This window comes from Arthrobacter sp. PAMC25284 (assembly GCF_019443425.1).
Classification (GTDB): Bacteria; Actinomycetota; Actinomycetes; order Actinomycetales; family Micrococcaceae; genus Arthrobacter; species Arthrobacter oryzae_A.
The window spans coordinates 3,444,556-3,675,241 of the sequence record NZ_CP080382.1; the positions used below are offsets into that span (position 1 = coordinate 3,444,556).

Sequence of the window (230,686 nt, forward strand, 5' to 3'; positions counted from 1 at the left end):
TCCCATCCTTTGCACGCGGATCGACGTGGATCGTCAGGTCGTTTCGCCCAGAAGTTATCAATATACTGATTGGCCAACGGCTTCACCCAAGCAACAGATTCCTGCGCCGCGAAAGTGTGAATCAGGGGTGATATGCCAGCGTCACGACATGCTCTAACCATGAGCTTGACGGATCGTGGCGAAATGTCTTTTCGCAATGCGATCTGACCACTGGATAGGTCAGCCGTAACCGCACCATTATGCAGGATGACAGGGAGTTGAAAGTCTACTGTCTTGAGCAGCTTGCGAGCGCTGGTTAGAGATCGGGCTGTGGCGCAGGTCACGCGGAGTCCTCCTTCAGTCGCCTGCTGTAATGCTGCTCTGGTGCGCTTAGTTAAAGTCGATTGCGTTGTCAGCAGAGTTCCATCTAAGTCGGTGACTAGGAGTGTCCTCTCCTGGTTCATTTTGGCACCCGAACCGACGCTGGCATACTCCGGAAAGCCTTGGCGGTCGCCTCCAGCACTCGCGCAACGTCATCGTCGTCGAGTGCTGTGGACATAAACCAGTTGTGGCTTGGATTCAGGTAAACACCTTGACGCGCCACATCGGAGGCCCATCGCTTTGCCTTGTTCCATTGATCGTCATCCGCAAAAGCGAGGTATGGCATTGTTGGCGGCCCACTAAGCGTCACTTCATGACCGGTCTCTCTAGCTTGCTGGCCTATGCCATCAACGATAAGTTGCCCTACTCTGGCCATTTTTTGGACCCCGTCAATGCTGCGGAGGAGACGGATGGAGGCAATCGAGGCGGCCAGCGGGACCGATGAGGTCCAGAACGTTCCTCCGATATATATTTTCTGCGCAGCTTCTCTCAAGCTATCGGCGCCTAGAAGTGCGGCGACTGAATAGCCATTTCCTATCGCTTTGCTCCAGCAGGACAAGTCGGGTTGAATTCCCAATGCGCTCCAACTCGACCCGAAGGCAATCCTAAAACCGGTGCGTACCTCATCCAATATGAGAAATGCTCCGAGGCGGTCGCAGGTTTCGCGGGCCGCTCTTGCGAACCCCGGTAAAACTTCTTCCTGCGGGCGCCCGGCATCGTGTCTGTGGGGGGTCAAGATGATGCCGGCTAGGTCTCCAGCGTGTTCTTCCGCCGCTTTGTATAGCGACTCGGTGTTGTTGTAGTCGAAGTAGGTTATATGTGCCCGATCTCCTGGAGTGAGACCGGCTTCACGAGGGTTACACCAAGGATCAGACCCGTGAAAGGCGCCGCGTGCGACAAGTATCGTGTTTCGTCCGGTGCCGGCCCTCGCGACAGTCAGGGCCAAGGTTGTGACGTCGCTGCCGTTCTTGGCGAAGACTGCCCAATCCGCGTGGTCAACGGTATCCACGAGAAGTTCTGCAAGCTCCACAAAAACTTCCCCCGGCCCATTCCCAGTGTTCTGCTTTTCACGCTGGCGTTGCGCAGCCTCTTCGACAACGGGATGGTTGTGGCCATGAACAATCGGCCCCCAACTGCACATTAGGTCGACATACTCGTTTCCATCTGCGTCCCAGATACGTGACCCCTTTCCGCGGCTCCAGAACTGGGGGGCACCAGGCCAAAGGAATTTGTCAAGGTTGTGCCCATAGACTCCGCCAGGTACGGCGCGGAGCGCCCTCTTACGAAGATCTGCGGCACCCGGACCAAGGTCATCCCAACTGTTCACTCCGGTCCTTTCGCTCTACCGACAGCCATCCAACGGACTTACACGGACGTTTTCTTCGTAGGTCTGGATGAGTTCAAGCACTCTTTTGGGATTTCCTTCGGCGAAGGCGTAGGTCGCGATTCCAACGCCAGCCAGGCCACCCACGTATGGGTCAGTCAACCCAAGCACACGACGGGTGGCATGGCCCGATAATTGCTCGTCATGGACCTTACCGGGCCCATCGAATGGGGAATAGATCACGGTCCATCCACCGTGAGGTGCGGCAGGGGTTGATCGAGCTATCCCAGGATCAAGTCCGAAATCCAGCAGTGTTTTGGCGTGGCGAATGTCGGCACCCCTGGTCAAACGGAAAACCTCTGGCACTCCAGCGCCCCCTGGTCGCCCGGCGGTTTCACATAATGTCAACTCAGAGTCATCCCAGAAAGCCTCACAATGGATGACGTCATTTGCGATGCCCCAAGCACGAATGACCTGCTCAATGAAGTTAGAGGACAGAGCGTTGATTAGAGGGTCTGAGACTGTGACCGATGATAAGGGTACGGCGCCCCCGGTCTTATTACAGGGACGGCAGTATCTCGAAACTTGGAGGTCGAGGTCGCCTCCTGACACGATCGCGTCGATATGGAGAACTGTTGCATCGAAGTAGGGCTCGACAAGCCAGCTAGTCGGGTCATCAAGTTCTGTGATGGCGGCGAGTAAGGCGGGCCACGTAGAAACTACTCGCACGCCCTTGGCGCCGGATTCTGCGCGAGGTTTAAGAACGTAGCCATCATATTGGCCCCAGCAAGGCGCCTCTGAAGGCGGATCCGTCGCTAAAAAACCAGGAAGACAAGCCAAGCCGTATGTTTGTGCGGTTTGCTTCATCTGCCACTTGTCGCGCATCCTTGCCACGTATGCCGGGGCATTTCCGGGGATTCCTCTGACCACGCGGGCTTGGGCCATTACAGCTAAGAAATATTCAGAACATGTGGACAAACGGTCGATCGAACGGGTCTGCTCAATCTGGTCCAACGTACGTAGAATTTTCTCTTCAGAAAAGGGTCCGATTGCCACCTCACGTACTGTGGACGGCAAGTCTCCGGTTAGTTGATCCACAATGACTGTGAGGTCCCAGCCGCTTGCCTGGAGGATGCTTTCACCGTCGCTTCGTCGCCAAGCGGTCCCGCCCGTCCTATCTAATATCACGCCATGGCGGGCTCTCAAAGCGGTCGCCCTTGTAGAACGAAGCATTCAACTACAGCACGGCATCTGATGGTTGTCCTTCCGGCGGTATCAAAATCCCACGAGTCTGTAAGGTTGAAGCCGGCCCTCCGTGCCGCGAGCCTTATCTTCTTTGTCGAGCAAACGTGCATCTTGAATGCTTCTTCCGGCCCGGGATCGCTCAGGACGCGCGACGGCCCACACAAATCACCAAACTCACTGCCAGGTCGGCGCAGGTACGCGTGTATCTGTTGCACAAGCTTGTAGCCGAGGCGGTTATGACGGGATAAAACAAGGAAACCCCCAGGTTTTAGTACACGCGCAGCCTCAAGCAGTGCCTTCTCCCTAGACGATGACGGCAAAATTGACTCGATCATGTGGTAGCCCATAAGTGCTAGGCCGAATTGTGCATCTTGAAAGGGAAGGCGCAGCGCGTCGCCTTGGACGACGTTTGCGTCGCCGTAGCGTTGTCGGTAGATGCGCAGCGGCTCCGCGGCATAGTCAACGCCAGTCAGCCCTCCGCTAACGTTGACCAGCTTTTCGTGAAGCCGCCCGGCTCCACATCCAACGTCCAGCAGAGGGCCAGGGCGTTGCGCTAGCCAATCACAGATGCGGAGTTCGCCGGCAGTGGCAGCATGGGTTAGGTAATCGCGGGCCGTCGCGGGCGAATCATAGAACGCGTGATTAGTCATGCTGCTCCCTCTGGCGACTGTTGAAGCTGATGCGCGAATTCCGCGACAAACTCCTTGCGGCGCTTCTCGATCAAGGCTAAGTTCCTGGGGCCGACACTGTAGAAAGGTAAGTCGGGCCATCGGTCGGTGATGAGTACGTGCACCCCGAGCGCGGCACCGCCAGCCCTTTGCAACGCTCTCGCCAAATGCGCGCTTTCCAAGTCCGCAACGGTCGAGTGACGACGCAATCTATCTGCTGATTCGTAAGTGAAGAGTATGTGAGGCACAGTAACTACACTGTGGACGGCACTACCAGCTAGCGGCATATCGACGTCGTGCCCTACGAGTCTTGCCCGGCCGGGCCGAACAATATCCCCAACGAGCATCGACTCGGTAAGTGACCCTGCATAGCCAAGGAGGTCAATTCGCGGGCTTTTACCCAAGGTGCTGCATAAATCAGCGGCTGCCCCTCCTTGCGGTATCTGGATGACGTATATGTTCTCTCGTCTAATCTGAGGCCACCAACCGGAGCGCTCCACATCCTGCCATCCATGCTGACGGAAGCCCTTGAAGATACCGCCAATTGGCGTCAAAACTACCGTTGCATCAGTAGGCAAGGGACCGGCGATAGTTCTTCTAACGGCCTCGGCAGAGGCTGCGTTCATGAGGCGCGAGCCCTCTCTGTAGCGGCGGGTATGATGCAGCTAGCTTCCACCTGCTCACGCAGCAGCTCTAACTCGACAGAACGGCGTGCCACAATGTCGAGCAGCGAGTCCTCCGTGATATTGCCCAGCCTAAACATGGATGGCTGAATCTTGTACAGCCAAGAGCAGGGACTAACGTCGCCGTTTGGTTCGATGTGGAGAAGTCGATCCTGCGCGGGGCACCCTTGGCGGCCGTTAGTTCCATTGCCCGTCATGTTGTCTTTAACGTTTATTGATTTGCCATAGACCGTCCGAAGGCGACCCACTTCCTCATCGAATTCGCCGGCTCGCTCCGGGCTAAACATGAGTTCGGGATGAGCTATTGCTCGCCCCACCGGTACTACCGAGTGAAAGGACACGTCCTCAACGCCAGCAATGACGAGTTTCTGAACTAGGACCTCCAAGGAGTCAATGGTCAGGGGCGTGACGGTTGAACTGACGCCTACACGAAGACCGGCGGCAACGGCCCTCTCGATACCTCCAAGCGTTCGACTGAATGCCCCTTCCTTCCGCCGAATCACATCATGGTGCGCTGCCGCCCCTCCGTCTAGGCTCACGCTAAGCTTGTGCACCCTGGCTTCTGCCAGCCTTTCAACGGTCGGCTGTTGGAGGGGGTAACCATTTGTCGCAATGTGGACGCGCACCTTCGCTGTGTCGATTTCGGCAACTACGTCGTGGAATCCCCGCATAAGCAACGGCTCACCGCCGGAAAATTGGACCTTGGTCACACCTGCCGGCGCGAGCTGCCTAGCTGTACGCCGCAGCGCAGCTAGCGAGGGCTCGCTCCTTCGATCGGCATCGGGGCCCGGAGGACGTACAACAGTGGTCGCAAAATAGGTTGCAGAAGCGTGTTAGCTCCCATGTCAGCTGTTTACCAACGCTGGGCGGACGAAATCGACACTGATCTTCCATCGCTCACACACTCTCATTCCATAGTTTGGCAGCGAACTCCAAGGGGACACCTGCAAGCGCGGATATGTCAGATATGCCATTCAGTGGGCTACTATCACGCTCAATCACCCGTGAAAAAAAGGCGCTGCAGCAGATGGCCCAGTATGCGCAGCATGCAGCGTACTGCTCGTCAGTAACTAGGGGATAGCCAACTTGAGAGATGGCGGCCAGCATGCTTCGTGCGAGCTCCTGACGCTCGTCCCATTCCAGTTCCAGCAGTGGGTTGCAGGCAAGTCTCGCCACGTCGACGGCCGGTAGTCCCTTTCCGTATGACTCAAAATCTACGAGAACCAGCGTGCCATCACCGTCCGTCAAGATGTTGGCGGGTTGGAAGTCCCCGTGCACGGGGATCCTAGGCAGGGAGGAGACCAAGGACTTCACGCGAGCCGGAGATGGAAGCATCTGCATCGACTGGTGCTCAGATAAGCTCCGGTGTTTGTTCTCAAAGCTGGCATATTCTCCAGGTCTTTCGCGACAGCCGGGTCCCCCGAGAGATTGGATGTAAAGATGGGGAATCTTTGCAAGGTGTTCTCGCAGCTCAGCCCCTTCAAGATCACTCAGCTTCAGAGGCGGCCCAATTTCTGTCACGAAAAACAAAAGGTCCTCGTTTACGTAGGCCAGCTCGGGTGTGAGCGCTTGGCCTGCAAAGTGAACATAGGCCGCTACTTCGTTTTCGAAATCTTCTTTTGCATCGGGCGCGAATCCCTTTGCGAACCACTTCTGATTACCACTGGTGACCACTGCCAACAAATGGTCCCGCCTGTGCGTCTTGAGCAGGTCCGCATTTACGGATACATCGCCAGTCCACATGCTTACCACGTCAGCTATATCCCCGAGCCAAGCACCAAAGGGGACTTGTGCTGGAACGCTCCCGAACGTCATGGCGCAAGTCTGGCATACACCGCTTCCTGTTCCATGCACGCCGAAAGATTTCATCGAATTGTGTCATCGTACTTTGGTGCCTCAGGTCCTGAGGCACAGTCAGCGCTAGGGCAGCGTGATCCAGCGAATCCGCAAGGTGTAAAAGATGCCCTCGGCCTAAACTTTGTCCGCGATGAGATGGACTTTGTATCCCCTGCAAAATCACAAGTTCGCACTGGATGCCGCTCCCTTAACTCGCCAGATATGACCCAATCGGCGATACGTCACGCGGGGCACCGGGTGAACGGCGAGTGACAGGGGGCCGCGTCCACGCAGACGGCGATGGCTGTGACGTCCAATGCACCTCGTAGACCGTTTCGGCGTCGCGAAGGCGCTCTGGGAGATCTGGGACCCGCTTCAGGCGGAGCCGGTCGACACCCGCTGGGCGAGCGACTCCAGAGTGGGATGCTCGAACACCGCGTTCGCGTTGAGCTGCACACCGAGCGTGGCGTCGATGTGCGCCACGACGCGGACGGCCGCGAGCGACTGGCCGCCGATTTCGAAGAAGTCGCTGTCGAGCGACAACTCCTGGACGCCTAGCACATCGCGCCAGATTGCCGCGAGCGCCAGTTCGAGCGGTGAGGATGGCGGTCGCGCGGGCGCCGTGAGCTCTGTAGGGGGCGGCAACAGGTGGCGGTCGAGCTTGCCGGTTCGCCCGCGCGGGTACTCCTCGACACGCACGAACTGCCGCGGCACCATGGCCGGGGGCAGGTGGGCGAGGCAGTGCTCGCGCAGCTCCGCCTGCGGCACGTCCGGCCTGGCGAGCAGGTATGCAACCAGATAGCCGTCGCCCTCGGCGACCGGCCAGAGCACCACCTCCGCGCGCGTGACCGCGGGGTGTGCCTCAATAATTCGGCTGATCTCGGCCGGCTCGATACGGAACCCCCGCAGCGACAGCTGATCGTCCACGCGGCCCAGGATCTCGACGGCGCCCTCCGATGTCATCCGCGCCAAGTCGCCCGTCATCACCGAACGGCCGTCCGACCCGGTGCCGAATCGCTCGGCGGTGAGTCCCGGCTTGCGCCAGTAGCCGGTTGAAACCTGCCGGCCCGAGACGCGCAGCTCGCCTGCCCAGCCGCGCGGGACCACGCGTCCGCGCCGGTCGACCACCTCCAACACGCAGTTGCGCGTGGGGCGGCCCTCGGTGAACGCGGCCGGGTCGGTCACGGTCGTGCTCGCGACCATGCCCGAGGTCTCCGTCATGCCGTAGGCGTTGACGAGGCGGATGCCGGGAAAGCATCGCGAAAACCGGCTGGCGAGCCCAGGGCGCAGCTTCTCACCCGCGACGAGCACCGTGCGCAGGCGCGGAAGATCCGGCGTCTCTCCCGTCTGCTCGCTAGCATATAGCAGGGCGTCGAGGCCCGCCACGGAGAGCTCAGCAACCTCGAGACGCAAGCCGCCGGGCGAGCGCAGCAGGTCGGCGGGGCTCTGCAGCAGACGGCGTGGAAACAAGGTGAGCGGTGCACCAGACAGCAGCGCCGAGAGAACCTCGAGCGGGAACGTGACGAAGTGAGCCGACAGCGTGACGCCGGTGCCGACGCCGGACGCAAGCCCCAGCAGATCGATGCGGTGCCGCGCCTGGTTGTGAAGTCCCGCCCGGCTCAGTACTACGCCCTTCGGCCGGCCCATCGAACCGGACGTGTAGACGAGGGCGGCGGGCGCGTCGTCGTCCGAGTCCGGTAGCTCGGCTTCCGCCGCCCCGGAGGAGCCCTCCGGGCGCTCGACCAGCTCCTCGAGGTGGAGGCGCGGCAGGTCCTCGGGTACGAACGCTAAAGCGGGGCTATCCGCATCGCAGACCAGCAACTGCGCCCCGCTGTTGCGCAGCATGTAGCGGAACCGCTCCGCCGGCTCGTTCGGATCGAGCACCAGCGTCACGACGCCGGACCGCAGAAACGCCAGCCAGGCGACGATCATCATCGGCCCGACCGGCGCGAGCAACGCCACCATACCTCCCGGCGGCACCCGGCCCGCCAGCGCCTGCGCAGCGCAATCGACGGCGGAGGCCAACTGGCCCGCGGTCCACGGCTCGGCAACATCCTCCGCGTCGAGCAGCACGGCGCGTCCAGGGTCATCTTCCAGGGCACGCGCCAGCTCGTGCAGCAGGCTTGTCGCACCTTCGATATGGTCGCCCTCGGCTCTCGAGCCGGCCACGCCGCCGCCCGTGGCGAGGGCGAGGTCGGCGACCGGCATCGCGGGGTCGATCCCCGCCGCGACCAGCACCGACCGCCAGGCAGCGAGCACCGCGGCGACGGCGTCCTCGCGGAACAGCGACGCGTCGTACTGTAGGCGAAGTTCGAGCCCGCCCGGCCCATCGTGCGCGTAGGCCATGAGGTCGTGCAGCGTCTCCTGCACGCGGCGGCTCCCGCGCGTACGCAGCGTGCCGAGCCGGGGCACGCTGGTGCGCGTCGGGTACATCTGGAACGTCACATCGAACAGGGTCGCCATGCCGGAGGGGGCGCCGCCGAGCTCCCGTGCGAGCTCCTCCGGGTCGGCGGTGGGATGCATGAGAAGTGTGAGCACCCCGTCACGCACCTGGCCGAGCACCTCGGCGAAAGTCGTGGTCGAGTCGACGGCGATGCGCACGGGAAGCCCCTCGAATAGCAGGCCGATCATGTCCGCGGTCGCCGGGGTGCTGCGGTCGGCGACGTACACGCCGACGGTGAACTCCTCCGAGCCGGTCCAGCGCTGCAGAACACAGGACAGCGCGGCGAGCAGGAACATGTACTCGCTCGCCGCCCCGGCGGCCGCCTGCCGCGTCAGCCTCGCGCGGTCTTCGGAGCCCACGCCGAGATGCACCGAGCCGGCCGTGCGCCTCGCCGCAGCCGGATCGACGCGGTAGGGCAGTTCCAGCCGCTCGACGCGCGGGGCGAGGTAGGCCGCAAGGGCGGCCGTGTCGGCGTGGATGCGCCGGCCGTTGTTGGCGAGCTGACCCTCGATGTAACCACGGAATTGCGCCTCCGGGTCCCGCGGCAGCGCGCCGTCGGTGTAGGCGCGCGAGAGGGCGCGGAAGAAGACGCCGCCTCCCCACCAGTCCGAGACGATGTGGTGTGTCTGGAACAGCAGCACGTGCCGGTCCGCCGCGGTCTGCACTGCGAGCACCCGCAGCGGCCCCTCCCTAACGAGGTCCATCGGCCGGAGCTGCGCCTCGCGCAGCAGGCGCTGCGCCTCGCGTCCGGGCTCGTCGGTCGCGGAGACATCGTGCACCCGTAGCAGGTCGGCGCCCGACACCGAAACCGGATGCTGGTGGGGCACCCCGCCGGTCTCGCCGAACCGGAAGCGGAGCGAGTCGTGCGCGGCGCAGACCAGCGTGAGCGCGTGCTCCAACCGCGGAAGGTCGAGGGCGCCTTCGACCTCGACGACGCGGTTGATGTTGTAGAACGCGCTTCCCGGCCGCAACAGCTGGTCGGCCCAGATGCGGCCCTGCGCCGGGGTGAGCGGAATGGCCGCGAGCTCAGGTGTTGGCACCGGTCCCACGACTGTCGATGGGGGCAATGGCCGCGGCGAAGTCTCGCAGCACCGGGCGCTCAAACACGAGCTTCACCGAGACTGGCGCGCCGAGCACCTCGGCGACGGCAGCGCACAGCGCCATGGCCTTCAGCGAGTGTCCGCCGAGCTGGAAGAAGTCGCTTGCGCCGTCGACGGACACGCCGAGCGTGCGCTCCCACTGTTCCGCGATTCGCTGCTCCCAAGGCGTGAGCGGCGGGGTTTGCTCCCGGCCGAGGAGCAGGGGTGCGATCGGCGGGAGTCGCCGTACGTCGAGTTTGCCACTCGCGGTGAGCGGGAACGGGTCAGGCTCGAACTGCAGCCGCGGGCGCATGAATTCCGGGAGGCGGCTGCGGAGGGCGTCGTGGAGGTCTGCCGGGCGCAGATCGGAGTCCGCGTGCACATGCGCCCACAGCTCCACCTCGTCGCCAACGGGCCGGACGACGGCGAGCGCGTCACGCACGCGCGGGTGGGCGCGTAGCACCGCAGTCACGTCACCGAGATCCACTCGGTTGCCGCGCACCTTGACCACTGAGTCGAGCCGGCCGCGCATGACGACGCTGCCGTTGGGCCGGCGGATCGCACGGTCGCCCGTGCGGACCATGCGCTCCGCAGGCACCCAGGGGTCGTCGCTGAACGCTGTACTCGCCGCCGCGGTGCCGACATGCCCGAGTGCCACGCTCGGCCCTCCAAAGTAAGCGTGGCCCTCCACGCCGAACGGCACCGGCCGCATCCTCTCATCGAGCAGATACAGTCGGTTGTTGGCCGACGGAAAGCCCTCGGAGACCTCCTGCGTCTCGGCACCGGTCGTGACGAAGCCGCAGCACATGATGCCGGCCGCCTCCGACTGCCCCCACGTGGTGGCGAGGCGCACGCCGGGGAAGCGCCCGAGGACGTCGTTCGCAAGACGCCGCGACAGCTTCTCGCCAGCCGTGATGAGGATGCCGAGCGCGCGAGGTGCGGGCACGTGGGCCGGAAGGCCCGCCAGCAGCGACGGGGTCACCTCGAGGATAGTCACCCGGGCGTCGTCGGCGAACTCGAACAGGGCCTGGGGGCTGCTCGCGGTCGGAGCGTCGCAGACGGCGAGGGTCGCACCCGACAGCAGCGGCACGAGTAGCTGCATCGGCAGGGCGGAGAACGCGACCGAGAGGCTCAGCGCGATCACGCTCTGCGGGGTCACGTCGAAGATCACGCGGCGGTGGTACACCTGGTTCACCACGCCACGGTGGCCGAGCAAGACCGCCTTGGATGGGCCAGTGGTACCTGACGTGCGCACCAGGAACGCGGGTGCATCCCGACCTGGGTCCGCCGCCCGGAAGGTGTTGTCTGCGCCCGCCTGCAACGCCTCCTCGAGCTCGACGACCGGGAACCCCGCCAGTGCGTGCCGTTCGCGCGCCGCCCTGTCGGCCAGAACCACGGTCGCGCCGGCCTCGGTCAGGGCCGCGCGGACGTACTCCGGCGGGGTGTCGCTGTCGAGCAGTAGCACCGCGGCCCCGGTACGCAGCACTCCGAGGTAGGCCGAGGCGATCCGGCCGTCGCGCTCGGCGAGCACGCCGACCACACCACCGGGCGCGACGCGCGACCCTGCCAGTCGTCCCGCGACGCTCTGCACCTGGGTATCCAGCTCGGCGTAGGTCATGCTCGCCGTCGCCCCCGGCCCCGACGGCCAGAGCACGGCGGTGCGAGTTGGATGGTCCGCCGCGGTCGCGCGGAACAGCGCGTCGATCCCGGTGTCGGACGGGTACTCGGTCACCGGGCCGTGCGCGGCCTGAAGCAGCCGCGCGCGCTCGGCCGGGGGAACTACCTCGAGGTCGTCCACGAGCGGGTCGCCGCCGGCCGCGAGCTGACCCAGCAGATGGTTCAGCCCCTGCAGCAGCCGGCGCACGGTCTCGCGCTCGAATAGGGCGGCGTCGTAGTTGAACCAGAGGTCGAGTCCGGTATCCGACACTGCGGCGTACAGCATGAGGTCGTACTTGGCGCCCACGAAGACCCGGTGCTGCTCCGCCTCGAGCCCATTGAAGGCGAGTCGGCCGGGCGAACGCCGGTACATCTGCATGGTGACGTTGAACGGCGGCTCAGTCGGCGTCGCGAGGTTCACCCTGCGCCGCGCCGCGTCCGCGACCCCGTCGCCGGCGTACTGGAGCGCGTCGATGAGCTGCGCACGCACCGACGCGACCACCTGAGAGAACGCTGTCCCGGGGGAGAGCCGCGCGACCACAGGGACCTCGTCGAAGAGCAGGCCCACCATGTTTTCCAGTTCGCTCCGGTGCCGCACCGCCGCGAAGGTGCCCACGTTCGTCACGTCGTGGCCGGTGATCCGGTGGAGGTAGCAGTGGAATGCGGCCAGCAGGACAGCGAACAGCGTGGTGCGGTACCCGCCCGCGTTCTCGCGCAATCCGGTCAGCGTCCGCCGCGCACAGGTGAGGCCCTCGACGGCACTAGAGCCGCGGCTCGTCGCCGAGCCGGCGGCGTCCCAGGGCAGCGCGAGCCGGGTTGGCGCGCCGTCGAGGATCGAAGCCCAATGGTCGACGGCGGCGTGGCGCCCTTCGGCCGACCCCTCGGCGAGCGCGCTCTCGGCGACCGCGTACTCGCCGTACGTCAGTTCCAGTTCGGGCAGCTGCGCCGCCCGCTCCTCGACCCGCGCGTTGTAGAGCTCGGTCAGGTCGCGCCCGATGATGTCCATCGAGATCATGTCGGACATCATGTGGTGCACGCAGACAATCAGCAGGTGCCGGGCACCGCCGAGGCGCAGCAGCCGCACCCGCAGCGCGGGTTCGGCGGCCAGGTTGATACCCGTGCGGGATGCGGCGTCCACTTCGCGATGCTCCGCCTGCAGTGCGTCGGTGCCGGTCAATGCCGAAAGGTCGCCGACCGAATACGCCGACCAGGCATCGATCACTACCTGTTCGGGCAGGCCCTTGGCCGTGTCAACCCGCGAGCGCAGCGCCGGATGGCGCTGGGCAAGGTCGTGCACCGAGCGCTCCAGCGCGTCCGCGTCGAGCGGGGCCCGCGTAGTGTGAATGCCACGGTGATCTGGTAGACGGCTTCCTGGCCGCGGAGCTGTTGCGCGATCCACATGCGCCGTTGGCGCGGCGTGAGGGGAAAACGTGTCACGGCACCTCCACGTCGGCGGCGGCAGGCCGTCCCTCGACGGGGATGGAGCCGTCGCGCCTCCTGAACAGCGACACAACCAAGCTGACTACGGCACTGATCACGACCGGCAGCAGCACTCCGAAGGTCTGCAGCGTGCTGAGCTGCAGCGTGCTGCCGAGAATGAACACCGGCAGGCCGACTACCATGCCGCTCGTGATTCCGGCGAGAGCGCCGGCGTTGGTGAGCCGCGGCCAGAACAGCATGAGCAGGGTGGGCACCATGAAGGCGGCGCGGATCGATCCAACCAGCAGCAGCAGGTACAAGACCTGCACGTTGGGGATGAGCGCGACGCCGAGACCGATCAGCACGATCACGATCATGGTGATCCGGCTCGCGCGGGCTACTTGCACGTCGGAGGCATCAAGCCGGATCCAACCCTTATAGAGGTCCACGCCGCCGACGGAACCCGCCGCCGAGAGCGCGGAGGCGCCCGCAGCCGCAAGCGCGAACACCACGGCGAAGGCGAAGACCGCGACGCCGACCCCGGGTAGGTACGCTGCGACCGCGTGGAATCCAGAGAGCTGGGTGTTGGTGATGTCACCGGGCGCGAGGCCGCCCGCGGCGACGAACCCGGGGATGCCGAGCACGATCGGCACGGCCGCGAACAGCAGGGCTCCCCAGAGGAAGGTGCGCCGCACCGTGGCCTGCCGCATCGAGAACGCCCGCTGCCACTGCTGCTGATCGACCGTGATGCCCGAGAGCAGCGAGATCGAGATCGGGATGCCGAAGGTCCAGATCAGTGCGGGGTCGAGTGGGTTCACCGTGCCGGCAAGCCCGCCGAGGCCGTCGCCGAGGGCGCCGTGCGAACTCGCGATCAGCGGCACGATGAGGATCGCGAGCACGGCGATCATGCCAGCCTTGGCGACGTCGACCGTGATGCTCGACCGGATGCCCCGTGTCGTGGCGATGGCCGCGAACAATGCCGCGACCACGATCAGCAGCGGCACCCGGTCCATGCCGGTGAGCAGCTGAAGCAGCAACAGGCAGGCGGTGAACTGGACGATCACCGCGTAGGTCTGCACTATGAACTCGACGCCCATATATATCCGGTGTGCCGTGGTGCCGAGCCGATGCCGGGTGAACTCGGGCAGTGTATAGCCTTGGGGCAGCATTGTGCGGGCGCGGTGGGCGATGAACGCGAAGAGTACGAGCGCGAGCGCGTTGGGCAGGGCAAACCAGAACAGCCCCGCCACGCCGCTCTCGTAGGCCTTCTGCGAGGACACGAACAAGGCCGGCGCCCACACCCAGGCAGCGGCCACCGACAGCCCGCCGGTCAGCACGCCCACCGACCGGTCCGCCACCAGCACTTGGTCCTTGGTGCCGCGGAATCGGCGGACGACGATGAACAGCAGCACGACTATGACAACACTTGCCGCGAGGACGACCCACGGTCCGGATACGCTCATCTAAAGCTCTTTCTCTCGTAAACTGTCGGGTACCTGCGTCAGGAGACTAGCGTCGGTAGGCGTCGAGTGGGCTCCCCGAACCGCCCAGGATGAACTCCTCCGACGGGGCCCGCGACTCGCCCACGAGGAAGCGCTCCACCTCCGACATCCGAGCACGCACCACCTCGGACTGGCGCCGGTAGTCGGCCGGGGCGAGCCAGCGGTACCCGTAGGCGATCATGAGCGACTTGCGCACCCGTCCCGACAGATTCCAGCCGCCGGCGTGCATAGTACGGTTCTCGAACAGCAGGCAGTCGCCCGCCCGCATCTCCGGCTCGACAGCGCCTGCTGGGTCCTCACCCGGCGCGAGCCTGGGGCGGGTCGTGAAAAGGTTGCTGCCGGGCAGGAATACGGTGCCCCCGGAATCCTTCCCGGCCAGGTCGGCGAGGCAGAACGCGGCCTTGATCTGCAGCATCGGGGTGTGAGCGAAACCGAGATCCGTGTTGACGTGCGAGATGTCGCGGTGCCACGACGGGATGCGCTCCTGGCCTGGTGCGGGGGGCTCGTCAGCGTTGCGGTAGATCAGGTGCGACGTGATGATGCGCAGGTTGGTGCCCATCAGGCGCACGATCGCCGGCAGCACGCGGGGGTGCGAGATGAGCCGCCGTGCCTCGTCCGATCCGGCGATCGTGTTGCGGATGCTGTCCCAGGTGCCGTCCCCCTGCTGCTGACGGCTCGGCGTTGTCGGGTCGGCGATTAGGCGGTCGCACTCTTCGACGAGGCGCGCAACCTCGTCCTCGTCGAGCACGCCGCGCAGCACCAGGATGCCCTGCTGCTCGAAGTCGGCGACCTCGGCATCGGTGAGCGCAGGCGTGGCGGTCCGGTCTGTGGTCATGGCAGGGCCTTTCGACTGGCGTGGAAGAGGTCGGCGATCACGTCGATCGCGTCGCCGACCACGGCGGGGTCGCGCGAGAACACCGGGAGGATTATCGATCGACGGCAGAACTCGGTGGCGTTCGGCAGATCGCGATCGGTGTAGAGCGGCCGCGCCGGGTCGAGCCGAGAGATCGGGCTGTCGATCTGCTTCCGGTAGATCGTCTTGCGGCTGAGCGGTCCGCCGCGGTCGAGCCCGACCGGCGCCCCAGCGCGGCGCAGGGTCGCGACGACGTCGACGAGGGCGGCGCCATCCGCACCCTCCGGCTCAAACCGGGCGCGGAACGCGTAGTAGCTCGTGCGGTGGGCGGCCGGAGGCTCAGGGAAGGAGAGGTACGGCACGTCGCGCAGCGCCTCGCGCAGCCGCGCCGCGTTCTCCTCCCGGTTGCGCAGCACGCGATCGAGGCGCCGCAGCTGGCTGAGCGCCAGCACGGCGGCAAGGGGGTGTATGCGGTTCTGTAGGCCCCCGAGCCCGGTCTGCTGCAGCGACTCGTCGTTGGGCGGGCCGGGACGCTCGAATCCGTAATGGCCGACCAGTAGCATTGCAGCGTGCAGCGCGGCGTCGTCGGTGAAGCAAAGCCCGCCCTCCCCGCCCGGCACGAGCTTCTTGCTCTGCATGCTGAACACCGAGACGGTGCCGAATCCGCCCACGGGAATCCCGTCGACGGACGCTCCGTGAGCGTGCGAGCAGTCCTCGATGAGCGGGATCCCGCGCGACCGCGCGAGCTCGGCGATGCGGCCGATGTCGGCGCAGGGCACACCCCAGTTGTGGTTGAGCCCGATCGCCTGCACATCGGGATGGGCGTCGAGCGTGCGCAGAACCTCCTCGTAGCGGAGGTTCCCCGTCACCGGATCGACGTCCATCAGGATCGGATGCGCGCCTAAGTCGAGCGCAGGCGTCACGGTGGCGTGGAAGGTGTAGCCGATGGCGGCAACTAGCACGCCGGGTCCCACCCCGACTGCGCGGTACGCAGCGTGCAGCCCGTTGGTCGCGCTGTTGACCGTGAGCCCGTAGGAGCGCCGCAGCCCGAGACGCCGCTGAAACTCTTTGAGCAGCTCGCCGCTGACCCCTTGGCCGGGGTCGATGACCGACATCGGTCCCGACCGGATGTACTCGGTGAGGGCGAGCTCGTCCTCGGCGGTGATGATAGGCCATCGCGACAGCCGGGCGCAGAGCCGGCGGAAGGCGGCGGGGTCGCGCTCGGCGAGCTCGCGCAAGCGGATCGGCTGCAGCTCTGCTGGGCCGACGTCGCGCGGCGGGCGTGCCAGTTCGTCGTCGAGGGGCTTAGTCGCGCTGCGCGCCGAGATCATGACCGCGCACCCCCCTACCTGGTCCTCGGGTCGGACTAGTGGGAAGCTTAGCTGTTCCGCGGAAAGTTTGGAAAGGGCGGGTGACCATGACCATCGTGCACTGGGCGGTCGCCGCGCCGCCTGATGAGGCGGAGCTCGCGCTGCTGACGGCCGCGGAACTGCGACGCCTGTCGAGGTTGCGTATGACGGGTGACCGCGCCCGGTTCGCCACTGCGACGGTGCTGACCAAGCGTGCCGTCGCCGCCGAGCTCGGCATAGAGCCGCGGTCTGTCGAGCTCGACCGCCGCTGCGAACACTGCGGGGCCGACCACGGCAGGCCGCGCGTGCCCGGCAGCGGCCTGCACCTGTCGATCGCGCACGCCGGCGATGTGGCTGGCGTCGCGATCACTCGGGCGGGCCGCATTGGGCTCGACGTAGAACCGGAGGCCGGGGGCGGCGTGCGCGACGTAGCCGCCCAGCTGCTGGGCGATGGCGAGCGCGCCGCGACCCCAGCCGACTTGCTCCGCTACTGGGTGCGAAAAGAGGCGCTGGTCAAGGCCACCGGCGACGGCATCGGGATCGGCCTGCGGGATGTCGTCGTGTCCGCGCCGCAGGAGCCGCCGCGTCTGATCTCCTACCTGGGCCGCCACCTTCGTGCGCGCACGGTCGACCTGGCGTGCCGCGCGGGGTACCTGGCAAGCGTCGCCGTGCTCACCGATCACGAGGTGCTTGTCCGAGAAGAGTGGAGCACCCGCTAGGACGCTGCCGATTTTCTCGTCAGAAGCCATTCAGGACACCGACGGGGAACGCTAGGGATACCCCGACCTGTAAGGCGGGGGTCGTCGGTTCGAATCCGACAGGGGGCCCCACGAACCCCTCCACTCCGGTGATTTTGCCCGGGACGGAGGGGTTTTTCATGCCTAAAAAGTCGGCACGACACGCTTACGACACGCTTTCAGGAAGACGGGATAGGCCCGTCGGCTCTCGGGGCCGCATAGGAAAGCCATGCAGACAGGCAGAAAGACCTTGGGACCGGCAATGGACCAGGGCAACGCAGTGCAGCTCATGACCACCGAGGAAGTGGCCCTCTGGCTGCGGGTGGCCCCCAAGACCCTCAGGAACTGGCGCTCCGCTGGGATCGGGCCGATGGCCCTGAAACTCCACAGCGTGGTTCGCTATGACCGCGCCGCAGTTGAGGCCTGGATCGGCGAGACTTCGAAGGCGGCAGCCTGATGGGGCGGTCAAGCCTGCCGGTGGGGGCATGGGGAACGGTCAGCGCCAAGAAAGACGAGACGTCAGGAAAATGGCGTGCCACCTGCAGATTCCGTGGGTGGGACGGTGTTACGCGGACCTACAGCAAGTTCGGGTCGACCAAAGGGAAGGCAGAGACCGCACTGCTGGCGTCCATGACGCAGCGCCAGCAGGAGAAAGGACGCTTGTCCAACAATCCCTCCCTGAAGGACGTGGCAGAGAAATGGCTGTCAAGCATCGAAGTTCCTCAGGTGGTCGTCGACGAAAACGGGAACATGGTCCCAGTCGACGGTACGGAGGAAATCCGGCGGCAGACGTGGGACCAGTACGAGAGCATCGTCCACCGCCTTATCGAACCGAACCTCGGCGCGCTGAAGATCAAGGAAATCACGACGTCGACATGTGACCGCTTCCTGCGTTCTCTGGTGGTGGATGGAAAAGGGCGCACGAATGCCCGTCTGGCGAAAACGGTGCTCAAGCAGATCATGTCCTATGCCGTCCGCCACGACCTCTACATCTGGGGCAATCCCGTGGTTGAAGTAGATCGCCTCAGAAAGCCCCGTAAGGAGCCCCAGGGGCTCAGTGAGACGACGCTGGAGGAAGTCCGCAAGGCAGTGCGGAATTGGGGGCTGGAACCGGGGCGCTCCGGTCCGCGGCCGACCAGCATTCTGGCAGACATTGTGGACGTGCTGCTCGGCACGGGTGCGCGCATCGGAGAGGTCCTTGCGATCCGTCTGGAAGACATCGATCTGTCAGGTGACGTCGGAAAGGTCGCCATCACTGGCACGTTGGTGGAACCGCGGCACGGGCCCAAGTACCGGCAGGACCTCTTGAAGAACCCCGGCAGCGAACGGATCATCCCGGTGCCAGGGTTCGTCGTGGACGTGCTCGTGCGCAGGATCTCGGAATCGCTGGCAAACAATGCGGCTGGCGCGCTGTTCTGGTCCAGGCGCGGAACCTACATGCAGGGGTCCAGCGTAAGGAGGCAACTGCGCGCCGCCCTGGACGCTGCTGGCATTGAGAACGCCCAACTCATTACGCCGCACGCATTCAGGCGTACCGTGGCGACCCTCCTCGCCAGGGAGGTGGAGGACAAAGCCGCGGCCTCCATGCTGGGCCATGCCGACTTGACGATGACGCACGCTGCGTACATTCAACGGCTCAATGAGGTTGATGACCACACAGCGGTCCTGGACGGTCTTGCGCCGAAGCCCCTGTCCTAGGCGATCTGTGTCGTCTGGCCGCCCCGTGTGAAATGAGACCCGCACGGATGAAGCCTGCTGTGCGCTGGAGTGAGTCGTCAACCGGTTTGGCGGCTCATTCCAGCGTTTGCGGGCGGCTGGTCGGACCGTGGCTTCGCGAAGCGGGTGGCCGCACCCGGCTAAACTTCGCTGTAGCTATCAAAGGTCTTGTCAACAGGGGGAACACGCGTGGATGCGTTCGGAATTCGTGAAAAGCTGATCGCCGGCTACCGGTCTTTCACGGAAGGCTTCGTTGACATCCAGGACCCGCGGATCAAGGATGCCGTCGTCGAGCTCGGAGATAAGGGACGGCAGTGGCCCGATCCTTGGCTGTCCCTGAATCCATCGTTCAGCTCCGGCGGCCGTATAGACGAGCTCGTCCGGCGTGGGCTCCTGCATCCCGACTGCGATGCCATTTTCAGGCCCAAGAAGGATGCCGGCGATCGGGGCTCGGCGCCTATCACGCTGCACAAGCATCAGCGCGATGCCATTGAAATCGCCGCCAAGGAGGATTCATACGTCCTCACAACGGGCACGGGCTCCGGTAAATCCCTTGCGTACATAGTTCCAATTGTGGACCGTGTGCTCCGCGAAGGGACGGGTAAGGGCGTCAAGGCCATCATCGTTTACCCGATGAACGCCTTGGCCAACAGCCAGATGGAGGAGCTATCCAAGTTCCTCGACAACGGATTTGACGGCAAGCCGCCGGTCACTTTCGCGCGCTACACCGGCCAGGAACGTGGCGAGGCTCGCGAGAACATCCTTAAGAACCCCCCGGACATCTTGCTGACGAACTACGTGATGCTCGAATACGTCCTGACGCGCCCGGAGGAGCGGCAGTCGCTCATCCGTGCGGCCTCCGGATTGCAGTTCCTGGTCCTGGACGAGCTACACACTTATCGTGGCCGGCAGGGCGCCGATGTTGCCATGCTCGTACGCCGCTTGCGGGACGCTTGTAACGCCCAGAACACCCTGCAGTGCATTGGCACCTCCGCCACGATGTCGAGTGGTGGAACTGTGGCCCAGCAACAGAAGGACGTTGCCGAGGTTGCTTCTCGGATTTTTGGAACCGTTGTTTCGCCGGACCACGTGGTGACCGAAACCTTGGTCCAAGCCACGACCAACCAGCACCGATCGGATCAGGATCTGAAGGCCGCTGTGAGAGAACGCGGTGATGCCGAGTACAGCAGCCCCACGCTGGACGGCGGGTACACCCTGATGACGTCCGATCCACTGGCATCCTGGATTGAGGACACGTTCGGCCTGACAACGGAGCCGGAATCCGGCAAGATCATCCGCAGACAACCACAGACCGTTACCCATGCCGCAGAGGAACTGGCCAAGCAGACCGGGGAATCGGTAAGCAGCTGCGCCACCGCTATCCGCGCGACTCTCCTCGCGGGTTCTAAGGCGAAGCACGCTGAGACCAACCGCCCGCTGTTCGCCTTCCGCCTTCACCAGTTCATTTCCAAGGCCGGTTCCCTTTATGCGACAGCGGAGGCTGAAGACACGAGGCTTATCGAGACCGATTTCCAGCTGACCGTCGGGGACGCGGAGAAGCGGCTCTATCCCCTCGCGTTTTGTCGCGAGTGCGGTCAGGAATACCTGATGGCTCGGTTGACGGAGGCCGGGGGCGACTTCCGTTTCATCGCCCGTCACGAACTGAAAATGCAGGATACTGGCGGCCCGGACAATGGCCAGGACGGGTATCTGTACATCTCCACTGAGCAGGAATGGCCAGAACAGGCCATTGAGGCGGGCCGTATCCCCGCTTCTTGGCTCAATGAGGCGGTGTCTGGGAATCGAGTCATCGAGTCCAAGCGCAAGCGGATTCCGTCGCGCTACCGCGTCCAGCCTGACGGCGCAGCGGCCCGGGATAACGAGTACACCCAGGACGATGGCCAGCTCGCCGCGTGGGTCCCGGGAAGCCTTGGTTTCTGCCTGAACTGCCAAGTCACCTATGAATCCGCCCGGAGCGGTGAATTCTCCAAGGTTGTGACGCTCGACCAAGAGGGCCGCAGCAGCGCGATGACCGTGATCGCAACGAAGCTCGTGCAGTTATTGAAGTCAGAGGTCGGCAGCGATTTGAGTCCGCGCGCTAAGAAACTGCTGACTTTCGTGGACAACAGACAGGACGCGTCCCTCCAGGCCGGCCACTTGAACGACTTCGTCCAAGTGGCCCAGCTTCGCTCTGCCCTCTACCGTGCAGTCGCCTCGGCCGGGGATGACGGAGTCGACGCGATGGAGCTGGGTGATGCGATCATCAAGACGCTCAGCCTGGCTTGGTCCGACTATGCGCGGACCGAAGATCCGCTGGACCCTAAACCGACCAAGCGAGCCTTGAACGAGGTGGTGACCTACCGTGCGCTGCGGGATTTGCAGCGCGGTTGGCGGATCACCCTGCCCAACCTTGAACAAACAGGTCTCCTGATAGTGGACTACCCTCTCGCCAAGAACCTGGCGGAACAAGAGCGCCGCTGGGAAAAAGCTCACTACGTGCTCCGGGACGCGGACCCCGGCAAGCGCGAGGAGATTATTCGGGTTCTGCTGGATGAGTTCCGCCGCGTTCTTGCCATCGACGCCGAGGAACTGACGGCGGACTGGCTCGACCGGGTCAAGAACCGCAGCCGGGAATTCCTGACGGGAATTTGGGCTTTGCCAGAGCAGGAATCTGCTGCCAGCGTCGGGCTCGTGACCACGGAGCCCAAGAAGATGGCTTACCGGACGACTCTCCCCGTGACCTCCTACGGAACATTTGGCCGATGGCTAGCCAAGACGGCCTCACCCGGCAATAAGCTCAAACGCGCTGAGGTGGACGAAGTCATCGCGTCGCTCTTCCAAATTCTGCTCGAGACCGGATTCATTGCCGAGGTCATCGAAGGCAAGGTCTCCGGCTACCGGCTCAAACTGTCCAGCATGGTTTTGAGGAAGGGCGACGGCGAGTACGGCGCACCCGATTTGCTCCGCCGCACCTATCATGCCGACCAGAAGCCCCGCGTCATCCAGTTCTTCAAGGACCTGTACCTGGAGCAAGGACAGGAGCTGGCCGGGCTCAAAGCGGCGGAGCACACCGCCCAGGTACGTGCAGAAGACCGGGAAGCCAGGGAACAGGCGTTCCGCGAAGCAGAACTTCCGCTGCTGTTCTGTTCTCCAACTATGGAGCTGGGCGTCGACATCGCCGACCTCAATGCGGTGGCGATGCGCAACGTTCCGCCGACGCCGGCAAACTACGCGCAGCGCAGCGGCCGTGCGGGGCGCTCGGGCCAGCCGGCCCTGGTCCTGACCTACTGTGCCACAGGCAGCCCTCACGACTCCTACTACTTCGAACGCTCGAACCTCATGGTTTCCGGTCAGGTCCAGCCGCCGCGGTTGGACTTCGCCAACGAGGACCTGATCAGGTCACACGTCCACGCCATTTGGCTGGCTGAAACCCTCGCCGCAACCAGCTCGGGTCTGGGTAAGTCCATGAGCGGGCTGCTCAAGCTGGAAGACAAGAGCTACCCTCTTCAACCCGAGATCAGATACGTCCTAGCTGATGAACAGGCCGCGAAACGCGCCAAGGCATCGGCAGAGGTCCTCCTGCGTAGCATCGAAGGGGAACTGAAGGACACGTCGTGGTGGACTGAATCATGGTCCGATGCGGTCATTGAGAACGCTCTGACCAACTTCGATCAGGCCTGCGAGAGGTGGCGACAGCTCTACCGGAGCGCCATCACCGAGCAAGACGCTGCACACCGAGCCAGCCAGGATCACTCGACCGATTCCAAGCAACGCGAGGCCGCGGCCAACCGGCACCGCGAGGCCGGGCAGCGATTGGAAATCCTCCTCAACGACAGCGATTCCAAGGGCCAATCGGATTTCTACACCCTGCGTTACTTGGCGTCGGAAGGCTTCCTCCCGGGATACTCTTTCCCGCGGCTGCCATTGGCTGCCTTCATCCCGGGCATCCGAAGAGGCAAGGACAACAACAGCACATGGCTGCAACGCTCGCGTTTCCTGGCGATCAGCGAGTTCGGACCGGACTCGCTGATCTACCACGAAGGCGCCCGCTACCAGGTCAAGCGCGTCAGCCTGCCGCGGGACTCCGACGGCGGGGGCGCGGGAGACGTTGTCCTCGGGGAGGCCCGTGTCTGCGTCGCCTGTGGCTACTTGCACCAGCGCGAGGCCGGACTTGACATCTGCGAATCGTGCAATGAACCGCTGGCCGGCAGCTGGTCAAACCTGATGCAGTTGCAGTCCGTCATCACCCGCCGCCGCGAACGGATCAGCGCCGACGAAGAGGAACGCAACCGCCAGGGATTCCAGCTGGTCACCAACTACCGATTCGCACCGCATGGTAAGAATCCGGGCCGCTCCGATGCGCAGATGCTGAACGGCGGGGCAGCCATCGGTGCAGTGCACTACGGCGACGGAGCCACCGTCCGGGTGACCAACCTGGGTCGACGGAACCGGGCCAACCAGGATCGGTACGGCTTCTGGCTCGACCTGATCACGGGCGAATGGCTGTCGGAAAAGAAGGCCACCGCCGATACCGGAGACGCGAGTGAGACCACCGACGCGGATGACATGACCGTAGAACAGTCCAAGAAGAAGCAGATGGTGACTCCTTACGTTGAGGACCGCCGCAACATCGCCGTCGTCCGCTGGGCGGAGAACGTGACGCCCGCAGAAGCAACCTCAATGCAGTTCGCCATGGAACGCGGCATCGAAGCCGTGTTCCAGCTGGAGGACTCCGAGCTCTCCAGCGAGCTGTTGGCTGACAGTGAAGATCGGGGACGTCTGCTGTTCATCGAGGCCGCGGAGGGCGGCGCCGGAGTGTTGCGCCGGCTGCAAAGCGAGCCGGACGCCATGGCCAGGGTCGCCGCCAAGGCGCTGGAAATTTTGCATGTCGATGCCGCTACGGGCAACGACGTGGAAAACAGCTGCGTCCGTGGCTGCTACCGGTGCCTGTTGTCCTACGGCAATCAGCGTGACCACGAAATCATCGACCGGAGGCTCGTCATAGACCGGCTGATGCAGTTGGCCGGCGCTGTCACGGTGGCCGCAGCACCGACGCCGAAACCCAAGCACGCTATGCCTCCCGGAACTGTGGTCAGCCCGAGGGCCCAAAGCCTGTTGGACTATCTGCTGCAGAACGGGCGAAACCTACCCGACGAAATCGGCCCCAGCATTGAGGGGAATGTGGTGGATTTCGTCTACACCGCTAAGTTGTCGGTGGGCATTGCTGTGATTGTGGAGGACGTGTCCAGACCTCCCGTCGATGACCTGGCACTGACGTACGGCAACTGGAACGTCATTAGGTGCCGTCAGGACGAAGACATTGAAGCATTTGTTAGTGGACACACGAACGTATTTGGAGTGGTGGAGTGACTAGTACGACGGCGGAGCACAGTTTTGCGGTTGGCTCGCTGGTAGCGGCCCGCGGCCGGGAATGGGTGGTTCTGCCCGAGAGCACCCCCGGCTTCCTAGTCCTCCAGCCCCTGGGCGGCACTACGGACGACATCGCCGGAGTCATCCCCTCCATCGAGGAAGTGAACCCGGCGTCCTTCGGTCTGCCGCTGGCAACCGACCTGGGCGATGACCGCAGCGCCCGGCTGCTCCGCGACGCGCTCCGTATCGGATTCCGATCCAGCGGTGGCCCGTTCCGTTCCCTGGCAGGGTTGAATGTGAGCCCGCGCCCGTATCAGCTCGTTCCACTGCTGCTGGCGCTCCGCCAGGATGTCGTGCGCCTCCTGGTCGCCGACGATGTGGGAATTGGCAAGACCATCGAGGCTGGACTGATCGCCTCCGAGCTCCTGGCTCAGGGCGACGCCAGCGGACTCGCTGTCCTCTGCCCGCCGAGCCTGGCCCAGCAGTGGAAGCAGGAACTTTCTGAGAAGTTTGGTATTGACGCCGAGCTGGTCTTGCCAGGGACAGTGAAGCGGCTGCAGAGGGAAGCCGGCTACGACAAGTCAATCTTTGAGTATTTCAAACACACGATCGTTTCCACTGACTTCATCAAGTCCGAGTCCAAGCGCCACGACTTCATGCGGACCGCACCAGAGCTGGTGATTGTGGACGAGGCCCACGGCGTCACTGCCGATGATTCCGGCAAGGGCGGCGTCGGCCGCACGCAGCGGTACGAGCTGGTGCGGGGACTGGCCGACAAGCCGGACCGTCACCTCGTGCTGGTGACGGCAACGCCGCACAGCGGCAACGACGGTGCCTTCCGCAACCTGATCGGCCTGCTGGATAAAAGCCTCAAGACCGTGGACCTCTCTACCGAGACGGGCCGCCGCAAACTCGCGGACCATATGGTCCAGCGCCGCCGCGTGGACATCCGCAGCTACCTGAAGTCGGACACCAAGTTCCCCAGCGACCGGCAGACAGTCGAGGTCGCCTATAAGCTCTCGCCGGAGCACCGGGCGTTCTTCGACGCCGTCCTGAACTACGTCCGCGGCCAGGTGCAGGACACCTCCGGCAGCAAACGCGACCAACGCATCCGCTGGTGGTCCGCGCTGTCCTTGCTGCGTGCCATGGCTTCCTCGCCTGCATCGGCGGCCGCTACCCTGAACACCCGTGCTGTCGCTGAAGATGCTGAATCGGACGCCGCCGCCGAGAAGCGCGGCATGGCAGTGGTGATGGACCAGGTGGAGGACGACGGCGGCGAAGGCATCGACGTCGTGCCCGGCTCCCGGCCGGATGCCTTGGATGAAACTTCGTGGGAAAAACGTCAGCTCAATGCGTTCCTCAAGACAGCGGGGGAGCTTCAGGCCAACCCCGGGCAGGACGCCAAGCTTCAGCTCTTGGTCAAGCGCATCCGAGCGCTCATTGCCGAGGGCTTCCAGCCCATCGTTTTTTGCCGCTTCATCCCAACCGCACACTACGTCTCGGAGTACCTGCGGGAAGTTGGGAAGAGGAAGTTCGACGTCGAGGTAGTCACCGGCGAACTGCCCTCGGAGGAACGCGCCGCTCGCATCGCCGCGCAGGCGGACCGCGCCGGCGACACTCCGAAGGTGCTGGTGGCCACAGACTGCCTGTCCGAGGGTGTGAACCTGCAGGACGGCTTCCAAGCCGTAATCCACTATGACCTCGCCTGGAATCCCACCCGCCACGAACAGCGCGAGGGGCGGGTGGACCGTTTCGGACAGTTGTCGGATACCGTCCGCGCCCTAACCATCTACGGTGATGACAACGGTATCGACGGCATCGTGCTGGAGGTCCTGCTGCGCAAGCATGAGAGCATTCGCCGGGACTTGGGCATCAGCGTACCCGTCCCGCCCCGCAGTGATCAGATCCTTTCCGCGCTCCTCGAAGGCATCATGATGCGCGGCAAGAACGGCGATCAGCTGGAGCTGTTCAGCCTCACCCCGGAAGCCGAGGAACTGGACGCTGAATGGCGAAGCAGCGCGGAACAGGAGAAGCTCAGCCGCTCCCGCTTCGCGCAGAATGCCATACGCCCGGAAGAAGTTCAGAAAGTGGTGGACGCAGCCCGGCGCAGCCTGGGCGACCCCGACGACATCGCGGCCTTTGTGAAAGCAGCTCTCGAAGAAACGGGCGCGCACGTCGATACCACTCCCGATGGGCTTGTGGCCGAGCTGACAGCGGCTGTGCCGGGTATCCGCAACGCCCTGGGCTCGGATTCCAAGATCCGCTTCGTCAACGACTTCCCGGCCCCGCACCACACCTCAGTGCTGGTACGTACGGACCCCGTCGTCGCTGCAGCGGCAAACTACGTCCTGAACTCCGCCCTGGACGCGCAACTCAGGGGCAATGAACGCCCGGCCCGCCGCTGCGGGTTCATCAAAACCAACGCGGTGGACAAACTTACCGTGGCCCTCCTGATGCGCTTCCGGACCAAGCTGGTGCTTCCCGCGCGGCTCGGCGACAAGACAGACATGGCAGAGGAGGCCCGCGTCCTGGCCTTCACAGGCATGCCGCAGAACCCCGTCTGGCTCCCGGAAGATGCCGTCGAAGCGCTGCTCCAGGCCAGACCGGACGCGAATGCCGGCGATGTCACCAACATGATGGCCGCCATCCTCGGATCTCTGGACCAGCTGAAGGATCAGCTGGACCAGAAAGCCCGCGAGGTGGCCGACCAGATCCGTGATGCCCACCGCGAGGTCAGGATCGCCGCCCGTGGCGACCGTGCCGGCCAGCTCGGCATCCGAGGCCTCACGGTGGAACCGAATCTTCCCGCAGACATCCTGGGCGTCTACGTCTACAGCCCGGCCGGAGGCACCAAATGAGCACGGCATTCCAAGCCATCACCGTCGTCGGAGGCGTCGTTCCCCCCTCATTGCTGGGGCGCATCCAGGCCGGGGAAGTCAACGATGCCAGGAGCATGTCTCCCGCCAGTTTCCACCTTGCCGGCACGGAAACGGTCCGCGACGCGGCCTCACGGACATGGATGTACCTTCAGGGTGCCTGGAGCGCCTGGCGCGAATCCGACTCTGCCAAACGCCCGGACGGGCAAGGCGCCGGGACCGGCGATGCCCGGCAGAAGTGGCTTCTGGTGCTCCTTCGCGAACTCGGCTTTGGGCAGGTTCCGGCGACACCCGGAGGCCTGACGATCGGCGGCGAGGCGTACCCCATCTCGCACCGTTGGGAGTCCGTGCCCATACACTTGCTCGGCCCTGGCGTGGACCTGGACAAGCGCACCCCCAAGGTTGAAGGTGCTGCCAGGCGCGCGCCCCAAGCGATGATGCAGGAATTCCTGAACCGTGAGGACACTTACCTCTGGGCCATTCTCAGCAACGGCCTCAGGCTCCGTCTCCTGCGGGACTCCACCGCGTTGGCAGGCTCCGCATACATCGAATTCGATCTCGAGACTATCTTCGAGTCGGATCTCTATTCCGAGTTCCAGCTGTTCTGGCAACTCTGCCACCAGTCCCGGCTGGACAAGCGCGGTGGCTCCGAGGCGCCGCCATCTGACTGCTGGCTGGAACTCTGGCGCGGTGAATCCGTCGAGGCCGGAGCCCGTGCCCTCGACAAGCTCGGCGCCGGCGTCGAGAAGGCTCTGGGCTTCCTGGGCACGGGCTTTCTGCGCCACCCGGACAACCGCTGGCTCGTGGATGCCCTGCATTCCGGGGATTTAAGCCATCGCGACTTCCACAAGGCCCTACTTCGCGCTGCATACCGCTTGCTGTTCCTATTCGTGGTGGAAGATCGCGGCGCTCTCCTTGATCCGGCGGCAACCACCGAGGCCCGCGACCGCTATGCGATGTACTTCTCCACCCAGAGGCTGCGGAAGATGTCCCGCAGCCGCGACGGAGGCCCGCATCCGGACCTGTGGCGTACCCAGAAACTCGTGTTGGGCGCCCTGGGCGGCGATGGCCTCGATGTGGTCGGCCTGCCGGCACTGGGCGGACTATTTGATCCCGATCCCCGCGCCGCACGTCTGGCCGGGCAACCGCATGGGGACCTCTTGCTAGGTGCAGAGTTGGCAAACCAGGACTTCCTCAAGGCCATCCGCGGCCTGGGCTGGGTGGCTGGAAAGACCGGCCGTCTGCAGCCCGTGGACTACCGACATCTCGGGGCCGAGGAACTAGGCTCCGTTTACGAATCTTTGCTGGAATTGGTGCCCCGCGTCGATACCGAGACGCGGTCCTTTGAACTTGCGCATCTGGCCGGAAACGAGCGAAAGACCACCGGCTCCTACTACACCCCGCCGAGTCTGGTGTCCGCGCTGTTGGACACCGCCCTGGACCCGCTGCTGGACCAGGCCGTAAATGGTGCGACAGGACCGGATGACGCCGAGGCCCGGCTTCTTGCGTTGACCGTGTGTGACCCTGCCTCCGGCTCCGGCGGCTTTCTGGTGGCCGCCGCCCGCCGGATTGCCCGTCGCCTGGCCGAGGTGCGCGCCGGCGATAACGAGCCCACACCCGGCGAGGTGCAGAGCGCACTGCATGACGTGGTGGAACGCTGCATCTACGGCGTGGACATGAATGACCTCGCCGCCGAACTTGCCAAGGTGTCCCTGTGGCTCGAAGCCATGCAACCCGGGAAACCGCTGGGCTTCCTGGACGCACGAATCAAGATCGGCAACAGCCTGTTGGGAACAACACCTGCGCTGCTCGACGGCGGCGTACCCGAGGGTGCCTTCTCGGTCTTAGAGGGTGATGACAAGAAGTTCGCGGCGGAGGCAAAGAAGCGAAACAAAGCCGAGAACACCCGGAAGGCGGACAAGCTCTTTGGCTCACTCGGGCAGGACGCCTTCAGTTTCGGCGGCACGCAGTCGGCTGTGGCGCAGCTGATCAGCCAGCGCCGCGAACTCGTCAAACCCGTGGCGAGCGCCGAGGAGGCCCGGTTCCGAGCCAAGGCCTACGATGCCTTCGACCACTCCGCGGACATGGAGCAGAAGAGGCTCCACGCGGATGCCTGGTGCGCAGCCTTCGTCTGGCCCCTGAAAGCTGGCGAGGCCGAGCCGCCCACCTCATCTGTCGTCCGGCAGCTGGGTGACTCTGGGACTGATGCAGGGTACGGTCCTACGGTCGCCAAGATCCGCGGGCTCGCCAACGAATACCGATTCTTCCACTGGCACCTGGAGTTCCCGGAAGTGTTTGGTGATCCGGATGCGGGAGAAAACGTCGGCGTCGAGGGCTGGCCCGGAGGTTTCTCCTGCGTGCTCGGCAACCCGCCATGGGAGCGGGTCAAGCTGCAGGAACAGGAGTTCTTCGCGGCTAGGAACGAAGAAATTGCGAAGGCACCGAATGCCGCCGCACGGACGCGACTCATCAAGAGTCTCGTGGAGGACGACCCCATCCTCCACAACGAGTTCCTGGCCGCCAAGCGCAACGCGGAAGGGCAGAGCGCGAGCATGCGCACTTCCGGCCGCTACCCCCTCAACGGCCGCGGCGACGTCAACACGTACGCGGTCTTTGCCGAGCTGTTCCGCAGCCTGACCTCGCCGCATGGCCGATCCGGCGTCATCGTCCCGACGGGCATTGCCACGGACGCCACCACGCAGTACTTCTTCAAGGACCTGGTCGATACCAGCACCATCGCGGCGCTGTACGACTTCGAGAATCGCGCGCCCTTGTTCGAAGGTGTGGACTCCCGATTCAAGTTTTGCCTCCTGACGATGGCCGGACGGCTGGCGAAGGAAGAAGTGGCGTCCTTCGCATTCTTCCTGCACGATCCAGCCGATATTGCGGTGTCAGAAATTGCGCTGTCGCCGGACGAAATCAAGCTCATCAACCCCAACACGGGCACCCTCCCCATCTTCCGCACCCGCCGGGATGCAGAAATTACACTCGGTATCTACCGCCGCGTTCCGGTCCTCATCAACGAGAACGACCCGGTCAACGGCAATCCCTGGGGCGTCTCATTTATGCGTATGTTCGACATGGCTAACGACTCGAACTTGTTCCACACGCGAGAGCAACTGGAAGGCGATGGCTGGACCCTCAATGGAAACGCCTTCGCGCGAGGCTCCAACGGCAAACCCGCGAAAATGCTGCCGTTGTATGAGGCCAAGATGATTCACCAGTTCGACCACCGTTGGGCTACATACAGAAATACGGAAGTTCGTGACCTTTCCGACGCTGAAAAGATTGATGCAACGACCCTTGCGGTACCGAAATATTGGCTCGACGCTTCCGAGGTCAACGAAAAGCTCCAGGGAAAATGGGGCCGAAAGTGGCTCATGGGTTGGAGAGACATCGCCAGGGCGACCGACGTACGGACGGTCATTTCGGCAGTTTTCCCCATGTCAGCTGCACCTGACGGTAATCTCCTGATGCTTCCAAGTGGCGGGGGCCCCAGTTGCACAGTTGCTTTCTTCTGCACTTTCATCATTCGTGGTTGACTTTGTTGCCCGCCAAAAGGTCGGCGGAACTCATGTCAAGTACTTCACGATGAGGCAGCTTCCGGTTCTTCCTGAGGGGTTGGCGGATCCGGCACCTTGGGACGCATCCATGACCACTTCTGATTGGCTATCTTTAAGATCAACGGAGCTTCAATTCACAGCGGTAGACTTGGACGATTTCGCCCTTGACCTCGGCGTAGAAGGTCCGCCCTTTATTTGGGAAGCCGAACGTCGTGAGATGTTGAGAACTGAAATTGATGCTGCCTATTTCATACTTTTTGGGAGATCCAGGGATGATGTGGACTACATCATGGATGCCTTCCCAATTGTCCGCCGCAAGGACGAAGCGGCTCACGGTGACTACCGAACTAAGCGCTTGATACTTAACGCGTATGACGCCATGCAGGAAGCCATAAAGACCGGCTTCCCCTTTGAGTCGACCCTTACCCCACCGCCCGGCCAGGGCCCACGCCATCCCGTCAAGGAGCTCTTCGCATGACCCAGAACTTGAACTGGACTCCGTTCATCGGGTTTGTAGGCAAATTTATCGAAACTGTCGACCTCAACGCGGAAGAGAATGACTATAAGAAAGAGCTGGCGGCCAAGCTCTCGGCCGTGCGGACCGAGTTGCTGGCAGGAGATCCGGAGTGGCACCCGCACTTCATTCGGGCCCTGCGGACGACGAATCTCGTCAATTACAGAACCATTGGGGCAATGGACAAGCTGGATGATGCTTCGTCGCAGAGCCTGCAAACCTTCTTGACGAGGTTTTGGTCGGGGGCACCCGATACGGGGAAGCTGAATGCCTTGGTCGCCGGCCTTAAGGAGTTGAACTCTCGAGAACTTTCCGAGGGCATCGCCACCGGAGTGGGTTCTCTCTTGCTTATGGCTGTGGATCCGACCGAGTTCCCGCCGTACCGTCCCGAAGCGGTCCGACTGTTCTGGAACATCATCGGTTTTGACTACAAGGACGCCGTACGGACTCCGCAAGGACGCTATGACGCGTTCCTGGACGTCCTGGATCAGTTCCGGTCGGAGCTGGCTCTTGCGGGCCTCGGTAACTTTGACCGCTTGGAAGCCCAGGGCATCATGTGGACGGTCATGAACGCCGATCCGACGGACGAATGGGCCTCCCAGGACGTTGTGAACTTCCGTAAATGGCGCGGAGACAAGGCCGCGGCTGCCGTGGTCGACCTCAGCACTCCTGCTGCCACGATAGCTCCCCAGCTCGAAGCCGCAGGAAGACTGATCCTCGAGAGCGGATTTCGCAGCGCGCCTTGCGCCATCGACGGCGCAACGCCAACGTGGACAGTTGAGAACGCTCGCGAACTGGCAAGAAGAAGCGAGCTCGCCGTTGGCGCCGGAACCTTCATGGCGAAGTTCGAGCGTCAGCTGCAAGGTGCCAGCCGCGGCGTGGTCCTCTTGGCGGCGGAACTGGCTTTCCTGCAGGTATTGCCCCTCTCGAACGTAGGCGCCCAAACAAAGATCGCCAGGATTGAGAAGATTCTTTCCTGGATCGAACACGACGACGTGCCCCTACCTCCGGCGCTTCAAGAGGGCCTGGCCGCCGAAGGTGCGTTTCACGGTGGTGTCGGATTCAACATCCAAGTGGCAGAGCACATGAAATGGCTCTCTCGGCTCGTTGAGCATGTATCGACACAACCAATGAGCCTGATTGAAGCCGCACTTACGGACCCTTGGGCGTTTCGCGACATCACCCAGTCAGTCCCCGATGACCGCCCCATGATCCGTTACAGCGTGGACTATATCGCGTGGCCGGAATACCTGCCCCCTGTTGTAAAGCGGGACCACCGGACAGAGATTTGGCACGCATTTGCGGGCGTCATTGGCGGTGCGACAGGTCCAAACGACAGCGACGAGGCCGCCATTGCCAAAGACCTCCATGCCATTCGGCTCGTCCAACAGGGCAGCTCGAATGAATTCGTGGAATGGTACAGCGAGCCCTATCTGAGCCAGTGGCGGGCAGGCGCGGAAGACTCCGGACAGCGGGCGTGGCTGGTCAGGCAGAGCCAGGCAGGGACGACCATGCTGCACCCGTGGCTCGAGGACGGCTTCGTGTCCACCCCCGCGCAGCATCTTGGGTCACCCACGCCAGGATCGAACCTGAGCCAAATACAGGCGGCCGTCAATAAGGGCTACCAGCACATCGAATATTCGGAGCGCAAACTCCGTGCCATGGAGTACCATCGCTTCCTCAGCATCATGAAAGTGGACGACTTCGTCCTCACCGCCTTCGAAGATGGCCTCTTTATAGGGGTCGTAACCGGGGAGGCTCACTACGTCGAGGACGCGACATCCCGCTTGCGACGCGCTGTCGCCTGGCAGAAGACGCCGATCAGCAATGAAGACATGCCCGCACCCCTGCCGCGGCTGCTGGCCGAGCAAGGGTCAGTCGTCGACCTCACCGAAGCGCTTTCCATCATCACGGCCTGGTTCGGTGTGGAAGCTGACCCCGACAACGAGACGGAAATTGTGGCACCCCTGCCGCAAATCGCCGTCGTACCCCATCTGAAGAAAGCCACGCCAGAACTGGCACGAAAGCTGCACGTGGACCAGCAGCACTTGCAGGAAGTGATCCGACTCCTCCAGACCCGGCAGCAGATCGTCTTCTACGGCCCTCCCGGAACCGGCAAGACCTTTCTGGGAACGGCGATCGCCAAGTTCCTGGCGGGGGAGGAGCACTCCGACCACGTCAAGACAGTCCAGTTCCACCCGTCCTACGCCTACGAAGACTTTTTTGAGGGCTACCGGCCGGCGAAAAGCCAGGACGGTAACGTGGCATTCAGCCTCGAAGCGGGACCGCTGCGGCGTATCGCCGACGAAGCGGCATCTGAGGGCAACCGCGACAAGCCGTATTTTCTGATCATCGATGAGATGAACCGCGGCAACCTCGCCAAGATCTTCGGCGAGCTGTACTACCTGCTGGAGTACCGCAACGAGGGCATCAACCTCCAGTACAACCCGGACAAGGTCTTCGCCCTGCCACCCAACTTGTTCATCATCGGCACGATGAACACCTCCGATAGGTCCATCGCGATGGTGGACGCCGCCATCAGGCGCCGCTTCGCTTTCGTCGAGCTTCATCCGCAGGACGGCATGATCTCTGGGCTGCTGGAACGCTTCCTCAAGGCGAACGGAAAGCCTCCTTTGCGGGCAGAACTGCTGAATGCCTTGAACAGCGAGATTGAGGAGACGAACCGTGATCTCATGATCGGGCCGTCCTACTTCATGAAGCCCCATGCTGAGACCGATGAGGGGCTCGAGGAAATCTGGAAGTACGAGTTACTGCCGCTGTTGGAGGAACAGTATTTTGGGCGCCTGAAACGGGACCAGGTCCGGGAGAAGTTCGGGCTGACGGCGATGAGGCGGAAAGCCGGCGCTGAGGTCGGGCCGGTGGATCTTTCTTTGGTGTCTATCGAGCAGGTGCTGGATGGTGAGGGCGCTGAGGAACTCGAGCAGTTGTTGACTGATTCGGAAGACACGTCCTCCTGATGCTCAGGTCCATCGTCCTCGACGAGCTGCAAAGTTCGGCGGATGCAGTTGAGCTGGATCCGGAAGTCGCCGCGACGCTCCGGGACACCGGGCTGGTGACGGTACTGCCTGCTCACGGTGGATTGTGGACGGTGCTCCCCGCGGGAACTGTGGGGGCTGTCCAGGTGGGGAACCTTCAAGTCGAGGTCACGCCAAAACAGAAGGTCGGTCTCAGCCGGCTGCTGTTCCTTCTCGGCTACGCCGCGAACCCGGGCTTCCGTCCGGAAGACGTTGCGGGCATCGAAGACACCGACCTGTTCGCCGCCCTTGGCGAATCCTTGGCCCGCCAGGGGTTGCGGGCGCTGGAACGCGGTGCGCTCAGTGGGTACGTCCGCGTTGAGGATGCCCTTCGGACAGTCCGAGGGCGGATCCGTGTGGGCGACCAGATGACCCGCCGCCCCGGGATGCTCCTGCCCTTGGAGGTCGCCTACGACGACTTCACCGTTGACATTGCAGAGAATCGTATCCTGCGGGCCGCCATACGCTTGATGATGCAGGTCCCGAGGCTTTCCCATGATGTCGGCTGGAAGCTGGCCCACTTGGATTCGAAGCTGGACGGAGTCTCGGAGCTACGGTTCGGAGCCACGCTACCTCCCTGGACAGAATCGCGTCTCAACGAGCACTATGTTCCGGCCCTCCGCTTGGCGGAGATCATACTTCGGAACATGTCGGCCGAGGCCGGCCTAGGACGCCATTCCGTCGCCTCTTTCGTTGTGAACATGGCCAAGGTGTTCGAGGACTTCGTTACAACTTCGCTTCGCGAGGCGCTTGACAGTTATCCCGGCGAGACCAGCGGGCAATACGAGACATTCCTGGATGAGGCTGAAGTTGGCCAGATGGGGAATCGTATCCGCATGGCAGTGGACATCGTTCATTCGGTACGCGGCGCTCCCGCGATGGTGTTCGATGCGAAGTACAAAGCAGCGTCTGCGGGCGACGGGTATCCCAATGCCGACTACTATCAAATGCTCGCCTATTGCACGGCGTTGACCGTGCCGACGGCATGGCTGATTTACGCGGGGCCCGGCCAGGCCTGGACGCGGCGGGTCACTAACAGTTCGGTGTCCATTGTCGAGTTCCCGCTTGATATTTCCCAGCCACCCGCAGCCCTGCTGGCACGAGTGAGTGCGCTTGCCGAAGCGGCCTATCAGGAATGGCGCGTGTCCGGGCTGGGTCAGGGCTCGCGACTCCTCTCGCGGCCCAGGAGTACGTGAACGGCTGCGGTTACGGCCTGGGTCGGAACCGGTGGGGTTCACGACAATGACAGGGTCAGTCCGGGCTTTTTGACGAGCTTGATGGCCATCGACGCCAGTCGCGTAAGCGCTTTAGATGCGGACAGGGGCTTTTCGGCTCTTCTCGAACCCCCACCTGACTCTTCGGGGTGGACATGCTCCGCTCTTAGCAGCGGAGCATGTCCACCCCGACCGTCATCAAGGTGTTGAGGTGCGCCAACACTGCGGCGTCGACAGCTTCGTCGGTGAAGGATCCGCCTGTTGCCAGCCAGCTTTTGATGTGGTCGGCATGACGGAAACGCTCGAACGCCGGGGCGCCGTCGGCAGCGAAGACCGGGTGCGAGTAGTCCCCGCGGTCCCGGTTGTCCGGATCGTTCCAGGAGAGGCGACCGTAGGTGGTGTACCTCGCGGCCTCTGCGGCCCTCTGCGGCTTCCTTGTCCCTGGTAGCCAGATAGGCGTCTACATCGATGCGCGGGACGTAGACGCGCTCCGGGTGGCCGTAGTGATTCATGACCAATTCCCGACGGCTGATCGGGGCGAATCCTTCGCCCATTTCGATGTGCGGGGTTAGGCCGCACCAGACGTTATTGACTATCTCGTCCAGATAGAATTCAACGTCTTCGGGAAGATCGCCGGCGGTAACAGCCAGCTCTACCAAGGTCATGAAATCTTTGGTCACGGTGTTCTCATTTCTCTGCGTGTTTGGCCTTGCTATCAATAGAAGTGCTGCCGCGCGCAAGAAACGGCCACTTTAGCGGATCCAATTTCAGGCTCGGTGGGGAGCTGCTCCGACGACCAGGCGAACCCAGGCCTTCCTCAAGGACGCCCCATCGCCGCGCGTCTGGATCGGCTAAGTCGGGTGCTGGCCTACCGGCTGAGGGGATGGGATCGCCCAGCTACTGTCTGGTGGACCCGCAGGAATTGGCCTTGGACTCCTGCCTGCAAGGCTTAAATTCAGCCGACGATCCGAAGGCGCGCTGGAAGCCTTGTGTCGCCGGCCGCACCTACACGGGCTCCGAGGGGCCGCCCTTTGGCGAGTTTCGGGTTCGCCGGAGCCGGGTGGGGGACTGCGACGCCAGCGCGGTCCATTGGGCTGCCGATCAGATGAGTGTGGTCCCCTTCTCGCATCCAATGCGGAGTGGCAGCGATGAGAGGGGCGTTGTCTATGACCGCTGTTGCATCGAAGGTTTTCCATGGCGTGAATGGGTATTCGTCGAGCAAGCCGAGTGAGACCCACTTGCTCGCGCCGCTGCCGGATCCAATGTTGAAGTCAGCCTCCATGCGCAGGAATAGGTCGCTCAGGTGGTTCGCCGACGGGAAGTAGTCAGCATAGGAAGCGCATCCGATTCGCGCCGCGGGTGAGTCGGGGCCGGTTCCAGGAAATTCCTTGAGCACCTGGCTCACTGTTTCGTAAATGGCGCGGCGGGCGTTTTTCCCTCGCGCCCCGTTAGGGTGAGCTGCGGCGACGAAAACGACGACGAGTCCGGAGGTTTCCAGAGGCCGCTGGCTGATGATCTGTGCCCAGCGGCGGACTTTGTTCTCGAGGCCACGTGACACGTTCGCCGTGACTTCAAGAGCGATCCGAAGCCCGTCCTGACGGATGATGGTGCCGTCGGCACTGCGATTGTCAGGCTTGTTTACCTTCTTCCCGAGCCCGCTTCCTGCAAGCAGGTCGACCGTTGAGAATTTCTCACCAAGTACGGCTCCGACCGCAGGTCCTCCGTGTTCGGACACGCGCAAAATCAATTCCGAAGCAATCAGGTTATGACGATCGTATTGCCCGCCGGAGGTCCAAGGCTGTCCGCCGGTGACCCTGAGCCATTCGGGACCGGCGAGAGTGGGTTCGATCAGTTTTTTGAAGACATCGGTTGACGCGGGGCGGTAGAGGAAGTCGCGGCGCTGTGCGCCCGGTTCCCGACGCACTGGCGTGGCATAGATTCCGATGTCGATGAGGTCGAGTGCGAACGATGGGGCGAGTACGGATGAGCGAGGGTCGAGTAGCGTGAGGTCGCCGGTGATGGCTGCGAGTTGTTCGCAAAAAAGCGTTCTGTAGGCGTGCAGCGCGGACCAAGCGGCCAAGCGGCGACCCCGGCCCCGGTTGGCGGTGAGCTTTTGCAGCGCTTCCTTCTCATCGAGCAGAAACTTGGCGTTGACGTGGCGGCCGTTCTTTTCATGATGCCAGCGCTCGGTGTAACCCATCGACCATGAGGCCGACGAATTCCAGGGCCAGAGTTCGTCCCAGTAGGGGTCATGCCGGTTCGCCATCGACACCTCGTCGAGGCAGGGGGAGGGCAGCATCGAGGCGTGGAGGCTATCCGGGGTCTTCCGGAATGGATGCACTGCGGTCACTTCCAGTCACCTCCTGCGACGGCCGCTGTTGGGACGGAGCGGGGGGTTGTAGTTTTTGATCGTCTGGTGTTGTGTTCTGCGAATGAGACGGAATGCAGCAGGCCTGACTTGCTGTTCTTGTCTTGACCCGTGACCGCCATGGCTGGGACACCCGATTCACGTCTCAGCGCGACGCATTTTCTGTTCATACCGATAAACATGCGTAGATATTTACCCAACGGCTATCGTGCGAGGATGGCCCCTCATTTGCGGCGCCGGATTTTTCTCAGCTCCGCTGGAAAACAATGCAAATCCCCCACACGGGGTCCGGACTCGCATCTGCGTTTCCTGCCGAATAATCTGATGTTGGGCCGACGCCGCACGCTGGGGTCCGCGGCAGAACGTTGCGGGTGTGCGTATGCACCTCGTTTCGCAAGGGCTCTGTCAATTCGGCGACTCCGGATCGGGCCAACGCTCTGGTCGTCCTCGATGCCATCATCGTGGGCGATCCGTGAGTAATCAGATCAGCGGATGATCTGTATTCGAGGAGCGGCGGCGGTTGCGGAGTCGGCCGGCCGCGTGAGCCTGTCGGACAGCGGGCAGCCGGTGGCATGGACGCTCCCATGGAACGGTGAGGGTCGGCGGATGACCGTTGGTCCTCTGCGCGAACAACGCCTCGGACAGCGCGGGGAGGCTCGAAGGGCCGACCTCTTAAGTATGGGTCGCGACGGATTCCTTCCCGTTCCGCGACGCACGGGCGGGCGGCGTCTCCGCCTATTGATTCCGGCGCCCGGGACCGAACCACCGGTCGCGGCCTGGCGGGGGCGGCACGCTGCTATCGCAAGCACCAACGGATGTGACAGCTCTGCCCGCTGCCACACACATGGTTGGAAACTAATACACCAAGGAGGGGACATGGATCCCTACCATTACGACAGAGAAGCAATCGCGCGGTCAACGTATGCGATCCTGCAGGCACCGTATGAATTGTTGGTCGATGAACTGGAAGACCTGCTGTTCCTAGCCGCGGTGGCGCTGAGACTGGAGCATGCCGTGCCCCACCGCATCGGCCCTGTCGGCTGGGTGACATCTCACCAAAACATCGTCCTCGAATGGAGAGACAACGAATTCAACTTCGCGGAAGTCTGCGCGCGTGCGATCAACCTGGCCTTGGCTCAGGCGTGGCTCGATGATTTCCTGGCCGCGGTGTGCCCCGGGGAGAAAGACCCGAAGGCAGCCATGATGGATTACATGGTGGAGCTCGAGGAGCTTTCGCTTTCGCGCCAGAGGGACATCCCTGTGACTTTTGCCGTTCAAGCGTTTCTCATGACGGAGCCCGAGACCGGCGCGCGGCAGGCGGTGCTGGCTGCACTCGCCCAAGCCGAGTGAGCACGCCGGGACCGGTCAAACCGTGGCGATCTTCCAGCCCAAAGGGCGAATCTCGACAGCCGAACAACCGCCCGGCAGCGCAGGAGGAGATGAGGACCGTGGCAGACACAAAAAATTTGCAGCCTTCCAAACGTTTGATAAGGACACTTAGCGTTAGTCCCAGAACCAGCGATAAGGATTGTGGCTCGCGGTGCGGCGTGTGCGGGTGTTTCACGGGGTGTGGAGCGTGACGGATCTTCGCGCGTCACCCGGAATCCTGACCGCTGTCCAATGGGAGGACATCGGTGCCGCGGTCAAGGCGGCCCGTTCGCGGAACACGCAGCGGGCGTACGCGTCGGCGTGGCGGCACTGGTCGTCGTGGTGTGGGCTTCACGGGTTCTGTCCGCTTCCGGCTGACCCGCGGACTGTGGCGGCCTACTTGACGGATCGCGCCAAAGAAGGCCGGTCGGTCTCCACCCTCGACACGGCGCGCGCCGCCATCCGAAGCGCGCACAGGGACTCGGCACTCGTCGACCCGACCGCCAACCCCGGGGTGGAACTCGTCCTGAAAGGACTGAAGCGGCAGCAGGGCTCTGCGCCAGTAACTCAGGCGCACCCTGTGACAACTGGTGAGCTAAGGCGGATCATCAACGGCATCGACCGCGAGTCTCTACGCGGCAAGCGGGACGCCGCGCTACTGCTGCTGGGATTCGCCGGAGCCTTCCGCCGGTCCGAACTGGCGGACCTCGCGGTAAGGGATCTGGTGTTTAAGGCGGACGGTGTGATCGTCACACTCCGCCGCAGCAAGGGTGACCAGGAAGGCAAAGGCGTCGTCGTGGGCATACTCCGTGGGCAGGTGAAGGAGAGCGATCCGCTTTTCGCTGCGCGGGACTGGATCGGTGCCAGCGGGGTCGAGGGCGCCGCCCCACTCTTCCAGCGCATCGCCTGGTCCGATCTGAGAGCGACAGGCTGGCCGTTGACCGGCCAAACCGTCAACCGCATTTTGAAAGAGCGTGCAGCCGCTGTGGGGCTGGATGATCTGCATCTGACGGGCCACAGCCTGCGCGCCGGACATGCAACAACCGCTGCGGAAAACGGTATCCCGTCGGAACGGCTGGCAAGGACGACTCGGCACAAGAACCTCGCGACCCTGGCCCGTTATGTCCGGCCGGCAGAAGTTCTGCGGGATTCAAGCAGTGGCTCCCTCGGACTCTGAGCGGCTTATCCGCCCTCGCCTTGCACTACGTACGCTCTCTGTGGGGGAGTGGCGTAAGGTCCGTACTTTCCTGGCCCCGGCGGGTGTGCGCGTGATGCGCTGCGGCAGCCGTGGGCTCATGTGCATCCCCCCGCAGACTCGGAGCTCCAGCAACGGGTTCGGATAACAGCTTCAGGGGCCTTCGATCTCGGCCTCGGAGGCTCCGGCAGTTCTTGGTGCTTCTGCAGGCTTGGCGGACGCGACAGTAGATACTGCCGAGCAAGGCGTAGCTTGCGCCGGGCGATTTGGCCTCTGCCGCATCGCACCTGGGCCCAGCGACGACAGGGATGTCCTGGCAGTACACTCAGCGCCGAGCATTCCAAGGGAGCTGAAGAGTGCGGATGCCATGGCAGAGCGCGCAGCGGCAGAACCGCCGCCTGACAACGAGGGGCTAGCGTGTCTGCGTTCACCCCATTCTGTCCAGGGGCAACACAACTACGGGCGTGTTGGACTGGCCCTGACTTGGTTTCGACGCCGTTAGACCTCTTGATCTAACGCTGACACCGGCATGAACCTGCGGGCTACGGGACCACCGGCACCCCCCCGGCGAGGAAATCGACTTTTGGACCGTTCGGAACGCGGTTGTATGGCTGAGAATGTTCTCTTCCGAGAAGACCTGTACAAGAGAGAACAAAGCCTCCTATCTTCTCTTCTCCTTAATTGGTCTAAAAGTCTAACTATCTCTCCATGGGCGCCTTAGCCCTATGGCTACGGGGGAAACGGAGTTGGACTCCTCGTTCCAACTCGATCCAAATGGTCGATAAAGCGATCCGGGCAGACAAAGGGTGTCCGGTGCCCAACGGACCGCCGAGGCCAGTCCCGAGGACGACCGATCCGTGACTTCGGTCGAGCAGAGGTCCCTTGGCTATATGGGCTTCATGGGCAACCCTCGAGGTGGAGCAGTTTTGGTTTCCCCGACTGCTCTGTAGTGCCGGCTAGCGGCCATGATCGTGGCATTTTCATGGTTGTCGCCGGGTGATCCGGGGCAGGACTGGGTTGATGCTGCGCTGGATGTGGCCGTCAGCGAAGTCGACGCATAGAGAATTTTGTGAACAGACATCAAGTAGGACATGTTGCCCAGGATCCCGGCGATTCGGCGAAGGCGGTTCCGGTCGTGCCGGAAGCCGCCACCGCCGTCACGGAGGATCAGAGAAGAACGAGAAGAATGGAAGACACGTCCCCCTCGGAGACAGGGCTCCCGCCCTGGACGGCTGACGACTACGCCGCCAGCATCACCGGTTCCGGCGCCTGGAAGCTCGCCGACTCCGGTGTTGCACCGCTGGTTGCCGCCGCCCGCGGCTACGTCCGGATCGACAAGACGAACTACGACCAGATGTCCCGCACCATGCAGGTTGAGGGAAACTCCAAACAGGGTAAGCGCTTCAAGCGGGCCCTGTCAGCTCCCGGCAAGGACGGCATGCTCATGCCGTGGTATTCGCTGGCCGGAAGCATGAAGGCCGAGCGGGAAGGCCGGAACCCGGTCCCGCACACCTACCAGGTGCGACCTGAATTCCCGGAAAACGATGACGCCGGTAGGCCGATGAAGTATGAGTTCGTCGCCAACATCGGCACTCCACTGGACGTGCACCCGGCAATCCCGATTGATTGGATCGACACCACCCCGGTGGTCATGTTCGCCGAAGGAATGCTCAAAGGCGACGCGGCGCTCTCCGCCTACCTGGTCCACCACGGCATCACCTACTCGGAGCTGCGCTCAGAACGCGTCGAGAACCCGGTCGCGAGGCTGCGCGAACTGCTTAAGCGGATCCCGCAGGAGGAACGGATCCTGATCGTCTCCATCGGCGGCGTCTACAACGCCTCCGGCAACGCCGTCGACTGGCGCGAAATCGCGCTGAAAGACCGTATCGGCTGGATCGCATTCGACGCCGACATCGCCGTCAACCCGTCCGTGCACGCAGCCGCGAACAAGCTCTCCACCCAGCTCCTGGACAAGTCCAGGATGTCCGAGGTCCTCTACCTGAACCCGGAAGTCACCGCCGAAGACAACGGGGCGATGGCGAAGGCCGGCGTGGACGACTTCCTGGCCAAGCACGGCAACTGGGATGCCCTGATCAACCAGCTCGACGACACGATGCCCGACGCGCCGGTCAAGAACGCCGAAGACAAGCCCGGCACCTGGCGGGTCGGGTCAACCGGCCAGTTCGTGGAAGAGTGCGTGCCGATCAGCTCCGGCGCCAGGGGAACCATCGGCGAATACCGATGGGAGAAGCGTGTCGAGATCGGCGGCCGTGTCGTTGCCCTGGAAAAGCGCCGCCAGCCGACCGATCAGGAGCTGAAGACCGGCATCTTCAACTCGAACGTCAAGTCCGAGGACATCGAAGAGGGCCCAAGTCGAAATCGAATTGTCGTGGCACCTGAACGGCCGCGACATCACAGCCACCGTTACCGGCACGGAAGGCATCCTCGGCACGCGTCCAGACGAATGGGACCGGAAGAAGACGAACATCCCTGCCGAAGTGCTGCTTCACCCGGATTGGCCGCCTGAGGGGCCCCTCGGCCGCAAATGGCTCTCCGCGATCAAGGCAAACCAGCCCGATGAGATCGCGCGCAAAACCCGTTGGATGCAAACGGGTTGGGTGCCTGTCCAGGACGGCGATCCGGTGTTCCTCATCGGTGACCAGATCGTCGGCGATGCCCGATCCAGCGCCAACGTCTTGCCGGGCATTGGCCCGCGCGAGATCGACGTGATCGAGAAGTACGGTGTCGGCGAGGACCTGAGCGGGAGCTTCGCAGACGATGAGAACTTCCGAGCGGGGGTAAGGGAGACCTTCCGGGCCATCATGGACGTCTACATCCATTCGAATGCCTGGACCGACTTGGCCACTTCCACGGTCGTCCTGGCCGGCGCGCTGCGCCCCGTGGTGCCGCTCCGGCCCAAGGCCACCATCTTTATTTGGGGTCCCAAGGGCAAGGGCAAGAGCTACACGGCAGAGTGCATGATGCGCTTCTGGGCCCGGCGCAGGGGCGACTGGCACGAGGAGCTGCCCGGCTCTGCAAAGGACACGCCGGCAGCCATGGAGAACGCCGTCGCCAGCACCCCCATCTGGGTGGTTGACGACCTGGCCCCGTCCGCCCTGCGCCGACAAGCGGAGCAGGAGGACGCGAAGCTGGCCGATCTCACTCGAGCCATCTTCAACAATGCGACCAAGCGCCGCATGAAGACGGACATGACATCCCGGAAGACGTTCAAGCCGACGGCTCAGTTAATCCTGACGGCAGAGAACGAACTCACCACACCATCCGCGAAAGAGCGGCTTATCCCGTTGTACCTCGGTCAAGGAAAGCTCCACCCGGACCGCTCCAAGACGGACGCCCTCAACGCGATCGCCGCCGAGAAGGGGATCCCGGCCCGTTTCACGTCCCAGCTGATCAAGTACGTCCAGTACGCTGCGACCACCCACCCGGGCGGCTGGGCCGCGTACGTCTCCGCGATGGAGGCCGCCCGCACCCAGCTGAAGCACCAGATCAGCGAACTGATGAAGGACATGGGCGCCGGATCAGGATCCTTGGAACGCACCTCCACGCTGGCCGCCGACGTAATGATCACCTTCTTCATCCTGGAGAACCTGGCCCGCGAGCTGGACATGGACGATGACTTCATCGAACAGTTCGGATTGGATGCGCCGATGAACAGAGCTGTCGTCGAACTCGTGACGGAAGCGCACTCTGAAAACCAGCAAAACCTGCCCGGCATCTCCTTCCTCAGGGCGCTGGCGGCGCTGCTTTCTTCGGGCAACGCCCACGTCATCTCCGGCGACGACCCCTCACGGGCACCTATCGAGGGAACAGACCAGTCCGAGTCCCTGACGAACCACCGCCTCGGTTGGATCATCGGGGGTGCCGACGGGTCACTCCGTCCGAAAGGGGAAACCATCGGGACAGTCGTCACGATCAACAACCAGAAGGTCGTTCTGTTCCACAAAGTGGTCGCGTTCAAAGCTGCACAGAAGGAATTCCCGCGGCTCGTCAACTACGGGCAAGGCGAGAGCGCCGCGGCGGCAGGTATCTGGGATGAAGGCCTCGCCGCGGACGTCAGCCGGCCCTTCAACGCCAAAACCAAAGCACCGCTCCCGTTCTACAGCTACGAGCGCAAAAATAAGGGCGTAAAAGTCACAGGCATCCCCATTGTGCTCTCACGACTGCTCGAGGACGGACAGGCGCCCGCAAACAACCCGAAGGAGGAACTCGAGAACTAACGAAGGCGAGTTCCGGGCCCGCCCAGTCCACCCGGACCCGGAACTCATCCCTCCCTTCCCATGGGGAACAGCCGCGAAAACGCATCGTATTCCGGTTGTTGCGTGCGTGCGTTCCCCCTGTCCCGCTCACCCGTGCATTTGTCGGTGCGCTGAAGGCGCTGTCGGAACCGGTGATCTAGCACAATCCATCGAAATCATCTGTTATCTTGACGTTGTTTTGCAACGGATTTTGTAACGCTGAGTGTCCAATATCGGGCCATTGTCAGCGAGGCGTCCGCAAAGGACCGTTATCGGACGCGGCCCCAGCCGGAGCGGCCGAAAGTCTTATTTGGACGAGCTCAGGTGTATCCGAGGCCGCAGGTGTTGTTGCGCCCGGCCGTACCTGTGGACTTCAACGCTTGGTGGAGGAATTCTCTGATCGCTCGGTGTCGCAATCCTAGGATTTGAGTCGCCTTGCATTGCATGCGTTTCGAGACACAAGATTTCGAGAACGGAGTCGGATTAGGAGAAGGAGACGGCCGGCCGCAGGTGGAACTTTCGGCGAACCTTGCCTCTGGCAAGGCGCATAGTGCCTAGACTACGAGCATGAGCCAGTATGACGAAGAGGACCCTCCAATCGAAGAACCCACCGCTCAGGTCGGGGCCGGCCCCTGGGGCGACGCGGCCCTTGCCGCAAGCGCTTCGCTGCTTGGAGGGATGGTGCCTCCAGCTGCTCCCTACATCGCAGGCGGCGTAGTCCTTCTTCGAGAACTCGGGAAAAGGGTCAGCGGGCATATTGCCAAGAGGGATGAGTTGTTGCTCGACAGCGGTTCCCGTGCCTCGGGTCTCGATCCGGCGATCCTGATCGAACGCCTGCTGGGCGACGAAGAACTCACTATGCTGGCCGCCTCGGCAATTGACGCATCGCGTCGGTCGAGGATGCCGGAGAAGGCCCGCATGCTTGGACGGTGCCTCGGTGCGATAGCAGCCGATGATGCCCGGATTGACGAGGAAGCGCTCTGGGTGGACATCATCGCTCGGATTGAGCGCCCGCACCTCAAAGTCGCATCGCTGTTTGTGGGTGACGGCGGCAGATTCGGAACCGGCCAGCCGTTGCCTCTCATACTGCCGCCGAAGAGCCCTGAGGCAATCGGTGAAGCAACGGGCCTTGGGGCCCTCGTTATGCCACTGATTCAAGACCTCCTGCTAGCGGGCATTCTCATCAAACCGGGAGCTGAGGGCATGACCTACGAAATGCCCGACACATACAAGGAAGGTGTCAAGGCCGGTCCCCTCGTCGGAGAACTTCTCAGTAGGCTCTGGGAAGCGCAACAGGAGGACGAGAACAGCCAAGAAGCCTGAACCCCATCGCCGTCGGGACCCGGCGCCACTGCTCTCCGCCACCCCGCAATGGATGCGCACCGGAGACAGGACTGACCTGATCGGAATACCGACGGACCAAGCCGGAGAGACCGCACCCCAGCCAGCGCCGGTCAGGCCCGCCGTCCTGCGACCGCGCACTTGGACTCGGGACCGGCAGTGCCGGGGATGCCAAGCTGCCGTCGCCCCTGCGGATTTAGTCTGTCAGCTCCACTCGTGAGCGTGTCCCCCCGAGTGTGAGATGCCCCGCTACAAGCCTGACAATTCCGGGATGTCCGGAAGTGCCTTCTGCTCTTCCTCGGAGAGTATTCTCACGAGCACCTTCCCGTCATCGACGCTCCACACGTCGTACAGACCGTCCGGCCCCTCGTCGGCTCGCTTATAGAACGAGCCGGAGAACGCGTGGGCAAGGTGGCCCAGATCGACCAGCCCTTCCTGCAAGGGGATCCTCCAAGGCATGAGCATCACAGTCGTCTCTGCGTCGTCCGACACTTGGGGATCGTGTTCGGTCGCGACATATCCCGTGCTAAGGGTCAGTGTCTGCCCTTTGAGCAGGGCTCCCGTACGAAGAATCTGATGGATGAGGCCTTCCTCGATGTCCGCAAGGTTCGGAAAGTGGAGCCGATGTGGAGTGTGCTCCTGGATGAGGCTGAGCGCCTCGGCCACGTCGTACCATAGGTCCGCACTAGTGCCACCCCTTTCCAACAGCGGATCTCGAACGTCCGGAATGGGACCGAAGCGGGGCGCGGCGGCCAAAGTATTTGGAGCTTTCATCTTGTTATAGAAGCGCAGCGGCGGAAGGACGTCGACGGCAAGCTTCCCATCCGGAGCGTGGACCATTGTGGCCATCTTCGAGGTCTGCTCATCCACATCGAGCCTCAGAATGACATCTAGAACGCCGTGGACATCAGTCAAACGCGACTCCATGCCCCGTGGACCCAGGTCTGTGGGAATACCTGTTGTGGTGTATTGCCGGTGGATTACCAGTGAATCAATCTGTTGGTCGTCCGCGTCGAAAAGCACCAGACGCAGTTCACGTTCCCCTTCCGAGATGTTGGAGGTCGGAAACACTGCTACGCCTGCGTTCTCAAATTCTCCCCCGAGTCCTCCGGGCAACGCAGATGAACCACTAACGCTCCCAGCCGGCAGCTCCATCGGGCTGCCGAACTTCATGAAGTCCTGAAGGGCGGTGGCTTCGTCGGACCCAGGCGTTGCAGTTGTGACGAAGTTGATCTTGAGCGGATTCAGTTCAAACGCAACTCGGTTCTTGACGTAGACGTCCACCTGCACGCTCAGGCGGCCATCGCCCATTAGGGTCGACAACAATATCCCGGGCTTGATGTTCTTCAGCGCCTCGCGTACGTCCTCCCTGTCGGGAGTCTTGAGCTGGGGCTCCACATGGATTCCATAGAAGTAGAACGGGTCTTCGCGGTTGAGGACCTCCACCGTTTCCTTGAGCTCGTCGGTAAAACCAGAGACGTCCCTACTCTGAACGTCCTCTTCCCTAATGTTCTTCAGGCGCAATCCCTGAACGATGGACAACGCCATCTCCCGAATGCGCTCAGCGTTCCCGCCCAGGTAGTAGTCAACGATGTTGGAGTGCTGGCTTGCCCAGAGATCACACCGCGTCAGGCCATCCCAGATTGGTTCCGGCAGACCCTTTGCAGTGACGTAGTCCGTCAGCCACTTCTTCGCTTCCAAGGTCGCGTCCCATGGCATCACCAGGTGCCACTCGTCCACCTCCAGATCTTTGACGCGCGGGTCGGTGACCAACCTGTCGACGGACTTCTCCACCTGCTTCTTCTGGTTGTCCGTGAGCGGCCGCGTGAACTTCTTCACCTGATAGACGCGTGTCCTATCGGTTTTGACCAGCACGTCAATGCCACCGTCGCCGATGGACGGGGTGATTCGCTCCGCTTCCGGATACTCCGCACTGATGAACATGGCAACCACAGACTCAATGTCCTCGCCGCTATATCGCGTCCACTCAACTCGTGACATCCAGATTCCCTTTCTCAATCGTTCCCAGATCATGTACGCGGTGACGCGCCACCCTGCCTCTAGTTCTATTCGGGCCAGGGCTCCGGCTCGTAGTCCTCGTCCACGTAGTCGATCTCGGTGGGGAGACCTGCCGCCATCACTTCCAGTTGATCGGTGAGTTCGAGGTCGCAAACGCTGCACTCAAAATGCGTGACACCCATCCGGCTGTAGTAGGTGACGCCACCGTCGTAATGATCCGCGTCGACCCCGCACTCAAGGATCATTCCGATGGCTTTTCCGGTGTATCCGCAGGCCGGGCACTTCTGATCTTCGTCGTGCTCGATGAACGTGCGCGAACGCCCCGACATCGCTTTCAGGATCGTCTCCACGGAGGAAGCCGGCAGACTTCCCCGAAGTTCCCTCAGGCGCAGCTTCGCCGCGGCGATCTTGGCGTGGACGATCTCCTCCGACTGCTCGACTTCAGCACGGGCGATGCCGCGCGCCAGCTCATCCAGTTCTGCACCCCACCATCGGTCGGCCGGCCGATCGTAGTGATGCCGCACGAACTCAGCGAAGCGAACCATGGGACGCACCGCCGACCGCAGCGTGTTCTGGTCCACCACTCCCATGTGGGCTGACCCGTTGCGGACCCAGAAGACGGCGTTGTCGGCGGGGAGCCAGGGCGGCGCCATCTTAAGCTGCTTCAATCGTTCGATGCTCTTGCCGGCGTCCAAGGACTTCACCGTAACCGCGTCCGGCCGGTTGAACCCGGGAGCTGTTGCTCCAGAGAACTTCAGGATCGACCCGACGTCGGGAGTGGCGCACAACAGCAACGTGGGTGAGACGGAAGCGAGAAGCGATTTGGCGAGAAGCTCAACGGCTGACCCCACGCTGAAGGCTGCGTCCAACATCTCGAACTCATCCGTTGACGTGTACAGCTTCAGCGCGCGCCGGGCGTGCCGCCGGCCAACTTGGTGGAGATGTGCCGCCAGATCGCCGTGGCTCCGAAAGCTGTCGCCGAATGGCCACTCAGCATTCTCGGACCCTTCTGCATAGCCACGGCTGGGAGTATCCATCCGACCAGCCTATGTTCTGCCGATCCGGCTCCCTCGGAGGCGCGTCCGCGACCCAGAAAGACAGTCCTACATGCCGGTGTCAGCGCCCGTCCGCATAAGCTGAAGCACGAGAACATCAACTGCGAGCTGGGCAATCACAAGGGGAATGATTTGAGCGATTACGGCGAGGATTATTTGCGACGCTTACTCGACGCTGTTCGACGCTTTGAAACGGCCTTCGGTGCATGGATGGAAACGCAACAAGAATCTGACCACCTTTCTTCTCGGGGTCTTCTTCCAACCGTATGGACCAAAGACGGACAAGACTCTGATCTCGTGCGCCGCCTCGAACTCGATGTCGCAGAGGCCGCAGGGTTGGCCGCACGCGCAGTCGCAGTCACTGGGGCGTACATTTCTGTCGCAGGGCTTGGTGTCATCGACCCAATTTCCAACTGGTCATTCATGTCATCACCTAAGGCCCCGCTAGCACCACGTGATATTCGAATGACGATGGCGAACGTCAAAGGCCGACTCGAGGCAATGCTCACCGACGCGCAAGCCACCGCGGACTCGAGTCTGCCAAGCTTTTCACCGGCTCAGCTTCACCACGTCATCTGGGCGGGGGCAGCTGCACACTGGACGACTCACCAGTACCGAGTGGCTGTACGCGAAGCCGCTGAAGGGCTGACCGTTTATTGGAAGCAGAAGCTCAAACGCAACGACGTAGACGACACTGTGTTCTGGCAACAGACCCTGTCAGCAGGCGAGGCGGTTGACGGCAAACCCAAACTCGCTTGGCCCGGCCCCGCCGACGATAAGACGGCCAAGAGCATGCGGGGTGGTCTTGAACCCCTTGCAAAATCATTGAACGCTCTGGCCACCGGCCTGAACCTGACCGTCCGGAATGTTACTACTCACACTCGAGACGAGCTCACCGAGCAGCAAGCAATGGAGCGCCTTGCCGCCTACAGCTTTCTTGCCCATCTGCTCGACCAGTGCCAGATAGACCGCTTCGAGGATGATCCCGTCCGGTGAAGCATGGCTCCTGGGGAATTTATCGCGCCCGCCCGGCAGCAGCGCGTGCAGGTCCTGGATGTGGCGGAAGGCTGGGAGTCCGCTTGCATGGCGTACCCGTCTGGCACCACGACAAAATGAAGGCGACAAATGGCTAAGAAAAGATTCGATGTTGAAGTTCCCGACGGACAGCATCTCGGGTTTTCAAGAGACACTGATGGTGCGTACCGCGCGCATCTCTTTGACAATGAAACGAACGATCTCGTGGGTCATGCGGAGCTATTCGAGCCCGACGAGGACGACGCCGGTTCGCCGAACATTCAGTACGTGTATGTTTCGGATCCGGGAGCAGCAGAAGGCCGCGAGCTTACAGACGAGGAACTCGCCGAGGCGCTTGAGGCCCTGGTTCGCCTTGGAATCATCGTTGCGACGCTTGCGGCTGCAGCTGCGCCGCACGTCAAAAGATGGTTGCATTACATAGCGATTCCGACCATGAAGTCAACGAGTGATAATGCGCTCCTGGCCATGAAGTCGGCGAGCGATACTGCGCTCCTGACTATGAAGTCGACGTGGAACAGATTCATCGGAACTCGGAACGTCGAGCGCGGGGCCGCCCCTGCTGAAATGGTTCCCGCGACTGAACCTGTGCGTGCAGATTCCTCGACAGAACTGGAAGTTGCGTTCCAAGACTATCGAGCCCGCATGGGCAGCGCAGAGGCACGGGAACGCTTTGTTGGGGCTCTACTCGCCAGGGCATTTAGCGAAGAGCAAATGAGAATGCTGCGCAATGCCAAAATCGAGGACGATGGTCCAGCCGGCTTGACAGCCGCAATGGAGGCACTTACGCCGCAGCAGGTCGGGGAGACCATCACCTTGATGCTTGAGAAGAACCCGTCGCTGCTCGACCGTGAGCCCTTGGCTGAGCTCGGGACGATTCTCGGGGGAAGTCGAGCCGATGGCGAGTATGTGCCGCTGAGAGTCGAAAGGATGAAAGAGGTATCGCGCTTGAGGGGTGGACAGTTGGGATCTTAGTTAGGAGAAGACCTCACGCCCGAATGCATCACAGAACGCACTGGGCGCACCCTTGCCGTGGTCCAGGCAAAGGGTGCCCGCGTAACCAGACTCCCCCTCAACGGTGGCAAGGGACCAGTGCAACTGGGCAGCGCCATGGACGACACGTTTACGACACGCATTGAACGGGAACTGCCGGGAACACGCGGGTAGGATTTCAACATCAATAGCTGCAAAATTGCTGGTCGGGAACGCTTTTTGGGCATCCCCGGGAACGCGCGGGATACCCCGCCGCGATAAGCGGGCGTCGTCGATTCGAATCCCTTGGCACGGCTAGAACCAAGACAAGTCCGCCAAGGACGTATGTCGAGAGTATGAGCGCCTATGGACGACTGCTCATGGCCGGGCACGAAGGTGCGCCGCGGCGATCAGAACGCCGCACCAGGCCAAGAATGGGACATGCCTCCTTCAGAACTGAACCGTCGGAGTCTTGGTCTGCGGTCAGCTCGGGCCCGGGTCCGCTGACGGCTTGTCCCGCCTGTACATGACGCCTGCCAGATGCTCGCTGCTGTCTGGCGCCTCCTGCCTCTCTCGCAGATAGGAGCGAATAGTTACAGCCGTGCGACTGTGTCCCAGTTGCCGGGCGGCTACGTCGATTGAAACCGTTTCGCCGATGAAGGTGCCGACAGAGCGTCGGAACGTGTGGGGCGTTGCAGTCGCAATGTCGCAGGACTGCCGGCGTTCTTGTTTCCTTCCCCTGACTTCTTGCTCCTCTTCAGGGAGGTCGTAGGCGATCTCAAGTTCCTGTCGGACTATGCGCCAGCGGCGACGGAAGTTGTTCAGTTGCATCCATTTGCCGCCCCGGGCAGGGAATATAGCCCCGTTAGGATTGCTGCGCCGTTCGATGGCCCTCCGGGCGCGGAGCATGGCCGCCACGTCCGGGCTGATCCGAAGATCGAGAATCTTGTCGCTTGTCTTCCCGTAGTCGTGGCGAAGCATGGGGCGTCCTTTCTCCCATCCCACCTTGCCGTTGATCTGAACCCAATAAGAGCCGTCATCCGGTTCGTCGATCCAGACGTCCTCCCACCTCAGGGCAAGAAGCTCTGAAATTCTCATGCCGGTTGCCAGCAGCAATTCCACGCCGTCGGGGATGTCCAGGTTCTGCCGGGGTCCCGGCCGCGTGTTCTTCAGCTGATCTTCTCCGTGCTTGCGCACGGCAATCAGAACGCTTGCCATGTCCTCCTTCTCGACTATCAAAACCGGCTTCTTGCGAGGCCGCGGCAACGATGCGACCTGCCTTACTGGGTTCCCAGGAATCAGACCCAGACCGGCGCACCAAGTGAGGATGTTTGAGAGGATCACACGGTTATGTTCGGCCTTGGCGTAATAGCGGCCGCCGTCGACGATCCCGTGCAAAAAGTCGGCGCAGGTTCTGATGTCGATGTCACCCACCGCAAGGCCTCCCAGCGCAGGCACAATGTCGGCCCTCGCCATGCGGGTGTACTCATAGGCCGTACTGGCACGCAGTCTGAGGCCACCGGACTCGACATACGAGATCCAGTTCTCAACGACCTCGGCAAACGGTGCTTCTGATCCTTCCTGCAGCTTCCGGCTCATCTTTTCCTTAGCGGCCGTTGCTTTTGCTTCATCCTCCGCAGCCATCGCCTGAAAGACAGCGAGAAGCGCGTCCTCAGCTTTGCGTGCTGTCGTACCCGTTCGCATTCGCTGGATGAGTTCCGTGCCGTCCAAGGTCTTGTACCGTCCGCTGGCCAGGTACCGACCGTCGGGTTGCTTCTTGGCCCTGGGTATTTTGCCCCAAGAACCGGGGCGCGTCTGGTGATTGGCCATTATGCTGCCCTCGGGGCTACGCGCTGTGCCGCCAGCCACTCGGCCATGTCCTCAACCGCGTAGACCACCGCGCCGTCCAATTGGCGGTAGTACACGGGCCCTTTGCGTTGTGCTGCCCAGTTGGCCAGCGTTCCGGGAGAGCGGCGCAGATATGCGGCCGCTTCCTCTCGTGTCATCAATTCCGACGGCATCCAGGAGGATCCGTTTCTCGCTTCGTCAGGTCGGTTCATGGATTGCCCTATGCTGCGACTTTGACGACGGGCGTCACTTTCTGCAGGCGGCAGGGAATAACACTTTGCATAACACTTTGGCTGTGAACGGACGTGAAGGGCCGGTATGCAGTTTCCCTTTCCGTGGAGCGAACTGCCGCGGATCCGCGGATGCGGGGCGATAAACGTGATTGGGCGTGAATCGGCGTTGTTCCGAGTTCCCATCGAAGAGGTCAGGAGTTCGAATCTCCTTAGCTCCACAGACTTGAACCCGAGTTCGTCACAGGCCTTGTCCAATCGTGTTGCCAGCGACTTGTTGACGTGGTCAAAATTTGGGCGACGATTTGGCAACGGTTCGAAATTGTCGAGAATCTCTGGTCGAAGTTTCTGGGCTCCGCTCCAGTTCTCGAAGCAGATGGCGAACACACGCAGGCGGATGCGAAGGTCCTCGATCATGGCGGCACTTGTAGAGCTGCCGCTGCTTTCGGATTGCTGACCTTGGGGCGGATACAGGTCTTGGAGGGCCATGAGATCGGCACGTACTTTCGATAAAAGAAGAAGTACAGTGATGCCGTCCTCGGATGCACCAATCAAGGGTGTCCAGTCCCTCATCGCAGCCAAGAGTCTCCGGATCGACTGATCGATGAGTTTGTGCTCCCACGTTCCATTAGGGGCAACGCAGCGGACTGGCAGCTTGCGAGGGTCGCATTCGCCTATCAGGATTTCGCGGCCATTGCGGAGCCATCGCAGCGGCTTGCCCTGCATGTCCCATCGACCCCAATCCTGGGGCGCAATTTGGTCCGGGGGCAGCGGCTGAGATGTGATCGCAAGGGCAGCCTCAATATCGATGACGTGGTCCACGATCCCCCCTAGGCCAGCTCCCGAGAGGCCGTCTGCAAGCTCCAGTTGCCGCCGTTGTGCACTACGTTCGTACGCGAGGAAGACGAGTCCAACCAAGAGCAGCGATGAGAGCATACCTGCCAGTACCGAATGGTCAGCCCAGAATTTGTTCAAGACTTCGCTGGGCCAGTCAGTCAGGATCATCGCCAGCAATCCAACAAAACACAAAACGGCGGTAGCAAAAGCAGCGCGGCCAGACAGATCGTTGGTTCGGACCTTGTGTGTCACAAAACCGATTCCAACCGCCGCAACGACTATCGCTGCGCTATAGAGGATTTCAGGCATCGGCAACCCTTTATCTGCTAGTTCGACTCGGGAATAGAACCCATCAAAGTGATGGATCGATGCTCAATTCTGCGTCTACATGCTTTGACTTGAACAGGGGAGATTCTCGATTGCGGGCCGGTGAATATGGGGTGGCGACAGCCCAAAAACCGCCTTCCTTTGAAGAGGAAGTCAGGAGCGAATCTATTTAGCTCCACAGACAAAGCTCGTTGACCCCGGAAACGCAGGGAAGGAGGGCTTTTCACTTCCCCGCTGAGGGCACACCGACAGGTCGGGGGATCAGGGCCGCTTGTCGTTGGCAGCGGGGCGTGGAACGTTGTCCGGGCCAAGCTGGTCCAGGGAGTACCCGTCCGGATATACAGTCGATCCCGCCGTGCCCGGTATGAAGCGTGGGACCGTCGTCAGGGGGCGACGCCGGTGGACGGAGTTCCGGAGGGCAATTCCTGTTTTGAGGGCGCCCTGTGTTGCCCGCGTCGCGCGGGGGAGGCCAAGCGCGCCGGTGAGGCGGTCGTCGTCGAGCATCGTACTGATGATGTACTTCGCCAACGGGCGCAGCGGTGCGGGCAACCGGCTCTGGAAAACCTGGATGGTGGCGTCCATCAGACGCTGACCTGCAGGGGACGGCGCAACATGCGCGGCCTCGTAGCGGTCGAAAAATGCTTCGGCTTCAGAGTAGGTGGCGGGCATCGCTGTGATGTTCATCCGGGCACCGAGTTCGGTGAAGAAGCGTGCGGCAGCCCCTGTCACTGTCCAGACCGCAAGCGATGAGCTCGTAGAGGACCAGGGCCGTGTCGTAAGAACGCTTAATGGGGCGCTGCTGGATCTCCGCGTTCGCGTGGAGGGTCGCCGCGATGCTGGGAATGGCGAAGTTGCGGTAGTAGGAAAGGAAGAAACCGAGCTCCATGTCCGCCGCAAGATCGAAAAGAACCAGCCTCCGGAACGTGGTCTCCCAATCCGTCGGGGCGGCGTTCTCCTGGCAATGGAGGCTGGCGACAAGTGTGGGGTGGTACTTCAAGATGCCCTCCGAACGCCGTCCCTGAAGTTTACGCTCGAAAGCGGGGCGCCAGTGCTCCAGGTCGCTGGACAGAAGCTCGTCACGGAGGAGTCCGCGGACCGTCCCGGCCTGGATTTAGGCGCGGCTTCCCGCTGCAGCTAGGGTTTTCATTGGGTATCCGTCCATGTCAAGTATTCAACCCGGGGGAACATGACCAAGCGCATTGCGACCATCCTGGCCTTGCTGATGCTCCTGCTGACGGCCGCGTGCTCGGGCCCGGCGGGCGCGGGGGCGTCCAGTCAGGCCGCGAGCCAGCCTGCCTCGACCGTAACGGCCCTGCCTGACACTCTGCCCGCCCCCGACGCGGACGAACAGAAGGCCTTGCTGGCGGAGCTCTCCGGGATCAACCTGGAATTTACTGACGGGAAAACCGTCGAGGATGCCCGGCGGGTCTGCGGCAGCCTGCTTGGCGGAGTACCGCTCGACAGGCTCCTCGTCACGGTCACGGACCTGTTCAGCAGCGGCCGTGAGACTCCTGTCGCAGACGACGAGGAAGCCCGCCGGATCCTGCTCGTGATCGGGGCCAACGGCTTCTGCCGGTAAGCCTCCGTCGACGCCCGCGGGGGCCGGGGGGCAGGGGCCCGGCTCTAAGATAGGACAGTGACAGAACAGAAAGCGTCGACGCACGACGGCGGCGAGCTGGCCGTGTACACCTACGGCAGCGACGACGCCCCCGGCGAGCGCCGCGTAGTCGTGGTCGGCGGGGCGTTCCTGACGGCGCTGATCTACCGGCCGTTCTCCATGGCCTTGGCCAAGGGGCTGGGGGAGGGGTGGGCCGTTGACGTTTATGACCGGCGCGGCCGCGGCAACTCCACTCCGCAGCCCGAGGACTATTCAATGGCAACCGAAATCGCCGATGTCCGGACTGTTCTGGACACCACCGGAGCGCGCAACCTTTTCGGACACAGCCTCGGCGGGTCCGTCGCCCTCAACGCGGTCCAGGAATTTGCCGGCAGCAGCCACGAACCGGCCAAGCTCGCCGTCTACGACGCCGCCGTGAACATCCAGGGCAGCATCGACACAGACTGGCTCGCAGGATTCGAGGAGGCCGTCAACGCCGGCCGGATCGGTCTTGCCCTCGCCCGGATGCGGCGCGGCATGCAGCCGGGAACCGCCCTGGCCAGGGTTCCGGAGCCCGTCCTGGCAGGGCTGATGGCGCTTATGTCCCGCACCAGGGTGAACCGGCTGCTCACAGAACTGATGCCCAGCGCCGTCGGGGAGTTGAAGGCCGCTTACGACGAGGCCGAGGACGTCCGGGACTTCTCCGTCCTGCCGGCAAACACGCACTTTATGGTCGGCGGGAGGAGCCCTGCCTACTACCGTGAGACCGCCAGACGGCTGCACGCCGCAGTCCCCGGCAGCACCCTCCGGACCTCACCGGAGGGTGCCCACGGATCCATTCCTGCGGCATTCAACGAGCTCGTATCAGATATTGCCGAGTACTACCGGGGCTGACCGCCCCGTGACCCAAGGAGCACCATGACCACCCTCAAAGAACGCCTCCACGCCGACGTCGTCGGCCACATGAAGGACCGCAACAAGGTCGCGCTCACCACCGTGCGCAACGTCCTCGGCGAAATCGAAACCCGCGAAAAGTCCGGCAAGACGCCGGTCGTCCTCGACGACGCCCAGGTCACCGCTCTCCTGCAGAAAGAAGCAGCAAAACGCCGCGACACGGCCCGCATCTACACCGAAGCGGGCGAAGCCGAGCGGGCCGCGGCGGAAATTGCCGAAGCCGAAATCGTTGAAGCCTACTTGCCCCAGCCGCTCACCAAAGCAGAAGTGGAGGCCATCGTCGAGGAAACCATCGCGGCGCTGGAAGCCGACGGCGTCGAACTCTCGATGCGACAGCTGGGCGCCGTGATGAAACCCGTCACCGCGCGGGTGGCAGGCCGCTTCGACGGCAAAGCCGTCAGCGAGATCGTGCGCAACCGCATCGGGCAGCAAAAGTGAGCCTCATCCGGCTCCAGGACGTCAGCGTCCGGTTCGAGAACAAGCAGGTCCTGCGGGAGGCATTTTTCCGTCTGGAAGCGGGCGACCGCGTCGGCCTGATCGGCAAGAACGGGTCGGGAAAGACCACCCTGCTGCAACTGGCCCTGGACCGGATCGCACCTGACACCGGAACGGTCAGCGTGGAGCTCGGCACCAAGATCGGCTACTTCTCCCAGTTCTCCGAACTCAACGGCGCCGAGACCATCCTTGAGGTGCTGGAGGCACTCTTCACCGAGATCCGCGCGTTCGAGGCGGAACTTGCAGCCATCGATGAGGCCATTGCGGCCGGCCCGGCCGATGCCGAACTGGATCGGCTCATTTCCCGGCAGGCAGAGCTCTTCGAACACATGGACCGCCTGGACGGCTGGGACTACGGCCGGCGCATCGACAAGGTCCTGACAACCCTCGGGTTTGACGAGGCCCACCGGCTCTGTGCCATTGATGAGCTGTCCGGCGGCTGGCGAAACCGGGCTGCCCTGGCCAAGATCCTGCTGGAGAACCCCGATGTGCTTCTTCTCGACGAGCCCACCAACTTCCTTGACGTCGCCGGCGTCGAATGGCTTGAAGCCTGGTTCCGGGACTTCCGCGGCGCCGCGATCATCGTCTCGCACGACCGGAAGTTCCTGGACGCAGTCGTGACCCGGATTATCGAGGTGGAGAACTTCCACCTGCACGAATACCCCGGCAACTTTGCCGAGTACGTGGTGCAGAAGCAGTTCCGGCTCAAAACGCTTGAGGCGCAGTTCGTCCACGAGTCGGAGCTGCTCGCGTTTGAGGCCGAAGGCATCGCGGACCGGCGCGAGGCGGCCAAGGCGGAGAGCCGAGGGTTGGGCAATCAGCTGGCAAAGATCAAAAAATCCCGCACCCCGCGCCCCGTGGACCAGATCGTCACGGAAATCTACGGCGGCCTGCACGTCAAAGATGTCCTCTGCCGGGTCGAGGGACTCGGCAAGTCCTACGGCAGCAAAGTCCTTTTCGAGGACCTCAGCTTCGAAATCCGGCGGGGGAACAGGATCGTGGTCCTCGGCTCCAACGGCAGCGGCAAGTCCACGCTGCTGAAGGTCCTGACAGGCGAGGAACAGTCGGACACCGGCGACGTGGTCTGGGCCAAGGGACCCGGATTCGTCTCCTACAACCAGATGCTGGAAGACCTCGACGACGCCGACACCGTCTCCCACGCGGTCAATGCGCTGCCGGACAGCCTGGCGTTCAGTGCCACGAAGAAATCCGTCAACAGGTTCCTGGCGATGTTCCAGTTCTCCGAGGCTGACCTCAAACAGAAGATCGGGAACCTCTCGGGTGGTCAAAAGGCCCGCGTCGCCATGGCGCAGTGCCTGCTGTCCGGGGCGTCGGTACTCCTGCTGGATGAGCCCACCAACCACCTGGACATGTCCAGCACCCAGGTTATGGAGCGGGCACTGATCCACTTTCCCGGCGCCGTCGTGGTGGTCAGTCACGACCGCTACTTCAGCGAGAAGATCGCCAACCGTCAGTTGGTCTTCGGCGGCGACGGCGCCCGCCCGGGTGAGGTGAACGTCCACGCGGCCTAACGCTTCGCCGCAAGGATCATTGCTCAGCGTTTGCCCAGCGTTGGCCAAGGATGTGGGAGAAGTGGCTTGAGCGCCGACTCTGGGCGGTCCCGGGGGTAGTCTGGCGACGGCTGCCGATGGAGGGACCGGCAGCGGTCTCGCTAACCGCGTTGAAAGGAATCTCCAATGGCAGGAATCTTCGGCTGGATCGGTGCGCTGGGCACCACCGGCAAAGCAGTGGTAGTTGCATCCGTTGTTGTCACCGGCGGCGCAGGCGCCGCGGCCGCGACTGCGACCGCCGATCTCCCCGCTGACCCCGCGTCGACAACGACGTCAGCCGGAACCGCGTCCTCAGAGGCCGCGGAGGCGGCTGAGACGGCTGAGACGGAGTCGCAGGAAACGGCCGGTCAGGAAGCCGACGACCAGGACGCGGATAATCAGGGCGAAGACCAGCAGGGGCCCTGCCGCACCGAATGATCCCGCCCCTGCTCCGTTGGCTCCCGGCGATCCAGTGGTCCCGGCAATGGACGTTGATGAAGCCGGAGATTCGGCAGACGAGCCGGAGGACGGCAGCTCCCACGAAGCGAACGGCAACAGCGGATGGGCGCACCAGAACGCTGAGGAACACCGCACCGCCGGCCGGGCCAAGGCCGCAGAAAGCCGCAGCGACGCGCCGGGCCGCGAAAGCGACCAGTCCGGCAAGTCCGACGTGCGCGGCAACTCAGGCCAGCACCGCCGCGACAAGTAGCCGAACCGGCGCACAATGAGGGGGTCCCGGACCGTGCATTGCGGTGCGACGTTCCCGGGTCCGCGGGATAATAGGAGCATGACAGGACAGGATCAGGACCGCGGCCAGGACCGCGACCCGTGGGAGGAATTCGACCGGCTCAAGCCGGCCGGGCCGGACCGCGTCGCTGGACAGCCGGGCGGTGAGCCGCACGGCTTCGGATTCCGCACAGGGGTCCGGAGCGCCCGGGTGGCCTACGGGTTCGCCGTCTATACCCTGGTCCTCGGCACTGCGCTGGTAGTCACCGGGGCTGTCGTCTTCATCGGCACCGGACAATGGCTGCTGCTGGGGCTCATGGGGCTGGTTGAGAGCGTCTTCATCCTGGCCTTCGCCCGGCTGGTGACCCAGGCACGGAACCGGCGGGCCGCCGGCTGACGGGACAAAGCCTGAGCTAGAGCCAGCCTTTCTTTTTAAAAATCCCGTACATCAGCGCCGCAGCCGATACCATCATGCCGATGGCCATCGGATAGCCGAAGGCCCAGTGCAGCTCGGGCATCACGTCAAAATTCATGCCGTAAATGCTCGCCACGATTGAGGGTGCAAAGAAGATCGCCGCCCAGGACGAAATCTTCTTGACCTGCTCATTCTGTTGCGCGCTGACCTCGTTCTGCCGGTTAGCGGTCAGCGTGCCGTCAAGGGTGAGCGCATTCTGCAACAGATCGCGGAACGAATCGGCGCGCGAGATGAGCCGCTCAACGTGGTCCTCGACGTCGCGAAGGTTGTGCCGCAGTTCCGAATCCACCTCATACTTCTCAAATCCCCGGCGAAGCAACTGCATCATGGCCGGCAGTGGATGGATGGCGCGTTGGAACTGGATGACTTCCCGGGCCAGCTCGTAGATCCGGCGCGACACCTTGGGATCGCCGCTGAAGAGCTGGTCCTCGATTTCGTCGATGTCATTTTCCAGGCCGGCCACAACGGGCATGTAATCATCCACCACCTGGTCCATCAGCGCGTACAGCACCGATTCCGGCCCGTGGCGCAGCAGATCCGGACGGCGCTCAAGGCGCCGCCGCACCTCGGCCACCCCGCCGGTCTCGGCATGCCGGACGGTGACGACGAAGTTCCGGCCCGTGAAGACGTGTAACTCCCCGAACTCGACCGATTCGGTTTCGTCCAGATACCTGGCCGGGCGCAGCACGGTAAAAAGATTGTCGTCGTAGCGCTCCAGCTTGGGGCGCTGATGGGCCGAGATCGCATCTTCCACGGCCAGGCCGTGCAGACCGAATTCCTCCGCAACAGCGGCCATTTCGCCGGCCGTGGGCCGGTACAGCCCGATCCAGGCCATCCCGCCATGCTTGGTCAGGGTCTCGAAGGTTTGCTCGAGGCTCTGCGGCTCGGCGCTTCGGACGCCGTCAACGTAGACGGCGTTGTCGATGATAGTCACCGGCCTATTATCCGCTCACTGAGGCCGGACCGGGGCCAACGCGCTGCCCTGCGCCAGTCTGCTGATCAACGGCTCGGTGCGGTACGGAATGTGGGTGTGCAGCGCCAGGACCGTTTCGGTGCGGATGACGCCCTTAATCCGCAAAATGGACCGCAGGGCCGTCTGCAGGTTGTGTGTGTCCGTCGCCACGACCCGGCACCAGACGTCGCCGCGTCCGGAAATTTCATGGACCTCCAGGACCTGGGCGATCAGCCGGAGCGCGGCCACAACGCCGTCGAGTTCGCGGTGGTTCACCTCGATCGTGACGAAGGCGACGACGTCGTAGCCCACCGCCTCGAGGTCAATCTCCCGGCCGCCGTCGTGCAGCACCCCGGAGCGCTGCATCCGGCGCAGCCGGGACTGCGCGGTGTTCCGCGCGATGCCGAGAGAGTCACTGAGTTCGCCGATCTGGATCCGCGGATCCCGGATCAGCTCCAGCAAGATCTTCAGGTCGGTGGGGTCCAAACTGTTCAAATCATCACTCCGGTTCATACTGTCGCGTTGTGATTGCCTGTTTTGATCAATTCTGGCACAAATTTTAGTTCGAAAGGTCATGAAGGCGTCAGTCTTTAGGTATCCAATCTCTTCCGGCCCGGTCTCTTCGCCCACCACCGCGAATTACCGGTCCGCCACCACGCAAGGGCAAAGTAATGACCGTCTTCAGCGAGCTCCGCATGCGTCCGGCCACCGCCGAGCGCTGGGAGTGGGACGCCTCCACCACAGCACGGCTGGTGATGGCCGGCGTCGTGATCTTCACACTGCTGATCGGCGCGAACCTTGCGACGCCGTTGTATCCGTTGCTGCAGGCCAAGCTCGGTATTACGGCGCTGGATGTCACGGTGGCGTTCTCCGCCTACGTCCTGGCGCTCGTCGCGACGCTGCTGCTGGCGGGCCACTGGTCCGACTACATCGGGCGCCGGGCCGCCCTGCTGCTGGCCGTGCTGGTGGGGCTCGCCGGTGGTTTTGTCTTCGCGACGGCGGACAGCCTGATTATGCTGTCCGCCGGCCGGGCGCTGCAGGGCGTCTCGGTGGCCCTGGCCACCGGCGCCAGCTCCGCCGCATTGCGTGAGCTGCTGCCCAGCCGGCCGGAATGGGCCTCACGATTCACCCTCCTGGCCTCAGCCGGGGGAGTGGCCGCCGGGCCGGCTATCGGGGGAGCGCTCTCGATGCTTCCGGGGCCCACGACGACCCCGTACTACCTGCATTCCCTGATCCTTGCAGGGCTCCTGGTTCCGCTGTACCTGCTCAAGGCCCGCCCGGCCATCACCCTGCACGCGGGGCCGCAGCCGCTCCGCGTCCTGGCCCCGCGGCGGCCGGCCGTATCCCGTGCGGCACGCGGTGCATTCTGGCTGGCGTCCGCCGTTGGATTCCTCAGCTTCGCCGTCTTCGGCTTCTCCCTGTCCCTGGCGCCCGGCTATTTTGCCCAGATCCTCCAGATTGACTCCCGCCCGCTGATCGGCCTGCTGGCCGGCCTGACGCTCGGCGCCTCTGCTGTCAGCCAACTGCTGGCGGTCCGCGGACGTTTTGTGGTCCCGGCGGGGTTGGGACTGCTGGCGGTTTCGGTCCTGCTGATCTCCGTCGCTGCCGCAACAAGCAGCCCGTGGCTGCTGATCCTCGCCAGCATCAGTGCCGGCGTCGGACAGGGAATCTCTTTCCGGACGGTCTTCAATGACGTCGCCGGCAGGGTTGAGCCGGCCCGCCACGCCCAGATCATCAGCGCGGTCTACGTCATTACGTACCTCGGCAGCGCATTCCCGGTGATCGGCCTCGGCCTCGCCGCCGGGATCCTCGGCCTGCAGGCTGCCGTGACCGGCTTTGTGGTGCTGTGCGCGCTTGCGTCGGCCACCCTCGCCGGCATCACCCTCCGCCAGGCACTCCGCGGGGCCTGACACCGGCTTGCGGCACGTTCAGCCGGGCAGCGGGCCGTGGTGTCCCTGGATATGGTCGAAGACCAGTGTGGTTTCGGTGTGGCCCACGACGGGATCGGTGGCCAGGTTATCGAGCACCCAGTCGCGCAGTTCTTCGGTGGTGGCCACCGCGATATGCAGCAGGTAATCCACCGAACCTGACGTGTGGAAGGTGGAAAGGACCGCCGGTAGCCGGGGGACCCTGGAGGTGAAACGGTCGATCTGCTCGCGGTCGTGGGCGCGCAGCCGGACGGCGATGAGCGCCTGGACCGAGCGGCCGATGGCGGAGAGGCTGAGCTTCGCCTCGAAGCCCTGGATGATGCCGCGCTCGGACAGTGCCCTGGTGCGCATCAACGCTGTCGACGGGGCGATCCCGACGATTTCGGCGAGTTGCTTGTTGGAGATGCGGGCGTCGGCTACGAGTTCCGCGAGCAGGCGCTCGTCAATGGCGTCCAACGGCTCGCCGGCACCGGCCGACGGCCGAATATTCTTCGCACTGCTGCTCATGGTTCCTCCTTGGAATGCTGTCAGTTCATCATATCCGCCAAGTTCCGGCCGTTCGATTCATGTGCCCTATAAATTGCCGAATTACTGCCAGATACTTAGCGGATTCATTTGGTGAAAATTCATAAGGAGCAATGGTGCTTTCACAGGATTCCCTCGCAGTCCACGCAGGCCGTCAGGGCCTCACGGAACTCGGCGTGCATGCGGTTCCGATCGACCTTTCGACGACGGCGCCGCTGCCCTCGGTCGAGGGGGGAGGCCTGGCCTACGAGCACATGGCAACCGGCGGGGCGCACGCCGACGGCCAGAGCACCGTCTACCAGCGGCTGTGGAATCCGACCGTGGCCCGGTTTGAGGAAGGCGTCGCTGTCCTCGAAGGCACACCGGAGGCTGTGGCGTTCGCTACCGGTATGGCGGCACTCAGCGCCGTCCTGCTCGCGGTCGTCGCCGGCGGCAAGAAACACGTCGTTGCCGTGCGGCCCCTCTACGGCGGAAGCGACCACCTGCTGGCCTCCGGGGTGCTCGGCACAGAGGTCACCTACACAACGCCGGAAGGCGTTCATGCAGCGCTGCGGCCCCGACACCGGACTGGTGATCCTCGAGACTCCGGCCAATCCCAGCCTGGAGCTTGTGGACATCGCCCTAGTGACGGCTGCGGCGGACGGCGTCCCGGTGCTGGTCGACAACACCTTCGCGAGCCCGATCCTGCAGCAGCCCTTCAAACACGGTGCAACCATGGTGCTGCACAGTGCCACAAAGTTTCTGGGCGGACACGGCGACGCGATGGGCGGTGTGGTGGCCGCGGCCCCGGAGTGGACCGCGAGGCTGCGCCGCATCCGGGCCGTGACCGGGGGGATCCTGACCCCGTGGCCGGCCTATTTGCTGCACCGGGGCCTGGCAACACTGCCGGTTCGGGTCCGGGCACAGCAGTCCAGCGCGGAAAAGGTTGCGGTCGCCCTGAACGAACACTCGCTGGTGCAGCGCGTCTATTACCCGGGCCTGCCCGACTGCGATCCGCAGGGCATCATCGGCACCCAGATGGCTGGCCCGGGCTCGCTGATGGCGTTTGAACTTGCCGACGCCGGCCATGCAGAACGGATCCCATCGGCTGTGCGCATGATCACCCACGCCGTCTCGCTCGGCGGCATTGACACCCTCATCCAGCACCCTGCCGGGCTCACCCACCGTCCCGTGGAGGCCGGCGCGAAGCCGCACGCGGCCCTGTTGCGGATCTCCGTGGGGCTGGAGGACCCGGCCGATATCCTGGCAGACCTGGTCCAGGCGATTGAGTCCACCCGCTAGGCTGCCCGTGCCGGGTTCGCCGGAAGCCCGCGGCGGCGCTGGCCCGGCTTCCGGCGGCGCCGCACCTCTCCGGCGATGTGAGTGAAGGCAGCGGTTCATTAGGATGGTCCTGTGACTAACTCTGACCTCACGCCGGCGGCGGACTCTGCTCATCTGTCCCCGGCCGGCGGCACCACAGGCCGCGCGGCCACCGGCACGGTGATCGGCCTGGATATCGGCGGCACCAAAACCCATGGCGTTCGTTTTGAGGACGGCGTGGCCGTGGCCAATGAGACGGCGGGCAGTTCCAATGTCCAGAACGTCACCCGCGAGGAGGCAGCCAGCCACCTTGCCGACCTCTTTGCCAGGATCGGCGGGGGGAACGTCGAGCAGGTCTACGCGGGAGCCGGCGGCATCGACACCGACGGCGACGCCGCCGCGCTCGCCGGGCTGATTGCGCCGCACGTCCCCGGCGCCAGGATCACAGTTGTCCACGATTCGCGCCTCCTCCTGGCCGCCGGCGGCGCCAGCACCGGTGTCGCCGTCATCGGCGGCACGGGCTCGGCGGCCTGGGGCAAGAACGACGGCGGAGCCGAAGCGCGCGCCGGCGGCTGGGGCTACCTCCTCGGCGACGAAGGCAGCGGCTACTGGCTCGGACGCGAGGCCGTCCGGCACAGCCTGCGCCGGATGAACCAGGGGTTTGAACCGGATGAGCTGACAGACGCCCTGTTGGCGGCCTGCGGGCTGGACCACCCGAACAAGCTGATCGCGCATTTCCACTCCACCGGGACCGGCCGGCGGTTCTGGGCCCAGCAGGCCCGGCTCGTGGTGGAGGCCGCTGCGGCCGGCCACGCCGTGAGCGGTGCCCTCGTGGACCAGGCCGGGCGCGACCTGGCGTCCCTGGCTGGGCAGACCCTCCGGCAGCTGGGCATCGATGGCCCCGTGGTGCTCGGCGGCGGACTGGGAATGCATGTGCCCCGGGTCCAGGCATCCTTCCGGGCTGCCCTGGCCGCCGCCGGGATCAGCGACGTCCGGGTCCTCGAACAGGATCCTGTGTTCGGCGTCCTCCAGCTCGTGGCCGAACAAGACTGACGAAACGGCAGCCGACGACGGCGGCCGGATCCATTAACCGGTGCGGGCCGGCGCCCGTGCGGACAGACCACTGCGGCGGTCAGCGCCGGCTGCGCGGCCTCAGCTGGACGCCCGGAAGGGCCGGTGCCGGGATCCGTCCGGCCTCGGCTCCGGCGTCCGGGCCATGGCCGGGAACCAACCCGAACCTGGCCGCCGCCGCGCCGGCATCGGGGAAATCCGCCTGCGCCTCCCAATCAAGCCGCGCCCGCTCCACGTCGGCGTGTGTGCGGCCTACGAAGTTCCACCACATCAGCAGTTCCTCCTCGAAGGGGAGGCCGCCCAGCAGGATGAAACGACCATCACGGTCGCGGTGAAACCCGGACCCTTAAGCTGTGGGAGGTAGCGGTGCTGTTCGAAAGACGGTGGCCGGTGGCGCTCGGCGTCGGGCAATGCCACCCACAGCTGCAGTCCGCGCTGCAGCGGCAGCGGCGGCGCGTCCCCGGTGCCGGCCGGTTGGCGTCCCGGCAGCACCGCGAACTCCGAGTGGGCGACGCCGTGGCCTGCGGTCATGATGTTCAGCTCACCCGCGCGGACCAGTACATCGCTGCCAACGCTGTCCCGGTGCCGGATAGTGCCCTGGAGCGGCCACGTAACAGTCTGCAGACCCGTGTGCGGGTGCGGCAGCACGGACATCGCCACCCGGTCCGGTGCTTCAGGACCGCCGGACCGGTTCCGATCCGGGGCCCGCGGCAGCGCCGCTACGCTGGATGGATGAGCCTGACATTCGACACCCGCCCCGCCGCCTACGCTGTCATCATCCGCGACGGCGGCATCCTGCTCGCGTACTGGAAACAGGGCGGGCGTGAAGGCTGGACCCTTCCGGGCGGTGGCCTGGACCTGGCCGAACATCCCGTCGACGGATGCCGCCGGGAGATCCATGAGGAAACCGGCTACCACGCCGAAATCGGCGCGATGCTGGGAATAGACGTCGGACACTGGCCCGCCGAGATCCGGCTCGACGGCGGGGAGCGCGATTTCCAGTCACTGCGGCTGGTCTACGACGCGACGATCACGGGCGGTGAGTTGCGCCATGAAGTGGGCGGGAGTACCACCCACGCGGCGTGGATCCCGCTGGCCGAAGTGTCCCGCCTGAACCGGGTTTCGCTGGTGGACGCGGGCCTCAGGCTCTACCGGGAACGGCCGCTGGACGGCAGGCTTTCCTCACCCTCCCTCACTTCGCCGGGCAGTGTCGGTTAGCGTAGGAACGCCGCCGGTGTTGACGCTGTGTCCGCTTCAGCTGAGCACAGCGACGGACTCCTCTCCGACCAATCGTCAGCCCGGGCCCCGGAAGCACCTGGCGGCCGAACAGCGCGGGGGCGCTGACCACACTCGGAGCGGCGCCGGTACCGTGCCGGAAAATATTCGGGCTCGGTACCCATCCGAAATCGTTGTGTATCCGAATCCTTACGGTAGCCGCGGCGCCGCTGACAGCGTCAGGGGTGCTGGCTACGCTGGTCTTACACGCTTTACAGCCAAAAACACCGTGCCTATGATCGGTTGGCTGGACCATCCGCAGTTGCCGCCAACAGTTAGGTACGCCCGGAAATGGCTGAAGCCATGATCGATTTCCAGAACGTGACGAAGCACTACCAGGGTGTCCAGGCTGCCGTCGACAACCTGAGCATGTCCATCGACAAAGGGGCCATCACGGTTTTCGTCGGCCCCTCGGGCTGCGGCAAGACCACCTCGCTGCGGATGATCAACCGGATGGTCGAACCGACGTCGGGCACCATCACAGTGGACGGCGCCGACGTCACCTCCGTTCCGGCGGCCACCCTGCGGCGTTCCATGGGCTACGTTATGCAGTCCTCCGGACTCATGCCGCACCGCTCGGTCCTGGACAACATCGCCACGGTCCCCAGGCTCAACGGGGTCTCCAAAGCGGACGCCCGCAAGCGCGCCCGGGAGCTGCTCGACGTCGTCGGGCTGGCCTCGTCGCTCGGCAAACGGTTCCCGTCGCAGTTGTCCGGCGGCCAGCAGCAGCGGGTAGGCGTAGCTCGGGCGCTCGCCGCCGATCCTCCCGTGCTGCTGATGGACGAACCCTTCAGCGCCGTGGATCCGGTGGTCCGCGAGGAGCTCCAGGGCGAGCTCCTGCGGCTGCAGCGGGATCTGGCGAAGACCATCGTTTTTGTCACCCATGACATCGATGAGGCCACGATCCTGGGCGACAAGGTGGCGGTGTTCGGCGTTGGCGGAAAACTGGCGCAGTACGCGGCGCCGGAGGAAATCCTGCGCGCCCCGGCCAACGACTTCGTCGCGTCCTTCGTGGGCAAAGACCGCGGATTCCGGCATCTCGGGTTTACGCCCTCCGACGGTGTGACCGTGCACCACGTCACGACCGTCACCCCCGCTGAACTGCGGGACGGCAGCGGTTCCGGTGAGTGGCGGCTTGTCGTGGACGACGGGCTTTTTCCACTCGGCTGGGCCGCCCCGGGCGGGGACCCCGGGTTGATCCCCGGCGGCTCGCTCTTCCGTAAAGGGGATTCGCTCCGCCGTGCCTTGGACGCTGCGCTCTCCTCGCCGGCGGGCCTCGGCGTCACCATTGACGCGGACGGGCGCGTGGCCGGCGTCATCACCGCCACCGAAGTGCTGGCCGTGATCGAATCGGACCGTCGCGCCCGGCAAGGCGCACTCTGATGGAGTGGTTCCTGGCCAACAGCACACAGGTCTTCGGGCTCGCCGGCCAACATCTGGTCCTGGCCGTTATTCCCATGATTCTGGGCGTCATCATTGCCATTCCGCTGGCCCAGCTGGCGCGGCAGAACCGGACTTTGCGCTCCGTGGTGCTGACCTCGTCGTCGCTGCTCTACACGATTCCCTCGCTGGCGCTGTTTATCATCCTTCCGACGATTCTCAACACCCGCATCCTGGATCCGCTCAACGTGATTGTGGGCCTCACCGTCTACGCCGTCGCGCTGCTGGTCCGCGCCGTGCTTGACGCCTTCGACTCGGTGGACGAAGACCTCCGCCAGGCTGCCGCGGCCATGGGCTTCAAACCGCTCGCACGGTTCCTGCAAATTGACCTGCCGCTGTCCTTCCCGGTGCTGTTCGCCGGTCTCCGGGTGGTCTCGGTCAGCAATATCTCGCTGGTCAGTGTGGCCGCCCTCCTGGGGATCGGCAACCTCGGAATGCTCTTCACCTCGGGCCTGCAGCGGGATTTCGTGACCGAGGTGATGGTGGGGATCATCGCCATCCTTGTTCTGGCGCTGATCATGGACGCGCTGCTCGTGCTCCTGGAACGGCTCTTGACGCCCTGGACCAGGGCCGGCGCGAAACCTGCCACCGTTGCGGCCCCGTCCGAGGCCGGACGTCCCCAGGAAGCAGTTGCCGGAAGTGGGGCTGCATGAGCAACGTCATCACAGACACTGTCGACTGGCTTGCCGACCCGGCCCACTGGTCCGGCAGCGGCGGCATCCCCACACGGCTCGTCGAGCACCTTCAATACACCGGCCTCGTGATGGGGATCGCCACCATGATCGCGGTGCCGGTCGGCCTGTACGTTGGCCACACGGGCCGAGGGCGGGTGGCCGTGGTGGCGATCGCCGGTGCGCTCCGGGCCCTGCCCACCCTCGGGCTGCTGACACTGTTCGTACTGCTGGCCGGGATCGGGCTGATGCCGCCGATCTGGGCCCTCGTTATCCTCACCGTTCCGCCGCTGCTGGCCGGCACGTACGCCGGAATCTCCAGTGTCGACCGGAACGTCGTCGACGCCGCCCGGGCCATGGGCATGACCGAACTCCAGGTCCTCTTCCGCGCCGAGTTCCCGAACGCCCTGCCCGTCATGTTCGGGGGGTTCCGGACCGGCGTGCTCCAGGTGATCGCCACCGTCTCCGTGGTCGCCTACATTAATCTGGGCGGACTGGGCAGGTACCTCTTCGACGGGATCGTGCTCTCCGACTTCCCCCAAATGCTGGGCGGCTCGCTGCTCATTGCCGGGCTCGCCATTGCTGTCGACCTCGTCCTCTCCCTCATCCAGAGGCTGTTCCTGTCCCCGGGCGCCTCTTCCCAGCCGAACCCCAGCCAGCAGGCTGAGGTTGATCTCACGGAGTCCGCCACCGCGGAAACTGTTGTCCAAGGAGGAAAGTCATGAAAGAAACCCGACATCAAGCGCTCGGCCGGCGCGCCTTCGGCGGTCTGGCCGCCGGCGTCGGCCTGGCCGTCGTCCTCACTGCGTGCGGCGGTTCGCCCGACCCGCTGGGGTCGGCCCCGGCCACCGGCGGGACAGCGTCCGGCGGCGCCACATCACTCGTGATCGGTTCCGCCGATTTCCCGGAAAGCCAGATCATGGCAGAGGTCTACGCCGGTGCGCTGAACGCGGCGGGGGTCACGGCCACTACCAAACCGAACATCGGTTCGCGCGAGGTTTACCTCAAGGCCGTCCAGGACGGATCCGTCGACGTCGTCCCGGACTACAGCGGCAACCTGCTGCTCTTCGTGGACAAGACCGCAACGGAGGAGTCCGCCGGGGACATCCTGAAGGCGCTCCCGGGCAAACTGCCTGAGGGACTGGCGGTGCTGGATGCTTCAGAAGCCGAGAACAAGGACGCCATGGTGGTCACCAAGGCCACTGCGGAAAAGTACAACCTCAAGTCCATCGAGGATCTGGCCAAGGTCTGCAGCGAAATCATCGTCGGCGCCCCGGCGACCTTCGCCGAACGCGCCTACGGCCTGCCCGGGCTGAAGGAAAACTACGACTGCGAGTTTAAGAGCCTTGAGCCGTTCAGCGACGGCGGCGGCGCCATCACCTTGAAGGCGCTGCTCTCGGACCAGGTCCAGGTTGCCGACATTTACACCACCACCCCGTCCATCGCGGACAACGACCTGGTGGTTCTCGAGGACCCCAAGAACAACTTCATCGCCCAGCAGGTGCTGCCCCTCTACAACAAGGCCAAGATGACGGATACGGCGAAGGAAGCACTGAACGCCGTGTCCAAGGTCCTCACCACCGAGGACCTGATCAGCCTCAACCGTGCCGTCAGCGGAAGCCAGAAGCAGAACCCGAAGGACGCCGCCGCAGCGTGGCTCAAGGACAAGGGACTCGTCAAGTAACACGCGCCTGACGGGCTGACCTCCACAACGACGGCGGCTGCCGGACATATCCTCCATGCGGGGGAGTGCCGGCAGCCGCCGTCGTTGCTGTGAGGCAGGTCTCAACGGAAGTACATCCGTCATATGGCATATTTGAGGAATGGCAGAATTCAAGCAGTCCACCAAGCTTCGCAATGTCCTGTATGACATCCGTGGACCGATCCTTCAGGCCGCCCAGCAGATGGAGGCGGAGGGGCACCGCATCCTCAAACTGAATATCGGCAACCCCGCGCCCTTCGGGTTTGAAGCACCGGACGCCATTTTGGTGGACATGATCCGCCACCTGCCGCATGCCCAGGGTTACAGCGACTCGCGCGGCATCTTCTCGGCCCGCACCGCTGTGTCGCAGTACTACCAGACCCGCGGCATCCAGAACATCCACGTCGACGACATCTACCTGGGTAACGGCGTCAGCGAACTCATCACAATGTCGCTGATGGCACTGCTCAACGACGGCGACGAAGTCCTCATTCCCACGCCGGACTACCCGCTGTGGACCGCCTCCGTGGCTTTGGCCGGCGGCAAGCCGGTGCACTACCTCTGCGACGAGGAATCGGGCTGGCAACCTGACCTTGAGGACATGGAAGCCAAGATCACCCCGCGCACCAAGGGCATCGTGGTGATCAACCCCAACAACCCCACCGGCGCTGTCTACCCGGAGGACACACTCCGAAAAATCGTCGCCCTCGCCGAAAAGCACGGCCTGGTCCTCTTCGCCGACGAGATCTACGAGAAGATCCTCTACGAGGACGCAGTCCACGTGAACATGGCCAGCCTCACGGGCGACGATGTCCTCTGCCTGACCTTCAGCGGGCTGTCCAAGGCCTACCGGGTCTGCGGCTTCCGGGCCGGCTGGATGGCCATCTCGGGGCCGAAAAAGAGCGCCGCGGACTATCTTGAGGGAATCAGCCTGCTCGCGAACATGCGGCTCTGCGCCAATGTTCCCGCCCAGCACGCCATCCAGACCGCCCTCGGCGGCTACCAAAGCATCAACGACCTGATCCTCCCGGGTGGACGGCTGCTGGAACAGCGCAACAAAGCTTATGACATGCTCAACGCCATTCCAGGTGTCAGCACCCAGCAGGCCCCGCGGCGCCATGTACCTCTTCCCGAAGCTCGATCCCGAGGTTTACCACATCCGCGACGACGAGAAATTCGTCCTGGATCTGCTCCGCGAACAAAAGATCCTCGTCTCCCACGGCCGGGCCTTCAACTGGGTCAGGCCCGACCATTTCCGGATGGTCACGTTGCCGTTGGTGAAGGATCTTGAGGAGGCCATTGGCCGGATGGGGGACTTCCTGAGCCGGTATAAAGGGAACTAGGCTTCGGTCAGCACCGCCGCCGGGCCGTTGGTCCGGCGCACGACCCGTTCGAACCGGAAAGAGGCCGCGATGGCAAAGACGCCAACCTTCGATAAACGACCGTCCAAAATTCTTAGGGTCGGGAAGGGGTTCAAGCTCCAGGACGTGGATCCGGGCTCCACCCCGGGCTACGACGGGGACAAGGCTGACGGCCATAAACTACTCGCCGAGATGGACGACAAACTCGGCGGGCTGCAGGAGCAGCTCTTCGCAGAGTCGCGATTTGGCGGCAGGAAGCGGGTCCTGCTGATCCTGCAGGCCATGGATACGGCAGGCAAGGGCGGGATCGTCAACCATGTCATGGGCACCATGGACCCGCAGGGGGTCCAGCTGGCGACGTTCAAGGCCCCCACCCCGGAAGAAAAGTCGTACGACTTCCTGTGGCGGATCGAAAAGGAAGTGCCCGCGGCCGGAATGATGGGGGTCTTTGACCGCTCGCACTACGAGGACGTCCTGATCCACCAAGTGCACCGCTGGGCTGACGCGGAAGAACTCGAACGGCGGTACGCGGCCATCAACGAATTCGAGGCCAGACAGGCAGCGGCTGGGACCAGGATCGTCAAGGTGATGCTGCACATCAGCCGTGACGAGCAGAAGGAACGCCTGCTGGCTCGGCTGGACGATCCGACGAAACGATGGAAATACAGCGGCACGGACCTGCAGGAACGCGCCTTCTGGGACGACTACATGGACGCCTACCAAAAAGCTTTCGACAAAACCTCCACCGAGGCGGCCCCGTGGCATGTGGTCCCCGGCAACAGCAAGTGGTATGCCCGGATCGCCGTCCAGCAGTTGCTGCTGGAAGCACTGGAGGGCCTTGACCTGCAATGGCCGGTTCCTGACCTCGATGTCGCCCTGGAGCGGGACCTGGTGCTGCGGTCCTGACCAGCCGCGGTCAGTTGTCCTGGCCCGCCTGGCCCGCCTGGCCGGCCTGGCCGGCCTGGTCTCTGGCATCGGCCAGGCGCTTCCGGGCGCCTTCCAGCCATCGTTCGCAGCGCCGTGCCAGGGCCTCGCCGCGCTCCCACAGCGCCAGCGATTCCTCCAGGCTGGCGCCTCCGGCTTCCAGCTTGCCGACAATCCCGACGAGCTGTTCACGGGCGTCCTCGTAACTGAGCGCTTCGATGTCGGCGTTGGGGGTTGTCTCTGCTGCCATGGGGTTCTCCTTGCGGTGTCCGGGTGGACGGCTGTTCGTCGGAAATGGTTCGCGGTGACGAGGCGCGGTGTCGGATGTCAGGTATTGGTTTCGCTTGTCCGGTGGACGGCGGGAGGCCCCGGCCTCAGTCCGCCAGCGGCTCCTGCCCGCCCGTGGACTGCGCGGCAAACCGGCCCCCGGCCACCTGCACCGTCAGCGCGGTTCCGGCCGGGACCTGCGAGGGATCGCGCACGACCTCGCGGCGGGTTCCCGGGGAATCTTCCCCGTTAGCGAGCTGCACCACGGCGTACCCCCGGTCCAGGGTCTTCTGCGGGGAAAGCGCCCGCACCTGGGCCCTGAGGTGGGCCAGTTGATCCGACGCCCGGATGACCGCCGTGGTGATCGCGGCGTAGGAGCGGCCGGTGAGCCGGCCGACGTCGTCCAACCGCTGGGCGACCATAACGTCGGGTGCGGCCAGGACCGGCCGGGACCGCAGCGCGGACAACCGGTCGGTTTCGCGGTCCACGAGGCGGATGACGCCACGCCGCAACTGGTCCCGGGCCTGCCGCACCCGGGTGAGTTCCTCCGCCACATCCGGGACGATCCGTTTGGCGGCGTCGGTGGGGGTGGAGGCGCGGAGGTCCGCCACGTCATCGAGGATCGGCCGGTCCGCTTCATGGCCGATCGCGCTCACTACGGGCGTCGCGGCGTCGGCCACTGCCCTGATGAGTTCCTCATTGCTGAACGGCAGCAGATCCTCCAGCGCGCCGCCGCCTCGGGCAATCACGATGACGTCCACGTCGGGGTGGGCGTCGAGCTCCCGCAGGGCGGCAACGACCTGGGCGACGGCGGTGTTGCCCTGGACCGCCACTTCCCGGATCTCGAATTCGACGGCGGGCCAGCGCAGTGACGCGTTACGCACCACGTCTTTCTTGGCATCGGAGTCGCGCCCCGTAATCAGACCGATCCGGTGGGGGAGCAGGGGAAGTTTTCGCTTGCGGGAGTCTGCGAAGAGGCCCTCCGCGGCGAGGGCCTGGCGCAACCGTTCGATCCTGGCCAGCAGGTCACCCAGCCCCACTGGCCGGATGTCCTTAACCGACATACTCAGCCGGCCCGTTTTGAGCCAGAACTCGGCCTTGAGCAAGGCGACGACGCGGGAGCCGCGCTCCAGGGGCGTGTCCTGCCGGTCGAGGACGTTGGTCCACATCGAGGCCGGCAGTGAAATTTCGGCGTCGATGTCCCGCAACGTCAGATAGGCGTTCGTGCCCCGCCGGTTGAGTTCGATGACCTGGCCTTCGACCCACGCCGACGGCGCCCGGTCGATGTGCATCTTAAGCTTCTGGGACAGCAACTGCAGCGGCCAGGGATTGTCCGGGCTGGTGTCCGCCGCGGTGGCCGGCACGGTGGTCGCCGCTGTCGCGTTGTCAGTCATACGTGGCCCCGGTTCCGGAGCGTGCCGTGTGCATGTGCGTGGTTGTCCTTTGCCGGGCGGTCTGCCTGCCGGCACCGTCCCCGAGGGGCGGGGCTGGCGCAGCTGGAATGTTTCTCCTGCAACTCTATCCATAGCTTTACCATCAGGGACCGACTTTCCGGCGTGCAGGGGCCGCCGTAAGATGGCCCTAACCGAACGATCAGAGGAACTCCGTGCGAACATTTGTCTCGGCCGCGGCCGTCCTCATTGGACTAGTGCTGGCGGCCGTCGCTGTTCCTGCGATGTGGGCGGACCGCAATGTGGTCCAGGAAGGCGGATTCGTCGCCTTGACCGCGCCACTGGGCAAGGATCCGGCCTTCCAAAAACGGCTGGCAGCCGCCACCGTGGACACCTTAATGTCAGGGGACCTGATCCCCGACTACCTGATGGCGCTGGCCCGGCCGGTTCTCGAGACCGCGGCCGATTCGTTGACGGGCCTTCCCGACTACCCCTCGGCCTGGGCGGAGACCGTGCGCAAGAGCCACCGGTTGTCCTTCGCCGATCCGGGCACCCTGCCTCCGGAAGCCGACGCCACGACACTGACGCTGGACATCGGTCCGCTCGTGGGGCTGCTTGCGAAGCAGGTTGCTGATTCCACCATGTTGCCGGTGGAGGCGCCGGATCAGGTGCTGATCGACGTCGGGGAGCCGACCCAGCGTCAGGTCATCGAGAGGGTCTCTGCTTTTGCCCCGATGGGTTACGCCGTCACAGCCGCCGCCGGCATCGCGTTCGCAATCGCGCTCGTGGCGGCCCGCCGCCGCTGGAGTGTCCTTGCCGGGACCGGCGCAGGTGCGCTGGTACTTGCCGGACTCTGGAAACTGGCCGCTGATGCCGCCGCCGGTGCCGCCATCGCGACATCGAGCGCGGAGAAGGTGGCCGGGACCTTCACGAAGGAGTTTGCCGCGGCTGCAACAGCAAGTTTCGAGCAATGGATCCTGGTGGCCGCCGTGGCCGGCGCCGCGCTCCTGGTCATCGGGCTGATAGCGCGGTCCGTCGGCGCACGCCGCCGCGTGTCCGGCGGCGCGTGACCGGCACCACGCACCTCTCCCGGCCAGAAGGGCACACAGTGAACACCGGTAGCATGGAGGCATGACCTCCACTGCTGTTTCCATTCCGATGCCCTCCGTTCCGCGCCGGCGGCGTTCACCGGAGGACGTGCTGGCCGCGGCGCCCGTCACGGGTCCGAAAAAGGTCCTGCTGGCCGCGCCGCGCGGATACTGTGCCGGGGTGGACCGTGCAGTGATCGCGGTGGAAAAGGCGCTGGAGCACTACGGCCGCCCGGTCTATGTCCGCAAGCAGATCGTGCACAACGTCCATGTCGTCTCGTCCCTCGAGGAAAAAGGCGCCATTTTCGTGGACGAAACCGATGAGGTCCCCGAGGGCGCCCTCGTGATCTTCTCAGCGCACGGCGTTTCGCCTGCTGTGGTCCAGTCCGCCGAGGACCGCGGCCCTGCGGACCATCGATGCCACTTGCCCGCTCGTGACCAAGGTGCACAAGGAAGCCGTCCGCTTCGCGAAGGACGACTTCGACATCCTCCTGATCGGCCACGATGGCCACGAGGAAGTCGAAGGCACCGCCGGTGAAGCGCCCGACCACATCCAGGTCATCAACGGCCCGCATGAGGTCGACCAGGTGACGGTCCGGAATCCGGAAAAGGTCATCTGGCTCTCCCAGACAACGTTGAGTGTGGACGAAACCATGGAAACGGTCCGGCTTTTGAAGGAGCGCTTCCCGACCCTGCAGGATCCGCCCAGCGACGACATTTGCTATGCCACAACCAACCGTCAAGTGGCCATCAAGAAGATCTCGCCCCAGGCTGACCTCGTGATTGTGGTCGGCTCGGCGAACTCATCCAATTCCGTCCGCCTCGTTGAGGTGGCGCTGGAGTACGGCGCCAAGGCCTCCTACCGGGTCGACTTCGCCAATGAGGTCGACGAGGCATGGTTCGAGGGCGTCACGACAGTGGGGGTCACGTCGGGGGCATCGGTCCCGGAGGTCCTGGTCAAGGACGTGCTCCGGCTCCTGGCCGACTACGGCTATGGCTCCGTGGAGGAAGTCGTCACAGCCGAGGAAGACCTGCTGTTTTCCCTGCCCAAGGAGCTGCGCGCCACGCTCAAGCAGGCCGGAGATGTCACCCGGGCCCTTGGCGGCCGCGGTACGCGCGCTGACAACCAGTAGCGCTTCGGCGGCACTTTCGACTTATGGCCGCAGGGACCCTGTCAGGGGTTCCTGCGGCCTCATGCGCCGGGCGTCTCCTTGCCGGTTTTCCTAGGCCGCTGACTCTTCGACATCTTCCCGGGACCCGGCCCGGGGTCCAGACTGCAGCTCCGGAGCCGTGACCGATCGGGGTGCTGCCTCGACGGCGGCCGGAGTGGTCAGCCCCTCGGCGTCCAGGGCATTGAGCTTGCGGGCGGTGGGAAGGATCCGCGCTTCCAGCGTGCCCACCATCGAGTTGTACCGGTCCACCGAGGTTTTTAATGACGACCCGAGTTTGGTGACGTTTTCGCCGAGGGTGCCCATCCGGTCGTAGAGCTGCCGGGCGAGCTCGAAGAGCTCCCGGGCGGTATCAGTCAGGACATCCTGGCGCCACGTGAACGCCACCGCCTTCAGGACCGCCAGCAGAGTTCCCGGTGAAGCGAGAACCACGTTCCTGGACAGGGCGTGGTCCAGCAGCGCCGGATCCGCGGTGAGGGCAGCGGCCAGGATCGATTCCGCAGGCAGGAAGCACACCACGACTTCCGGCGAGTTCCCGGGGATGTCCCAGTACTTTTTATTGCCGAGGGCGTCCACATGAGCCTTGAGGGCTTTGGCGTGGGCGGCCAGATGCGCCTGCTGGCTGCCGGTGGCCGCCCCCAGCTGCAGACTGCCGCCGGACGATGGGCTGAGCTCCTGTGCCGCGAGGTAGGAAGACAGCGGGACCTTGGCGTCAACGACAAGTTGTTTGCCGCCGGGCAACTGCACCACAAGGTCGGGACGGAGAGAGTTCTCCGCGGAGGAGCTGTGAAGCTGCTCCTGGAAGTCGACGTGACGCAGCATCCCGGCTGCCTCGACAACGCGCCGAAGCTGGACTTCGCCCCACTGCCCCCGGGCGCTGTTGGACCGGAGAGCCGATTCCAGGGCGTGGGTGGACCGCAGAAGCTGTTCATCGGAGAGCCGGGCCTCCTGCAATTGCTGGGCAAGCTGGCCGTACTGTTCGAGCCGGTCCCGTTCGAGCAGGGAAACCTGCTGCTGCACCGCAGTCAGTTTTTCCGCCACGGGTGCCAGTGCGCGCAGCACACTGCCGTCCTGGTTCCTGGACTCGCCGAGTTCCCGGTTTTGTGCCGAGAGCAGTCGCCGTTCGGCGTCGGCCGCCGCGAATTGCGCACTGACGTCGGAAAGCCGGGCAGAGACGGCGTCGAAGTCCTGCTCCGCGGCGAGATAGCGGCGGCGGAGCGTCACGTAGACGGCGGCCGCACCGGCAACGGCGCCTACCAGCAGCATCAGCAGGGCAAGAATCAATGAAAAAGCGTCCATGGCTTCACTGTGGCACGCCCCTGTGACATTTCCGGTCCGCGGCCGGTTGTCGGAGAGCTCCACGACCGCGCCGCAGGGATCTCCGGCCGCAGCGGGTAGAATTTATGCTCGTGGCTCTTACTATTGGCATCGTCGGACTGCCCAACGTCGGCAAATCAACCCTCTTCAACGCATTGACCCGCAATCAGGTGCTCGCGGCGAACTATCCGTTCGCCACGATCGAACCCAATATCGGCGTCGTGAACCTGCCTGATCCCCGGCTGGAAAAGCTGGCCGGAATCTTCGGCTCCGCGCGGCTGATGCCCGCGGCTGTATCTTTCGTTGACATCGCCGGGATCGTCAAGGGCGCATCGGAGGGCGAAGGCCTGGGCAACCAGTTCCTCGCCAATATCCGTGAGGCCGAGGCCATCGCCCAGGTGGTTCGTGTGTTCGATGACCCCGATGTGATCCACGTCGACGGCAAAGTGGACCCGGGCTCCGACATGGAGACCATCAACACCGAGCTGATCCTCGCCGATCTGCAGACGATCGAGAAGGCCGTCCCCCGGATCGAAAAAGAAGTGAAGATCAAGAAGCGCGAGGCAGCAGAGCTGGCCGCCGTCCAGGCGGCCCAGGCCGTGCTGGAACGTGGCGACACAATCTTCTCCTCGATCAAGAGCGACAAGCTGGAAATGGAGCACCTCAAGGAGCTCGGCCTGCTGACCGCCAAGCCCTTCATCTACGTTTTCAACGCGGATGAGGGGATTCTGGGCAGCCCGGAAAAGCAGGAGGAACTGCGGGCTATGGTCGCACCGGCCGACTGCATTTTCCTCGACGCCAAACTGGAATCCGATCTGGTGGAACTCGACGAGGCGGAAGCCCGCGAGATGCTGGAAATGAACGGCCAGGACGAGTCCGGGCTGGACCAGCTGGCGCGGGTTGGGTTCCACACCCTCGGGCTGCAGACCTACCTGACGGCAGGCCCCAAGGAAACCCGGGCCTGGACCATTCACCGGGGTGACACTGCCCCGCAGGCCGCCGGCGTCATCCACTCCGATTTCCAGCGCGGCTTCATCAAGGCCGAGGTTGTCTCCTTCAATGATTTGGTCGAGGCCGGATCCATGGCCGAGGCCAAGGCCCGCGGCAAGGTCCGCATCGAAGGCAAGGAATACGTCATGGTCGACGGCGACGTCGTCGAGTTCCGCTTCAACGTCTGAGCGGAAGCAACGCCACCGCCTGACGCTGGATTGACCTGAAAAGCCCCGGTTCCTGGATCGGGGCTTTTCCTGCATGATGCGCGCATGGCGCAGATAGCGCCAGCAGCAGAGATGTATGAAACCATGCTCGGAGAAGCGCCCGGGCATCCCGGAACAATGGGAACACGCGGCAGAACGAGGAGATTGAATGCATTTGGGTCGTTTCTCCAGGGCATTGGGCCTGGCAGCAGCAGTCGCCGTGGCCCTGGGCGCGTGCACCGTGACCGAAGACCAGACGGCGCCGGTTCCGTCCCCGACGGTTGCCGAGGGCGCACGCGGCGGGTCGGCTACCGTGGCCGAAGTCAATGCGCTCAGCACGTTTAACCCGAACACGGCGGATGGCAACACCGACGTGAACGTCAAGATCAGCTACGCCACCCACTCCGGATTCTTCTACTTGGACAACAAACTCAGCGTGGTGCGGAACGAAAAATTCGGCACGATGGAAAAGGTTTCCGACAATCCACTGACGGTCAAGTACTCCATCAAGGAGGGCGTGAAGTGGTCTGACGACACTCCTGTCACGGCGGCAGACCTCCTCTTGCAGTGGGCTGCGTTTTCCGGTTACTACGACGACGCCGCGCCGGATGGCGCGACCGGCACTTCTTATTTTTCGTACGCCGGTGACCCCACCGGCCTGGCCCTTACCGATTTCCCCGAACTCGGTGCGGACGGCCGGTCCCTGACCCTGAAGTACGCCCGGCCGTATACGGACTGGGAGACGGTCCTCGGAGGTCCCGGCGTCGATATTCCGGCGCACGTCCTCGCCCGGAAGGCCGGGCTGGCCGGCACAAAAGAATTCGTCGAACTGCTCAGGAGCATCCCCCGGGGCGATGCGGTCAATCCCCAGCCAGCGAATGCGCAGCTGACGGTTATGGCCGGGCTGTGGAATACCGGCTTCGATTCCACGTCGCTCCCCGCCGATGTCAGCCTGTACCTGTCCAACGGCCCCTACATCGTCCGGAGCGTCAACGAAAACCAGACGCTGACCATGATCCGGAACAGGGACTACAACTGGGGACCCGAGGCCAAACTGGACGAAATCACGGTCCGCTACATTGGCGATGCCGGTGCCCAGGTGCAGGCGCTGCAGGCCGGCCAGGCGGACATCATCGCGCCGCAGGCCTCCAACGACACCGTGGACCAGCTCAAAGCCCTCGAAAGCGAAGGCGTCACCGTGGAAGTCGGCCGCCAGCTCGCCTACGACCACATCGATTTGAACTACAGCGGCCCGTTCGCCGAGAAGAGCGTCCGTGAAGCGTTCCTGAAGACCGTTCCGCGCCGGGAAATCGTTAACCGGATCCTCAAAGGTCTCGACCCGGATCCGGCACCGCTGGATTCCCAGCTGTTTATCCCGGGCCAGGCCCCCTACTCAGAGTCGGCAAGGAGCAACGGGTCCTCCGAGTACCAGGAAGTCGACATCACAGCAGCCAGGAAGCTCCTTGACGGCGCCACCCCTGAAGTCCGCATCATGTACAACAAGGACAATCCCAACCGGGTCACCACGTTCACGCTCATCCGCGAGTCCGCGGGCAAGGCAGGTTTCCAGGTCGTCGATGGCGGCCTTGGCGGTTCCGACTGGGGCAAGGCCTTGGGCAAGGGCGGCTACGACGCGGCCATTTTCGGCTGGAGCAACTCCGGAGACGGCGGGTCCGGCGTCCCGCAGGTATTCAAGTCGGGCAATGATTCGAACTTCAACGGGTTCAGTGATCCCGGTGCCGACGAACTGATGGACGAACTCATTGTCACCACCGATCCCAGCGAGCAGGACAGCCTCGCGCAGCAGATCGACAGGAAGGTCTGGGAATCCGCCTACGGCCTCCCGTTGTTCCAGCTCGTTGGTGTTGACGCGTACAGCAAGCGCATCACCGGCGTGAAGTACATGCCGAACCAGACCGGGGTCTGGTGGAACTTCTGGGAGTGGTCGCAAAAACTGTCGTGACATGGGCAGCCAGCGGTTAGCCACGATTAACCGGGAGCTCACGGCGGGCGGATAATACCAGTCAGTAACCTGTGACAGGTAGTGCGGCGCGGTTGCCACCAGGAGTCACAGGCCTATCTGATATCGGTTTGGCAACGCGGTTCCACGATTCGGACGGTTTACGGTTAGGCTACATCCATATGTAGTCCAGATCACACGGATACCCCTGTGCCCGGACTACCGGGAAGCACAAGTCTTTCCCTCGGAACTCCCACAATTCATAGGAGGCGGAATGCGTTTTTCGCGCACTTCCCAAGCACTGGGCATGATGGCTATCGCTGCCCTTGCCCTGACCGGCTGCGGCGGCGGCACCACCGCAGGCGGCACCACTGGCAGCGACGCCAGCAAGGTCATCATCGCTGATGGTTCAGAGCCGGCGCGCCCGCTGATGCCGACCGACACCAACGAGGTCGGCGGCGGCAAGGTCATCGACATGACCTTCGCCGGACTCGTCAGCTACGACGCCACCGGCAAGCCGGTCAACGAACTGGCCGAGTCCATTGAGGGCAAAGATGGCCAGAACTTCACCATCAAGCTCAAGAAGGACCAGAAGTTCACCAACGGCGAGGCCATCACGGCCCAGACGTTCGTTGATTCGTGGAACTTCGGCGCGGCAGCAAAGAATGCCCAGCTCAGCGCAGGCTTCTTCGAAAGCATCAAGGGCTACGACGAGGCCAGCGCGGAAGGCTCCACCGTCGAGACCATGTCCGGGCTGAAAGTCGTTGATGACCTGACGTTCACCGTTGAACTGAGCCAGCCCGAGTCCGACTGGCCGCTGCGCCTCGGCTACACCGCCTTCGTGCCGGTGCCTGCCGGTGCCCTCGCTGACCCCAAGGCATTCGGCGAAAAGCCGGTCGGCAACGGCCCGTACATGCTCGCCGAGGGCGGCTGGCAGCACAACGTGCAGATCCAGCTCGTGCCGAACCCGGACTACAACGGCCCGCGCAAGGCCAAGAACGCCGGCGTGACGTTCAAGATCTACCAGAATGATGACGCGGCCTACCAGGACCTGCTGAGCAACAACCTGGACATCCTCCAGACCATCCCGACCAACGCGCTGCTGAACTTCCAGTCCGACCTCGGCGACCGCACCATCAGCAAGCCGTACGCCGGCAACCAGACCATCTCCATCCCGGAATACCTGCCGGAGTGGAGCGGCGAGGCCGGCAAGCTGCGCCGCCAGGCAATCTCCATGGCCATCAACCGCGAAGAGATCACCAGCGTGATCTTCAATGGCGCCCGCAAGCCGGCCAAGGAATTCACGGCTCCGGTACTGGATGGTTACAGCGACTCGATCCCGGGTGCGGAAAATCTCGAGTTCAACGCCGCCAAGGCAAAGGAAGCCTGGGCCAAGGCTGACGCCATCGAGAAGTGGGACGCCGACAAGACGTTCACCATTGCCTACAACGCCGACAAGGGCGGACACAAGGCATGGGTCGAGGCCCTCGTCAACCAGGTCAAGAACACCCTGGGCATCAAGATCGAAGGCAAGCCCTACGCAACCTTCAAGGAAGTCCGCACCGAGGCTACGGCCGGCACCCTGACCGGCGGCATCCGTGCCGGCTGGCAGGCCGACTACCCGTCGCTGTACAACTTCCTTGGCCCGATCTACAAGGCCGGCGCGGGCTCCAACGATTCCCGCTACGACAACCCGACGTTCGAGAAGACCATCTCCGAAGGTCTTAAGGCGTCCAGCGTGGCCGACGGCAACAAGGCCATGAACGAGGCCCAGGAGATCCTGCTCCAGGATCTGCCGGCCATCCCGCTCTGGTACCAGGTCGCCCAGGGCGGCTGGAGCGACAAGGTCACCAACGTTGACTACGGCTGGGACGGCGTTCCGCTGTACTACGCCATTACTGGCAAGTAACATCTGAACGACGGCGGGGGCTGCTCGGATGAGCACCCCCGCCGTCGTTCTGTTTCCCCAACTTTCTATTCCGACGGCGCGGACCCTGTTGCGTCGCCTCCCGGCGCACGTCCCGGCGCCCGCAACGAGCGGCAGCGACGCCGTCGGGCATTCATAGTGAAAAGGTTCTTAGATGAACGACTCCACAGCATTCCTACGCGGCGTGCCTGCTGACGGGGGTGTACTTCGCTGATGGCGACGTATGTTCTCAAGCGCTTCCTGCAACTGATCCCGGTTTTCCTCGGAGCGACCCTCCTGGTGTACTTCCTGGTCTTCAGCCTCCCCGGCGACCCCATCGCGGCACTCTTTGGCGACAAGCCTGTCAACGAATCCGTAGCGGCCCAATTGCGGGCCCAGTACAACCTGGACCAGCCCTTCTGGATCCAATACCTCCTCTACGTCAAGAGCATCTTCACTTTCGATCTTGGGCTGGACTTCTCCGGCCGGCCGATCGCCGCCGTGCTCGGCGAGGTCTTCCCCGTCACCGCCCGGCTGGCCGTGATGGCACTCATTTTCGAAGCCGTCTTCGGCATCGCCTTCGGGCTGTTCGCCGGCCTGCGCAAGGGCAAGCTCTTTGACGCAACGGTGCTCGTGGCTTCCCTGATCGTCATCGGCATCCCGATCTTCGTCCTGGGCTTCCTCATGCAGTTCTTCATCGGCGTGCAGCTGGGCTGGGCTAAACCGACGGTCAGCTCCGCCGCCACGGTCCAGGACCTGATCCTGCCCGCCATTGTGCTCGGCCTGGGCTCGTTCGCCTACGTGCTCCGCCTCACCCGGACCAGCGTGATTGAGAACATGAACGCCGACTATGTCCGGACGGCCACGGCCAAGGGTCTCTCCCGCAGCCGGGTGGTGCGGGTTCACATCCTGCGAAACTCGCTGATCCCGGTCATCACCTTCCTGGGCGCCGACCTCGGCGCCCTGATGGGCGGTGCAATCGTGACCGAAGGCATCTTCAACGTCCCGGGCGTCGGGAACCGGCTCTACCGTGCCGTCACAACCGGTGAAGGACCAACCGTGGTGTCCATCGTCACCGTCCTGGTCCTGATCTACGTTGTGTCCAACCTGCTCGTTGACCTGCTGTACGCCTGGCTTGACCCGAGGATCCGCTATGACTCCTGAGAACACCTCTCCCGTTTCCGACGTCGTCCGACCGGGCCGCAACACCGGGCGCGACATTGAGCACTTCGTCGCAGACCTGGACGAGACCCCGCTGCAGGTCACAGACAAGGTCAAGGACGAAAACGCGCCCTTGAGCCTCTGGGGCGAAGCCTGGAAGAACCTGCGCCGGCAGCCGCTGTTCCTGATCTCGGCGTTCCTGATCGTCATTGTGGTCCTGGTCAGCGTGTTTCCGGGACTGTTTTCGCCCATCAACCCGCAGTCGGAGGCGTGCCAGCTGGCCAACTCCAACGGCGGCCCCTCTGAAGGGCATCCGCTTGGCTTCACCCGGCAGGGCTGCGACGTCTATGCCCGCGTCATCTTCGGCACCCAGTCCTCGGTGATCGTCGGTTTGTTTACCACCATCGGCGTTATCATCATCGGCGGCACCGTGGGTGCGCTGGCCGGCTACTACGGCGGCTGGGTCGATGCGATCCTCGCCCGGATCAACGATATCTTCTTCGCCCTGCCGCTGATTCTCGGCGCCATCGTCCTCACGCAGCTGCCGATCTTCCGGGCCAACCGGAACGTCTGGTCCCTCGTCGTGATCCTGGTGGTTTTCGGCTGGCCGCAGATTGCCCGCATCACCCGCGGCGCCGTCGTCGAGGTCCGGAATGCAGACTTTGTCACCGCGGCCCCGGTCACTGGGCGTGTCCCGGTTCCGGTCGCTGATGCGGCACGTCATGCCCAACGCACTGGCGCCGATCATCGTGGTGGCCACCATCTCACTCGGCACCTTCATCGTGGCCGAATCGACGCTGTCATTCCTTGGCATCGGGCTGCCGCCGAGCGTTATGTCCTGGGGCAACGACATTCAGTCGGCCCAGGCTTCCCTGCGCTCCAACCCCATGCCGCTGCTCTACCCGGCAATCGCCCTGTCCATCACCGTCCTGAGCTTCATCATGCTGGGCGACGCCCTCCGTGATGCGCTGGACCCCAAAGCGCGCAAGCGATGAAAGGCGACGCCATGAACGCCTCTGTCGAAATCCACGAAGCCGGCGCCGCCGAGCGCCCGCTGCTCGAAATCCGTGATCTGGCCATCACGTTCGCTACCAGCAACGGCGAGGTCAACGCGGTCCGCCAGGCCCACCTGACGGTGATGCCCGGCGAGACCGTCGCCATCGTTGGCGAATCCGGCTCCGGCAAGTCAACGACGGCGCTGGCCGCGATCGGGCTGCTCCCCGGCAACGGCCGTGTCTCCGCAGGCCAGATCTTCTTCGACGGCGAAGACATCTCCAATGCCAGCGAGAAGCGAATGATCGAACTCCGCGGCAACAGCATCGGCATGGTCCCCCAGGACCCGATGTCGAACCTTAATCCGGTGTGGAAGATCGGCTTCCAGGTCAAGGAGACGCTCAAAGCCAACGGCCTGCCCAGCGGTCCGGACGATGTGGCCAAGGTCCTCTCCCAGGCGGGCCTGCCGGACGCGGCCCGGCGCGCCCAGCAGTATCCGCACGAGTTCTCCGGCGGTATGCGCCAGCGTGCGCTGATCGCCATCGGCCTGTCCTGCCAGCCGCGCCTGCTCATCGCCGATGAGCCGACGTCCGCACTGGACGTCACGGTGCAGCGGCAGATCCTCGATCACCTGGACACCATGACGGCCGAACTCGGGACCGCCGTGCTGCTCATCACGCACGACCTCGGACTCGCTGCCGAGCGCGCCGACAAGGTCGTGGTGATGTACCGCGGGCAGGTCGTTGAGGCCGGGCCGTCACTGGAACTGCTGCAGAACCCCCGTCACCCGTACACCCAGCGGCTGGTGGCCTCGGCGCCGTCGCTCGCGTCACGGCGCATCCAGGTCGCGAAGGAACAGGGCGTCGCCGCTGCGGGGCTGCTGGCCCCGAGCGCGGCGGGCGTCGCGGCGCCGGCACTGCCGGATGCCGTGCTGGAGATTGAAAACCTGAGCAAGGTTTTTAAGCTCCGCTCCGGCTTCGGCAAGTCCACCAACTTCACGGCGGTTGATGACGTCTCGTTTAAGGTCAAGCGCGGGACGACGACGGCGATTGTGGGGGAGTCGGGCTCGGGCAAGTCCACCGTGGCCCAGATGGTGCTGAACCTGCTGAAGCCCACGTCCGGCAGGATCATCTTCGACGGCGTCGATACGTCCACGCTGAACAGCAAGGAAATCTTCGCGTTCCGCCGCCGGGTGCAGCCGATCTTCCAGGATCCGTACGGTTCCCTGGATCCGATGTACAACATCTTCCGGACCATCGAGGAACCGCTGCGGACCCACAAGATCGGGGACAAGGCGAGCCGGGAGAAGAAGGTCCGGGAGTTGCTGGACCAGGTGGCGCTGCCGCAGTCCACCATGCAGCGTTACCCGAACGAGCTCTCCGGCGGCCAGCGCCAGCGCGTCGCGATTGCGCGGGCGTTGGCCCTGGACCCGGAAGTGATCATCTGCGATGAGGCGGTTTCCGCACTCGACGTTCTGGTGCAGGCACAGGTCCTGAACCTGCTCGCTGAGCTGCAGTCCACCCTGGGTCTGACGTACTTGTTCATCACCCATGACCTGGCCGTGGTCCGGCAGATTGCCGACCATGTCTGCGTAATGGAGCAGGGCAAGCTGGTGGAGACGGGGTCCACCGACGGGGTCTTTGATGCCCCGCAGATGGACTACACAAAGGCGTTGCTCAACGCCATTCCGGGGGCCAGCCTGATGCTGCCGCCGGAAGTCGCCTGAGCACCGGTCCCGCCACCGCGGACTGACCGCCGGTGCAGGAGCCGGCGGCCGCCCTTTCAAGGGCAGCCGCCGGCTCTTTTCGTTCTGCAGGGTAAGTGGTCCGCGGCGGCCGGTGGCGCCCGTGGACAACTGCCCGTGTGCCGTCAGCGGCGGTGCAGGCTCCTGGGAGACGTGTCTGGCACCGCTGCGGGCTCCGTCGCCGAAAGCCCATAGGACCGCAGCCGCTGGGCGAGGACCAGCCCGAGGGCGTTGTGGCCCTGCCGGTTCAAATGGACGCGGTCCGTCAGCGAACCGGTGAGGTCATACCGGGTCAGCCAGTCCCCGGCGCTGACGAACGGTACTTTGTGCCGCTGCGCGACGGTGCCCAGGAGTGCATCCACTTCGGTGCGGCGGCTGCCGCCGTCGTTGGCCGCGCGCGCCAGGGTGCCGACGATGGCGATCCTGGCGGCAGGGTAGCGTTGCCTGACGCTGGCGATGAGGCGGTCTGCGTTTCGCACAATCTGCTGGTCGGTTGCGCCTTTGCTGGCATCGTTCCCGCCGCCTTCGATCAGTACGAGCGGAGGGGAGCCGTACGGGAGTTTCCAGTCACCGCGCTGCAGCGCATCCATGTAGTTGCCCGTCTTCCCGAAAGACGCCACGTATCCGGTTCCGCCCCGCCCGCAGAAATAAACCTTGTAGCCCAAAGCCTTGAGAGCCTGCCGCGGCCAGCCGAAGGAGGGCTCTGACTGGGAGTCGCCAATCAGGACAGCTGTCTGGCTGATGTCCTCGACAATTACTTCCTTCCGGCCGCTGGCAGGGTTCCGATAGATCGAGCCCGGCCGGAGGCGCGACGGATCCTGTTCAACCGCCGTCACTTCCGGGCCGGGCTCTGCGGCGTCGGATACCAGCACGCAGCCGGACAGGACGATGCCGACGGCGAGCATCGGTGCGATGAGGCGGGACAGCGCCGGGGCTTTACGCATACGGGGCTCCGTGCCGCGCCGGGGTGCTGCGGGCTGCGCCGGGGTGCGCGCGGATGGATAACCAGTGATCTTACTCACGCCAGATTCCCCCTCTCCGCGCCCTGACGATGGTGTCTGGGAACCCGCGCGTTTCGTATTTTAGGCCAATAAATGTCCTAGCGCTTAGACTTAGAGCAGGTGCCCTGTGTTAAAAGGGCTTATCCGTCGTGCGTTCCGGTTGGAAATGTCGCGATACCACAGCTGACTTCACCACTGAATCGAGCAATAACGCATGTCTGAAACCACCACCAACACCGCGGTAGCCACTGCATCGCGCAGTGACCTGCGCAACGTCGCGATTGTGGCCCACGTTGACCACGGCAAGACCACCCTGGTCGACGCCATGCTCAAGCAGACCAACTCCTTTGCCGCCCACAACCACCTCGAAGACCGTGTTATGGACTCCGGTGACCTGGAACGCGAAAAGGGCATCACTATCCTGGCCAAGAACACCACCGTGGCCTACAACGGACCGTCCTCCAACGGCGAGACCATCACGATCAACGTGATTGACACCCCCGGTCACGCTGACTTCGGCGGCGAAGTAGAGCGCGGCCTGTCCATGGTTGACGGCGTTGTCCTCCTCGTCGACGCATCTGAGGGCCCGCTGCCCCAGACCCGCTTCGTGCTGCGCAAGGCCCTCGCCGCGCACCTGCCCGTGATTCTCCTGGTCAACAAGACCGACCGCCCCGACGCGCGGATCGAAGAAGTTGTCCACGAGTCCATGGACCTCCTGCTGGGCCTTGCTTCCGACCTCGCCGACGAAGTTCCGGATCTGGACCTCGACAAGATCCTCAACGTCCCTGTTGTCTACGCCGCCGCCAAGGTTGGCCGCGCTTCCCTCGAGCAGCCGGCCGACGGCTCCGCTCCGGATAACGAGGACCTGGAACCCCTGTTCAAGGCCATCGTCGAGCACATCCCGGCGCCGACCTACAACCCGGACGGTGTCCTGCAGGCGCACGTCACCAACCTGGACGCCTCGCCGTTCCTGGGCCGCCTTGCGCTCCTGCGCATCTACAACGGCACCCTTCGCAAGGGCCAGACCGTTGCCTGGGCGCGCGCCAACGGTGAGCTCAAGAACGTCAAGATCACCGAACTGCTGGCCACCAAGGCTCTCGACCGCGTCCCGGCAGAGTCCGCCGGTCCGGGTGAGATCGTCGCCGTCGCCGGTATCGAGGAAATCACCATTGGTGAGACGCTGACCGACGTCGACAACCCGCAGCCGCTGCCGCTCATCACTGTTGACGACCCGGCCATCTCCATGACCATCGGCATCAACACCTCGCCGCTGGCCGGCCGGGTCAAGGGTGCCAAGGTTACGGCCCGCCAGGTCAAGGACCGCCTGGACAAGGAACTGATCGGTAACGTCTCCATCAAGGTGCTGCCCACCGAGCGTCCCGATGCCTGGGAAGTCCAGGGCCGTGGCGAGCTCGCGCTGGCCATCCTGGTCGAGCAGATGCGCCGCGAAGGCTTCGAACTGACCGTCGGCAAGCCGCAGGTAGTCACCCGGACTGTTGACGGCAAGATCCACGAGCCGATGGAGCACATGACCATCGACGTGCCGGAAGAGTACCTCGGCGCCGTCACCCAGCTCATGGCCGCCCGCAAGGGCCGCATGACCAACATGTCCAACCACGGCACCGGCTGGTGCCGTATGGAGTTCATCGTTCCGGCCCGCGGCCTGATCGGTTTCCGCACCAAGTTCCTCACCGACACCCGTGGCGCCGGCATCGCGGCCTCCATCTCCGAGGGCTACGAGCCGTGGGGCCGGCCCGATCGAATACCGTACCAACGGTTCGATGATCGCCGACCGCGCGGGTGTTGTGACGCCGTTCGCCATGATCAACCTGCAGGAACGCGGCTCCTTCTTCGTCCGTCCCACCTCCGAGGTCTACGAAGGCCAGATCGTCGGCGAGAACTCCCGCGCCGATGACATGGACGTCAACATCACCAAGGAAAAGAAGCTCACCAACATGCGTGCCGCTTCCTCCGACACCTTCGAGAACCTGACGCCGCCGCGCGACCTGACCCTCGAAGAGTCACTCGAATTCGCCCGCGAAGACGAGTGCGTTGAGGTTACCCCGGAATCCATCCGTATCCGGAAGCTCATCCTGGACGTCAACCAGCGGGCCAAGTCCGCCCGCGCCCGCGCCAAGTCCTAGTTTCAGCGCAGCTGCGCTGATACACCGGGCGATTTGTGAATAAGAGAGCTGCCGGTCCGGCAGGCGGCATTGCCGCCGCCGGACCGGCAGCTCTTTTTGTTGCCCTGGCCGGCACAGCACTGCACGGACAGGACGCACTGATCGGTGGCATCGAGGTGCCGTGGGGTGCGGTGGCCGCGCTGGTGCTGCTTGCCTCGGTGGAACTCTGGCTCGGGGCGGCCTTCCGCTCGATCGTTCCGCCGGCGTTTTGCGGAATCCTCTGCTACGCGCTCACGGGATGGTGGTCCGCGCTGGAGTCCGGTAAACGCCTGATCATCGACGACACCGCGGGCAACATCTGGATCTTCGGCATCGCAGTCGTCACGGTGGCCATGCTGGCGTGGTGCGGGCGCTACCGGACCCCGCAAGTCTGAGGCCCCAGGGCGGGACATGCTCATTGTTAGGACCGAAGCGCGGGCATAGCGGCATCATGTGCATCCGTCCGCCCGCAGGCGGGACATGCCCAGCGGTGATTCCCGCCTGCGAATTTCAGCGCTGGACATGTTCCCTCGGCCTCCGGGTGCCCTGGGCAGGCGCTTATCCACATAGCCCGGTGCCGCACTGGATGGTGCCAGTCGACCCACCGCACGATGGCTGCATGGTCAGTATCCTCGACATACTCGCAAACTACGACGGCGTTGCCCGCGCCAAACATCTTGCCGCGGCGGGCGTCTCGGACTTCCAGCTGAAAGCGTCGCTCTCCAGCGGCTCTGTGGCCAGGGTCGCCCGGGGCGTGTACGCGCTGCCTGGCGCCGATCCCGGGCTCATGGCCATTCGGTCCCTTCCGGCGGAGCCGGCCCTGCGTCACGGCTGCTCAGCTCCACGGACTGTGGGTTCTCGATTCCCCGGCGCGGCCCCATGTCGCGCTTACGCACAGCCGCAGCTATCCGGGATTCGTCTGCCATCGATCGTCCGCGGCTCCGACACTCATGGACGCCGTCGTTCAAAGCCTCCGATGTATGCCGGAAGTCGACGGACTGGTCATCGCCGAATCGGCGGTCGCGCTCGGAAGGTTGTCATTAACCGGGTTGCGGCAGCGGCTGGACGGGCGCAACGACGCTCGGGAGCGCCGCATTACCGCCGCAATCGTGCCGCAATCGCAATCCATTATCGAGTGCCTGGCCCGCTTTTTACTGCGGCGTGCCGGGTTTCATGTCGAGTCCCAGGTCAACGTTTCCGGCCTGGGACATCTGGACCTCATGGTTGACGGACGGCTCGGCATTGAGACGGACGGCGCGGGGTTCCACATGGACCGGACGAGCTTCGAGGAGGACCGGCGGCGATGGAACGTGACCACCCGCCGGGGAATCCCCATCCTCGTCGTGAGCTACGCCCTGCTGAGGAGTCACCCGCAGGAATTCATCGCCATGGTCCGTGAGGTAGTAAACAGGCCGGCTGCCGCCGCGTAATCAGCGGCATGGTCCGTCTCAGACCTGCTCCACCACTGGACATGTCCCGTGGTGGGGACAGGGGCTGAGCATGATGCCAATATGTCCATCCGCGGAGACCGGGGGAGGGCATGTCCATTTGGCCGGGCTAGATACCCCACGGTGCTAAGCCGTCAAGCGGCGCGGAGTTCGACGTTTTGGGTAGTGGTGTGCCAGGCGGTGTCCTCGTTGTAGGTGGTGTGGTGGCGGAGGCAGCCGTGGAGGATCCCGACGAGCCGGTTGGCCAGGGCCCGGAGGGTCTGGTGGTGGGTGGCGCCGCGTGAGCGGCGGGCGTCGTAGTAGGCGCGTGCGCCGGGCGAGACGCTGAGTGCGGTGAAGGCCTGCAGGTCCAGGGCATCGGCCAGGCGCCGGTTTCGGGCATGCCGGGCCAGCACGCTGCGCTTGGTGCCGGAGGCCCGGGTGACCGGGCTGGTCCCTGCGTAGTTCCTCCGTGATCTGGCGTCGGCGTAGCGGTCCGCCGCGTCCCCGAATTCGCCCAGCACCCGGGCGCCGAGCACCGGCCCCAGACCCGGCTGGCTGAGGTAGATCTCAGCGTCCGGGTGCCGGCCAAAAGATTCCTCCACCTGCCCCTGCAGGACGCCGATCTGGGCGTTCAGTTCGCGGATGACGGCAACCAGGGCCGCCGTGGTGGCCGTGTAGGCGGCCTCGATCCCCGGGCGGGCGGGCAACCGGGGCGCGTGCAGTGCCTCGACGATCTCGCCGGCTCGGGCGGCCAGGTAGCGTTGCCGTCCGGCGTGCCGCAACAGCGCCTGGACCCTGGCCGGGGTGAGGCGGGCCCCGGCCTTGGGGCCAGGCGCGGCGCCGAGCACGGCCATCGCGTCCCGTCCGTGCAGGTCCTGCCCGAACGCGGACAGCGCGGCCGGGTAGTACTCGCGCAGGTTCGAACGCAGCACGTTCGCCTGCCGCTGCCTGGCCCAGATCAGCGACTGGTGAGCCCTCGCCAGGACCTTGACCTCCTCCGCGACGTCGCTGTCGGCGGCGATCGCCCGGTGCAACTCCCGGTCAACAGCCACGATCCGGGCCAGCACCAGCGCATCACCCTTATCCGATTTCGCCCCGGCCGCCCCGGTGCGCTGCCGGTAGCGGGCCGACTGCGCCGGATTGATCGCGTAAACCGTGTAGCCGGACGCCAGCAGTCCCTGGACCCAGGGCCCGCGGTCGGTCTCAATCCCGATCAGCACTTCGGCCGGTGCCGCGTTCTCGGGCAGGTACCCTCCGAGCAGGTCATGGAGGGCCTCGAGCCCGGATACGCCCTCAGTGAGCCTGCGGCGCGTCAGTACCCGGCCCCCCTCATCCATGACCGCGATGTCGTGGTGGTCCTCCGCCCAGTCGTCGCCGATGAACAGCATTGTCCCGATCCCTTCCGTTGTGGGCTTATCCCGGGCACGACGGGGAGGAAGGAACTGGCTGCGGTCTAATGGATCAGTGCTCCACGGCACGACACCCCACCAGCGCTACAGGCCCACCTCACCAACCGGCAGGGGCACGATCTAGACCTAGGCCTCGACACGGGGCCAGGGGCGTCAAGTGCTCACCCACCAGCGGCTCGGATACCCAGCATGCCCCCGAAAGGACCTACGGGTACACCCCCATTAGGGGCGGCGCGGGGCGCGGCGCTGGGGCGCCGGGGGGACCTCCTTGGCGGCCACCACGAGTGCTAAGGGAATAACGACGTCGTCGCGCCGGGTGCGGATGGTGCAGCCGCCGGGGGTGCGTGCCAGGAGCTCGCCCAGGGCGTCGGTGAGGCCTTCGTTGATCCGGTACCTGACCACGACCCGCGTGCCCAGGGGCGCGCCGGAAAGAAACTGCTGGGGCGGTGGCAATGGCGAAGGCGAACTCACTAGTTCATAGTAGGACGCGCAGGGACTATGACGCCCGGCTAGGTTCGCGGGAACATGCTGGGAGATAATAGGCTCAGATGTCAGCAGCCCGGCGCTCAGGCCGGAGAACGATCCGGCCGGCCGCCGGAACCAATGTGGAGAGGCAAGAGACGTGACCTACGTAATCGCGCAGCCGTGTGTAGATGTCAAGGACAAGGCATGTATTGAGGAATGCCCCGTCGACTGCATCTATGAAGGTGAGCGTTCCCTCTACATCCACCCGGACGAGTGCGTGGACTGTGGTGCCTGTGAACCCGTCTGCCCGGTCGAGGCAATCTACTACGAGGATGACACTCCCGAGGAATGGGCCGATTACTACAAGGCCAACGTCGAGTTCTTCGACGTGTTGGGGTCCCCGGGCGGAGCCGCAAAGATCGGCAACACGCATACCGACCATCCCCTGATTGCAGTCCTTCCGCCGCAGAACCAAGACAACTAAGGCGGGCGAGCCGGTGACTTCCGCTGTTCGCAGCTACGGCCTGAGTCTGCCTGACTACCCGTGGGAGGCTCTGGCGCCTTACCTGGCAAGGGCCGCGGAACATCCGGGGGGCATGTCCAACCTTTCGATCGGAACTCCGGTGGATCCCACCCCGGACCTGATCCAGGACGCATTGCGGGCCGCGGCCAATGCTCCCGGGTATCCCACGGTCCACGGGACGCAGGGGCTCCGCGAAGCCGTCGAGGCATGGTTTGACAGGCGCCGGGGCGTTCCCGGCCTGGATCCGCACAACGTGATGCCAACTGTCGGTTCGAAGGAACTGGTGGCCTGGTTGCCTTTCCTGCTCGGCCTGCGGACGGGCGACGTCGTTGTCCGCCCCACGGTGGCGTACCCCACCTATGACATTGGCGCGGCGTTCGCCGGAGCCGAGCATGTCGCCGCCGATGACCTTGATGAACTCGACGAGGCCACCCGGGGCCCGCGTCCGGCTCATCTGGATCAACTCGCCGGGAAATCCGACCGGCAGCGTCCGGGACACCGCGTCGCTGCGGCGGATCGTGCGCCAAGCCCGCGAACTCGGCGCCGTCGTGGCCTCTGATGAGTGCTACGCCGAACTCGGCTGGGGCGAATGGGACGTTCAGCGCGGCGGCACTCCGGTGCCCAGCATCCTCGACCCGCAAGTGGCGGAAGGCTCCCACGAGGGTCTCCTCGCCGTGTACTCGCTGAGCAAGCAGTCCAATCTCGCCGGCTACCGTGCTGCGTTCGTCGCAGGGGATCCGGCGCTCATGGCAAACCTTGTCAACAGCCGAAAACATGCCGGCATGATCGTTCCGTACCCCGTCCAGGAAGCGATGCGGGTGGCGCTCGGCGACGACGCCCACGTCCAGGCCCAGAAGGACCTGTACCGGGGCCGCCGTGAACGACTCGTTCCCGCGCTGGAGCAGTTCGGGCTGACGATCCACGAATCCAAGGCCGGCCTCTACCTGTGGGCCACCGCGGGCGAGGCCACCTGGGACACGGTCGGCCGGCTGGCGGACCGTGGCATCGTGGTTGGCCCGGGCGTCTTCTACGGGGACGCCGGCAGGGGTTTCGTCCGCGTGGCCCTGACTGCCAGCGACGATCGGATTGATGCTGCCGTGGCACGACTGGCCGCCCAAACGTAACATTGACGTGACGCGCACCACATGTGGTGCTTTTTTGGGGCCTCTGGGGTGTCCCGGATTAGTACGACCCGCAATGTGACTGTACTTTTTAACTGACTATCAATGGTGGCTTTCCACAAGAAGGCAGCGCAGCTTTTGGAATTCCTGTCCGCATGGGAACCGCAGGCAGCCCCACCAGATGTTGGACCAGCTTTCTACAGAGGGCCCTGATGCCTCATGAGGAGACTCCATGACTGAAACCACCAGCGCGACCCTGCGCCATGCCGGCGGCGAGCTTGAATTGCCCCGCATCAAGGTTGTCGAAGGAAACGAAGGCTACGATGTTTCGAAGCTGCTGAGTCAGACGGGGGCCGTCACCTTCGACCCCGGTTTCATGAACACCGCGGCGACGACGTCGGCCATCACCTACATTGACGGCGACGCCGGTATCCTGCGGTACCGCGGCTACCCGATCGAACAGCTCGCGCAGCACTCCAGCTTCCTGGAAGTTTCCTACCTGCTGATTTACGGCAACCTGCCGACCCCCACCGAGCTGGAAGCCTTTGACCAGCGGATCAGGCACCACACCCTGCTGCACGAGGAGCTGAAGGGCTTCTTCAGCGGCTTCCCCCGCGACGCGCACCCAATGCCGGTCCTCTCCTCCGCAGTGTCCGCGCTGTCCACGTTCTACCAGGACTCGCTGGACCCGTTTAACGCCGAGCAAGTGGAGCTCTCCACCATCCGGCTGATGGCAAAGATGCCGGTCATCGCCGCGTACGCCCACAAAAAGTCCATCGGCCAGCCGATGCTTTACCCGGACAATTCCATGAACCTCGTGGAAAACTTCATGCGCCTGAGCTTCGGGCTGCCAGCAGAGCAGTATGAGCTGGACCCGGTCATCGCCAAGGCCCTGGACCTGCTCCTGATCCTGCATGCGGACCACGAGCAGAACTGCTCCACCTCCACGGTCCGCCTGGTCGGCTCCTCCAACGCGAACCTGTTCGCGTCTGTATCCGCCGGCATCAATGCGCTCTTTGGTCCCGCCCACGGCGGTGCGAACGAGGCCGTGCTGAAGATGCTGCGCCAGATCCAGGCCGACGGCATCAAGCCCGAGGATTACATGGAGAAGGTCAAGAACAAGGAAGACGGCGTCCGGCTCATGGGCTTCGGGCATCGGGTCTACAAGAATTACGACCCGCGCGCCAAGATCATCAAGGGCCACCGCCCACGAGATCCTGACCAAGCTCGGCGGCAACGATGAACTGCTGGACATCGCGATGCGCCTGGAGGAAAAGGCGCTGGGGGATGACTACTTCATCCAGCGCAAGCTCTACCCCAATGTGGACTTCTACACCGGCCTGATCTACAAGGCCATGGGCTTCCCGGAGAAGATGTTCACCGTGCTGTTCGCCATTGGCCGCCTGCCCGGCTGGATCGCCCAGTGGCGCGAAATGATCAGCGACCCCAACACCAAGATCGGCCGCCCTCGCCAGCTCTACATCGGCGAACCGGAACGCAACTACCCGGTACGCTGAGGCACCGGCCGGGAAGACAGCCCACGCAGCAGCCCGACGACGGCCGCGCACCTGCCACGGTGCGTGGCCGTCGTCGTACCGGCGCCACTGCAACGCCCCGACGGCAGGTCCTGCGGCCGCCCCGCAGGAGACCCGTGCCGTTCCATGCTAAGAATGACGGGTGCCAAAATTTGTCGACGCCGCAGTCCGGCGCCAGGAAATAGTCGAAGCAGTCTTCCGGATCATCGCAGCGGAAGGGCTGGAACGGGCGTCGCTGCGTGAAGTCGCCGCCGAGGCGGACCTGGCGGTCGGATCAGTCCGACACTATTTCACCAGCAGTGAGGAACTCCTCGCACATTCGTTCAGCGTGGTCGTGGACCGGATCATTGGCCGGCTCACGTCCGCCGACGCGCACCTGGCTGACTTGGCGTCCGGGACTCCGGAGTACCACCGGGGTGCCCTGGCATTGCTCAGCGAATTCCTGCCACTGGACGGGGAGCGGGCAGTTGACGCCTGTGTCTGGATGGCCTTCAAGAACGCTGCCCGGACGAAAAGCTATCTGGTCCCGGAAGCCGACCGCGGCCATCGCGCCGTAGCAGTTATCGTGGGGCGGCTGGTGAAGGAGCTCTCCCGCGACGCGGGCGGCGGGGAAGCGGAGCAACACCGGCTCGTAACCGAGGCCGAGCGGCTGCTGGCAACGCTGGACGGGCTCACCATGCATGCGTTGCTGCAGCCCGACTGGATGACGGCCCGGATCTGCGGCGATGTGCTGGCAGCTCATCTGGCGGACCTGGGCCGCGGCTGGGACGGAAGCGTGGCGGACCGTGCAGACGGCAGATTGGCGCTCAGCCATTAACCTGTCCTGACTTCAGGAATAGACTGGGGGCATATGGCTTGCCAAGGGAGGCATTTTGATGCACGAAACCGGCGGACCGGGTTGGCGGATCACGATGGACACGTCCGGGCCCATGCTGATTGCTCTCTATATTCGTGACGCCGCCGGCCTGAACAGTGCCGGGCATCCGGCGCTCTGCCATGTTGAACCCAAAATCCGGGCCTCCGACCATGCACACCTCATCGCCGAGGTGGGCGGTATCAGTGCGCTTAAGACCGAATGGGAGGCCTGGTGGGAGCAGCTGCTGAAGGCCTATCCGGACATGTCGCCCGCGTTGGGCCCGCCGGGGTTTTCGGCGTTCAGTAATTCACCGGCGCTCAAGCGGGTACTGCAGGCCCACTTCGGGGCGGCCCTGACCTGGGCGCGCGAACGCCGGGGGGAGTACATGGCGCTTGAAGCGTCCCGGGATCCCTCCGGGGCCGCGCTGCTGTTGTCCGACATGGTGGAAGACCGCCTGCTCTACGCTGGCCGCGGGGCCCGCGATTTCACCCTGACCATTATTGAGCTGCCGCTCGTTGAGCCGCGCGCCTGGTACCTCGAACCGGACAAGATGATCATGAGCCGCGAGCTGCTTTCCCAGCCGGAACTTTTCCGCAGCTACGTGCAGCCCGTCGTCGATCTGCTCGTCTGACCCCGAGCCTGACGGCGCCAGCCACGTGCGTCCGGACGGTCGCGGACGTTCCGGACGCGGTCAGCCGGCTGTAGCGTCCGAGACCGTGATTCTTACCTGGTCTGCGGGCCCCGGGGCCGGCTCCCAGCCGGTGCGGGCGTCGCGATTCCACCGGCGTCCGTCCACTTCCACACCGGTGATGGACAGTGCCTTTGCGTTGGCCACCGCCCACTGCGCCACCGCCCAGGCGAGGTTGCCTTGTGCGTCCACGAGCAGGGACCGGCCGTCCGCCGTCAACGGCAGGTCGCCGAGTGCCGCTGTCAGTTTGGTCCCTACCGCGCCGGGATCCCCTGCGGCGTCGGCTGTCCGGAGCGAGCAGTCCAGACCCGCGGCGGTCTCGCCGCTCAGCGCCGACGCGAATGCCCGGCCCGTTGCCTCGTGCCGGGCGTAGGCAGCAGGATACGCCGAACGCTGGACCTCTTGGGCGGCGACGGTGATTTCCAGGGACTCGTAGCCGGGAACTTCGACCAGTGCGTCGAAGAAGGCGTTGCTCGCATAGTACGGGTCCATGACCTGGGCCGTGGAACCCCAGCCCTGCGACGGCCGCTGCTGGAACAGCCCCCGCGAGTCAGGGCCCGCTTGATCCCCGTAGCTGATATTCCGCAGTTTGGATTCCTGCAGCGCGGTCGCCAGCGCGATGCTCGCCGCCCGCGCGGGCAGTTCCCGCCGGACCGCGACGGCGGTGATCAGGGCGGCGTTGGCGGCCTGGTCGGTGGCCAGTTCGGCGCTCAAGCCGCCGGCGACGGCGGTGCAGCCTTCCGTGATCAGGGTTTCCGACCGCTGCAGGAACACCGCCGCCGTGCCGGCTCCTGCCGCTGCCAGGGCGGCCGTCAGCAACAGCACGATGCGTCGGCGCCAGCTCCCTCTACGGGCCACGAGACTTCTTTCCCTCAGGCCCTCCCGGGCCGCTCACTTCCTTGACGTCTGGGCGTCAGTTGGCGTGCAGCGCCGCGTTCAATTCAACGGTCTGGCCCTGGCGGGGCAGGACCTCGACGGCACCGGTCGTGGAGTTGCGGCGGAAGAGCAGATTCGGGACCCCGGAGAGTTCCACGGCCTTGACGATCCGGGTGGTGTCCTCGCCATCGGCGTCCCTGGGTCCCACAACCCGGACCCGGGTCCCGGCGGTCACGTAGAGGCCCGCCTCCACGACGGAATCATCGCCGACACTGATACCCACACCGGAGTTGGCGCCGAGGAGGACCCGCTCGCCCAGAGCAATTTTTTCCTTGCCGCCGCCGGAAAGGGTGCCCATGATTGAGGCGCCGCCGCCAACGTCGGTGCCGTCACCGGCAACAACGCCGGCGGAGATGCGGCCTTCCACCATGGAGGTGCCGAGGGTGCCCGCGTTGAAGTTCACAAAGCCCTCGTGCATCACGGTGGTTCCTTCGGCCAGGTGCGCGCCGAGGCGGACACGGTCGGCGTCGGCGATGCGGACACCGGACGGAACCACGTAGTCGACCATCCGCGGGAATTTGTCGACGCCAAAGACCGTCACGGCGCCGCGCTTACGCAGGCGCGCCCGGGTCAGTTCGAAGTCCTCCACGGCAGCGGGGCCGAAGTTGGTCCAGACCACGTTGGGCAGTTTGCCGAAGATGCCGTCGAGGCTGATGCTGTTGGGCTTCACGAGGCGGTGCGAGAGCAAATGCAGGCGCAGGTAGGCATCCGCGGTGTCCGCCGGCGCCTCGTCGAGCTGGATCTGCACGAAGATCACCTGTTGTTCGGTGCCCCGGTCCTCGTCTGCGCCGGTGGCAGCGATGTCAAGCAGCGTCTGGTCGGCGTTGGCCACGTCCGCGAGGGTCGCGGCGGCGGTGCCGAGCGACGGCGCCGGGAACCAGACATCGAGGACAGTGGCCTCACCGTTGCGGGTGGACACGGTGGCCACTCCGTAACCATAAGCGGAGCGGGCGTCGGCGGGCACAGCGGAAGCAGCAGCAGTTTCAGTCATGGCCCAATTCTAGCGAGGGCGTCCGCGCGCGCTGTAACCGGGACGCTTACGTGACTGCTCGCGGGTGTGATGTCCCTGACGTTTACTGCCCGCGGCAGCGGGTCAATGGAGCCGGCCAGCCGATACAGTGGAACCGTGACTGCCCCGAACCCCGCCTCCCGTGTGCCCGCCCGCCTGGACCTCCGCAAGGATGTCGCCCTGCTCACCGCCGACCTGATCGACATCAACAGCGTCTCAGGCAACGAAAAGGAGTTGGCCGACGCCGTGGAGCTCGCGCTCCGCGCCATTCCGCAGCTGGAGCTGGTCCGCGACGGTGACTCGATGATCGCCCGCACCAGCCTGGGCCGTCCCGAACGGGTTATCCTGGCCGGGCACCTCGACACCGTGCCGCTGCCGGTAACGGAAGGTTCGCTGGGCACGGTGCCCTCCTTCTGGCCCTCCGGCACACCTGGCGACGGCGTCCTCTATGGCCGCGGCGCCACGGATATGAAGGGCGGAGTCGCGGTGCAGCTGGCGCTCGCCGCGGGCTTGTTCGACGGCGGCGCGGAACCCGGCAAGGACGTTACGTTCGTCTTTTATGATCACGAGGAGGTTGAAGCGGTCAAGAGCGGCCTGGGCCGGCTGGTCCGCAATCACGGGGCGCTGCTCGGCGGCGACTTTGCGATCCTGCTTGAGCCCACCGACGGGACGGTCGAAGGCGGCTGCAACGGTACGATGCGGTTTCAGGCGACCACGCTCGGCGAAGCAGCACATTCGGCCCGGGCCTGGATGGGCAGCAACGCCATCCACGCGGCCGCCCCGATCCTCGCCCGCCTGGCCGCCTACGAGCCGCGGACCATCAGCGTGGACGGACTCGACTACCGGGAAAGCCTTAATGCCGTGAAGATCAACGGCGGCACCGCGGGCAACGTCATTCCGGACCGGTGCGTCGTCGAAATCAACTACCGCTTCGCACCGGACAAGACCCCGGACGAGGCAGAGGCCCATGTCCGGGAGCTGCTGGCAGGCTTCGGCGTCGTCCGCACCGACGCCGCGGCCGGAGCGCGGCCGGGACTCAATCACCCCGCCGCCGCGTCTTTCGTGGCCGCTGTCGGAGCCGAACCGAAACCCAAATATGGCTGGACGGACGTCGCCCGATTCAGCGAACTCGGGATCCCCGCTGTGAACTTCGGCCCCGGCGACGCGCTGCTGGCACACAAGGATAACGAGCACGTCGAGGCCGACGCGATCCGCGAGTGCCTGCGGGCGCTGCGGAACTGGCTCACCGCCTGACGCGGCAGGAAACGCATAAGGTCCGGAACCCCGAGGGGTTCCGGACCTTATCTGTAGCTGTGCAGCGGGCTTTATTTGGCGCCCGGTTTGTCCTTGGTCAGCGGGTCGTTGGGAGCGTCAAGGTCAGGCTCAAGCTCGGCGTGGACCACGCCGCCGGCGGCCTTCTTCGAGCCCCGCCGTTCAATCCAGATCGCCAGCCGGGAGACGGCCAGGTTGATCAGGATGTAGACGGCAGCGGCAACAAAGAAGATCGGGAAGAGAAACTGCGGGCCGAGGAAGTCTGCCATGACCTGCACGGCACGCAGGAGCTCGCCGTACGCCACGATGTAACCCAGCGAGGTGTCCTTAAGCAGCACGACGAGCTGGGCCACAAGCGAGGGCAGCATCCGCCTGATGGCCTGCGGCAGCTCAACGAACAGCCGGGACTGGAAGCTGGTCAGGCCGATCGCCAGGCCGGCCTCGCGCTGGCCCTTGGGCAGCGACTGGACGCCGGCACGAATGATCTCCGCGAAGATCGCTGCGTTATACAGCACGAGTCCGGCGACGACGGCGACGTAGGAACTCGTCCCGAACACCAGCAGGACGAAGAACATCATCAGGACAACGGGCATGCCGCGCAGGAACTCGAGGACCACCCGGATGGGGATGCGGATGGCCGGGACCAGCGAAATCCGCAGCAGGCTGATGACGAGTCCGAGCGGGAAGGCAATGACGGCGGCGACGGCAGCCGCTGTCAGGGTGGCGCCGAGGCCGTCGCCGATGAGTTTCCAGACATTGGGGTTGCCGAAAATCTCCCAGCGCCGCGCTTCGAAGATACCTTGCGTGGCGAGGGTCACGATGGCCAGCGCCAGCAGGCCGGCGATGAGGAGCGCGCCGACTATGGACGCGATCAGTGAGAAGCGGCGGGCCTTGGGCCCGGGGACATCGTAGAGAACAGACGTCATCGGGCGATCGCCACCTTTCGTTCAACCCGGGCGGCAAGGACGCCGAGCGGGACCGTGATGAGCAGATAGAAGATCGCGACGCCGGTCAGCACCCAGAGGACCTGGTCGCTGTTGGAGTTCGCCAGCTGCCGGCCATAGCCGAACAGTTCCAGGACGAAGAAGGCACCGGCAACCGAAGAATTCTTCACAAGCGCGATCAGGATATTGATCAGCGGCGGGATTACGGTCCGAAGCGCCTGGGGAAGCACGATGAAGGACAGCACCTGCCCGAAGCTCATACCGATGCTGCGGGCGGCTTCGGCCTGGCCGACGGGGACACTGTTGACGCCGGATCGGACGGCCTCTGCAATGAACGCCGAGGTGTAGGCGCTCAGGGCGATGATCGCGGCTACTTCGAACTGCTGGAACGTCACCCCCAGACGCGGCAGGACGATCGCCGCGAAGAAGAAGGCAATGGTGAGGGGGGTGTTTCGTACGATTTCGACGTAGAACATGCTGAACCCGCGTAGCGCGGCGACCGGTGAGACCCGGGCCGCCGCCAGCAGGGTGCCGATGACCAGGGAGATAATGCCGGAGACCACGGCGAGAAACAGGGTTCGAAGAAATCCTTCCCAGTAAGCCGGGAGGTTTTCAAGGATGACGTCCATAGGGTCCTTCAGCTGCGTTGAGGGGGGTCGAGCGGAAGACGAGAGCGGCGGCCGCCGGTGCTGCGTTGGACGCAGTCACCGGCAGCCGCTGCATCTGGCTAGTAGCGGTTGATCTCAGGCAGCTTCGGGGCAGTCTTAATGACCGCGCCGGCCGTATCTGCCCAGGCCTTCTCGTACGCGCCGTCCTTGGCGAATTCCTCGAGCTGATCGTTGATCCAGGTCCGGAAGGCGTCGTCACCCTTCTTCAGGCCGATACCGTAGGGCTCCTTGGTGAAGGTCTCGTCCGAGGCCAGCTTGAAGGCTTCCGGCTCCTTGTCGACGAACCCGGCGAGGATGACGTTGTCGGTCGTGATCGCTTCAACCTGTTTGTTGCGCAGCGGTTCGAGGCAGGCGGCGTAGGTCGCGGCCGGCACGAGCTCGGCGTTGTACTTATCGACGATGGTGCCGGCGGGGGTGGACCCGGTGACGGAGCAGACCTTCTTGCCCGTGACGTCCTCGGGCTTGGTGATGGTCGTGTTGTCCTTGTTCACCATCAGCGCCTGGCCGGCTTCGTAGTACGGTCCGGCGAAGTCGACTTCATTCTTGCGCTTGTCGTTGATGGTGTAGGTCGCGACGATGATGTCGACCTTGCCCTGCTTGATGAACTCCTCGCGGTTGGCCGAGACGGTCTCAACCCATTCGATCTTGTCTGCGGGGATGCCCAGCTTTCCGGCGATCAGCTTCGCAATTTCGACGTCGAACCCGACGGGCTTGCCGTCGAGGCCCTTCTGGCCGAAGAGGGGCTGGTCGAACTTGGTGCCGACGGTGATCTTGCCGGCTGATGAAAGCTTGGCCATGGTGGTATCGGCAGCGAAGCTCGGCTTCTCGGCTACGGGAGGATTGCCGCCCGTGGTCGTGCCGCCGCCGCAGGCGCTCAGGCTCAGGGCTACGGCTGCAGTTGCCGCAACCAGCAGGGATTTGCGCCGGGTCATAAATGCCTTCATGACATTCCTTTCATTGGACGGCCGCCTCGCGGCGGCCGGGGTTAAAAAAACGGAAAGACTAGTGGGTCAGCAGCTTGGACAGGAAGTCCTTGGCGCGGTCCGTCTTGGGGTTGGTGAAGAATTCCTCGGGAGTTTCGTCCTCGATGATTTCACCGTCGGCCATAAAGACAACGCGATCCGCGGCTTTGCGGGCGAAGCCCATTTCATGGGTGACCACAATCATGGTCATCCCTTCCTTGGCCAGTTGGATCATAACGTCGAGGACTTCATTGATCATTTCCGGGTCGAGTGCCGAGGTGGGCTCGTCGAAAAGCATCACCTTGGGCTTCATGGCCAGGGCCCGGGCAATGGCGACGCGCTGTTGCTGGCCGCCGGAGAGTTGGGCCGGAAGTTTCGGTGCCTGGTGCCCGACGCCGACGCGGTCCAGCAGCGTCATGGCTTCCTTGTCGGCCGTGGCGTTGGCTTCGCCCTTGACCTTGATGGGCCCGAGCGTGACGTTTTCCAGAATTGTTTTGTGCGCGAACAGGTTGAACGACTGGAACACCATACCGACGTCGGCCCGGAGTTTGGCTAAGTCTTTGCCTTCTGCAGGCAATTCCTTGCCGTCGATGGAAATGCTTCCGTCGTCGATCGTCTCCAGCCTGTTGATGGCGCGGCAAAGAGTGGATTTGCCGGACCCTGAAGGTCCGATCACAACAACGACTTCGCCCTTGCGGACGTGGAGATTGATGTCCTTGAGTACGTGAAGCTGGCCATAGTGCTTATTCACGGCATTCAGGGAGACGAGCGCGTCGCCGGGCACTTTAGTAGTCATAATACGAATCTAGCGAACTTCAGGCCGATATGACCCCAATCACGTCCGATTTAGAAGATCGTGATCCAAGAGATACCTGCAGGTCAGCGAGCACAAAACCGCGAGGGCGGAACGCCGCGCCGGACGGTCCGGGCCGGTGTTCCGCGCTAGCCTATGGGGATGAATAGCGACCCGCAGCCCACGCCAGGCCAAGATCCCGCCGGGAAACCCGCGCGGGAAACCCGCGAAACCCCCAATGGCATCCGGCATAAAGGCCCGCTTGAGCTGCGGCGCAAACAGGCCAGTGTCACGATGTCGGACCAGACGCTCCTGGACACCAAGGGCCCGGGCCAGTTTGTCCATACTGATCCGTGGCGGGTCCTGAGGATCCAAAGCGAGTTCGTGGAAGGGTTTGGTGCGCTCGCAGACCTTGGGGCCCGCTGTCAGCGTGTTCGGGTCCGCCCGAACGGTGCCAGGCAGTCCGAACTACGAACTCGGTGTGGAGGTTGGCCGGAAGCTGGCCGAAGCCGGACTCGCTGTCATCACAGGCGGCGGCCCGGGATCGATGGAAGCCGCCAACAAGGGCGCCGTTCAAGGCAACGGTGTTTCTGTGGGACTTGGCATTGAGCTGCCGTTCGAACAGGGCATGAACCAGTGGGTGGACCTCGGCATCAACTTCCGCTATTTCTTCGCCCGGAAAACGATGTTCGTCAAGTACGCGCAAGGCTTCATCGTGCTGCCAGGCGGCCTCGGAACCCTCGATGAGCTTTTCGAAGCGATGGTCCTCGTCCAGACCCGCAAGGTGACATCGTTTCCGATCGTCCTGCTCGGCACGGCCTTCTGGGGTCCGATGGTGGAGTGGATCCGTCACACCCTCGTGGCGGAGGGCATGGTGTCTCTGGAGGATCTTGACCTCATCCAGGTCGTTGACGATCCGTCACACGCAGTGGCCCTCGTCGTCGAGGGCGCCGCCCGCCACCACAATCCCAACGGTTCGGGCGTCGGCAACAACGGCACGCGGGCCTGATCCGTCCGGCTCCGTCGATCTGGCACGATGGTCTGGTGAGTCTCTTCCTGGTATTCCTCGCTATTGCCCTGCTTGGCGCGGCCGGCCTGCTTGGCGCAGGCCCGACGTCGAAAATTTTCCGTCGGCGGCGCACCGCCAAGCGGGGGCGCGGGGCCTTCACGGACGGTTTTGACGAGCCCGTGGCCTCTCTGCCGCCAGTCCTCCTGCCCGCCGCGGCAGCGCCGTCCGACATCGACCGGCTCCGTTTCGCCGTCGGACTGCGCGGGTACCGGATGGACCAGGTCGACCAGGTTCTGGACGAGTTGCGCGACCAGATTGCCGCAAAGAACAGCGAAATCGACCGGCTGCGGGAGGCCCTGGCAGAGCTCCACCCGCCCTCGGAGCAGCGTCAGTGACAGCCGGGAACGATCCGGAAACGGTGCCCGAAACGCTGGGGAACCGGATCGCCGTGGGAGTGAACGCAGGACTCCGTCTGCCGGAAATTCGCGCACGCATGACCCTGTGGCCGTGGTGGGTCCACGTCAGCGGCATCTATCTCGCGGCGCGGCTGGTGAGTGCCCTGATCTTTATGGCCGCGGCCCTGCACCAGGGCATTAATCCGTGGGTCCAGGCCCGGCCCGATTACTGGAGTTTCATCAATATCTGGGACGCGCGCTGGTACGGCGAGGCCCTTCGGAACGGCTACCCGGCGGTCCTGCCGGTCAACGCTGCCGGTCAGGTCCAGGAGAACGCCTGGGCCTTCTATCCGCTATTTCCCACGCTGGGGCGGGTGCTTTCAGGAGTGACCGGAACGGGACCGGAGTGGTCGCTGACGGTCATCGCCATGGTCTGCGGACTCGGTGCGGCCCTGGTCGTATACCGCTTGTTCCGGCTCAGGGCCGGGCACCCGGCGGCGCTGTGGGGAACAGCGTTCTTTGCCACCTTTCCGGTCTCAGCGGTCCTGCAGGTGCCGTACGCGGAGTCCCTGAATGTGCTCCTGCTCAGCACGGCGTTGCTGCTGGTGATCCAGCGCCGGTACCTGTGGGCCATGCCTGTTGTGGTGCTGATGAGCCTGTCCCGTCCCACCGGGGTTCCCTTCGCGGCCATGATGGTGCTGCTTTTCCTGGCCAGGCTCTGGCAGTTCCGCGCCGGCCGCGGTACCGGCGCACTGGCCGCGGCCAAACTGACCGAGCCGGCGCCGCACCGCACCAAGCTGCAGAGCACGATGTTGGGCCGCACTGTTCCGCACAGCGCTGCCCAGCTCTGGCAACTCGCCGTACTCACGGCGGTCGGCAGTGCCGCGGCCCTGCTGTGGCCGCTGATCGCCTGGGCGGCCACCGGCGACATCGCGGCGTACACCAAGACGGAGACCGCCTGGCGGGGTGGTGGCCTGGTGCCGTTCGAACCGTGGTTCGAGACCGGGACGCTGCTCTTTGGTCCCGCGCTGGGCCTCATCGCCCCGTATCTGTTGGTCGCAACTTTCGCCCTGCTGCTGATGTCCCGCCCGGTGGCGGCGCTGGGGCTTGAGCTCCGGCTGTGGTGTGGCTGCTACGTGGGTTATCTGCTCGTGTTCCTGCACCCCCAGACCAGTACCTTCAGGATGCTCCTGCCGTTATTTCCGCTGGCGCTCGGCGCCGTCCTGGTTTCGCGGTCGCGGGCGTACCGCTCAACGGTTGTTGTGATGTTCGTGCTGCTTCAGATTGTCTGGATTGTCTGGCTGTGGGCGTGGGCGCAGTTGCCCGGCGGCGGCGACTATCCGCCGTGATGCGAAGCACCTTTCGGGACTGTGTTTGCGACTCTGCGCGGCGCACGGGAAAGTCCAACGATTAGCTCCGGGCGGGAGGATACGGGATAATGGTTCCTAAGCAAGGACAAGAAGCAGACTGATTTTTCAGCCGGGGCGGACTCCACGGAGACGGCCGGGCTGCTTGATTGACCAAGCGGACGCAGCCCGGCCGGGCTGGTATGTCACGGGACTGATGGAGGGGAAATTCCTTATGGCGGCTATGAAACCACGCACCGGCGACGGACCTATGGAAGTGACGAAAGAGGGCCGAAGCCTGATCATGCGGGTCCCGCTCGAAGGCGGAGGCCGGCTTGTGGTCGAGCTTAATGCTGCCGAAGCGGAGAACCTCAAGGACTGCCTCATGGGTGTCGCAGAGCAGCTTCATACCTAAGAGCTTTGTCCGGGGGCGGGGTCTGCAGCTGAACAGCTGCGGGCCCCGCTTTTTTGGCTGCCGGGAACGCAATGGCCCTGGCCGGCGGCACGGAGCCGCGTGCTGCTATTTCTTGACAGCGATCAGCAGCCCGTCACCTGTGGGCAGCATCGCCGATGCCAGGCGGTCGTCGTCGCGGATGGACTTCCCGATCTGGCGGAGCACCGCCGTGGTGGCTTCGCGGGCCGCGGGATTGGCGACGCGGTCCTTATCGAGGGCGTCGTTGACGACGAGCAGACCGCCGGACTTGAGCAGCCGGATGGCCTGCTCGACGTAGCTTGGATAGTTCGGCTTGTCAGCATCGATGAACACGAGATCGTAGGCGCCGTCCGTCAGACGCGGCAGGACGTCGCCGGCCCGCCCGGAAATAGTGCGCGTGCGGTTGGCAGGGCTGCCCGCCTCATGGAACGCTTCCCGTGCGGCTTTCAGGTGCTCGACGTCGACGTCGATGGTCGTCAGGACAGCCTGGGGACCCAGCCCGCGCAGGATGCACACACCCGATACTCCTGCCCCGGTTCCGATCTCCACCGCGGTCTGCGCCTTCGACGCTGCCGCCAGTACCGTCAGTACCGCCCCGACCCCCGGTCCGATCGGGGTGACGCCCAGCTCGAAGGACCTTTCGCGCGCGTGCAACAGGACCTCATCCTCGGCAGGCAGATCTTCTGCGTAGGACCAGCTCGTGGACTTATCGGCGCTCATTTGTTTCGCTTTCTGGGCGGCAGGGGAGTGTTCCTTACAGCGTACTGTGTCCGGCGGGGCCCGGCCGTGAGGCAGGGTTGCCGTGGCCGGGCGGAAGCACGGGCCGGGTCAGGAAACTCACAGCAAGAGTTGAAATGATGGTGATCCGCTCATCCGCTGGGTGATCGGCGTCGAATATAGGGTGCAGGACCCTGCACACTGCAGGCCATAATCCAAGCATAGGAATCATCCACGAGGGGAGCGGACGATGTCGGTTCTGGCACCTGTCCCGGTAACTGAAGAATCCCGGCCGGCGGCCGCGGAAGAATGGGTACGGCCGACGTGGGAAGAAGTGGTCGCCAACCACTCTGCCAAGGTCTACCGTCTCGCCTTCCGGCTGACCGGCAACAAGTACGACGCCGAGGACCTCACCCAGGAAGTCTTCGTCCGGGTCTTCCGGTCACTGGAGAATTTCAAGCCGGGCACACTGGACGGGTGGCTGCACCGGATCACGACGAACCTGTTCCTGGACCAGGCACGGCGAAAGAGCCGGATCCGTTTTGATGCCCTCGCCGACGACGCGGAGTCCAGGATCCCCGGGCGCGAGCCCGGCCCGGAGCAGAGCTTCGAATTCAACAACCTTGACCTGGATGTCCAGGCCGCATTGGAAGCGCTGCCGCCGGACTTCCGGGCTGCCGTCGTTCTCTGCGACGTTGAGGGGCTCTCCTACGACGAGGTGGCCGCTGCGCTGGGCATCAAGCTGGGGACCGTCCGCTCCCGGATCCATCGTGGCCGGACAATGCTCCGTGAAAAGCTGGCCCACCGCGACCCCCGCCCGCACAAGGCCGCCAAGACCTCGCTGAAGCCGCGGCTGAAGCTGCCCCGCATCGCTGGCCTGCTCTGAAACCGTGATGACTTGGCTCCACCGCCTGCTGGGACGGTCACGGTGCAGGTACTCGCGCCACAGTGCCCCGCACGGCCGAACCCGCGGCGCCGCGAAGACGCTGCCGCGGGCAGGCAGCGCTTCCGGCACGCTCGACTGCTGTGCTGGCTGCCGTGCGCAGCAGGACAGGGAGCGCCAGTATTTGCAGCGCCTGCGAGATGCGGCCATTCCTGCGGCGAGTGATGATCTGACCGCGCGGCTCCTCGCGCGCACGGAGCACCTGGCCAGTCTGCCAGCGTCGGAACCCTCAGCGCGGAACCCCCTGACGGGACGGGGATCCCGACTGGGGCGGCGTGGACACCGGCCGGGGATCCGGAAGGCCGGCATGGTGACGGGCGGGGCTGCTGCCGCCGTCACGCTCCTGGCCGGCACCACCTACTTGATGGGTGGCGATGCCGAACCACGGCTGGACGACGCGCAGGCCGCCCTGTTCTCACGGCAAGCGGCAACCCCGGGCCCCCTGACGTCAGCGCAGGGATTGGAGATCGCATCCGGGCCGGCAGGGGGCTGGACCATGGGCGGCAGGCCCGACTTCACCCCGGCCGGAGCGCTCACCGCCGGCCAACTGTCGGTCCTGCGGTCCCTCGGCTGGACCTGTCCCGACCTTCGGGAACTGGGCTTCCACGTGATCTGGGCCAGGAGCGCCGTAGTGTCCGGCGCGAACCTCGTGGAGTTGCGGCTCACCGACGGCCGGCACTTCGCCACGGTCCTGGAGCAGCACGCCACACCGGTGCCCCACGCCACCGGAACGGCCACGCTGCAGCAGCCGCCCGGGTCCCTGCTGTCCGCCGCGTTGCCGCCGGAGAACATCCTGACCGGCCACACCGCCGCGGCCGACGGATTCGTAGCAGCCGAGCCGGGCGATTTCCTTCCGGCGGGACCGGGCAGGATTCCAGTCCCGGACGGACTCCTCTGGGTCAACGCGGCCGCCCCCTACCAGGCCATTTACCGGACCGACACCGCAATCTTCACCTACGTTTCGGATCTCTCCGCGGACAAGGCTGACGACGCCATTGCGGCCCTGATGGAATCACCAGTCAGCGGCGCCACCGGCACGGAGGAGCCGGATGCGGGGGCCGACATCCCGGTCCGGATGGAGCGGGGACTGGGCCGGCTGCTGGGGCTGCTGTTCCCCTGATGCGCTAAACGCCCCGACCCGGCAGACGCACGGGGCCCGCAGAGTCGTCGCAGGCGCGACTGAGAGGGTAATCTTCCTAAAGTGCTTGGAATCAACGGACCGGAGTTCTTACTTCTGCTGATCATCGGACTTCTCGTGATCGGTCCCAGCAGGCTGCCTGAATACACCCAGAAACTTGCCAATATCGTCAAGGAAGTCCGCCGGATGGCCTCCGGTGCGCGCGAGCAGATCAAGGACGAAGTCGGGATCGACATCGACGACGTTGACTGGAAGAAATACGATCCGCGGCAGTACGACCCGCGGCGCATCATCAAGGAAGCGCTACTGGAAGATGACACCAAGCCCGTGAGCCCCGGTGCGCCGTCCGCTGTGGCCACAGTGGCCGCCGCTGTGGCCACAGCGGAACAGCGCCCGGCCCGGGCGATCGAGCGACTGCCAGCCGGTGAGCCGGCCCCGTTCGACTCAGAAGCCACGTAGACGCCGCCCGGGAGCCGCACTCAGGCACCGGCGTCGCCGTCCAGCGCGGCTGCGGCTCAGCGCGGCTGCAGCCCGAGCGGGATCCCGGTCAGGCCGCGCGGCACGGCGGCGATTCTGCCGGCAATGCCGGACAAAGCCCGCGCTGCCGGTGTTTCGGGACGCCCCAGCACCAACGGAACCCCCGCGTCCCCGCCCTCCCGGAGCAGGATATCCAGCGGGACCTGTCCCAACAGCGGCACATCGGCACCCACGGTGGCCGAAAGGCGGTCGGCCAGGACCGCGCCGCCGCCGCTGCCGAACAGCTCCATCCGGCTGCCGTCGGGCAACTCCAGGTAGGACATGTTCTCCACGACGCCGGCCACACTCTGGCCCGTCTGGGTGGCGATCGCCCCGGCCCGCTCGGCCACATCGGCTGCGGCGGCCTGCGGCGTGGTGACGACGAGGATCTGGGCTTGCGGCAGCAGTTGCGCCACCGAAATAGCGATATCGCCGGTGCCCGGCGGCAGGTCCAGGAAGAGGATGTCCAGATCGCCGAAATAGACATCCGTGAGGAACTGCTCCAGGGCGCGGTGCAGCATCGGGCCCCGCCAGGCGACGGGCTGGTTGCCGGCGACGAACATGCCGATGGAAATTACTTTGACCCCGTACGCCACCGGCGGAAGGATCATGTCATCCACCCGGGTCGGAGACTGCGTGATGCCCATGAGTGCCGGGACGGAGAACCCGTGGACATCGGCGTCGACGATCCCGACGCGCAGGCCCTCCGCGGCCAGGGCACAGGCGAGATTCACCGTGACGGAAGACTTGCCAACACCGCCCTTGCCGCTCGCGACGGCGAAGACCTTGGTCAGCGAGCCCGGCTGGTTGAACGGGATGCCGCGCTGGCCGCCGGCGCCGCGCAACTGCTCCTTGAGGGCGTCCCGCTGCGCCTGGTTCATGACCTTCAGGTCGACGTCGACGGCGGTAACCCCCGGCACGGCGGACAGGGCAGCTTCGCAGTCGGCAGTGATGGTGCCGCGAAGGGGGCAGCCGGCAATGGTCAGGAGCACGGCGATCCGAACCGTGCCCTCGGCGGAGACCGCCACGGATTCGACCATGCCCAGCTCAGTGATGGGCCGGCGAAGTTCGGGGTCGATCACGGTCGCCAGGGCCGCGTTCACGGCCTGCGCCAGGGGCGTGCTGTGCGGCGGGGTGCTCATGCGTGGGATGCTCAGCTTTCGGGGGAGATTCGCGGTGCCGGCGAACCGGTACCGCCGGGTTCAGGCTTATCGGGATTGGCTTTCACTTTGGGGATCTGCTGTGTCCGGGGTCCGCGCTGCTTGTCGCGCCGCTCCCTTAGCTTCTCCTTGACCTTGTCCCGCGGGGTCTCGTGCAGACCGGCCGACGGGTCATGCGTCCGTAGTTCCTCCTGCGCTTCCAGCATGTCTTCCAACAGGCTGCGCAGTTCCGTCCTCACATAGTCACGCGTGGCGACCTCGCGCAGGGCGATGCGGAGCGACGCCAGCTCGCGGGTCAAGTATTCCGTGTCCGAGAGGTTGCGTTCGGCGCGCTGGCGGTCCTGCTGCAGCGAGACCCGGTCCCGGTCGTCCTGCCGGTTCTGGGCAAGCAGCAGCAGGGGAGCGGCATAGGAGGCCTGCAGGGACAGCATCAGGGTCAGCAGCGTGTACCCGAGGGCCCGGGAGTCGAACTGCCACTGCTCCGGGGCAAAGGTGTTCCACCCCAGCCAGACGATGACGAATACCGTCATGTAGACAAGGAACGCCGGCGTACCCATAAACCGGGCGAAGCCCTCCGTGGCATGGCCGAAGGCGTCCGGATTGGGTGAGAACTTCGGCAGGATCCGTTGCCGTCCGCTCATCGGGGTGTCGAGGCCGCCGGGCTTGCCGCCGGACCGGATGTTGGAGTTCCTTGCTGCGCTGTTGTCAGCCAATGCGGCCTCCAAGTTTCCTTATCGGGGCATCGTCATCGTGGGCGCGCCAGTCATCTGGCAACAGATGATCCAGTACGTCATCAACAGTCACCGCCCCGACAAGCCGTCCGTCGTCGTTGACCACAGGGAGCGAGTTGAGGTTGTAGGTGGCCAGTGCGCGGGCCACCTCGCTGATATGTGCCTGGTCGGAGACGGGCTCCAGGTTCTTGTCCACGAGGTTGCCGAGCGGCTCCGGCGGCGGGAAGCGCAGGAGCTGCTGGATATGTACGACGCCGAGGAACCGGCCGGTCGGGGTTTCGAGCGGCGGCCGGGCAATAAAAATGGAGGAGGCCAATGCGGGCGAGAGTTCCTCCCGCCGGACGTGGGCGAGCGCTTCGGCGACGGTTGCTTCCGGGGGCAGGATGACCGGGACAGGGGTCATCAGGCCGCCGGCGGTGTCTTCGTCGTATTCAAGCAGGCGGCGGACGTCTTCGGCGCCCTCGGGCTCCATCAACTGCAGGAGTTGTTCGGCCTGGGCGCTCGGGAGCTCAGCGAGGAGGTCTGCGGCGTCGTCGGGATCCATTTCCTCCAGCACGTCGGCGGCGCGGTTGACATCCAGGGCCGAGAGGATTTCCACCTGGTCCCCTTCGGTCATTTCCTGCAGGACGTCGGCGAGCCGCTCATCCTGCAGTTCGCTCGCCACCTCAAAGCGCCGCTTGTCGCTCATCTCCTGAAGAGCTTCGGCAAAGTCGGCCGGTTTCAGGTCCTCGTGGGTGGCAACGAACTGGGTGGCGGCCTGCCGCTCGGTCTTGGCGCCCTGGCGGGCATCCCCCCAGTCAATGATCAGTGTCTCGTTGCGGCGCAGCCGGCTCAAGGGGGAGAGGGAATGGCCGCGGCGGACGAAGAGTTTGCTGACAAACCAGTCACCGGAGCGGTGCTGGTCCATGGCGATGTCCTCGATGGTGGCGTCGCCGCTGCCATCGGCGAGCGTCACGCGGCGGTCAAACATCTCGGCCACAACGAGGGTTTCAGCCCCGCGCTGCTCAAAGCGGCGCAAATTAACCAGGCCGGTGCAGATGATCTGGGTGGACTCCATGGACGTGATGCGCGTCATTGGCACGAAGACCCGCTTCTTGCCCGGGACCTCAACGACGATGCCCACCACGTGGGGAGCGCCCCGGGTTCCGCGGGAGAGCACCACAACATCGCGCAACCGGCCCAGACGGTCGCCCAAGGGGTCGAAGACGTCCAGTCCGAGAAGGCGCGCGACAAACACCCGCGAAAGATTTGTGCTCACGTGTACAGGCTACCGAGTCTGCTCTCTTTTAGCTGAATTTACAGCGATACCCCAGCCTCATAGGCGAGAATAGGCAGATGGCAAACATTTTTGGTGCTCCGAAGGCAGGCGCCCCGACCGGGCCCGACGAGGCACGCACAGTCCCCAAGGGCGACGTCGTCGGTTCCTACAGCTCCTATCTCGACGCCCAGAAGGCGGTCGACTACCTGGCGGATCAACAGTTCCCGGTCCAGATGGTCTCGATCGTGGGCAACGAACTGAAGATGGTGGAGCGGGTGACCGGCCGGCTGTCGTACCCGAGGGTTGCCCTCTCCGGCGCACTCAGCGGCATGTGGTTTGGCCTCTTCGTCGGCGTGATGCTGTCCTTCTTCTCCCCGACCGGGGGCTATTTCTCGATCATTACGTCGGTCCTCATGGGTGCCGCGTTCTTTATGCTCTTCGGCATCGTGACGTATGCGATGCAGCGCGGAAAGCGCGACTTCACGTCTACCAGCCAGGTCGTGGCGACCAGCTACGACGTCGTGGTGTCGTTTGAAGCAGCCCATGAGGCGCGCCGTCTGCTGCACCAGCTCCCGATGACCCAGTCCGCAGGGGCCACCGCGGTACAGGGCGGCTACCAGCCGGACTACCGGAGTCCAACGCCCCCGCAAGGCCAGCCGCAGCCCGGGCCGCAGGGCCACACCCCGCAGCGTCCGGCGGCCTGGAACGACCCCTACGGCCAGCGCAGCCCCGAATCCGGCAACCAGCCAGCTGGAGAGCACCAGGGCGGCGCGCCGGAAGACCGGACGCCCGGCACGGACGAGCCGGCAGCCCGCCCGGCCGGCCGGGTCTCGGGGGTCACTTACCCGGACCTGCCCGACGGCCGCCCCCAGTACGGAGTCCGCGTCTCTGAAGGCGAAAAGCAGGATCCGCCGGAGGACGGCCAGCAACGCTAAGCCGGCAGACAGGCAACAGGCAGAAAGGGAGGCCCCGGACGTTGAGCAGTTCACCGTCCGGGGCCTCCCTCTGCGTTTTGCCGTGGCGGCGGTCCTAGACGGACTGACCGTTGGCTTCCTGATAGATGCCGGCCATCCAGGACTCGACGTCGTCTGCCTTGCGCGGCAGCGCAGCGCTGAGGTTGACCGGGCCCGCCTCCGTCATGAGGACGTCGTCCTCAATCCGGACGCCGATGCCCCGGTACTCTTCCGGAACAGCGAGGTCGTCGTCCTTGAAGTACAGGCCGGGTTCAATCGTGAAGACCATGCCCGGGGTGAGGACGCCGTCCAGGTACAGGTCACGCTTGGCCTGGGCACAGTCGTGGACGTCGAGGCCGAGGTGGTGGCTGGTGCCGTGTGGCATCCAGCGCCGGTGCTGCTGCCCCTCGGGACTTATGGCTTCCTCCACGGTGACCGGCAGCAGTCCCCAGGCGTCCAGACGTTCGGCCAGCACCGTCGTCGCGGCGGTGTGGATGTCGCGGAACTTCGTGCCCGGCTGGGCTGCGGCGAAGGCGGCGTCGGCGGCGTCCAGTACCGCCTCGTAGATTTTCCGCTGGATGGCGGTGAAGGTGCCGTTGGCCGGCAGCGTGCGGGTGATGTCCGCGGTGTACAGCGAATCCGCCTCAACGCCGGCGTCGAGCAGCAGCAGTTCACCGGCGCTGACGGTGCCCGTGTTCCGGGTCCAGTGCAGCACCGTGGCATTGTTGCCGGCCGCTGCGATGGTGTCGTAGCCAAGTTCGTTGCCCTCCTCGCGGGCGCGGGCGAAGAAGGCCCCTTCCACGACGCGCTCTCCGCGCCGGTGGGTCAGCGCCCGGGGGAGGGCTTTGACGGCTTCGGTGAAGCCCTCCACCGTCGCGGCGACGGCGGTGCGCATCTGTTCGACTTCCCACTCGTCCTTGATCAGGCGGAGCTCGGACAGGGCCTCGCTGAGCTTTTCGTCGAGGGCGTCCAGGACGCTCAGGTCGAGGTTGTCCGGATCCTTCGCCGTGTTGTAGCGGGCGGTGTCGACGAGGGCATCGATGTTCTCATCGACCTTGCGGACCAGCCGGATGGAGGTCCCGCCAATTTCGGGGGCCCCGACGTTCTTGGTGATGCCCAGCTCAAGTCCGCCAAGATCCGCGGTCTTCAGGCCAAGCCGGGCCTCGAACTCGGCAAGTGTGGGACGGGCTCCGATCCAGAACTCCCCGGACCGGGAATCGGCGTAGAACTGCTCGGTGTCCCGTCCGGCCAGCGGCCGGAAGTAAAGCGTCGCCTGGTGGTTGCCGCCGTCATCGCCGGTCCCCTCAGCGACGGGCTCCAGGATCAGGACCGCATCGGGCTCATGGTCCAGACCGAGTCCCGTCAAGTGGGCAAAGCCCGAATGCGGACGGAACCGGTAGTCGCAGTCGTTCGAGCGGACCTTCAGCGGACCGGCCGGAATGACGAGGCGTTCGCCCTTGAACTGGACGGAGATGGCCCGGCGCCGGGTTGCGGCGTGGGCGGCAACAGCGTCCCGTTCGGGGGTCAGCTGCTCGGAAGGCGCCCAGTGGCTGGCCATAAAGGCCTTGAATGCCTTGGAATTGGGCCGCTGCGAGCGATTGTTGACGCGCTCGTCGAGAGGCTGGGAAGTGGAGACCTGGGTGTTATCTGCATCGTTCACCGTCCCATAGTCTCACCAGCGGAGCGGCTGAGGCCAACGCATCTATTAGGCTGATGACGTGAGGATTGACCTGCATGCGCACTCGAATGTTTCCGACGGAACCCAGCCGCCGGCCGGGGTCATTGCGTCCGCCGCCGCCGCCGGGCTGGACATCGTGGCGTTGACCGATCACGACACCACGGCGGGCTGGGCCGGAGCGGCAGCGGCCGCCCTGGAATCCGGCGTCGGGCTGGTTCCGGGCATGGAGGTTTCCTGCCGGACTGAGCAAGGCATCAGCGTGCACCTGCTGAGCTATCTGCACGACCCCTCCCACCCGGGGCTGCTCGGGGAGATCACCAAGGCCAAGGACGCCCGGCACACCCGGGCGCAGCGCATGGTCAGCCTCCTCGCCGAGGACTATCCTCTGACATGGGACGACGTCATCCACCAGGTGGCTCCCGGGGCCACCCTCGGACGGCCGCACATCGCCGACGCACTCGTTGCGGCCGGCGTCGTGGCGGACCGGACCGAAGCCTTCACTTCGATCCTGACCTCACGGTCACGGTACTTCGTGCAGCACTACGCCCCGGATCCGGCCTTGGCCGTGGAGCTGGTCCGCGCGGCCGGCGGCGTCCCCGTCTTTGCCCACCCCGTGGCCTCGGCCCGGGGCCGGATCGTGGGGGAGGGGACGTACCGGGAGATGATCGACGCCGGGCTGGCCGGGCTCGAGGTCTACCACCGGGACAACCCGGCAGAGGGCCGGGAGTTCCTGCTGCGCCTGGCAGAGGAGCACGGCCTGTTCGTGACGGGGTCCTCCGACTACCACGGCACCGGAAAACCGAACCGCCTGGGGGAGAACCTCACCGCGCCTGAGGTGCTGGCCCGGATCGAGGAACTCGGCAGCGGATCCGCGGTCGTCCGCCAACGCCCGGCGTGAGCACTACCCGGCGGGCGTGAACCGGGTGAACGTCGCGTGCGCTGCGAGCCGTTTGGACATCACGTCAATGGCCGGCTGGTTCTGGTCCACGCAGATGAATTTCCGGTCGAGTTTCGCGGCGACGGCGCCGAGCGTTCCAGAACCCGCGAAGAAGTCCAGGCACCAGTCTCCGGGCCGGCTGGACGCGGCGACGACGCGCCGGATCAGCCCCTCCGGTTTCTGCGTCGGGTACCCGGTTTTTTCTTTACCCGTCGGGGAGACGATGGTGTGCCACCAGACATCGGTAGGCAGTTTTCCGAGTTCGCGCTTGGCCGCGGTGACGAGTCCCGGGGCCATGTAGGGCTCGCGGTCGACCTCGGCGCTGTCGAAGTGGTAGCGCGCCGGGTTTTTGACGTAGACCAGGATGTTGTCGTGCTTGGTCGGCCAGCGGTACTTGGCGCGGGCGCCGTAGTCATAGGCCCAGATGATTTCGTTCAGGAAACACTCCCGGCCAAAAATGGCGTCAAGCATGACCTTCGCGTAGTGCACTTCCCGGTAGTCCAGATGCAGGTACAGCGTGCCGTCGTCGGCCAGCAGCCGCCACGCTTCGACGAGCCGGGGCTCCAGGAAGGACCAATAGTCGCTGAAGGCGTCGTCGTAGCTGTGCAGGGCGCCCTTGATGGTGTCGTAGGAGCGTCCCTTAAAGCCGACACGGTCGCCCTCGCCGCCGGCGTTGCGGACCATCCGGGTCTCCTGGCGGCGCTGGGCCCGCCCGGTGTTGAAGGGCGGATCCACATAGATCAGTGTGAAGGCGCCGTCCGGCAGCGTGGGGAGGTAATCCGCGTTGTCCGCGTGTACCACCAGGTTGCTGCCGTCCGGCGCCCAGACGGTGTCAGTCATGTAGGGGTTTAGGCCTCTGCGTTGCTCGGCCGCGAGGTGCCCTGCGGTGCTTCGCCGGCCACCACTTCGCCGTTCCGGCGGCGGGTGCGGGTCCGGCGGCGGGCCTGCGTGGCACGATCGACCTCGGCGGGAGCCTTGGCGGCGGCTGGCGCCTGGGCCGTTGCGGCCGGCTCGGTGCTTGATGCTTCAGTGTCCCCGGCAGCGGGGCGACGCCGGCGCTCACCGGAGCGGGAGCCTGCGTCGCCGCGGCGTGAGTCACGGCCGCCGGAGCGTCCGCCGTCACGACCGGCGCTGTCACGACCGGCGCTTTCGCGTCCTCCGTTGGCAGCGGCAGAGCGTCCGCCGTCGCGGGAGCCGCCGCGCGCGCCGGCCTGGCCGCCGCTGCGGGTGGGCTTCTTTCCGGTCTCGCCGAGATCCTCAAGCACCTCGGCGTCGACTCCGGCAAGGACCCGCTTATCACGGGGCAGCCGGCCCTTGGTGCCCGCGGGGATATCGAGCTCCTCGAACAGGTGCGGCGAGGAGGAGTACGTTTCCACGGGCTCCGGGTAGCTCAGGCCCAGGGCCTTGTTGATGAGGCCCCAGCGCGGCATGTCGTCCCAGTCAACGAAGGTGACGGCGGTGCCTTTATTCCCGGCGCGGCCGGTGCGGCCGACGCGGTGCAGGTAGATTTTCTCGTCCTCGACGCACTGGTAGTTGATCACGTGCGTGACGTCGTCGACGTCGATGCCGCGGGCGGCGACGTCGGTGGCCACCAGGACATCCACCTTGTTGTTGCGGAAGGCGCGGAGGGCCTGCTCGCGGGCGCCCTGGCCCAGGTCACCGTGGATGGCGGCGGCGGCGAAGCCGCGGTCCACGAGTTCCTCGGCGACCTTGGCGGCGGTGCGCTTGGTCTTGGTGAAGATGATGGTGCGGCCGCGGCCGCGTGCCTGCAGGATGCGGGCGACGACCTCGACCTTGTCCATGCTGTGGGCGCGGTAGATCAGCTGCCGGATGTCGCGCTTGGTCAGGCCCTCATCGTCCGGGTCGGCGGCGCGGATATGGGTCGGCTGCGTCATGTAACGGCGGGCCATGGCAATGACCGGGCCCGGCATGGTGGCCGAGAACAGCAGCGTCTGGCGGACCGCCGGGGTGCCGGCAATCAGGGTTTCGACGTCCGGGAGGAAGCCGAGGTCCAGCATCTCATCGGCCTCGTCGAGGATAACCATCTTGACGTTGGCGAGGCTGAGGTGCTTCTGCTTGTAGAGGTCGATCAGGCGGCCGGGAGTGCCGACGACGACTTCGACGCCCTTCTGCAGGGCATCTACCTGGGGCTCATACGCGCGTCCACCGTAGATCGTGGCGATCCGGGCGTTGCGCTTCCGCGACGCGGTTTCAAGGTCGCTCGCGACCTGCACGGCAAGCTCACGGGTCGGCACGATAACGAGGGCCTGCGGGGCGCCCGGCACCGTGAGCTTGTCGAACCCGGCGTCGTCGCGGCCGATCACGCGCTGCAGCGCGGGGATGCCGAAGCCCAGGGTCTTGCCGGTACCCGTCTTGGCCTGGCCGATGATGTCGTGGCCGGACAAGGCGACGGGCAGTGTCATGGCCTGGATCGGGAAGGGGTGGGTGATGCCGGCGTCGGCGAGCGACTCGACGATGTCGGCGCGGACCTTGAAGTCTGCGAAGGTCTTCTCGGCAATCTCGTGCGGCTTCTCGTCCGAGATGATGGTCTCTTCCGGCTCGATCGATTCCGTTCCGGACTCGTCGGTCAGAAGCTGGTGCGTGTGCAATTCACTCACAGGGAGTTTCCTTATTCCTTTTGGGCTGCGCGGCTTGCTCGACGGGGCCGGCCGGTTGGCCGTTCCGGAGCACGCTCAGGCGCGCAGGCAATTCCAGTGGAAGCCGATCGCGGGCTATCTAATTGCTGGCACTGGGGACCAGCGGGTGGATCTCAAGATCGCGTAGGGGCGGGCTTGTTGAATTCGAAAATCTTGGAAATCAACGACCGGGCATCCATATCTACCTCTTCAGTCTAGCCGTACGCGGCCGGGAAGCTCGACGGGGCCGTCGAAAACCGTCCGGAGTCCCCGGAGTCAGTCCACCAGCTCCAGCCGGACCTCGCGGGTGGCGATGTCGGCGGAGAGGATGCGCACCCGCACCTCGGTGCCCGATTCCAGCTCGCCCGGGCACCGGGCAGTCACCGCCGGATCGGCGATCTGGACGACGCCGGACGGGCCGTTGCCGTTGCCGTTTCCGTTGCCTTTGCCGTTAGAGCCGCCGTTGCCGTTCCTGGCGGGCTTCGCGCCCGAGATGACGACGGCGTCGAATTCCTGCCCGATATGGTTCACCAGCAGCGCCGCTTCAACTGTGTCCAGCGCCAGCCGCTCCATCCGTCCGGCCAGCTGGTCGGAGGACGCCATGATGGATGGCAATGAGGGCAGTGCGTCCCGTGCCCACGCAGGGACCTCCGTTCCGCTGCTCAGCGCCTCGCAGATCACCAGGACGAACCGGTCTACGAGACGCCGCAGCGGAGCGGTGGCGTGCGCGTAGGCGGTACCGATGGCTGCCTGCAGGTCGGCCTCTGGCTCGGACCCGTCAAAAGGGGTGTAGCCCGCGCCGCGGAACAGCATGCCGGCCGAATGCACGATCGCCAGTTGCCGGGGATCCGTCGGGTCAAGGGTCCGCAGGTACTCGCCGTAGCTCATTTCCCCGTCCCAGGGCTTGCCCAGGGCATGGGTTTGACGGTGGAAGTGCTGTAAGGATCCCTCATCGGGGGCGGGCATGGTGCGGAGGATGCCGACCTTGCCGTCGAGCATCAGCCGTGCCGCGGCCATTCCCGTCATGAGCGACATCTGCGCGTTCCAGTCCTCCACGGGCAGCGACGGGGCCGCGACGATCCGGTAGCCACCGTCGGGCAGTTGCTGAATCTCCTGCTCGGGCATGTTCAGGCTGGCCCCGCCACGGAGGCGCTCCAGTTCCACCCGCTTGATGCCGACCTCGCGGAGCAGTTGCAGCGCGGGCGGGGCGGTACCGGCATCGAGGTCGGCCTGGACGCCCTTGTAGCTGAGCTTGGCGCGGCTGCGGACCTGTGCCCGGCGCACCAGTGCGGAACTCACCTCTGCGGCGGCGTCGAGCTCAAACTCCCAGACGAACGCCGAGCACAGCTGGTCCGGGAGCAGGCTGCCGGCTGCTTCGCTGATCACTTCCGGGTGCAGCGGGATCCGGCCGTCGGGCGTATAAAACGTCTGGCCGCGGCGGCGGGTTTCCGCGTCCAGCGCACTGTCCGGAGTTACGAAAGAGGGGACGTCGGCGATGGCGTACAGCACCGTGTAGCCCGCACCGGACTGTTCGATAAACAGGGCCTGGTCCAGGTCGGTGGAGGACTCCGGGTCGATGGTGACGAACTCAACATGGGTGAGGTCCAGCTCCGGCATTTTGTGCTCGGCCACCGCAGTATCGGCGTCCCGGAGCACGTCTTCGGGGAACGGGCCCCGGGAGTTCCAGCGTGCTGCGCAGCTCTGAGAGCGCCGCCGCCAGTTGGTTTTTCTGCCGGTGGATGCTTGGGGCCAGACGATGATGGGACACGAAAATCAGCGTAACTCGAAATCCATGATTAGTCTCGGACCGGGCGCCGGCACCGGGCGCCGTTCACCCGGCGTCGTCACCCGGCGGCGGGCAGCGGCTCAGGCTGCGGCGGCGTCCAGTGCGTCGAGCAGCGACTTGGCAGCGTGGGCGGGATCGTCGGCGTCGGTGATGGCCCGGACCACCACGATCCGCCGGGCGCCGGCAGCAGCCACCTGTTCCACATTGCCCAGATCGATACCGCCAATCGCGAACCACGGCATGATGCCACCGGCGGGGCCGCCGGCATCGCGGGCCCGGTCCGCTTCGGCGGCGTACCGCACCAGATCGAGTCCGACGGCGGCGCGGCCCGGTTTGGTGGGCGTGGCCCAGACCGGGCCGACACAGAAGTAGTCCAGCGCTCCCGGTCCCTGCGCGGCAGCGATCGCGGCATCGACTTCACGGGGGCTGTGGGTGGAAAGTCCCAGCACCGCCGCCGGGCCCAGCAAGGACCGGGCGGCGCCTGGCGGGAGGTCTTTCTGCCCGACGTGGAGGACCGGGGCGCCCGAGAGCGAAGCGACGTCTGCCCGGTCGTTCACCGCCCAGAGCTTGCCGTGCCGCTGCGCCACCGCGGCCAGGACGCTAAGGAGCTCCAGTTCCTCGGCCGCCTCCAGCGACTTGTCCCGGAGCTGGATGATGTCCACGCCGCCGGCAAACGCGGCGTCGACGAAGCTCTCGAAGTCACCTCGGTCCCGGCGGGCGTCGGTGCACAGGTAAAGGCGTGCCGTCTGGAGGGGTGCTGAGTCATAAGAAGCATCTGGGCGCATGGCACCACAATAGTTGTTCTACACTGGGCGCATACCGCGGGAGCCAGTAGCAGCAGTCACATGCTGCAGGGCTGAGAGGGCGTCAGAGCCGACCGCTTGACCTGATCCGGTTAGTACCGGCGTAGGGAAGGATGCACGTTATGGACAGACCCTCCGGCACCGGCACCGGTGGACCCGGCCGCGACAAACCCGGCCGTGACGGCGCCGACGGCGACACCGCGGCGGAGGCCCGGTACGACGTCGCTGTGATCGGCGGCGGCGTCATTGGCCACGGAATCGCGCTGGCGGCCAGCCGCTCCGGCCGGTCCGTGGCGCTGATCGACGACGCTCCCGGCACCGGGGCCAGCTGGGCCGCCGCCGGCATGCTCGCCCCGGTCAGCGAACTGCACTACCAGGAAGAAGCACTCCTGGAGCTGATGCTCGAATCGTCACGGCTGTGGCCCGACTTCGCCGCCGGACTGGAGTGTGCGGCAGCAGCAGACAGTGGATCCGGCGCAGGCACGGATACCGGGACCGGATATCTGACGACGCCGACCCTCGCGCTGGGTGCCGACGCCGCCGACCGCAGGGCGCTCGCGGACCTGCGGTCCGTCCAGCAGGCATGCGGCCTGACGGTGGAACCCCTGACCGTCCGTGCGGCGCGCGGCCGGGAGCCGCTGCTGAGCCCCGGGATTTCCTGTGCCTTCGAGATCCCGGCGGACCACCAGGTGGACCCGCGCCGGCTGCTCACCCGGTTGGCGGAGCTGCTGGGCGCCGACGGCCGCAGCCGGGCGATTCCCCGGCGCGCGGCCGGGTTGCTGTGGGATGACGGCCGCGTGGGCGGGGCCATCCTCGCCGGCGGCGGCGTCATTCATGCCCGGGAGACAATTGTGGCCAACGGACTCGGCGCCCCGGACCTGGGCGGGCTGCCGGCCGGACTCACCTTGCCGCTGCGCCCGGTCTGCGGCGACATCCTTCGGCTCCGGGTCCCCGCCCACCTCCGGCCGCTGCTGACGTCCACGGTGCGCGGCCTCGTCCGCGGCGTCCCGGTGTACATTGTGCCGCGGCAGGACGGGACCGTAGTGATCGGGGCGACCCAGCGCGAGGACGGACCGGCCGCTGCCACGGGAAGCAACCCAGGGAAGGCCTCTGGCGGCGGGACGAACCGGAGCGGCGCCGTCGCGGTCTCTGCCGGCGGCGTCTACCAGCTGTTGCGGGACGCCCAGCAATTGCTGCCGGCGGTGGCCGAGCTGGAACTGCTCGAAGCCACGGCGCGGGCCCGGCCGGGCACCCCCGACAACGCCCCGCTGCTCGGCCGCGTGGCGGACCGGAACGCCGGGGAAGACGGCGGTGACATCGCGGGACTGATCATCGCCACCGGGTTCTTCCGGCACGGCGTCCTCCTGACCCCGGCAGCAGCGGCCATCTGCCGGGAGCTGCTGGATGGAACGGCGGATCCGCGCTGGGGCCGCTTCCGTCCGGACCGGTTTTCCACGGCCCGCCGCCCGGCAGCGGCCACGGCCCGGTAACGGCCGCCCGGAATCAAACGCACCACTTTCAAGAGCACACCTAAGGAAACAGCATGAACATCAGACTCAACGGAACGGAGCATACCGTCGCCGACGGCGCCTCCGTCAGCACGCTGGTCAGCCAGCTCACCGGCCGCGACATCGGCCACGACGGGCAGTCCGCAGACGGCCGGAAACTCGGGGTTGCCGTCGCCCGGAATTCCGAAATGGTACCGCGCAGCCAATGGCATGGGACGGCGCTCGCCGACGGCGACGACGTCGAACTCGTGACCGCGGTGCAGGGAGGATGAACGGCATGAAGGACACCACGATGAACACACTGCAGGCAACGCAGGAGCCCGCATCCGGTCCGCTCGAGCAGTCCAGCCGGGACCCCTTCGTCGTCGACGGCGTCCGGCTGGGATCACGCCTGATCATGGGAACCGGCGGGGCGCCAAGCCTGGACGGGCTCGGCGCTGCCCTCGTGGCCTCCGGGACGGAACTGACCACCGTCGCCATGCGCCGCTACTCGCCCGCTGAGACGGGCTCGCTGTTCCAACTGCTCCAGGACCACCAGATCAGGGTGCTGCCCAACACCGCCGGCTGTTTCACGGCTAAGGACGCGGTCTTGACCGCCGAACTGGCCAGGGAGGCCCTGGAAACGGACTGGGTCAAGCTCGAAGTCATCGCCGATGAACACACATTGCTCCCGGACGCCGTGGAATTGGTCGACGCGACCGAACAGCTGGTGGCCCGGGGCTTCAAGGTCTTCGCCTACACCAACGATGATCCGGTCCTGGCCCTGCGGCTGGAGAACCTGGGCGCGGCCGCCGTGATGCCGCTGGGATCGCCGATCGGCACGGGCCTGGGGATCCTGAACCCCCACAACATCGAGCTGATCGTCTCGCGGGCCTCCGTGCCGGTCGTCCTGGACGCCGGGATCGGTACGGCCTCGGACGCGGCCCTGGCCATGGAGCTCGGCTGCGACGCCGTCCTGCTGGCCACGGCAGTAACCCGTGCGCAGAATCCGGTACTGATGGGGGAGGCCTTCAAACACGCCGTGATCGCCGGTAGGCTGGCGAAAACAGCCGGCCGGATCCCGCGCCGCGAACACGCCCTGGCGTCCTCCGCGATGGAAGGCCGGGCCGAATTCCTATAACCGGGCCGGCGGAAGAATCCGGCGGTAGCGACCGGCAACGGACCGGCCCGCGCGCGAGCGAAGGAGCACGATATGGCAGTCCCGGCTATCCTCAGCGCGGACCAGATCGACGCCGCCCTGGCGGGCCTGCCGGACTGGAGATACCGTCTTGGCGGGCTGGTGACCGTCTACAAGGCGCCGACCAGCGCCGCGGCCCTTGAGCTGATTGCCGCCGTCGGGCGGCTGGCCGAGGAGCAGGGCCATCACCCGGACCTCGACTGGCGCTACAACCGGGTGTTTCTGCGGTACAGCTCCCATGACGCCGGCGGCCAGGTGACCCCGCGTGACGTCGCAGCGGCGACAGCGGCCGGTGCAGCTGCAGCGGCGTCCGGCGCCGCCGCGGAGCCGGGGCTGTTCCGGACCATTGAGGTCGGCATCGATACCGAGGACCCTGCCGCGATTTCCGAGGTGTGGCGGGTGGCTCTCGGCTACCGGAGGGCAAGTTCGGGGGACCTGATGGACCCATATGGCCGCGGCCCCGGGGTGTGGTTCCAGGAGACGTCCACCCCCAACAGCAATCATATCCACCTTGACGTGCACCGCAGCCAGGCCGAGTCCGGGCCCGTCCAGGAGAAGACCGCGGCGACCGGGGCGTTAATGAACCGTGACCACGCACCCCGCTGGGTGGTGGTCACGGATGTTCAAGGCAACCGGCTGTGCCTCTGTACCGAAGCGGGCCACGGGCCCGAAACGGTTCAGGACCAGCCGCCTCCGGACTAGATTTTGAGGATGGCGGTCAGCCGGGCGGTGTCGTGCCGGATCCGTGCCCTGCCGAGGAACAGCACGGCCGCAACCGCGGCCCCGACGCCCAGGACAGGCGGCAGAATCCACGGGATCCACGTCAGGCCCGGCTGGTAGCCGAACCCGGCTGACATAAAGGTGATCCAGCTCAGCATCCCGACCGAGGCTGAAACCCCCGCGGGCAGGCTGATGCCGTATTTGGCGTGCCGCTTGTCATTCGCCCACACCACGAAGCCCGCGGCGATGGACACCATCGCAACCACAATCAGGGACAGCATTCAAGACACCTTTTCGTTGTGCGGACAGATGCAGAGGCAGGCCGGCAGGGGCTAGAGGGCGCCGAATCCAACCCGGCGGACTTCTTCGGCTCCGATTTCGACGTAGCCAATAACACCGGAGGGGACGATCACCTGGCGTCCCTTTTCGTCCGTCAGGCGCAGCTCGGTGCCCTTGGCGATGGCTTCGCCGACGACCTTGGCCACTGCGTCAGCGTCCTGGGTCGATTCGAGGACAATTTCGCGGCCGATATTCTGAATGCCGATCTTTACTTCCACTGCAAGGCCTCCCAGCCAATCAAAGATATTTGGGTGTTATCTATTTGTAGTCTAGGTCTCTTTAGGGAAGCGGGAGATTCCGCGCCAAGCTAAACGGTAGATCAGGTCACTGGCTACATCGAGGTCGAGATCGCCGCCGGTTTCCAGCCAGTACCGGGCGCTGACGTGAGCCATTCCGGCGAGTCCGCGGCCCAGCAGCTGTGCCTCCAACGGGGGCAGCTTGGTATCCTCGGCAATCACCCGGGCCACAGCGTCGGCGAACGTCTTATTGAACGTCTCCAGCCGATCGCTGACGTCGGGATCATTGATCAGGTCGGATTCGAACACGAGCCGGTGGGGCCCGGTCATCGCCGGCGATGAACTGGTAGTAGGCGCGCATCACGGCCTGGACGCGTTCCTTGTTGTCGGTGGTGGAGTTCAATGCCCCCAGCAGGAGCTCGGTGAGACCCGTCAGGTGGCTGTCCAGGAGGGCGATGTACAGCTCGCGCTTGGACGGGAAATGCTGGTAGAGCACCGGCTTGCTGACCCGCGCCGTCTCGGCGATTTCATCCATGGCGGCTCCGTGGTATCCGTTGGCAACGAACACTTCCTGCGCCGCCGCGAGCAGCTGCGCCCGGCGCTCGTCGCGGGGGAGCCGTGCGGAGCGGCCGCCGCCCCGCGGCTGCGCAGTCGACGGCTTGCCGGCCTGACCCCGTTCAAGCGGTGACGGATCAATCACGGATTTCCCACTTTCCTCGTTCCAATTATGTACACCTTACGCGCGGGTAATATGACCCGGCGGCATCTGCGGGCATAGATTGAGGTATGGCTTCCACGATTGACGAACCCGCCGCCTCTGCAACGCCGCCTCGACGGCCCGGGGCCCCCTGGTTGAGCCTGCCGATGGTCTCAGCCCGGAGGAGGTGGAACGGTACTCACGGCACCTGATCATTCCGGAGATCGGTACGCTCGGTCAACGCCGCCTCAAGAACGCGAAAGTCCTGGTCATCGGGGCCGGCGGCCTCGGCTCCCCGGCGTTGCTTTACTTGGCCGCCGCGGGGGTGGGAACCCTCGGAATTGTCGACGACGACGCAGTCGACCTCAGCAACCTGCAGCGCCAGGTGATCCACGGAGTTGCGGACGTCGGTCGGCCCAAGACCGAATCTGCCCGGGACGCCATCGCCGCGCTGAATCCGCTCGTCAACGTCCGGCTGCACAACACCCGGCTCGACGCCTCCAACGCCCTGGAGCTCTTCGCCGAATACGACCTCATCCTTGACGGTGCTGACAACTTCGCGACCCGCTACCTCGTCAACGACGCAGCCGCCATCCTGGGCAAGCCTTATGTCTGGGGTTCGATCTTCCGTTTTGACGGCCAGGTCAGCGTTTTTTGGGAACAGTACGGGCCGACCTACCGTGACTTGTACCCCGAGGCGCCGCCGGCGGGGTCGGTGCCGTCGTGCGGGGAAGGTGGCGTGTTCGGGATGCTCTGCGCCGCTGTCGGGTCGTTGATGGTGACGGAGGCCGTCAAGCTCATCACCGGCGTCGGACGGTCACTGTTGGGCCGGCTGGCGCTCTTCGATGCGCTCGGCGGAACCTGGCGGGAAATTAAGGTATCCCGCGATCCCGCGGCGCAACGGATCACCGCACTCACCGACTACGAGGCGTTCTGCGGGATCACCCCCGAACCCGAGGCCGGAGCAGGACCCGGGCATACCGTCACCGCCACCCAGCTCGCCACCATGCTGGCCTCACGGAAAGCCGGCCTCAAGGATTTTCACCTGGTGGATGTACGCGAGAGCGGCGAGTACGACATAGTCCGGATCGAGGGCGCCGTACTGATTCCGCAAGGCCGGATCCTGGCTGGGGAGGCATGGCACGAGCTGCCGCAGGACGAGGACATCGTCTTCCACTGCAAGGCCGGTACCCGGTCGGCTGCCGTCCTGGCTGCGGCGCGCGCCGCGGGCTACGCACGGGTCAGTCACCTTGAGGGCGGAATCCTCGCCTGGGTGCGTGAAATTGAGCCCGCGAAGCCGGTGTACTGACGGGATGAGATGGCTGCGCCCGCGGCGCTGCTGTGACCAGGGCGGAAGTCTGTCCGGGACCACGCCAGAGGTCTGACCGGCCAGGCTGTCCGGGGCCCTCCGGCTACGCGGTGTGCCGCTGCTGGTCGGTGCCGGTCAGCTGGGGGTCATCGGCAGGACAGGCGCCAGCTTCCGGGGCAGCCGGCTGGTCCACCGTGATGCCGTAGAGGGCCTCGAGGCCCGCCACGTAGTGTTCCTGCTGGCCGTTTGCGGCCAACTCTCGGGCGCGCACGGTGGGAACATGCAGCAGCTGCTTGACCATCCGGCGCAGGGCGAATTCCACTTCTTCGGCTGCGGCCGTGCAGCCGTGGCGGGCGCGGACCTTTTCCATCTCAGCATCCAGGACGTTCATCGTATGGCGACGCAGTGCGACGATGGCGGAATCCACGGAGCGGGTTTCGCGTTCCTGCTCGAACGCGATGGCGGCGCCGGTAACAATGCTGCTGGCCTGGGTCAGCGACTCGGCCTGCTCCTGCGGGGCGGCCAGGCGGACCGACTCAAGGGTCAGCAGTTCGACGCCGTCGAGCTCGCCGACCGCAGGATCAAAATCGTGGGTGAGGGCGAGGTCGATTGCGATCAGCGGCTGCGGTGCGGCGGACCGGACCTGGGCGAGTTCGGCAGCTTCGACGCGGGTGTCCGAACCACTGCAGCCGATCATCACGTCGGCTGCGGCAACGGCTGCCGGCAGGGTGTCTTCGTCCACCGCCGTGCCGCCCCGGGTGGCGACGAAGCCGGCGGCGCGCCCCGACGAGGAGAACACGGAGACATCCGTGCAACCGCGCTCGCGCAGCAGCGACATCGTGGCCCCGGCGTAGGCGCCGGTCCCGAAGATCACAGCCTTTTTGGCAGACCAGTCAGGGTTCTCGGAAAGATCGGTGGCAAGATCCAGAGCCACGGAGACGATCGACAGGCCGCGGGACCCCAGCGCTGTTTGCGCGCCGACGTCTTTGGCGGTCTTGGATGCTGCCTGGAACAACCGCACGAGCGCGGAGCTCGCGGTTCCCTCATGCTGGGCCGTGATCAGGGACCGGCGGACCTGGCCGGCAATCTCACGCTCGCCGACGACCGCGGAATCGAGTCCCGAGCTGACGGAAAAGAGGTGCTGGCTGACGTCGGGCCCGATCCGGGTCCCGAACGCGCGGGAGACCCGCTGGTCGCTGAGGCCGCTGGCTGCGCTGATCCGGGAGATGAAGGCGGCGCGGGCGACGGCAACGTCGTCGGCATGCGGGGCTTCGGCGTAGATTTCAAAGCGATTGCAGGTGGCAAGGACAATCGCACCCGCCACTGCCGGCGATCCGGCGAGGGTGGATGTCGCGAGCTCTGAAGCGCCGGTGCTCAGTTGAGCAACGGTTTCGAGGTCGATGTCGGCGTGTGTAGCCACCAATGAAAATAGAACCACAGCATCCCCATCATAGCTTTTCCGCGGACGCGCCGAGTGACCTCGGGCTGAGAGGCCGGACACCCGGGGCCATGACGCCTGCCACAGCCAAGGCCCCCGGTCGTGCCGCTGACAGGCTGTCGTTATCTTTTGGGGCCGAATTTGGGCACAATCAAAGACATGAATCCTAGCGCTGCGGCCACCGACGACACTTCCCGAGTCAGCCCTGCCATCGACCAGCTCGACGCCGGACACCCTCTGATGGACGGGCGGACCGCGAACTCGCCGCTCATCACCGCCTACCGCGGCGGCACGCCTTCCCGCCGCCCCGTCTGGTTCATGCGCCAGGCCGGGCGGTCGCTTCCCGAATACCTCAAGGTCCGCGAAGGCGTGGGGATGCTGGAGTCCTGCCTGCGACCCGAGCTCGCTGCCGAAATCACGTTGCAGCCGGTGCGCCGCCACGACGTTGATGCTGCCATCTTCTTCTCCGACATCGTCATTCCGCTCAAGCTGGCCGGCGTCGGCGTGGATATCGTCCCCGGGGTCGGGCCGGTCCTTGACCATCCGGTCCGCACAGCGGAAGACGTCGCAGCGCTCCCGCAACTGACGTGGGAAGCGCTGGAGCCCATCCGGGAGGCCGTCCGGCTGACCGTGGCCCAGCTTGGCAGCACCCCGCTGATCGGCTTTGCCGGCGCGCCCTTTACCCTCGCGGCGTACATGGTCGAGGGCAAGCCGTCCCGCGACCACCTCGGCCCGCGCACCATGATGCACGCCGACCCGGAGACCTGGACCGCGCTGGCTGCCTGGGCTGCAGACGCCTCCGGCATGTTCCTGCGCGCGCAGTTGGAAGCCGGCGCCTCCGCCGCGCAGCTCTTCGACTCCTGGGCCGGATCGCTCGGGCTTGCCGACTATGAACGCTTCGTCGCCCCGGCCTCGTCCCGGGCCCTGGACCACGTCCGCCATCTCGGCGCCCCGCTGATCCACTTCGGCACGGGAACCTCGGAACTGCTCGTGGCCATGCGCGACGTGGGCGTCGACGTCGTTGGCGTCGACTACCGCCTGCCGCTGGACGAGGCCAACCGCCGCCTCGGAGGTACTGTGCCGCTGCAGGGCAATATTGACCCGGCGCTGCTGTCGGCCCCCTGGGAAGTGCTGGAAGCCCACGTCCGCGAGGTGCTCGCAGCCGGCGCAGCGGCACCCGGCCATGTCGTGAACCTTGGTCACGGCGTTCCGCCGGAGACGGACGCGGCCGTGCTGACGCGCGTCGTCGAGCTCATCCACTCGATCTCACCGGAATAACGCATGGACGCTGGCCAGGTTGTCCCCGGGACCACCGCCGTTGTGGTGGGCGGGGGGATCTCCGGTCTGCTCGCGGCGCGCGAACTGGCTCTGGCCGGCGTCCGCACCACCGTCCTGGAAGCCTCGGCTGATTGGGGAGGTTGCGTGGGAAGCCATACCGTCGCCGGCCTGACCCTCGACAGCGGCGCGGAATCCTTCGCGACCCGGTCCACGGCGGTGGCGGACCTCGCCACCGACCTCGGGCTCGAAGGCGAGATCGTGGCACCGAACCCTGGCGGCGCCTGGGTCCAGTTGCCGGACGGGCCACGCGAACTCCCCAAAACCGGGGTGCTGGGGATCCCGGCCAACCCCTGGGACCCCGAAGTGCGCCGCTCACTCGGACTGGCCGGCACGCTCCGGGCCGCGCTCGACGTGCTGTTGCCGGCATCGCTGGGCACCGCCGCTGAGGCCACCAGCGTGGCGGACCTCGTCCGCCGGCGGATGGGCCGCCGGGTGCTGGAGCGGCTCGTGGCGCCGGTCGTCGGCGGCGTCCACTCGGCCGACCCTGCCGTGCTGGATGTCGACATGGTGGCACCGGGGCTGCGCGACGGAATCCGCCGCCACGGATCCCTCGCGGCCGCCGTATCCGCCCAGCGCAGGGGACAGGGCCCGGCGGCCCTCACTCCCGGGCCCGGGACCCGGCCCGCCGAACCGGCGAAGGCGGGCTCCGCCGTCGCCGGCCTGCGCGGCGGGATGCACACCCTTGTCGCGGCGCTGGTGGCAGACCTGCGGAAACGCGGCGTCACCTTGCTGGCAGGGACCCGCGTGGACGCCGTGGAGCGGGCCCTGGCCGGATGGCGCGTGAGCGCCGGTGGCAGAACGTACGACGCCGGTCTTCTCGTCATTGCAGTGGAAGGCCCGGCCGCCGTTGGACTCCTCGCGGGCGCCGTGCCGGAACTCGCCGACTTCAGGCCCGCCGAAGGACCGGACGTCAGCCTGGTCACGCTGGTCGTCACATGCCCGGACCTGGACGGTGCTCCGCGCGGCACGGGCGTCCTGGTGGCCCCGCAAAGCCCGGGCATCCGGGCGAAAGCCCTGACGCATGCGACAGCCAAGTGGGGCTGGCTGGCCACCCGCGCCGGGTCCGGCACGCACATCCTCCGGCTCTCTTATGGCCGCAGCGGGGACGGGGTGATGGCCGGGCAGCCGCTGCCGGGGACCGGGGGGGACGGCGCGATTCCCCGCTCCGACGAGGAGTTGTTCCACGCAGCCCTGGCCGATGCTTCGGCCTTGCTCGCCGTTGCCGTCACCAGCGGAGACGTCGCCGGCTGGGACGTTGTGCGCTGGTCGGGCGCGCTCCCTTTCGCCTCCATCGGCCACCAGCGGCGTGTCGCCGAAGTCCGCACTGTCTGTTGCCGGGAAGGAACCCTCGCGGTGGTCGGCGGCTGGCTCTCCGGCAACGGACTCGCCGCGATTGTCGCGGACGTGCCGCGGGAAGTACGCCGGCTGCTGTCTTGAAACCGGCTGCTGTCCTGAAACCGGCGGCACCGCACGGCAACAGGATGTGAGATGAGGCACTTCTACGCGCCGTAGAAGTGCCTTGTTTCGACTTAGTCGCAACAAGGGGGCAAACTTGTATTCATGAGCCACACTTCTGCCGAATCTGTCACCAAAACCGATGAATCAGCCGAGCAGTTCTTTACCCTTTGGACCGTCTTCAAGCGCTCCGTGGAGGTCCTGCGCAGCGACGACGCTGCCGAGGATTTCGAGGCCCTGATTGGCCGGCTGGCCGACGCCGGCGTGATCCACCGCGGCAGCTACGACGTCTCCGCGATGCGCGCCGACGCGGACATTATGGTGTGGCTGCATGGACCCCAGCCGGAGGCCCTCCAGCGGGCAGTCCGGGACATTCGGCGCAGCCCGCTGTTCGCCGGCACGGACATCGTCTGGTCGGCCATGGGCGTGCACCGCGAGGCCGAGTTCGCGAAGAACCACACACCGGCCTTCTCCCGCGGTGTGGAACCGGCGCAGTGGCTTTGCGTGTACCCCTTCGTCCGTTCCTACGAGTGGTACCTGCTCCCGGACGCCGAACGCGGCGCCATGCTCCGCGATCATGGACTCCTGGGCCGCGATTTCCCGCAGGTCATCTCGAACACGGTGTCATCTTTTGCCCTCGGCGACTGGGAGTGGATCCTTGGCCTGGAAGCGCCCGACCTGGTGGACCTGGTGGACCTGATGCGGCATCTGCGCGCCACCGAGGCCCGCCACCACGTCCGTGAAGAAATTCCTTTCTACACCGGCCGCCGCGTCAGCGCCGCCGAGATCGCCGAGGTCCTCGCATGAGCCCGCTGGAATCCACCGACGATCTGACCTCCACCAACGACGTCACGCAGACCGGGCGGATGGCACCGAAGGACTACGACGCCGTGCTCCTCGCCTCGTTCGGCGGTCCCGAAGGCCAGGAGGATGTCCTGCCGTTCCTGCGGAACGTCACCCGCGGCCGGGGCATCCCGGATGAACGCCTCGAGGAAGTCTCCCACCACTACCGTGCCAACGGCGGCATCAGCCCCATCAACCAGCAGAACCGTGAGCTGAAGGCCGCCATGGAGGCGGAACTGGCCACCCGCGGCATCGAACTGCCGGTCTTCTGGGGCAACCGCAACTGGGCGCCCTACGTGCCGCAGACCCTGAAGGACATGTACGACGCCGGTCACCGCAAGGTCCTCATGGTCACCACCAGCGCCTACTCCTGCTACTCCAGTTGCCGGCAGTACCGTGAAGACATCGGCATGGCGCTGACGGAAACCGGGCTGGACGGCAAGCTCGAAGTCGACAAGGTGCGCCAATACTTCGATCACCCCGGCTTCGTGGAACCCTTCATCGAAGGCACCGCCGCCGGCCTCGCCGACGTCCGGGCCCAGCTGGCCGCGGCCGGAACCCCGGACGCACCCGTGCACATCCTCTTCGCCACGCACTCCATCCCCACCCGGGATGCCGAGGCCGCCGGGCGGTCCGAGGGCGAACCGCGGCACTTCGAGGAGGACTCCGCCTACGCGGCGCAGCACCTGGCGACCGGTACCGAGGTCATCCGGCGGGTCGAAGCCCAGACCGGGCTCACCGCGCCGTGGTCGCTCGTCTACCAGTCCCGCTCTGGAGCCCCGCACGTGCCGTGGCTTGAACCCGACATCAACGACGCCATCGAAGATCTCGCCGGACAGGGCATCAAGGGCGTTGTGATTGTTCCGCTCGGCTTCGTCAGCGACCACATGGAAGTTGTCTGGGACCTGGACACCGAGGCCCTGGAGACCTGCGGGAAGCTCGGCCTGGCGGCCACCCGCGTTCCCACCCCCGGCACCCACCGCAAGTTTGTCAGCGGCATCGTGGACCTGATCTGTGAGCGGACCGCCGCAAACAACATCGCCGACCGTCCGCACCTGACCAGGCTCGGTCCCTGGTACGACGTTTGCCGGCCAGGCTGCTGCGCGAACTTCCGCGGCGCGAAGCCAACCATCGCCGCAGCCGATACCACCGTCGGCACCGGACATGACCCGTACCCGGCGGGTCCGGGGTCAACGACCGCAGCCGGCCAGGAACTGCCGTGAGCGTCCGGATCGGCACACGCGCCAGCAAACTGGCGCTGACCCAGACGCAGCAGACGGCCGACCAATTGTCCGCCGTCGGCGGGTTCGCAGCAGAGCTCGTGCACATCCGGACCGACGGCGACGTCCTGACCGGTTCGCTGTCCCAAATGGGCGGAACCGGGGTCTTCGTCGCTGCACTCCGGGACGCGCTGCTGCGGGACGAATGCGACGTCGCGGTCCATTCCCTGAAGGACCTGCCCACCGGCGCTGCCCCCGGGCTCACCCTGGCGGCGACGCCCAAGCGGGTCGACGTCCGGGATGTCCTGTGCGCCCGGGACGGGCTGAAGCTCTCCGACCTGCCCACAGGTGCCACCGTGGGCACCGGTTCCCCGCGCCGTGCGGCCCAGTTGCGCGCCGCACGGCCCGACCTGGACATCCGGGATATCCGCGGCAACGTTGATACGCGTCTCGGCCGCGTTCCCGGGCTGCCGGGCAATACGACTGACGCCGTTGTGGCAGGCAAGTCCTGCGATCTCGACGCCGTTGTGCTTGCCGCCGCGGGGCCTGCACCGGATCGGACGGCTCGATGTGGTCAGTGAATACCTGGAAGCGGATGTGATGCTGCCCGCGGCCGGCCAGGGAGCTCTCGCGATCGAATGCCGGACCGCCGACGCACCCCGCAAGGCCGGATCCACCGAAGGCTCACAGGGAGTGCTGGCGCAGGCTCTCGCAGCCCTCGACGATCCGGACACGCGGCTCGCGGTAACGGCCGAGCGGGCTCTCCTGGCCCGGCTGGAGGCAGGATGCGCGGCCCCGGTGGGCGCCCACGCCTACCGCAAGGGAAGCATGCTGCACCTTGAGGCCGTGGTCTGCGCCGTCGACGGTTCGGCCGCTGTCCGCGATAAAAAAGCCACCGACGGGCTCACCGAGGTCGGCGCAACCCTGCTTGGGATTGAGCTGGCCGAGGTCCTGCTGGCGCGGGGTGCTGCCGACATCGCGGACCTGGCAGCCTCCTGACCTGCGGGATCCAGAGCACATGGGACGGCACAGCAGCCTGAGGCAGCCACACGGGAACCACGTGGCGGCAGAGTTGGACGGCGCACGGATTCTCGTTGCCCGCGCCCCGGACCGCGCCGGGGAACTCGTGTCGGCTCTTCGCGGCGCCGGCGCCGAGCCCCTTCTGCTGCCGCTCATCGACTTCGAGGTCGCCAGTGACCAGCACTCCCTCGACGTCGCCTTCGACGCCCTGGGCGCCGGCGCCTATGTCTGGCTCGTGATCACGAGCGTGACCACCGTGCAGGCGCTTGAAGCGAAAGCGGCCGAACGCGGCGCGACTTTGGAAACGTGGCTGCCCGGCAGCCTCCAGGTCGCGACGATCGGGCCCGCCACGCGCCGGGCACTGCAAACACGGGGGATCGGCGTTGACCTGGCACCCACCGCCGAGCAGTCCGGTGCCGGCCTCGCCGGCATCTGGCCTGAGGGCCGGACCCGGGTGTTCCTGCCCCAGGCCGACATCGCCGACCCCGCGCTCCGCCGCGGTCTCGAAGCACGGGGCGCGTCGGTGCAGGCAGTCACGGCCTACCGGACCGTGGACTACCCCGCTGATCCGGCCCGCAGCCTGGCTGCCCACGCGGCCGGCCCCGAACACCACGACGCCGATCCGCCGCCGGCAGTGCTGACGACAGCCGAAGCAAAAACCGAGGTCGCTGCCGGGCGGCTGCACGCCGTCGTCGCGGCGTCGCCCAGTGCCGCGCGGCGCATTCACGCGGAGCTCGCCCCGCTGGGGGGCTGCCGCTTCGTCGCGATCGGACGCTCGACGGCGGGCGAGGCGGAAACGCTGGGCCTCACCGTAGCGTCCATCGCCGAACAGCCGACGGCCTCCGGCCTCCTCGCCGCGGTGATCCGGTCGCTGGCGGCGCCCCCGTCCCGTCCCCTGACACTCCCGCCACCGAGCACCCCGTGAAGGACAGACCATGAGCTTTCCGACCCACCGCCCCCGCCGGCTCCGCACCACCCCGGCCATGCGCCGGCTGACCGCCGAGCACCGGCTCAGCGCTGCGGAACTTATCCTGCCAGCCTTCATCCGGGAGGGCCTGACCGAACCCCGGCCGATCACATCGATGCCCGGCGTTCAGCAACACACAACCGACTCGCTCAGGCGCGCCGCCGCGGAGGCCGTCCAGCTCGGCGTCGGCGGCATCATGCTGTTCGGCGTTCCGGCGGCACGCGATGCCCGCGGCACCGCGTCGCTGGACCCGGAGGGTGTGCTGAACAAGGCCATCCGTGAGGTGCGTGCGGAGGTCGGAGACGATCTCGTGGTGATGAGCGATGTCTGCCTGGACGAATTCACCGACCACGGCCACTGCGGCGTGCTCGATGCCCACGGCTACGTGGACAATGACGCGACCCTTGAGATCTACGGGCGGATGGCCGTGGCCCAGGCGGACGCAGGGGCGCACGTGCTGGGCCCGTCGGGGATGATGGACGGCCAGGTGGCCGCCATCAGGCAGGCACTCGAGGACGCGGGACACGCCAACACTGCAGTCCTGGCCTATGCCGCGAAGTACGCCTCCGCCTTCTACGGTCCCTTCCGGGAAGCCGTGGACTCCCAGTTGACCGGCGACCGCCGAACCTACCAGATGGACGCGGCCAACCGGCGCGAAGCCATCCTCGAAGTGGAACTTGACCTGGCAGAGGGCGCCGACATGGTGATGGTCAAGCCGGCCATGAGCTACCTCGACATCCTCGCCGACGTCGCGGCAATGAGTCCGGTGCCGGTGGCGGCCTACCAAATCTCCGGGGAGTACTCAATGATCGAGGCGGCCGCAGCCAACGGATGGATTGACCGGCGGGCAGCGATTACCGAATCCGTCCTTGGCATCAAGCGCGCCGGCGCGAACATGGTCCTGACCTACTGGGCCAAGGAACTCGCCGGTTGGCTCAAGGAGTCCTGATGCAGAACACGCCCGAAGTCCCATCCCGGTCTTCCGCTGTCGGATCCTCCGCAGCCAGCCCGCCCGCTGCCGGCCAGCCCGCACCCGGTCCCACCGCGCCGGTGGGAGCGGGCCGCGTTCTCCTTGGCCTGAACACATTCGGCGACGTCGGGGTCTTTCCGGACGGGCATGCCGTACCGCACGCCCAGGTCCTCAGGCAACTGCTGGAACAGGCGGAGCTCGCGGACGAGGTGGGGCTGCATGCGTTCGGCGTGGGAGAACACCACCGCGGGGATTTCGCCGTTTCCGCACCCGAAGTCTTCCTGGCCGCCGCAGCGGCCCGGACCCGGAATATCCGCCTGGGTTCGGCCGTGACCGTCCTCAGCTCCGATGACCCCATCCGTGTCTTCCAGCGGTTTTCCACCGTTGACGCAATCGCCAACGGGCGCGCCGAAGTGATGCTGGGCCGCGGCTCGTTCATCGAGTCCTTTGCGCTGTTTGGCCTCGACCTCGCCGACTACGAAATCCTGTTCGAGGAAAAGCTCGCGCTTTTCGACCAGGTCCGCGCCCAGCGCCCTGTGCACTGGGAAGGCCGTACCCGGCCGGCGATCAGCGGCCTGAGCGTCTACCCGCCGCTGGAACACCATCTCCTGCCAACCTGGATCGGCGTCGGCGGCACCCCCGAGTCGGTGCTGCGCTGCGCAGGGCTCGGATACCCGATCATCTTCGCGATCATCGGCGGCCAACCGCGCTCCTTCGCCCCGCTCGCGGGCCTGTACCGGGAGGCGATGGCGCAGTACGGGCACCCGCTGCAGCAGCTGGCGACGCATTCGCCGGGCCACGTCGCCGCCACCGACGAGGAGGCACGCGAGGAACTCTTCCCGCACTGGCTGGGGATGCGCAACCGGATCGGCGCCGAGCGCGGCTGGGGACCGGGCAGCCGGGCCGAATTTGAGGCCCTCTGCGCGCCCGAGGGCGCACTCTACGTCGGTTCCCCGGACACCGTGGCCGCGAAAATCGTCCTGCTCAAAAAGAACCTGGGCGTCGACCGCTTCGACCTGAAGTACAGCAGCGGCACCTTGCCGCACCCCGCCATGATGCGTTCCATTGAACTGTTCGGCACCGAAGTGGCGCCCCGCGTGGCAGCGCTGCTGACCGCGGCGTCGTCCGCGAACCCCGTGAAATGAAAGAATAGGATCATGACTTCCAGCACCCCTCGGAACGAGGAACTCTTTGACCGTGCCCGCCAACTGATGCCCGGCGGCGTGAATTCACCCGTCCGCGCCTTCGGGTCGGTGGGCGGGACGCCGCGCTTTATGGTCTCGGCCAAAGGCGCTTACCTGACCGACGCGGACGGCGCCGAGTACGTGGATCTGGTCTGCTCCTGGGGCCCAGCATTGCTGGGACATGCCCACCCGGAGGTCCTGGCCGCCGTTCACGCCGCCGTCGACCGTGGTCTGTCCTTCGGAGCCTCGACGCCGGACGAGGCAAACCTCGCCGCCCTCGTCCAGGAGCGTGTCCCGGCCGCGGAACGCGTCCGGATGGTCTCCACCGGTACCGAAGCGACGATGACGGCCGTCCGGCTGGCCCGGGGCTTCACCGGACGCAACCTCATCATCAAGTTCGCGGGCTGCTACCACGGCCACCTCGACGGGCTCCTCGCCGCGGCCGGTTCCGGCCTGGCCACCCTCGCCCTTCCCGGGTCCGCGGGCGTCACCGCTGCGACCGCGGCCGAGACCCTCGTGCTGCCGTACAACGACCTCGCCGCCGTCGAGGAGGCCTTCGCCGCCCACGGGCCAAACATCGCCGCCGTGATCACCGAAGCCGCGCCGGCCAACATGGGGGTTGTCACCCCCGCCGAGGGCTTCAATGCGGGGCTCTCCCGGATCACGCGCGAGCACGGCGCGCTGCTGATCGTCGACGAGGTCCTGACCGGTTTCCGGACGGGCTACTCGGGTTATTGGGGACTGACCGGCGGGGCGGCCGGCGCCGCAGAGCCGTGGACTCCGGACCTGCTGACCTTCGGCAAGGTCATCGGCGGCGGCATGCCGGCAGCGGCCCTCGCCGGGCGGGCGGACGTGATGGACTACCTTGCGCCACTTGGCCCGGTCTACCAGGCCGGCACCCTGTCCGGGAATCCGGTGGCCATGGCCGCCGGCGTCGCGACCCTGACCCACGCCACCGCGGAGGTCTATTCCTTCGTGGATGCCCGTTCACTTGAGCTCTCCGCGGCACTGTCCGGGGCGCTCGACGCCGCCGGCGTGGACCACTCGATCCAGCGGGCGGGAAACCTGTTCTCGGTTGCCTTCGGCACCTCGGCCCGCGGCGTGCACAACTACGACGACGCACAGGCGCAGGACGTCTTCCGCTACGCCCCGTTCTTCCACTCCATGCTCGACTCCGGCGTCTACCTCCCGCCGTCGGTCTTCGAGGCCTGGTTCCTGTCCGCGGCCCACGACGACGCGGCCATGAACAAGATTTTCGACGCCCTGCCCCGGGCCGCCAAAGCGGCAGCCGCGGCGGCAACGGCCTGAGGCCGGGCTGTTGCCGCCGCGGCGTCCGGTAGAGCAGCAGCAGACTTAAACACCTTGGGCACCCGCCGCGGCGGGTGCCCAAGGTGTTTAAGCCTGCTTCCTTTCCGGCGGGCTAGAGGACGTCGGAAAGGAAGCCCTGCAGCCTTTCGGTCCGCGGGTCCGTGAAGAGCTGCTCCGGGGGACCGGATTCCACCACGACGCCGGCGTCCATAAAGGTGACCGTATCGGAGACATTGCGGGAGAACCCCATCTCGTGGGTCACCACGACCATGGTCATGCCGTTGCTCGCCAGGTCTGCCATCAGCGCCAGGACGCCCTTGACGAGCTCGGGATCGAGCGCTGACGTCGCCTCGTCGAAAAACATGACTTCCGGGCTCATGGCCAGGGCGCGGGCAATTGCGACACGCTGCTGCTGGCCTCCGGACAGCGTGGCCGGACGAACATCTGCCTTGTGCCTGAGCCCCACGAGGTCAAGCTGCGCCAGTGCCTCCTCGCGGGCCTGCTCCTTGGACATACCGCGGAGCTTGCGCAACGCCAAGGAGACGTTCTCCGCCACGGTCTTGTGCGGGAAGAGATTGAACTGCTGGAAGACCATGCCAATCCGCCGGCGGAGCTCATCCGGGTTGTCCTTGAGGACGGACTTCCCGTCGAGGATGATGTCGCCCTGGTCGGGCTCGATCAGACGGTTCATGACCCGGAGGAGCGTTGACTTGCCGGAACCGGATGGCCCAATCACGGAAGCCGTCGTGCCCTTCCCGACGTGCAGGTCGATGCCGCGGAGGACATGGTTTGACCCGAACGAGAGATGGATATTTTTCGCTGTCAGCGACCCTGAAACAAACTCGCTCATGCCGGGGCCCCCTTTCCGACCTTGGCGGCCGCTTCGTCGGGTTCCTTCTTCTCCGGCCGGCCGGAACGCAGACGGGCGTCAATCCAGTTCACGAAGTGCGTTAACGGAACAGTCAGAGCCAGGTAGAAGATTGCCGCGGCAACATACGGGGACAGGTTCCCGCTGGTCGCCGCCGCATCCTTGCCGATCTGGAAGATCTCCCGTTCCGTGGCCAGCAGCCCCAGGAGGAAGACCAGTGACGACTCCTTGATCAGGGCGATGAACTGGTTGACCAGCGCGGGCAGTACCCGCCGGATGCCCTGGGGCACAACGACCAGCCGCATCGACGGGCCGTAGCCGAAGCCGAGGGCACGGGTGGCCTCGAGTTGCCCCTTGTCTACGCTCTGGATGCCGGAGCGGAAAATCTCACCGATGTACGCCGCCGACATCAGCGACAACGCTGCTACGGCCATCGGGTAAGGGCTTGTCGAACCGGTCAGTTGCCGGATGATCGGACCGAAGCCAAAACCGATCACGAGGATGGTCAGGACCGGTGGCAATCCTCGCAGGATGTCGGTGTAGACGCGCGCAATCCAGCGCACCGCTGCGTTCCTGGAGATCCCCATCAAGGCAAGAACCATCCCCAGCAGGGTCCCGATGATGCCTGACGTAATGGCCAGAACGAGCGTATTCGGCAGGCCGACCGCGAACATCATGGGGATGACTTCGCCCATCGCCTTCCAGTCGAGGAAGGTATCGCCAAGTTGCTTGAGGATATCCAAAAGATCCATGGACGGCCCGGGTTACTTGGCCGGAATCTGGACGGCTTTGCTGCCCGGCTTCCAGCCCTGGGGAGTCTGCTCCGCCGCGGTCGGACGGTCCGTGTACCACTCGGACGTCAGCTTGGTCCACGTTCCGTCGGCGATCACCGCGTCCAGACCGGAATTCAGTGCCTCGACCAAGGCGGTATTGTCCTTGCTCACGGCATAGGCCGTGAAGTTCTGGGTGTTGACGACCTTCTCGGCGATCTTGGTGTTGTCCTCTTCCTTGACCTGGCCCGTGGCCTGCTGGGACGGGGCTACCCACGCGTCCACCTGGCCGTTCTTCACGCTGGCGTAGACCGTGTTGTAGTCCGGGAAGCGGACGGGCTCGAGCTTGAGCGTGTTGGTGACGTAGTCGTCCTGGACGGTGCCCTGGACGACGCCGATGCGCACACCGGTCTTGAGGTCACCAAAGCCCTTGATCGGGGCGTCGTTCTTGGTCACGACAGCCATATAGCCGAAATCATAACCATTGGTGAAGGCGACGGTTTCACGACGGGCGTCCGTGGTGGAGATCGAGGATGAACCGAGGTCGAACTGCTGGTTCTTGACCTGCGAGAGCAGCGCCGAGAAATCGGTTGAAGCGAACTCGACCTTGAGGCCCAGCTTGTCGCCGATGGCACGCATGAGCTCGTTGTCATAGCCGGTGAACTTGCCGGAGGGGTCGATGAAGATGTTCGGCGGGGCGTCCGAAAGCGTGCCGACCCGCAGGGTGCCCTCGGTGATCAGGCCAAGTTTAGTCTTGTCGATCTGGTCCAGAGGGGTGACGTCGGCCGTCGTGTACGTGTCCAGGGACGTCTGGTCGCTGCCCTTAAGGGCGTCGGTCGCTGATGCGGACGGCTGTGCGGTCCCGCCGCCGCACGCAGCGAGGGAGGCTGCCACGGCAATGGCCACGGGGATAGTTGTCAGCCACTTCAGAGCTTTGTTTTTCATCAGGCATTCACTTTCATTGGAGTTCAAAAGAGTCCTTGGGGGCGGGTGCGCAGCCCCGGGCTACGGGCCCGTGCACGATCAAGGCAGGCCAGCCGCGAAACAATATTGTCTCATTGGACGGTGGAACGGAGAGAAACGAATGAGTGGCTTGAATTTCCAGAGAAAGCCGAACCTTCTTCAGCGATGACACTCCGACCAGGCGGAACTCAGAGCTGCGGGCGGGCTCGACGGAATGATTGACGCGCCCACGCGGGCCGGAGGGTCCGCCACATATGTGTGACTTAGCTCGCAGACGCTGGCGTTCAGTGCTGCAGGCCTCCACTTTCCGGAGCCTCCTGCATAGTCCGGGGACCCCAGGGGCACCGTGCGGTGCTAGAAGTCGCCGCGGCTGGCGTCCTCCGGCGGCAACACGGGCCAGTCACCTTCGATCACGGCGGCGGGTTTGGTTTTTCGCAGGTACGTCTGAAAATCGGCCGCCTGCGCCGAGGCCCATTCAACCTGCAGTTGGTGCAGGTTGCTGGCAGGCATCCTGAGCTTGGGGAACTTCCCGGCCATGGCGTCGAGCATACGCAGGGTCGCGAGCGCGTCCGCCGCGGACGTGTGCGCGTTGTCCAGGGTGATGCCGTACTCCTCGCACAAGGCGGTGAGGGTCCGCTTGCCCTTCCGGTACCGGTCCACCTGCTTGTTCATGATGTAGGGGTCCAGGACCGGGAAGCGGCTCAACTGCGGGATGCCGTGGCGGGCGGACTCCGCCGCGAGCACGGTGAAGTCGTAGCTGGCATTGAAGGCGATGACGGGCACCCCGGCGTCGAACAGTTCCTGCAGCACCGCGGCAAGCTCCCGGGCCACCTCCGCCGCGGGCCGGCCTTCGCGGCGGGGCCTGTTCGGTCGTGATGCCGTGGATATCGCTGGCCTCGGCCGGGATCTCCACGCCCGGGTCCGCCAGCCATTCGTGTTCCTTCAGAACGGCGCCTTCGGCGTCCACAAGGGTGACCGATGCCGTGACAATCCGCGCGGCGCGCGAGTTCCGGCCGGTGGTTTCGAGGTCAAAGGCTGCGCGGGGGAGGGTGTTCCAGGTGCTCATGCTTCAACGCTACCTGTTGCCTCCGACAGAATTAGCCACCCCTCCACCAACCCGCCGGCACTGCAACGCGGGGTCACTCACGGCCCATCCGGCGCGGCAGCATGGACCAGATATGACCCCGCGTCGCGCTTTCGGAGGCCCGGATTCGCGTCCCGGTGCCAGCGCCGGCGCTAGGCTGGATCGATGCGAATGGAGTATGTGGAAGCGGTGCTGGACCTGGTGGACCTGATCCCGTCCGGAAGCGCTGTCGCATATGGCGATGTTGCCGAGCTCCTTGGTTCCGGCGGTCCCCGGCAGGTCGGTGCGGTCATGAGCCGCGGCGGCAGCGCCGTTGCGTGGTGGCGTGTCCTGAAGTCCACCGGCGAGGCCCCTCCGGGGCACGAACGTGCTGCCCTGTCGAGGTACGTCGAGGAAGGCACTCCGCTCACCGGACGCTACGCCGACTTCCTGCGCACCGGCGAAGGACGCTGGCGCGTGGACCTGCCCGCTGCCCGGTGGGTGCCGTCGGAGCCCGAATTTGACCGGATCGATGCCCTGGCCCGGCAGCTGGACCGTGCGTTGGCCGGCGCAGTGCCTGAATTGTCGCTGCCTGATGATGGAATGGCCGGGTGAGTATCTCCAGCAAGGATCAGGACTTCCCGCAGCGCAGCCCGGGGCACGGCTCCGGGAGCAAGGCTCCGGGGCAGGTACTGCGCCTGCTCCCGCCCAGGACGCAGCATTGCGCCATTCCCGTGCTCACGGCGGACCAGCTCGCCGTCGTCGAGGTCCTGCACGGCTCCGGACCCGTGCTCGTCCCCGGGGCGCCCGGTACCGGGAAGTCCACCGTGCTGGTGGAGGCCGCCGTCCGCCGGGCCCAGCGCGACGGGCTTGATCCCGAGCGGATGCTCATCCTGGCGCCCGGACGGCTCGCCGCGGACACGCTCCGGGACCGATTCACCGCACGCCTGGACCGCAGCCTGAGCACAACGCCGGCCCGGACCTGGGCGTCGTACGCCTTTGACGTGATCAGGCGCGCCAAGGCGGCGGGGGTTCTGCCGCTGCCCCGTCCGCCGAAGCTCCTTTCCGGGCCAGAGCAGGACCTGATTATCAAAGAACTCCTCGAAGGCCACGCGCTGCCGGGACTGGAGCTGCCCTGGCCGGAGGACCTGGGGGAGGCCCTGCAGACCCGGGGCTTCCGGCAGGAGGTACGGCAGCTCTTTGACCGGATCATCGAATCGGGTCAGACGGCCGAGGACCTGGTGGCGCTCGCCGGACACTGCAGCCGGCCGGACTGGGTCGCCGCTGCCGCGCTGTACTCCGAATACCGGGACGTATTGGACCTGCGGATGCCCGAGGCTTTTGATCCCGCCGGCATCATCACCGCTGCTCGCCAGATTTTCCAGGACGCACCCGATTTCCTTGCTGCGGAGCGCGACCGGCTGCAGCTGATTCTGGTGGACGATATCCAGGAGGCGAACCCCGCAGTGTTCGAGCTGCTGGCAGACATCGCAGCGGGCAAGGACGTCATTGTCACCGCGTCTCCCGACACTGTGGTCCAGGGCTTCCGCGGCGCGCGGCCGGACCTCGTGGCCGAGTTGCCGGTGCTGCTGGCGCCAACCGGCGGGACGGTCCTGGAACGTCCGCTCCATCTCGCCCACCGGCAGGCTCCGGCGGTCGCAGAGGCGTGGCAGTCGGTGGCCGGGCGCATCTCCCGGCGGGCCGGCGGGCAATCCGCGCGCCGGCTCGAGCAACCGCCCCGGACCGGCTCGGCTGAAGGGCCTCCTGGGAGTGCCCCTGATCGCGCTGCTGTTGACGGTGCTGTTGACAATGCCTGGGGAAGCGTCGAGGCGCATTTGCTCCCGTCGCCGGTGCACGAATTGCGCTACGTCGCACAGCGGATCCTTGAGGCCCAGCTGCGGGACGGCCGTGAGCTGGGCGAGATCGCGGTGATTGTGCGCAACGGCGGCCAGCTCAGCCAGCTCCAGCGGTATCTCAGCGGCCAGGGCATTCCGGTCCGGATACCGGTGGCCGAATCTGCTGTCCGGGATGAGGTCGCAGTCCGTCCACTGCTGGATGCCTACGCAGTGGCTCTCGATCCCGCGCTCCTGACGCCGGAGTCGGCGGTTGCCCTGCTGACGTCCCGGATCGGCGGGGCCAGCTCGATCGAGCTGCGGCGGCTGCGCCAGTCCCTGCGGCACGAGGAAATTCTTGGCGGCAGCGGCCGGGCCAGTGACGCGTTGCTCGTCGAAGCTTTGCTGGAACCCGGCGCCCTGGCCACACTGGGCATCGAAGGGCGGTCCGCGCGCCGGATAGCCCGGATGATTGCGGCGGGCCGGGAGGCCGCAGCGGCGCCCGGCGGCAACGCCGAGACGGTGCTTTGGGCACTCTGGCATTCGACCGGACTTGCTTCGCGATGGACCGAGACCGCCCTGGCCGGGGGATCCGCTGGTTCCCGTGCGGACCGCGATCTCGACGCCATGATGGCCCTGTTCCACACGGCGGAGCGGTTCGTGGACCAACTGCCCGGATCCGGCCCGGAGCAGTTCCTCGAGTACCTGCTGAGCCAGGAACTTCCCATGGACACCCTCGCGGCCAGGGCCCAGCTGGAGGACGCCGTGGAACTGATGACACCGGCCAGCGCCGCCGGACGGGAATGGCCCGTGGTGATTGTCCCGGGACTGCAGGAAGGCGTGTGGCCCAACACCCGACTCCGCGGCGAACTGCTCGGCAGCACTTTGTTTGCCGACGCCGTCGAACACGGTGTCGAGTACGCCTTGCGTGTTGATCCGCTCAGCCGGCTGCGCGAAATCCGCTACGACGAGCTGCGCAGCTTCTCCACCGCGGTATCACGGGCCAAATCCCTGCTGATCTGCACTGCCGTGTCCTCTGAGGACGAACAGCCCTCGTCCTTCCTGGACTACGTGGCACCGCTGCACCCGGACCGGGACCGGCGCGGGTACACCCCGGTGGAACGTCCCCTGACCCTGCGGGCTCTCGTGGCCGAGCTGCGGCAACACGCCCAGCTGGATGCCGCCGCCGGCGAACCGCTGGAGGCGACCGCCGTGCTGGCGTCCCTGGCCGCCGCGGAGCCCCCCGTGCCAGGGGCGCATCCTGCCAGCTGGTGGGGCCTCGCGCCACTGTCCACTGATGAACCGGTCGTGCCGCCCGGTGGCACCGTGTACGTCTCGCCGTCCAAGGTCGAAACTGTTCAGAAGTCTCCGCTGGACTGGTTCGTCCAGGCCGCAGGCGGCGAAGCGGCCACCGATTTCGCGCGCAGCCTGGGAACCCTGGTCCATGCCATTGCACAGGATTTCCCGGATGCCTCCGGCAGCGAATACGTGGCGGAACTGGTGCGGCGCTGGCCGGCCCTGGGCATGAAGGACAACTGGGAAGGAAAACTCGACTTCCAGCGGGCGGAATCGATGGTCCGCAAGCTCGCGCAGTACGTACTCGTTATGCGCAGCGAGGGCCGAAGCCTGCTGGGCGTCGAGCAGGACTTTGAGGTCAAGCTGCCGGACCTGTCCGTGGACGTCACTGCCGGGCCGGTGCCGGACGACGGGCCATGGCCGGCCCGGTCCGCCGTACTCCGGGGCCAGGTCGACAGGCTCGAAATGGACGCCGCGGGACGCCTGGTCATCGTCGACCTGAAGACCGGCAAACGCCAGCCCGGCAAGGCGGATCTCGACCGGCACCCCCAGCTCGGCGCCTACCAGGCGGCCGTACTGGCCGGGGGCTTCGCCGGAGCCGACGACGGTCCGCCGCCGTTGCCTGGCGGGGCGGTCCTTGCCCAGCTCGGCACGACCACCAAGAGCCCCGGAGTCCAGTCCCAGGCGCCGCTGGACCCGGCAGAGAACTGGGCACTGGAGATGGTGCAGGACGCCGCCGAGGCGATGTCCGCCAACACTTTCGAAGCCCGGCATGATCCGGGCAAGGGCGGCCACGGCGGCCATGGCTGCCGGCTGCCCGAGGTCTGCCCGCTGTGCGCGCGCGGAAAGCAGGTTACTGAATGACCCCCGGGATGGCGCCCGCGCCGCACACAGTCCTGCCCGCGCCGCCGCTGGCCGACGGCAGGTTGCACCCCGTCCCACAGTTCAGCCCGGAGGAACTCTCGGCCATGCTGGGGGAGAAGAACAGGCCCACGCCCGAGCAGTCAGCCATCATTTCCTCGCCGCTGTCGCCGCGACTCGTCATTGCCGGTGCCGGATCGGGCAAGACGGCCACGATGGCGGACCGGGTGGTATGGCTCGTGGCCAACGGGTGGGTCCGGCCCGAGGAAGTCCTCGGCGTGACGTTCACCCGGAAGGCGGCAGGGGAACTGGCCTCACGGATCCGTGCGAAACTGGCGGCCCTGCAGCGGATCGCAACGGCCGACACGAAGAACGAGGTCTTTCCGGCCGGCCTGCTCGGCGCGGACGCACTCGAGCCCAAGGTCTCCACCTACCACTCGTACGCGAGCGGCATCGTCTCGGACTACGGGCTCCGGCTCGGCGTGGAACGGGACGTGGTCCTGCTGGGCGGCGCCCAGTCTTTCCAGCTCGCCAGCGAGGTGGTGGAAGGGTTCGACGGCGATTACGAGCATTTCCGGGCGGCCAAGTCCACCCTCGTCAAAGCCGTGATCCAGCTCGCCGGGGAGTGCTCGGAGCATTTGCGTGATCCGGCCGAAGTCCGCGACTGGCTGCTGGAGCGGATTGCGGAATTCGAAGCGCTGCCGTACCTGGCCAGCGCCAAGAAAAACCCGGCCCAGACCGCCGCCGAGATGAGCGGCATGCTGCGCACCCGGGCCAGCGTCGCGGACATGGTGGGCCGCTATACGGAGGCGAAACGGGCCCGGGGCGCACTGGACTTCGGAGACCTCGTGGCCCTGGCGGCGCGGGTGGCCAGAGAGATTCCGGTCGCCGCGCAAACGGAGCGCCAACGCTACAAAGTGGTGCTGCTGGACGAGTTCCAGGACACCTCACACGCCCAGCTGGTGTTGTTCTCCAGGCTTTTCGGCGACGGCCATGCGGTGACGGCAGTGGGGGACCCGAACCAGTCCATCTATGGGTTCCGTGGTGCTTCGGCCGGCCAGCTCTTCCATTTTGTCCGGGAATTCCCGGTCCTCGCCGCCGGCGGCGACGCGCGGCGCGGCGCGGCTGAGGACACCGCTGACGCGGCGGCGCAGGCACCGCGCTTCGCTGTAGCGCCGACGTCGTACTTGACCACCGCGTGGCGCAACGGCCGGAACATCCTGGCCGCTGCAAACATCATTTCGTCGCCGCTGAGCAAGGCCGCCGCCGCCACCGGTGCGGCCGGTGCCCGGGACACCGCCGGCGGCGTCGACGTGCCGCCCCTGCAGCCCAGCCCGGCAGCGGTCACGGGCAGGGTCCTGATGGGCCGATTCACCACGGACGAGGCAGAGGCGGCTGCGATCGCCGGGGACGTGCTGAAGTTCAGGGTGACAGACTTTGAAGCCCAGGGGGCTGGCCCGGTGCCCCCGGCCATGGCGGTGCTGTGCCGGCGCAGGGCGCAAATGGAATGTATCCGGCGGGAGTTTGAGGCGCGGGGCATCCCCTATGAGATCGTGGGTCTCGGCGGGCTGCTGGATACCCCGGAGATCGTCGACCTCGTCGCCACCCTCCGGGTCCTCGCGGATCCGGGCCGTTCGGACGCCCTCATGCGGCTTCTGGCGGGTGCCCGCTGGCGGATCGGTCCGGCGGATCTGATGGCTCTGCGGGACTGGTCCAGCTTCCTCGCCCGCCGTCGCGGACACCCCGGCCGCGGTGGCACGGCCGGGGAACTGGACGAGGGAACCGCCGATCCGCCCGTAATCGAAGGCGACCTCTCGGATGCCGCCAGCCTTGTCGAGGCACTGGACTTCCTGCCGCGGGCGGGTTGGACTTCGGCGAACGGGCGCGGGCTGAGCGGGGCTGCCCTGGACCGGCTCCACCGGCTCTCGGACGAGCTCCGGCAGCTGCGCACGTACATGGGCGATGACCTCACCACCCTGCTCGGCGAGGTCGAACGTGCCATGCTGCTGGATATCGAAGTGGCGGCGCGGCCGGGGACCAGCATCCATCAGGCGCGCCGAAACCTGGACGCGTTCCAGGATGCCGCTGCCGGATTCCTGCATACCTCACAGCGGATAGATGTTCTGGCGTTTCTCGCCTGGCTGGAAGCCGCGGCCGCAGAGGAGAACGGCCTCGATGCTGCTGCCCCGGAAGTGAACCATGAAGCGGTTCAGCTCCTGACGGTGCATGCGTCGAAGGGACTCGAATGGGATGTTGTGTTCGTGCCAGGACTGAACGCGGGTGCGTTCCCCAGCAGCCGGGACTCGCGCTGGAGCAGCGGCAGCGCCGCTCTGCCCTGGCCGCTGCGCGGGGACCGGGCCGACCTGCCGCAGTGGGACCTTGACCAGCCGGACCAGAAAGGCTGGCTCGACGCCGAGAAGGACTTCAAATCAGCCGTCCAGACCCACGGGGAAGCCGAGGAACGCCGCCTGGCCTATGTGGCGTACACGAGGGCTAAACATGTGCTCTGGACGTCCAGCGCCGCCTGGGTCGGGTCCCGGGCGGGCCGGGCCGAAATTTCGCCGTTCCTATCCGGGCTGGAGGAACTCGTGGCACAAGGCGTTGCGGAGATCCACCCGCAGTCTGTGGCGGAGGACTCGCTGCCGGAGCAAAGCCCTTTGACCGCTGACCTCGAAGTGGCACTGTGGCCCTATGACCCCCTGGAAGGGCCCTCTGACCCCCGGACAGGAAAGCGGCTGCGGTTGCTCCCGGGCCGCCGGGGCCGCCATGGAAGCAGCCGCCGAACGAGTGCTGCGCCGTCTGGAGCAGCCCGGGAAGCCGGACGTTCAGGGTGCAGCCCCGGGGGATGCGGGGGTGGATTCGCCGGGCTTTGAGAATCGTCCGCGGCCGTTGCGGGGACCCGCGTCAGGCTGGGCCCGGGAAGCTGAGACACTGCTGGAACGCCGGTCCCGGCGGACGACCATGCAGGACGTCCACTTGCCGGGGCATATTTCAGCGTCGACCCTGGTGGATCTCGACGCTGACGCCGGATCCGTCGTGGCCCGGCTGAGGCGGCCCGTGCCCCGCGAACCCGGAATGTCAGCACGCAAGGGCACCGCGTTCCATGCATGGGTGGAGGAGTACTTCGGCGCGGCCGGCATGCTGGACCTCGGCGAAGCTGCCGGCTCCGATGACCATATCGATGAGGCCTACGGGCTCGACGCCATGGTGGACACCTTCCGCCAGTCCGAGTGGGCCCACCGGGCGCCTGCCCACGTGGAGGTTCCGGTGGAGACGAGGGTCGGCGATGTTGTGGTCCGGGGCCGGATCGACGCCGTTTTCCGCGATGCCGACGGCGGCTGGGACCTGGTGGACTGGAAAACGGGACGCAGGCCTTCCGCCGCGCAATTGAAGACTAAAGCTGTTCAACTCGCCGTTTACCGGCTGGCCTGGTCCCGGCTGAAAGGGGTGCCGCTCGACGAGGTCCGGGCCGCGTTCTACTATGTGGCGGATAACCAGGTGGTCCGCCCGCACGACCTCGGATCTGCAGAGAGTCTGGAGCGTATCGTGGCGGCAGCACTGGGCCGGTCCACCGCGCCCGCAGAAAGCCCTAGATGGACTTCGCCTCGATCACCGTGATGGCGGCAGTGGAGGCGTCGCCGGCCCCGGGCGTCGGCGACGCCTCTGTTGATTGGGTCGAATCTGTTGATTGGGTCGAATCTGTTGATTGGGTCGAGTCGTCGTCGCCGGGCGGGGCTGCCCCGGCCTCGTCCGTGGCCGCGTGGTCTTCGTGCGTGGCTTCGTCCTCCACGCTGCCACCGGCCGGGCCGGCACCGGCGCGCGTGGCTTCGTCCTCCACGCTGCCACCGGCCGGGCCGGCACCGTCGCGCGTGGCTTCGTCCTCGGCGCCGTCATCGGAGTCTGCCTCATGCCCGGCACCGGTGTTGTCGTCCAACTCCTCGGCGGGGATGGGGGTCACGAGCACGGCCGGCACTGCGGCGCCGGCCGGAGCGGCAACCGGCACCGGTCCTGACACCGGTTCCGCGGTGAGCAACGTTACTTTTCCAACGACGGTCACGTCAGCCGGGATCGCGTCGTCCGCGTCCCCGGGGCCGCGGGCCGGGACAGGCCGGGGCAGCGGTTCCACACTGATGGGCTGCCCGCCGTGTTCCGCCACGTCATCGGCCAGCGCCGACAGCATGGACTCGGCGTCATGGATCATGTCCTGATTGTCCGCGGCCAGGCCCTTGACCAGATACTGTGCCAGCGCGAATTCGGCGGACAGCGCCGCGCGGCGGATCAGGTGGACGTCCGGGGAGTCCCTGCGGCTCGAGGTGTAGTGCTCCAGCACCGCATCCACGAAGTCCTGCTCATTCGAGGCTACGAGCCATGCCATATCGTCGGCCGGGTCACCGATGCGCAGATCGGTCCAGCCGGTCACTGCGGTTACCCGGGGTCCGTCGACCAGGAGATTATCCTCATGCAGGTCACCGTGGACCACGCAGGGATTGAAACGCCACAGCGAAACATCTTCCAGCGCATGCTCCCAGCGCCGCAGGAGCAGCGGCGGGATTCTGCCGGTGGTTGCGGCCTGGTCCAGCTCGTTGAGCCGGCGCTGCCTGAACTCGTTGGGGGTGTAGCTGGGCAGATCCGCGTTACGCACAAGGGACCGGGGGAGGTCGTGGATGGCCGCTAGGGCCGCGCCGATTTCGCGGGCCAGCCCGTCCGGCCCGCTGCTCAGCTCCTCGACGGACTGGGTGGTTCCAGCCAGATGGGAATAGACGAACGTGGTGAGCGGCCCCTGGCGGACGGAGCCGGCCACGGTTGGCATCAGGAACGGGAGCTCCGCACGGATGCCGGGGACGAACGCACGAAGCACCAGGAATTCGGTTTCCAGGCGGGCGCTGGCTTCAGCATGGCGGGGCGCGCGGACACGCCAGCGCTTACCGTCGCAGTCCAGCAGTAGAGCCGAGTCGAAGTCCGCCGGATCGTCGGGCGCAGAGCTGACAGCGGTGGGGGTCAGGCCGGGAACCGCCGCGGTTGCTACAGCTGCCAATTCGATAGGTTTTCTTCGCACTCTTCCACGGTAGATTGAGCAGCGCCCAAGTCAGTGATGTACCACGGCGAGTCTCCAGATCGGGTCCAAATAGCTCCTCGCCTGTTGGCCCGGCGATGTCGTGGGCCCGAATATTCGGGCCCCGCTCCCGACGGCGGATTCGTGGACCTGCGTCGATGCCGGAAAATGTGAATTGTCGGCGGGAGTCAGTACGGTGGGTACATGAGTCTTGCGGAGTCACCGGCACCAAATAATGTGGCACCAAGGAATGCGGCACCTGGGAACGCAGTACCAGTGATCGTGGCAGCAGGGACGGCGCGGGGAAATCCCATGGAGCACACGAGCCCGGCAAACCACCTGATGGACACGGTCCTGCCGGTGCGTCCGGCCCGGATCGACCGCGGCAGCGCAGCCCGGATGAATCCCGGGATGGTCGCGGATCTGGTCCGGTCCGGCGTCGCACGGGCGATGCTGCTTTCCGGCCGGCAGGCCCTCATTGAGGGCGATGGCCTCGTGCTCCTGGACGCGGCCGAGCTCGAGAGCCGGCTCCACGACACCCAGTACGCTCCCGAGCACGTGATCTACCTTGGCTCGGCCGTTCCCGGCTCAGATCTCGCCCCGGGAACCGAGCTTGTCCTCTTTGTTATTCCGGAACAGTTTGAGGTCAGGACCGAGGAATTCGAAGATCACGTTGCCGGCATCCCGGCCGCGGCACGGTGGGCCGGATTCCGCGACGTCGCGGCCATGCTGAACCCCACCGACACCGCGTTGTTCGTTGAGGCCAGCGCCATTGCCAACTGGCACGCCACCCACACCCATTGCCCGCGCTGCGGCACTCCGACCGAAGTCGAATCCGGAGGCTGGGTCCGCCGCTGTCCGGCCGATGCATCTGAACACTATCCGCGCACGGACCCGGCAATTATTGTCACGGTGGTGGGACCCGACGGCCGGCTCCTGCTGGGCGGCGGCGGTCCGGCCGACGCACGGAACTATTCGACGCTGGCAGGATTCGTCGAACCAGGTGAGTCGCTCGAACAGGCCGTCGTGCGCGAGATTGGCGAAGAGGTCGGTGTGCGGGTCAGTGCGTCCCAGTATCTGGGGTCGCAGCCCTGGCCGTTCCCGGCGTCGCTGATGCTCGGATTCACCGCCACAACACCGGACACTGTGGCCCGGCCCGACGGCGTCGAAGTCACCCGGGCGCGCTGGTTCAGCCGCAGCGAACTGCAGGACGCTGTCCTCAGCGGCGAAATAGTCATTTCCAGCAGACTGTCCATCGCACGGGCGCTCATCGAGCACTGGTACGGCGGCGTCATCCAGGACCACCCGGATACCGTGTGACACCGCCTTCCACCGGACACCTTCTAGCGACTAAGCGGCAAACGTGAGCACAGAGAATTTTGACTTCAACGGACTCTCCCTTGGCGAGGCCGACGGCTCACGGGCTGGCGGATCCGCCGATTCTGCCGCCGCTTCCACCGGCGGAGCGGCGGTCGACAACCGTTCCCTGGAGGAACGGATCCTCGGTGGCCTTGACGCCGAACAACGTGAAGTGGCGAGTACCCTGCACGGTCCGGTGTGTGTGCTGGCCGGGGCAGGCACCGGCAAGACCCGTGCCATCACGCACCGCATCGCATACGGCGTGCAGTCGGGGGTGTACAGCCCGCAGCGGCTCCTCGCCGTCACCTTCACCGCCCGGGCAGCGGCGGAAATGCGCAGCCGGTTACGGGACTTGGGCGTCGGCAACGTTCAGGCCCGGACTTTCCACGCTGCGGCGCTGCGCCAGCTGCAGTTCTTCTGGCCGCAGGCAATCGGCGGTGCCCTGCCCAACCTGCTGGACCACAAGGCGCAGCTGATTGCCGAAGCTGCGCGCCGTCTCCGGCTCAGTACCGACCGTGCGTCGATCCGGGACCTTGCCTCGGAGATCGAGTGGGCGAAAGTCTCCATGCTGACGCCCGCCAACTACCTTGAAAACGCCCAGGAGCGTGGCAGCCCTGGCGGTTTCGACCTGACCGCCGTCGCACGGGTCTTTCAGTCCTATGAAGACGTCAAGACGGACCGGAACCTGATCGATTTCGAGGACGTGCTGCTGATCACCGTGGGCATCCTGCAGGAAGACCCGAAGGTGGCCGCGACCGTGCGCGAGCAATACCGGCACTTCGTTGTGGATGAGTACCAGGACGTCTCGCCGCTGCAGCAGCGACTCCTGGAGCTGTGGCTGGGCGGCCGCGACGATTTGTGTGTCGTTGGCGACGCCAGCCAGACCATTTACTCGTTCACCGGCGCCTCGCCCAAACACCTGCTCGGCTTCAAGGGCATCTATCCCGAGGCCCGGGTGATCAAACTGATCCGCGACTACCGCTCCACCCCGCAGGTGGTCCGGCTGGCCAATGAGCTGCTGTCCGGCCGCCGCAGCGGCGGCCCCGCAGCCGACGCCGCCTGGGCCACGCCCCTGCAACTGGTCGCTCAGCGGCCGGCCGGCCCCGCGCCGCAGTTCACCGAATGCTCCGATGACGAGGCCGAAGCCGCCACCGTGGTGGCCCGGGTCCGCGAACTGCTCGACGCCGGCACGATGGCCAGCCAGATCGCGGTGCTGTTCCGCACCAACGGGCAGTCCGAAGCCTACGAACAGGCGCTGGCTTCCGCCGGCATCGGCTACCAGTTGCGCGGCGGCGAGCGGTTCTTTGCCCGCAAGGAGGTCCGCGACGCGATCCTCCAGCTCCGCTCCGCCACGCGGGCTGTCGCGGAAACCGCAGCGCCGGAACCACTGGGGCAACTGGTCCGGGACATCGTGACCTCCCTGGGCTACAGCGACTCCGCGCCGCACAGCGGCGGCGCCCTCCGGGAACGCTGGGAATCGCTGGCCGCCCTCGTGGCGCTCGCGGACGAGCTTGCGGCCAGCCGGGGCCCGGAATTCAGCCTCTCGGACTTCGTCAACGAACTCCAGGAGAGGTCGCTGGCCCAGCATGCACCCACGGTCCAGGGTGTGACACTGGCGTCGCTGCACGCCGCGAAGGGCCTGGAATGGGACGCAGTGTTCCTTGTGGGGCTCAGCGAAGGGCTCATGCCGATTTCCTTCGCGGATACGCCCGAGGCCGTGGATGAGGAACGCCGCCTGCTGTACGTGGGGATTACCCGGGCCCCGGGAACATCTTTTCTGTTCGTGGTCCACCGCGAGGACTCCGGGTGGCCGCGCCAACCGTAAACCATCACGCTTCCTCGATGGGCTTCGGCCGGATTCTGTCGCCAGCTCGTCATTGCGGGGCAAGGGCCCGGCACCGCGCCGGAAGGCAGCCGTGCCGGCATCCTGCCGGGTCTGCGGGACCATGCTCTCGTCCGGGGCCGAACGCAAGGTCGGGCGCTGCAACCAGTGCCCGCCCAGCTACGAAGAACAAACATTCAACGCGTTGCGGCAGTGGCGCAAGGAGATCGCCCTCGCCGCCGAGGTCCCTGCCTTTGTTGTTTTCACCGATGCGACGCTGACGGCAATTGCCGAGGCCCGGCCGGCGTCAATGGAGGAACTGGCCGGTCTCGCCGGAGTAGGGCCGTCAAAGCTTGAAAAATATGGTGAAGAGGTTTTGGCGGTTCTCAGCGAAAACACGGGTCTTTGATGGCTGGCCGCGCGGGCACCGGCGCAGCGCCGGCAGCCATACCGCTGACAACGCCTGACGGCGCCCCTGTGGAAGTACGCCGCTCGGCAAGACGCCGCAGGACGGTGGCCGCGTTCTGGGAAAACGGAACCGCGGTAGTGGCCATCCCTGCGTCGTTCACCCGGGCCCAGGAGCACGAATGGGTGCACCGGATGCTGGAGAAACTCCGGCTTCAGGGCGCCCGTGGAAGCCGGGGAGAAGGCCGCCGGCCACGCAACGACGAGGCCCTCGCGAGCCACGCAGCCGAACTTTCGGCCAAGTACCTTGGCGGCCGGGCCGTACCGTCGTCGGTCCGCTGGGTCAGCAACCAGAACTCGCGCTGGGGCTCGGCGACACCGTCGGAGGGGACCATCCGGCTGTCCGACAAGCTGCAGCCGATGCCACAGTGGGTGATCGACTACGTACTGCTCCACGAACTGTCGCATCTCCTGGTCGCCGGGCACGACGCCGCCTTCTGGCGGCTTCTGCAGGCCTACCCGGAGACTGAACGAGCCAAGGCCTTTCTTGAAGGGGTTTCCTTCGCTACCTCGCGAGGCATGGCTCCGGACTGCGCCGAGCCCGCTACCTAGGCTTTCGGGCCGTCGCCTTCCGGTCCGCCATTGGCCTCTGTGTCCGCGTCATCGCCGGGTCCCCGGCCCTCCTCGGCTTCTGCGCTGGATTCCCCCTGCGGGGCAGGTTCGTCGAAGCCGCCGCTGAGGAGCTTTTGCAGGGCGTCGTCGACTTCGGTATCGCTGGCCTCGGCCAGTTGCCGGCGCGCGCTGAACCCGGCCGGATCGTCGAGGTCCTCCGCGGTTGGCATCAGATCCGGGTGCTGCCAAATGGCGTCCCTGCCCTCGATACCGCGTTCATTCTTCAAGGTCGCCCACAATACGGCTGCCTCCCGTAGCCGGCGCGGCCGCAGCTCCAGTCCGACGAGGGACGCGAACGCCTGCTCGGCCGGGCCTCCGGTGGCACGCCGGCGCCGGACGGTCTCCCGCAGGGCTGCCGCCGAAGGCAGCAACTTTTCCGTGGCGGCAGCGGTGAGTTCGTCCACCCAGCCCTCCACGAGGGCGAGGGCGGTTTCGAGCTTTTCGAGCGCCTGATCCTGGGCGGGTGTGCGCTGCGGCATAAAGACGCCTTGGGACAACGCCTCCTGGATGCCTTCAGGATTACTGGGATCCAGGTCCCTCGCGAGTTCCTCGATCCGGGACGTGTCGATGTGGATTCCCCGGGCGTAGGCCTCAATAGCGCCAAGAAGATGTCCCCGCAGCCACGGGACCTGGACGAACAGCCGGGCATGGGCTGCTTCGCGGACAGCCAGAAAAAGCCGGATGTCGTTGTCCGGGAGGCTGAGGCCGTCGCCGAATTTCGCGACGTTGGCCGGCAGCAGCGCCATTTCCAGATCAGCCAACGGCAGGCCGATATCCGTTGAGCCGACCACATCGGCGGACAGGGCGCCAATTGCCTGCCCCAACTGCATCCCGAAAATGGCGCCGCCCATGTTCTGGATCATCGAGGAGGCACCGCCCATCATGGACTTCATTTCCTCCGGCATCTGCTCGGTCATCGCCTCGGACAACGCATTCGCGATGCTGTTGGCGACTGGTTCCGTCAGCCGCTTCCACGTACCCAGAGTTTCTTCAACCCACTCGGCACGGGACCAGGCGCGGCCGATCAATCCGGTGGCGGGGAGGACTGTGACCGGGTCAAGCCATAGCTCAGCAAGCCTTAGCGCTTCATCGACTTCGCGGGACTGCTGGCTCGTGACGGAGGGATCGGAGCCCTCCGCGGCCACCCGGCGGGCATTTTCGTGCGCCAGCTGCCAATTGACGGGGCCCCTCCGAGGAAGCACTCATCATGGCCTGGACCTGCGAAAACATCTGGGCCAGGAGGTTGGGATCATTGGGGAGACCAGCAGCCTTGGCGAGCTCGGCGGGATCGATACTTCCCATCCCCTGCCCGCCCATGAGGTTTTTCAGCATTTCTGCCAGCGGATCCCGGGGCTCATCGTCGCCGTTGGACGGAGTGAGTGGGTTGGAGGTCATGGTCCCGCCGATCGTCGGTATGGCTTCTTCTCAACTTCACGGTACCTTGCAGCAAGTCTGGCTGTCTGCCGAAACCCCGTTTAGTTCGCTGTAGGCAAAGAGTGCTTCCGGCAGCTGAGCACGTAGGGTGGAAGCTGGAATATATGCAGGCGGCGTCCTCGGTCGAGGGCACCGCCCCAGTGCGTGAATCCGGGCCCGGAGGGCCCGCCGCGCCGCCACGGAGAGGTCCTGAATTGACGATTACCGAGGGTGGGCAGCCCGCCAGCGACCCGGCAGGCGGGCCGGTCCGGGGCCGGCGGGGCGGCCGGACAGGAGCCTGGACGGGCCGGAAACCGGACAACCGGAGCGCAGCGATGCTGGTGTCGGGCCTTCTCGCCATGGCACTGGGTGTCACCGCGGTGAGCCTCCCGGTTCCATACGTAATCGAGTCCCCCGGACCGACCTTTAACACGCTCGGCGAGGACCAGGGCGAACCGGTCATCACCGTGACCGGGACCGAATCGTTCCCCGCCAAGGGAAGCCTGGACCTCACCACGGTCTACGTGGACGGCGGACCCAATGGCCCGGTCAGCGTCTTTGCCGCATTCTCGGCATGGCTCAACGGCAGCAAAGCGGTCTACCCCGAGGAACTGATCTTCCCGAGGGGCGTGACGAAAGAGCAGTCGCAACAGGAGAGTTCGACGGCGATGGTCACCTCACAGGAGAACGCGGTCGCGGCAGCCCTGAAAGAACTCAACATTCCCTTCGAGCAGCGGATGGAGATCGCCAGCCTCGCGGACGGCTCCGCCGCGGACGGCCAGCTTCAGGCCGGCGACGTGCTCCTCTCCATCAACGACAAGCCGATCACGGCGCTCGCCGTCGTCCAGGCGGAACTGGCCGCGGGGAACGGAGCACCGGTCACGGTCGTGGTGGACCGGTCGGGCAGCCGGATTTCGGCGACCATCACGCCATCGGTGAGTCCCTCCGGCCGATTCATTCTCGGGGTGATCCTGCAGTACAACTTCACGTTCCCCTTCGATGTCAGGATCTCCCTTGATGAGGTCGGCGGCCCGAGCGCCGGGATGATGTTCGCGCTGGGGATTATCGACACGATCACGCCGGGGGAGCTGACCGGCGGAACGCATGTCGCCGGGACCGGCACCATCAGCCCCGATGGCAGCGTCGGGCCGATCGGCGGGATCAGCCAGAAGATGCACGGCGCACGCTCCGCCGGGGCCTCCCTCTTCCTGGCTCCGGCGGCCAACTGCGGCGACGTCGTCGGCCACATCCCGGACGGCCTCCAGGTCGTCAAGGTTGAGAATTTGGCCGGTGCCCGGAAGGCCGTTGAGCTGGCCGCGTCGGGTTCCGACACTTCCGGTCTTCCCGCCTGCACCAGCGGCTAGACTGGCGGCGGAACTAAGCAATACCGCCACTCGTGCCACTATTACCAGCCAATTGCAGTGACGGCGATAGAATGCAGCAACATCTGAATACCCGCACCGAACCAACGCGTTGACCGATCACTAAACCAGTATTTGACAACACAGCTATGAGGTACCGAGTTTGTCCCGTCCCGCCAGCACCGTCCCGTCCGGAAGACCCCCGACACGAAGAGGCGCCCTGACGCCGACGTTGATAGTCGTCGCCGCGATAGTCATCGGCTTCATTTTCTTCGCCAATGTTTGGACCGATATCCTCTGGTACCAGCAGTTGGGTTTCTTCGAAGTGTTCCTCACGGAGAACCTGGCGCGGATTGCGATCTTCTTTACCGGCTTCGCGCTGATGTTCACCCCGATGTTTTTCGCGATCCGGATTGCTTACCATTCCCGTCCTGTGTATGCCCCGGATTCGGAAATACGCGACAACCTGAACCGGTACCAGGCTCAACTCGAACCAGTACGCCGCGTGGTCATGGTGGGCCTGCCGGTGCTGTTCGGCCTGTTTGCGGGCAGCGCCGCGTCCAGCCAGTGGCAGAAGGTGCTCCTGTTCCTGAACCAGGTACCGTTCGGCAAGACTGACCCCGAGTTCGGCCTCGACATCAGCTTCTACCTGATGACGTTGCCGTTCGTTGGATTCGTCACGGGCTTCCTCATCAGCGTTGCCGTCTTCGCGGGGATTGCCGGCGTCCTGACGCACTACCTGTACGGAAGCGTCCGAATCATGGAGCGGGGCATTTTCACGAGCCGCGCCGCCCAGATCCATCTTGCCGTCACCGGCGCCGCGTTCGTCCTGCTGCTTGGCATCAATTTCTGGATGGACCGTTACGCCGCGGTGCAGAACACCAGCGGACGCTGGGCCGGTGCGTTGTACACGGATGTCAACGCCGTCATCCCCACGAAGTCCATTCTTGCCGTCGCCGCGGTACTGGTCGCGGTGCTGTTCGTCGTCGCTGCAGTCATCGGCAAGTGGCGGTTGCCCATGATTGGTACCGCCATGTTGGTGATCACCTCGATCCTCGCCGGCGGCGTTTACCCGTGGGTCATCCAGCAGTTCCAGGTCCGGCCCTCGGAGCAGACCTTGGAACGGGAGTTCATCGAACGAAACATCATGCTCACCCGCGCTGCCTACGGTCTGGATAAAGTCGAGGAGAAGCGGTACAACGCCACCACGACTGCGACCTCCGGCGCGCTGGCCCCCGGACGCTCAAACCACGGAAAATATCCGTCTGCTGGATCCCAACCTGATCTCCGATGCGTTCTCACAGCTGGAACAGTTCCGGCCGTATTACCAATTCCCGGGAACCCTGAACGTTGACCGGTACGAGGTCGACGGCAAAATCCAGGACACGGTCATCGCGGTACGCGAACTTAATCCCCGGGGCTTGAGCAGCAACCAGCAGTCGTGGCTGAACCAGCACATTGTCTACACCCACGGGTATGGCATCGTGGCGGCCAAGGGCAACAAGTTCACCGTGGATGGCAAACCGGACTTCCTTCAGGCCGGTATTCCAACGGCGGGCGTGCTCGGCAGCGAGGAAACATTCGAGCCGCGGATCTACTTCGGCGAAAATTCACCGGAGTACTCCATCGTCGGCGGGCCCGTTGGTGCGCCGCCGCGTGAGCAGGACCGTCCGGCGTCCAAGGACGGCGGCGGCGAGACCCAGTACACGTTTACCGGTGACGGCGGTCCGAATGTCGGCAGCTTCTTCAACAAGATCCTGTACGCGATCAAGTTCCAGTCCTCGGATCTGCTCCTTTCCGACGGAGTCAATGCCCAGTCCCAGATCCTTTACGACCGCGATCCGCGGGACCGGGTGCGGAAGGTCGCGCCCTACCTGACGGTGGACGGCAATGCCTATCCCGCCGTCGTGGACGGCCGGGTGAAGTGGATTGTGGACGGGTACACCACGAGCCAGTTCTATCCGTATTCCCAGCAGGAACAGCTCTCGAGTGCTACCGCGGACTCGCAGACGACCGCTGGCCGGACCCCGGCGCTGCCGAACAGCTCGGTGAACTACATCCGCAACTCGGTCAAGGCCACCGTGGATGCCTATGACGGTTCCGTGACGCTGTACGCATGGGATGACCAGGACCCGATCCTGAAATCATGGCAAAACGTGTTCCCGGCGTCGTTGAAGCCGTATTCGGAGATGTCCGGTGATGTGATGAGCCACGTGCGCTACCCCGAGGATCTCTTCAAGGTCCAGCGCGAACTCCTGGGCCGTTACCACGTCACCAACCCGGACCGGTTCTACACGAATGAAGAAGCCTGGAGCGTACCGAACGACCCGACAGTCCAGACTGATGTCAATCAGCCGCCGTTCTATATGTCCCTGAAGATGCCGGGCCAGGAAGATCCTTCGTTCCAGCTCACGTCGTCCTTCATTCCGCAGATCGTTAACGGCAACGCCCGCAACGTGATGTACGGGTTCCTGGCAGCGGATTCCGATGCCGGCAACCAGAAGGGTGTGAAGGCGGAGAGCTATGGCCAGCTCCGGCTCCTGAATATCCCGCCGGAGACCCAGGTGCCCGGCCCCGGCCAGGCGCAGAACAAGTTCAACTCCGACCCGACGGTCTCCCAGGCCCTCAACCTGCTGCGCCAGGGCGCCTCGGCGGTCCTCAACGGCAACCTGCTGACACTGCCGGTGGGCGGCGGCATGCTCTACGTCCAGCCCGTGTACCTGAAGTCCACCGGCGAGACGTCCTACCCGACGCTGCAGCGCGTCCTGGTTGCCTTCGGTGACAAGATCGGGTTCGCCCCGACTCTGGATGAAGCCCTGAACCAGCTGTTCGGCGGCGACTCCGGTGCTGCGGCGGGCGATTCGGCCAACAAGGGGCAAACGCCGACGACACCCGACGGCACTCCGGCTACCCCCGGTACCCCGGGCGTTACCGACGCCAAGGCTGCGCTGAAGGCGGCGCTCGACGAAGCCAACGCCGCTATTAAGGCAGGCCAGGAAGCCCTCGCCAAGGGTGACTTCGCCGCCTACGGCGTCGAGCAGCGGAAGCTTGCCTCGGCGCTGCAGAAGGCGCTCGACGCCGAAGCCAGGGTCGTCGTGCCGGCACCGGCCACGCCGGCTCCGTCGCCGGAAGCCACTCCGTCGCCGGAAGCCAGCAACTGACGATACGTAGCTGAACGCAACAGAAGGCCGGGCCAGCGCCCTTGGGGCGCTGACCCGGCCTTCTGCATAGCCGGCGGCGGCTGCGAGATGCACATCACGTCCCCGGAATTATGCCTCAGGTTACCGGGCAGGTAGAGTTGATCTTGCGACGCGGGGTGGAGCAGTTCGGTAGCTCGCTGGGCTCATAACCCAGAGGTCACAGGTTCAAATCCTGTCCCCGCAACTGAAGAAATGGCCCGGAATGCTGGAAACAGTGTTCCGGGCTTTTTCGTTTAAGCCCTGCCGCTCACCCCGAAAGTGAGTTGTTCGGACGCAGCGCGTCCGCGCCCGGGGAGGGTGGCGGTTCCACCACCATCAGGCCGGCCGGCGTCCCGGGGACAGTTGGTCGGGGCCACCGGAAAACTAGGGTAGGCTTGATCTTGCGACGCGGGGTGGAGCAGTTCGGTAGCTCGCTGGGCTCATAACCCAGAGGTCGCAGGTTCAAATCCTGCCCCCGCAACTGAAGAATAACAGTAAGGCCCGGATCGGTTGATCCGGGCCTTACTTGTTGCTTGGCAGTACGCCCCGGTCCGGCCTCAGGGCGTGTCTTAGGCAATGCCGCGGCCCGGAGCACCAACGCGCAGGTGTCAGCTGTCCTTGAGCCGCTGGTAGGCCTCCAGCGCCCGGGCCCGCGACTCAGGCAGCCCGACGATCGGTTCCGGGTAGTCCGTCCCGGGCCCGCCCGAGGCGCCGGCCTTCCAAGGCTCATGGATCGCTTTGGCCTCCAGAGCGGAGAGCTCGGGCAGGTAGTGCCGGAGGTACTTGCCGCCGGCGTCGAATTTCCTGCTCTGGGTGACCGGGTTGAAGATGCGGAAATACGGCGATGCATCGGCGCCGGACCCGGCAACCCACTGCCAGTTGGCCGGGTTGCTGGCGGCATCTGCGTCCACGAGGGTGTCCCAGAACCAGGCTTCGCCGAGCCGCCAGTCGGTCATCAGGTTTTTCACGAGGAAGGATGCCGCGGCCATCCGCACCCGGTTGTGCATCCAGCCCGTCTGCCAGAGCTGACGCATGCCGGCGTCGACCAGCGGGTAGCCGGTCTCACCCTGCTGCCAGGCATGCAGTTCGGCGGCCGAGGGCGTTTCCCACGGGAAGCGGTCAAACTCCGGGCGGTAGTTCTGGATGGCGAGCGAAGGGTTCTCGTAGAGCAACTGCCAGCAGAATTCCCGCCAGCCGAGCTGGGACCGGAAGACTCCGAGGTCGGCTGGCTCGCCGTGTGGAAAGTGGTCCCGGATCGTGTGCCAGATGCGGAACGGGCTGATCTCGCCGAACCGCAGGTACGGTGAGAGCCTGCTGGTGCCTTCCACCCCGGGCAGGTCCCTGCCGGTGGCGTAGTCCGCTGAAGGGCCCTCCAGAAAGTCCTCGAGCAGGCTGTGGGCGCCGGCTTCACCCGGAGTCCAGGTCCGGGCCAGTCCAGCGCTCCAGTCCGGCCGGCGGGGGAGGAGCCCCCAGCTCTCCAGCGAATCGCCGGCCGGCGGTGCCCCGGCGGCCGACAGCGCGGTGGCCGGCAGCTTTCCGGGGGCCTCGAGTGGACGGCGTGGTTCCGTCCCGGCCAGGCAGGGCCCGCCAGAACGGCGTAAAGACCTTGTAGGGGCCTCCGGCGCCGGTGCGGATCGTCCAGGGCTCAAACATCAGGTTGGCCTGGAAGCTTTCGGCATTAAGGCCGTGCTCGGTGGCCCAGCTCTGGACGTCGGCATCGACGGTACGTTCGGGTTCCCCGTAGCGGCGGTTCCACAGCAGCGACGAGGCGGAAGTCTCCCGGGTAAGCTCCTGGATGATCCCGGCGGCGGAGCCGCGCCGCAGCAGCAGGCGGGAACCGGCCGCATCCAGCGCGGCGTCGAGCCGCGACAGGGAGTGATGAAGCCACCATTTCACGGCACCGCCGAGGGGACGTATGCCCTCGGATTCTTCGTCAAGGACGTAGACGACGGTGAGGGGATTTCCGAGCGCCGCTGCTTTGGTCATCGCCGGGTTGTCATCCAGGCGGAGGTCGTCGCGGAGCCAGACGAGAGTCGAAGACATGGGCCAACGCTACACGCCGGAAACGGCGGAGGCCGCGCCGCGGATCCTGTGACTGGCTGACAGGGGTCACCGCGGCGCGGTCTCCGGGTCCGGCGGCAGGCGCCTTGTCCGGGGGGTCAGAGGCGGTCGAAGTCGGATTCTTCGACGACGGAGCCGGCAGGCTTGCCGTTGCCGGTGCCGATGGCGGCAGCGGATCCGCCGGACTTGAGCGCCGCGAGCCGGGCTTCAATCTCGGTCTGCTCGCCGAGGTCCTCGAGTGAGTTGAACTGGGCATCGAGGCTGGACTCGGCAAGCTCCTGCTGGCCGCGGACCTTGGCTTCCTCGCGGCGGATCTTCTCTTCGAAACGCCCGACTTCGCTCGTGGGATCCATGATGTTAATGCTCTTGAGAGCGTCGTGAACCTGGGTCTGCGCAGCGGCAGTCTTGGAACGGGCCACAAGTTCGTTGCGCTTGCTCGTGAGTTCGTTGAGTTTGCCCTTCATCTGGTCCAGGCCATGCTTGAGCCTGTCCACGACCTCGACCTGGGAGGCGATGCTCGGCGCCGATGCCTTAGCCTCGCTCTCCGAGCCCATTTGGCGCTGCAGGGCCACCTTGGCGAGGTTGTCAAACTTCTCAGCGTCGACGATGTCACCCTTGGCCCGGTACTCGTCGGCCTTGCGCGACGCTGCGAGGGCCTTCGTGCCCCAATCCTGGGCGTTCTTCAAATCCTCGTTGTAGTCATCCTGCAGCATGCGCAGATTGCCGATGGTCTGGGCCACGGCGGACTCGGCCTCGGCAATGTTGTTTGTGTAGTCACGGACCATTTGGTCCAGCATCTTCTGTGGATTCTCGGCCTGATCCAGCAGGGAGTTGATGTTGGCTTTCGCCAGCTGCGCCATGCGGCCAAAGATGGACTGCTTAACCATGTTGTTGCCTTTCGTCCTGCTCAGATATTCGCACTGAAATCAGTGAACCGATGATGAACCCTCTGTGTCCGCCCGCAGTGCACGTCAGCGGGCAGCAAATCTGTTTGGCCGGCTGCTAGAAGTCGCCGCCGCCGCCAAAGTCCCCGCCCCAGCCGCCGCCTGAGTCGCCGCCGCCCCAGCCGCCGGAGTCTCCGCCGCCGCCCCAGCCGCCGCCGCCGTGTCCGCCGTGAAGGATGGAGTTGATCAGGATCCCGCCGAGGATGGCGCCGCCCATGCCGCCGCCCCTGCCGCCGAACATTCCGCCCTGGCCGTAGCCCTGGTTGGCGTAGCCGCCGAACTGGTCAACGTCGGCCTGGGCCTGCTGGGCGGCCTGTGCTGCCAGCGCGTGGGCCTGCTGGGCATACTGCAATGCGGTAACGGGATCGGTGCGGGAAATGGAAAGCGCGTAATCCAGATTCCGCTGGGCTTCGGCGAGCCGGGTGCGCGCCTCAGTGCGCACGCCGCCCCGGCGTGCCGTGATGTAGTCGGACGTCGCGCTGATCTGTGCCTGGGCCGACATGATGCTCTGCTGCAGCGAGGCCTGCGCCCGGCGGCTTTGCTCCTCATGGTCCCGGATCCCGGCGAGGGCCGAATCGAGCGACTGGTGCGCCGTCTCGACCCGCTCCAGCGTAGCCACCGGGTCGATCTTGCCGGACTGGATCTCAGTCTTGACCTGCGCCAGGGCAGCTTCCACAGCAGCGACGGGACCGGCCAGTTGGGGATGCGCACCGGACTGGAACATGGCCCGAGCCTGGGCCAGATCCTGGGCGGTGTCGACAACGGCGGTCTCGAGTCCGCTGCGTGCGCCATCCAGCGTTCCGGCGACCTTCATGATGGCGCCGAGGAGCACGGTCGTCTGGTGCAAGCTCTCCTCCGCGGCCCGGACGGCTACCGCGGCGAGGCTGCCTTCGCCGGCGCTGAGCTTTTCCTGGGCTGTCGCGGAGGCGTTTTGCACAAATGCCAGCCGCTCTTTGGCCTGGCCGATGTTGTCCGACACCTGCGCGAGGGCGCTCGCGGCATACTTGGCGCGCAAGTCGTTCAGGGACTGTTCCGCACGGTAAATCTTCGCCTGGGCTTCGTCCGCCCCCGCGCTGACGGCGGCAAGCGCCTGGGGGGCATTCTTCTCCAGCTCCCGGAGCGAGTCGAAGTCCGCCTTTTGCTCCTGGAGGGAGCCCAGGGCGGCCTCGGACCGGCGGATGATTTCGCCGAGCCAGGTCCGCTGCTGCTCCTCCGTGTCCGGGATGTGGTCGTCAAGCTGTTGCTGCAGCTTGAAGGACTCGGACATGTGGGCCTTGGCTTCCTGCAGGGCTTTGGTGAAGTTGCCGACGGCGGAGTCACCGTATTGTGCCTGGGCAAAGCCGAGTTCCTGCTCGCTGGACTTGATGGCATCATCCGCCTCGATCAGCAACGAGCCGCCCTTGCGGCGCAGTTCTTCGACGCTCAGCCCGGCCAGCGGATCCAGTCCGGCGCCCTGGCCGTCGGCCGCCGCGACCGAAGCCTGGAGCGCCTTCTTCCGGCGGCTACGGAAATACATGTACGCCCCGGCTCCGGCTGCAGCGACGCCCGCCCCGACCAGCACGGCGCTGCCGGCGCCGGCGTCGGACGGGAGGTTTCCGCTGCCGCCGCCGGCGGCGTCACCGATTGCTGCCGCCGTGTCGATGGCAGCCTGGGCGTAGTCGCCGCTGCGCAGTTGCGGATCGACGGCATTCTTGACGATGTTGTCCCGCTGGGCCTCGGTGATCTTGCTGTTGGATGGTTTGCTCAGTTGATACTGGCGGGTCTCCGTGGCGACGCTCAGCAGCATCGCGTTCGCGCCGAGACTGGCTTTGTTGGCCACGGCAGTCGCCCAGGCCACACGTTCCGTCGGGTTCTCGAATTTTTTCACGAACACGACGTGCAGAGTCATCGCGTGTTCCGCGCCGAGGTTCGTGATTGCCGCTTCAACCTCAGAAGTTCTGCCGCCGAGAACTCCCGCCGAGTCCACAACCTTTGTGACCGGATCCAGGGTGACGGGATCCTCAGCAAGCGCAGGAGCCGCAGGCAGTACCAGCAGTCCCGCGACGCCCAGAACCGCGAGGAGACGTTTGAACATAGACCGCATGCGCAACCCTTCAGCACTTCTTCAGCCGGTTCGGCCGAACCGGCAATCACATACGCAACAGCGCCCAACGCACGTGTGAAGCCGCAGGTTGCTGTGGCAGTTCCCTTTGATTCTATGGTGCCCACGAATGAGCGTCCACCGACGGGAATATGCCACCAGCGAAACACGCTGATGCAATCAGGCACCTCAGCCCCGCCTTCTTACCAGCCGCTCAGGAACCTCCCAGCAAATGTCCGCTCTAGTATCAGCCGGAGCGTCCATAGTTAATGACAGACGAGGAAAGGAAGTCCTATGACTGAGAACCCAGTGGAGGGTGCATCGCCGCACGACCGGGAGCCGCGGAAGCCGCACGACGGCTCCTCCGGGCCGGCCGGGGACTCGGCGCCGGACCGCGAGAACCCGACGCTTCCGCTCGACCGCCCCGAGGCCGGAACACCGCGCCCGGTCTATCCGCAGCACAAGCCGTCCTACGGCCAGCACACCGCTTCCGAAGATCGCCAGTACACGACGCCGGAAGTACAGCGGCCGGAAACACCGAAGCTGGAAGCACGCCAAGACCCCGCGCCCGACACCCGGCAGTCCGGCACTCCGGCCGACGCGGCCGGGCAGTCCGGGCCGCAGGCCCACACTCACGCGCAATCCACAGATGCGCGCTGGTACGGCGGCGGAGAGACCCCGTCCGGGCAGTCCACGTTCGGTTCCGCGGTGGGCAATCAGCAGCCGTCCGGGTCACCCTACGCCGGGTACGCCAACGACCCGGCCTATGCCCCCAAGCGCAAGGCCGCCTTTGGTGTCCCGACTCTGGTGGCCAGCATCCTCGCTGCCGGTCTGATCGGTGGCGCCGTCGTTGCCGGCGGCAACGCGCTGCTGGGCAACGGACCGACGGCCACCGTCGGCGCCACCAGCAGCCAGGCTGGCCCGGTGATCGTAAACAACATGGACGATGTCAACGCCATCACCGCAGCCGCCGTCAAGGCAACTCCGAGTGTGGTGACGATCAAGGCGTCCAGCGGCAGCGACGGCGGCACCGGGTCCGGGATCATCCTCGACGCCGAGGGCCACGTCCTCACCAACACACACGTCGTGACCCTTGACGGCACGGTCGCGAACGCTGCCATCGAGGTCCGCACGAGTGACGGGAAGGTCTACAGCGCCAAGATTGTTGGCACGGATCCGCTTTCAGACCTCGCCGTTGTGAAGATGGAAAATGCCTCCGGGCTGATCCCCGCGACACTGGGCGACTCCGGCAAAATGAACGTGGGGGACACCGCCGTCGCCATTGGCTCCCCGCTCGGACTCACCGGCACGGTGACGGATGGCATCGTTTCGACGTTGAACCGGACCATCAGCGTCGCATCCTCGGCAGCCCCCAAGAACCCGGCCGATAACTCCCAGGGTGGCGACCAGGGCTTCCAATTCGCCCCTCCAGGGGGCGGGCAGAGCCAGAACACCGCAAACCAGGGTTCCATCTCCATTAACGTCATCCAGACCGACGCGGCGATCAACCCGGGTAATTCCGGCGGGGCATTGGTGAACATCAAGGGCGAAGTCATCGGCGTTAACGTCGCGATCGCATCTGCCGGCGGAGATTCCAGCAGCACCGGCAATATCGGCGTGGGGTTCAGTATTCCGATCAACAACGCCAAGCGTATTGCGCAGGAAATCATCAGCAACGGCAAGGCAACGCACGGGCAGTTTGGCGTGAGCGTCAAGGCCAAATCAGCCAGCAGCTCCGGCTCCGGGTTCTCGGTAGGAGCGGAAGTCGCGACGGTTGAATCGGGCTCCGCCGCGGACAAAGCCGGTGTCAAGGTGGGCGATGTCGTGACCAAGTTCCAGAACCTCGTGATCAATGATCCCAACCAGCTGACCGCCGCGGTCCGGGAGCAGCCGGCGGGAGCGACGGTCAGGGTAACAGTCCTGCGCGGTGGCCAACTCAAGGAACTCGACGTGACCCTCGGCGCGGCAGCCGAGCAGTAGGCCTCAGCAGCCCCTCCGGCGCGCGGACGGCACCCGCGGGCGCCGTCCGCGCGCCGTTCCGTCCGGGCGTTCGGACGGCGTTCCGCCGGCAGGGCGCTGCCCGCGGGGCCGGCATCGTCCCCGGTCTGACACGGGCGTTAACCGAGGCGGCGCCGGGGAGCCGGTTTGTGGTTAGCTAGGACCAGCCCGGCACCCCGGGCGTCCGTGGCCATGACCCGCCAGGCTGGCCGTTCCCCGCATGGAAGGCTGCTGTCATCACAGTGGAAGAGACATTGAAGATCATCGTGCTGGTCAAGCACGTCCCGGATGCGCAGTTTGATCGCCACATCACCGGTGTCGGGAACACCACGGAGCGTTCCGAAAGTATCCTGTCCGAGCTGGACGAGTATGCGCTGGAGGCTGCGCTGCAGCTGATCGAAGCGCGCGGCGGCGAGGCTGCCGGCAACAAGGTTATCGCCCTGAGCATGGGACCTGCCGGGGCTGTCAACGCGGTGAAAAAGTCGCTGCAGATCGGCGCCACGGAAGGGGTCCACCTGACCGACGACGCGCTGGCCGGCTCGGACGCAGCCGCGACCTCGCTCGCGCTGGCCGCCGCCATCCGGTACCTCAACGCGGAGGCCCCGGCGGACCTGATCCTGACCGGCATGGCGTCCACCGACGGTGAAACCTCCCTCGTCCCGGCCCAGCTGGCAGAACGCTTGGGCTTTCCGCAGGTCACCTTCGCTGCGTCGCTGGAGCTCAACGGAGGCACCCTCACGGCCCGCCGCGACGGAGATTCCCACACCGACACCATTGAGGCGCCGCTGCCCGCCGTCGTATCCGTCACCGACCAGATCAACGATCCCCGGTACCCGAACTTCAAAGGCATCATGGCGGCCAAAAAGAAGACGATCACGACGCTGACCCTTGCCGACATCGGCGTGGACCCTGCCCAGGTCGGCCTCTCCGGGTCCTGGACCGTCGTCGACACGGCTGAAGCCCGCCCGCCGCGCACCGCCGGCACCATCATCACCGACGAGGGCGACGCCGGCATCCAGCTGGTTGACTTCCTGGCCGCCCAGAAGCTGCTCTAAGGGGACTACGCATGGCAAAAGTACTGGTATTTCTCGACAACCCCGGCGCCGTACTGAAGAAGTCCAGCCTGGAGCTGCTCACCATAGCGCGTTCGCTCGGCGAGGCTACCGTGGCGGTTAACGGTGAGCTGCACGGCGACGCCCAAGCATCCCTGGCCAGCTACGGCGCCCAGGGTCTGTACCGGCCCTCCGCCGGCAGCCTGGACGACTACCTTGTCGGCCCTAAAGCGGCATTTCTTGCCGCGGCCGCCGCGGCATCGGAAGCATCCGTGATCCTGACGGAAAACTCATCCGAGGGCAAGGAGATTGCCGCCCGGCTGGGCATCCGGCTTGGCGCCGGCGTCATCACCGACGTCGTGGCGGTGGACCCGGATGGGACCGCACACAAATCCGTGCTCGCCGGTTCCTACGTCACCACGGCACGGGCGACGACGCCGGTGGCCGTACTGACGGTCAAATCCAACAGCATCACCCCGGAGCCTGCCGTGACCGCCACGGCGCCGGCGACGATCATGGTCGACCTTCCTGCCGACGCCACGGCGGCGTCAGCCAGGGTCACCGCCCGCAGCGAAAAAGCTGCCAGCGGCCGGCCGGACCTGGCCGACGCGCGGATTGTCGTGGCAGGCGGACGTGGCGTGGACGGAAACTTCGGCCCGGTCGAGGAACTTGCCGATCTGCTGGGCGCAGCCGTCGGAGCCTCCCGGGCCGCCACCGATGCTGGCTGGATCGGCCACGATGCGCAGATCGGACAAACCGGGAAGACCGTATCGCCGCAGCTTTACATCTCCGCCGGCATCTCCGGCGCCATCCAGCAGAAAGCCGGGATGCAGACTGCAAAGGTGATCGTGGCGGTTAACAAGGACGCTGAATCTCCGGTCTTCGAGATCGCCGATTTCGGCATTGTCGGGGACCTCTTCCAGGTCCTGCCGCAGGCGGCCGAAGAAATCAAGAAACGCCGGGGCTGATCCCATGAGCATTGGCGCCGGCCGGCCGCAGAGCCCGTTTGATCCGGAAACGTCCCGGATTGAACGGGTCCTCTGCTTCACGGCGCACCCCGACGACATTGATTTTGGAGCTGCGGGCACCATCGCGGCCTGGACCGCCGCCGGCGTGCAGGTCAGCTACTGCATCATGACCGACGGCGACGCCGGCGGCTTCGATCCGGGGCAGCGCGATGAAATCGCGCTGCTGCGGATCGCCGAGCAGAAACGTGCCGCCGCCCTCGTTGGTGTCACGGACATCCACTATCTGCACCAGCGTGACGGCTACCTTGAGGCCTCGCATGAGGTGATCCGCGAGGTGGTGCGGCTGATCCGCGGGCTGCGGCCCGACATCGTGGTCTCCATGCACCCCGAACGCAACTGGAACCGGATCCAGAAGAGCCACCCGGACCACCTCGCCGTGGGGGAGGCCGTGACCCGGGCCGTATATCCGGCGCTGGAGAACCCGTTCGCGTACCCGGAACTCGCCGATGCCGGCCTGGCCGCCTACAAACTGCCGTGGCTATGGCTCTTCGCCGGACCGGACGAGCGCGAGAACCACTTCGTCGACGTCACCGACCATATCGACAGCAAGCTCGAAGCGATCCACATCCATGTCAGCCAGCATCCCGACGTGGACGCCATGGAGCGCACCGTGCGGGGTCTCATGCTGAAGACTGGACGCCGGGCAGGGCTTCCCGCCGGCCGCAGCGCCGAGGCTTTCCACGTGGTGGCGGTCAACGGGCCCGCAACGATCGCCGGATTTTAACGCCCGCGAAGCCGCGCAGGCCGCGGAACCCCACCCGGCAGGGAAGGGAACCGGCGGCCTGCGCGGCTTCTGAAGTTAATTTTTGGGTCGGCGCCCTTCGGCGCCGACCCGGGCGTCAGACCCCGAGCGGTGCCGCGGCGACGGTCGGCAGCGTCGGTGAGGCCGAGCCGCCCGCAGGTTCCACGGTAATCCCCAGAGCCGCGGCCGAACCGATGCCCTGGACAACGGCAGGTTTGGACAGCGCTTCGGCGTCCATCAGGCCCTGCGACACGGGTGCCGTACCGTCCTTGGGGATCAGCCACATTTGATAGACCTTGCCGGCGGGAGGCGCCGGGACGTCGTTCATCTCGACGACGGCAGCGTCCCTGGAAGCAGAGATGGACACGGTGGCGGTGCCGCCGCCGATGACCTGGACCGTGGCCTTGCGGATGTCAGCTGCCGCCATCACCTGGTTGAACGGATCGTTTTGGTTAGCCACGAAGGCGCCGACTCCCACTCCGCCCACGGCGATAATGGCAGCGGCAGCAATGCCGACCAGCCAGCTCCGCACGCCCTGGGGACGGCGCCGTTCCTCACGGCGCTGGCGGGCAGCACCGAGTTCGTCCCCGGCCGCAGGCTCCTGCAGACTCCGGTCGGGCTCAGCGTCACTGGGCGGCAGCGCAGGCACCGCGGAGAGCATTCCGGGGGCAGCGCCGTCACGTCCGGTCTCTGAGGGCGCCGGCAGCGAGGCCATGATCCGTTCCAGGAGCCCCGCAGGAGGTTCTTCCTCCACCATGAAGCCGGTGGCCAGGGCTTCCCCGGTCTGGCGGACGCGTTCAGCGAAGGCCAAGCGTTCGGCCGGCGGCGCCGCATCGAGGTGGGCCTCAATGGCGTCCCGTTCGGCGTCGTCGACGGCATTGAGGGCATAGATTTCGGCAAGGTCAACGAGCCGGCCCGAGGCGAGGTCCGTCGCGATATCAAGAGCGAAGGGGCCCGGGACCCGAGCGTTGTCCTGTGGATTTGTGTCAGTCATCTCAGTTCACCCCCAAGCAGGTCTTGAGTCGTATTAAGCCGTCGCGGATGCGGGACTTGATGGTGGGAACAGCCGCGTTCAACTTCTCGGCAACTTCCCGGTAGGTGAGGCCGCCGTAGTAGGCGAGCCGCACTGATTCCTGTTGTGTGTCCGTCAGCGTGCCAAGACATCTCACAACCGCCTCGGCTTCGAGCCGGCTGGAGACCTCGTCGGAGACGGAATCATGGTCGATCTCCTGGCTGCTGGCGCCATATTTGGCCTCGCGGTCCGTGGAGGACTGGGAGGACCGCACTTTGTCCACGGCCCTGCGGTGCGAAATCGTCATGAGCCAGGCGAGCGGGGTGCCCGCTTCAGGATTGAATTTTGATGCGTTCTGCCAGACCTGGAGGAAAACCTCCTGCGTTGTGTCCTCGCTGAGCTCCGCGTCGATGAGTACGCGCCGCGCCATGCCAAAAACCCGTCGTGAGGTGAGTCCGTAGAACTCCGCAAACGCGGCCTGGTCGCCGTGAGCGATCTGGGCCAGCAGGCTGCCGAGTCTTCGGTTGACGTCGGCTGAGGTACCCGGGGCAGCGGTGGCCCCGGGGTTGGGAGCATTGGGAGTTTCCATCACTTCCAAGCATATGCTCCCTGCCACCGATCCACGGGCAGGACGGGAGGAACACAAGACTTGATTGCCCAATGTTGGCCATCCTGGGCGTCTGTGCGCCTGAAGTGTTGTCACTTTCGGCTCCTCGCTCCTTTTGCCGCTCGTGTCCCGCCGGCCCGAACCGGCCTGCAAAAGTAATTCGCGGCAGCAGCGTGGCCGGATGGGCGGACGCCGGGCAAACTTCGGCGGGCTGCCGCGCTAGAGCTTCGCGCCGGTAAACCCGTTCTGCCGCCAGGCCTCATAAACCGCTATCGACGCGGCATTGGCGAGGTTCAGTGAGCGCAGGGACGGCAGCATCGGCAACCGGACGCGGGACGTCACGTGGGAATCGTGTTTCAGTTCCTCGGGCAGGCCCTCCGATTCGCAGCCGAACAGCAGCACATCGCCGGGAAGATAGCTGATGTCCGTGTACGAAGCTTCGCCGTCGGAAGTGAAAGCGAAAACGCGCTCCGGGTTCAGTGCCTCCCAGGCCGCGTCGATGTCCGGATGGACCGTTACGACGGCGAGGTCGTGATAGTCCAGTCCGGCACGTCGGAGTTTGGCGTCGGAGAAATCGAAACCCAAGGGCTCCACCAAGTGCAATTCGGCGCCGGTGATGGCGGCCAGGCGGATAGCGTTGCCGGTGTTGCCGGGGATTTCGGGGGCGTGGAAGAGGATGCGGAACACGCTCCCATCCTAGCGAGCCGGCGGCATCCGGTCCGCCACCGGGCAACGCGGGATCCGGCGCCGCTAGTGCATTCCGCGCAGGAGCCGGGCGACGACGGGAACGATGACCGTGTTGGGGGCGGGGCCGGAGCTCAGAAACTGCTTGAGCCCGCGCACCATCCCGGCGGCATTAAGAACCCGGATGGTGTCCTGGCTTCCGACCCGTCCGCTGCCTGAGCGCCGGTGATCGTCGATGACCGGCTGGTGAAGGTTGCCGTCCGTGCTGTGGATCACAGTCCAGCCCGTGACGTTGAGCTCCGGAAAGATGTCCTGCATCCGGCGCACGCTGCTCGCCAGCTGCGGCGGGGCAATGGAGCGCCCGCCGTGGGTCAGGGTGCTGCCGTTCCAGGCGTACGCTCCCGGCGGCAGGAGCATCGACCCAATGAGCGCCAACCGGTAGCCGGACAACAGTGCATGGTCGATGTGGCTGTTGTCCGCCGGTGATTGCAGTCCGTTGATCAGCCGGGCGGCGGGAATCGCCGGCAGGATTTGCCGGCTGATCAGTTGCACTGTCCGCAATTCGCGCTGGATTCGGGCCTCGGCTCCGAAAATGCCGCGCTTCCGGGGCATGCCGTGGACCTGCTGCCGGGCCAGCCCCGCCGGAATTAACGGCACCTCGCCGCTGCGCGTGACGTCCTCGAAGGACGGCACATAAACGGGCGCGTCGGCTGCCGTGTTCCGGGGCGTATTGGGACGGCGGACATGGGCGGAGGCATGGCTGCCGGCCGCCGGGGCATCGAAACGGGCGCCCTCGTCGTCGGCGGATTCGCCGGAGCTGGGGGCACGCGCGCCGCGGCCGGCGGACGCCGTGCCGTAGGAACGGTCGTAGTCGGCGCGGCGCTTGGCATCGATCAGGGTCTCGTAAGCGAGCGTCACCCGCCGGAAGGCGGCCGGATCGCCGCCGTGATCCGGGTGCGCCTTCCGGGCAGCCTTGCGGTAGGCCACCTTGATTTCCTTCTCTGTCGCCGTCACGGGGATCCTGAGGACCTGGTAGTGAGAGCCGTTGCCCTGGGTCAAGCAAAAATCCTTAAGTCGATGCTGCCGGTCTGTACCGGTCGGTCCGGTCAGTTTAACCGTCTGCCAGGACCAACGACCGTGCCTGCGCCGATGGTTCCGCCGGCGTCTGGGCGGCGCCGGGGTCAGCGCTCCCGCCGCGGGGACAGCCTGTTAAGGGCCAGAGCCCCGACCAATAGCCCGAAGTCACGCAGCGCGACGTCGTAAAAACCGCCAAGCACAAGAAGGTTAATGATGATGCCCAGCAGCCAGGCAGCCACCACGATCGAACCGAACCGGGGCCGGAATGCGACGGCGAGGCCCGCCAGGATCTCCACGGCACCCACAACATACATGATGCTCTGGGCCGGCAGCGGCACCAGCGACGTGATTGCCGGGGCGAGGTAGACGGTCCAGTCGGTGAGCAGGTTGGTGAACTTGTCCAGCCCGAAAATGATGGGTGCCACGGTGAAGACGGTCCGCAACAGCAGGAAGGCCTGGTGTTGCTGGAGTGCGGACGGCGCGTGTGCTGGTGCGGTGACGCTGGCTGGGGATTTCATGGTCGGCTCCTTCTAAAAGATGGTCCTCTAATTTTAGAAGCGCTTGAGACATTAAGCAATGGATCTTGTTTTTAGAGTTACGATGAATCTATGAACACACTTCCCTGGCGCCGCCGGGTCGCGGCCATTGCGTCCCTGGGGGATGAAAACCGCCGGAAGCTATTTGACTTCGTCCGCTCGGCCGGGGACGCCGTGAGCCGGGACGACGCCGCCCGAGCCGTTGGCCTGGCCAGAAGCACGGCGTCCTTCCATCTGGACCGGCTGGTCCATGACGGGGTGCTCTTGGTCGAGTTCCGAAAGCTGGGCGGCCGGGACGGGCCGGGTTCGGGCCGGCCGGCCAAGCTCTATCGGGCGGCCGTTCGTGAGGTGGGGGCCTCCGTCCCGGACCGGAACTACGATTTGGCCGCTGACCTGCTGGTCTCCGCCGTTGAAGCGTCAATGGCGGAGGGCGGGTCTGCCCGTGAGGTGCTGCTCCGGACCGCATACGCCCGGGGGTACGAGGCCGGCCGGACCCGGGCTGACGCGGCCGGTCCGGCCGCGGGCGCCGGTTTCGCAGAGCTGCTTGCAGCGGAAGGCTACCGGCCAGAGGATGACGGCGCCGGCGGCCTGCTCCTGCTGAACTGTCCCTTCGACCGCATCGCCTCCGGCCATGCCGGGGTGGTGTGTGCCATGAACGGCGCCTTTCTGGGCGGGGCCGCCGCAGGCTGCGGCATCGCACGCGAACGGGTGGAGGCGCTGGACATCGAGGATTTCAAAGCGCAGGGAGCCGCGCAGCAGGGACAATGCTGTGCCCGGATCAGACCGCCCGGAGCCTGACCCGGCCATGTCTGCCGGCGGACAGGAGACTTGCCGCCGCCTCGCCTGTGGGGGCGTCCGGTGGTCCCGTGGAGGATCCTTCCCGGAGGCTGCTGCGGGTAGAATTGGCCTGTGCCTGTCTACCTGGATCATGCCGCCACCACGCCCCTCGCCCCCGAAGCCCTGGCTGCGCTGACCCGTGAACTTTCCCGGACCGGGAACCCCTCGTCACTGCACGGCTCGGGGCCGCCGTGCCCGGCGGGCCGTTGAGGATGCCCGTGAGGCCCTGGCTGCGGCTGCCGGAGCCCATCCCTCGGAAGTGATCTTCACCTCCGGCGGTACGGAAGCCGACAACCTTGCCGTCAAGGGCCTCTATTGGGCCCGCCGCGCCGCGGACCCGGCCCGCACCCGCATCCTGTGTTCCGCCGTCGAGCACCATGCCGTCCTGGACACGGTGGAATGGCTGGAACGGCACGAAGGCGCCGACGTCTGCTGGCTGCCCGTGGACGCGGACGGTGTGCTGGATTTGGCTGCGCTCGAGGCGGAACTCGCCCGGGACCCGGCCTCGATCGCCCTCGCAACGGTCATGTGGGCCAACAACGAGGTCGGCACCATCCAGCCTGTTGCCCGGATCGTGGAACTGGCTCACAGTGCCGGTGTGCCGGTTCACTCCGATGCCGTCCAGGCCTTTGGCTCGATTCCGGTGGATTTCCGCGCTGCCGGACTCGACGCGATGTCCATCTCCGGGCACAAGATCGGCGGTCCCGTCGGCGTCGGGGCGCTGATCCTGGGCCGCGCCGTGACGTTGACCCCGGTCCAGCACGGCGGGGGGCAGGAACGTGACGTCCGGTCCGGCACGCTGGACACCGCCTCCATCGCCGCCTTCGCGGCGGCCGCCGATGCTGCCGCCGCCAAGCTTTCGGAAGAAGCGGACCGGATCGGCGCGCTGCGGGACCATCTCATTGACGGCGTCCGCGCAGCGGTTCCCGACGCCGTGCTGCGCGGGGCACCTTCTGCCGGACGGCTCCCCGGCAACGCGCACTTCACCTTCCCCGGCTGTGAGGGCGACTCGCTGCTGTTCCTGCTGGACCTGGCCGGGGTGGAGTCCTCCACCGGCTCGGCCTGCACCGCGGGGGTTCCACGGCCCTCCCATGTGCTCCTGGCGATGGGGCTGGACGAGGATACCGCCAGGGGCGCCCAGCGCTTCAGCCTGGGACACACCTCCACCGGCGCCGACGTCGATGCCCTGCTCACGGCACTTCCGGGAGCCTGCTCCCGGGCGCGCCAAGCCGGCATGGCAGGGCATGAGTCCAGCATCCAGACGGCCGGCACCGTGGCCCGTCAGGCCTCCGCCAGGAGCTGATCCAACGGCACGGACTCGTCCGCCAGGGCAAGCGCGCTGACGGGCGTCCGCGCCGCTATCAGGGCCTTGATGGCCTTCTGCGGCTTTCCCGCGTGGGGCCAGTTGACGGACATCCCGGCGACCACGCGGCCCTCGCGCTGCCAGAAGGCGATGAACTCTTTCCCTTCCAGCGTGCCGCGGACGGCGGGCGGGCCGGAGGTCAGGGACGGGAAGCCGGAATACTCCATGCTGACGTCGAACTGGTCCGTATAGAAGTACGGAATCGTGTCCAGCACGGCGTCCTGGCCGAGCATGGCCTTCGCCGCGACCTTGCCGCCGTTCAGGGCATTGGACCAGTGCTCGCTGCGATGGTGCTCCCCGGTGAAGGGGTGCAGGGCATTGGCGACATCGCCGGCCGCGAAGATCCCCGGCACCGCGGTCCGCAGCGACGCATCCGTCGGAATCCCGTTCCGGAGGTTGATCCCGGCCGCCGCGGCCAGCGACGTTTCAGGCACCACGCCTACGGCCAGGACCACCAGGTCTGCGGGCAGAAGTTCGCCGGCATCGGTCCGCACCCCGGTCACTTTCCCCGAACTGCCCGTTATTTCCTGCGCGGCGGCCGGGAGCCTGAACCGCACGCCGTGACTTTCGTGGAGTGCACGGAAAAATCCGCCGAGCTCCGGCCCGATGGCCGCACCCAGCGGCACGTCCTCGAGCCCGAGCAGCGTCACCTGGTTGCCGTACGCGGTGGCGGCGGCGGCCAGTTCCATCCCGATCCAGCCCGAACCGATCATCACCACGGTTCTGCCGCCGCCTGCCAGGCTGCTGCGCAGGCGCCGGCTGTCATCCACGGTCCGGAAAGTGCTGACGCCGTCCAGGCCGCTGCCCGGCAACGGAATGCTCCGGGGCCGAGCCCCGGTCGCGAGCAGCAGCCGGAAGTAGTCCAGCCGGCTGCCGTCGCCCAACCTCACGGTGTGCGCTGCCGGGTCCAGCGCGGTGACGGCATCGCCAAGGCGGAGATCGACGTCGTTCTCCGCGTACCAGTGCGCCGGCACCACCGGCAGCGCGTCCTCGCCCGCTTGACCCAACAGGTACTCCTTGGACAGCGGCGGCCGCAGATACGGGTGGTGGGACTCACCGGCCAGAACGGTGATGCCGCCGGAAAAACCTTCGGCGCGCAGCGTCCTGGCAGCGGTGGCCCCGGCCAGGCCGCCGCCCACAATCACGATCTTCTCGACGGCCATAACCGCCTGCCTCCTTGCATGAGTGCGGCGTCAGCCGCCGCACGGACCGATTCTAAAAACAGTACATTTGACGTTAGAGTTGAGCGGCTGATCCGTCTAGGGCCTTTAGGCAGGAAATCCGCGCGGCGATAGAATGGCCGGGCAGGCATTGTGCTAAGCGGCCACGTGCCGCAGATGCCGGCAGCACCCCAAACCTGGAGAAAGACAGTATGCGAGTTCTTGCAGCCATGAGTGGCGGCGTCGATTCCGCCGTTGCCGCCGCCCGCGCCGTCGAGGCGGGACACGACGTCGTTGGGGTCCACCTGGCGCTGTCCAGGATGCCCGGAACCCTGCGCACCGGCAGCCGCGGCTGTTGCACCATCGAGGACTCCCGCGATGCCTGGCGGGCCTGCGACGTGCTCGGGATTCCCTACTATGTGTGGGACTTCTCCGAGCGGTTCAAGGAAGATGTCGTCCAGGACTTCATCGACGAATACGCCGCCGGGCGGACCCCCAACCCGTGCATGCGCTGCAATGAACGGATCAAGTTCGCGGCGCTGCTGGAAAAGGCGATCGCCCTCGGCTTCGATGCCGTCTGCACCGGCCACTACGCGAAGGTGATCACCGACGCCGATGGCAACCCCGAGCTGCACCGGGCCGCGGACTGGGCCAAGGACCAGAGCTACGTCCTCGGTGTCCTGACCCACGAACAGCTCAGCCACTCCATGTTCCCGCTCGCCGACACGCCTTCGAAGGCCGAGGTCCGCGCGGAGGCTGAACGCCGCGGGCTCTCCGTGGCCAACAAACCCGACAGTCATGACATCTGCTTTATCCCCGACGGTGACACAGCCGGCTGGCTGGCCGAAAAAATCGAGATGACCACCGGCGACATTGTGGATGAGTCCGGGTCCAAGGTCGGCGAGCACCCCGGCGCCAACGCCTTCACCGTCGGCCAGCGCCGCGGGCTGAAGCTGGGCACCCCCGCCGCCGACGGCAAACCCCGCTTTGTGCTGGAAATCCGGCCGAAGGAAAACAAGGTTGTCGTGGGCCCGGAAGCCTTGCTGGCTATCGACGAGATCCGCGGGATCAAAGTGTCCTGGGCGGGGCTGCCGATCGCCGAGGTGGGCACGGGCGCGGAGTTTGAGTGTCACGCGCAGGTCCGCGCCCACGGTGACCCGGTCCCGGCCCGGGCCCGTATGGAGCCGGACAATCTCGTGGTCACCCTGACCGAACCGCTGCGCGGCGTCGCCCCTGGCCAGACCGTGGTGCTCTACCAGGGCAGCCGTGTCCTCGGGCAGGCAACCATCGATACCGCCCGCTCACTTCAGCGCGCTGTGCTTTAGCAGGCCCGAAACAGCCGTCGTATCCTGCAGCCCCGTCCGCCAGGACGGGGCTGTTGTGTTTGCGCTGTCACAGTGGACCGGACGGGCAGGTGTCACTGGCCGGTGTCGCTGGAGAATCGGGCGATTACCTGAAGAAAACGATGGAAGTCTCCTACTGTCTGGTAAATTTTGTGTCTCAACTCACAGGATTTGCCGATTCTCCGGCGGTCTTCTGGTTGAATCAGGCAATCAGCACAGCGTGCCGCCGGACGAGCCACACTTTTACGCCGGCTGGCACAGGCACTCATCGAACAGAAAGTTCACAGATGGCAATGAACAATAAGGCCTTCAAGAGCGCCATCGCGCTCGCCGGGGTTTCAGCCTTTGCACTGACCGCTTGCACCGGCCCCGCCGGAGGCGGCGGAACGGCCACCGGCGGCGCTGCCGGCGGCACCATCACCTTCGGCACCACCGATAAGGTTGTCACCCTCGACCCGGCCGGCTCCTACGATGCCGGCTCGTTCATGGTGATGAACCAGATCTACCCGTTCCTGCTCAACTCCAAGCCCGGAACGGCAGACTCAACGCCCGACATCGCGGAGTCCGCCTCGTTCACCAGCCCGACCGAATACACGGTCAAGCTCAAGTCCGGGCTCACCTTCGCCAACGGGCACGCCCTCACCGCCTCCGACGTGAAGTTCTCGATCGACCGTGTCGTGAAGATCGCCGACGACAACGGCCCCGCCTCGCTGCTGGCCAACCTGGACTCCGTTGAGGTCAAGGACGACTCGACCGTGGTCTTCACGCTGAAGGAGGGCAATGACCAGGTCTTCCCCGGCGTCCTCGCCGCCAACGCCGGGCCGATTATCGATGAAGAGGTCTTCCCGGCCGACGCGCTGATGACCGACGACGAGATCGTCGCGGGCAAGCCATTCGCCGGCCCGTACACGATCGAGAGCTACAAGAAGAACGAACTCGTCAGCCTCAAGGCCAACCCCGACTACAAGGGATTGCTCGGCGCCCCGGCCAACCCCGGCGCCACGATCAAGTACTACGCCGACTCCAACAACCTCAAGCTGGATGTCCAGCAGGGCAACATCGACGTTGCCGGCCGCAGCCTCACCGCGACCGACGCCGCGGATCTGGCCAATGATTCCAAGGTCACGGTCCATAAGGGCCCGGGTGGCGAACTGCGTTACATCGTCTTCAACTTCGACACCATGCCGTTCGGCGCGACAACCCCGGAAGCCGACCCGGCCAAGGCGCTCGCCGTCCGCCATGCCGTGGCCAACCTTATCGACCGTGACGCCATCGCCAGCGAGGTCTACAAGGGCACGTACCTGCCGGCCTATTCCGTTGTTCCGGACGGCTTCGCCGGGGCCATCCAGCCGCTGAAGGAACTCTATGGCGATGGCAATGGCCAGCCGAGTCTGGAGAAAGCCCAAAAAGCCTTCAGCGACGCCGGCGTAACCGCCCCGGTGACCCTGAAGCTGCAGTACAACCCGGACCACTACGGCAAATCCTCCGGCGACGAGTACGCCAGGATCAAGTCGCAGCTGGAGAAGTCCGGACTGTTCACGGTGGACCTGCAGTCCACCGAGTGGGTCACCTACAGCAAGGACCGCACCAAGGACGCGTACCCGGTGTACCAGCTCGGCTGGTTCCCGGACTACTCTGATGCCGACAACTACCTCACGCCGTTCTTCATCCCCGGCAACTTCCTGAAGAACCACTACGAGAACCCCGCCGTTACGGACCTGATCAAGAAGCAGCTCACCACCGTTGACAAGGCCGAGCGCGAAAAGGTCCTCGGCGAAGCCCAGACCGCCGTCGCCAAGGACCTGTCCACGCTGCCGCTGCTGCAGGGCGCCCAGCTGATGGTTGCTGGCAAGGACATCAAGGGTGTTGAAAAGACTCTGGACGCGTCCTTCAAGACCCGGCTTGGCGTCATTTCCAAGTAGGTCCTCTTCCCATCCGGTTCTGACCAGCCGAAAGGCGGGGCGCCTGCACGGCGTCCCGCCTTTCGGCTGAGTCCGGACAGCCAGTTTCCCAAGCCCACGAAGCCGGCGGAAACACAACCCTAGGTACCAATGACAACATTTATTGAGGCGCCGCCAACTGACGCCGACGGACTCCTTCCGTCAAAGAAAAAGTCGTCCGGTGGGGGACTGGGCCAGTACATTCTGGTCAGGTTCCTGCTGATCTTCCCAACCATCCTCATCCTGGTCACCATGGTGTTCTTCCTGATGCGGATCACGGGAGACCCCATCACGGCCGCCCTCGGCGGCCGGCTCCCTCCTGAGCAGCTTGCCGAACGGATTGCCGCGGCCGGCTATGACCGGCCCGTCATGATCCAGTACTTCGAGTACCTCGGGCAGTTGCTGACCGGCAACTTCGGTACCACGCTCTCCGACAACCGCAAGGTCACGGAGGTGCTGACGACCTACGGTGCCGCCACGTTCGAACTGGCTTTGAACGCCGTCCTCGTGGCGCTGCTCGTCGGTATTCCGCTGGGCATGATCGCGGCCCACCGGCGCGACAAGGCTCCGGACGCCGTGCTGCGGATCCTCGCCATCCTCTTTTATGCAACTCCGGTCTTCTTCTCCGGACTCCTGTTCAAGCTGACCTTCTCAGTCTGGCTGGGCTGGCTCCCCGTTGCCGGACGCGCCAGGACCTCGACCGAGCTGGCCCTCACTGCCCTGCAGGCGCCGACCGGCATCTACTGGCTGGACGCGATCCGCAGCGGCAATATCGATGCCCTGGGCGATGTTATGGCGCACGCGGTGCTGCCGGCGCTGGCCCTGGGCCTGCTCACGGCCGGAATTTTCCTTCGACTGGTCCGCACCAACGTCATCGGCACGCTCGGGAAGGACTATGTCGAAGCCGGCCGCTCCCGCGGCGTCAGCGAATTCCGGCTCGTCACCAAACACGCCTACAAACCGGCACTCATTCCCATCATCACCGTGATGGGCCCTGCAGATCGCCGTGCTCCTCGGCGGGGCCGTGCTGACTGAAACCACGTTCGAGTGGAAGGGGCTCGGCTTCCAGCTGGCCACCTACCTCACTGCCCGCGACTTCGTGGCCGTTCAGGGCATCGTGGTCCTGCTCGCCGTGATCGTAGCCGTAACCAATTTCATCGTGGACATCGTCGCCGCGCTGATCGACCCCCGCGTGAGGTACTGAGATGAGCACTAAACCCCTTCCGGTGAGCCACGGGGGTGCCCGGGGCTCATGGTTCGGGCGGCTGCCCGTCGTTTCCCACTTCAACAAAAGCGTCGGGCTGCAGCGGGGCATGCTGGTGGCAGGCCTCGTCCTGACCGCAGCCTTCCTGCTCACGGCGGCCTTCGCACCGCTGATCGCACCCTTCGGCTTCGCCCAGATTTCCGACGCCGGCGGCAGCTTCCCGGCACAGGAGGCCCCGAACGCCAAGCACCTTATGGGGACAACCGTCGGCGGCTACGACGTCTTTTCCCGGGTGATCTGGGGGACCCAGACGGCCCTGATGGTGATCATCGTCGCCGTCATTATGTCGATCTTCCTCGGCGTCATCCTGGGCCTGGTCAGCGGCTACATCGGTGGCTGGCTCGACCGGATCCTGGTGGTCATCGCCGATGCCATCTACGCCTTCCCGTCCCTGCTGGTGGCCATCGTTATGGCCATCGTCATCAGCGGCGGCCGCTCCAGCCTGTGGGGCGGCATCCTCGCCGCAGCGATCTCCATCACGGTGGTGTTCATTCCGCAGTACTTCCGCGTCATCCGTGCCGAGACCATCAGGCTCAAAGCCGAGCCCTTCGTCGAGTCCGCGAAGGTGGTGGGCGCCTCCAACATTCGCATCATGAGCCGCCACATCTTTAAAAACGCGACCCGGACGCTGCCGCTGATCTTTACGCTCAACGCCGCCGAGGCGATCCTGACCCTTGCCGGGCTGGGTTTCCTGGGCTTCGGCATCGAACCGACCTCCGCCGCTGAATGGGGCTTTGACCTGAACAAGGCCCTTGCGGACACCACCTCCGGGATCTGGTGGACCGGCGTCTTCCCCGGTCTGGCGATCGTCCTGACCGTCGTCGGCCTGACGCTGGTCGGCGAAAGCATCAACGACCTCAACGATCCCCGGCTCCGCGGCCGGAAGCGGGCGTCCGCCGGCAAAAACGGACCCGATCCCAGCACCGGCAACCAGGCAGCCACATCAGCAGAAGTGAGCAGTTCATGACCACCAACATCGACCAGACCCGCCGCGGCACCGGGCCAGTCCTGGACATCGACCACCTCCAAGTCACCTTCGCCACCGACGCCGGCGACGTGTACGCCGTAAAGGATGTCAGCCTGACCGTCAACCCCGGCGAGGTCGTGGCCATCGTGGGCGAATCGGGCTCCGGCAAGACCGTCACTGCCAAGACCATCCTCGGGCTGCTTCCCGAAACGGCCATCAGTTCCGGGGCCGTCCTCATCAACGGCAACAACGTCATCAGCGTCAGCGCCGCCGAGCTCCGGCAAATCCGGGGCCGGGACGTTGCCATGGTGTTCCAGGAACCGTCCACCGCCCTCAACCCGGTCTTCACCGTCGGCTGGCAGATCGCCGAGGGCATCAGAGCCCACGCCGGCCGCGGCGGAGCCGGACGGGTCAGCGCGAAGGACGCCAAGGCCCGCGCCATCGAGGCCCTTGGCAAGGTCGGCATCCCGGATCCGGAAACCCGGGTTAACTACTACCCACACCAGTTCTCCGGAGGGCAGAAACAGCGCGTGGTGATCGCCGCCGCGCTGGCGCTGAACCCGGGACTTATCGTCGCTGACGAACCGACAACGGCGCTGGACGTTACAGTGCAGGCCGAAATCCTGGAGCTCCTGCGTGACCTCCGGGACACGTACGGCACCTCGATCGTGCTTATCACCCACAACATGGGCGTCGTCGCGGACCTCGCGGACCGCGTCGTCGTGATGTACCAGGGTGACGTCGTCGAAGAGGCAAGCTCCCGGACGCTCTTTGCCGAGCCGAAACAGGACTACACGAAGCAGCTGCTGGCGGCTGTCCCGCACCTGGGCCGGAACTCCGCCTCCGCTGGAATGACCGAACGGGCCCACCAGGGCGGCAAGGTGCTGGTCGAGGCCAGGGACCTGACCATCGAATATCCCGGACGACTAGGACGGGGCGGTTTTAAGGCCGTCGACGGGGTCAGCTTTACCGTCTCCCAAGGCGAGGTCTTTGGGCTCGTCGGTGAATCGGGGTCCGGTAAAACCACCATCGGCCGGGCCATCGCCGGGCTGAACCGGACTACCGGCGGCAGCCTCAAGGTGCTCGATTACGAGATGCTGCATCTCAAAGAACGCAGTTTCAAGCCGTTGCGCAAGGACATTGGCTTCGTGTTCCAGGACCCGGCAGCGTCGTTCAATCCGCACCTGACCATCGGCGAGTGCGTCGCCGAACCACTCATCATCCACAGCAATCCGACGCCGGCACAGGCCCGCGCGCGGACGGCGGAGCTGCTCGAATCGGTGCAACTGCCCGCTTCGTACGCCGACAGATTCCCGCACGAGCTCTCCGGTGGGCAGCGGCAGCGGGCATCCCTGGCCCGGGCCCTGATCCTGAACCCGAAACTGTTGATCGCGGACGAGCCGACGTCGGCGCTCGACGTCTCGGTCCAGGCCAAGGTGCTGGAGCTGTTCAAGGAGATCCAGGCCGAGTTTGGCTTTGCCGCCCTGTTCATCAGCCACGACCTCGCCGTCGTTGACATCCTCTCGACCTGGGTGGGGGTGCTCTACAAGGGCAAGCTGGTGGAGCAAGGGCTCGGAAACCAGGTGATGGGCAGCCCGCAGCACGACTATACGAAGAAGCTCATTGCGTCACTGCCCGTCCCGGACCCCGATGAGCAAGCCCGACGGCGCGAGGCTTACCGCGCCGTGCTCGGGACCTAGCGTCGGGCGCTGAATCTGCCGGCCGCCGGCGCCGTCCGGAGGCCGCCGCGGGGTTCCGCGGGACATGCCCACCGTTCCCTGCGAATGGTGGGCATGTACCGTTTTCGGCGCCACCGCGGACCCCTGAATGGGTGCTGAACGGCGGAGAAGACGCAGGCCTTGCCCCTAATGGGGGTGTACCCGTAGGTCCTTTCGGGGGCATGCTGGGTATCCGAGCCGCTGGTGGGTGAGCACTTGACGCCCCTGGCCCCGTGTCGAGGCCTAGGTCTAGATCGTGCCCCTGCCGGTTGGTGAGGTGGGCCTGTAGCGCTGGTGGGGTGTCGTGCCGTGGAGCACTGATCCATTAGACCGCAGCCAGTTCCTTCCTCCCCGTCGTGCCCGGGATAAGCCCACAACGGAAGGGATCGGGACAATGCTGTTCATCGGCGACGACTGGGCGGAGGACCACCACGACATCGCGGTCATGGATGAGGGGGGGCCGGGTACTGACGCGCCGCAGGCTCACTGAGGGCGTATCCGGGCTCGAGGCCCTCCATGACCTGCTCGGAGGGTACCTGCCCGAGAACGCGGCACCGGCCGAAGTGCTGATCGGGATTGAGACCGACCGCGGGCCCTGGGTCCAGGGACTGCTGGCGTCCGGCTACACGGTTTACGCGATCAATCCGGCGCAGTCGGCCCGCTACCGGCAGCGCACCGGGGCGGCCGGGGCGAAATCGGATAAGGGTGATGCGCTGGTGCTGGCCCGGATCGTGGCTGTTGACCGGGAGTTGCACCGGGCGATCGCCGCCGACAGCGACGTCGCGGAGGAGGTCAAGGTCCTGGCGAGGGCTCACCAGTCGCTGATCTGGGCCAGGCAGCGGCAGGCGAACGTGCTGCGTTCGAACCTGCGCGAGTACTACCCGGCCGCGCTGTCCGCGTTCGGGCAGGACCTGCACGGACGGGACGCGATGGCCGTGCTCGGCGCCGCGCCTGGCCCCAAGGCCGGGGCCCGCCTCACCCCGGCCAGGGTCCAGGCGCTGTTGCGGCACGCCGGACGGCAACGCTACCTGGCCGCCCGAGCCGGCGAGATCGTCGAGGCACTGCACGCGCCCCAGTTGCCCGCCCGCCCGGGGATCGAGGCCGCCTACACGGCCACCACAGCGGCCCTGGTTGCCGTCATCCGCGAACTGAACGCCCAGATCGGCGTCCTGCAGGGGCAGGTGGAGGAATCTTTTGGCCGGCACCCGGACGCTGAGATCTACCTCAGCCAGCCGGGTCTGGGGCCGGTGCTCGGCGCCCGGGTGCTGGGCGAATTCGGGGACGCGGCGGACCGCTACGCCGACGCCAGATCACGGAGGAACTACGCAGGGACCAGCCCGGTCACCCGGGCCTCCGGCACCAAGCGCAGCGTGCTGGCCCGGCATGCCCGAAACCGGCGCCTGGCCGATGCCCTGGACCTGCAGGCCTTCACCGCACTCAGCGTCTCGCCCGGCGCACGCGCCTACTACGACGCCCGCCGCTCACGCGGCGCCACCCACCACCAGACCCTCCGGGCCCTGGCCAACCGGCTCGTCGGGATCCTCCACGGCTGCCTCCGCCACCACACCACCTACAACGAGGACACCGCCTGGCACACCACTACCCAAAACGTCGAACTCCGCGCCGCTTGACGGCTTAGCACCGTGGGGTATCTAGACTGGGACCATGACCGAGCAGAACTCCCTCCTTCCGGATGACGATTCCTTTGATCCCGCCGCCAGCTCGCTGGCCGGTCAGGTGGATCCGGCAGTGATGGCCGAACTGCTGTCCATCCGTTCCAGCATCGACAACATCGATGCCACCCTGGTGTTCCTTCTGGCTGAACGGTTCAAGGCCACACAGAAAGTTGGCTTCCTGAAGGCCGCCCACAAACTGCCCGCGGGGGATCCCGGCCGTGAGACCGCGCAAATCGCCCGTCTGCGGCGTCTCGCCGCCGAGGCCCAGCTCGACCCGGCGTTCGCCGAGAAATTCCTGAACTTCATCATCGGCGAGGTCATCCGACACCACGAGGCCATCGCCGAGAACCATGAGGCCGCCGCGCACGCGGCCGAAGACCGGCACCCCGGCGAGGTTCCCGGCGGGGACCCCGGAACCGGCTCCGCAGGCGACCCCGGGGTCCGTGCGGCCGGATCCCCGGATCCCGCCGTCGCCGCGGGCGCCTGACCGTGGCCGTCTCCGAACGGCCCGCCGCGGGCCAGGTTACGGCAACCGCCCTGGGCCCATGGCCGGGCGAGGACCCGGTCGAGGCCCTGCGCATCATTCGCGGAGAACTGGGCAGCCCGCACCTTCCCTTCCTGGTAGAGCTCCCTGACCGGGGCGTCGGCTCGGACGCCCTCGGCCGGACCGCCTCGCTGCTGGTGGAGCTTCCGGTCGATGTCCAGCCCTTCGGCTGGAGGCTGGTGGACCGGCCCGGCAAGGACCTGATGCGTGCGACGTCGGCGCTGTCGACGGACATCAACATCCTGGCTGACCTGATCGGCGCCGAAGATGCGCCGTCGTCGGAGCTCAAGGTACAGCTGCGCGGGCCGCACAGCCTCGCCGCCGGCCTCCATCTGCACAACGGCGAACGGGCGCTGATCGACTACGGCGCCCGGCGCGAAATCGCCGCCTCCCTGGCGGCCGGCGTCGGGGACTACCTGAAGCGGATCGCCGCGGCAGCGCCCGGGACCAGGCTCGTGGTCCAGATCGACGAACCCGACGTTGCCTCCGTCCTCGCCGGCACCATCCCGACGTCGAGCGGCTACCGGACCCTGCGGTCCGTGCCGGGCCAGGAAATCACCGAGTCATGGCAGCTGGTCATTGACGCCCTCCGGGGTGCGGGCGCCGCCGAAGTCGTTGTGGCAGTCCCCGAAGTTGAGGCCCCGTTTGACCGCATTCTGGCCGCCGGCGCGGACGGGATTGCCGTGCCGCTCCGGGCCCTCACGTCCCGGCAGTGGGAGCAGCTCGCCGGTGCGGTCGAGGCCGGCAAGCGGCTCTGGGCCGGCGCGCTGGACGTGACCAGCCCCGGCGTCTCCCTGCCCCGCGTGTCGGCGGTCGTGGAGGACATTTGGCGGCCGTGGCGGCAACTCGGGCTTCCCGCGTCCACGCTGGGCGCAGTGCGCGTCACCCCGTCGGACGGACTGGAGCGGCACTCGCCATCATCCGCGACGGCGGTGCTGGCGAGGCTGACCCAGGTCGCGGACGGGCTCAACCAGCTCGCACTGGGCTGACCGGCGGAACCCGCCGCCCCGGTCACTCCCGCCGTCGCTCCCGCCGTCAGGAGGGGCTCAGGTCCGGCGTTCCCAACGGTCCGGCTGCGCGTACAGAGGAAGATGGCCGGGAGCGGTCGTGCCGCCCGGATAGGGTTCCAACCGGTAATCGAAGTGTCCGGCGTAAACAAGGACCAGCCCGATTTGCGGCTGGATCACCTTGACCTGAATCCGGTGCTTGCCTGTGCCGTCGGCCTCCGGATCCCACCACTGCTCCGCGTAGGCCTTCGCGTCGAGGGCATCCGGCAGCGGAATCCGCAGCGGTCCCAGGAGCAGCCGGGAGGCCTCGGACACGCCCCGCAGCCTGCCGTCCGGAGTGACGCTCAGGTTCAGATCGGTAACGAGCCTCCGGTAGCGGCCCACATAATCCAGCAGCCCAGGGCTGCCGCCGGCGCCGTCAACACTCGTGGTGTCCTGGAAAATACGGGTTGTACCGGGAAAGTAGATCTCCCGCCGGGCCGTCAGGCTGGACCTGCCGAACGGATCAAGATGGGCGTGATTCTCGATCCGGAACCGGATGCCCTCGCCGTATTCGGGGAAAAAGGCCTGCTCCCCGCTCGCGGGCCGCAGCAGGGGACGGAGCCAAGGCTGCCGGCAGCCGACGACGTCGAACACCCCCTCGCCGACACCGTAGTGACCGGAGCCCGGCGCCAGGGAAAAGTATTCCTGCAGCTCCGGCTGCAGCCGGGTGAAGTCGCGGCCGAGGGCGAGTTCGTAGATCGGGGTGTACACGGGAACCTCCTGTGGTCCATGGCCGGAGGACCGGCGTCTGCCCACAGCATGCACGAGAGCAGGCCCTTTGTCACAACCGCTCTGCTGCCCGCGCGCCATGCCGGAAGGACCGGCAATACGACAAAGCCAAGTCCATAGGGGAATATATAACTATGAAGGCACGCATTCTGGTAGTGGACGATGACGAGGCACTTGCCGAGATGATCGGTATTGTGTTGCGCAATGACGGCTTCGAGCCCGTCTTCTGCGCGGACGGCGGAAAAGCGCTGGAAGTGTTCCGTGCTTCCAAGCCGGATCTCGTGCTGCTAGATCTGATGCTGCCGGGCATCGATGGCATTGAGGTTTGCCGCCAGATCCGGGGTGAATCCGATGTCCCGATCGTGATGCTCACGGCCAAAGCAGACACCTCCGACGTCGTCCGTGGACTCGAGTCCGGCGCCGATGACTACGTGCCCAAGCCGTTCAAACCCGCCGAACTGGTGGCCAGGGTCCGTGCCCGGTTGCGGCCCGGGGACCTCAAAGCGCCGGAAACCCTGCGGATCGCGGATGTCAGCATCGACGTCGCCGGTCACCTGGTGAGCCGGGGCGGAGACAGGATTTCCCTGACCCCGCTGGAATTTGACCTGCTCGTCGCGCTCGCGCGCAAGCCGTGGCAGGTTTTCACCCGTGAGCTGCTCCTGGAGCAGGTCTGGGGCTACCGCCACGCCGCCGACACGCGGTTGGTGAATGTCCATGTCCAGCGGCTGAGGTCAAAGATCGAACGTGACCCGGAAGCCCCCGAAGTTGTATTGACGGTCCGTGGTGTCGGCTACAAAGCAGGTTCCTGAGCCTCCCGAAGGCACCCCGGACGGCGGCGTCCAGGAAACCGGCGTTCAGGCCGTCGCGGCCACCCCGGGGCGGGACGCCGGGGCCCGTCAGGGCAGCGGGACAGCCGCCCGGCCGGCGCTGGTATTCCGCGTCAGCCTTTGGGTCCGGCGTGCCCGGATCGTCGGCGTCCGGGTGGCCCGCCTGGTCCGGACCGGAGTCGACCTGTTGCTTCCAGGCGTCCGGTACCTGCTCCACTCACTGCGCCGGCGGTGGCGCCGGTCCCTGCAGTTCCGGACCGTCCTGACAACGCTGATGCTGGCGGTCACCTCCTTTGCGGTGGTGGGGGCCTACTTGTCCAGCCAGATTGCCAACAACCTCTTCCAGGAACGGCTCACCCAAGCCGAATCAGAGACACGCTACAGCGTGAAGCAGGTCCAGGATACGTTCGACGGCGCACAGGTCACCGACCAGTCCAGCGTTATCACTCTCGTCTATGACACGCTCAACGCCGTCGAAGGGCGCGGCTCGGTGGTCCAGCGCCGCTATGTGTTCGAAGCAATGCCGGAGCAGACCAAGCCGCGGAACCGCTGGGTCGAGTCGCGGGCCTCCGACCAGCTGACCATCAGCGTTATCCCCACGGACCTGCGCAAAGCGGTGCAGGAGTCGGGCAAAGACCAGTTCTGGGCACCCACGGAGTTCGCGGTCGGCACCGAGGACCGCCCGGGGATCGCCGTCGGCAACAAGGTGACCTTCAACGGCACCGTCTACGAGCTCTACCTCATCTACGACCTCAACACGGCGCAGACGACCCTCGACGAGATCCAGGGCGTCCTGTTGGCCGGGGCCGCCGTGCTGGTCCTGATGATCGGCGCCGTGGCCTGGTATGTCACGCGCAACGTGGTGAGCCCGGTCAGCCATGCCGCCCTCGTCTCCGAAAAACTCGCGGCCGGCCAGTTGCAGGAACGCATGGTGGTCAAGGGCGAGGATGAGGTGGCCCGGCTTGGGGCCTCGTTCAACCACATGGCGGCGAGCCTGCAGGAGCAAATCACGCAACTGGCCACGCTGTCCCAGATGCAGCAGCGGTTTGTTTCCGACGTGTCCCACGAGCTCCGCACGCCGCTGACCACCGTCCGGATGGCCGCCGAAGTTCTCTACGACGCCCGTGAGGATTTCGACCCGATCAACAAACGCTCCGCTGAACTGCTCTACAACCAGGTCGAGCGGTTCCAGTCGCTGCTGGCAGACCTGCTGGAGATTTCCCGCTTCGACGCCGGCGCGGCCACCCTCGACGCCGAACCGACGGACATCGTTCAGCTCGTCGCACATGTCATCGAAGGTGTGGGCCCCGTCGCAGCCGAATACGGCTCGGTGGTCACCCTCAACGCCCCCGTCGACGGGATTGTGGTGGACATGGATGACCGCAGGATCGACAGAATCCTCCGCAACCTGATCCTCAACGCGCTCGAACACGGCGAGGGCCGGCCGGTGAACGTCTCCGTCGCCGCCAACGAGACCGCCGTGGCCGTGGCGGTGCGCGACCACGGCATCGGCATGGCCCCGGCTGACGCGGCGCGGGTCTTCGACCGGTTCTGGCGGGCCGATCCGGCCCGGGCCCGCACCACCGGCGGCAGCGGCCTGGGCCTGTCCATCGCTGCCGAAGACACGAAACTCCATGACGGCTGGCTGCAGGCCTGGGGGGAGAGAACGAACGGCTCCAACTTCCGCCTCACTCTTCCGCTCCGGCAGGGCGAGAGCATCGGCAGATCGCCGCTCCAGCTGGAGCCGGTCGATGTCACGTTCCCCGGCTCCGGACGCGACCGGACCATGCTGCTCCTTGAACACGCCCAGGCCCCGCAGGACCAGTCCGCCGCCGGCCTGCCCCGCGGGGCCGCCCAGCCGGTGAACGCCCACGCGGCCACACCCTTCCCGCCCGCCACCGGCACCAAGGACGGGTCGTGAACATTTCCTCGCGGCAACTCACCCGTCTGGGTGCGGCCCTGCTTGCCATGATTCTGGTCCTGCTGACCTCATGCGCCCAGATTCCCAGGTCCGGGCCGGTCGGCAAGAGCAAGGATGAGAGTGCCGGGAACCCCAATGCTCCGGTCTTCTTCCCGGCGGCCCCGCGCGCCGGCGCGAGCCCCCAGGCGATCATCGAGGACTTCTACCAGGCCGGCAGCGGCTACGAAGACGACTACGCAGTGGCCCGGCAGTACCTGACCCAGGCAGCCTCCGTGGCGTGGAAACCGGACCAGCGGGCGCTGGTCTTCCGGTCCGCCCGGGTGGTTCCGACCGGCGTTGACAACATCTTCAACTATGAACTTGACGTGGTGTACTCGGTGGACGCCGTGGGTGTCGCCACGCAGTTGCCCGAGGGGACGAAGGAATACATACCCGCCGCGTTGACACAGGTCGACGGCCAATGGCGGATCGCAGAAATCCCGGATGGCACAGCGATCCCTGAGGAGACCTTTAAAGTCATCTACGGGGCCTATCCGATCTACTTCTACGACCCCACCTTCACGTACGCGGTCCCTGACGTCCGCTGGTTCATCCGGAAGAAGACGGTTAAGGCCATGACGAGCGCGCTCCTGGGCGGACCGGCGCCTTATCTCAAGGGCGCCGTCGTGAGCGCGTTTCCCTCAGGCATCAAACTGGCCCGCGAATCGGTGCCGGTGGTGTCCGGGGCCGCCCAGGTGGATCTCACGGCCAAGGACCTGGTGGAGGCCTCCAACGAAGACCGGTTGCGGATGCAGAGCCAGCTGTCCCTGACCTTCCGCAGCCAGCCCGATGTGGTCAACGTCGAGCTCCGGGCCGACCAGGATCTCGTGCGGGTCGAAGACGACGGCAGCGTGCTCCCGCCCATCCGTGACAAGAACGTCCGGTCCCGCCAGATCGCAGTGAGCAACGACGACCTCGTCCGGTACGAGAACAACAGGCTGTCACAGTTGCCGGACATCGAATCCGTCACTGCCCTGGGTCCGCGCGCGCCGGCAGAATCGCCGGTGTCCCAATCGGTGGCGTTCCTCAACGCCGGCGGCACCACGCTGTACTCGGTTGTGCCGGGCCAGCAGGCCCGGGAGCTGACCACCCGGGAAGCCCTGACCGGTCCGTCCTTTGACCTGTACGACTGGGCATGGATTGCCGGCCCTGGCGCGTCCGGCGCCGCCGAGGTCGTGGCGTACCATCCCGCCGGAGTGGCCGCGGGAGCCACCGTTCCGGCCGTGACACTGGCCCCGGACTGGCTGGCCGGGAGCACCGTCAAGGACTTCCGGGTATCCCGCGATGGCACCCGCGCCCTGGTCATCTCCGAGCAGAACGGCCGGACCAGTGTTCGGATCACCGGCATCATCCGCCGGGTCGACGGTACGCCACGGGACCTGACCAGCCCGGTAGCGCTCTTGACCTCCCGTGACCCGGACCAGGGCGTGTGGGTGGATGACACCACCGTGGTGGTGATGAAGGGATCGGCCACCGAGAACGTGGTGCCGGAACTGCTTTCCCTGACTTCGGCTGAACCCCAGCCGCTGGCCCCGTGGCCGGGTCTTACCGCACTCAGCGCCGGCAACGGTGTAGGCGAAATTTACGCACAGTCTTCCGAAGGGGTCTTCCAACGCCTCGGCAACGGCTGGTCGGCCCAGCTGAAAGGCCCTATCGATCCGGCTTTCCCCGGCTGACCGCCGGCCCCGTTGTCCACTTGGCTGAAACTGGGGATCCGCCACGGGTCCCGCCGGTGAAGACTGTGAGGATGGCGCCCGAGAGGACCAACACATCAGGGACGGATCCCCGGCAGCCCCGGCCGGCCGGGGATCCGGACCTCACACCGGCTCCCCTGACGTCCGCGAAGCACCGCGGGGTGTATGCCCGTGCGCCGATCCGGCTGGCGGACCGGGCGGCCGCGGCCGCCGCGGAACTGGCCGCGCTTGCCGCCCCGGTGGAGTGCGTTTGCTGCGGTCTGGAGGATTCGGCCCTTTGCGCCGGCTGCGGACGTCAGGTCCGCCGGCTGACACTGCGCCCGTTCAGGGCAGAGTCCGCGGCGCCGGCCCTGGTGGCCACGGACGGTTCCGTGCTTCTGCCGGTGGTCGCCGCCGGTGTGTATCGCGGGGAACTGGCGCAGTGCCTGCTGGCATTCAAGCGCCAGGGTCAGGGCCGGCTGGGCATAGTTCTGGCGTTGGGGCTGGCCCGGGCACTGCGGGCCGCTGCGGGGGACACCCCGGGCGTGCTGCTGGTGCCGGTTCCGACCAGCGGCAGAGCCTTCCGGATGAGGGGATTCAGCCCGGTCCATCTTTTGCTCCGCAGGCTGGGCGGCACCGGCGGCATGACCGGGTTCGCTGTGGCTGACCGGCTGCGGACAACCGGGTCCAGCTGGATACTCCGGGCTCCCGGCGGTGCGTCCGGCGCGGGCGGGCAGAAGGGGCTGGGGCGCGGGGGCCCGGTCACGGCGGGTCCGGGGATCCATGCGCACCAGGTCCGGGCTGTGCTTCCCGGACCTCACGGGACAGCCCTGCATCATTGTGGACGACGTGCTCACCACGGGGGCAACCCTCGCGGAGGCTGCCCGGGCACTCCGCGCGGACGGTGCAGTGGTCTGCGGAGCCGTCGTCCTCGCCGCGACACGCCCGCCGGCCGGTCCGGACTTGGAAGCCGGCGACGGTGCCACGGTGCGGGGCGGAGGGCATGAAGGAAAAAAATAAACCGGAAAAGGATGAATAACAGGGTCCTATGAACTAACGTCGAAGATGGGTACCAAGAAGAGATGTACCTGTCGATAGCGGCTCGGAAAGGGGCTTGACTGTCAAGCAGATCGGTCCCCGGAAGTGCCGCTGTCGTGTCACCGAAGTCATTTGGAGGGCACCATGGAGTTCATGATCAGCGGACGCAATTTGACGGTCTCAGACCGCTTCCGCGAATACGCCGACGAAAAGATCGCGAAGATCGCCTCGTTGGGAGACAAGGTCCAGCGGGTGGACGCGAAGGTCACCAAGGAAACCAAAGCCCGCCAGATCGCCGAGTTGCTCACCGTGGAGCTCACCGTCCTGGGCCGCGGCCCCGTGATCCGTGCTGAGGCCAGCGCCGCCGATAAATTTGCAGCGTTTGATCTCGCCTACAACAAGCTCCTCGAAAGACTGCGCCGGGCCAAGGACCGGAAGAAGGTCCATCACGGCCGGCACACGCCGAAGTCCGTCACTGAAGCCACGGCGACCCTTGAACCGGCGAGTTCCACCACGCCCCTGTACGCCGAATCCGGCCTTCAGGCCGAGGCAACCGAAGCGGCGAAGTCTCCCTACGAGGTGGAAAACGACATCCCGGCCGGAGATTCGCCGGTGCTGATCCGCCGCAAGGTCTTTTCGGCGGCCAGCCTGACCCTGGATGATGCTGTCGACAACATGGAACTCGTCGGCCATGACTTTTACCTGTTCGTCGACAAGGAAACCAAGGCACCTTCCGTGGTCTACCGCCGCGAAGGCTGGACCTATGGCGTCATTTCCCTGGACCAGACCTGCGAACCGGGTCAGTCGCAGCTGGCAGAGCAGATCCTCGCCTATCGTTCCGAGGATGCGCCGGCCACGGCATAAACAGCCCGCGACCAGCCCAGGAAGGGACTGAGGTGCACCCAACGCTTAGCCTCGCGCAGGCGCGGCGGATCGCACTGGCAGCCCAGGGACTCGATAAGATGCGGCCCGCCGGACCCGTGACAGCACGGGCGGTGGGCCGCACCTTTGACCGCCTGCACCTGGTCCAGATCGACTCCGTCAACGTGCTCGCACGCAGCCACTATCTGCCGTTCTTTTCCCGTTTGGGCAGCTATGACCGCGAAATCCTGCACCGGATGGCCGGGAACCACCCACGCCGGATGATGGAGTACTGGGCCCATGAGGCCAGTTTCATCCGCCCGGAGCACTTCTTCGATCTGGTGCAGTGGCAGAAACGCGGCTGGGTCGGTGCCTCCGCCATGGACCCGGACCTGTTTAGCAGTGTCGCATCCGCCGTGCTGGCAGCCCTCGCCGACGGAGAGCCGATGACGGCGGCCGAACTGACTGCCCGGCTGGGCCATCAGGAGGCCGGGCCCCCGGGACAACTGGGGATGGAACTGGAACGCCATCAAACGCGTACTGGAGCACCTCTTCGAGGCCGGGCTCGTTTCGTCGGCATCCCGGACCGTCTCGTTCGAACGCCGGTACACACTGACAGGAAGGGTCCTGCCGGACGGAGTAGCTGCTGCCGGTGGCCCGTCCGGAGAAGTCATGTCCACCGGGACTGGGGACCGTGACCCCTCGGCAGCGATGGACCGGCTGATCGACGCGGCCGCGCAGGCTCACGGAATCGGCACGGTCAGGTGCTTCGCGGACTATTTCCGGGTGCCGGTGCGCGCGGCCGCGCTGTCCGTGCGGCGTCTCGTCGCGGCGGGCAGGCTGGGGCCGGTCACCGTGACCGGCTGGGACAAACCCCTGTACCGGCATGCGGCGGCGAAACTGCCCCGCGCCGCCACCGGACGGGCGCTGCTGAGTCCGTTCGACTCGCTCGTTTTTGAACGCCGCCGGCTGGAAGCGCTGTTCGGCTTCCACTACCGGATTGAGATCTACACCCCGGAACCCCGGCGGCGGTTTGGCTACTACGTGCTGCCGTTTCTGCTGCGGGACGGGATCGTGGCGCGGATAGACCTCAAAGCGGACCGGGCCGGCCGGCGGCTCCTCGCTCGGGCTGCCTTCGCGGAGCCCGGCGCGCCGCCGGACACCGCCGTCGAGCTGGCCGCCGAGCTGCGGCTTATGGCCGGGTGGCTGGACCTGGACGACATTGTGGTCACTCCGGCGGGGGACCTTGCCCCCGCGCTTGCCCGCGCTGTCGCCAGCCGGCATCAGCTCTGAGGGAACACACGACACCGGCGTCGTGTCCCTCCCGTAGACTGAACACGCCAGAATTCGGCAGCTTGAGACTGGGAGCAACTTCACGTGGCATCACTAATCGAAAAACTTCTCCGCACGGGTGACAAAAAGACCCTGCGCCAATTGCGGAACTATGCCGATTCCATTAATGCCCTGGAGTCCTCGTTCAAGACCTTTACGGACGCGGAACTGCGCGAAGAAACCGACCGGCTCCGTACGCGTCATGCGGACGGCGAGATGCTGGATGATCTCCTGCCCGAGGCGTTCGCCGCCGTGCGGGAGGCATCCTCGCGCACGCTCGGCATGCGTCACTTTGACGTGCAGCTGATGGGCGGCGCGGCCCTGCATCTGGGCAACATTGCCGAGATGAAGACCGGTGAAGGCAAGACCCTGGTGGCCACCGCTCCGGCTTATCTCAATGCCCTCTCAGGCAAGGGCGTCCACGTGGTGACCGTCAACGACTACCTTGCCGAGTACCAGTCGGAACTTATGGGTCGCGTCTACCGCTTCCTCGGCCTCAGCAGCGGCTGCATCCTCTCGAACCAGGACCCGGCGTACCGCCGCGAGCAGTACGCTGCCGACATCACCTACGGCACCAACAACGAATTCGGCTTTGATTACCTGCGGGATAACATGGCGTGGGACCAGTCAGAACTCGTCCAGCGCGGTCATAACTTCGCCATCGTCGATGAAGTCGACTCGATCCTTATTGACGAGGGCCCGGACCCCACTGATCATTTCCGGACCCGCCCAGGGGGACACGAACCGCTGGTACAGCGAGTTCGCCAAACTCGTTACGCGCCTGAAGCCTGAGCTCGACTACGAAGTGGACGAGAAGAAGCGCACTGTTGGTGTGCTGGAGGCCGGGATCGAGAAGATCGAGGATTACCTCGGCATCCACAATCTCTACGAGTCCGCAAACACGCCGCTGATCGGCTTCCTGAACAACGCCATCAAGGCCAAGGAACTGTTCAAGCGGGACAAGGACTACGTCATCATGAACGGCGAAGCCCTGATCGTGGACGAGCACACCGGTCGAATCCTGGCCGGACGCCGTTACAACGAAGGCATGCACCAGGCCATCGAAGCCAAAGAAGGCGTCGAGATCAAAGCCGAAAACCAGACGCTCGCCACGGTTACCCTGCAGAATTACTTCCGTATGTATGGCAAGCTCGCCGGCATGACCGGTACGGCCGAGACCGAGGCCGCCGAGTTCATGAGCACCTACAAGCTCGGGGTCGTGGCCATCCCGACCAACAAGGACATGCAGCGGATCGACCAGGCGGACCTGGTTTACAAGAACGAAGTCGTTAAGTTCGACGCCGTTGTGCAGGATATTGCAGAGCGGCACGCGAAAGGCCAGCCGGTCCTTGTCGGCACCACCAGCGTCGAAAAGAGCGAATACCTCTCCGGTCTGCTGGCTAAGGAAGGCGTCCGGCACGAGGTTCTCAACGCCAAGAACCACGCCCGTGAAGCTTCCATCGTCGCCCAGGCCGGACGCAAGGGCGCCGTGACCGTAGCGACCAACATGGCAGGCCGCGGCACCGACATCATGCTCGGCGGCAACGCCGAGTTCACCGCCGTCGCTGAATTGGCCAAGCAGGGATTGGACCCGCAGGAGAATTCCGAGGAATACGAGGCCGCATGGCCGGCCGCGATGGAGACCGCGAAGCTGTCCGTTAAGGAGGAACACGCGGAAGTTCTCGACCTCGGGGGGCTGTACGTGCTCGGCACCGAACGGCACGAGTCCCGCCGCATCGACAACCAGCTCCGCGGCCGTTCCGGCCGGCAGGGCGATCCGGGTGAGTCGCGTTTCTACCTGTCCCTGACCGATGACCTGATGCGGCTGTTCAATTCCGGCGCCGCCGAACGGCTCATGAACAGCTCCGTTCCTGACGACGTCGCGCTCGAATCCAAGCTCGTCTCCCGCGCCATCGCCTCGGCGCAGGGCCAGGTGGAGGGCCGGAATGCGGAGCAGCGCAAGAACGTCCTCAAGTACGACGACGTCCTGAACCGCCAGCGTGAGGCGATTTACGGCGACCGGCGCCGGATCCTCGAAGGCGGGGACCTGCACGAGAAAGTCCAGTTCTTCCTCGAAGACACCATTACCGCGTTCATCGACGGCGCGACGGCGGAAGGCACCGGCGACGACTGGGACTTCAACCTGCTCTGGACCAACCTCAAGACGCTCTACCCGGTGACCGTCACGCCGCACGATCTGATTGATGAGGCCGGCGGCACTTCCCGGATCACGGTTGAGTTCCTCAAGGAGGAAATCCTCTCCGATGCACGGCTCGTCTACCAGGGCCCGGGAACGAGCCATCGGCGATGACAGCATGCGCGAACTGGAGCGCCGGGTTGTGCTGTCCGTGATCGGGCGGAAGTGGCAGGAACACCTGTATGAGATGGACTATCTGAAGGAAGGCATCGGCCTGCGCGCGATGGCCCAGCGCGATCCACTGGTCGAGTACCAGCGCGAAGGGTTCATCATGTTCCAGGCCATGATGGAGGCCATCCGGGAGGAAAGCGTTGGCTTCCTGTTCAACCTCGATGTCGAGATCACTCCGGCCACAGACGTGGTCGTGACCGACGCCGAGGGCGGGCACACTGAGCACCGCGACGTCCAGATTCACGCGGCAGGACTTGAGGCGCCCGAGAAGCCGGCCCAGTTGCAGTACACAGCCCCGGGGGAGGACGGTGCTGCCCAGACCCGCATCGAGGCCAAGGGGTCCGGACGAACCGGAAAACCGGCGAAGTCAGGAAACCCCGCGAAGGCAGCGGGACAGGACGCCGGACGCCGCACGGCCAAGAAGAAGCGCCGCTAAACCCCGACTGCCGCCATCCGGCACTCGGACTGGCGCAGCCAGGCGTGACATCAAAGGAGGGCTGGAACAACTGTTCCGGCCCTCCTTTCACGTCACCCCCAAGCTCCCGGCCTCCGCCGCCGTCTCCGAAGCCGGTCCCGGCAGCGATGCCCTGCAGGCGTTCTGACCCCGGGCTGCCGCCTTATTAGCCAATCTCCAGCACGGTGACCCGCCAGACCGCTCTGCTGCGCTCGATCCGCAACGCGACGGCCCGGATCCGCGCCTCTTCCACAACGACGGCGCACGCTTCGTAGATGTGTTCAGATACCCGGCAGGCGTGGACGGAGCGAACTGAAGGATTGCGGTGAAGCAGTGCAGCTGTGCGCGAACCGCCGGTCCCCGCGCGCCGGGTGAGCGCCGCACGGTGCTGAAGCGAGGCGACGCACCGCGGATCCAGCCGGCGGGAAAGCTGCTGTGCCGGCCGGGTACCGGCGAGGACTTCGATGGCCGCCTGCACGGTGCTCCGTGAGATCGCGCAGACTTCCCGGTGGTCCTCGACGCTGCGCCAAGCCCCCGCCGCGTTTCCGCCGGCCCCGGCCGAAAGCTCCATCACCGCGGCCGCTGTCACGCAAATTCCAGTCAGTGTGCTCATCATGCATCCTTTCAATCGGGCTGGTTTGGGCCCGGGGCGGGGCTGGGTTGGGTGTGGGCGCTTGGGCCGCGGTCCGATCAGGTCCGGGGCGGAAGGCGGAGGACCTGACCCGGGTGCAGCAGGTGGGGATCGTCTCCGATGACTTCCCTGTTGGCCTGGTAGAGGCGGGGCCAGGCCCTGGCGATATCGACCTCGGAAGCGTAGGGGCCCAGTGCCGCTGCCGTAAGGCTCCAGAGCGAGTCTCCTGTACGGACTGTCACAACGGGAATAGCCCCGGTCTGCTCGGCTGAGCGCAGCTGCCGGGTAGCGAGGGAGCCTGGTTCCACGGCCGGGGCAGGAGGTTTCCACCGCGGATCGATTCCGGCGGGACCGTCGTCAAACCGTTCATTCCGGGGTGTGGCCGGCAACCACGGCACGGTTGCCGGTGCCCGGGCACCCGCTGCGTGGCCGCTGTCCACCACCCTGTCGGCTCGGGGCGACAAGGTGTCCGCTGGGACCAAGGCAGCCGCTACGGAAAACTCAACTGTCCGGGGCACACCGAGCCCAGCGTGCGGAGCGGAAGCGCTGGCGAGCGGGGCAGCGACCAGCTGAAGCCCAAAGACGGCGAGGGCCAGACGTCGCATAAAGACCGGGCTCAGCGACCCGGCGACGGCAGCGGCGCGAGTCCGGCCGCTCCGTTCCAGCGCGGCTGCAGTGATCGCAATTACGGCGGAGGTCGCCCACCAGCCAAGCACGATCAGTCCGGCCAGCGTCGCTGCGAGTCCGATCTGGTCCTCGAAGCCCATGGTCTGCCGGCCGCCCGGAGGATGCTGCCACCGTTGTACGAGGCTGTTCCCCGTGGCTGCCAGGAAGCCTCCCAGCAGCAGGATCACGGCAGCTACCGCGGCATCGTCCCTCATGGTGCCTGGAGTTCCATGTTTCGGTGATTCCGTCGTATCCATCGGGTGACCACCCTTTGATTAGATGTCTGTTGATGATGTTTGATCTTGTTTGAGACAGTTTGAACTCTCCTGAGGTCATTTGTCTAGACAGGGAGGGAGGGTTGTGAACGCAACAAGCCGGAGCCCCATTGATCCCTGCGGCAGACGTGCCTACGCTGACGCCATGCGTTGGGAGGCCTTGTTTGACGATCTCGAGACCCAGGCGGCCGCAAGCGAACGGCTGGACTTCGACGCGGAAGTCGCCGAGCGGGCGCGTCTGGACGGTGCCGCGGTTGAACTTGGGGACCGGCTCCGGGGGTCCCTTGGCGTGAATATCCGGGTCCGGCTAACCATGGGGACCGTGCTTGAAGGAACGGTAGGCCACGTCGGGCGCCAGGCGCTGGTGCTCCTCGAACCGCGGCACCAGATCCTCGTTCCCTACACAGCGGTGATCCAGTACACCGGTCTGGGGCGCCTCGCGGTGACGGAACCGCCGGGCGTCCATCACCGGCTGAGCCTGGCGAGTTCGCTGCGCGGGCTGGCCCGGGACCGCTCACTACTGTCGGTCCTGGTCACCTCCGGGCAGGCCCGGCCGGAGGAGCCTGCGCTCCATGGCGTTATCGACCGGGTGGGGCAGGATTTCCTGGACCTGGCCCTGATCCATGCGGGTGAAGACCGGCGGGCGGCCAATGTACGCGACGTCGCGACCATCCCTTTTCAGGCACTGGCGGGTATCCGGTCTGCCCGGGCCGCCGTCGGGTAGGGAATACAGCTCCGGGCCTCCCCATGGCGGGTCCATGCGGTGGCCTGCCCGCCGGCAAGGGTCGGGGCGCTCCCGGCGTCAGTTGCCGGCTGACTTGGCTTTGGCCTCTTCAATCATCCGGCTGGCCTCGGCATACCGCTCCTCGATGTACTGCTCAAGCATCTTTTCCTCAACACGCCACTGTCCGCGCCCACCGACCTGAATCGCTTTGAGTTCACCACTGCGGACCAGAGCGTAGGCAGCGGGGGAGTTGATCTGGAGCTGCTCGGCAACATCTGCGAGGGTCAGGAATCGTGGCATGCTCTCATTTTGCCACTGTTGCCGTCATACGGGGCCGTTATCCACAGTTTGTGCGTGTTTGGCTTTGTCTCTTCCGCCGGGACCTTTTGGACGTGAGAATGGTGGAATCCGGCACCCAGGGTGCGGGCGGCGACGGCAGTGGGGAGCAGTACGTATGAGTGGCAGTGTCAACGCGGCACGATTGAAGAAGCCGTCCTGGAAAGATCCCCGGCTCCTCATCGGCATACTGCTCGTCCTGGCCTCGGTTGTTGGTGTCGTCTCGCTCGTCGGTGCCGCGGACCGCACCTCCGAGGCCTACGCGGCCAGGGAATCGATTGCCGTCGGTGAGACGCTGACGACGGACAAGCTGTACCTGGTCAGGGTCCGTCTCGGCGACGTGGCCGGGCATTACCTGACGCCGGAGACAGGCCTGCGTGACGGACTCGTTGCAGTGCAGCGGATCGGCAAGGACCAGCTGCTCCCGCGCGAAAGCGTCGGGCCGGTCGACAGTCTGAACCGCAAACCGGTGGCTGTCACCATCGAAGAGAGCCTCCCGGTGCAGGCCGTGGCCGGCTCCCGGGTAGACGTCTGGGTCGCACTCCCGGATGCCCGCAACGGCTTCAACGATCCGGACCTGCTGCTGCCGGGCGCCGAAATCGCAGAGATCACCGCGGGCAGCACCGCCCTGGGATCGTCCCGTTCCACTGTCGTGATGGTCCTTGTCCCGGACGCCCAGATGCCCAGACTCCTCGGGGCGCAGGCCAACAAGGCGAAGATATCGGTTGTCTGGAACCCCGGGGGAGCCTCGCGATGAACATTCCTGTTGTCACGGTGGGGCACGCGCGGGATGATCTCGTCGGTGGCCTTGAGCGCCTCCACGGTCCGGTCTCCGTGGTCCGGCGGTGCGGTGAGCTCGCTGAACTGCTCGCCGCTTGCCAAAGCGGACTGGCGCGCGCCGCCGTCGTGGCTGACGGCAGTGAAGAGTTGACGGCATCCATGGTGGACCGCCTGTCCGCGGTCGGAGTGGCCGTGGTCGCCCTGACAGACAGCGGCGCGGAAATGACCCGGTTGCACGGGATCGGCGTCGCGGCGGAGCCGCGTGCCGTTGATCCGGCGGCACTTGCGCTTCGAATCTCCGCCGCCGTGGCCCAGCTCGGTGGCGCGGGTCCCAGGCCGCACCTGGCCGCCGGGAGGTTCGCTGACCCCGGTCCTTCACCGCTCCCCGCCGGCCCGGGGCCGGCCAGCGCAGCGGCCGCTGCGGGCCGCGGGACGATTATTGCTGTTTGGGGGCCGTGCGGCTCGCCCGGCAGGAGCCTCGTGGCCGCCAACATCGCCGGGGAGCTGGCGGCCGAAGGCAAGTCCGTGATGCTGGTGGACGCCGACAGCTACGGCGCGAGCATCGCTGCGATGCTCGGGCTGTTGGACGAGGCGGCCGGTCTCGCGCAGGCCTGCCGGCTGGCAGACCAGGGGGTGCTCGAACCTGATGCGCTGCTCAAAATTGCGACGCCGCTGGCCACCGGGGCGGGGACGCTCCATGTGCTCACCGGAATTACCAGATCGGACCGGTGGACGGAACTCCGGGCTGCGGCCCTGTCCCTCGTCCTGGAACGGGCGAGGGACGTTGCCGCGGTCACCGTCATCGACACCGGCTTCTGTCTGGAGGCCGACGAAGAACTGAGCTTCGACACGATGGCGCCGCGCCGCAACGCGGCCACGCTCCGGTCGTTGGAGCTGGCTGACACCATCTTTGTTGTCGGAGCCGCAGACTCGATTGGAGTCCCGCGGCTCGTCCGGGGCCTCGCCGAGCTGGCGGCGGCGGTGCCCGATGCTGCCCCCCGGGTGGTGCTGAACAAGGTCCGTCCGTCGTCCGTGGGCCGCTCTCCCGAGCGTCAATTGCGCGAGGCGTGGGAACGGTACGGTCCGGCGGTACCGCTTTCGGCGTTCCTGCCGGCGGATCCCGACGTGTGCGACGCGGCGCTGCTCGCCGGCTCGCTACTGCTGGAGGCGCACCCCGAATCGCCCCTCCGGAAGTCGATTGCCCGACTGGTTTGTGCAACCGACCAGCAAAAACGCAAAACCTCTGTCTTTACTGCCACAGCGAAGCGCCGGGCAAAGGGTTAGGGTCATCGTAGAGGCCGCAAAGAAGCGGCAATGAACTTCTTGATGGAGGCGTTTGTCGATGTCGTCTGAGTCCAGCGTGGATGATCAAACAGTCTCGGTGGGTGCCGGCGACGGCTACCTCGGTGACTACTACGAGCACCTCGCAGAGGAAGACGCCCGCTCCTATGCCACGGACGTCCTGTCCGCCCGTGCCGGGATGCACTATCGGCTGGCCGCCCAGCGGCACCCGGGTACGGCCAAGGTTTCCATCGTCGATGAGCCGGACTGCAGCGTCGTTTACATCGTCACCGATGACATGCCCTTCCTGGTCGACTCGGTCAACGCCGAGCTCGTGCGGCAGAATGCCCCGATCCATCTCGTCCTGCACCCCCTCTTTGTTGTCACCCGAAACCGCGAAACCGGAACGCTGGTAAAAGTCGCCCGGGTTCCCTCCCACCTCGGCATCTCCAGCGGTGACACCGCGGCCATGCCCAACCTGTCCGCCTTGATTGCCCAGGGTGACAACGCCTCGCACATGGAATCCTGGATCGCCGTCGAAATCGACGCTGTGGACGACGAAGCGCGCAAGGAGCTGACCGAAGGGATCAGCCGTGTGCTCGGCGACGTCCGTGCCGCAGTCGAGGACTGGCAAAAGATGCGGTTCAAGGCCCTCGAGATCGCCAGCGAACTGGAGAAGGTGGTCCACCCCGACCAAATCGCGGAAGTCCGGCAGGCCTCGGACCTGTTGCGCTGGATGGACGATGGTAATTTCACTTTTCTCGGCTACCGCGCCTACGACCTCACGAATGACGCGGGCGAGGACGTCCTGGCCCTGCGCGATGAGAGCGGCCTGGGCCTGCTCCGGCACGCCGATAAGCGCCAGATCCATCACCTGACCGAGGCCGGACGCAAAAAAGCGCGCGAGAAACGGGCCCTGGTCATCACTAAAGCCAACTCCCGTTCCACCGTGCACCGGCCGGCTTACCTTGACTACATCGGCGTTAAGAGCTTCGACGCTGCCGGCAACGTCAATGGCGAACGCCGCTTCATTGGTCTGCTGGCCACCAGCGCCTACTCCGGTTCCGTCCGGGACATCCCGGTTGTCCGGGAGAAAGTAGCCGCCGTGCTGCGGGACGCCGGATTCCCGCCGGATTCGCACTCGGGCAAGGACTTGCTGGGCATTCTGGAAACGTACCCGCGCGATGAGCTTTTCCAGATCGAAATCCCGGACCTGGCTGCCACCGTCACGGGCATCCAGCGGCTGCAGGAGCGCCGCCGGACGCGGTTGTTCCTCCGGCCGGACACCTACGGCCGGTTCATGTCCGCCGTTGTATACCTGCCCCGCGACCGCTACACCACCAACGTGCGGCTGCGCATCGAACAGGAACTGCGGGAGACCTTCGACGCCGTCACCATCGACTTCGAGGCGCGGATGACCGAATCCGCCCTGGCCCGGCTGTTCTTCCGCATCCGGCTGCCGAAAGACGCGGATGTCAGCGACGTCAACGCCCAGGAGCTGGAGAAGCGACTGGTCCGGGCGGCACGTTCCTGGAGCGAGGGCATCGCCGAGGTCCTGCAGGCAAAGACCGGGACTTACGGTGCAGACAGGGCGGCAGAGCTGGCCTCGCTGTGGGCCGAGGCCTTCCCCGCCGGCTACCGCGTGGACTACGAGGTCGAGGACGCCCTCGAGGATATCGATCGGTTCGAAAAATACGGTGCTGCGGCAGAACGTGCCGGGGACGGCGTGGCGGATAAACCGGGCGTGCACGTCTACCTGCCGGTGGGCGCCGGAGCAACACTGGAAGAGGACGCACGCGTCAAGCTCTACATGCTGGAACCCAAGAGCCTCAGCCAGATCCTGCCGTACTTCCACAACCTGGGCCTTGAGGTTCTGGATGAACGCCCGTTCGAGATCCAGACCGCGGACGGCCGCGACTTCTTCCTGTACGACCTGGGGCTGAAGTACCCGGCCGGGATCGAGCCCCTCGCCACCGGAGCGCTGCTGGCGGAGTCGTTCGGCGCCGCCGTGACCGGGATGGTCGAGTCGGACAGTTTTGACAGGCTGGTGCTCCGTGAAGGCATGCACTGGCGTCAGGTCGTTGTGCTGCGCGCCTATGCCAAATACATGCGCCAGATGGGCAATACCAACTCCTTCGGATTCCTGGCCGACACGTTGCTGGCGAACCCGGACGTGACCCGTGCGCTGGCCGCACTGTTCGAGGCCCGCTTTGACCCCGCCATTGACGACGCAGACCGCGGCGTACGCCAGGACGCAGTGCTTGTTGGGCTGGACGCCGCCATTGAGCAGGTCGCAACCCTGGACGCCGACCGGATTCTGCGGACATTTTCCAACCTCATCCAGGCGACTCTGCGGACCAACTACTTCCAGAACAAGACTCACCTCAGCTTCAAACTTGATCCGGCAGGCATCGAGGGGCTGCCGTTCCCGCGTCCGGTGTATGAGATTTGGGTCTACTCTCCCCGGGTCGAGGGAGTGCACCTGCGCTTCGGCAAGGTCGCCCGCGGCGGGCTCCGCTGGTCGGACCGGAGGGAGGACTTCCGCACCGAGATCCTCGGCCTCGTCAAGGCCCCAGACCGTCAAGAACGCGGTGATCGTTCCTACCGGGGCCAAGGGCGGGTTCTACGCGAAGCAGCTGCCGGACCCGGCCGCCGACCGGGGCGCCTGGATGGCCGAGGGCATCGAAAGCTACAAGACCTTCATCAGCGGTCTCCTGGACATCACCGACAACCTGGTCGCGACCGGCGGGGACGAGACTCTCGTGCCGCCCTCCGACGTCGTCCGCCATGACGACGACGATTCCTACCTGGTCGTCGCTGCCGATAAGGGCACGGCCTCGTTCTCCGACATCGCCAACTCCCTGGCCGCCGACTACGGCTTCTGGCTCGGCGATGCCTTCGCATCCGGCGGGTCGGTGGGCTACGACCACAAGGCGATGGGCATCACCGCCCGCGGCGCGTGGGAATCGGTAAAGCGCCACTTCAGCGAACTGGACGTCGACACCCAGACCGAGCCCTTCACCGTCGTGGGCGTCGGCGATATGTCCGGCGATGTCTTCGGAAACGGCATGCTTCTCTCGAAGCACATCAGGCTGCTCGCGGCGTTTGACCACCGGCACATCTTCCTCGACCCCAGCCCCGACGAGGCGGTTTCCTTCACCGAGCGGCAGCGGCTCTTCGAGCTGCCGCGGTCCTCATGGGACGACTACGACAAGTCGCTGATCAGCGAAGGCGGCGGCGTGTTCGCCCGCCACGCCAAGTCCATCCCCGTCTCCGGCCAGATCCGGGCAGCGCTGGGACTGCCGGACGGAACCACCCAGCTGAGCCCGCCGGAACTCCTGCGCGCAATTCTGCTCGCCCCCGCCGATCTGCTCTACAACGGCGGCATCGGCACCTATGTCAAGGCCAGTACAGAGTCGAACGCTGAAGTCGGCGACAAAGCCAACGACTCCATCCGGGTTGACGGCAACGAATTGCGCGTCAAGGTCGTCGGCGAGGGCGGCAATCTCGGCATGACGCAGCGCGGACGCATCGAGGCGGCGCTGCAGGGTGTCATTCTCAACACGGACGCGATCGACAACTCCGCCGGCGTCGACTGCTCCGACCACGAGGTCAACATCAAGATCTTCGTCGACCGGATGGTGGCGGCGGGCAAGCTGGATACGGCCGAACGGTCGCAGTTCCTGGCCTCCATGACCGACGAAGTCGGCCGGCTGGTCCTCGAAGACAACATCGACCAGAACATCCTGTTGCTCAATGACAGGATGAGGGTTGCCGAATGGAGCCCCAGCTACGAGCGCCTCATGGACTGGCTGGACAAGTACGCCGGGCTTAAGCGCGACCTCGAGGCGCTGCCCAGCACCGCCACGCTGCGTGAACGGTTGGCACTGGGCCAGGGGCTGACCTCCCCGGAACTCTCGGTCCTGGCCGCCTACGCCAAGATCGAGCTGACGACGGCATTGCGTGAGAGCGATCTGGCCGATGATCCCTGGTTCCGGGCGACGCTCCGGGCCCTATTTCCCGCAGCAGCTGCGGGAACGGTTCGACGCCGAACTGGACACGCACCCGCTGCGCCGGGAAATCATCGCGACCATCGTGGCCAATGACATGATCAACCTCGGCGGCATCACGTTCGCATTCCGGGCCATCGAGGAGACCTCAGCCACCGAGGCTGCGCTCGCGAAGGCGTTTATCGCGCTCCGTGATGTCTACGAACTGGACGTTATGGTCGCCGAACTCAACGAGCTGCCGGCGTCATTCCCGACCGAGCACTGGAGCGCCGTCCACCTGGACATCCGCCGGCTCCTGGACCGCGCCGTCCGCTGGGTCATCGTCCAGGGCTACACGTCCCGGTCCATCGGCGAGATCGTGGCGGAATTCAAGCCCCTGATGGACCCCATGCGGTCCCGGCTGCTGGACTACCTGCGCGGGGATGACCGCGCCCGGGTCAACGAATACCTCGACAGGGGCCGGAGCTGGGGCCTGCCCGAGGACCTCGCGCACCGCTGGGCGGAACTGTTCGAGTCCTACGTGCTCCTTGACGTCGCCCGGATTGTCCAGGAAAGCGCCGAACCGGTCGAAGATATAGCCCGCGTGTATTACACGGTGTTCAACCGTTTCCACGCCGATTCCCTGCTCGAGCGGATTACCACCTTGCCGCGCGAGGACCGCTGGCAGGCATTGGCCCGCGCGGCCCTCCGCGACGACCTGTACTCCACGATCTCGGATATGACGTCGGCCGTGCTGCAGTGCACGGCGGCGGGCGCCCCGGCGGAGGAAAGGCTGGCGGAATGGGAGAGCCAGAACGTGGAACAACTCAGCCGGGCCAAGAGCATGTTCGACGAAGTAAACGCCCTCGAAGCGGATGACATGGCCTCACTGTCGGTAGCATTGAGGCTCTTGAGGTCAATCGTCCGGCGCTAGGAAACTTCCGCGTCGTCAATGGAGGTGCTGTGGCAATCTTTACGGACCCTATCAGGGAGCATGCTGATTTCGGGCCGGGGGATGCCGAGTGGCTGCACCTCCTGGTCGGCGACTGGCAGATGGTCGCCGACCTCGCCTTCGCCGACCTGGCGCTGTGGTTCCCGCACCCGGAGCTCGGATATGTGGCGCTGGCCCACGTCCGGCCCTCCACCACGCATACGGTGTTCCACTCCGATTTCGTGGGGGAGGGGATCCGGTCGGACCTGCTGCCACTGGTCAACAAGGCCTGGGAGAACCGCACCATTGAGCGCTCCAACGAAACGAATTGGAGCAGCGACATGGCCCTGCGGGTCGAGGCTGTGCCGATGGTCCGCAACGGCCAGACCCTCGCGATCGTCACCACGCACATGGACCTCTCCAGCTCGCGGATGCCATCGCGGCTCGAGCTCACCTACCGCCAGTGCGCCTACGATCTGCTGCGGATGGGAACACTGGGCCTGTGGCCGGATTTCGCCTCACCGACCGGGTCCCGCCGCGGTGCGCCCCGGGTGGGAGACGGCCTGATCAGGCTGGACGCCGAGGGAATCGTGCAGTACGCCAGCCCCAATGGTGTCTCCGCTTTCCGCCGCCTCGGCGACGGCGAATCGCTGGAGGGCCGGTCCCTCGCGGAGGTGACGGCCGGGCTCCTGAAGGACCGGCGAATGGTCGACGAGACCCTGCCGCTCGTCGTCACCGGCCGGATGCCGTGGCGCAGTGAAATCGAATCACGCGGAGTCAGCCTGTCGCTGCGGGCCATCCCGTTGCGCGATGAACAGCAGCGGTTTGGGGCCCTGGTCCTGTGCCGCGACGTGTCGGAGCTGCGGCGCAGGGAACAGGAACTCGTCACGAAGGACGCGACGATCCGTGAGATCCATCACCGGGTGAAGAATAATCTTCAGACCGTGGCGGCGCTGTTGCGGATGCAGTCCCGCCGGATGGTCAGCGATGAGGCCAAACAGGGGCTGGAACAGGCCATGCGGCGGGTGGCCACCATCGCGCTGGTGCACGAGACCCTGTCCCAGGGCCTGGCCCAGAGCGTTGACTTCGATGAACTCATTGGCCGCCAGTTCAGGCTTTCTGCCGAGGTGGCCTCCGGGTCGCAGCAGGTCAAGACCCAGCGGTCCGGATTGTTCGGTGAGCTCCCCAGCGACTTTGCCACGCCACTGGCCCTGGTGATCAACGAACTCGTGACCAACGCCGTTGAGCACGGGCTGGCGGGGCGCGCCGGAACCGTCCGGCTGCTCGCCGACCGTTCTGAAAACGACGACGCCGAGGAACTCCTGACCGTCACCGTGGAAGACGACGGCATCGGCTTGCCCGAATCGCCGTATGCGGAGGGTCTGGGACTGCAGATTGTCCGGACCCTGGTAACAAGCGAACTGGGCGGAACCATCCGGTGGACGGCCAGGGAGGGCGGCGGTACCGCTGTCCAGATCGTCCTCAGCCTGGCAACCCGCTAAGCCAATCCGGATTGCCGGGCCGTGCGGGAGATGGCTGCTGGTTGAGACCGGTATGCGGATCGTGCCTGGAGGCGGGCTTCCGGGAGCGTTAAACGGGAAGGGCCGCAGACCAATTCGGTCTGCGGCCCTTCCCGTCGTTAGCTGCTATCGGATGGCCCGTTCTGCCCCACAGGTGGGTGGCGTTCCGCCGGCGAAGATCAGGAGGCCCGGCGGGCCCGGGCCGCGCGGCGCTTCAGGGCACGGCGTTCATCTTCGCTCATTCCGCCCCAGACCCCGGCATCCTGGCCGGATTCCAGCGCCCACTGCAGGCAGGTGTCCACCACGGGGCAGCGCCGGCAGACGCTCTTGGCTTCCTCAATCTGCAGAAGGGCGGGCCCGGTGTTCCCAACGGGGAAAAACAACTCCGGGTCCTTTTCGAGGCACGCTGCGCGGTTACGCCAATCCATGCTGATCAGTTGCTCCAATTCTGGGAATGCGTTAAATGCCTTGTGAAATTATTCACTAGAGGCTTCATAAGAAAAGGGCCCTGTAGGCCCCCTCGATCATCTCGAATAAGCGTGTCATGTTAACGCTGTGTAAACAAGGGGTAGGAGGCGTCGAAATGCCCTAAAATCGTGAGCGATGCATCACACAGGATGGCGAAGACCTCACAAGTAGACGACTATGTCCGGTAGGGTGCCAGTGTGTCAAGACCCCCTTTGAACCCGTCTGATTCCCCCGAAAATTCCAATGAAGACTCTGCCGCGTCGACCGGCGACGGGCAGGCCGGCCCGGGAAACGGCGGGGCTGGCGATCAGCCGGTACGGCCCGGCGGAATCGTCGTCATTGCGGCTATCGTGGCGCTTGAGGCCGCCGCGCTCCTGCTGGCGGCAGGCTGGTACGGCTGGCAGCTGGTGACCGGGGCGCCCGTGCTCTCCTTCTGGGGCGCTGTCTTCACCCTGGCCCTGCTGCTTGCGCTTTCCACCTGGCTGTTTGCCGTCGCCCGCTTTCTGCTCCGCGGCTACCGCTGGCCGAGGGCCGGGGCCCTCGTGGCCCAGCTTCTCGTCCTGACCATCGGGTTCCCGACGGCCACTGGAGGCTATGCCGCTGCCGGTGCGGCAATGCTGGTGCCGGCTGCCGCCGCGATTGTGCTCTTGTTCGACAAACGGGTCGTCGCCTACACCTCCCGCGTTGGCGACGCCCCGCCCGCATTGTAGATACTGCGCAGCACCGCCCGCCTGCCTATGAGAGCAGGGGCGGCTAACCGGTCCGGAGCCCTTCCGGCCCGGCGAGCTGCACGGCTTTCGCGCGGCCCTCCGAAACGACGAGGGCCCGTCCCGGAGGCGGACTGGCTTCTTGTTCGAACCGGATTCCGAACAGGTCCCCGTCCATGAGGGTCCTCGGCCGGATCAGAATGCCCCGGCCCTGGCTGCGGGCGTTCAGGGCCAGAGGCACCCGTTGCTGGAGGGAGGCGGCATACCCGGCGGTGAAAATGACCGCCCAACCGAGGCTGTTCAGAGTGAGCAGCAGCGCATTGGTGTGTTCAGACTGCTGGTCCAGGTCATCAGCCAGCAGGATAGCGGTGCGGTCCAGTGTCCCGGCGAGCGCCATCGCATGCAGCTCTGACCAATAGTGTTCCGGGTCTGTGCCGTCCTTCGGCGGCCGCAAGAAGCCGACGGCCGGGTTCAGGTCCGGGAGAACCGCCAGGAACGTGCTCTTGCCGGCCCCGGCCCCGCCGAGGACGGCGGAGACGCTGCCTGCCGGAACCGAAACCCGCGCCGGCATCAGCTCGTCTCCTCCCACCCCGACGCACAACAGCCGATGGGAGGATGGCCGTTGCGGCAGCGCTGACGAATCCGGCTGACCCCCGGAGCTCTCTTCCGGGGCAGTTCCGGGAGCCACCGGGTCCGGGTCCGCTGCTGCGGTGCTGCCCGGAGCCGGGGTGCCGTTGCGCTTCCTTAGCTCCGCCACCGTAACAAGCGCAGGCAGTGCCTCGATCCGGAACGGCCTGACGCGGACGGGCACGGCGGCCCAGTGCCCGGCGGCCGGGGCCACCGGTTCGAACAGCTGGCCCGCATGCCCGGTGGCCGCCGCGCTCTCCACAAACGCCCCGAAAACGGCTACCCGGCCCGGCACCGGTTCCAGCTCCGGCAACCGGGGCCAGGCGAGGCGGCCCTCGTCGGTTGAGCCCACGGGCAGGAACGCCCGGTTGGGGATGGCCGCAAAAAACCTCGACGTGACAAGCTCGCGTTCTCCGGACATCACGACGGTGAGTCCGGCACGGGAACCGTCGCGGACTATGTCGAGGACAAGGTCTTCGGCCCAGGACAGTGGGCCGGACCGGAACGCCGATACCCAGGATCCCCAGCCGCCAATGACCAGGACAAGGGGAGGAGCGTCTTGGGATTGCGGCCCCGCAACGCGCCGGGTCATTTCGCAGGCAAGGCGTTCGAGCACTCTCACCGCCCGGCGGAGCTCCGCCAGGCCGGCCACGGCGCCGGTACGCGGACAGGCTGCTGCCGCGCCGAAACGGCCCGCGGCATCAAGAATGTACACGTGGAACTCCACCGGCCCGGACAGCAACTGCGCGACGGTCAGTGCCAGAGCCGCGTCGGCCGCCCCCGCCGCCCCGCCGACCAGCCCGAGGTGCCCGTGCCGCCGGGGACTCCAGCGCAGCCCGGCCACCCGCTGCTCTTCAGGAAGATCCACCCGCCCGAGGCGGACCGTGTCGGGCGGATCATTCGGTTCATTCGGTTCAGGCGGTGCGTCGGGCGCGGCTGCCGGCCCGGCGAGGAGCGGCCATGTATCAGGTCCGGCCGGGTGCGGATACGGCAGCAGGGCGGGAAGCGGATCTGCCACGGGATGGTGGGGCGGGGCACCGCCGCGGGCTGTCCACAGCCGGACCGTTGCTTCTACCAGGGGCGTCGCGGCCTCGGCCGGGGTCCGCTCTGCGGGTTGCCCGCACACGCTGGCTCCGTGCCAGCTGTCGGTAACGGTCACGGCCGCGGCCCGCGGGCCTGTCAGGACCTCCCGGGCGGTGTCCACGCTGATCGCGGGGTCAGCCTCAGCCGCAGGGGCGGCCGCAGCGGCCATCGTCGCTGTCTGGAACTCCTCCGGAGCCTCGTTTCCACGGGTCAGGTAAGCGCGCCCGGGCCGGTCCCGCGGAATACCGGCAGCAAGCCGGGAATTCATCACATCGATCGACTCCGGGTCGGACTGGACCCGCAGGACGACGCAACTGGTGACGTTGGCGCGGATATCGGCGGTCACGGCCCCTTGCGGGCGCTGGGTGGCCATCACAAGGTGAACCCCCAGCGATCGTCCGATCGCCGCTATCCGCATGAGTTCCGTGAGCGCAGCGGGTGCGTCCTCCACCAGCATCCGGAACTCATCAATCACAATGACGAGATGCGGCAGCGGCGGGCCGGGCAGCGCCAATGACTCGTACGCCGCGAGGTCGGGCGCCTGTGCGGCCGCGAGCAGTTGTTCACGGCGCCTGACCTCAGCCCGAAGCGAAACCAGGGCCCGCCCGACGCCGTTTGCGTTCAGATCGGTGAGCATGCCAACGCAGTGCGGCAGCCCGGTCAACGGCCCGAGGCCGGAGCCGCCCTTAAAGTCGATAAAGAGGAGGTTGACGCGTTCCGGGGGATAGCCGGCCGCGAGGCCCGCTGCCAGGGTGCGCAGAAATTCGGACTTCCCGGATCCCGTTGTGCCCGCCACCAGGAGGTGCGGGCCGTCCGTCTGCAGGTCCAGGAGCACGGGGCCGCGGACGCCGGCGCCGACCGGGACAGAGAGCCCTGGTGTTTGGTGCGCCCAGCTCCAGCGCCGCGCAATGTGAGTCTCCTCAAGCGGCAGAACGTCGGCGAGCACACACACGTCGGGAACAGCGGACGGCTGCGCCTGTCGGGTGCTCTCTCTGGCGGCGAGGCCGCGGCAGCATTTGTCGAACACCGGACCGGGTACCACGTCGGGAATGAAGCGGACAGAGACGGGACCGGTGATCAGCCGGCCACAGCGCTCGCCGAGACGGATCGCAGTGCCGTCCCCGGGCCCGGGGACGGGGGCGCAATCGATCACCCTCCAGCCATGGCCGGCCGCCGCGGCACGAAGCACGGCGGCGGCATCGCATGGGCGCTGGAGCGGCGGGTCAGGCGCCGCGGGCAGCTGGGGGTCCGTCAACGGCCCGTCCGGTCGGCCGCCCCGGCCCGTGGAGCCCGACGGTGCGGTGCCGCCGGGGTCCAGGATGATCAGCAGGCCGTCGTCGAACCCCTCCCCGGGACCGGCTGCCAGCGACGCAGCCGTCTCTGCCGGCTCCGCCGACAGTGACACTCCCGGCAGGAAACGTGCCGGGAACGGGAGCGTCTCAGCGCTGCCATGCACGAGGACGCGGGTGCGCCGGGCCAGCGGGTAGCCGGCGAGCTGGATGACGAGGGACCGGACCAGCCCCTGCACGGCCTGGTGGGGACCGCGGATCGTGACCAGCGCAGCCGACGGGTCCAAGACCAGCGGGACCAGGCCGAGGGCAGGCGGTACAAACCCGCTGCGAGGCGGTTCCAGCCGGAGATTCGCCGGCTGTTCTGCCAGCCCGAGTCGCAACCAAACGGGGCCGGACCGGCTGGCGGGCGGCTCCGGTGGGGGGTCCCCGGCTATTGCGTGGGCGGCCAGGTCCGCTGCGGACGGCGCGGACCTGCGTCGCCGTTGCCGGTCCTGCTGCGCGGCAGCGGCGACGGCCTCCCGGAGTTCGCGGCGCTGACGGCGGCCGGATACTGCCGGTGCCAGGATCGAGACCGCGGAGACGGCGGTAAAGGCCAGAAACATCCACATCCCGGTGAAGACGGCGAGTCCGACTCCGGCCAGCAGCGGCAGGGCCGCCGTCAGGATCAGGGCTGCCGGGCTGACGGGGGTGACTCCGTTACGGACCACTATCGGTTCGTCGACTGTGCCGCCGGCATCCCCCAGCCCGGTCTCCTCCGGTCCGTACCGGTCCGTACCGGTGCCGAAGCCCAGTGACATCGTTGAGTCCCCGCAACGGATCACCGACGCGGTGGTCACCGAACACGACCGGACCCGCAGCCCGTCCACAAAGGTTCCATTCGCGCTGCCCAGGTCGGCCAGGGTCACGGACGACTCTGAAACATCCAGCCGCGCGTGCTCCCGGGAAAGCCCGGCATCCGGGATCACGATGTCCGTCCCGCTGCGTCCGATCCGGAACTGCCCGCGGTGCAGGGCGAAGATCGTGCCGGCGGCGGGGGCCGCCGTGCACCGCGAGCGCCAACGCCGCGGCGGCAGATGCGCCGGCCGCCGTCGGACGCGGAATCCCGGATAAACCGTCGACGAGGATGGCCCCGTTGATCAAGGGACGTTCGCCGACCACCAGGGAAGTGAGGCGCAAACCCTGGATGAACAGTCCGCCCGTTCCGTAGCGCCGGGTGAGGGCCGCCTGCAAATGCCGTCCGGCCAGGCCCGGCGGCGCATCGATGGCGAGTTCGACCGGTTCGTGGGCCAGCCGCGAACCCGGGGCCGGGACCAGCGTGCAATGCAGCATGTTCGGGGGAGTCCTCTCGCGCGGCGTCGTCTGTGTCCGAGCCTAGGGAGAGGCATCGCCTGGCCGCCCACGGAAAAGGGTCCATGTGGATAACCGGCGCGGCAGGGGGCGCGAAACGGCCCGCTTCCCCGGCCTGCCGCCGCCGTCCCGGTCTCTTGCTTTCGGGCCCCGATCACTGATTCGGATAACGGCTCGGGTACGCTGGTGCAGCAGACAATGCGCAACATTGCGCTGCCCGCATTCGAATCAGGAGAGTTTGTGACCGCTGACCTTGTCATCGTAGGGTCGGGCTTCTTTGGCCTGACAATCGCAGAACAGGCCGCCACTGAGCTGGGCTTGAAGGTCGTCGTCATCGACCGCCGCCACCACATTGGTGGCAACGCCTACAGCCAAAAGGAAGAGCAGACCGGCATCGAGGTCCACCGTTACGGTGCGCACCTCTTCCACACCTCCAACGACCGCGTGTGGGAGTACGTGAACCGGTTTACGACGTTCACCAACTACGTGCACAAGGTGTATGGCGTCCACAAGGGCGAGGTCTACTCGCTGCCGATCAACCTCGCCACGATCAACCAGTTCTTCCGGGCCAACCTGACCCCCGGCCAGGCCCAGGAGCTGATCCGGGAACAGTCCGGCGAACTGGCCGGCACTGATCCGCAGAACCTCAATGACAAGGGCATCCAGCTCATCGGACGCCCGCTGTACGAGGCGTTCATCAAGCACTACACCGGCAAACAGTGGCAGACGGACCCCAAAGACCTGCCGGCCGGGATCATCTCCCGCCTCCCGGTCCGGTACAACTACGACAACCGGTACTTCAACGACAAGTACGAGGGTCTCCCGACCAACGGCTATACGGCCTGGATCGAGAAGATGGCGGAGCACCCGAACATCGAAGTCCGGCTTAACACGGACTTCTTTGATGAGTCGCACGAATACAGCAAAGACAAGGTCGTCGGCACGATTCCGGTCGTCTACACCGGTCCTGTGGACCGGTACTTCGACTATGCCGAGGGCGACCTTTCCTGGCGGACCATCGACTTTGAGCAGGAAGTGCTCGAGGTCGGCGATTTCCAGGGAACGTCAGTAGTGAACTACAACGACGCCGACGTCCCGTACACCCGCATCATCGAACCGCGCCACTTCCACCCGGAACGGGACTACCAGACGGAGAAAACCGTCATCATGCGCGAGTTCTCCCGCGCGGCGGAGAAGGGCGACGAGCCCTACTACCCCATTAACACCGCCGCTGACCGCGATCGCCTGCTCAAGTACCGCGACCTGGCGGCTGCAGAACGGGACGTCCTCTTCGGCGGACGCCTGGGCACCTACAAGTACCTGGATATGCACATGGCGATCGGCTCCGCCCTGGCCATGTTCGACAACAAGATCCGCCCGCACTTCGAGAGCGGCGCCACGATCGAAAGCGGAGGAGTGGACGCATGAGCGCCGCCGAAACGACAACCGGCTGGACAACGATTCAGCGCGTCATCCTGCCCTCGGCAGACCAGACGGACACCGTTCCGCTCTACGTCGACGCCGGGACAGCCAGCGGCATCCGGCTTCGCGAGAACGATGAGCTGGCCCGCACTCCGAAACTCCCCGAAGAAAAACTTCAAATGTTCAGCTCGGGCGGACAGGCAGCGCACTTCGAGGACCTCCTGGGCCGGCACTCCATGCGGGTCCGTTCCGGAGAGCAGATCTCCTTCGGAACCTACTTCAACGCCTTCCCGGCCAGCTACTGGCGCCGCTGGACCTCCGTGCGGGATATCCGCCTCGTGGCCAGCACCCGCGGGACCGGCACTGTCACGGTCTACAAGTCGAATGCCCGCGGCTCGGTCCAGCGCGTTGACGGCCGGCACGTTGACGGCACCACCACGTCGGTCTTCGAGCTGAGCCTGAAGCCGTTCGGCGACGGCGGCTGGTACTGGTTCGATCTGGCGGCCAGCTCCGAGGAGCTGGTGCTGGAGAACGCGCAGTGGGAAACCACCGGCGGCGGCGGCCCCCGAAACCCCCGGCCAGGTCACCCTGGAAATCACCACGATGAACAAGCCGGACTTCTGTCTCAACAACGCCCGCATCCTGGCCGCGAATCCCGACGTCCTTCAAAACGTCAAGGAAATCCTGATCGTGGACCAGGGCACGCAGAAGGTCGAGGATGAGGAAGGGTTCGCGGAGGTCCGCGCCGCCCTCGGCGGGAAACTCCGGATCATCAACCAGGCCAACCTCGGCGGCTCGGGCGGCTTCGCCCGCGGCATGTACGAAGCGGTCGAGAACGGCAGCGACTACGCCCTGCTCCTGGATGACGACATCGTCGTCGAACCCGAGAGCATCGCCCGGCTGCTGACCTTCGCCGACCACTGCCGGACCCCGACCATCGTCGGCGGCCACATGTTCGACCTCTACAACCGCAGCATCCTGCACACCTTCGGTGAAGTCGTCGATCCGTACCGGTTCGTGCCGGCGGCACCGCACGCGGACATGGAGGTCCGGCACGACTTCAGCGTCGCGAATCTCCGGCAGACGGCCTGGCTGCACCGCCGGGTCGATGTGGACTACAACGGCTGGTGGATGTGCCTGATCCCGACGAAGGTGATCCGGGAAATCGGGCTGTCCCTTCCGCTGTTCATCAAGTGGGACGACGCCGAATACGGGCTGCGCGCCCGCGAAGCCGGCTTCGCCACGGTCTCGCTGCCCGGTGCTGCCGTCTGGCATGTCTCATGGATCGACAAGGATGACCTCGTCGGCTGGCAGGCGTACTTCCACGAGCGCAACCGGCTGATTGCCACGCTGATCCACAGCCCGTACCCGAAGGGCGGCCGGGTGCTGCGCGAATCCGTGCAGGCCGACGTCAAGCATCTCGTGTCCATGCAGTACTTCACCGAACATGGCCGGATCGAGGCCCTCAAGGACATCCTTAAAGGCCCGGGGGACCTGCACCAGGTCCTTGCCACCAAGCTGCCGGAAATCAACGCGCTGAAGGCCGAGTATCCGGATGCCCAGCTGAAGGAAGACGTCAACGACTTCCCCGCGCCGAAGCTGGGCCGCGGCCCCATGGGCGGGGCCGTCGTCGGGATGCCCCGGAAGAAGGACCTGATCCCGTGGGGGATCAAGACGGTGGCCCGGCAGCTGATCAAGGCCCCGGGACCCGAGAGCGCCGAGCGGCCACAGGCGTACCTGGCGCACCGCGACAACCGCTGGTTCCGGGTGGCGCACTACGACAGTGTGGTTGTCTCCAATGCAGAGGGCACGGGCGCGTCCTGGTACCAGCGGGACCCGAAGAAGCTCAAGTCGATGCTGACCGAAGCCACTGCGCTGCACCTGCGGCTGTTCCGGGAGTGGGACACCCTCGCCGAGCAGTACCGCAGCGCCGTGGCCGAGATCAGCTCGATCGAGGCCTGGAAGAAGACGTTTGAGGCGTCTTCCCGGGACGGCAGCTAGATGGCCGGTCAAGCCGACCAACTGAACACTCCCGGAAGCGGCCGCGGCCTCCTTGATGTTTACGGCGACAGGTTCCTCCTGAAGCTGCTGGTCCGTAAAGAAATCAAGGTCCGTTACCGCGGCTCCGTACTGGGCCTGCTCTGGTCCTATGTGAAGCCGCTCGTACAGTTCCTGATCTACTACGTTGCCCTCGGTATTTTCCTGAACCTGCAGCGCGGTACACCCAATTACGCCATCTACCTCTTCGCGGGCATCGTCCTGGTGAATTTCTTCACCGAGTCGCTGTCGAACGCCACGCGCTCGATTGTCGATAACCGCGACCTCATCCGGAAGATTTACCTGCCGCGGGAGCTGTTCCCGGTCGCAACCGTGTGGGTTTCGGCGGCCCATTTCTTTCCGCAGCTCGTTGTCCTGGTCGGGGCCTGCCTGCTGGTGGGCTGGACCCCAACGGTCTTCCAGCTGCTGGCCATCATTCTGGTGTTCCTGATGGTGGCTGTCCTGGCGACAGGACTGGGCCTGCTGTTCGGGGCGATGAACGTCTACTTCCGCGACTCCGAAAACATCGTGGACATGATCGTCATGGTCGTCACGTGGGCCTCGCCGGTGCTCTACGTCTGGTCGATGGTGGAGCGGGTCATGGGTCCGTGGTTCTGGGTCTACCAGCTGAACCCGATGACGGTCGCCGTCGAAGTCTTCCACTGGTCCTTCTGGGAGCCGACGCTCAATACCGATCAGGCCGTGGCCCAGGCGATCCCGCCGGATCTCTTCGGGCTCTGGCTGCCGGTCGCCATGATCATCACGCTCGGCATTCTGTTCCTGGGACAGTTGACGTTCCGCCGCCTTGCCGTCCACTTTGCACAGGAGCTTTGAGATGACCCTGCAAGGCCAGGTGGCGATCAGCTGCACGGGTGTCCGGAAGCAGTTCGTCCTGCGGCACACCCGTTCCCTCAAGGAAGCCCTCGTCTGGCTCGTGAAGGGCCGCAAGGGCGATCTTTCCAAGAAGTTTCTGGCTCTGCAGGACGTTGACCTTGAGGTCAAACAGGGCGAGACCGTTGCGCTGCTTGGCCTCAACGGCTCGGGCAAGTCCACCCTGCTGAAGTTGATTTCGGGAGTCCTGCAGCCCGACGGCGGGAGCGTGCGCACCCGCGGGCGGGTGGCCGGGCTGATCGAAGTCGGCGCCGGCTTCCACCACGACCTCAGCGGCCGGGACAACGTGTACCTGAACGGCGCGATTCTCGGGATGACGGAGAAGCAGATCGACGAGAAATTCGACTCTATCGTCGAGTTCTCGGAAATCGGTGAGTTCATTGATACCGAGGTCAAGTTCTATTCCTCGGGCATGTACCTGCGGCTGGCATTCTCCATCGCCGTGCACACTGATCCGGAAGTCTTCCTGATCGACGAGATCCTCGCCGTGGGCGACGAACCGTTCCAGCGGAAGTGCATCGCGAAGATCAAAGAGCTCTCCGCGAAGGGCAAGACCCTGTTCGTCGTCAGCCACGACCTCGACCTGGTCGCCACGGTGTGTGAGCGCGGTGTCCTGCTCGAACACGGCAAGGTCATCATGGACGGGGAAGTGCATGATGTCGTCGGCGAGCTCCGCCGCCGCACCAGCACACACTGACAGCAGCTCTGCCGGGCGGGTCACTCGCGTGGCTCCGCCCTAGGCGTCATTCTGCGGCGCGCTCAAGGTCGCGAGGCTCTGCAGCTGAACGTTCGAGGCCTGCACCCTGCGCATATAGCGGCCGGGCGTCGATCCCGACACGGTGCGGAACTCGGTGATCAGGTGCGCCTGGTCCGCGTACCCGAGTTCTGCCGCGATGGCTGCGATGCCCGTGGCCGGGGCTGAGAGGCGCCGGACGACTTCCTGGAGTCGGATGCGGCGGGCAACGTCGTTCGGTCCGATTCCAACTGTTGCACGCAGAGCTCGTTGCAGAATGCGCTCACTCACTCCCAACTCCGCCGCGACCGCGCCGCCCGGGCGCACCCGGGGCGCAGCGGTGAGCGCCTCCACCGCCGCGTTCGCGAGAACCTGGGCGCGACCTATCGGTCGGTCACGCAGCGCGTCCCGGATCAATTCGTCAGCGCGCCGGGAACGATCGGTCGTCGTGGGTGCGCCCGCGATGAGACTCAAAACTTCGTGAAGTCCCGCGTCCAGGTGTGGCGAGATTTCCTGCTCGTGCGCCAGCAGGGTCGGATCGAGATCCGACAGGACAGCGAGACCCGCGGGCCGCAAGCGGATCGCGAAGACCGAGCCGCGCCCCCGGATCACCCGGGACCAGGCTTGGGGCCGGACAGTCGTCGCAACGAAGGCAGCGGGAACGTCGCCTGCTTCGATGCTCAAAGTGATGGCGGGAAAGTCCACGATCTGCTGGTGTACCTCCTCACCCGGGGGTAGAGACCAACTCACCGACCAGTACGTCTCAATCGACGCGCCTGCGGTTCCGCCGACAAACGCCGTCAAACCCACCGTGGCGGCACTCCAGTTCGATCTCCTTGCCGGGCATCCCTACGAGTTGACCTCCGACGAGATCCTGTTCGCCGTGCATGCGATCCGGGCCGAGATTCCCAAGGCTGCAATCGATGCCGAACGAGCGCGTTTCCCTGCGAAAGACCAGGCCTGCCTTCGTGCATCGCCCCTGGGATCGCTCCATCGGCTATGACCGTTCAGCCGGCGACGGCCGCTTCCCCATCCCGTATTACATCGTTCCGTTCATCGGTGCCTTTCTGAGCACCCTCATCGTCGCCGTCTTCGCAGCCCTGATCGAACCGCATGGCATCCCAGGCTCAGCCGCCGTCGGGGCGGGCATCGGCCTCGCGATCGGAGCCGCAACCCTCACCAACGCACTGACTCCCCACACCCCCAAGCCGTACCTCTTTGCCGCGATCACCGCCGGCTACCACCTCGCAGGTTGTACCATCGTCGGCGCTGTGCTTGGCGCGTTCCCGTAGCGCCCGGGGACACCCCCAGGGACCGGCCGGCGCCCGAAAACCCAGATCACGCGCGGGACTTCCTGTCCCGAGGTGCCGGGTTACCGTGTGAGTAAGCGAGTGAACTGGAGGAGGGCGCAAGCGGGGATTAGAGCACCACCGAGACGACGGGGATGATCGTCATGAGTCCCAGGAGGATGAACACTGCCCCTGAGATCCGTTCTATGCTCCTCGTGACTGCCGGGCGGTTGAGCCAGACGCTGGCCGTGCGTGCTCCCATGGTGATGAGCAGGAGATAGGCCCCGATGATCGCCGCGACTGTACCTCCCACGACGACGATGACGTAGAGGGCGCCAGCGTTGGCGGGCGTGAATTGAGGGATCAGGGCCAGGAAGAACAGACCAGTCTTCGGATTGGTGAGGCAGCACAGCAGGCCCGCCAGGAATGGTGACCGTGCTGCCGGGTTGGGTTTCGGCTCGCTGGAATCGAACTCGTCTGGTGTGTTGGACGGTGTTGTGGGCCCCGAGGCCCCGGACCCTTCGGGAGCAGCGACACGTGCGCCGACGGGCACGCTGGCTGGGGCGGAAGGGGTTTGGGCCGGGGCACGGTGACGGGACGCAAATGCCCGGAAGCCGAGGTAGAAGAGGTAGGCCCCACCCAGGACCCGCAGGGAGTGGAATGTCACCGGCGAGTCCTGCAGGAATGCAGCGACGCCTGCGGCCACCAGGCCCGCCCAGACGAAGATCCCGGTCGTGGTACCGAGGGCGGCGAGGACGCCGGCGCGTTGCTTACGCAAGGCATACTGCAGAGTCAGCAGAGTGTCGGGGCCGGGCGTTACAGCCAGGACGACGGCCACACCCAACAGGGCGAAGTAATTTGATGCGTTCATGGCATCGGGCCTTTCTGTACAGCGCGGAGGGACGCCTTCGGTTGTCGGCGGCCTGCGTCGGAATCCTCAAACGAGGGGTGGATCAGGAAGTGCACTCAGATTGGTGTGGAGTCGTCGTGATCACCCCGGTGCATTTCCACTGTGACACCGGGTAAGCGTCGGCACAAGCAAGTGTTAGCGCACAATTGGCAGGCATTACCGTACAGTTGGCAGGTGCTTGACCTTCACCGCCTCGTCATTCTGCGTGCCGTCATCGCTGCCGGCTCCGTCCACGGAGCAGCGAGCAGTCTGCATCTCGCGCCGGCCACAGTGAGCCAACACCTGCGTGTTCTCGCGCGGGAGACTGGCCTGGTGCTGTTCGAGAAGAACGGCCGGGGCATTGACGCCACTCCTGCCGCTCTCCATCTCGCGGAAGAAAGTGCCCATGCCCTGGCTGATATGGAACGCCTCGAGCGTACGGTGATGGACCTGCGCCAGGGCCGGGCCGAGCGGATCACTTTTGCATGCTTCGCGTCCGTCGCCCAAGCCTGGATGCCGCACGTCGTGACGGTTCTCCGGTCCGTTGCGCCCGCGGCGGTGGTGGAGATCAGCATTACCGAACTTCACCCGGCTGGCGGGCGGCGGCAAGCGGATATCGACATACGCAATGAAGCCCTCGATGCGGACCCCCTCCACCTCCACGGGCACCACCGGCATGTCCTCACCGACGAGGAGCTATGGCTGGTCCTGCCTGCAGAGCATCCTTTGGCCGCCCACGACGTCGTTGACATGCTCGAGTTGCGGGACCAACCGTGGATCGATCACGACATCAACGACGGTCCAACGGGGAGAATCATTGCCCGGGCCTGCCTCACCGCAGGATTCACACCCCGATATGTGGCTCGCCTTGATGACCATCACGCCGCCGTAAGCCTCGCCGCCGCGGGCCTTGGCATCACGGTCCTTCCCCTTATCGCCCTCACGGGTCTGCCCGACAATCTCACAATCCGGCCTCTGGCCAACCCATCGGTTGGCCGGCGCATCGTCGCCTTTACCAAAAGCCACCCTGACCGGGCCCGCCTCATCCACGCCGCGCTTACCGCACTCCGCGACGTGGCCGGGACGTCTCGCTGGCAGAGGTGAAAACCTGTCCGCGGTCCGGCGTCGACCTCCCGCCGATCAGCCGGCGTCCGCTGCTGTCCTCATCTGGTCGAGGGTGGGGGAGCCCGCGGCCCCGTCCGGAGTCATGTAGCGGCCGCACGCCAATCCCACCGTTCGACCATGATGTAACTCGGGTGGCATCTCCGGGGCCGGAGATCTGGTCGCCCGTAACACTTAGGACCTTCTGTCGCCCTTACGGCGTCCCAAGCGTGCTTTCGAGGAAAGGGTTCCAGAACTTCCCTTGCGGGTCGTAGTGTCTGCGAACGGCCTTAAAATCGGTGAGGCGAGGAAACCGCTGGCCGATGACGTCAGCGCCGAAATGGAAGAGTTTGCCCCAATGCTGCCGTGGCGCGAATGGCGCGAGTGCGTCCTCGATCACGGGCAGCAGCGCCGCCACTTCCGCGGGGTGCTTGGCCCACGTGAAGCCGATACACAGAACGTCCCGCTCGTAGGCCGGGCTGAGCCACAAAGAGTCTGCTGCTGCCGTGCGGATCTCGGAGATCAGCAGGTGCGGGGAGATCTGCGCTCCCAAAGTTCGGAGCACCTCCAGCGCCTGCACGCCGTACTCGCGGCCGACGTAATACTCGCTCTGCAACTCATCACCGCCGTTGGAGGGTTGCCGGTCAAGGCGGAAGTGCGGCATCCGTTCCGACCACGGGCCCCGGCACGCTGGCACGTTGATTCACATTATCCGGCGCGGGCTCTTCCGAGTCGTCGTACCACGTCCCGCCGAACAGGGTGGGGGCCAGCTCGGGATGCCTACCCTCGCCTAGCCGGGTCTTGAGCCAGACCTGCAGCACGGTGGGGCTCGCGAAGTCCGCGAGGAGGCTGACGCTGTATGCGCTGGCCATGACCTCGTCCAGTCGCTCGAGGACGGTCTCCCACGGCGCGTAGCGGTAGACATCCTGGCGCACAAGGTAAGTCGGTTCAATGTCGACGGTGACACGGATAATGATCCCGAACGCACCGAGGCCGACGGCGATCGCGGATAGCTGCCCGCTGGACCGGTCGATTTTGACCACTGAGCCGTCCGCCGTTAACAGCTCCACCGCCGAGATCGCAGTGGACAGAATTCCGTTGCCGTCACCGGAGCCATGCGTCCCTGTCGCTGTGGCACCCGCCACCGAGATATGCGGCAGTGAGCCGGTGTTGTGCAGGGCAAACCCTTGCGACTGCAGCTCGCTGATCAGTACTCCGAAACGGGTTCCCCCGGTGACGCTGGCGGTCATCGCTGTCGGGTCGATCCTGATATCCGGGTTAAGGCCAGCCAGGGAGATCAACGCGCCAGAAGTATCCGCGATGTCATTGAACGAATGCCGGGTACCGAGCGCCCGGACGCGTGGCCATCGAGCGACCAGGCCCTGCACCTCGTCGACGGTCGCCGGTTCAAAGATCTTCTCGGCGCTGTAGGTCTGGTTGCCTGCCCAATTCAAGTGGTTGGTCGACACGACGATCCTCTCGGTGGACCGGAAGCTTGTTAGATGAGCGAGCCCGGCTTTCGACGCCAGCTTCCGGTCAAGAGTATCGAGATCGGGCAAGTGCCGGCGTGAGGAGTCAGCTAGCGCAGGCGGTGATCTTGTACAGCCGGGCCCGGCCTTCGCTGTCGACCAGTTCCATGCCGGGGTTGTACGCGAGCCGGAAAAGCCCGGGCGGAGTGTGGTAACCGCGGTGCACTTCCTTGCTGCCGAAGTCCAGGATGTAAAACGCGTTCGCTTCCCGCACCGCCTGGCAGACACTGGGGTCCGATGTGATGGTACCCGCGGAATCGTAGATTTTCTGCACGGCGGGCGAGACACTGCTCATGATATGCAGCTGGGCCGACTTCCGGTCTCCCAGCGCGTAGGACAGCGCAGCCCCCGTATAGGGGTTTCCGATCAGGAGGGCATCCGCCGGGACGGTGTCCTTCAGCCGGTGGATGAGGGCAAGCTCGTCGGTGGAGACCAGTGGGGAGTCGTCGTCGATCTCGTAGCGGGAGGAGGCAAGCTGCACTTCCTCCTTGAAGCCGCCCTGCTGCCCGAGCGCAACCGCCGCCACGACCAGCACGAGCCCGACGGCCGCCCGGTACGCCGCCGTTCCGGCCCCGCCGAGACGCCGGGGACCGTCAACGGCCATCGCCAGCGCCCTGGAGCGGGCCCGGGCCGAGACAAGCGCCCGGGCGGCCCAGTCAAGGCCGACGGCGGTCAGCACCACTGCCGCGACAGGCAGAAGTGCGGCGATGCGCGGGCTGTCGTTGTACCAGACCCCGGTCAGAAAGTCTCTGGTCGGGGATTTGGGGAAGCCGGCGACGACGACGTAGAGCCCGGCGAAGACAAGGTAGGCCGCGCCGATCCAGGCGAACCGGCGGGGGGCCTGTAAACACGCCCAGAGCCCGAGCAACGCCAGCGGGGCGACGAGCCAGGCGGGGGAGAGGTCCACCGGGGAGAAGCTCAGGGCTTC

At 65.6% G+C, this 230,686-nt stretch carries 161 protein-coding genes, 2 tRNA genes, 27 pseudogenes and 1 riboswitch (2 of these 191 running past the window's edge); of the genes and pseudogenes, 117 read left to right on the forward strand and 73 right to left on the reverse strand.

What is annotated here, in order from left to right; translation table 11 throughout:
- The 11 genes from KY499_RS16000 to KY499_RS16050 form a co-directional block, all read right to left on the reverse strand.
- Positions 1–443: the 5' portion of an HAD-IIB family hydrolase gene (locus KY499_RS16000; protein WP_219885806.1), read on the reverse strand. It extends 409 nt beyond the left edge of the window; only the first 443 of its 852 coding nucleotides appear in the window; its start codon is at positions 441–443; the stop codon falls past the left edge of the window.
- The gene (locus tag KY499_RS16005) at positions 440–1,687 is read right to left on the reverse strand and encodes an aminotransferase class III-fold pyridoxal phosphate-dependent enzyme (protein ID WP_219885807.1); all 1,248 of its coding nucleotides are present in this window, start codon (positions 1,685–1,687) and stop codon (positions 440–442) included. Before KY499_RS16005 ends, KY499_RS16000 begins: the two co-directional genes overlap by 4 nt.
- Before the next feature lie 15 nt (positions 1,688–1,702).
- Entirely contained in the window at positions 1,703–2,740 is a 1,038-nt protein-coding gene (locus KY499_RS16010) for an acetyl-CoA carboxylase biotin carboxylase subunit family protein (RefSeq protein ID WP_219885808.1), read from the reverse strand.
- 146 nt (positions 2,741–2,886) lie between these two features.
- Positions 2,887–3,699, reverse strand: coding sequence for a class I SAM-dependent methyltransferase (locus tag KY499_RS18840; protein ID WP_375141099.1), 813 nt, complete (start codon positions 3,697–3,699; stop codon positions 2,887–2,889).
- Positions 3,700–4,219: 520 nt separating this feature from the next.
- A complete protein-coding gene (locus tag KY499_RS16020; protein WP_258191114.1) occupies positions 4,220–5,026 on the reverse strand; it encodes a radical SAM protein in 807 nt (268 codons plus the stop codon).
- Positions 5,027–5,177: 151 nt separating this feature from the next.
- Complete coding sequence (locus KY499_RS16025; protein ID WP_219885811.1) at positions 5,178–6,095, reverse strand: phosphotransferase; 918 nt, start codon at positions 6,093–6,095, stop codon at positions 5,178–5,180.
- Between the two features lie 396 nt (positions 6,096–6,491).
- Positions 6,492–9,599, reverse strand: a complete 3,108-nt coding sequence (locus KY499_RS16030) for a condensation domain-containing protein (protein ID WP_219885812.1) — start codon at positions 9,597–9,599, stop codon at positions 6,492–6,494.
- Positions 9,586–12,591 (reverse strand): AMP-binding protein, encoded by a 3,006-nt coding sequence (locus KY499_RS16035; protein WP_219885813.1) that lies wholly within the window; start codon positions 12,589–12,591, stop codon positions 9,586–9,588. The genes KY499_RS16030 and KY499_RS16035 overlap by 14 nt, the downstream gene beginning before the upstream one ends.
- A 136-nt stretch (positions 12,592–12,727) precedes the next feature.
- A complete protein-coding gene (locus KY499_RS16040) occupies positions 12,728–14,176 on the reverse strand; it encodes a sodium:solute symporter (protein WP_219885814.1) in 1,449 nt (482 codons plus the stop codon).
- Between the two features lie 46 nt (positions 14,177–14,222).
- Positions 14,223–15,050 carry a phytanoyl-CoA dioxygenase family protein gene (locus KY499_RS16045; RefSeq protein WP_219885815.1) on the reverse strand — a complete coding sequence of 276 codons (828 nt, stop codon included), beginning with the start codon at positions 15,048–15,050 and terminating at the stop codon, positions 14,223–14,225.
- The gene (locus KY499_RS16050) at positions 15,047–16,399 is read right to left on the reverse strand and encodes a DegT/DnrJ/EryC1/StrS aminotransferase family protein (RefSeq protein WP_219885816.1); all 1,353 of its coding nucleotides are present in this window, start codon (positions 16,397–16,399) and stop codon (positions 15,047–15,049) included. The genes KY499_RS16045 and KY499_RS16050 overlap by 4 nt, the downstream gene beginning before the upstream one ends.
- A gap of 86 nt (positions 16,400–16,485) precedes the next feature.
- On the opposite strand from KY499_RS16050, the gene KY499_RS16055 reads away from it, so the two are divergent.
- From KY499_RS16055 to KY499_RS16095, 9 genes are all read left to right on the forward strand, one after another.
- Entirely contained in the window at positions 16,486–17,136 is a 651-nt protein-coding gene (locus tag KY499_RS16055; protein WP_258191115.1) for a 4'-phosphopantetheinyl transferase superfamily protein, read from the forward strand.
- A gap of 247 nt (positions 17,137–17,383) precedes the next feature.
- On the forward strand, positions 17,384–17,611 hold the full coding sequence (locus tag KY499_RS16060; RefSeq protein WP_219885818.1) for a helix-turn-helix domain-containing protein: 228 nt from the start codon (positions 17,384–17,386) through the stop codon (positions 17,609–17,611).
- Between the two features lie 173 nt (positions 17,612–17,784).
- Positions 17,785–18,852 (forward strand): site-specific integrase, encoded by a 1,068-nt coding sequence (locus KY499_RS16065; RefSeq protein WP_258190830.1) that lies wholly within the window; start codon positions 17,785–17,787, stop codon positions 18,850–18,852.
- A 207-nt stretch (positions 18,853–19,059) separates the two neighbouring features.
- Positions 19,060–24,240 carry a DEAD/DEAH box helicase gene (locus tag KY499_RS16070; protein WP_219885820.1) on the forward strand — a complete coding sequence of 1,727 codons (5,181 nt, stop codon included), beginning with the start codon at positions 19,060–19,062 and terminating at the stop codon, positions 24,238–24,240.
- On the forward strand, positions 24,237–27,098 hold the full coding sequence (locus KY499_RS16075; RefSeq protein WP_219885821.1) for a helicase-related protein: 2,862 nt from the start codon (positions 24,237–24,239) through the stop codon (positions 27,096–27,098). Before KY499_RS16070 ends, KY499_RS16075 begins: the two co-directional genes overlap by 4 nt.
- Positions 27,095–30,658 carry an N-6 DNA methylase gene (locus KY499_RS16080; protein ID WP_219885822.1) on the forward strand — a complete coding sequence of 1,188 codons (3,564 nt, stop codon included), beginning with the start codon at positions 27,095–27,097 and terminating at the stop codon, positions 30,656–30,658. Before KY499_RS16075 ends, KY499_RS16080 begins: the two co-directional genes overlap by 4 nt.
- Positions 30,659–30,767: 109 nt before the next feature.
- A complete protein-coding gene (locus KY499_RS16085) occupies positions 30,768–31,157 on the forward strand; it encodes a hypothetical protein (RefSeq protein ID WP_219885823.1) in 390 nt (129 codons plus the stop codon).
- Entirely contained in the window at positions 31,154–34,171 is a 3,018-nt protein-coding gene (locus KY499_RS16090; protein ID WP_219885824.1) for an McrB family protein, read from the forward strand. The genes KY499_RS16085 and KY499_RS16090 overlap by 4 nt, the downstream gene beginning before the upstream one ends.
- Positions 34,171–35,424: an McrC family protein gene (locus KY499_RS16095; protein ID WP_219885825.1), complete on the forward strand. Its 1,254-nt coding sequence runs from the start codon at positions 34,171–34,173 to the stop codon at positions 35,422–35,424. The genes KY499_RS16090 and KY499_RS16095 overlap by 1 nt, the downstream gene beginning before the upstream one ends.
- Positions 35,425–36,397: 973 nt before the next feature.
- Here KY499_RS16095 and KY499_RS16100 read toward each other — a convergent pair.
- The gene (locus KY499_RS16100; protein WP_219885826.1) at positions 36,398–37,741 is read right to left on the reverse strand and encodes a hypothetical protein; all 1,344 of its coding nucleotides are present in this window, start codon (positions 37,739–37,741) and stop codon (positions 36,398–36,400) included.
- 945 nt (positions 37,742–38,686) lie between these two features.
- Between KY499_RS16100 and KY499_RS16105 the strand changes: the two genes are divergently transcribed.
- From KY499_RS16105 to KY499_RS16120, 4 genes are all read left to right on the forward strand, one after another.
- Complete coding sequence (locus tag KY499_RS16105; RefSeq protein ID WP_219885827.1) at positions 38,687–39,160, forward strand: hypothetical protein; 474 nt, start codon at positions 38,687–38,689, stop codon at positions 39,158–39,160.
- A gap of 226 nt (positions 39,161–39,386) precedes the next feature.
- Complete coding sequence (locus KY499_RS16110) at positions 39,387–40,355, forward strand: site-specific integrase (protein WP_219885828.1); 969 nt, start codon at positions 39,387–39,389, stop codon at positions 40,353–40,355.
- 2,402 nt (positions 40,356–42,757) lie between these two features.
- Entirely contained in the window at positions 42,758–44,611 is a 1,854-nt protein-coding gene (locus KY499_RS18400) for a hypothetical protein (protein ID WP_258190832.1), read from the forward strand.
- A gap of 585 nt (positions 44,612–45,196) precedes the next feature.
- Positions 45,197–45,952 (forward strand): hypothetical protein, encoded by a 756-nt coding sequence (locus KY499_RS16120; RefSeq protein WP_219885829.1) that lies wholly within the window; start codon positions 45,197–45,199, stop codon positions 45,950–45,952.
- 267 nt (positions 45,953–46,219) lie between these two features.
- Here KY499_RS16120 and KY499_RS16125 read toward each other — a convergent pair whose 3' ends face one another.
- On the reverse strand, positions 46,220–47,971 hold the full coding sequence (locus tag KY499_RS16125) for a hypothetical protein (RefSeq protein WP_219885830.1): 1,752 nt from the start codon (positions 47,969–47,971) through the stop codon (positions 46,220–46,222).
- A 65-nt stretch (positions 47,972–48,036) separates the two neighbouring features.
- The gene (locus KY499_RS16130; protein ID WP_219885831.1) at positions 48,037–49,026 is read right to left on the reverse strand and encodes a hypothetical protein; all 990 of its coding nucleotides are present in this window, start codon (positions 49,024–49,026) and stop codon (positions 48,037–48,039) included.
- Between the two features lie 150 nt (positions 49,027–49,176).
- Between KY499_RS16130 and KY499_RS16135 the strand changes: the two genes are divergently transcribed.
- Complete coding sequence (locus KY499_RS16135) at positions 49,177–50,040, forward strand: TIGR02391 family protein (protein ID WP_219885832.1); 864 nt, start codon at positions 49,177–49,179, stop codon at positions 50,038–50,040.
- 129 nt (positions 50,041–50,169) lie between these two features.
- Entirely contained in the window at positions 50,170–51,051 is an 882-nt protein-coding gene (locus KY499_RS16140; RefSeq protein ID WP_219885833.1) for a hypothetical protein, read from the forward strand.
- A 480-nt stretch (positions 51,052–51,531) separates the two neighbouring features.
- Here the strand turns inward: KY499_RS16140 and KY499_RS16145 are convergent, their stop codons facing one another.
- The 4 genes from KY499_RS16145 to KY499_RS16160 form a co-directional block, all read right to left on the reverse strand.
- On the reverse strand, positions 51,532–52,878 hold the full coding sequence (locus tag KY499_RS16145; protein WP_219885834.1) for a tyrosine-type recombinase/integrase: 1,347 nt from the start codon (positions 52,876–52,878) through the stop codon (positions 51,532–51,534).
- On the reverse strand, positions 52,878–54,272 hold the full coding sequence (locus KY499_RS16150) for a helix-turn-helix domain-containing protein (RefSeq protein WP_219885835.1): 1,395 nt from the start codon (positions 54,270–54,272) through the stop codon (positions 52,878–52,880). The genes KY499_RS16145 and KY499_RS16150 overlap by 1 nt, the downstream gene beginning before the upstream one ends.
- Positions 54,273–54,551: 279 nt before the next feature.
- Entirely contained in the window at positions 54,552–54,959 is a 408-nt protein-coding gene (locus KY499_RS16155) for a hypothetical protein (protein ID WP_219885836.1), read from the reverse strand.
- A complete protein-coding gene (locus tag KY499_RS16160; protein WP_219885837.1) occupies positions 54,940–55,287 on the reverse strand; it encodes a hypothetical protein in 348 nt (115 codons plus the stop codon). Before KY499_RS16160 ends, KY499_RS16155 begins: the two co-directional genes overlap by 20 nt.
- Before the next feature lie 189 nt (positions 55,288–55,476).
- On the opposite strand from KY499_RS16160, the gene KY499_RS16165 reads away from it, so the two are divergent.
- The 7 genes from KY499_RS16165 to KY499_RS16195 all read left to right on the forward strand — a co-directional run bounded on the left by KY499_RS16165 (position 55,477) and on the right by KY499_RS16195 (position 60,009).
- On the forward strand, positions 55,477–55,869 hold the full coding sequence (locus tag KY499_RS16165) for a hypothetical protein (protein WP_219885838.1): 393 nt from the start codon (positions 55,477–55,479) through the stop codon (positions 55,867–55,869).
- Positions 55,870–55,926: 57 nt separating this feature from the next.
- The gene (locus tag KY499_RS16170; RefSeq protein ID WP_258190833.1) at positions 55,927–56,781 is read left to right on the forward strand and encodes an alpha/beta fold hydrolase; all 855 of its coding nucleotides are present in this window, start codon (positions 55,927–55,929) and stop codon (positions 56,779–56,781) included.
- A gap of 24 nt (positions 56,782–56,805) precedes the next feature.
- The gene (locus KY499_RS16175) at positions 56,806–57,279 is read left to right on the forward strand and encodes a GatB/YqeY domain-containing protein (protein WP_123255349.1); all 474 of its coding nucleotides are present in this window, start codon (positions 56,806–56,808) and stop codon (positions 57,277–57,279) included.
- Complete coding sequence (locus tag KY499_RS16180; protein ID WP_219885839.1) at positions 57,276–58,868, forward strand: ABC-F family ATP-binding cassette domain-containing protein; 1,593 nt, start codon at positions 57,276–57,278, stop codon at positions 58,866–58,868. The genes KY499_RS16175 and KY499_RS16180 overlap by 4 nt, the downstream gene beginning before the upstream one ends.
- Positions 58,869–59,033: 165 nt before the next feature.
- Positions 59,034–59,324, forward strand: a complete 291-nt coding sequence (locus KY499_RS16185) for a hypothetical protein (RefSeq protein ID WP_219885840.1) — start codon at positions 59,034–59,036, stop codon at positions 59,322–59,324.
- A 46-nt stretch (positions 59,325–59,370) separates the two neighbouring features.
- Positions 59,371–59,595 carry a hypothetical protein gene (locus KY499_RS16190; RefSeq protein ID WP_219885841.1) on the forward strand — a complete coding sequence of 75 codons (225 nt, stop codon included), beginning with the start codon at positions 59,371–59,373 and terminating at the stop codon, positions 59,593–59,595.
- Positions 59,596–59,673: 78 nt separating this feature from the next.
- Positions 59,674–60,009 (forward strand): hypothetical protein, encoded by a 336-nt coding sequence (locus KY499_RS16195; RefSeq protein WP_219885842.1) that lies wholly within the window; start codon positions 59,674–59,676, stop codon positions 60,007–60,009.
- A gap of 16 nt (positions 60,010–60,025) precedes the next feature.
- Here the strand turns inward: KY499_RS16195 and corA are convergent, their stop codons facing one another.
- Entirely contained in the window at positions 60,026–61,021 is a 996-nt protein-coding gene (gene corA, locus KY499_RS16200; protein WP_123255353.1) for a magnesium/cobalt transporter CorA, read from the reverse strand.
- Between the two features lie 15 nt (positions 61,022–61,036).
- Positions 61,037–61,534: an Lrp/AsnC family transcriptional regulator gene (locus tag KY499_RS16205; protein ID WP_375141100.1), complete on the reverse strand. Its 498-nt coding sequence runs from the start codon at positions 61,532–61,534 to the stop codon at positions 61,037–61,039.
- A gap of 176 nt (positions 61,535–61,710) precedes the next feature.
- On the opposite strand from KY499_RS16205, the gene KY499_RS16210 reads away from it, so the two are divergent.
- Positions 61,711–62,949, forward strand: coding sequence for an MFS transporter (locus tag KY499_RS16210; RefSeq protein ID WP_123255355.1), 1,239 nt, complete (start codon positions 61,711–61,713; stop codon positions 62,947–62,949).
- Positions 62,950–62,967: 18 nt separating this feature from the next.
- On the opposite strand, the gene KY499_RS16215 is transcribed toward KY499_RS16210, so the two are convergent.
- A complete protein-coding gene (locus tag KY499_RS16215) occupies positions 62,968–63,474 on the reverse strand; it encodes an Lrp/AsnC family transcriptional regulator (protein WP_123255356.1) in 507 nt (168 codons plus the stop codon).
- Between the two features lie 131 nt (positions 63,475–63,605).
- Here KY499_RS16215 and KY499_RS16220 point away from each other — a divergent pair.
- A pseudogene (locus KY499_RS16220) lies at positions 63,606–64,773 on the forward strand (trans-sulfuration enzyme family protein).
- A 111-nt stretch (positions 64,774–64,884) separates the two neighbouring features.
- On the forward strand, positions 64,885–65,844 hold the full coding sequence (locus KY499_RS16225; protein WP_183164504.1) for an N-acetylglucosamine kinase: 960 nt from the start codon (positions 64,885–64,887) through the stop codon (positions 65,842–65,844).
- Positions 65,845–65,923: 79 nt separating this feature from the next.
- Here the strand turns inward: KY499_RS16225 and KY499_RS16230 are convergent.
- A pseudogene (locus tag KY499_RS16230) lies at positions 65,924–66,531 on the reverse strand (pirin family protein); the annotation flags it as partial.
- A 63-nt stretch (positions 66,532–66,594) separates the two neighbouring features.
- Between KY499_RS16230 and KY499_RS16235 the strand changes: the two are divergent.
- The 7 genes and pseudogenes from KY499_RS16235 to KY499_RS16265 all read left to right on the forward strand — a co-directional run bounded on the left by KY499_RS16235 (position 66,595) and on the right by KY499_RS16265 (position 73,217).
- Entirely contained in the window at positions 66,595–67,080 is a 486-nt protein-coding gene (locus KY499_RS16235) for an NUDIX hydrolase (RefSeq protein ID WP_123255358.1), read from the forward strand.
- Between the two features lie 348 nt (positions 67,081–67,428).
- Positions 67,429–68,520 (forward strand): ABC transporter ATP-binding protein, encoded by a 1,092-nt coding sequence (locus tag KY499_RS16240; RefSeq protein ID WP_308813056.1) that lies wholly within the window; start codon positions 67,429–67,431, stop codon positions 68,518–68,520.
- Positions 68,520–69,230, forward strand: a complete 711-nt coding sequence (locus KY499_RS16245) for an ABC transporter permease (protein ID WP_123255360.1) — start codon at positions 68,520–68,522, stop codon at positions 69,228–69,230. Before KY499_RS16240 ends, KY499_RS16245 begins: the two co-directional genes overlap by 1 nt.
- Positions 69,227–69,973, forward strand: a complete 747-nt coding sequence (locus tag KY499_RS16250) for an ABC transporter permease (RefSeq protein WP_219885843.1) — start codon at positions 69,227–69,229, stop codon at positions 69,971–69,973. Before KY499_RS16245 ends, KY499_RS16250 begins: the two co-directional genes overlap by 4 nt.
- Positions 69,970–70,932, forward strand: coding sequence for an ABC transporter substrate-binding protein (locus KY499_RS16255; protein WP_123255362.1), 963 nt, complete (start codon positions 69,970–69,972; stop codon positions 70,930–70,932). Before KY499_RS16250 ends, KY499_RS16255 begins: the two co-directional genes overlap by 4 nt.
- Before the next feature lie 139 nt (positions 70,933–71,071).
- Positions 71,072–72,293 (forward strand): annotated as a pseudogene (locus KY499_RS16260) (pyridoxal phosphate-dependent aminotransferase).
- A gap of 69 nt (positions 72,294–72,362) precedes the next feature.
- On the forward strand, positions 72,363–73,217 hold the full coding sequence (locus tag KY499_RS16265) for a polyphosphate kinase 2 family protein (protein ID WP_219885844.1): 855 nt from the start codon (positions 72,363–72,365) through the stop codon (positions 73,215–73,217).
- A 10-nt stretch (positions 73,218–73,227) separates the two neighbouring features.
- Here KY499_RS16265 and KY499_RS16270 read toward each other — a convergent pair whose 3' ends face one another.
- Together KY499_RS16270 and xseA are read right to left on the reverse strand one after the other, a co-directional pair.
- The gene (locus tag KY499_RS16270; protein WP_219885845.1) at positions 73,228–73,485 is read right to left on the reverse strand and encodes an exodeoxyribonuclease VII small subunit; all 258 of its coding nucleotides are present in this window, start codon (positions 73,483–73,485) and stop codon (positions 73,228–73,230) included.
- A gap of 124 nt (positions 73,486–73,609) precedes the next feature.
- On the reverse strand, positions 73,610–74,896 hold the full coding sequence (gene xseA, locus KY499_RS16275) for an exodeoxyribonuclease VII large subunit (protein WP_219885846.1): 1,287 nt from the start codon (positions 74,894–74,896) through the stop codon (positions 73,610–73,612).
- A 212-nt stretch (positions 74,897–75,108) separates the two neighbouring features.
- On the opposite strand from xseA, the gene KY499_RS16280 reads away from it, so the two are divergent.
- Entirely contained in the window at positions 75,109–75,963 is an 855-nt protein-coding gene (locus tag KY499_RS16280) for a hypothetical protein (RefSeq protein WP_219885847.1), read from the forward strand.
- A gap of 61 nt (positions 75,964–76,024) precedes the next feature.
- A pseudogene (locus KY499_RS16285) lies at positions 76,025–77,114 on the forward strand (4-hydroxy-3-methylbut-2-enyl diphosphate reductase).
- Between the two features lie 90 nt (positions 77,115–77,204).
- Here the strand turns inward: KY499_RS16285 and KY499_RS16290 are convergent.
- Positions 77,205–78,449 carry a DNA recombination protein RmuC gene (locus KY499_RS16290; protein ID WP_219885848.1) on the reverse strand — a complete coding sequence of 415 codons (1,245 nt, stop codon included), beginning with the start codon at positions 78,447–78,449 and terminating at the stop codon, positions 77,205–77,207.
- A 110-nt stretch (positions 78,450–78,559) separates the two neighbouring features.
- Here KY499_RS16290 and ychF point away from each other — a divergent pair, with 110 nt between their 5' ends.
- The 6 genes and pseudogenes from ychF (at position 78,560) to KY499_RS16320 (ending at position 87,409) form a co-directional block, all read left to right on the forward strand.
- Positions 78,560–79,645 carry a redox-regulated ATPase YchF gene (gene ychF / locus KY499_RS16295; RefSeq protein ID WP_123255384.1) on the forward strand — a complete coding sequence of 362 codons (1,086 nt, stop codon included), beginning with the start codon at positions 78,560–78,562 and terminating at the stop codon, positions 79,643–79,645.
- A 187-nt stretch (positions 79,646–79,832) separates the two neighbouring features.
- Positions 79,833–81,626 (forward strand): ABC transporter family substrate-binding protein, encoded by a 1,794-nt coding sequence (locus KY499_RS16300; RefSeq protein ID WP_219885849.1) that lies wholly within the window; start codon positions 79,833–79,835, stop codon positions 81,624–81,626.
- Between the two features lie 271 nt (positions 81,627–81,897).
- The gene (locus tag KY499_RS16305; RefSeq protein WP_219885850.1) at positions 81,898–83,532 is read left to right on the forward strand and encodes an ABC transporter substrate-binding protein; all 1,635 of its coding nucleotides are present in this window, start codon (positions 81,898–81,900) and stop codon (positions 83,530–83,532) included.
- A 231-nt stretch (positions 83,533–83,763) separates the two neighbouring features.
- Entirely contained in the window at positions 83,764–84,693 is a 930-nt protein-coding gene (locus KY499_RS16310; RefSeq protein ID WP_123255371.1) for an ABC transporter permease, read from the forward strand.
- A pseudogene (locus tag KY499_RS16315) lies at positions 84,683–85,685 on the forward strand (ABC transporter permease). The gene KY499_RS16310 and the pseudogene KY499_RS16315 overlap by 11 nt, the downstream one beginning before the upstream one ends.
- 11 nt (positions 85,686–85,696) lie before the next feature.
- Positions 85,697–87,409: an ABC transporter ATP-binding protein gene (locus tag KY499_RS16320; RefSeq protein WP_183164505.1), complete on the forward strand. Its 1,713-nt coding sequence runs from the start codon at positions 85,697–85,699 to the stop codon at positions 87,407–87,409.
- A 143-nt stretch (positions 87,410–87,552) separates the two neighbouring features.
- Here the strand turns inward: KY499_RS16320 and KY499_RS16325 are convergent, their stop codons facing one another.
- The gene (locus tag KY499_RS16325; RefSeq protein ID WP_308813057.1) at positions 87,553–88,449 is read right to left on the reverse strand and encodes an SGNH/GDSL hydrolase family protein; all 897 of its coding nucleotides are present in this window, start codon (positions 88,447–88,449) and stop codon (positions 87,553–87,555) included.
- Positions 88,450–88,642: 193 nt separating this feature from the next.
- On the opposite strand from KY499_RS16325, the pseudogene typA reads away from it, so the two are divergent.
- The 4 genes and pseudogenes from typA to KY499_RS16340 all read left to right on the forward strand — a co-directional run bounded on the left by typA (position 88,643) and on the right by KY499_RS16340 (position 92,020).
- A pseudogene (gene typA / locus KY499_RS16330) lies at positions 88,643–90,572 on the forward strand (translational GTPase TypA).
- A gap of 35 nt (positions 90,573–90,607) precedes the next feature.
- The gene (locus tag KY499_RS16335; protein WP_123255376.1) at positions 90,608–90,985 is read left to right on the forward strand and encodes a hypothetical protein; all 378 of its coding nucleotides are present in this window, start codon (positions 90,608–90,610) and stop codon (positions 90,983–90,985) included.
- Positions 90,986–91,209: 224 nt separating this feature from the next.
- Positions 91,210–91,299 (forward strand): annotated as a pseudogene (locus KY499_RS18845) (hypothetical protein); the annotation flags it as partial.
- Positions 91,300–91,570: 271 nt separating this feature from the next.
- Positions 91,571–92,020, forward strand: coding sequence for a hypothetical protein (locus KY499_RS16340; RefSeq protein ID WP_219885851.1), 450 nt, complete (start codon positions 91,571–91,573; stop codon positions 92,018–92,020).
- 152 nt (positions 92,021–92,172) lie between these two features.
- On the opposite strand, the gene KY499_RS16345 is transcribed toward KY499_RS16340, so the two are convergent.
- Positions 92,173–93,408, reverse strand: coding sequence for an IS110 family transposase (locus KY499_RS16345; protein ID WP_219885852.1), 1,236 nt, complete (start codon positions 93,406–93,408; stop codon positions 92,173–92,175).
- A 243-nt stretch (positions 93,409–93,651) separates the two neighbouring features.
- On the reverse strand, positions 93,652–93,900 hold the full coding sequence (locus KY499_RS16350) for a hypothetical protein (RefSeq protein ID WP_258190836.1): 249 nt from the start codon (positions 93,898–93,900) through the stop codon (positions 93,652–93,654).
- A 151-nt stretch (positions 93,901–94,051) separates the two neighbouring features.
- On the opposite strand from KY499_RS16350, the gene fdxA reads away from it, so the two are divergent.
- The 5 genes and pseudogenes from fdxA to KY499_RS16375 all read left to right on the forward strand — a co-directional run bounded on the left by fdxA (position 94,052) and on the right by KY499_RS16375 (position 98,560).
- Positions 94,052–94,378: a ferredoxin gene (gene fdxA, locus KY499_RS16355; RefSeq protein WP_123255731.1), complete on the forward strand. Its 327-nt coding sequence runs from the start codon at positions 94,052–94,054 to the stop codon at positions 94,376–94,378.
- A gap of 13 nt (positions 94,379–94,391) precedes the next feature.
- Positions 94,392–95,541 (forward strand): annotated as a pseudogene (gene dapC / locus KY499_RS16360) (succinyldiaminopimelate transaminase).
- A gap of 229 nt (positions 95,542–95,770) precedes the next feature.
- Positions 95,771–97,055 (forward strand): annotated as a pseudogene (locus tag KY499_RS16365) (citrate synthase).
- Positions 97,056–97,215: 160 nt separating this feature from the next.
- Complete coding sequence (locus KY499_RS16370) at positions 97,216–97,890, forward strand: TetR/AcrR family transcriptional regulator (protein ID WP_219885853.1); 675 nt, start codon at positions 97,216–97,218, stop codon at positions 97,888–97,890.
- A 58-nt stretch (positions 97,891–97,948) separates the two neighbouring features.
- Positions 97,949–98,560 (forward strand): hypothetical protein, encoded by a 612-nt coding sequence (locus tag KY499_RS16375; protein ID WP_123255735.1) that lies wholly within the window; start codon positions 97,949–97,951, stop codon positions 98,558–98,560.
- A 60-nt stretch (positions 98,561–98,620) separates the two neighbouring features.
- Here KY499_RS16375 and KY499_RS16380 read toward each other — a convergent pair whose 3' ends face one another.
- The gene (locus KY499_RS16380; protein WP_123255736.1) at positions 98,621–99,475 is read right to left on the reverse strand and encodes a hypothetical protein; all 855 of its coding nucleotides are present in this window, start codon (positions 99,473–99,475) and stop codon (positions 98,621–98,623) included.
- A 55-nt stretch (positions 99,476–99,530) separates the two neighbouring features.
- A complete protein-coding gene (gene dapD / locus KY499_RS16385; protein ID WP_123255737.1) occupies positions 99,531–100,544 on the reverse strand; it encodes a 2,3,4,5-tetrahydropyridine-2,6-dicarboxylate N-succinyltransferase in 1,014 nt (337 codons plus the stop codon).
- A 105-nt stretch (positions 100,545–100,649) separates the two neighbouring features.
- Here dapD and dapE point away from each other — a divergent pair, with 105 nt between their 5' ends.
- The gene (dapE, locus tag KY499_RS16390) at positions 100,650–101,816 is read left to right on the forward strand and encodes a succinyl-diaminopimelate desuccinylase (protein WP_123255791.1); all 1,167 of its coding nucleotides are present in this window, start codon (positions 100,650–100,652) and stop codon (positions 101,814–101,816) included.
- Between the two features lie 71 nt (positions 101,817–101,887).
- On the opposite strand, the gene KY499_RS16395 is transcribed toward dapE, so the two are convergent.
- From KY499_RS16395 to KY499_RS16410, 4 genes are all read right to left on the reverse strand, one after another.
- On the reverse strand, positions 101,888–102,760 hold the full coding sequence (locus KY499_RS16395) for an amino acid ABC transporter permease (protein WP_123255738.1): 873 nt from the start codon (positions 102,758–102,760) through the stop codon (positions 101,888–101,890).
- Complete coding sequence (locus tag KY499_RS16400) at positions 102,757–103,407, reverse strand: amino acid ABC transporter permease (RefSeq protein ID WP_123255792.1); 651 nt, start codon at positions 103,405–103,407, stop codon at positions 102,757–102,759. The genes KY499_RS16395 and KY499_RS16400 overlap by 4 nt, the downstream gene beginning before the upstream one ends.
- Before the next feature lie 98 nt (positions 103,408–103,505).
- On the reverse strand, positions 103,506–104,390 hold the full coding sequence (locus KY499_RS16405; RefSeq protein ID WP_123255739.1) for a glutamate ABC transporter substrate-binding protein: 885 nt from the start codon (positions 104,388–104,390) through the stop codon (positions 103,506–103,508).
- Positions 104,391–104,448: 58 nt separating this feature from the next.
- Positions 104,449–105,204, reverse strand: a complete 756-nt coding sequence (locus tag KY499_RS16410; protein ID WP_219885854.1) for an amino acid ABC transporter ATP-binding protein — start codon at positions 105,202–105,204, stop codon at positions 104,449–104,451.
- Between the two features lie 291 nt (positions 105,205–105,495).
- Between KY499_RS16410 and KY499_RS16415 the strand changes: the two are divergent.
- The 4 genes and pseudogenes from KY499_RS16415 (at position 105,496) to KY499_RS16430 (ending at position 108,366) form a co-directional block, all read left to right on the forward strand.
- Positions 105,496–106,210, forward strand: a pseudogene (locus tag KY499_RS16415) (TIGR00730 family Rossman fold protein).
- 35 nt (positions 106,211–106,245) lie between these two features.
- Positions 106,246–106,605, forward strand: a complete 360-nt coding sequence (locus tag KY499_RS16420) for a DivIVA domain-containing protein (RefSeq protein WP_123255741.1) — start codon at positions 106,246–106,248, stop codon at positions 106,603–106,605.
- Positions 106,606–106,703: 98 nt separating this feature from the next.
- Entirely contained in the window at positions 106,704–107,954 is a 1,251-nt protein-coding gene (locus KY499_RS16425) for a hypothetical protein (protein WP_219887051.1), read from the forward strand.
- Between the two features lie 232 nt (positions 107,955–108,186).
- Positions 108,187–108,366, forward strand: a complete 180-nt coding sequence (locus tag KY499_RS16430; protein ID WP_123255795.1) for a DUF3117 domain-containing protein — start codon at positions 108,187–108,189, stop codon at positions 108,364–108,366.
- Between the two features lie 105 nt (positions 108,367–108,471).
- Here the strand turns inward: KY499_RS16430 and KY499_RS16435 are convergent, their stop codons facing one another.
- The gene (locus KY499_RS16435) at positions 108,472–109,104 is read right to left on the reverse strand and encodes an O-methyltransferase (RefSeq protein ID WP_123255742.1); all 633 of its coding nucleotides are present in this window, start codon (positions 109,102–109,104) and stop codon (positions 108,472–108,474) included.
- A gap of 247 nt (positions 109,105–109,351) precedes the next feature.
- Here KY499_RS16435 and sigE point away from each other — a divergent pair, with 247 nt between their 5' ends.
- From sigE to KY499_RS16450, 3 genes are all read left to right on the forward strand, one after another.
- Complete coding sequence (sigE, locus tag KY499_RS16440; RefSeq protein ID WP_123255743.1) at positions 109,352–109,987, forward strand: RNA polymerase sigma factor SigE; 636 nt, start codon at positions 109,352–109,354, stop codon at positions 109,985–109,987.
- A 364-nt stretch (positions 109,988–110,351) separates the two neighbouring features.
- Complete coding sequence (locus KY499_RS16445; RefSeq protein ID WP_219885855.1) at positions 110,352–111,164, forward strand: hypothetical protein; 813 nt, start codon at positions 110,352–110,354, stop codon at positions 111,162–111,164.
- 81 nt (positions 111,165–111,245) lie between these two features.
- Positions 111,246–111,641: a Sec-independent protein translocase TatB gene (locus KY499_RS16450; protein WP_123255745.1), complete on the forward strand. Its 396-nt coding sequence runs from the start codon at positions 111,246–111,248 to the stop codon at positions 111,639–111,641.
- Positions 111,642–111,697: 56 nt separating this feature from the next.
- Here the strand turns inward: KY499_RS16450 and KY499_RS16455 are convergent, their stop codons facing one another.
- Genes KY499_RS16455 through KY499_RS16465 form a run of 3 tightly spaced genes read right to left on the reverse strand, consistent with a single transcriptional unit; the run spans position 111,698 to position 114,847 of the window.
- Positions 111,698–112,840, reverse strand: a complete 1,143-nt coding sequence (locus KY499_RS16455) for an Mrp/NBP35 family ATP-binding protein (protein WP_219885856.1) — start codon at positions 112,838–112,840, stop codon at positions 111,698–111,700.
- 11 nt (positions 112,841–112,851) lie between these two features.
- A complete protein-coding gene (locus tag KY499_RS16460; protein WP_123255747.1) occupies positions 112,852–113,583 on the reverse strand; it encodes a DUF1003 domain-containing protein in 732 nt (243 codons plus the stop codon).
- The gene (locus tag KY499_RS16465) at positions 113,564–114,847 is read right to left on the reverse strand and encodes a magnesium transporter MgtE N-terminal domain-containing protein (protein ID WP_219885857.1); all 1,284 of its coding nucleotides are present in this window, start codon (positions 114,845–114,847) and stop codon (positions 113,564–113,566) included. Before KY499_RS16465 ends, KY499_RS16460 begins: the two co-directional genes overlap by 20 nt.
- A 77-nt stretch (positions 114,848–114,924) precedes the next feature.
- Here KY499_RS16465 and KY499_RS16470 point away from each other — a divergent pair, with 77 nt between their 5' ends.
- A complete protein-coding gene (locus KY499_RS16470) occupies positions 114,925–115,782 on the forward strand; it encodes a general stress protein (protein ID WP_123255749.1) in 858 nt (285 codons plus the stop codon).
- A 94-nt stretch (positions 115,783–115,876) separates the two neighbouring features.
- Here KY499_RS16470 and KY499_RS16475 read toward each other — a convergent pair whose 3' ends face one another.
- Entirely contained in the window at positions 115,877–117,460 is a 1,584-nt protein-coding gene (locus tag KY499_RS16475) for an aminopeptidase P family protein (RefSeq protein ID WP_123255750.1), read from the reverse strand.
- Between the two features lie 58 nt (positions 117,461–117,518).
- On the opposite strand from KY499_RS16475, the gene KY499_RS16480 reads away from it, so the two are divergent.
- The gene (locus KY499_RS16480) at positions 117,519–118,376 is read left to right on the forward strand and encodes a PHP domain-containing protein (protein WP_123255751.1); all 858 of its coding nucleotides are present in this window, start codon (positions 117,519–117,521) and stop codon (positions 118,374–118,376) included.
- A 3-nt stretch (positions 118,377–118,379) separates the two neighbouring features.
- Here the strand turns inward: KY499_RS16480 and KY499_RS16485 are convergent, their stop codons facing one another.
- The 4 genes and pseudogenes from KY499_RS16485 to thiE all read right to left on the reverse strand — a co-directional run bounded on the left by KY499_RS16485 (position 118,380) and on the right by thiE (position 123,622).
- Positions 118,380–119,255, reverse strand: coding sequence for a site-specific DNA-methyltransferase (locus KY499_RS16485; protein ID WP_123255752.1), 876 nt, complete (start codon positions 119,253–119,255; stop codon positions 118,380–118,382).
- A gap of 8 nt (positions 119,256–119,263) precedes the next feature.
- A complete protein-coding gene (locus tag KY499_RS16490; RefSeq protein WP_123255753.1) occupies positions 119,264–121,033 on the reverse strand; it encodes a DEAD/DEAH box helicase in 1,770 nt (589 codons plus the stop codon).
- A gap of 294 nt (positions 121,034–121,327) precedes the next feature.
- A pseudogene (locus tag KY499_RS16495) lies at positions 121,328–122,819 on the reverse strand (RNB domain-containing ribonuclease).
- 98 nt (positions 122,820–122,917) lie between these two features.
- On the reverse strand, positions 122,918–123,622 hold the full coding sequence (gene thiE, locus KY499_RS16500; RefSeq protein ID WP_219885858.1) for a thiamine phosphate synthase: 705 nt from the start codon (positions 123,620–123,622) through the stop codon (positions 122,918–122,920).
- A 26-nt stretch (positions 123,623–123,648) separates the two neighbouring features.
- A riboswitch (TPP riboswitch) is annotated at positions 123,649–123,767 on the forward strand.
- On the opposite strand from thiE, the gene KY499_RS16505 reads away from it, so the two are divergent.
- The 4 genes from KY499_RS16505 to KY499_RS16520 all read left to right on the forward strand — a co-directional run bounded on the left by KY499_RS16505 (position 123,763) and on the right by KY499_RS16520 (position 127,027).
- The gene (locus tag KY499_RS16505; protein WP_219885859.1) at positions 123,763–125,130 is read left to right on the forward strand and encodes an FAD-dependent oxidoreductase; all 1,368 of its coding nucleotides are present in this window, start codon (positions 123,763–123,765) and stop codon (positions 125,128–125,130) included. It overlaps the preceding riboswitch by 5 nt.
- A gap of 53 nt (positions 125,131–125,183) precedes the next feature.
- Complete coding sequence (gene thiS / locus KY499_RS16510; RefSeq protein WP_123255758.1) at positions 125,184–125,420, forward strand: sulfur carrier protein ThiS; 237 nt, start codon at positions 125,184–125,186, stop codon at positions 125,418–125,420.
- 20 nt (positions 125,421–125,440) lie between these two features.
- Positions 125,441–126,268, forward strand: coding sequence for a thiazole synthase (locus tag KY499_RS16515; protein ID WP_308813109.1), 828 nt, complete (start codon positions 125,441–125,443; stop codon positions 126,266–126,268).
- A gap of 72 nt (positions 126,269–126,340) precedes the next feature.
- Positions 126,341–127,027 (forward strand): 4a-hydroxytetrahydrobiopterin dehydratase, encoded by a 687-nt coding sequence (locus KY499_RS16520; protein WP_219885860.1) that lies wholly within the window; start codon positions 126,341–126,343, stop codon positions 127,025–127,027.
- Here KY499_RS16520 and KY499_RS16525 read toward each other — a convergent pair.
- The 3 genes and pseudogenes from KY499_RS16525 to KY499_RS16535 form a co-directional block, all read right to left on the reverse strand.
- Positions 127,024–127,326, reverse strand: a complete 303-nt coding sequence (locus KY499_RS16525; protein ID WP_123255760.1) for a hypothetical protein — start codon at positions 127,324–127,326, stop codon at positions 127,024–127,026. The genes KY499_RS16520 and KY499_RS16525 overlap by 4 nt on opposite strands.
- 51 nt (positions 127,327–127,377) lie before the next feature.
- Positions 127,378–127,602: a DUF3107 domain-containing protein gene (locus KY499_RS16530; protein ID WP_123255761.1), complete on the reverse strand. Its 225-nt coding sequence runs from the start codon at positions 127,600–127,602 to the stop codon at positions 127,378–127,380.
- Between the two features lie 51 nt (positions 127,603–127,653).
- A pseudogene (locus KY499_RS16535) lies at positions 127,654–128,209 on the reverse strand (TetR/AcrR family transcriptional regulator).
- A gap of 259 nt (positions 128,210–128,468) precedes the next feature.
- On the opposite strand from KY499_RS16535, the gene moeB reads away from it, so the two are divergent.
- Positions 128,469–129,626 (forward strand): molybdopterin-synthase adenylyltransferase MoeB, encoded by a 1,158-nt coding sequence (gene moeB / locus KY499_RS16540; RefSeq protein WP_219887053.1) that lies wholly within the window; start codon positions 128,469–128,471, stop codon positions 129,624–129,626.
- Between the two features lie 103 nt (positions 129,627–129,729).
- Here the strand turns inward: moeB and KY499_RS16545 are convergent, their stop codons facing one another.
- Entirely contained in the window at positions 129,730–131,064 is a 1,335-nt protein-coding gene (locus KY499_RS16545; RefSeq protein WP_219885861.1) for a glutamyl-tRNA reductase, read from the reverse strand.
- A 159-nt stretch (positions 131,065–131,223) separates the two neighbouring features.
- Between KY499_RS16545 and hemE the strand changes: the two genes are divergently transcribed.
- The 9 genes and pseudogenes from hemE (at position 131,224) to hemL (ending at position 141,369) form a co-directional block, all read left to right on the forward strand.
- Complete coding sequence (gene hemE / locus KY499_RS16550) at positions 131,224–132,342, forward strand: uroporphyrinogen decarboxylase (RefSeq protein WP_123255765.1); 1,119 nt, start codon at positions 131,224–131,226, stop codon at positions 132,340–132,342.
- 3 nt (positions 132,343–132,345) lie between these two features.
- Positions 132,346–133,839: a protoporphyrinogen oxidase gene (gene hemG, locus KY499_RS16555; protein ID WP_219885862.1), complete on the forward strand. Its 1,494-nt coding sequence runs from the start codon at positions 132,346–132,348 to the stop codon at positions 133,837–133,839.
- 123 nt (positions 133,840–133,962) lie between these two features.
- Positions 133,963–134,664, forward strand: coding sequence for a hydrogen peroxide-dependent heme synthase (gene hemQ / locus KY499_RS16560; protein ID WP_219885863.1), 702 nt, complete (start codon positions 133,963–133,965; stop codon positions 134,662–134,664).
- Positions 134,661–135,923: a ferrochelatase gene (locus KY499_RS16565; protein WP_123255768.1), complete on the forward strand. Its 1,263-nt coding sequence runs from the start codon at positions 134,661–134,663 to the stop codon at positions 135,921–135,923. The genes hemQ and KY499_RS16565 overlap by 4 nt, the downstream gene beginning before the upstream one ends.
- Positions 135,920–136,919 (forward strand): annotated as a pseudogene (gene hemC, locus KY499_RS16570) (hydroxymethylbilane synthase). The gene KY499_RS16565 and the pseudogene hemC overlap by 4 nt, the downstream one beginning before the upstream one ends.
- Positions 136,920–136,980: 61 nt before the next feature.
- The gene (locus KY499_RS16575) at positions 136,981–137,865 is read left to right on the forward strand and encodes a uroporphyrinogen-III synthase (protein WP_258190840.1); all 885 of its coding nucleotides are present in this window, start codon (positions 136,981–136,983) and stop codon (positions 137,863–137,865) included.
- Between the two features lie 10 nt (positions 137,866–137,875).
- The gene (hemB, locus tag KY499_RS16580) at positions 137,876–138,856 is read left to right on the forward strand and encodes a porphobilinogen synthase (protein ID WP_219885864.1); all 981 of its coding nucleotides are present in this window, start codon (positions 137,876–137,878) and stop codon (positions 138,854–138,856) included.
- Entirely contained in the window at positions 138,856–140,022 is a 1,167-nt protein-coding gene (locus KY499_RS16585; RefSeq protein ID WP_219885865.1) for an LLM class flavin-dependent oxidoreductase, read from the forward strand. The genes hemB and KY499_RS16585 overlap by 1 nt, the downstream gene beginning before the upstream one ends.
- 12 nt (positions 140,023–140,034) lie before the next feature.
- Entirely contained in the window at positions 140,035–141,369 is a 1,335-nt protein-coding gene (gene hemL, locus KY499_RS16590) for a glutamate-1-semialdehyde 2,1-aminomutase (protein WP_123255773.1), read from the forward strand.
- Positions 141,370–141,481: 112 nt separating this feature from the next.
- Here the strand turns inward: hemL and KY499_RS16595 are convergent, their stop codons facing one another.
- The 4 genes and pseudogenes from KY499_RS16595 to KY499_RS16610 all read right to left on the reverse strand — a co-directional run bounded on the left by KY499_RS16595 (position 141,482) and on the right by KY499_RS16610 (position 145,036).
- Positions 141,482–142,219 carry an amino acid ABC transporter ATP-binding protein gene (locus tag KY499_RS16595; protein ID WP_123255774.1) on the reverse strand — a complete coding sequence of 246 codons (738 nt, stop codon included), beginning with the start codon at positions 142,217–142,219 and terminating at the stop codon, positions 141,482–141,484.
- Positions 142,216–142,980, reverse strand: a complete 765-nt coding sequence (locus KY499_RS16600; RefSeq protein WP_219887054.1) for an amino acid ABC transporter permease — start codon at positions 142,978–142,980, stop codon at positions 142,216–142,218. Before KY499_RS16600 ends, KY499_RS16595 begins: the two co-directional genes overlap by 4 nt.
- Before the next feature lie 21 nt (positions 142,981–143,001).
- Positions 143,002–143,952: an ABC transporter substrate-binding protein gene (locus KY499_RS16605; protein WP_219885866.1), complete on the reverse strand. Its 951-nt coding sequence runs from the start codon at positions 143,950–143,952 to the stop codon at positions 143,002–143,004.
- A 372-nt stretch (positions 143,953–144,324) separates the two neighbouring features.
- Positions 144,325–145,036, reverse strand: a pseudogene (locus KY499_RS16610) (3'-5' exonuclease).
- 183 nt (positions 145,037–145,219) lie between these two features.
- Between KY499_RS16610 and KY499_RS16615 the strand changes: the two are divergent.
- The 3 genes and pseudogenes from KY499_RS16615 to KY499_RS16625 all read left to right on the forward strand — a co-directional run bounded on the left by KY499_RS16615 (position 145,220) and on the right by KY499_RS16625 (position 152,640).
- The gene (locus tag KY499_RS16615; protein ID WP_123255776.1) at positions 145,220–145,648 is read left to right on the forward strand and encodes an MGMT family protein; all 429 of its coding nucleotides are present in this window, start codon (positions 145,220–145,222) and stop codon (positions 145,646–145,648) included.
- 77 nt (positions 145,649–145,725) lie between these two features.
- Positions 145,726–149,025 carry an ATP-dependent DNA helicase gene (locus tag KY499_RS16620; protein ID WP_219887055.1) on the forward strand — a complete coding sequence of 1,100 codons (3,300 nt, stop codon included), beginning with the start codon at positions 145,726–145,728 and terminating at the stop codon, positions 149,023–149,025.
- A gap of 8 nt (positions 149,026–149,033) precedes the next feature.
- A pseudogene (locus KY499_RS16625) lies at positions 149,034–152,640 on the forward strand (ATP-dependent helicase).
- A 492-nt stretch (positions 152,641–153,132) separates the two neighbouring features.
- Here the strand turns inward: KY499_RS16625 and KY499_RS16630 are convergent.
- Positions 153,133–154,078: pseudogene (locus tag KY499_RS16630) on the reverse strand (macrolide 2'-phosphotransferase); the annotation flags it as partial.
- Positions 154,079–154,387: 309 nt separating this feature from the next.
- Between KY499_RS16630 and nudC the strand changes: the two are divergent.
- The 3 genes and pseudogenes from nudC (at position 154,388) to KY499_RS16645 (ending at position 158,273) form a co-directional block, all read left to right on the forward strand.
- Positions 154,388–155,395 carry an NAD(+) diphosphatase gene (gene nudC, locus KY499_RS16635; protein ID WP_219885867.1) on the forward strand — a complete coding sequence of 336 codons (1,008 nt, stop codon included), beginning with the start codon at positions 154,388–154,390 and terminating at the stop codon, positions 155,393–155,395.
- A 166-nt stretch (positions 155,396–155,561) separates the two neighbouring features.
- A pseudogene (locus KY499_RS16640) lies at positions 155,562–157,665 on the forward strand (ATP-dependent DNA helicase UvrD2).
- Positions 157,665–158,273, forward strand: a complete 609-nt coding sequence (locus tag KY499_RS16645; protein WP_219885868.1) for a M48 family metallopeptidase — start codon at positions 157,665–157,667, stop codon at positions 158,271–158,273. The pseudogene KY499_RS16640 and the gene KY499_RS16645 overlap by 1 nt, the downstream one beginning before the upstream one ends.
- Here KY499_RS16645 and KY499_RS16650 read toward each other — a convergent pair.
- Positions 158,270–159,728: pseudogene (locus tag KY499_RS16650) on the reverse strand (zinc-dependent metalloprotease). The gene KY499_RS16645 and the pseudogene KY499_RS16650 sit on opposite strands and share 4 nt — an antisense overlap.
- A gap of 233 nt (positions 159,729–159,961) precedes the next feature.
- On the opposite strand from KY499_RS16650, the gene KY499_RS16655 reads away from it, so the two are divergent.
- From KY499_RS16655 to KY499_RS16670, 4 genes and pseudogenes are all read left to right on the forward strand, one after another.
- The gene (locus tag KY499_RS16655) at positions 159,962–161,110 is read left to right on the forward strand and encodes a PDZ domain-containing protein (protein ID WP_258190841.1); all 1,149 of its coding nucleotides are present in this window, start codon (positions 159,962–159,964) and stop codon (positions 161,108–161,110) included.
- A 160-nt stretch (positions 161,111–161,270) separates the two neighbouring features.
- Positions 161,271–164,268 (forward strand): annotated as a pseudogene (locus tag KY499_RS16660) (UPF0182 family protein).
- Positions 164,269–164,417: 149 nt separating this feature from the next.
- Positions 164,418–164,491: transfer RNA gene (locus tag KY499_RS16665), tRNA-Met, on the forward strand.
- A gap of 202 nt (positions 164,492–164,693) precedes the next feature.
- A tRNA-Met gene (locus KY499_RS16670) sits at positions 164,694–164,767 on the forward strand.
- 127 nt (positions 164,768–164,894) lie between these two features.
- Here the strand turns inward: KY499_RS16670 and KY499_RS16675 are convergent.
- The 3 genes and pseudogenes from KY499_RS16675 to KY499_RS16685 all read right to left on the reverse strand — a co-directional run bounded on the left by KY499_RS16675 (position 164,895) and on the right by KY499_RS16685 (position 169,374).
- Positions 164,895–166,329, reverse strand: a pseudogene (locus KY499_RS16675) (cryptochrome/photolyase family protein).
- A gap of 116 nt (positions 166,330–166,445) precedes the next feature.
- Positions 166,446–167,234 carry a PspA/IM30 family protein gene (locus KY499_RS16680; RefSeq protein WP_219885870.1) on the reverse strand — a complete coding sequence of 263 codons (789 nt, stop codon included), beginning with the start codon at positions 167,232–167,234 and terminating at the stop codon, positions 166,446–166,448.
- 115 nt (positions 167,235–167,349) lie between these two features.
- Complete coding sequence (locus KY499_RS16685) at positions 167,350–169,374, reverse strand: TPM domain-containing protein (protein ID WP_219885871.1); 2,025 nt, start codon at positions 169,372–169,374, stop codon at positions 167,350–167,352.
- A 291-nt stretch (positions 169,375–169,665) separates the two neighbouring features.
- On the opposite strand from KY499_RS16685, the gene KY499_RS16690 reads away from it, so the two are divergent.
- The 4 genes from KY499_RS16690 (at position 169,666) to KY499_RS16705 (ending at position 174,173) form a co-directional block, all read left to right on the forward strand.
- Positions 169,666–171,351 carry a S1C family serine protease gene (locus KY499_RS16690; RefSeq protein ID WP_219885872.1) on the forward strand — a complete coding sequence of 562 codons (1,686 nt, stop codon included), beginning with the start codon at positions 169,666–169,668 and terminating at the stop codon, positions 171,349–171,351.
- Between the two features lie 272 nt (positions 171,352–171,623).
- A complete protein-coding gene (locus KY499_RS16695) occupies positions 171,624–172,424 on the forward strand; it encodes an electron transfer flavoprotein subunit beta/FixA family protein (protein ID WP_123255799.1) in 801 nt (266 codons plus the stop codon).
- An 11-nt stretch (positions 172,425–172,435) separates the two neighbouring features.
- Positions 172,436–173,389, forward strand: coding sequence for an electron transfer flavoprotein subunit alpha/FixB family protein (locus KY499_RS16700; RefSeq protein ID WP_123255787.1), 954 nt, complete (start codon positions 172,436–172,438; stop codon positions 173,387–173,389).
- A gap of 4 nt (positions 173,390–173,393) precedes the next feature.
- Positions 173,394–174,173, forward strand: coding sequence for a PIG-L deacetylase family protein (locus KY499_RS16705; RefSeq protein WP_219885873.1), 780 nt, complete (start codon positions 173,394–173,396; stop codon positions 174,171–174,173).
- Between the two features lie 115 nt (positions 174,174–174,288).
- Here the strand turns inward: KY499_RS16705 and KY499_RS16710 are convergent, their stop codons facing one another.
- From KY499_RS16710 to KY499_RS16730, 5 genes are all read right to left on the reverse strand, one after another.
- Positions 174,289–175,185, reverse strand: coding sequence for an anti-sigma factor domain-containing protein (locus KY499_RS16710; protein ID WP_123255789.1), 897 nt, complete (start codon positions 175,183–175,185; stop codon positions 174,289–174,291).
- Position 175,186: 1 nt separating this feature from the next.
- The gene (sigK, locus tag KY499_RS16715) at positions 175,187–175,792 is read right to left on the reverse strand and encodes an ECF RNA polymerase sigma factor SigK (RefSeq protein WP_123255790.1); all 606 of its coding nucleotides are present in this window, start codon (positions 175,790–175,792) and stop codon (positions 175,187–175,189) included.
- 237 nt (positions 175,793–176,029) lie between these two features.
- The gene (locus KY499_RS16720) at positions 176,030–176,497 is read right to left on the reverse strand and encodes a tRNA (cytidine(34)-2'-O)-methyltransferase (protein WP_123256520.1); all 468 of its coding nucleotides are present in this window, start codon (positions 176,495–176,497) and stop codon (positions 176,030–176,032) included.
- Between the two features lie 63 nt (positions 176,498–176,560).
- Complete coding sequence (locus KY499_RS16725; RefSeq protein ID WP_219885874.1) at positions 176,561–177,553, reverse strand: J domain-containing protein; 993 nt, start codon at positions 177,551–177,553, stop codon at positions 176,561–176,563.
- Positions 177,554–177,675: 122 nt separating this feature from the next.
- On the reverse strand, positions 177,676–178,089 hold the full coding sequence (locus KY499_RS16730) for a hypothetical protein (RefSeq protein WP_219885875.1): 414 nt from the start codon (positions 178,087–178,089) through the stop codon (positions 177,676–177,678).
- A 90-nt stretch (positions 178,090–178,179) separates the two neighbouring features.
- Between KY499_RS16730 and KY499_RS16735 the strand changes: the two genes are divergently transcribed.
- Both KY499_RS16735 and KY499_RS16740 read left to right on the forward strand, forming a co-directional pair.
- Positions 178,180–178,905: a metalloregulator ArsR/SmtB family transcription factor gene (locus KY499_RS16735; RefSeq protein WP_219885876.1), complete on the forward strand. Its 726-nt coding sequence runs from the start codon at positions 178,180–178,182 to the stop codon at positions 178,903–178,905.
- 111 nt (positions 178,906–179,016) lie between these two features.
- Positions 179,017–180,247, forward strand: a pseudogene (locus tag KY499_RS16740) (cysteine desulfurase family protein).
- Here the strand turns inward: KY499_RS16740 and KY499_RS16745 are convergent.
- Positions 180,226–181,470: an NAD(P)/FAD-dependent oxidoreductase gene (locus KY499_RS16745; protein WP_219885877.1), complete on the reverse strand. Its 1,245-nt coding sequence runs from the start codon at positions 181,468–181,470 to the stop codon at positions 180,226–180,228. The pseudogene KY499_RS16740 and the gene KY499_RS16745 sit on opposite strands and share 22 nt — an antisense overlap.
- A gap of 227 nt (positions 181,471–181,697) precedes the next feature.
- On the opposite strand from KY499_RS16745, the gene mnmA reads away from it, so the two are divergent.
- The 8 genes and pseudogenes from mnmA to KY499_RS16785 all read left to right on the forward strand — a co-directional run bounded on the left by mnmA (position 181,698) and on the right by KY499_RS16785 (position 191,908).
- Positions 181,698–182,792 carry a tRNA 2-thiouridine(34) synthase MnmA gene (mnmA, locus tag KY499_RS16750; protein WP_258191117.1) on the forward strand — a complete coding sequence of 365 codons (1,095 nt, stop codon included), beginning with the start codon at positions 181,698–181,700 and terminating at the stop codon, positions 182,790–182,792.
- 305 nt (positions 182,793–183,097) lie between these two features.
- Positions 183,098–184,732, forward strand: a complete 1,635-nt coding sequence (locus tag KY499_RS16755; protein WP_219885878.1) for an ABC transporter substrate-binding protein — start codon at positions 183,098–183,100, stop codon at positions 184,730–184,732.
- 129 nt (positions 184,733–184,861) lie between these two features.
- A pseudogene (locus tag KY499_RS16760) lies at positions 184,862–185,954 on the forward strand (ABC transporter permease).
- A gap of 1 nt (position 185,955) precedes the next feature.
- Entirely contained in the window at positions 185,956–186,981 is a 1,026-nt protein-coding gene (locus tag KY499_RS16765) for an ABC transporter permease (RefSeq protein WP_123256511.1), read from the forward strand.
- Positions 186,978–188,681 (forward strand): ABC transporter ATP-binding protein, encoded by a 1,704-nt coding sequence (locus tag KY499_RS16770; RefSeq protein WP_219885879.1) that lies wholly within the window; start codon positions 186,978–186,980, stop codon positions 188,679–188,681. Before KY499_RS16765 ends, KY499_RS16770 begins: the two co-directional genes overlap by 4 nt.
- A gap of 412 nt (positions 188,682–189,093) precedes the next feature.
- Positions 189,094–190,330: pseudogene (locus KY499_RS16775) on the forward strand (IS110 family transposase).
- A gap of 34 nt (positions 190,331–190,364) precedes the next feature.
- Positions 190,365–190,862: a chorismate mutase gene (locus KY499_RS16780; protein ID WP_219885880.1), complete on the forward strand. Its 498-nt coding sequence runs from the start codon at positions 190,365–190,367 to the stop codon at positions 190,860–190,862.
- A 2-nt stretch (positions 190,863–190,864) separates the two neighbouring features.
- On the forward strand, positions 190,865–191,908 hold the full coding sequence (locus KY499_RS16785; RefSeq protein WP_219885881.1) for a hypothetical protein: 1,044 nt from the start codon (positions 190,865–190,867) through the stop codon (positions 191,906–191,908).
- A gap of 57 nt (positions 191,909–191,965) precedes the next feature.
- On the opposite strand, the gene KY499_RS16790 is transcribed toward KY499_RS16785, so the two are convergent.
- Complete coding sequence (locus KY499_RS16790; RefSeq protein ID WP_123254895.1) at positions 191,966–192,679, reverse strand: DUF4166 domain-containing protein; 714 nt, start codon at positions 192,677–192,679, stop codon at positions 191,966–191,968.
- A 152-nt stretch (positions 192,680–192,831) separates the two neighbouring features.
- Between KY499_RS16790 and mtrA the strand changes: the two genes are divergently transcribed.
- The 7 genes and pseudogenes from mtrA (at position 192,832) to secA (ending at position 203,192) form a co-directional block, all read left to right on the forward strand.
- Positions 192,832–193,506 carry an MtrAB system response regulator MtrA gene (gene mtrA, locus KY499_RS16795; protein WP_123254896.1) on the forward strand — a complete coding sequence of 225 codons (675 nt, stop codon included), beginning with the start codon at positions 192,832–192,834 and terminating at the stop codon, positions 193,504–193,506.
- Positions 193,478–195,445, forward strand: a complete 1,968-nt coding sequence (gene mtrB, locus KY499_RS16800; RefSeq protein WP_219885882.1) for an MtrAB system histidine kinase MtrB — start codon at positions 193,478–193,480, stop codon at positions 195,443–195,445. The genes mtrA and mtrB overlap by 29 nt, the downstream gene beginning before the upstream one ends.
- A 47-nt stretch (positions 195,446–195,492) precedes the next feature.
- Entirely contained in the window at positions 195,493–197,160 is a 1,668-nt protein-coding gene (locus KY499_RS16805) for an LpqB family beta-propeller domain-containing protein (protein ID WP_258191119.1), read from the forward strand.
- Between the two features lie 780 nt (positions 197,161–197,940).
- On the forward strand, positions 197,941–198,177 hold the full coding sequence (locus KY499_RS18405; protein ID WP_258190842.1) for a phosphoribosyltransferase: 237 nt from the start codon (positions 197,941–197,943) through the stop codon (positions 198,175–198,177).
- 162 nt (positions 198,178–198,339) lie between these two features.
- Positions 198,340–199,059, forward strand: coding sequence for a ribosome hibernation-promoting factor, HPF/YfiA family (hpf, locus tag KY499_RS16815; RefSeq protein WP_123254900.1), 720 nt, complete (start codon positions 198,340–198,342; stop codon positions 199,057–199,059).
- A gap of 32 nt (positions 199,060–199,091) precedes the next feature.
- Positions 199,092–200,471 (forward strand): annotated as a pseudogene (locus KY499_RS16820) (winged helix-turn-helix domain-containing protein).
- Positions 200,434–203,192, forward strand: a pseudogene (gene secA, locus KY499_RS16825) (preprotein translocase subunit SecA). Before KY499_RS16820 ends, secA begins: the two co-directional pseudogenes overlap by 38 nt.
- Positions 203,193–203,376: 184 nt before the next feature.
- Here the strand turns inward: secA and KY499_RS16830 are convergent.
- Positions 203,377–203,823 carry an Rv3235 family protein gene (locus tag KY499_RS16830; RefSeq protein ID WP_258190843.1) on the reverse strand — a complete coding sequence of 149 codons (447 nt, stop codon included), beginning with the start codon at positions 203,821–203,823 and terminating at the stop codon, positions 203,377–203,379.
- Positions 203,824–203,900: 77 nt separating this feature from the next.
- Positions 203,901–204,722, reverse strand: coding sequence for a LysM peptidoglycan-binding domain-containing protein (locus KY499_RS16835; protein ID WP_219885884.1), 822 nt, complete (start codon positions 204,720–204,722; stop codon positions 203,901–203,903).
- Positions 204,723–204,867: 145 nt separating this feature from the next.
- Here KY499_RS16835 and KY499_RS16840 point away from each other — a divergent pair, with 145 nt between their 5' ends.
- Positions 204,868–205,506, forward strand: a complete 639-nt coding sequence (locus KY499_RS16840; protein WP_308813058.1) for a hypothetical protein — start codon at positions 204,868–204,870, stop codon at positions 205,504–205,506.
- Between the two features lie 78 nt (positions 205,507–205,584).
- On the opposite strand, the gene KY499_RS16845 is transcribed toward KY499_RS16840, so the two are convergent.
- Positions 205,585–205,806, reverse strand: coding sequence for a helix-turn-helix domain-containing protein (locus tag KY499_RS16845; RefSeq protein ID WP_123254905.1), 222 nt, complete (start codon positions 205,804–205,806; stop codon positions 205,585–205,587).
- A 154-nt stretch (positions 205,807–205,960) separates the two neighbouring features.
- Between KY499_RS16845 and KY499_RS16850 the strand changes: the two genes are divergently transcribed.
- From KY499_RS16850 to KY499_RS16865, 4 genes and pseudogenes are all read left to right on the forward strand, one after another.
- Positions 205,961–206,599: a hypothetical protein gene (locus tag KY499_RS16850; protein ID WP_123254906.1), complete on the forward strand. Its 639-nt coding sequence runs from the start codon at positions 205,961–205,963 to the stop codon at positions 206,597–206,599.
- Complete coding sequence (locus KY499_RS16855; protein ID WP_219885885.1) at positions 206,596–207,906, forward strand: P-loop NTPase; 1,311 nt, start codon at positions 206,596–206,598, stop codon at positions 207,904–207,906. Before KY499_RS16850 ends, KY499_RS16855 begins: the two co-directional genes overlap by 4 nt.
- A gap of 58 nt (positions 207,907–207,964) precedes the next feature.
- Positions 207,965–212,826, forward strand: a pseudogene (locus tag KY499_RS16860) (NAD-glutamate dehydrogenase).
- A 29-nt stretch (positions 212,827–212,855) separates the two neighbouring features.
- Positions 212,856–214,325, forward strand: a complete 1,470-nt coding sequence (locus KY499_RS16865; protein ID WP_123254909.1) for a sensor histidine kinase — start codon at positions 212,856–212,858, stop codon at positions 214,323–214,325.
- Between the two features lie 197 nt (positions 214,326–214,522).
- On the opposite strand, the gene KY499_RS16870 is transcribed toward KY499_RS16865, so the two are convergent.
- The gene (locus KY499_RS16870; RefSeq protein WP_015937605.1) at positions 214,523–214,771 is read right to left on the reverse strand and encodes a WhiB family transcriptional regulator; all 249 of its coding nucleotides are present in this window, start codon (positions 214,769–214,771) and stop codon (positions 214,523–214,525) included.
- 237 nt (positions 214,772–215,008) lie between these two features.
- Between KY499_RS16870 and KY499_RS16875 the strand changes: the two genes are divergently transcribed.
- Entirely contained in the window at positions 215,009–215,521 is a 513-nt protein-coding gene (locus KY499_RS16875) for a hypothetical protein (protein WP_308813059.1), read from the forward strand.
- A gap of 43 nt (positions 215,522–215,564) precedes the next feature.
- On the opposite strand, the gene KY499_RS16880 is transcribed toward KY499_RS16875, so the two are convergent.
- Complete coding sequence (locus tag KY499_RS16880; RefSeq protein ID WP_219887058.1) at positions 215,565–219,593, reverse strand: FtsK/SpoIIIE domain-containing protein; 4,029 nt, start codon at positions 219,591–219,593, stop codon at positions 215,565–215,567.
- Between the two features lie 514 nt (positions 219,594–220,107).
- Between KY499_RS16880 and glf the strand changes: the two genes are divergently transcribed.
- The 4 genes and pseudogenes from glf to KY499_RS16900 all read left to right on the forward strand — a co-directional run bounded on the left by glf (position 220,108) and on the right by KY499_RS16900 (position 224,914).
- Positions 220,108–221,295: a UDP-galactopyranose mutase gene (gene glf / locus KY499_RS16885; protein ID WP_219885886.1), complete on the forward strand. Its 1,188-nt coding sequence runs from the start codon at positions 220,108–220,110 to the stop codon at positions 221,293–221,295.
- Positions 221,292–223,290: pseudogene (locus KY499_RS16890) on the forward strand (glycosyltransferase). Before glf ends, KY499_RS16890 begins: the two are co-directional and overlap by 4 nt.
- Complete coding sequence (locus tag KY499_RS16895) at positions 223,291–224,160, forward strand: ABC transporter permease (RefSeq protein ID WP_123254913.1); 870 nt, start codon at positions 223,291–223,293, stop codon at positions 224,158–224,160. It begins immediately after the preceding pseudogene.
- Between the two features lies 1 nt (position 224,161).
- Positions 224,162–224,914, forward strand: coding sequence for an ABC transporter ATP-binding protein (locus tag KY499_RS16900; RefSeq protein ID WP_219885887.1), 753 nt, complete (start codon positions 224,162–224,164; stop codon positions 224,912–224,914).
- A gap of 39 nt (positions 224,915–224,953) precedes the next feature.
- On the opposite strand, the gene KY499_RS16905 is transcribed toward KY499_RS16900, so the two are convergent.
- Positions 224,954–225,655 carry a helix-turn-helix transcriptional regulator gene (locus KY499_RS16905; protein WP_258190845.1) on the reverse strand — a complete coding sequence of 234 codons (702 nt, stop codon included), beginning with the start codon at positions 225,653–225,655 and terminating at the stop codon, positions 224,954–224,956.
- On the opposite strand from KY499_RS16905, the gene KY499_RS16910 reads away from it, so the two are divergent.
- Positions 225,639–225,953 carry a DUF6157 family protein gene (locus KY499_RS16910; RefSeq protein ID WP_219887059.1) on the forward strand — a complete coding sequence of 105 codons (315 nt, stop codon included), beginning with the start codon at positions 225,639–225,641 and terminating at the stop codon, positions 225,951–225,953. The genes KY499_RS16905 and KY499_RS16910 overlap by 17 nt on opposite strands.
- On the forward strand, positions 225,874–226,242 hold the full coding sequence (locus KY499_RS16915; RefSeq protein WP_219885889.1) for a DUF1761 domain-containing protein: 369 nt from the start codon (positions 225,874–225,876) through the stop codon (positions 226,240–226,242). Before KY499_RS16910 ends, KY499_RS16915 begins: the two co-directional genes overlap by 80 nt.
- A gap of 127 nt (positions 226,243–226,369) precedes the next feature.
- Here the strand turns inward: KY499_RS16915 and KY499_RS16920 are convergent, their stop codons facing one another.
- The gene (locus tag KY499_RS16920; RefSeq protein WP_219885890.1) at positions 226,370–227,110 is read right to left on the reverse strand and encodes a LysE family translocator; all 741 of its coding nucleotides are present in this window, start codon (positions 227,108–227,110) and stop codon (positions 226,370–226,372) included.
- A 213-nt stretch (positions 227,111–227,323) separates the two neighbouring features.
- Between KY499_RS16920 and KY499_RS16925 the strand changes: the two genes are divergently transcribed.
- Positions 227,324–228,232: a LysR family transcriptional regulator gene (locus KY499_RS16925; RefSeq protein ID WP_219885891.1), complete on the forward strand. Its 909-nt coding sequence runs from the start codon at positions 227,324–227,326 to the stop codon at positions 228,230–228,232.
- A 211-nt stretch (positions 228,233–228,443) separates the two neighbouring features.
- Here the strand turns inward: KY499_RS16925 and KY499_RS18410 are convergent, their stop codons facing one another.
- The 3 genes from KY499_RS18410 to KY499_RS16935 form a co-directional block, all read right to left on the reverse strand.
- Complete coding sequence (locus KY499_RS18410) at positions 228,444–228,893, reverse strand: D-arabinono-1,4-lactone oxidase (RefSeq protein WP_258190846.1); 450 nt, start codon at positions 228,891–228,893, stop codon at positions 228,444–228,446.
- Positions 228,874–229,698, reverse strand: coding sequence for an FAD-binding protein (locus KY499_RS16930; RefSeq protein ID WP_258190847.1), 825 nt, complete (start codon positions 229,696–229,698; stop codon positions 228,874–228,876). Before KY499_RS16930 ends, KY499_RS18410 begins: the two co-directional genes overlap by 20 nt.
- A gap of 106 nt (positions 229,699–229,804) precedes the next feature.
- Positions 229,805–230,686: the final stretch of a DUF6541 family protein gene (locus KY499_RS16935; RefSeq protein ID WP_219885892.1), read on the reverse strand. 1,215 nt of this gene lie beyond the right edge of the window; only the last 882 of its 2,097 coding nucleotides appear in the window; its start codon lies beyond the right edge, outside the window; it ends in the stop codon at positions 229,805–229,807.

Excerpts from the sequence above, each read along its gene's own strand:
- KY499_RS16645 (WP_219885868.1), top strand. The coding sequence starts at position 157,665 with ATGGCTGGCCGCGCGGGCACCGGCGCAGCGCCGGCAGCCATACCGCTG.
- KY499_RS16185 (WP_219885840.1), top strand. The coding sequence starts at position 59,034 with ATGGCAGGAATCTTCGGCTGGATCGGTGCGCTGGGCACCACCGGCAAA.
- KY499_RS16405 (WP_123255739.1), bottom strand. The coding sequence starts at position 104,390 with ATGAAGGCATTTATGACCCGGCGCAAATCCCTGCTGGTTGCGGCAACT.
- KY499_RS16150 (WP_219885835.1), bottom strand. The coding sequence starts at position 54,272 with ATGCCTGAAATCCTCTATAGCGCAGCGATAGTCGTTGCGGCGGTTGGA.
- KY499_RS16895 (WP_123254913.1), top strand. The coding sequence starts at position 223,291 with ATGGCCGGTCAAGCCGACCAACTGAACACTCCCGGAAGCGGCCGCGGC.
- KY499_RS16290 (WP_219885848.1), bottom strand. The coding sequence starts at position 78,449 with ATGGACGCTTTTTCATTGATTCTTGCCCTGCTGATGCTGCTGGTAGGC.
- hpf (WP_123254900.1), top strand. The coding sequence starts at position 198,340 with ATGGAGTTCATGATCAGCGGACGCAATTTGACGGTCTCAGACCGCTTC.
- KY499_RS16485 (WP_123255752.1), bottom strand. The coding sequence starts at position 119,255 with ATGACTGACACCGTCTGGGCGCCGGACGGCAGCAACCTGGTGGTACAC.
- KY499_RS16470 (WP_123255749.1), top strand. The coding sequence starts at position 114,925 with ATGGCAAACATTTTTGGTGCTCCGAAGGCAGGCGCCCCGACCGGGCCC.
- KY499_RS16920 (WP_219885890.1), bottom strand. The coding sequence starts at position 227,110 with ATGAACGCATCAAATTACTTCGCCCTGTTGGGTGTGGCCGTCGTCCTG.
- KY499_RS16240 (WP_308813056.1), top strand. The coding sequence starts at position 67,429 with ATGGCTGAAGCCATGATCGATTTCCAGAACGTGACGAAGCACTACCAG.
- KY499_RS16705 (WP_219885873.1), top strand. The coding sequence starts at position 173,394 with ATGAGCATTGGCGCCGGCCGGCCGCAGAGCCCGTTTGATCCGGAAACG.
- mtrA (WP_123254896.1), top strand. The coding sequence starts at position 192,832 with ATGAAGGCACGCATTCTGGTAGTGGACGATGACGAGGCACTTGCCGAG.
- KY499_RS16435 (WP_123255742.1), bottom strand. The coding sequence starts at position 109,104 with ATGAGCGCCGATAAGTCCACGAGCTGGTCCTACGCAGAAGATCTGCCT.
- KY499_RS16100 (WP_219885826.1), bottom strand. The coding sequence starts at position 37,741 with ATGCTGCCCTCCCCCTGCCTCGACGAGGTGTCGATGGCGAACCGGCAT.
- KY499_RS16745 (WP_219885877.1), bottom strand. The coding sequence starts at position 181,470 with ATGGCCGTCGAGAAGATCGTGATTGTGGGCGGCGGCCTGGCCGGGGCC.
- KY499_RS16245 (WP_123255360.1), top strand. The coding sequence starts at position 68,520 with ATGGAGTGGTTCCTGGCCAACAGCACACAGGTCTTCGGGCTCGCCGGC.
- KY499_RS16235 (WP_123255358.1), top strand. The coding sequence starts at position 66,595 with ATGAGCCTGACATTCGACACCCGCCCCGCCGCCTACGCTGTCATCATC.
- KY499_RS16040 (WP_219885814.1), bottom strand. The coding sequence starts at position 14,176 with ATGAGCGTATCCGGACCGTGGGTCGTCCTCGCGGCAAGTGTTGTCATA.
- KY499_RS16130 (WP_219885831.1), bottom strand. The coding sequence starts at position 49,026 with ATGGATACTCCCAGCCGTGGCTATGCAGAAGGGTCCGAGAATGCTGAG.
- KY499_RS16305 (WP_219885850.1), top strand. The coding sequence starts at position 81,898 with ATGCGTTTTTCGCGCACTTCCCAAGCACTGGGCATGATGGCTATCGCT.
- xseA (WP_219885846.1), bottom strand. The coding sequence starts at position 74,896 with ATGACTGACAACGCGACAGCGGCGACCACCGTGCCGGCCACCGCGGCG.
- KY499_RS16175 (WP_123255349.1), top strand. The coding sequence starts at position 56,806 with ATGACCACCCTCAAAGAACGCCTCCACGCCGACGTCGTCGGCCACATG.
- KY499_RS16165 (WP_219885838.1), top strand. The coding sequence starts at position 55,477 with ATGACCAAGCGCATTGCGACCATCCTGGCCTTGCTGATGCTCCTGCTG.
- KY499_RS16915 (WP_219885889.1), top strand. The coding sequence starts at position 225,874 with ATGCCGAACGAGCGCGTTTCCCTGCGAAAGACCAGGCCTGCCTTCGTG.
- KY499_RS16140 (WP_219885833.1), top strand. The coding sequence starts at position 50,170 with ATGGCTAAGAAAAGATTCGATGTTGAAGTTCCCGACGGACAGCATCTC.
- KY499_RS16455 (WP_219885856.1), bottom strand. The coding sequence starts at position 112,840 with ATGAGCACCCCGCCGCACAGCACGCCCCTGGCGCAGGCCGTGAACGCG.
- KY499_RS16155 (WP_219885836.1), bottom strand. The coding sequence starts at position 54,959 with ATGCCCGCCACCTACTCTGAAGCCGAAGCATTTTTCGACCGCTACGAG.
- KY499_RS16520 (WP_219885860.1), top strand. The coding sequence starts at position 126,341 with ATGGCAGTCCCGGCTATCCTCAGCGCGGACCAGATCGACGCCGCCCTG.
- KY499_RS16045 (WP_219885815.1), bottom strand. The coding sequence starts at position 15,050 with ATGACCACAGACCGGACCGCCACGCCTGCGCTCACCGATGCCGAGGTC.
- mnmA (WP_258191117.1), top strand. The coding sequence starts at position 181,698 with ATGAGTGGCGGCGTCGATTCCGCCGTTGCCGCCGCCCGCGCCGTCGAG.
- KY499_RS16835 (WP_219885884.1), bottom strand. The coding sequence starts at position 204,722 with ATGAGGGACGATGCCGCGGTAGCTGCCGTGATCCTGCTGCTGGGAGGC.
- KY499_RS16430 (WP_123255795.1), top strand. The coding sequence starts at position 108,187 with ATGGCGGCTATGAAACCACGCACCGGCGACGGACCTATGGAAGTGACG.
- KY499_RS16685 (WP_219885871.1), bottom strand. The coding sequence starts at position 169,374 with ATGCGGTCTATGTTCAAACGTCTCCTCGCGGTTCTGGGCGTCGCGGGA.
- KY499_RS16055 (WP_258191115.1), top strand. The coding sequence starts at position 16,486 with ATGACCATCGTGCACTGGGCGGTCGCCGCGCCGCCTGATGAGGCGGAG.
- KY499_RS16845 (WP_123254905.1), bottom strand. The coding sequence starts at position 205,806 with ATGCCACGATTCCTGACCCTCGCAGATGTTGCCGAGCAGCTCCAGATC.
- KY499_RS16025 (WP_219885811.1), bottom strand. The coding sequence starts at position 6,095 with ATGACGTTCGGGAGCGTTCCAGCACAAGTCCCCTTTGGTGCTTGGCTC.
- KY499_RS16690 (WP_219885872.1), top strand. The coding sequence starts at position 169,666 with ATGACTGAGAACCCAGTGGAGGGTGCATCGCCGCACGACCGGGAGCCG.
- KY499_RS16395 (WP_123255738.1), bottom strand. The coding sequence starts at position 102,760 with ATGACGTCTGTTCTCTACGATGTCCCCGGGCCCAAGGCCCGCCGCTTC.
- KY499_RS16320 (WP_183164505.1), top strand. The coding sequence starts at position 85,697 with ATGAACGCCTCTGTCGAAATCCACGAAGCCGGCGCCGCCGAGCGCCCG.
- KY499_RS16605 (WP_219885866.1), bottom strand. The coding sequence starts at position 143,952 with ATGAAAAACAAAGCTCTGAAGTGGCTGACAACTATCCCCGTGGCCATT.
- KY499_RS16050 (WP_219885816.1), bottom strand. The coding sequence starts at position 16,399 with ATGATCTCGGCGCGCAGCGCGACTAAGCCCCTCGACGACGAACTGGCA.
- dapD (WP_123255737.1), bottom strand. The coding sequence starts at position 100,544 with ATGACTGAAACTGCTGCTGCTTCCGCTGTGCCCGCCGACGCCCGCTCC.
- KY499_RS16755 (WP_219885878.1), top strand. The coding sequence starts at position 183,098 with ATGGCAATGAACAATAAGGCCTTCAAGAGCGCCATCGCGCTCGCCGGG.
- KY499_RS16730 (WP_219885875.1), bottom strand. The coding sequence starts at position 178,089 with ATGAAATCCCCAGCCAGCGTCACCGCACCAGCACACGCGCCGTCCGCA.
- KY499_RS16765 (WP_123256511.1), top strand. The coding sequence starts at position 185,956 with ATGAGCACTAAACCCCTTCCGGTGAGCCACGGGGGTGCCCGGGGCTCA.
- KY499_RS16300 (WP_219885849.1), top strand. The coding sequence starts at position 79,833 with ATGCATTTGGGTCGTTTCTCCAGGGCATTGGGCCTGGCAGCAGCAGTC.
- KY499_RS16515 (WP_308813109.1), top strand. The coding sequence starts at position 125,441 with ATGAACACACTGCAGGCAACGCAGGAGCCCGCATCCGGTCCGCTCGAG.
- KY499_RS16375 (WP_123255735.1), top strand. The coding sequence starts at position 97,949 with ATGCACGAAACCGGCGGACCGGGTTGGCGGATCACGATGGACACGTCC.
- KY499_RS16910 (WP_219887059.1), top strand. The coding sequence starts at position 225,639 with ATGGCGGGAAAGTCCACGATCTGCTGGTGTACCTCCTCACCCGGGGGT.
- KY499_RS16120 (WP_219885829.1), top strand. The coding sequence starts at position 45,197 with ATGAGCCAGTATGACGAAGAGGACCCTCCAATCGAAGAACCCACCGCT.
- KY499_RS16400 (WP_123255792.1), bottom strand. The coding sequence starts at position 103,407 with ATGGACGTCATCCTTGAAAACCTCCCGGCTTACTGGGAAGGATTTCTT.
- nudC (WP_219885867.1), top strand. The coding sequence starts at position 154,388 with ATGGAGCACACGAGCCCGGCAAACCACCTGATGGACACGGTCCTGCCG.
- KY499_RS16505 (WP_219885859.1), top strand. The coding sequence starts at position 123,763 with ATGGACAGACCCTCCGGCACCGGCACCGGTGGACCCGGCCGCGACAAA.
- KY499_RS16065 (WP_258190830.1), top strand. The coding sequence starts at position 17,785 with ATGACGCAGCGCCAGCAGGAGAAAGGACGCTTGTCCAACAATCCCTCC.
- KY499_RS16195 (WP_219885842.1), top strand. The coding sequence starts at position 59,674 with ATGACAGGACAGGATCAGGACCGCGGCCAGGACCGCGACCCGTGGGAG.
- KY499_RS16565 (WP_123255768.1), top strand. The coding sequence starts at position 134,661 with ATGAGCCCGCTGGAATCCACCGACGATCTGACCTCCACCAACGACGTC.
- KY499_RS16700 (WP_123255787.1), top strand. The coding sequence starts at position 172,436 with ATGGCAAAAGTACTGGTATTTCTCGACAACCCCGGCGCCGTACTGAAG.
- KY499_RS16805 (WP_258191119.1), top strand. The coding sequence starts at position 195,493 with ATGATTCTGGTCCTGCTGACCTCATGCGCCCAGATTCCCAGGTCCGGG.
- hemG (WP_219885862.1), top strand. The coding sequence starts at position 132,346 with ATGGACGCTGGCCAGGTTGTCCCCGGGACCACCGCCGTTGTGGTGGGC.
- KY499_RS16870 (WP_015937605.1), bottom strand. The coding sequence starts at position 214,771 with ATGGATTGGCGTAACCGCGCAGCGTGCCTCGAAAAGGACCCGGAGTTG.
- hemQ (WP_219885863.1), top strand. The coding sequence starts at position 133,963 with ATGAGCCACACTTCTGCCGAATCTGTCACCAAAACCGATGAATCAGCC.
- KY499_RS16900 (WP_219885887.1), top strand. The coding sequence starts at position 224,162 with ATGACCCTGCAAGGCCAGGTGGCGATCAGCTGCACGGGTGTCCGGAAG.
- KY499_RS16190 (WP_219885841.1), top strand. The coding sequence starts at position 59,371 with ATGGACGTTGATGAAGCCGGAGATTCGGCAGACGAGCCGGAGGACGGC.
- KY499_RS16770 (WP_219885879.1), top strand. The coding sequence starts at position 186,978 with ATGACCACCAACATCGACCAGACCCGCCGCGGCACCGGGCCAGTCCTG.
- KY499_RS16425 (WP_219887051.1), top strand. The coding sequence starts at position 106,704 with ATGACCCTGTGGCCGTGGTGGGTCCACGTCAGCGGCATCTATCTCGCG.
- KY499_RS16210 (WP_123255355.1), top strand. The coding sequence starts at position 61,711 with ATGACCGTCTTCAGCGAGCTCCGCATGCGTCCGGCCACCGCCGAGCGC.
- KY499_RS16105 (WP_219885827.1), top strand. The coding sequence starts at position 38,687 with ATGGATCCCTACCATTACGACAGAGAAGCAATCGCGCGGTCAACGTAT.
- KY499_RS16340 (WP_219885851.1), top strand. The coding sequence starts at position 91,571 with ATGCCGGAAGTCGACGGACTGGTCATCGCCGAATCGGCGGTCGCGCTC.
- KY499_RS18405 (WP_258190842.1), top strand. The coding sequence starts at position 197,941 with ATGCGCACCAGGTCCGGGCTGTGCTTCCCGGACCTCACGGGACAGCCC.
- KY499_RS16780 (WP_219885880.1), top strand. The coding sequence starts at position 190,365 with ATGACCGAGCAGAACTCCCTCCTTCCGGATGACGATTCCTTTGATCCC.
- KY499_RS16525 (WP_123255760.1), bottom strand. The coding sequence starts at position 127,326 with ATGCTGTCCCTGATTGTGGTTGCGATGGTGTCCATCGCCGCGGGCTTC.
- KY499_RS16085 (WP_219885823.1), top strand. The coding sequence starts at position 30,768 with ATGACCACTTCTGATTGGCTATCTTTAAGATCAACGGAGCTTCAATTC.
- KY499_RS16270 (WP_219885845.1), bottom strand. The coding sequence starts at position 73,485 with ATGGCAGCAGAGACAACCCCCAACGCCGACATCGAAGCGCTCAGTTAC.
- KY499_RS16265 (WP_219885844.1), top strand. The coding sequence starts at position 72,363 with ATGGCAAAGACGCCAACCTTCGATAAACGACCGTCCAAAATTCTTAGG.
- hemE (WP_123255765.1), top strand. The coding sequence starts at position 131,224 with ATGAATCCTAGCGCTGCGGCCACCGACGACACTTCCCGAGTCAGCCCT.
- KY499_RS16145 (WP_219885834.1), bottom strand. The coding sequence starts at position 52,878 with ATGGCCAATCACCAGACGCGCCCCGGTTCTTGGGGCAAAATACCCAGG.
- KY499_RS16830 (WP_258190843.1), bottom strand. The coding sequence starts at position 203,823 with ATGAGCACACTGACTGGAATTTGCGTGACAGCGGCCGCGGTGATGGAG.
- hemL (WP_123255773.1), top strand. The coding sequence starts at position 140,035 with ATGACTTCCAGCACCCCTCGGAACGAGGAACTCTTTGACCGTGCCCGC.
- KY499_RS16080 (WP_219885822.1), top strand. The coding sequence starts at position 27,095 with ATGAGCACGGCATTCCAAGCCATCACCGTCGTCGGAGGCGTCGTTCCC.
- KY499_RS18410 (WP_258190846.1), bottom strand. The coding sequence starts at position 228,893 with ATGCCGCACTTCCGCCTTGACCGGCAACCCTCCAACGGCGGTGATGAG.
- sigK (WP_123255790.1), bottom strand. The coding sequence starts at position 175,792 with ATGGAAACTCCCAATGCTCCCAACCCCGGGGCCACCGCTGCCCCGGGT.
- sigE (WP_123255743.1), top strand. The coding sequence starts at position 109,352 with ATGTCGGTTCTGGCACCTGTCCCGGTAACTGAAGAATCCCGGCCGGCG.
- KY499_RS16735 (WP_219885876.1), top strand. The coding sequence starts at position 178,180 with ATGAACACACTTCCCTGGCGCCGCCGGGTCGCGGCCATTGCGTCCCTG.
- KY499_RS16215 (WP_123255356.1), bottom strand. The coding sequence starts at position 63,474 with ATGAGCAGCAGTGCGAAGAATATTCGGCCGTCGGCCGGTGCCGGCGAG.
- KY499_RS16125 (WP_219885830.1), bottom strand. The coding sequence starts at position 47,971 with ATGTCACGAGTTGAGTGGACGCGATATAGCGGCGAGGACATTGAGTCT.
- KY499_RS16255 (WP_123255362.1), top strand. The coding sequence starts at position 69,970 with ATGAAAGAAACCCGACATCAAGCGCTCGGCCGGCGCGCCTTCGGCGGT.
- dapE (WP_123255791.1), top strand. The coding sequence starts at position 100,650 with ATGGAGCCGGCCAGCCGATACAGTGGAACCGTGACTGCCCCGAACCCC.
- KY499_RS16345 (WP_219885852.1), bottom strand. The coding sequence starts at position 93,408 with ATGCTGTTCATCGGCGACGACTGGGCGGAGGACCACCACGACATCGCG.
- KY499_RS16445 (WP_219885855.1), top strand. The coding sequence starts at position 110,352 with ATGGTGACGGGCGGGGCTGCTGCCGCCGTCACGCTCCTGGCCGGCACC.
- KY499_RS16310 (WP_123255371.1), top strand. The coding sequence starts at position 83,764 with ATGGCGACGTATGTTCTCAAGCGCTTCCTGCAACTGATCCCGGTTTTC.
- thiE (WP_219885858.1), bottom strand. The coding sequence starts at position 123,622 with ATGCGCCCAGATGCTTCTTATGACTCAGCACCCCTCCAGACGGCACGC.
- KY499_RS16710 (WP_123255789.1), bottom strand. The coding sequence starts at position 175,185 with ATGACTGACACAAATCCACAGGACAACGCTCGGGTCCCGGGCCCCTTC.
- KY499_RS16615 (WP_123255776.1), top strand. The coding sequence starts at position 145,220 with ATGCGAATGGAGTATGTGGAAGCGGTGCTGGACCTGGTGGACCTGATC.
- KY499_RS16060 (WP_219885818.1), top strand. The coding sequence starts at position 17,384 with ATGCAGACAGGCAGAAAGACCTTGGGACCGGCAATGGACCAGGGCAAC.
- KY499_RS16250 (WP_219885843.1), top strand. The coding sequence starts at position 69,227 with ATGAGCAACGTCATCACAGACACTGTCGACTGGCTTGCCGACCCGGCC.
- KY499_RS16410 (WP_219885854.1), bottom strand. The coding sequence starts at position 105,204 with ATGACTACTAAAGTGCCCGGCGACGCGCTCGTCTCCCTGAATGCCGTG.
- KY499_RS16680 (WP_219885870.1), bottom strand. The coding sequence starts at position 167,234 with ATGGTTAAGCAGTCCATCTTTGGCCGCATGGCGCAGCTGGCGAAAGCC.
- KY499_RS16595 (WP_123255774.1), bottom strand. The coding sequence starts at position 142,219 with ATGAGCGAGTTTGTTTCAGGGTCGCTGACAGCGAAAAATATCCATCTC.
- KY499_RS16095 (WP_219885825.1), top strand. The coding sequence starts at position 34,171 with ATGCTCAGGTCCATCGTCCTCGACGAGCTGCAAAGTTCGGCGGATGCA.
- KY499_RS16090 (WP_219885824.1), top strand. The coding sequence starts at position 31,154 with ATGACCCAGAACTTGAACTGGACTCCGTTCATCGGGTTTGTAGGCAAA.
- KY499_RS16585 (WP_219885865.1), top strand. The coding sequence starts at position 138,856 with ATGCAGAACACGCCCGAAGTCCCATCCCGGTCTTCCGCTGTCGGATCC.
- thiS (WP_123255758.1), top strand. The coding sequence starts at position 125,184 with ATGAACATCAGACTCAACGGAACGGAGCATACCGTCGCCGACGGCGCC.
- KY499_RS18840 (WP_375141099.1), bottom strand. The coding sequence starts at position 3,699 with ATGGCCCGACTTACCTTTCTACAGTGTCGGCCCCAGGAACTTAGCCTT.
- hemB (WP_219885864.1), top strand. The coding sequence starts at position 137,876 with ATGAGCTTTCCGACCCACCGCCCCCGCCGGCTCCGCACCACCCCGGCC.
- KY499_RS16855 (WP_219885885.1), top strand. The coding sequence starts at position 206,596 with ATGAACATTCCTGTTGTCACGGTGGGGCACGCGCGGGATGATCTCGTC.
- KY499_RS16850 (WP_123254906.1), top strand. The coding sequence starts at position 205,961 with ATGAGTGGCAGTGTCAACGCGGCACGATTGAAGAAGCCGTCCTGGAAA.